The 230,686-nt window shown below is 67.4% G+C and carries 205 protein-coding genes, 2 tRNA genes, 3 rRNA genes, 8 pseudogenes, 2 riboswitches and 3 other annotated features (2 of these 223 only partly in view); of the genes and pseudogenes, 127 read left to right on the top strand and 91 right to left on the bottom strand.

The window, feature by feature from the left end:
• Positions 1–496 carry the start of a CocE/NonD family hydrolase gene (locus P5P27_RS10940; protein WP_045536777.1) on the bottom strand. 1,553 nt of this gene lie to the left of the window's left edge, so only the first 496 of its 2,049 coding nucleotides appear in the window; the start codon lies at positions 494–496; its stop codon lies off the left edge, out of view.
• A gap of 203 nt (positions 497–699) precedes the next feature.
• Between P5P27_RS10940 and P5P27_RS10935 the strand changes: the two genes are divergently transcribed.
• The 7 genes from P5P27_RS10935 to P5P27_RS10905 all read left to right on the top strand — a co-directional run bounded on the left by P5P27_RS10935 (position 700) and on the right by P5P27_RS10905 (position 8,221).
• A tRNA-Leu gene (locus P5P27_RS10935) sits at positions 700–781 on the top strand.
• Between the two features lie 59 nt (positions 782–840).
• Complete coding sequence (locus P5P27_RS10930) at positions 841–1,452, top strand: ANTAR domain-containing response regulator (RefSeq protein ID WP_006895403.1); 612 nt, start codon at positions 841–843, stop codon at positions 1,450–1,452.
• A 121-nt stretch (positions 1,453–1,573) separates the two neighbouring features.
• On the top strand, positions 1,574–4,267 hold the full coding sequence (polA, locus tag P5P27_RS10925) for a DNA polymerase I (protein WP_260868703.1): 2,694 nt from the start codon (positions 1,574–1,576) through the stop codon (positions 4,265–4,267).
• Between the two features lie 154 nt (positions 4,268–4,421).
• Complete coding sequence (locus tag P5P27_RS10920; RefSeq protein WP_062367738.1) at positions 4,422–5,486, top strand: isocitrate/isopropylmalate dehydrogenase family protein; 1,065 nt, start codon at positions 4,422–4,424, stop codon at positions 5,484–5,486.
• Between the two features lie 95 nt (positions 5,487–5,581).
• Positions 5,582–6,484, top strand: coding sequence for an ABC transporter substrate-binding protein (locus tag P5P27_RS10915; RefSeq protein WP_045536784.1), 903 nt, complete (start codon positions 5,582–5,584; stop codon positions 6,482–6,484).
• Positions 6,485–6,488: 4 nt separating this feature from the next.
• Positions 6,489–7,433 (top strand): amino acid ABC transporter permease, encoded by a 945-nt coding sequence (locus P5P27_RS10910; RefSeq protein ID WP_006895408.1) that lies wholly within the window; start codon positions 6,489–6,491, stop codon positions 7,431–7,433.
• A gap of 35 nt (positions 7,434–7,468) precedes the next feature.
• A complete protein-coding gene (locus tag P5P27_RS10905) occupies positions 7,469–8,221 on the top strand; it encodes an amino acid ABC transporter ATP-binding protein (protein ID WP_006895409.1) in 753 nt (250 codons plus the stop codon).
• Between the two features lie 9 nt (positions 8,222–8,230).
• Here P5P27_RS10905 and P5P27_RS10900 read toward each other — a convergent pair whose 3' ends face one another.
• Positions 8,231–9,139 (bottom strand): VOC family protein, encoded by a 909-nt coding sequence (locus P5P27_RS10900; protein ID WP_006895410.1) that lies wholly within the window; start codon positions 9,137–9,139, stop codon positions 8,231–8,233.
• 128 nt (positions 9,140–9,267) lie between these two features.
• Here P5P27_RS10900 and P5P27_RS10895 point away from each other — a divergent pair, with 128 nt between their 5' ends.
• Positions 9,268–9,720 (top strand): MarR family winged helix-turn-helix transcriptional regulator, encoded by a 453-nt coding sequence (locus P5P27_RS10895; protein ID WP_278123943.1) that lies wholly within the window; start codon positions 9,268–9,270, stop codon positions 9,718–9,720.
• On the opposite strand, the gene P5P27_RS10890 is transcribed toward P5P27_RS10895, so the two are convergent.
• The 4 genes from P5P27_RS10890 to P5P27_RS10875 all read right to left on the bottom strand — a co-directional run bounded on the left by P5P27_RS10890 (position 9,708) and on the right by P5P27_RS10875 (position 12,067).
• Positions 9,708–10,001: a DUF2277 domain-containing protein gene (locus P5P27_RS10890; RefSeq protein WP_006895412.1), complete on the bottom strand. Its 294-nt coding sequence runs from the start codon at positions 9,999–10,001 to the stop codon at positions 9,708–9,710. The genes P5P27_RS10895 and P5P27_RS10890 overlap by 13 nt on opposite strands.
• 9 nt (positions 10,002–10,010) lie before the next feature.
• Entirely contained in the window at positions 10,011–10,472 is a 462-nt protein-coding gene (locus P5P27_RS10885) for a DnaJ family domain-containing protein (protein ID WP_062367741.1), read from the bottom strand.
• A 165-nt stretch (positions 10,473–10,637) separates the two neighbouring features.
• Complete coding sequence (locus tag P5P27_RS10880; RefSeq protein ID WP_006895414.1) at positions 10,638–11,453, bottom strand: class I SAM-dependent methyltransferase; 816 nt, start codon at positions 11,451–11,453, stop codon at positions 10,638–10,640.
• A gap of 83 nt (positions 11,454–11,536) precedes the next feature.
• Positions 11,537–12,067, bottom strand: a complete 531-nt coding sequence (locus P5P27_RS10875) for a 2'-5' RNA ligase family protein (RefSeq protein ID WP_006895415.1) — start codon at positions 12,065–12,067, stop codon at positions 11,537–11,539.
• Between the two features lie 216 nt (positions 12,068–12,283).
• Between P5P27_RS10875 and rpsA the strand changes: the two genes are divergently transcribed.
• The 3 genes from rpsA to P5P27_RS10860 all read left to right on the top strand — a co-directional run bounded on the left by rpsA (position 12,284) and on the right by P5P27_RS10860 (position 15,126).
• Positions 12,284–13,753, top strand: coding sequence for a 30S ribosomal protein S1 (rpsA, locus tag P5P27_RS10870; RefSeq protein ID WP_006895416.1), 1,470 nt, complete (start codon positions 12,284–12,286; stop codon positions 13,751–13,753).
• Positions 13,754–13,877: 124 nt separating this feature from the next.
• A complete protein-coding gene (locus tag P5P27_RS10865; protein WP_062367742.1) occupies positions 13,878–14,552 on the top strand; it encodes a DUF1361 domain-containing protein in 675 nt (224 codons plus the stop codon).
• A 202-nt stretch (positions 14,553–14,754) separates the two neighbouring features.
• Positions 14,755–15,126 (top strand): hypothetical protein, encoded by a 372-nt coding sequence (locus P5P27_RS10860; protein ID WP_062367743.1) that lies wholly within the window; start codon positions 14,755–14,757, stop codon positions 15,124–15,126.
• A 35-nt stretch (positions 15,127–15,161) separates the two neighbouring features.
• On the opposite strand, the gene P5P27_RS10855 is transcribed toward P5P27_RS10860, so the two are convergent.
• Genes P5P27_RS10855 through P5P27_RS10845 form a run of 3 tightly spaced genes read right to left on the bottom strand, consistent with a single transcriptional unit; the run spans position 15,162 to position 20,382 of the window.
• Positions 15,162–16,109: a LysR substrate-binding domain-containing protein gene (locus tag P5P27_RS10855; RefSeq protein ID WP_260868697.1), complete on the bottom strand. Its 948-nt coding sequence runs from the start codon at positions 16,107–16,109 to the stop codon at positions 15,162–15,164.
• Positions 16,106–19,501 (bottom strand): pyruvate carboxylase, encoded by a 3,396-nt coding sequence (locus P5P27_RS10850; protein ID WP_222111394.1) that lies wholly within the window; start codon positions 19,499–19,501, stop codon positions 16,106–16,108. Before P5P27_RS10850 ends, P5P27_RS10855 begins: the two co-directional genes overlap by 4 nt.
• An 11-nt stretch (positions 19,502–19,512) precedes the next feature.
• The gene (locus tag P5P27_RS10845; protein WP_222111400.1) at positions 19,513–20,382 is read right to left on the bottom strand and encodes an alpha/beta hydrolase; all 870 of its coding nucleotides are present in this window, start codon (positions 20,380–20,382) and stop codon (positions 19,513–19,515) included.
• 213 nt (positions 20,383–20,595) lie between these two features.
• Between P5P27_RS10845 and P5P27_RS10840 the strand changes: the two genes are divergently transcribed.
• The 6 genes and pseudogenes from P5P27_RS10840 to P5P27_RS10815 all read left to right on the top strand — a co-directional run bounded on the left by P5P27_RS10840 (position 20,596) and on the right by P5P27_RS10815 (position 26,426).
• Positions 20,596–22,071, top strand: a complete 1,476-nt coding sequence (locus P5P27_RS10840; protein WP_222111395.1) for a 2-hydroxymuconic semialdehyde dehydrogenase — start codon at positions 20,596–20,598, stop codon at positions 22,069–22,071.
• Between the two features lie 35 nt (positions 22,072–22,106).
• Positions 22,107–22,919, top strand: coding sequence for a 2-keto-4-pentenoate hydratase (locus P5P27_RS10835; RefSeq protein ID WP_222111396.1), 813 nt, complete (start codon positions 22,107–22,109; stop codon positions 22,917–22,919).
• Positions 22,916–23,344: a RidA family protein gene (locus tag P5P27_RS10830; protein ID WP_222111397.1), complete on the top strand. Its 429-nt coding sequence runs from the start codon at positions 22,916–22,918 to the stop codon at positions 23,342–23,344. Before P5P27_RS10835 ends, P5P27_RS10830 begins: the two co-directional genes overlap by 4 nt.
• A gap of 33 nt (positions 23,345–23,377) precedes the next feature.
• Positions 23,378–23,899 (top strand): annotated as a pseudogene (locus P5P27_RS10825) (3-hydroxyanthranilate 3,4-dioxygenase).
• Between the two features lies 1 nt (position 23,900).
• Positions 23,901–24,893, top strand: a complete 993-nt coding sequence (locus P5P27_RS10820; protein WP_006895427.1) for an amidohydrolase family protein — start codon at positions 23,901–23,903, stop codon at positions 24,891–24,893.
• 201 nt (positions 24,894–25,094) lie between these two features.
• The gene (locus P5P27_RS10815) at positions 25,095–26,426 is read left to right on the top strand and encodes an MFS transporter (RefSeq protein ID WP_222111851.1); all 1,332 of its coding nucleotides are present in this window, start codon (positions 25,095–25,097) and stop codon (positions 26,424–26,426) included.
• Positions 26,427–26,486: 60 nt separating this feature from the next.
• Here the strand turns inward: P5P27_RS10815 and P5P27_RS10810 are convergent, their stop codons facing one another.
• The gene (locus P5P27_RS10810; RefSeq protein WP_045536798.1) at positions 26,487–27,293 is read right to left on the bottom strand and encodes an IclR family transcriptional regulator; all 807 of its coding nucleotides are present in this window, start codon (positions 27,291–27,293) and stop codon (positions 26,487–26,489) included.
• 72 nt (positions 27,294–27,365) lie between these two features.
• On the opposite strand from P5P27_RS10810, the gene P5P27_RS10805 reads away from it, so the two are divergent.
• Genes P5P27_RS10805 through dmpG form a run of 3 tightly spaced genes read left to right on the top strand, consistent with a single transcriptional unit; the run spans position 27,366 to position 30,185 of the window.
• Positions 27,366–28,205, top strand: a complete 840-nt coding sequence (locus P5P27_RS10805) for a 2-keto-4-pentenoate hydratase (protein ID WP_222111416.1) — start codon at positions 27,366–27,368, stop codon at positions 28,203–28,205.
• Positions 28,198–29,163, top strand: coding sequence for an acetaldehyde dehydrogenase (acetylating) (locus P5P27_RS10800; protein WP_006895433.1), 966 nt, complete (start codon positions 28,198–28,200; stop codon positions 29,161–29,163). The genes P5P27_RS10805 and P5P27_RS10800 overlap by 8 nt, the downstream gene beginning before the upstream one ends.
• Entirely contained in the window at positions 29,160–30,185 is a 1,026-nt protein-coding gene (gene dmpG, locus P5P27_RS10795) for a 4-hydroxy-2-oxovalerate aldolase (protein ID WP_222111415.1), read from the top strand. Before P5P27_RS10800 ends, dmpG begins: the two co-directional genes overlap by 4 nt.
• Positions 30,186–30,324: 139 nt before the next feature.
• Here dmpG and coaE read toward each other — a convergent pair whose 3' ends face one another.
• Positions 30,325–31,272: a dephospho-CoA kinase gene (coaE, locus tag P5P27_RS10790; RefSeq protein WP_197078043.1), complete on the bottom strand. Its 948-nt coding sequence runs from the start codon at positions 31,270–31,272 to the stop codon at positions 30,325–30,327.
• Between the two features lie 62 nt (positions 31,273–31,334).
• Between coaE and P5P27_RS10785 the strand changes: the two genes are divergently transcribed.
• Positions 31,335–32,849: a hypothetical protein gene (locus P5P27_RS10785; protein ID WP_278123924.1), complete on the top strand. Its 1,515-nt coding sequence runs from the start codon at positions 31,335–31,337 to the stop codon at positions 32,847–32,849.
• 53 nt (positions 32,850–32,902) lie between these two features.
• Here P5P27_RS10785 and P5P27_RS10780 read toward each other — a convergent pair whose 3' ends face one another.
• Positions 32,903–33,448: an SWIM zinc finger family protein gene (locus P5P27_RS10780; protein WP_006895437.1), complete on the bottom strand. Its 546-nt coding sequence runs from the start codon at positions 33,446–33,448 to the stop codon at positions 32,903–32,905.
• On the bottom strand, positions 33,445–35,136 hold the full coding sequence (locus P5P27_RS10775) for a DEAD/DEAH box helicase (protein ID WP_278123921.1): 1,692 nt from the start codon (positions 35,134–35,136) through the stop codon (positions 33,445–33,447). Before P5P27_RS10775 ends, P5P27_RS10780 begins: the two co-directional genes overlap by 4 nt.
• Positions 35,137–35,293: 157 nt before the next feature.
• Here P5P27_RS10775 and P5P27_RS10770 point away from each other — a divergent pair, with 157 nt between their 5' ends.
• Entirely contained in the window at positions 35,294–36,052 is a 759-nt protein-coding gene (locus tag P5P27_RS10770; RefSeq protein WP_278123919.1) for a TetR/AcrR family transcriptional regulator C-terminal domain-containing protein, read from the top strand.
• Between the two features lie 44 nt (positions 36,053–36,096).
• Here P5P27_RS10770 and P5P27_RS10765 read toward each other — a convergent pair whose 3' ends face one another.
• The 8 genes from P5P27_RS10765 to P5P27_RS10730 all read right to left on the bottom strand — a co-directional run bounded on the left by P5P27_RS10765 (position 36,097) and on the right by P5P27_RS10730 (position 44,239).
• Positions 36,097–36,855, bottom strand: a complete 759-nt coding sequence (locus P5P27_RS10765; protein ID WP_278123917.1) for an LppU/SCO3897 family protein — start codon at positions 36,853–36,855, stop codon at positions 36,097–36,099.
• A gap of 72 nt (positions 36,856–36,927) precedes the next feature.
• Positions 36,928–37,449, bottom strand: a complete 522-nt coding sequence (locus P5P27_RS10760; protein WP_006895441.1) for a ribonuclease FAU-1 family protein — start codon at positions 37,447–37,449, stop codon at positions 36,928–36,930.
• 47 nt (positions 37,450–37,496) lie between these two features.
• Positions 37,497–38,741, bottom strand: a complete 1,245-nt coding sequence (locus P5P27_RS10755; protein WP_045536806.1) for a PucR family transcriptional regulator — start codon at positions 38,739–38,741, stop codon at positions 37,497–37,499.
• Positions 38,738–40,174, bottom strand: coding sequence for a phytoene desaturase family protein (locus tag P5P27_RS10750; protein WP_006895443.1), 1,437 nt, complete (start codon positions 40,172–40,174; stop codon positions 38,738–38,740). The genes P5P27_RS10755 and P5P27_RS10750 overlap by 4 nt, the downstream gene beginning before the upstream one ends.
• Positions 40,174–41,595 carry a DUF3556 domain-containing protein gene (locus P5P27_RS10745; RefSeq protein WP_222111410.1) on the bottom strand — a complete coding sequence of 474 codons (1,422 nt, stop codon included), beginning with the start codon at positions 41,593–41,595 and terminating at the stop codon, positions 40,174–40,176. The genes P5P27_RS10750 and P5P27_RS10745 overlap by 1 nt, the downstream gene beginning before the upstream one ends.
• A 109-nt stretch (positions 41,596–41,704) precedes the next feature.
• Complete coding sequence (locus P5P27_RS10740) at positions 41,705–43,159, bottom strand: class I adenylate-forming enzyme family protein (protein WP_278123912.1); 1,455 nt, start codon at positions 43,157–43,159, stop codon at positions 41,705–41,707.
• Between the two features lie 121 nt (positions 43,160–43,280).
• Positions 43,281–43,727 carry a QcrA and Rieske domain-containing protein gene (locus tag P5P27_RS10735; RefSeq protein WP_006895449.1) on the bottom strand — a complete coding sequence of 149 codons (447 nt, stop codon included), beginning with the start codon at positions 43,725–43,727 and terminating at the stop codon, positions 43,281–43,283.
• 68 nt (positions 43,728–43,795) lie between these two features.
• On the bottom strand, positions 43,796–44,239 hold the full coding sequence (locus tag P5P27_RS10730) for a VOC family protein (protein ID WP_278123910.1): 444 nt from the start codon (positions 44,237–44,239) through the stop codon (positions 43,796–43,798).
• A 124-nt stretch (positions 44,240–44,363) separates the two neighbouring features.
• Between P5P27_RS10730 and uvrB the strand changes: the two genes are divergently transcribed.
• Both uvrB and P5P27_RS10720 read left to right on the top strand, forming a co-directional pair.
• Entirely contained in the window at positions 44,364–46,517 is a 2,154-nt protein-coding gene (gene uvrB / locus P5P27_RS10725; protein WP_039867008.1) for an excinuclease ABC subunit UvrB, read from the top strand.
• A gap of 112 nt (positions 46,518–46,629) precedes the next feature.
• Positions 46,630–47,073 carry a universal stress protein gene (locus tag P5P27_RS10720; RefSeq protein WP_006895453.1) on the top strand — a complete coding sequence of 148 codons (444 nt, stop codon included), beginning with the start codon at positions 46,630–46,632 and terminating at the stop codon, positions 47,071–47,073.
• 93 nt (positions 47,074–47,166) lie between these two features.
• Here P5P27_RS10720 and P5P27_RS10715 read toward each other — a convergent pair whose 3' ends face one another.
• The 3 genes from P5P27_RS10715 to P5P27_RS10705 form a co-directional block, all read right to left on the bottom strand.
• On the bottom strand, positions 47,167–49,491 hold the full coding sequence (locus P5P27_RS10715; protein WP_045536807.1) for a HelD family protein: 2,325 nt from the start codon (positions 49,489–49,491) through the stop codon (positions 47,167–47,169).
• Positions 49,492–49,558: 67 nt separating this feature from the next.
• Positions 49,559–50,305, bottom strand: coding sequence for a DoxX family protein (locus P5P27_RS10710; protein ID WP_278123905.1), 747 nt, complete (start codon positions 50,303–50,305; stop codon positions 49,559–49,561).
• Positions 50,306–50,419: 114 nt separating this feature from the next.
• The gene (locus P5P27_RS10705) at positions 50,420–51,118 is read right to left on the bottom strand and encodes an MBL fold metallo-hydrolase (RefSeq protein WP_006895456.1); all 699 of its coding nucleotides are present in this window, start codon (positions 51,116–51,118) and stop codon (positions 50,420–50,422) included.
• A gap of 106 nt (positions 51,119–51,224) precedes the next feature.
• On the opposite strand from P5P27_RS10705, the gene uvrA reads away from it, so the two are divergent.
• Entirely contained in the window at positions 51,225–54,083 is a 2,859-nt protein-coding gene (uvrA, locus tag P5P27_RS10700) for an excinuclease ABC subunit UvrA (RefSeq protein ID WP_278123902.1), read from the top strand.
• Positions 54,080–54,868 (top strand): class I SAM-dependent methyltransferase, encoded by a 789-nt coding sequence (locus tag P5P27_RS10695; RefSeq protein WP_278123901.1) that lies wholly within the window; start codon positions 54,080–54,082, stop codon positions 54,866–54,868. The genes uvrA and P5P27_RS10695 overlap by 4 nt, the downstream gene beginning before the upstream one ends.
• Here the strand turns inward: P5P27_RS10695 and P5P27_RS10690 are convergent.
• Together P5P27_RS10690 and P5P27_RS10685 are read right to left on the bottom strand one after the other, a co-directional pair.
• Positions 54,865–55,155: a hypothetical protein gene (locus P5P27_RS10690; protein ID WP_006895459.1), complete on the bottom strand. Its 291-nt coding sequence runs from the start codon at positions 55,153–55,155 to the stop codon at positions 54,865–54,867. The two genes, P5P27_RS10695 and P5P27_RS10690, sit on opposite strands and share 4 nt — an antisense overlap.
• Positions 55,156–55,227: 72 nt before the next feature.
• On the bottom strand, positions 55,228–55,644 hold the full coding sequence (locus P5P27_RS10685) for a DUF1844 domain-containing protein (protein ID WP_278123898.1): 417 nt from the start codon (positions 55,642–55,644) through the stop codon (positions 55,228–55,230).
• A 218-nt stretch (positions 55,645–55,862) separates the two neighbouring features.
• On the opposite strand from P5P27_RS10685, the gene infC reads away from it, so the two are divergent.
• From infC to P5P27_RS10655, 6 genes are all read left to right on the top strand, one after another.
• Complete coding sequence (infC, locus tag P5P27_RS10680) at positions 55,863–56,435, top strand: translation initiation factor IF-3 (protein WP_006895461.1); 573 nt, start codon at positions 55,863–55,865, stop codon at positions 56,433–56,435.
• A gap of 84 nt (positions 56,436–56,519) precedes the next feature.
• On the top strand, positions 56,520–56,714 hold the full coding sequence (rpmI, locus tag P5P27_RS10675; RefSeq protein ID WP_006895462.1) for a 50S ribosomal protein L35: 195 nt from the start codon (positions 56,520–56,522) through the stop codon (positions 56,712–56,714).
• A 34-nt stretch (positions 56,715–56,748) separates the two neighbouring features.
• Positions 56,749–57,129: a 50S ribosomal protein L20 gene (gene rplT, locus P5P27_RS10670; RefSeq protein ID WP_006895463.1), complete on the top strand. Its 381-nt coding sequence runs from the start codon at positions 56,749–56,751 to the stop codon at positions 57,127–57,129.
• A gap of 11 nt (positions 57,130–57,140) precedes the next feature.
• On the top strand, positions 57,141–57,968 hold the full coding sequence (locus tag P5P27_RS10665) for a TrmH family RNA methyltransferase (RefSeq protein ID WP_411815887.1): 828 nt from the start codon (positions 57,141–57,143) through the stop codon (positions 57,966–57,968).
• 71 nt (positions 57,969–58,039) lie between these two features.
• Complete coding sequence (locus P5P27_RS10660; RefSeq protein WP_278123892.1) at positions 58,040–58,393, top strand: gamma-glutamylcyclotransferase family protein; 354 nt, start codon at positions 58,040–58,042, stop codon at positions 58,391–58,393.
• A gap of 73 nt (positions 58,394–58,466) precedes the next feature.
• On the top strand, positions 58,467–59,321 hold the full coding sequence (locus P5P27_RS10655; RefSeq protein ID WP_006895466.1) for an ABC transporter ATP-binding protein: 855 nt from the start codon (positions 58,467–58,469) through the stop codon (positions 59,319–59,321).
• On the opposite strand, the gene P5P27_RS10650 is transcribed toward P5P27_RS10655, so the two are convergent.
• On the bottom strand, positions 59,322–61,685 hold the full coding sequence (locus P5P27_RS10650) for a protein kinase domain-containing protein (protein ID WP_278123890.1): 2,364 nt from the start codon (positions 61,683–61,685) through the stop codon (positions 59,322–59,324).
• 241 nt (positions 61,686–61,926) lie between these two features.
• Here P5P27_RS10650 and pheS point away from each other — a divergent pair, with 241 nt between their 5' ends.
• The 25 genes from pheS (at position 61,927) to xerD (ending at position 95,896) form a co-directional block, all read left to right on the top strand.
• The gene (pheS, locus tag P5P27_RS10645; protein ID WP_006895468.1) at positions 61,927–62,979 is read left to right on the top strand and encodes a phenylalanine--tRNA ligase subunit alpha; all 1,053 of its coding nucleotides are present in this window, start codon (positions 61,927–61,929) and stop codon (positions 62,977–62,979) included.
• Positions 62,980–63,021: 42 nt separating this feature from the next.
• Entirely contained in the window at positions 63,022–65,499 is a 2,478-nt protein-coding gene (gene pheT / locus P5P27_RS10640; RefSeq protein ID WP_278123887.1) for a phenylalanine--tRNA ligase subunit beta, read from the top strand.
• A 51-nt stretch (positions 65,500–65,550) separates the two neighbouring features.
• Positions 65,551–66,588: an N-acetyl-gamma-glutamyl-phosphate reductase gene (gene argC / locus P5P27_RS10635; protein ID WP_006895470.1), complete on the top strand. Its 1,038-nt coding sequence runs from the start codon at positions 65,551–65,553 to the stop codon at positions 66,586–66,588.
• A gap of 98 nt (positions 66,589–66,686) precedes the next feature.
• On the top strand, positions 66,687–67,874 hold the full coding sequence (gene argJ, locus P5P27_RS10630; RefSeq protein ID WP_231875753.1) for a bifunctional glutamate N-acetyltransferase/amino-acid acetyltransferase ArgJ: 1,188 nt from the start codon (positions 66,687–66,689) through the stop codon (positions 67,872–67,874).
• Positions 67,871–68,791, top strand: a complete 921-nt coding sequence (argB, locus tag P5P27_RS10625) for an acetylglutamate kinase (protein WP_278123884.1) — start codon at positions 67,871–67,873, stop codon at positions 68,789–68,791. Before argJ ends, argB begins: the two co-directional genes overlap by 4 nt.
• On the top strand, positions 68,788–69,978 hold the full coding sequence (locus P5P27_RS10620; protein WP_278123882.1) for an acetylornithine transaminase: 1,191 nt from the start codon (positions 68,788–68,790) through the stop codon (positions 69,976–69,978). The genes argB and P5P27_RS10620 overlap by 4 nt, the downstream gene beginning before the upstream one ends.
• A gap of 1 nt (position 69,979) precedes the next feature.
• A complete protein-coding gene (gene argF / locus P5P27_RS10615; protein WP_045539029.1) occupies positions 69,980–70,909 on the top strand; it encodes an ornithine carbamoyltransferase in 930 nt (309 codons plus the stop codon).
• On the top strand, positions 70,909–71,445 hold the full coding sequence (locus tag P5P27_RS10610) for an arginine repressor (RefSeq protein ID WP_278123880.1): 537 nt from the start codon (positions 70,909–70,911) through the stop codon (positions 71,443–71,445). Before argF ends, P5P27_RS10610 begins: the two co-directional genes overlap by 1 nt.
• A 63-nt stretch (positions 71,446–71,508) precedes the next feature.
• Positions 71,509–72,957, top strand: coding sequence for an argininosuccinate lyase (gene argH / locus P5P27_RS10605; RefSeq protein WP_278123878.1), 1,449 nt, complete (start codon positions 71,509–71,511; stop codon positions 72,955–72,957).
• Positions 72,958–73,131: 174 nt separating this feature from the next.
• Entirely contained in the window at positions 73,132–76,122 is a 2,991-nt protein-coding gene (locus P5P27_RS10600) for an AMP-binding protein (RefSeq protein ID WP_278123876.1), read from the top strand.
• A 69-nt stretch (positions 76,123–76,191) separates the two neighbouring features.
• Positions 76,192–76,410, top strand: a complete 219-nt coding sequence (locus P5P27_RS10595; protein WP_039867034.1) for a Trm112 family protein — start codon at positions 76,192–76,194, stop codon at positions 76,408–76,410.
• 7 nt (positions 76,411–76,417) lie between these two features.
• A complete protein-coding gene (tyrS, locus tag P5P27_RS10590) occupies positions 76,418–77,689 on the top strand; it encodes a tyrosine--tRNA ligase (protein WP_006895479.1) in 1,272 nt (423 codons plus the stop codon).
• 534 nt (positions 77,690–78,223) lie between these two features.
• Positions 78,224–79,744, top strand: a 16S ribosomal RNA gene (locus P5P27_RS10585).
• Between the two features lie 446 nt (positions 79,745–80,190).
• A 23S ribosomal RNA gene (locus tag P5P27_RS10580) occupies positions 80,191–83,334 on the top strand.
• Between the two features lie 182 nt (positions 83,335–83,516).
• Positions 83,517–83,633: ribosomal RNA gene (rrf, locus tag P5P27_RS10575) — 5S ribosomal RNA — on the top strand.
• Together the 16S, 23S and 5S rRNA genes form the textbook arrangement of a ribosomal RNA operon.
• An 805-nt stretch (positions 83,634–84,438) precedes the next feature.
• Positions 84,439–86,235: an HAD-IIA family hydrolase gene (locus P5P27_RS10570; protein ID WP_278123872.1), complete on the top strand. Its 1,797-nt coding sequence runs from the start codon at positions 84,439–84,441 to the stop codon at positions 86,233–86,235.
• 12 nt (positions 86,236–86,247) lie between these two features.
• Positions 86,248–86,508 (top strand): hypothetical protein, encoded by a 261-nt coding sequence (locus tag P5P27_RS10565; protein ID WP_278123870.1) that lies wholly within the window; start codon positions 86,248–86,250, stop codon positions 86,506–86,508.
• Positions 86,509–86,565: 57 nt separating this feature from the next.
• Positions 86,566–87,483, top strand: a complete 918-nt coding sequence (locus P5P27_RS10560) for a TlyA family RNA methyltransferase (protein WP_278123868.1) — start codon at positions 86,566–86,568, stop codon at positions 87,481–87,483.
• A 14-nt stretch (positions 87,484–87,497) separates the two neighbouring features.
• A complete protein-coding gene (locus tag P5P27_RS10555) occupies positions 87,498–88,466 on the top strand; it encodes an NAD kinase (RefSeq protein WP_278123866.1) in 969 nt (322 codons plus the stop codon).
• Positions 88,467–88,472: 6 nt separating this feature from the next.
• Positions 88,473–90,215 (top strand): DNA repair protein RecN, encoded by a 1,743-nt coding sequence (gene recN, locus P5P27_RS10550; protein WP_006898317.1) that lies wholly within the window; start codon positions 88,473–88,475, stop codon positions 90,213–90,215.
• Positions 90,216–90,330: 115 nt separating this feature from the next.
• Positions 90,331–91,524 carry a putative cytokinetic ring protein SteA gene (gene steA / locus P5P27_RS10545; protein WP_039868216.1) on the top strand — a complete coding sequence of 398 codons (1,194 nt, stop codon included), beginning with the start codon at positions 90,331–90,333 and terminating at the stop codon, positions 91,522–91,524.
• Entirely contained in the window at positions 91,521–92,450 is a 930-nt protein-coding gene (locus tag P5P27_RS10540) for a copper transporter (protein WP_006898315.1), read from the top strand. Before steA ends, P5P27_RS10540 begins: the two co-directional genes overlap by 4 nt.
• Positions 92,451–92,582: 132 nt before the next feature.
• Positions 92,583–94,319 (top strand): CTP synthase, encoded by a 1,737-nt coding sequence (locus P5P27_RS10535; RefSeq protein ID WP_006898314.1) that lies wholly within the window; start codon positions 92,583–92,585, stop codon positions 94,317–94,319.
• 12 nt (positions 94,320–94,331) lie between these two features.
• Entirely contained in the window at positions 94,332–94,958 is a 627-nt protein-coding gene (locus tag P5P27_RS10530; RefSeq protein WP_278123860.1) for an NUDIX domain-containing protein, read from the top strand.
• Positions 94,959–94,969: 11 nt separating this feature from the next.
• The gene (gene xerD, locus P5P27_RS10525) at positions 94,970–95,896 is read left to right on the top strand and encodes a site-specific tyrosine recombinase XerD (protein ID WP_045537988.1); all 927 of its coding nucleotides are present in this window, start codon (positions 94,970–94,972) and stop codon (positions 95,894–95,896) included.
• A gap of 19 nt (positions 95,897–95,915) precedes the next feature.
• On the opposite strand, the gene P5P27_RS10520 is transcribed toward xerD, so the two are convergent.
• Positions 95,916–96,815, bottom strand: coding sequence for an LLM class flavin-dependent oxidoreductase (locus P5P27_RS10520; RefSeq protein WP_278123858.1), 900 nt, complete (start codon positions 96,813–96,815; stop codon positions 95,916–95,918).
• A gap of 139 nt (positions 96,816–96,954) precedes the next feature.
• Between P5P27_RS10520 and P5P27_RS10515 the strand changes: the two genes are divergently transcribed.
• The 9 genes from P5P27_RS10515 to P5P27_RS10475 all read left to right on the top strand — a co-directional run bounded on the left by P5P27_RS10515 (position 96,955) and on the right by P5P27_RS10475 (position 104,838).
• The gene (locus P5P27_RS10515) at positions 96,955–98,385 is read left to right on the top strand and encodes an HNH endonuclease signature motif containing protein (protein ID WP_278123856.1); all 1,431 of its coding nucleotides are present in this window, start codon (positions 96,955–96,957) and stop codon (positions 98,383–98,385) included.
• 247 nt (positions 98,386–98,632) lie between these two features.
• On the top strand, positions 98,633–99,535 hold the full coding sequence (locus tag P5P27_RS10510; RefSeq protein WP_006898309.1) for a ParA family protein: 903 nt from the start codon (positions 98,633–98,635) through the stop codon (positions 99,533–99,535).
• On the top strand, positions 99,532–100,407 hold the full coding sequence (locus tag P5P27_RS10505; RefSeq protein WP_278123854.1) for a segregation and condensation protein A: 876 nt from the start codon (positions 99,532–99,534) through the stop codon (positions 100,405–100,407). The genes P5P27_RS10510 and P5P27_RS10505 overlap by 4 nt, the downstream gene beginning before the upstream one ends.
• A 50-nt stretch (positions 100,408–100,457) precedes the next feature.
• On the top strand, positions 100,458–101,132 hold the full coding sequence (scpB, locus tag P5P27_RS10500) for an SMC-Scp complex subunit ScpB (protein WP_231650132.1): 675 nt from the start codon (positions 100,458–100,460) through the stop codon (positions 101,130–101,132).
• A gap of 53 nt (positions 101,133–101,185) precedes the next feature.
• Complete coding sequence (locus P5P27_RS10495) at positions 101,186–102,220, top strand: pseudouridine synthase (RefSeq protein ID WP_045537995.1); 1,035 nt, start codon at positions 101,186–101,188, stop codon at positions 102,218–102,220.
• A 32-nt stretch (positions 102,221–102,252) separates the two neighbouring features.
• On the top strand, positions 102,253–102,933 hold the full coding sequence (cmk, locus tag P5P27_RS10490) for a (d)CMP kinase (protein WP_278127438.1): 681 nt from the start codon (positions 102,253–102,255) through the stop codon (positions 102,931–102,933).
• The gene (gene der, locus P5P27_RS10485) at positions 102,930–104,369 is read left to right on the top strand and encodes a ribosome biogenesis GTPase Der (RefSeq protein ID WP_006898304.1); all 1,440 of its coding nucleotides are present in this window, start codon (positions 102,930–102,932) and stop codon (positions 104,367–104,369) included. The genes cmk and der overlap by 4 nt, the downstream gene beginning before the upstream one ends.
• 60 nt (positions 104,370–104,429) lie before the next feature.
• Complete coding sequence (locus P5P27_RS10480) at positions 104,430–104,693, top strand: hypothetical protein (protein ID WP_045537997.1); 264 nt, start codon at positions 104,430–104,432, stop codon at positions 104,691–104,693.
• Between the two features lie 71 nt (positions 104,694–104,764).
• A tRNA-Pro gene (locus tag P5P27_RS10475) sits at positions 104,765–104,838 on the top strand.
• Positions 104,839–104,939: 101 nt separating this feature from the next.
• Here the strand turns inward: P5P27_RS10475 and P5P27_RS10470 are convergent.
• Both P5P27_RS10470 and P5P27_RS10465 read right to left on the bottom strand, forming a co-directional pair.
• Positions 104,940–105,713: pseudogene (locus P5P27_RS10470) on the bottom strand (IS256 family transposase); the annotation flags it as partial.
• A gap of 39 nt (positions 105,714–105,752) precedes the next feature.
• A protein-coding gene (locus tag P5P27_RS10465; protein WP_278123849.1) for an IS3 family transposase occupies positions 105,753–106,975 on the bottom strand; the annotation gives its coding sequence in 2 pieces (ribosomal slippage) (positions 105,753–106,696 and positions 106,696–106,975; 1,224 coding nt in all).
• Positions 106,573–106,706, bottom strand: a sequence feature (AL1L pseudoknot). (Overlaps the previous gene by 134 nt.)
• 202 nt (positions 106,976–107,177) lie before the next feature.
• Here P5P27_RS10465 and P5P27_RS10460 point away from each other — a divergent pair.
• Complete coding sequence (locus P5P27_RS10460; protein WP_278123847.1) at positions 107,178–108,350, top strand: ApeA N-terminal domain 1-containing protein; 1,173 nt, start codon at positions 107,178–107,180, stop codon at positions 108,348–108,350.
• 43 nt (positions 108,351–108,393) lie between these two features.
• Here P5P27_RS10460 and P5P27_RS10455 read toward each other — a convergent pair whose 3' ends face one another.
• Positions 108,394–108,930 carry a hypothetical protein gene (locus tag P5P27_RS10455; RefSeq protein ID WP_006895126.1) on the bottom strand — a complete coding sequence of 179 codons (537 nt, stop codon included), beginning with the start codon at positions 108,928–108,930 and terminating at the stop codon, positions 108,394–108,396.
• A gap of 91 nt (positions 108,931–109,021) precedes the next feature.
• The gene (locus tag P5P27_RS10450) at positions 109,022–109,573 is read right to left on the bottom strand and encodes a phage major capsid protein (protein WP_081598069.1); all 552 of its coding nucleotides are present in this window, start codon (positions 109,571–109,573) and stop codon (positions 109,022–109,024) included.
• A 1-nt stretch (position 109,574) separates the two neighbouring features.
• Between P5P27_RS10450 and P5P27_RS10445 the strand changes: the two genes are divergently transcribed.
• From P5P27_RS10445 to P5P27_RS10435, 3 genes are all read left to right on the top strand, one after another.
• Positions 109,575–110,459 carry an AMP-binding protein gene (locus P5P27_RS10445; protein WP_006895124.1) on the top strand — a complete coding sequence of 295 codons (885 nt, stop codon included), beginning with the start codon at positions 109,575–109,577 and terminating at the stop codon, positions 110,457–110,459.
• Positions 110,460–110,551: 92 nt separating this feature from the next.
• A complete protein-coding gene (locus tag P5P27_RS10440; RefSeq protein WP_039866914.1) occupies positions 110,552–111,394 on the top strand; it encodes a 3-hydroxyacyl-CoA dehydrogenase family protein in 843 nt (280 codons plus the stop codon).
• 74 nt (positions 111,395–111,468) lie between these two features.
• Positions 111,469–111,915 carry a nitroreductase/quinone reductase family protein gene (locus P5P27_RS10435; protein WP_039866911.1) on the top strand — a complete coding sequence of 149 codons (447 nt, stop codon included), beginning with the start codon at positions 111,469–111,471 and terminating at the stop codon, positions 111,913–111,915.
• Between the two features lie 16 nt (positions 111,916–111,931).
• Here the strand turns inward: P5P27_RS10435 and P5P27_RS10430 are convergent, their stop codons facing one another.
• The 3 genes from P5P27_RS10430 to P5P27_RS10420 form a co-directional block, all read right to left on the bottom strand.
• Positions 111,932–112,231: a hypothetical protein gene (locus P5P27_RS10430; RefSeq protein ID WP_278123841.1), complete on the bottom strand. Its 300-nt coding sequence runs from the start codon at positions 112,229–112,231 to the stop codon at positions 111,932–111,934.
• Positions 112,228–112,830, bottom strand: a complete 603-nt coding sequence (locus P5P27_RS10425; RefSeq protein WP_006895120.1) for a recombinase family protein — start codon at positions 112,828–112,830, stop codon at positions 112,228–112,230. Before P5P27_RS10425 ends, P5P27_RS10430 begins: the two co-directional genes overlap by 4 nt.
• A gap of 392 nt (positions 112,831–113,222) precedes the next feature.
• On the bottom strand, positions 113,223–114,257 hold the full coding sequence (locus P5P27_RS10420; protein WP_006895119.1) for an NAD-dependent epimerase/dehydratase family protein: 1,035 nt from the start codon (positions 114,255–114,257) through the stop codon (positions 113,223–113,225).
• Positions 114,258–114,466: 209 nt separating this feature from the next.
• Between P5P27_RS10420 and P5P27_RS10415 the strand changes: the two genes are divergently transcribed.
• Positions 114,467–116,377 (top strand): potassium transporter Kup, encoded by a 1,911-nt coding sequence (locus tag P5P27_RS10415; RefSeq protein ID WP_039866859.1) that lies wholly within the window; start codon positions 114,467–114,469, stop codon positions 116,375–116,377.
• A gap of 19 nt (positions 116,378–116,396) precedes the next feature.
• On the opposite strand, the gene P5P27_RS10410 is transcribed toward P5P27_RS10415, so the two are convergent.
• Positions 116,397–116,990 carry a hypothetical protein gene (locus P5P27_RS10410; RefSeq protein WP_039866858.1) on the bottom strand — a complete coding sequence of 198 codons (594 nt, stop codon included), beginning with the start codon at positions 116,988–116,990 and terminating at the stop codon, positions 116,397–116,399.
• A gap of 180 nt (positions 116,991–117,170) precedes the next feature.
• Between P5P27_RS10410 and P5P27_RS10405 the strand changes: the two genes are divergently transcribed.
• On the top strand, positions 117,171–117,608 hold the full coding sequence (locus tag P5P27_RS10405; RefSeq protein WP_101841566.1) for a hypothetical protein: 438 nt from the start codon (positions 117,171–117,173) through the stop codon (positions 117,606–117,608).
• 5 nt (positions 117,609–117,613) lie between these two features.
• On the opposite strand, the gene P5P27_RS10400 is transcribed toward P5P27_RS10405, so the two are convergent.
• The gene (locus P5P27_RS10400; protein ID WP_278123837.1) at positions 117,614–118,471 is read right to left on the bottom strand and encodes an EamA family transporter; all 858 of its coding nucleotides are present in this window, start codon (positions 118,469–118,471) and stop codon (positions 117,614–117,616) included.
• 43 nt (positions 118,472–118,514) lie between these two features.
• Between P5P27_RS10400 and fdhD the strand changes: the two genes are divergently transcribed.
• Positions 118,515–119,351 (top strand): formate dehydrogenase accessory sulfurtransferase FdhD, encoded by an 837-nt coding sequence (fdhD, locus tag P5P27_RS10395; protein WP_278123836.1) that lies wholly within the window; start codon positions 118,515–118,517, stop codon positions 119,349–119,351.
• Positions 119,352–119,363: 12 nt separating this feature from the next.
• On the opposite strand, the gene P5P27_RS10390 is transcribed toward fdhD, so the two are convergent.
• Genes P5P27_RS10390 through P5P27_RS10380 form a run of 3 tightly spaced genes read right to left on the bottom strand, consistent with a single transcriptional unit; the run spans position 119,364 to position 122,027 of the window.
• On the bottom strand, positions 119,364–120,116 hold the full coding sequence (locus tag P5P27_RS10390) for an amino acid ABC transporter ATP-binding protein (RefSeq protein ID WP_006895113.1): 753 nt from the start codon (positions 120,114–120,116) through the stop codon (positions 119,364–119,366).
• A complete protein-coding gene (locus tag P5P27_RS10385) occupies positions 120,113–121,576 on the bottom strand; it encodes an ABC transporter permease subunit (RefSeq protein ID WP_222111445.1) in 1,464 nt (487 codons plus the stop codon). Before P5P27_RS10385 ends, P5P27_RS10390 begins: the two co-directional genes overlap by 4 nt.
• Before the next feature lie 25 nt (positions 121,577–121,601).
• A complete protein-coding gene (locus P5P27_RS10380) occupies positions 121,602–122,027 on the bottom strand; it encodes an NUDIX hydrolase (RefSeq protein ID WP_045538894.1) in 426 nt (141 codons plus the stop codon).
• A 135-nt stretch (positions 122,028–122,162) separates the two neighbouring features.
• Between P5P27_RS10380 and P5P27_RS10375 the strand changes: the two genes are divergently transcribed.
• Positions 122,163–123,737: an ATP-dependent DNA ligase gene (locus P5P27_RS10375; RefSeq protein WP_278123832.1), complete on the top strand. Its 1,575-nt coding sequence runs from the start codon at positions 122,163–122,165 to the stop codon at positions 123,735–123,737.
• A 3-nt stretch (positions 123,738–123,740) separates the two neighbouring features.
• On the opposite strand, the gene P5P27_RS10370 is transcribed toward P5P27_RS10375, so the two are convergent.
• Together P5P27_RS10370 and P5P27_RS10365 are read right to left on the bottom strand one after the other, a co-directional pair.
• On the bottom strand, positions 123,741–124,052 hold the full coding sequence (locus P5P27_RS10370) for a hypothetical protein (RefSeq protein WP_039866854.1): 312 nt from the start codon (positions 124,050–124,052) through the stop codon (positions 123,741–123,743).
• Positions 124,049–124,822, bottom strand: a complete 774-nt coding sequence (locus P5P27_RS10365; RefSeq protein ID WP_260868744.1) for a uracil-DNA glycosylase — start codon at positions 124,820–124,822, stop codon at positions 124,049–124,051. The genes P5P27_RS10370 and P5P27_RS10365 overlap by 4 nt, the downstream gene beginning before the upstream one ends.
• A 44-nt stretch (positions 124,823–124,866) precedes the next feature.
• Between P5P27_RS10365 and P5P27_RS10360 the strand changes: the two genes are divergently transcribed.
• Entirely contained in the window at positions 124,867–125,997 is a 1,131-nt protein-coding gene (locus P5P27_RS10360) for an alkaline phosphatase family protein (RefSeq protein ID WP_222111444.1), read from the top strand.
• Positions 125,998–125,999: 2 nt separating this feature from the next.
• Here P5P27_RS10360 and P5P27_RS10355 read toward each other — a convergent pair whose 3' ends face one another.
• On the bottom strand, positions 126,000–126,533 hold the full coding sequence (locus tag P5P27_RS10355) for a hypothetical protein (RefSeq protein WP_222111443.1): 534 nt from the start codon (positions 126,531–126,533) through the stop codon (positions 126,000–126,002).
• Between the two features lie 127 nt (positions 126,534–126,660).
• On the opposite strand from P5P27_RS10355, the gene P5P27_RS10350 reads away from it, so the two are divergent.
• The 3 genes from P5P27_RS10350 to P5P27_RS10340 all read left to right on the top strand — a co-directional run bounded on the left by P5P27_RS10350 (position 126,661) and on the right by P5P27_RS10340 (position 129,004).
• Entirely contained in the window at positions 126,661–127,167 is a 507-nt protein-coding gene (locus P5P27_RS10350; protein ID WP_006895105.1) for a M15 family metallopeptidase, read from the top strand.
• 80 nt (positions 127,168–127,247) lie between these two features.
• Entirely contained in the window at positions 127,248–127,982 is a 735-nt protein-coding gene (locus P5P27_RS10345) for a hypothetical protein (protein ID WP_006895104.1), read from the top strand.
• A 26-nt stretch (positions 127,983–128,008) separates the two neighbouring features.
• Positions 128,009–129,004, top strand: coding sequence for a glutathione S-transferase family protein (locus P5P27_RS10340; protein ID WP_278123826.1), 996 nt, complete (start codon positions 128,009–128,011; stop codon positions 129,002–129,004).
• A gap of 40 nt (positions 129,005–129,044) precedes the next feature.
• Here P5P27_RS10340 and P5P27_RS10335 read toward each other — a convergent pair whose 3' ends face one another.
• Entirely contained in the window at positions 129,045–130,547 is a 1,503-nt protein-coding gene (locus P5P27_RS10335; protein WP_278123824.1) for an MFS transporter, read from the bottom strand.
• A 55-nt stretch (positions 130,548–130,602) separates the two neighbouring features.
• On the opposite strand from P5P27_RS10335, the gene P5P27_RS10330 reads away from it, so the two are divergent.
• The gene (locus tag P5P27_RS10330; RefSeq protein WP_082084014.1) at positions 130,603–131,118 is read left to right on the top strand and encodes a MarR family winged helix-turn-helix transcriptional regulator; all 516 of its coding nucleotides are present in this window, start codon (positions 130,603–130,605) and stop codon (positions 131,116–131,118) included.
• An 11-nt stretch (positions 131,119–131,129) separates the two neighbouring features.
• Here P5P27_RS10330 and P5P27_RS10325 read toward each other — a convergent pair whose 3' ends face one another.
• Positions 131,130–132,791 carry a 2-isopropylmalate synthase gene (locus P5P27_RS10325; RefSeq protein ID WP_278123821.1) on the bottom strand — a complete coding sequence of 554 codons (1,662 nt, stop codon included), beginning with the start codon at positions 132,789–132,791 and terminating at the stop codon, positions 131,130–131,132.
• A gap of 168 nt (positions 132,792–132,959) precedes the next feature.
• On the opposite strand from P5P27_RS10325, the gene P5P27_RS10320 reads away from it, so the two are divergent.
• Complete coding sequence (locus P5P27_RS10320) at positions 132,960–133,631, top strand: FadR/GntR family transcriptional regulator (RefSeq protein WP_006895097.1); 672 nt, start codon at positions 132,960–132,962, stop codon at positions 133,629–133,631.
• Positions 133,628–134,425 (top strand): ABC transporter ATP-binding protein, encoded by a 798-nt coding sequence (locus P5P27_RS10315; protein WP_278123819.1) that lies wholly within the window; start codon positions 133,628–133,630, stop codon positions 134,423–134,425. Before P5P27_RS10320 ends, P5P27_RS10315 begins: the two co-directional genes overlap by 4 nt.
• A 9-nt stretch (positions 134,426–134,434) precedes the next feature.
• Here P5P27_RS10315 and P5P27_RS10310 read toward each other — a convergent pair whose 3' ends face one another.
• Positions 134,435–135,454, bottom strand: a complete 1,020-nt coding sequence (locus P5P27_RS10310; protein ID WP_062367726.1) for a zinc-dependent alcohol dehydrogenase family protein — start codon at positions 135,452–135,454, stop codon at positions 134,435–134,437.
• Between the two features lie 92 nt (positions 135,455–135,546).
• On the opposite strand from P5P27_RS10310, the gene P5P27_RS10305 reads away from it, so the two are divergent.
• The gene (locus P5P27_RS10305) at positions 135,547–136,860 is read left to right on the top strand and encodes an MFS transporter (protein ID WP_278123815.1); all 1,314 of its coding nucleotides are present in this window, start codon (positions 135,547–135,549) and stop codon (positions 136,858–136,860) included.
• A gap of 7 nt (positions 136,861–136,867) precedes the next feature.
• Here the strand turns inward: P5P27_RS10305 and P5P27_RS10300 are convergent, their stop codons facing one another.
• Positions 136,868–137,203 carry a hypothetical protein gene (locus tag P5P27_RS10300; RefSeq protein ID WP_006895089.1) on the bottom strand — a complete coding sequence of 112 codons (336 nt, stop codon included), beginning with the start codon at positions 137,201–137,203 and terminating at the stop codon, positions 136,868–136,870.
• A gap of 55 nt (positions 137,204–137,258) precedes the next feature.
• Here P5P27_RS10300 and P5P27_RS10295 point away from each other — a divergent pair, with 55 nt between their 5' ends.
• Together P5P27_RS10295 and P5P27_RS10290 are read left to right on the top strand one after the other, a co-directional pair.
• Entirely contained in the window at positions 137,259–139,676 is a 2,418-nt protein-coding gene (locus P5P27_RS10295; RefSeq protein WP_411815886.1) for a Tex family protein, read from the top strand.
• Positions 139,677–139,705: 29 nt separating this feature from the next.
• Positions 139,706–140,056, top strand: coding sequence for a VOC family protein (locus tag P5P27_RS10290; RefSeq protein ID WP_006895087.1), 351 nt, complete (start codon positions 139,706–139,708; stop codon positions 140,054–140,056).
• A gap of 43 nt (positions 140,057–140,099) precedes the next feature.
• On the opposite strand, the gene P5P27_RS10285 is transcribed toward P5P27_RS10290, so the two are convergent.
• The 4 genes from P5P27_RS10285 to P5P27_RS10270 are packed head-to-tail and all read right to left on the bottom strand — an operon-like array spanning position 140,100 to position 143,303.
• Complete coding sequence (locus P5P27_RS10285) at positions 140,100–140,396, bottom strand: DUF503 domain-containing protein (RefSeq protein WP_006895086.1); 297 nt, start codon at positions 140,394–140,396, stop codon at positions 140,100–140,102.
• 29 nt (positions 140,397–140,425) lie between these two features.
• Entirely contained in the window at positions 140,426–141,613 is a 1,188-nt protein-coding gene (locus tag P5P27_RS10280) for a polysaccharide pyruvyl transferase family protein (RefSeq protein WP_278123809.1), read from the bottom strand.
• 7 nt (positions 141,614–141,620) lie between these two features.
• Complete coding sequence (ppk2, locus tag P5P27_RS10275; protein ID WP_006895084.1) at positions 141,621–142,451, bottom strand: polyphosphate kinase 2; 831 nt, start codon at positions 142,449–142,451, stop codon at positions 141,621–141,623.
• Positions 142,452–142,496: 45 nt separating this feature from the next.
• Positions 142,497–143,303 (bottom strand): META domain-containing protein, encoded by an 807-nt coding sequence (locus P5P27_RS10270; RefSeq protein WP_039866891.1) that lies wholly within the window; start codon positions 143,301–143,303, stop codon positions 142,497–142,499.
• Between the two features lie 106 nt (positions 143,304–143,409).
• Between P5P27_RS10270 and secA2 the strand changes: the two genes are divergently transcribed.
• The 9 genes from secA2 to P5P27_RS10225 all read left to right on the top strand — a co-directional run bounded on the left by secA2 (position 143,410) and on the right by P5P27_RS10225 (position 153,728).
• Positions 143,410–145,704 carry an accessory Sec system translocase SecA2 gene (gene secA2, locus P5P27_RS10265; RefSeq protein WP_278123806.1) on the top strand — a complete coding sequence of 765 codons (2,295 nt, stop codon included), beginning with the start codon at positions 143,410–143,412 and terminating at the stop codon, positions 145,702–145,704.
• Positions 145,701–146,327, top strand: coding sequence for a CDP-alcohol phosphatidyltransferase family protein (locus P5P27_RS10260; protein ID WP_039866852.1), 627 nt, complete (start codon positions 145,701–145,703; stop codon positions 146,325–146,327). Before secA2 ends, P5P27_RS10260 begins: the two co-directional genes overlap by 4 nt.
• 142 nt (positions 146,328–146,469) lie before the next feature.
• Complete coding sequence (gcvH, locus tag P5P27_RS10255) at positions 146,470–146,874, top strand: glycine cleavage system protein GcvH (RefSeq protein ID WP_278123803.1); 405 nt, start codon at positions 146,470–146,472, stop codon at positions 146,872–146,874.
• Positions 146,875–147,201: 327 nt separating this feature from the next.
• A complete protein-coding gene (gene garA, locus P5P27_RS10250) occupies positions 147,202–147,663 on the top strand; it encodes a glycogen accumulation regulator GarA (protein ID WP_006895079.1) in 462 nt (153 codons plus the stop codon).
• Positions 147,660–148,382 carry a transcriptional regulator FtsR gene (gene ftsR, locus P5P27_RS10245; protein ID WP_006895078.1) on the top strand — a complete coding sequence of 241 codons (723 nt, stop codon included), beginning with the start codon at positions 147,660–147,662 and terminating at the stop codon, positions 148,380–148,382. Before garA ends, ftsR begins: the two co-directional genes overlap by 4 nt.
• 46 nt (positions 148,383–148,428) lie before the next feature.
• Positions 148,429–148,944 (top strand): bifunctional nuclease family protein, encoded by a 516-nt coding sequence (locus tag P5P27_RS10240; RefSeq protein WP_006895077.1) that lies wholly within the window; start codon positions 148,429–148,431, stop codon positions 148,942–148,944.
• Between the two features lie 274 nt (positions 148,945–149,218).
• Positions 149,219–149,851, top strand: coding sequence for a MerR family transcriptional regulator (locus P5P27_RS10235; RefSeq protein WP_006895076.1), 633 nt, complete (start codon positions 149,219–149,221; stop codon positions 149,849–149,851).
• Positions 149,852–149,930: 79 nt separating this feature from the next.
• Positions 149,931–150,031: riboswitch (glycine riboswitch) on the top strand.
• Positions 150,032–150,148: riboswitch (glycine riboswitch) on the top strand.
• A 42-nt stretch (positions 150,149–150,190) separates the two neighbouring features.
• Positions 150,191–153,064 carry an aminomethyl-transferring glycine dehydrogenase gene (gcvP, locus tag P5P27_RS10230; protein WP_278123796.1) on the top strand — a complete coding sequence of 958 codons (2,874 nt, stop codon included), beginning with the start codon at positions 150,191–150,193 and terminating at the stop codon, positions 153,062–153,064.
• Between the two features lie 28 nt (positions 153,065–153,092).
• Positions 153,093–153,728: a dihydrofolate reductase family protein gene (locus P5P27_RS10225; protein ID WP_278123794.1), complete on the top strand. Its 636-nt coding sequence runs from the start codon at positions 153,093–153,095 to the stop codon at positions 153,726–153,728.
• A gap of 22 nt (positions 153,729–153,750) precedes the next feature.
• Here P5P27_RS10225 and P5P27_RS10220 read toward each other — a convergent pair whose 3' ends face one another.
• The 8 genes from P5P27_RS10220 to P5P27_RS10185 all read right to left on the bottom strand — a co-directional run bounded on the left by P5P27_RS10220 (position 153,751) and on the right by P5P27_RS10185 (position 163,515).
• Positions 153,751–154,929: a substrate-binding domain-containing protein gene (locus P5P27_RS10220; protein ID WP_278127391.1), complete on the bottom strand. Its 1,179-nt coding sequence runs from the start codon at positions 154,927–154,929 to the stop codon at positions 153,751–153,753.
• A gap of 120 nt (positions 154,930–155,049) precedes the next feature.
• On the bottom strand, positions 155,050–157,215 hold the full coding sequence (locus P5P27_RS10215) for a malate synthase G (RefSeq protein ID WP_222111436.1): 2,166 nt from the start codon (positions 157,213–157,215) through the stop codon (positions 155,050–155,052).
• 112 nt (positions 157,216–157,327) lie between these two features.
• Complete coding sequence (locus P5P27_RS10210) at positions 157,328–158,200, bottom strand: hypothetical protein (RefSeq protein WP_006895071.1); 873 nt, start codon at positions 158,198–158,200, stop codon at positions 157,328–157,330.
• Positions 158,200–159,276, bottom strand: coding sequence for a hemolysin family protein (locus P5P27_RS10205; protein WP_006895070.1), 1,077 nt, complete (start codon positions 159,274–159,276; stop codon positions 158,200–158,202). Before P5P27_RS10205 ends, P5P27_RS10210 begins: the two co-directional genes overlap by 1 nt.
• Positions 159,269–160,657, bottom strand: a complete 1,389-nt coding sequence (locus P5P27_RS10200) for a hemolysin family protein (RefSeq protein ID WP_006895069.1) — start codon at positions 160,655–160,657, stop codon at positions 159,269–159,271. Before P5P27_RS10200 ends, P5P27_RS10205 begins: the two co-directional genes overlap by 8 nt.
• 9 nt (positions 160,658–160,666) lie before the next feature.
• The gene (gene guaB1, locus P5P27_RS10195) at positions 160,667–162,103 is read right to left on the bottom strand and encodes a GMP reductase (protein WP_006895068.1); all 1,437 of its coding nucleotides are present in this window, start codon (positions 162,101–162,103) and stop codon (positions 160,667–160,669) included.
• Between the two features lie 35 nt (positions 162,104–162,138).
• Positions 162,139–163,077: a M56 family metallopeptidase gene (locus tag P5P27_RS10190; protein WP_006895067.1), complete on the bottom strand. Its 939-nt coding sequence runs from the start codon at positions 163,075–163,077 to the stop codon at positions 162,139–162,141.
• Positions 163,078–163,122: 45 nt separating this feature from the next.
• Positions 163,123–163,515, bottom strand: a complete 393-nt coding sequence (locus P5P27_RS10185) for a BlaI/MecI/CopY family transcriptional regulator (protein WP_278127390.1) — start codon at positions 163,513–163,515, stop codon at positions 163,123–163,125.
• A gap of 288 nt (positions 163,516–163,803) precedes the next feature.
• Between P5P27_RS10185 and P5P27_RS10180 the strand changes: the two genes are divergently transcribed.
• On the top strand, positions 163,804–164,226 hold the full coding sequence (locus P5P27_RS10180; RefSeq protein ID WP_045537875.1) for a PaaI family thioesterase: 423 nt from the start codon (positions 163,804–163,806) through the stop codon (positions 164,224–164,226).
• Positions 164,227–164,284: 58 nt separating this feature from the next.
• On the opposite strand, the gene P5P27_RS10175 is transcribed toward P5P27_RS10180, so the two are convergent.
• Both P5P27_RS10175 and P5P27_RS10170 read right to left on the bottom strand, forming a co-directional pair.
• Positions 164,285–165,715, bottom strand: coding sequence for an NAD(P)/FAD-dependent oxidoreductase (locus tag P5P27_RS10175; RefSeq protein ID WP_278127389.1), 1,431 nt, complete (start codon positions 165,713–165,715; stop codon positions 164,285–164,287).
• A 92-nt stretch (positions 165,716–165,807) separates the two neighbouring features.
• Positions 165,808–166,428: a GNAT family N-acetyltransferase gene (locus P5P27_RS10170; protein ID WP_006895062.1), complete on the bottom strand. Its 621-nt coding sequence runs from the start codon at positions 166,426–166,428 to the stop codon at positions 165,808–165,810.
• A 119-nt stretch (positions 166,429–166,547) separates the two neighbouring features.
• Between P5P27_RS10170 and P5P27_RS10165 the strand changes: the two genes are divergently transcribed.
• Genes P5P27_RS10165 through recD form a run of 4 tightly spaced genes read left to right on the top strand, consistent with a single transcriptional unit; the run spans position 166,548 to position 175,683 of the window.
• Positions 166,548–166,979, top strand: coding sequence for an acyl-CoA thioesterase (locus P5P27_RS10165; RefSeq protein ID WP_062367703.1), 432 nt, complete (start codon positions 166,548–166,550; stop codon positions 166,977–166,979).
• 60 nt (positions 166,980–167,039) lie between these two features.
• A complete protein-coding gene (gene recC, locus P5P27_RS10160) occupies positions 167,040–170,426 on the top strand; it encodes an exodeoxyribonuclease V subunit gamma (RefSeq protein ID WP_278127388.1) in 3,387 nt (1,128 codons plus the stop codon).
• On the top strand, positions 170,423–173,791 hold the full coding sequence (locus tag P5P27_RS10155; RefSeq protein ID WP_278127387.1) for a UvrD-helicase domain-containing protein: 3,369 nt from the start codon (positions 170,423–170,425) through the stop codon (positions 173,789–173,791). Before recC ends, P5P27_RS10155 begins: the two co-directional genes overlap by 4 nt.
• On the top strand, positions 173,788–175,683 hold the full coding sequence (recD, locus tag P5P27_RS10150) for an exodeoxyribonuclease V subunit alpha (RefSeq protein WP_278127386.1): 1,896 nt from the start codon (positions 173,788–173,790) through the stop codon (positions 175,681–175,683). The genes P5P27_RS10155 and recD overlap by 4 nt, the downstream gene beginning before the upstream one ends.
• Positions 175,684–175,691: 8 nt before the next feature.
• On the opposite strand, the gene P5P27_RS10145 is transcribed toward recD, so the two are convergent.
• Positions 175,692–176,456: a PIG-L family deacetylase gene (locus P5P27_RS10145; RefSeq protein WP_006895056.1), complete on the bottom strand. Its 765-nt coding sequence runs from the start codon at positions 176,454–176,456 to the stop codon at positions 175,692–175,694.
• A gap of 50 nt (positions 176,457–176,506) precedes the next feature.
• Here P5P27_RS10145 and htpG point away from each other — a divergent pair, with 50 nt between their 5' ends.
• Both htpG and P5P27_RS10135 read left to right on the top strand, forming a co-directional pair.
• Positions 176,507–178,447: a molecular chaperone HtpG gene (htpG, locus tag P5P27_RS10140; protein ID WP_039866851.1), complete on the top strand. Its 1,941-nt coding sequence runs from the start codon at positions 176,507–176,509 to the stop codon at positions 178,445–178,447.
• 4 nt (positions 178,448–178,451) lie between these two features.
• Positions 178,452–178,922, top strand: a complete 471-nt coding sequence (locus P5P27_RS10135) for a nitroreductase family deazaflavin-dependent oxidoreductase (protein ID WP_006895053.1) — start codon at positions 178,452–178,454, stop codon at positions 178,920–178,922.
• Positions 178,923–179,049: 127 nt separating this feature from the next.
• On the opposite strand, the gene P5P27_RS10130 is transcribed toward P5P27_RS10135, so the two are convergent.
• From P5P27_RS10130 to P5P27_RS10095, 9 genes and pseudogenes are all read right to left on the bottom strand, one after another.
• Positions 179,050–179,193, bottom strand: coding sequence for a hypothetical protein (locus P5P27_RS10130; protein ID WP_156150511.1), 144 nt, complete (start codon positions 179,191–179,193; stop codon positions 179,050–179,052).
• A 121-nt stretch (positions 179,194–179,314) separates the two neighbouring features.
• Positions 179,315–179,728, bottom strand: a pseudogene (locus tag P5P27_RS10125) (LLM class flavin-dependent oxidoreductase); the annotation flags it as partial.
• 29 nt (positions 179,729–179,757) lie between these two features.
• Complete coding sequence (locus tag P5P27_RS10120) at positions 179,758–180,819, bottom strand: IS3 family transposase (RefSeq protein ID WP_278127385.1); 1,062 nt, start codon at positions 180,817–180,819, stop codon at positions 179,758–179,760.
• Positions 180,628–180,777 (bottom strand) — a sequence feature (AL1L pseudoknot). It overlaps the preceding gene by 150 nt.
• Complete coding sequence (locus tag P5P27_RS10115) at positions 180,803–181,960, bottom strand: IS30 family transposase (RefSeq protein WP_006896665.1); 1,158 nt, start codon at positions 181,958–181,960, stop codon at positions 180,803–180,805. The genes P5P27_RS10120 and P5P27_RS10115 overlap by 17 nt, the downstream gene beginning before the upstream one ends.
• 68 nt (positions 181,961–182,028) lie before the next feature.
• Positions 182,029–182,235: pseudogene (locus P5P27_RS20870) on the bottom strand (transposase); the annotation flags it as partial.
• A 71-nt stretch (positions 182,236–182,306) separates the two neighbouring features.
• A pseudogene (locus tag P5P27_RS10110) lies at positions 182,307–182,972 on the bottom strand (LLM class flavin-dependent oxidoreductase); the annotation flags it as partial.
• 137 nt (positions 182,973–183,109) lie between these two features.
• The gene (katG, locus tag P5P27_RS10105; RefSeq protein ID WP_423201248.1) at positions 183,110–185,254 is read right to left on the bottom strand and encodes a catalase/peroxidase HPI; all 2,145 of its coding nucleotides are present in this window, start codon (positions 185,252–185,254) and stop codon (positions 183,110–183,112) included.
• A gap of 95 nt (positions 185,255–185,349) precedes the next feature.
• On the bottom strand, positions 185,350–185,811 hold the full coding sequence (locus P5P27_RS10100; RefSeq protein WP_006895049.1) for a Fur family transcriptional regulator: 462 nt from the start codon (positions 185,809–185,811) through the stop codon (positions 185,350–185,352).
• A gap of 9 nt (positions 185,812–185,820) precedes the next feature.
• Positions 185,821–186,864 carry a phosphotriesterase family protein gene (locus P5P27_RS10095; RefSeq protein ID WP_006895048.1) on the bottom strand — a complete coding sequence of 348 codons (1,044 nt, stop codon included), beginning with the start codon at positions 186,862–186,864 and terminating at the stop codon, positions 185,821–185,823.
• A 177-nt stretch (positions 186,865–187,041) separates the two neighbouring features.
• Here P5P27_RS10095 and P5P27_RS10090 point away from each other — a divergent pair, with 177 nt between their 5' ends.
• Positions 187,042–187,695 (top strand): phosphatase PAP2 family protein, encoded by a 654-nt coding sequence (locus P5P27_RS10090; protein WP_278127383.1) that lies wholly within the window; start codon positions 187,042–187,044, stop codon positions 187,693–187,695.
• Positions 187,696–187,709: 14 nt separating this feature from the next.
• A complete protein-coding gene (locus P5P27_RS10085) occupies positions 187,710–189,656 on the top strand; it encodes a serine/threonine-protein kinase (RefSeq protein ID WP_278127382.1) in 1,947 nt (648 codons plus the stop codon).
• A gap of 10 nt (positions 189,657–189,666) precedes the next feature.
• On the opposite strand, the gene P5P27_RS10080 is transcribed toward P5P27_RS10085, so the two are convergent.
• Positions 189,667–190,377 (bottom strand): CPBP family intramembrane glutamic endopeptidase, encoded by a 711-nt coding sequence (locus P5P27_RS10080; RefSeq protein ID WP_006895045.1) that lies wholly within the window; start codon positions 190,375–190,377, stop codon positions 189,667–189,669.
• A gap of 148 nt (positions 190,378–190,525) precedes the next feature.
• Here P5P27_RS10080 and P5P27_RS10075 point away from each other — a divergent pair, with 148 nt between their 5' ends.
• Positions 190,526–192,913 (top strand): ATP-binding cassette domain-containing protein, encoded by a 2,388-nt coding sequence (locus P5P27_RS10075; protein ID WP_062367711.1) that lies wholly within the window; start codon positions 190,526–190,528, stop codon positions 192,911–192,913.
• Between the two features lie 23 nt (positions 192,914–192,936).
• Here the strand turns inward: P5P27_RS10075 and P5P27_RS10070 are convergent, their stop codons facing one another.
• Together P5P27_RS10070 and P5P27_RS10065 are read right to left on the bottom strand one after the other, a co-directional pair.
• Positions 192,937–193,422 (bottom strand): nuclear transport factor 2 family protein, encoded by a 486-nt coding sequence (locus P5P27_RS10070; protein ID WP_062367712.1) that lies wholly within the window; start codon positions 193,420–193,422, stop codon positions 192,937–192,939.
• Positions 193,423–193,478: 56 nt separating this feature from the next.
• On the bottom strand, positions 193,479–194,264 hold the full coding sequence (locus P5P27_RS10065; protein ID WP_045538464.1) for an SDR family oxidoreductase: 786 nt from the start codon (positions 194,262–194,264) through the stop codon (positions 193,479–193,481).
• Positions 194,265–194,376: 112 nt separating this feature from the next.
• Between P5P27_RS10065 and P5P27_RS10060 the strand changes: the two genes are divergently transcribed.
• Entirely contained in the window at positions 194,377–195,231 is an 855-nt protein-coding gene (locus tag P5P27_RS10060; protein ID WP_278127381.1) for a MarR family transcriptional regulator, read from the top strand.
• 12 nt (positions 195,232–195,243) lie between these two features.
• On the opposite strand, the gene P5P27_RS10055 is transcribed toward P5P27_RS10060, so the two are convergent.
• The gene (locus tag P5P27_RS10055; RefSeq protein WP_045538462.1) at positions 195,244–195,684 is read right to left on the bottom strand and encodes a MarR family winged helix-turn-helix transcriptional regulator; all 441 of its coding nucleotides are present in this window, start codon (positions 195,682–195,684) and stop codon (positions 195,244–195,246) included.
• Between the two features lie 247 nt (positions 195,685–195,931).
• Between P5P27_RS10055 and P5P27_RS10050 the strand changes: the two genes are divergently transcribed.
• The 5 genes from P5P27_RS10050 to P5P27_RS10030 are packed head-to-tail and all read left to right on the top strand — an operon-like array spanning position 195,932 to position 200,371.
• Positions 195,932–196,579 carry an ABC transporter permease gene (locus P5P27_RS10050; RefSeq protein ID WP_174302276.1) on the top strand — a complete coding sequence of 216 codons (648 nt, stop codon included), beginning with the start codon at positions 195,932–195,934 and terminating at the stop codon, positions 196,577–196,579.
• Positions 196,576–197,808, top strand: coding sequence for an ABC transporter ATP-binding protein (locus tag P5P27_RS10045; protein WP_278127380.1), 1,233 nt, complete (start codon positions 196,576–196,578; stop codon positions 197,806–197,808). Before P5P27_RS10050 ends, P5P27_RS10045 begins: the two co-directional genes overlap by 4 nt.
• Positions 197,808–198,578, top strand: a complete 771-nt coding sequence (locus P5P27_RS10040; RefSeq protein WP_006895037.1) for an ABC transporter permease — start codon at positions 197,808–197,810, stop codon at positions 198,576–198,578. The genes P5P27_RS10045 and P5P27_RS10040 overlap by 1 nt, the downstream gene beginning before the upstream one ends.
• Positions 198,575–199,579 carry a glycine betaine ABC transporter substrate-binding protein gene (locus tag P5P27_RS10035; RefSeq protein ID WP_278127379.1) on the top strand — a complete coding sequence of 335 codons (1,005 nt, stop codon included), beginning with the start codon at positions 198,575–198,577 and terminating at the stop codon, positions 199,577–199,579. The genes P5P27_RS10040 and P5P27_RS10035 overlap by 4 nt, the downstream gene beginning before the upstream one ends.
• A gap of 54 nt (positions 199,580–199,633) precedes the next feature.
• Positions 199,634–200,371, top strand: a complete 738-nt coding sequence (locus P5P27_RS10030) for a 1-acyl-sn-glycerol-3-phosphate acyltransferase (protein ID WP_278127378.1) — start codon at positions 199,634–199,636, stop codon at positions 200,369–200,371.
• Positions 200,372–200,381: 10 nt separating this feature from the next.
• Here P5P27_RS10030 and P5P27_RS10025 read toward each other — a convergent pair whose 3' ends face one another.
• From P5P27_RS10025 to P5P27_RS10005, 5 genes are all read right to left on the bottom strand, one after another.
• A complete protein-coding gene (locus P5P27_RS10025; RefSeq protein WP_006895034.1) occupies positions 200,382–200,945 on the bottom strand; it encodes a peroxidase-related enzyme in 564 nt (187 codons plus the stop codon).
• Positions 200,946–201,042: 97 nt separating this feature from the next.
• Complete coding sequence (gene bluB, locus P5P27_RS10020; RefSeq protein ID WP_006895033.1) at positions 201,043–201,696, bottom strand: 5,6-dimethylbenzimidazole synthase; 654 nt, start codon at positions 201,694–201,696, stop codon at positions 201,043–201,045.
• An 80-nt stretch (positions 201,697–201,776) separates the two neighbouring features.
• Complete coding sequence (locus tag P5P27_RS10015; RefSeq protein ID WP_006895032.1) at positions 201,777–202,286, bottom strand: GNAT family N-acetyltransferase; 510 nt, start codon at positions 202,284–202,286, stop codon at positions 201,777–201,779.
• A complete protein-coding gene (locus P5P27_RS10010) occupies positions 202,283–203,029 on the bottom strand; it encodes a methyltransferase (RefSeq protein WP_006895031.1) in 747 nt (248 codons plus the stop codon). The genes P5P27_RS10015 and P5P27_RS10010 overlap by 4 nt, the downstream gene beginning before the upstream one ends.
• On the bottom strand, positions 203,026–204,018 hold the full coding sequence (locus P5P27_RS10005; RefSeq protein WP_278127437.1) for an iron-containing redox enzyme family protein: 993 nt from the start codon (positions 204,016–204,018) through the stop codon (positions 203,026–203,028). Before P5P27_RS10005 ends, P5P27_RS10010 begins: the two co-directional genes overlap by 4 nt.
• Positions 204,019–204,108: 90 nt before the next feature.
• Between P5P27_RS10005 and P5P27_RS10000 the strand changes: the two genes are divergently transcribed.
• Positions 204,109–204,333: a CDGSH iron-sulfur domain-containing protein gene (locus tag P5P27_RS10000; RefSeq protein WP_081598062.1), complete on the top strand. Its 225-nt coding sequence runs from the start codon at positions 204,109–204,111 to the stop codon at positions 204,331–204,333.
• Between the two features lie 22 nt (positions 204,334–204,355).
• Here P5P27_RS10000 and P5P27_RS09995 read toward each other — a convergent pair whose 3' ends face one another.
• Entirely contained in the window at positions 204,356–206,152 is a 1,797-nt protein-coding gene (locus tag P5P27_RS09995) for an acyl-CoA dehydrogenase (protein WP_278127377.1), read from the bottom strand.
• A 158-nt stretch (positions 206,153–206,310) separates the two neighbouring features.
• Between P5P27_RS09995 and P5P27_RS09990 the strand changes: the two genes are divergently transcribed.
• Positions 206,311–206,928 carry a TetR/AcrR family transcriptional regulator gene (locus P5P27_RS09990; protein WP_222111429.1) on the top strand — a complete coding sequence of 206 codons (618 nt, stop codon included), beginning with the start codon at positions 206,311–206,313 and terminating at the stop codon, positions 206,926–206,928.
• 13 nt (positions 206,929–206,941) lie between these two features.
• On the opposite strand, the gene P5P27_RS09985 is transcribed toward P5P27_RS09990, so the two are convergent.
• The 3 genes from P5P27_RS09985 to speB all read right to left on the bottom strand — a co-directional run bounded on the left by P5P27_RS09985 (position 206,942) and on the right by speB (position 209,287).
• Entirely contained in the window at positions 206,942–207,394 is a 453-nt protein-coding gene (locus P5P27_RS09985; RefSeq protein ID WP_006895027.1) for a MarR family winged helix-turn-helix transcriptional regulator, read from the bottom strand.
• 51 nt (positions 207,395–207,445) lie between these two features.
• Complete coding sequence (locus P5P27_RS09980) at positions 207,446–208,204, bottom strand: sulfite exporter TauE/SafE family protein (protein ID WP_199502569.1); 759 nt, start codon at positions 208,202–208,204, stop codon at positions 207,446–207,448.
• Between the two features lie 87 nt (positions 208,205–208,291).
• Positions 208,292–209,287 carry an agmatinase gene (speB, locus tag P5P27_RS09975; protein WP_278127376.1) on the bottom strand — a complete coding sequence of 332 codons (996 nt, stop codon included), beginning with the start codon at positions 209,285–209,287 and terminating at the stop codon, positions 208,292–208,294.
• 179 nt (positions 209,288–209,466) lie between these two features.
• On the opposite strand from speB, the gene P5P27_RS09970 reads away from it, so the two are divergent.
• The 5 genes from P5P27_RS09970 (at position 209,467) to P5P27_RS09950 (ending at position 214,295) form a co-directional block, all read left to right on the top strand.
• Complete coding sequence (locus P5P27_RS09970) at positions 209,467–209,967, top strand: hypothetical protein (protein ID WP_278127375.1); 501 nt, start codon at positions 209,467–209,469, stop codon at positions 209,965–209,967.
• Between the two features lie 65 nt (positions 209,968–210,032).
• Complete coding sequence (locus P5P27_RS09965; RefSeq protein ID WP_278127374.1) at positions 210,033–210,917, top strand: nitrilase-related carbon-nitrogen hydrolase; 885 nt, start codon at positions 210,033–210,035, stop codon at positions 210,915–210,917.
• Positions 210,914–212,617 carry a flavin monoamine oxidase family protein gene (locus tag P5P27_RS09960; RefSeq protein WP_411815465.1) on the top strand — a complete coding sequence of 568 codons (1,704 nt, stop codon included), beginning with the start codon at positions 210,914–210,916 and terminating at the stop codon, positions 212,615–212,617. The genes P5P27_RS09965 and P5P27_RS09960 overlap by 4 nt, the downstream gene beginning before the upstream one ends.
• Before the next feature lie 37 nt (positions 212,618–212,654).
• Positions 212,655–213,485 (top strand): class I SAM-dependent methyltransferase, encoded by an 831-nt coding sequence (locus P5P27_RS09955; RefSeq protein ID WP_341338599.1) that lies wholly within the window; start codon positions 212,655–212,657, stop codon positions 213,483–213,485.
• 321 nt (positions 213,486–213,806) lie between these two features.
• The gene (locus P5P27_RS09950) at positions 213,807–214,295 is read left to right on the top strand and encodes a universal stress protein (RefSeq protein WP_278127372.1); all 489 of its coding nucleotides are present in this window, start codon (positions 213,807–213,809) and stop codon (positions 214,293–214,295) included.
• Here P5P27_RS09950 and P5P27_RS09945 read toward each other — a convergent pair.
• Positions 214,237–215,109: a helix-turn-helix transcriptional regulator gene (locus tag P5P27_RS09945; RefSeq protein ID WP_278127371.1), complete on the bottom strand. Its 873-nt coding sequence runs from the start codon at positions 215,107–215,109 to the stop codon at positions 214,237–214,239. The genes P5P27_RS09950 and P5P27_RS09945 overlap by 59 nt on opposite strands.
• A gap of 131 nt (positions 215,110–215,240) precedes the next feature.
• On the opposite strand from P5P27_RS09945, the pseudogene P5P27_RS09940 reads away from it, so the two are divergent.
• Both P5P27_RS09940 and P5P27_RS09935 read left to right on the top strand, forming a co-directional pair.
• Positions 215,241–216,176, top strand: a pseudogene (locus P5P27_RS09940) (SDR family oxidoreductase).
• 81 nt (positions 216,177–216,257) lie between these two features.
• Complete coding sequence (locus tag P5P27_RS09935) at positions 216,258–217,121, top strand: hypothetical protein (protein ID WP_278127370.1); 864 nt, start codon at positions 216,258–216,260, stop codon at positions 217,119–217,121.
• A gap of 577 nt (positions 217,122–217,698) precedes the next feature.
• On the opposite strand, the gene P5P27_RS09930 is transcribed toward P5P27_RS09935, so the two are convergent.
• Positions 217,699–217,995 carry a helix-turn-helix domain-containing protein gene (locus P5P27_RS09930; protein ID WP_006895015.1) on the bottom strand — a complete coding sequence of 99 codons (297 nt, stop codon included), beginning with the start codon at positions 217,993–217,995 and terminating at the stop codon, positions 217,699–217,701.
• Positions 217,992–218,345 carry a type II toxin-antitoxin system RelE/ParE family toxin gene (locus P5P27_RS09925; protein ID WP_278127369.1) on the bottom strand — a complete coding sequence of 118 codons (354 nt, stop codon included), beginning with the start codon at positions 218,343–218,345 and terminating at the stop codon, positions 217,992–217,994. Before P5P27_RS09925 ends, P5P27_RS09930 begins: the two co-directional genes overlap by 4 nt.
• Positions 218,346–219,003: 658 nt before the next feature.
• On the opposite strand from P5P27_RS09925, the gene P5P27_RS09920 reads away from it, so the two are divergent.
• The 4 genes from P5P27_RS09920 to P5P27_RS09905 all read left to right on the top strand — a co-directional run bounded on the left by P5P27_RS09920 (position 219,004) and on the right by P5P27_RS09905 (position 223,250).
• Positions 219,004–220,110: a tyrosine-type recombinase/integrase gene (locus P5P27_RS09920; protein WP_278127435.1), complete on the top strand. Its 1,107-nt coding sequence runs from the start codon at positions 219,004–219,006 to the stop codon at positions 220,108–220,110.
• Positions 220,107–220,439 (top strand): helix-turn-helix domain-containing protein, encoded by a 333-nt coding sequence (locus P5P27_RS09915; protein WP_005203177.1) that lies wholly within the window; start codon positions 220,107–220,109, stop codon positions 220,437–220,439. The genes P5P27_RS09920 and P5P27_RS09915 overlap by 4 nt, the downstream gene beginning before the upstream one ends.
• Positions 220,440–221,357: 918 nt before the next feature.
• Positions 221,358–222,580 (top strand): IS3 family transposase gene (locus tag P5P27_RS09910; protein ID WP_278127368.1). Its coding sequence is split into 2 segments (ribosomal slippage): positions 221,358–221,637 and positions 221,637–222,580, totalling 1,224 coding nucleotides; the frame shifts between segments, so codons are not numbered across the junction.
• Positions 221,627–221,760: a sequence feature (AL1L pseudoknot), on the top strand. It overlaps the preceding gene by 134 nt.
• A 118-nt stretch (positions 222,581–222,698) precedes the next feature.
• A complete protein-coding gene (locus P5P27_RS09905) occupies positions 222,699–223,250 on the top strand; it encodes a hypothetical protein (protein ID WP_278127367.1) in 552 nt (183 codons plus the stop codon).
• 48 nt (positions 223,251–223,298) lie between these two features.
• Here P5P27_RS09905 and lspA read toward each other — a convergent pair whose 3' ends face one another.
• Genes lspA through P5P27_RS09890 form a run of 3 tightly spaced genes read right to left on the bottom strand, consistent with a single transcriptional unit; the run spans position 223,299 to position 226,245 of the window.
• On the bottom strand, positions 223,299–223,829 hold the full coding sequence (gene lspA, locus P5P27_RS09900) for a signal peptidase II (RefSeq protein WP_008376365.1): 531 nt from the start codon (positions 223,827–223,829) through the stop codon (positions 223,299–223,301).
• Positions 223,826–225,826 (bottom strand): heavy metal translocating P-type ATPase, encoded by a 2,001-nt coding sequence (locus P5P27_RS09895; protein WP_008376366.1) that lies wholly within the window; start codon positions 225,824–225,826, stop codon positions 223,826–223,828. Before P5P27_RS09895 ends, lspA begins: the two co-directional genes overlap by 4 nt.
• On the bottom strand, positions 225,823–226,245 hold the full coding sequence (locus tag P5P27_RS09890; RefSeq protein WP_039855988.1) for an ArsR/SmtB family transcription factor: 423 nt from the start codon (positions 226,243–226,245) through the stop codon (positions 225,823–225,825). The genes P5P27_RS09895 and P5P27_RS09890 overlap by 4 nt, the downstream gene beginning before the upstream one ends.
• Before the next feature lie 218 nt (positions 226,246–226,463).
• On the opposite strand from P5P27_RS09890, the gene P5P27_RS20780 reads away from it, so the two are divergent.
• Both P5P27_RS20780 and P5P27_RS20775 read left to right on the top strand, forming a co-directional pair.
• Positions 226,464–226,724: a class I SAM-dependent methyltransferase gene (locus P5P27_RS20780; RefSeq protein WP_423201247.1), complete on the top strand. Its 261-nt coding sequence runs from the start codon at positions 226,464–226,466 to the stop codon at positions 226,722–226,724.
• Between the two features lie 419 nt (positions 226,725–227,143).
• A pseudogene (locus P5P27_RS20775) lies at positions 227,144–227,335 on the top strand (hypothetical protein); the annotation flags it as partial.
• A 35-nt stretch (positions 227,336–227,370) separates the two neighbouring features.
• Here the strand turns inward: P5P27_RS20775 and P5P27_RS09880 are convergent.
• Positions 227,371–227,547: a hypothetical protein gene (locus P5P27_RS09880; protein WP_228461558.1), complete on the bottom strand. Its 177-nt coding sequence runs from the start codon at positions 227,545–227,547 to the stop codon at positions 227,371–227,373.
• A gap of 350 nt (positions 227,548–227,897) precedes the next feature.
• On the opposite strand from P5P27_RS09880, the pseudogene P5P27_RS09875 reads away from it, so the two are divergent.
• The 3 genes and pseudogenes from P5P27_RS09875 to P5P27_RS09865 all read left to right on the top strand — a co-directional run.
• Positions 227,898–229,151: pseudogene (locus P5P27_RS09875) on the top strand (IS256 family transposase).
• A gap of 240 nt (positions 229,152–229,391) precedes the next feature.
• Positions 229,392–229,643 carry a hypothetical protein gene (locus tag P5P27_RS09870; RefSeq protein ID WP_006898160.1) on the top strand — a complete coding sequence of 84 codons (252 nt, stop codon included), beginning with the start codon at positions 229,392–229,394 and terminating at the stop codon, positions 229,641–229,643.
• Positions 229,644–229,900: 257 nt separating this feature from the next.
• Positions 229,901–230,686: the 5' portion of a multicopper oxidase family protein gene (locus P5P27_RS09865; protein WP_278125295.1), read on the top strand. Its footprint extends 702 nt past the window's final position; 786 of the gene's 1,488 nt are visible here — the first part of the coding sequence; it begins with the start codon at positions 229,901–229,903; its stop codon lies off the right edge, out of view.

The following is a 230,686-nucleotide window of genomic DNA, read 5'->3' as shown; positions in this document are numbered from 1 at the left end:
TGTAGCCGCTCTTGATGAGCTTGGGATCGTACGAGAAGGTCTGGATCAGGCCGCCGCGCAGCGCGCCGACCAGTTCGTTGTATCCCGACAGCACCGTGCCCTGGAGATTGATCCCGTTCAGCAGGTCGATCAGCTGCGGGGCCAGGACCGGATAGTTCATCACCTCGCTCGCGAGCGCCGACACCATCTTGGTGTAGGGCGTCATGTTGACGATGGTCGGCAGCTTCTCTCGCACCGGCGCGCCGGACCGGTCCGTGGGACGGATCAGGTTGCCCCGCAGCACCGTCCCGTCCGACATGCGGATCGGCACGTCCGGGGTCACTCGGTACCCCGAGTACTTCTGGGGGCCGTCCTGCGTGCGTGTCCATCGGGCGCCGAGCGTCCCGAAGACCGCGGCGTCCGACGGGCCGGTGCCTATCGGCAGCGCCACCAGCGGCAGGGCGATGAGCAGTGCGAGGGCAGCGGTCACGATCCGGCCGCGTAGTGATGACTTCACCTGGTGTTTCCTCCCCGAGCAAGCAGAGTCGAACCGGACACGCCTTCATCGTTCTGTGACCTGACTCTCAGGTAACAATAAGTCGGAGGTGAAGGAAAGGGAAGAGTCGTGTGGGGCGCGTCGCCCGCCACCGCGCCGCGGCATGGGGCGGATGCGCGATCCGGACCAGAGCATGAGTACACTTGCATCTCGCACCACCACCGGCCCCGGTGGCGAAATTGGCAGACGCGCCGCACTCAAAATGCGGTCTCTAACGAGGTGCCGGTTCGAGTCCGGCCCGGGGCACGTATGGATTCTGCGTTCGGCGCAGATGCGTGACCGCCGTCAGCGATCGGAGCGAAGCGATGAACGACCCCGACAAGCCGGCGAGCAGAGTCGTTGTCGCCGAGGATGATTCGCTGATCCGCATGGATCTGATCGAGATGCTGCGCGACGAGGGATACGACGTCGTCGGGGAGGCCCCGAACGGTCAGGTCGCCGTCGATCTGGCCGAGCAGCTCCGTCCCGACGTCGTCATCATGGATGTGAAGATGCCGGTCCGCGACGGCATCGACGCGGCCAGCGAGATCGCGCGCAAGAGGATCGCACCCGTCGTCATGCTGACGGCGTTCAGCCAGCGTGAGTTCGTCGAACGTGCCCGCGACGCCGGCGCGATGGCGTACCTGGTCAAGCCGTTCAACCAGGCCGACCTCGTCCCCGCGATCGAGGTGGCGCTCAGCCGGTATCGTGAGCTCAAGGTGCTCGAGGCTGAGATCGCCGACATGTCAGGCCGTTTCGAGGCCCGGAAACTCATCGAGCGGGCGAAGGGTCTGCTCATGGACAAGCAGGGAATGACCGAGCCGGAGGCCTTCCGCTGGATTCAGCGGAACGCGATGGACAAGCGCGCCACGATGAAGGCCGTCGCCGAGATCGTGGTCGACACGCTCGGCGACGGGACCGACCAGCCGCGGTCGTAGCGGGCTGCCGCGACTGTCCGACCCACGCCCTAGACTCGTCTGCGTGAGTGCAGCGCAGACAACGAACAAGTCGGGTGCGGGGACCAGAGCCGCGGGCAAGGCGGGCGGCAGGCCGACGCTGATGCTTCTGGACGGTCACTCGCTGGCCTACCGGGCGTTCTTCGCGTTGCCCGCCGAGAACTTCAAGACGAACACCGGCCAGAGCACCAACGCGGTCTACGGCTTCACGTCGATGCTGATCAATCTGCTGCGCGACGAGGAGCCGAGCCACATCGCCGCCGCGTTCGACGTCTCCCGGCAGACCTTCCGGTCGGAGATGTTCCCCGAGTACAAGGCGCAGCGGAGTTCGTCGCCCGACGAATTCCGGGGCCAGGTCGACCTCACCAAGGACGTCCTCGACGCGATGGGCATCCCGGTGATGGCGATCGAGGGGTACGAGGCCGACGACATCATCGCCACGCTCGCGACGGCCGCCGACCGCCAGGGGTACCGGGTCCTCGTCGTCACCGGCGACCGCGACTCACTGCAGCTGGTCAACGAGAACATCACCGTGCTGTATCCGAAGCGCGGGGTGTCGGAGCTCACCCGTTTCACCCCCGAAGAGGTGGAGAAGAAGTACGGCCTCACGCCGTCGCAGTATCCGGACTTCGCCGCGCTCCGAGGCGACCCCAGCGACAACCTCCCGGGCATCCCGGGGGTCGGGGAGAAGACGGCGGCCAAATGGATCCGCGAATACGGCTCGTTCGAGGAACTGGTGAACCGGGCCGATGAGGTGCGGGGCAAGGTGGGTGATTCACTGCGCGCCAATCTGGCCGGCGTCATCATGAACCGCAGGCTGACCGAACTGGTCCGCGACATGGAGTTGCCCGCCGGCCCCGACGACCTGGCCCTGCACGGCTGGGACCGGGACCGGATCCACCGGCTCTTCGACGATCTCGAGTTCAAGGTCTTGCGCGACCGGCTGTTCTCCACCCTGACCTCGGTGGAGCCCGAGGCGGAGTCGGGCTTCGACCTGCGGGGGACGCGACTGGGCTCGGGTGAGGTGGCCGGGTGGCTGGCCGAACACACCGCGTCGGGGCGCAGCGGACTCGCGGTGACCGGTCGGCGCGCGGTGGTCGGCAGCGACGTCGAGTCGCTCGCTATCGCCGGGTCCGACGGAGAGGCCGCGTTCATCGATCCCACCTCGCTGAGTGTGGACGACGATGCGGCGCTGGCGGATTGGCTGGCCGACGAGACCCGGCCCAAGGCCGTGCACGAGGTGAAGTGGGCCCTGCACGCGCTCCGCGGACGCGGGTGGACGCTGGCCGGAGTCACCTCCGACACCGCTCTCGCCGCGTATCTGGTGCGGCCGGGACAGCGGACCTTCAACCTCGACGACCTCGTGCTCCGGTACCTGCGACGCGAGCTCAAGGCGGACGACGCCCAGACCGACGACGGTCAGCTCTCGCTGCTCGACGACGACGCCGACGCGCAGCGCGCGGCAGATCAACTGATGCTGTCGGCCCAGGCTGTCGCCGAACTCGCCGACACGCTGGACACGGAACTGGAGCGGATCGAGGGCTCGGCGCTGCTGCGAGAGATGGAACTTCCGCTCGCGTTCGTTCTCGCCGAACTGGAGTGCGCGGGCATCGCCGTCGACGTCGAACACCTGGACGCGCTCGAGCGCGGGTTCGCGCAGCGGGTGCGCGACGCGGCCGAGGCGGCGTACGAGGTGATCGGCGAGCAGGTGAACCTCGGGTCGCCCAAACAGCTGCAGGCGATCCTCTTCGACAAGCTCGACATGCCGAAGACGAAGAAGACCAAGACCGGCTACACCACCGACGCGGACGCTCTCACGTCGTTGTACGAGAAGACCGAGCATCCGTTCCTGAAGCATCTGCTCGAGCATCGCGACGCCACCCGGCTGCGGGTGACGGTGGAGGGCCTCCAGAAGACCGTCGCGGACGATCAGCGCATCCACACCACGTTCAATCAGACCGTGGCGGCGACGGGTCGGCTGTCCTCGACGGACCCGAACCTGCAGAACATCCCGGTGCGCACCGATGCGGGCCGCCAGATCCGGCATGCCTTCGTGGTGGCGCCGGGCCCGGTGCCGATCGGGGCCGCGCCCGTGGAGTTCGAGAGCCTGATGACGGCCGATTACTCGCAGATCGAGATGCGGATCATGGCGCACCTCTCGGAGGACGAGGGACTGATCGAGGCCTTCAACACCGGTGAGGACCTGCACAACTTCGTCGGTTCGCGTGCCTTCGGGGTTCCGGTGGACCAGGTGGACCCGCAGATGCGTTCACGGGTCAAGGCGATGTCGTACGGCCTGGCCTACGGGTTGTCGGCATACGGTCTGGCCGCTCAGCTCGGGATCAGCCGCGAAGAGGCGAAGCAGCAGATGGAGCAGTACTTCGATCGCTTCGGCGGCGTCCGCGACTATCTTCACCGCGTCGTCGAGGAGGCGCGCCGGAACGAGTACACGGCCACCCTGTTCGGCCGGCGCCGGTATCTGCCCGACCTCAACTCCGACAACTTCCAGCGTCGTCAGGCCGCCGAGCGGATGGCGCTCAACGCCCCCATTCAGGGCACCGCCGCCGACATCATCAAGGTGGCGATGATCAACGTGCAGAACCGGTTGCGGGCCGAGAAGCTGTCGTCGCGGATGCTGCTGCAGGTGCACGACGAACTGGTGATCGAGGTAGCCCGGGGCGAGCGGGAGACGGTGGAGGCGGTGGTCCGCGCCGAGATGGGCGGAGCGATCGAGCTCTCGGTTCCACTGGAGGTCTCGGTCGGCTACGGCCGGAGTTGGGACGACGCCGCGCACTGACCCGAACAGGGTTGTCGAGTAAGCGCAGGAGCGAAGCGACGGAGCGCATCGAGACGAACACCAGCCGCGGTGACTCCGCGACAACGTGGCGACGGTCAGCCGAAGTATGGGACCTTCTCTTACAGAGACAGTCCCGATGAACAGGAACCCGCGAATGACAGACACGCTCCGCCTCGCAGTCCTCGAGGGCGACGGAATCGGACCCGAGGTGGTCCCGGTGGCCGTGGACGTCGCGACCCGGGCCCTCGCGGCACAGGGGCTGACGGTGGAGACCACCGCGCTGCCGTTCGGTGCCGCCGCCGTCGAGTCCGACGGCGCGCCCGTGCCCGCGAGCACGCTCGACGCGCTGGAGAAGTTCGATCTCTGGGTGGTCGGACCGCATGACAGCGCCTCGTACCCGGCCGAAGTGCGGTATCCGCCGCCGGGCGCGGTGTTGCGCAAGCAGTTCGGTCTGTACGCGAACCTGCGGCCCGCCCGGGCTGTCTCCGGTGTGACGGCGACCGCGCCCGACATCGATGTCCTGGTGGTCCGGGAGAACAGCGAGGGACTGTACGCGGACCGGAACATGACGATCGGCAGCGGCGAGTTCATGCCGACGCCGGACGTCGCGCTCGCGGTGGGCGTGGTCACCCGCGCGGCGTCCGAACGCATCGCGGTCGAGGCTTTCGAAGCGGCACGGCGGCGGCGCGGGCACGTCACCGTGGTGCACAAGGCCAACGTGCTGCGACTGACGACGGGACTGTTCCGGGACGAATGCCTCGCGGTCGCCGAGCGTTACCCGGACGTCCGGGTGGACGAGCAGCACGTCGACGCGATGGCGGCGCTGCTGGTGCGTCGCCCGGCTGACTTCGATGTGATCGTCACCGAGAACCTGTTCGGCGACATCCTGTCGGACCTGGCGGCTGAACTATCCGGTTCCCTCGGCCTGGCCCCGTCGATCAACGCCTCGGACACGCGCGCCATGGCGCAGGCGGTGCACGGCGCCGCACCGGACATCGCCGGCCGCGGCATCGCCGATCCGGTCGCCATGATCGGTTCGGGCGCCATGCTGCTGCGCTGGCATGCTGCGCGTTCGGGCGACAGCCGACTGTCGGCAGCGGCCGATGCGATCGACGGCGCGGTGGCCCATGTGCTCGGTGAGGGGATCGCCACGGCCGACCTGGGCGGCGGTGCGTCGACCTCGGAGTTCGGGGCGGCGGTCGCGGCGCAGGTCGGCTGAATCTCGCCCCGGTCGGCCGCGGCGGCCGGCGAACCCGTCATACTCATAGACTCCGGGGGATCACACCGATCCCCGGTCACGACGGAGAGGTGCCGATGCGAGTGCGATCGCTGCGCGTGCGGGTGCTGGCCGGTGTGGCGGCCGCGGCGCTCGCAGTTCCCGTGCTGTCGGGCTGCGTGGTCGACGAGTCGGCGCTCGACACCAAGCCGATAACGGTGAAGGTGGAGAAGCAGCCCGAGATCGCCGCGATGCTGCCCGCGAGCATTCGAGAATCCGGAGTGCTGCGTGTGGGTACCAACCCGCCGTACCAGCCGAACGAGTTCAAGGACCGAGAAGGTCACATCATCGGATTCGACGTCGACCTGATGAACGCCGTGGCCGGCGTCCTCGGGCTGCGGGCCGAGTACAGCGAGTCCGACTTCGACAAGATCATCCCCGCGATGCAGGGCGGCACGTTCGATCTGGGGATGTCGTCGTTCACCGACTCGCTGGAGAGGCAGAAGGAGGTCGACTTCGTCGACTACTTCAGCGCCGGAATCAAATGGGCGCAGAAGGTGGGCAGGGGGATCGACCCGGACAACGCCTGCGGCCTCCGCGTCGGAGTGCAGAGCACCACGGTCGAAGACACCGATGAGGTCCCCGCCAAGAGCGCCGCATGCGAGAAGGCGGGCAAGGACCCGATCATCAAAGTCAAGTTCGAAACCCAGGATCAGGTGGTGAACGCCTTGCTCCTGGGCCAGATCGACGCGTTCTCGGCCGATTCTCCGGTGACCGCGTACGCGATCAAGAAGACCGACGGTCAGCTCGAGGAAGTGGGGCCGCTGTACGACGCGGCGCCGTACGGGTGGCCGATCGTCAAGGGCTCTGCGCTCGGACCCGCTCTGCAGGCAGCCCTGCAGTACCTCATCGACAACGGTCAGTACGAGAAGATCGCCACACATTGGGGAGTGGAAGCAGGAATGATTCAGCGATCCGAGATCAACGGAGCGAAGGGCTGAACCGATGACGGCAAGTGACATCCGGGCCGGCGACACGGCGGAGACCCCCGCACCGATCAAGGCCGTCCCCCTCCGGCATCCCGGACAGTGGATCGCCGCTGTGATCATTCTCGGGCTGGTCGGGCTCTTCGTGTACGGCGCGGCCACCAATCCCGCCTACCACTGGTCCACCTACGGCAAGTACCTGTTCGAAGAACGCATCCTGTCGGGTGTCGGATACACGCTGGCGCTGACCGTCCTCGCGATGATCATCGGGGTGATCCTCGGCGTGATCCTGGCGGTGATGCGGATGTCGCAGAACAAGGTGCTCAGTTCCGCGGCCTGGGTGTACCTGTGGGTATTCCGTGGCACTCCGATCTTCGTTCAGCTGGTCCTGTGGGGGCTCGTCGGTTCGCTCTACAAGACCGTCCGGGTCGGCATACCCTTCGGCCCGACCGCGTTCGAAATCGACATCCAGGCCTTCAGCCTCAAGTACGTCTTCCTGATCGCCGTGATCGGGCTCGCCCTCAATGAGGCCGCGTATATGGCGGAGATCGTCCGCGCCGGCATCTCCTCCGTGGGCGAAGGACAGATGGAGGCGTCGGTGGCGCTGGGCATGTCGTGGTGGCAGACGATGCGGCGAATCGTGCTGCCACAGGCGATGCGGGTGATCATCCCGCCCACCGGCAACGAGGTCATCAGCATGCTCAAGACCACCAGCCTCGTGGCCGCGGTGCCTTTCAGCCTCGAACTGTACGGCCGCCAACGGGATATCTCGGGCGTCAACTTCCAGCCGATCCCGATGCTGCTCGTGGCGTCGACGTGGTATCTGGTCGTCACCTCGGTGCTGATGATCGGGCAGCACTTCGTCGAGAAGCACTACGAGAAGGGTGCCTCGCGCGAGCTGTCGGAGGGCCAGCTGCAGGCGCTCGCCGCCGCCAACAAGACGGTCGTGGAGGAGGGCAAGTGACGGACACCGGTGTTTCGTCCGACGGCGGCCGACCGATGGTGCTGGCCGACCGCGTATGCAAGAACTTCGGTGCCCTTCAGGTGCTGAAGGGTGTGTCCATCGAGGTGCAACCCGGCGAGGTCGCATGTCTGATCGGCCCCTCGGGCTCGGGGAAGTCCACCTTTCTGCGGTGCGTCAATCACCTCGAGAAGGTCAACGCCGGACGTCTGGAGGTGGACGGCGAACTGATCGGTTATCGAGAGCGCGGCGGCCGACTCTACGAGCTCAGCCCGCGCGAGGCGGCCAGGCAGCGCCGCGACATCGGGATGGTGTTTCAGCATTTCAACTTGTTTCCGCACCGGACCGCGCTGGAGAACATCATCGAGGCTCCGGTCCTGGTCGGCGGGAAGTCCAAGAGCGAGGCCACCGAGCGCGCTCTGGACCTGCTGAGCCAGGTGGGCCTGCGGGCCAAGGCCGACGCCTACCCGGCCCAGCTCTCGGGCGGACAGCAGCAGCGCGTCGCCATCGCCCGCGCGCTCGCCATGGATCCGAAGCTGATGCTCTTCGACGAGCCGACTTCGGCTCTCGACCCGGAACTCGTCGGCGACGTGCTGGCGGTCATGCGGACCCTCGCCGCGGAGGGGATGACGATGGTGGTGGTCACCCACGAAATGGGCTTCGCCCGCGAGGTGGCCGACCAGTTGGTCTTCATGGACGGTGGAGTGGTGGTCGAACGCGGGGATCCCCGTGAGCTGCTGTCGAACCCGCAGCAGGCGCGAACCCAGGAGTTCCTCTCCAAGCTGCTGTAGCGGGCCCGCTCACACGGTGGCGATCGGCGTGAGGATCCCGGGCGGATCGGTCCGGGCCGCCTCGGTGAAGCGGTGGCCCCAGAAGCTCGGCTTGCGGTAGGTGCGGGCGATCCAGCTCAGGTCGTCGACCACCAGACCCCCGTAGCCGAGCTCCAGCTGAAACCCCGACGGCGTCCCGACATAGGTCGATGTCATGAGGTCGTTCGAGTGCCGGCCGAGCGTCTGCATCACCGGGACGCGATGCTTCTCGACCAGGTCGATCGCGCGGCCGAGATCGTCCATGTGCTGGTATTCCAGCATCAGGTGGTTCACGCCGATGTGGCCGGGCGCCTCCGCGAGCGCCAGCGAGTGGTGGCGGCCGTTGACGTGGTAGAACCGCACGTCGAAGTGATCCGACACGATTCGGTCGGAGAGCCGGAATCCGAGTACCCCGGAATAGAACTCGTCGGCTTCCGCGAGGTCCGGTACCTGGTAGACGATGTGTCCCAGCCCCTGATCGCCCGTCACGAACCCGCCGCGCATGGTCCGTCCCGCGCGGAACGAGTTGGGGGTGGCGCCCTTGCCCCAGGACAGTTCGTGGCGAAGTCCCCACGGGTCGGTGAACCAGGCCAGTTCGGCGACGCCGCGGTCGCGCAGGACCGGTGCGTCGGCCCACTCCAGGCTCAATCCGCGGCGCGCGAGATGCTCGGCGAACGCGTGCAGATCGGTCTCGTTGGCCAAGCCCCAGCCGGTGTATCGGAGTTCGTCGGTAGCGCCGGGGTGGATGCAGATGCGGAAGTCGACGTCGTCGACAGCGAGCCGGACCGTACCGTCGGGCGTTCGGCTGTGAATCATCGCGCCGACGATCTCGGGTCCGTAGGTCGACCAGTCCGACGAGCGCGGTGAGCCGAAGCCGACGTACGAGAGTTCTTGAATCATTCGAGAGTCCTTCGCTTGGGGAACGTGTTCTCGCGTCTGAAGGTAGACCGCAATAATGAATGGGTCAACCAACAATTATGATCCATAACGAAATCGGTGAGAGTTGCCGCACTCGATAGGCTGACGGGATGACAGGTAAGGCGCCGCCAGAAGACCTTCTCGGCGATTCGCTGAGCGCACGGCTCGGCTTCCAGTTGGTGAAGGCGGCGATCGGGGTGCGCCGGGCGTATGCGGCGGAGCTGAGACGGCACGGGCTCCTGCCGCATCAACACGCGATCCTCGCGGTGCTCGTCGACGGCGAGGGGCTCTATCAGCGGCAGCTCGCCGAGGCGGTGCGCGTCGATCCGCCCGATCTCGTTCCGTACATCGACGGCTTGGTGAAGGAGGGGCTGGCCGCGCGTTCCCCGGACCCGAAGGATCGGCGTCGGCAGATCGTCACGATCACCCCTGCCGGCACCGAGCGGCTCGGTGAGGCCGACAGGGGCCTGGACGTGGTCGAGTCGGCGTTGTTCCGTCGGCTCTCGTCCTCCGGTCGGAGTCGATTGCGCAAGGTATTGGCGGAGATCGATCAGGAGGACTGAATCGGTCGGCGCGCCTCGCGCGCCGCGATTCGTGCTCGTACTTCGGGACGCCGCAGCGGCGGGACGGTTCGCGGAGGCTGCCTGCGGGCCGGAAGTGCGTCGAGGAGTTCAACGGTCGCCGCGGTCACGGCGTCTACCGCCGTCTCGATCGCGTCGTGGTTGGCGTCGGTGACTTTGCGGATTCCGGAGACCTTCCGCACGTACTGCAGCGCGGCTGCCCGGATCTCTTCGTCAGTCGCTGCCGGCTCAAGGCCGCGCAGTTCGGTGATGTTGCGGCACATGAGCCCAGGCTACGCCGCGCCGCCACGTCTCGTGCCCGGAGCGGAGTCGGTCGCGATCTCAGCGTGCGTGCGAGCCTGCTCGGCTCGAGCCGCCCGGCGGGCGGCCCACGCGCCGATGGTCGCCTCGACGTCGCGCGGCATCGTGATCAGTGGCGGCCCTTCCGGGGTCTGATACCGGGCGTTGACCGCCCGGGTGTTGAAATCCTCCACCTCGCGGCGCGCGGCCCGCTCGCTGGACATCGCATCGAGTTCGGCGTCGAGTTCGGCGTCGTCCTTCCGCAATTGGAGGGACGGCGGCAGTGAGACGAGCCGCTCTCGCTTCAAGTAGCGCTTGATCCACCAATCCGGGTCGTCGTGGTCTGACAGATCGAGAGGTTCGCCGGCTCCGGGCAGATCGTCGAAGTCGCCGCGTCGAGCTTGACGCTGGGTGACCGTCAGCGGGTTGCGTGCGCGCAGTGAGTCGAAATCCATTGGTGCACGCGGGAGGGTGGTCTGGGTGGTTTCGACTCGCTCCGCTCGCTCAACCAGCGGGAGGGCCGGGTTCGCTCGTCGGCGGGAGGGTTGGGTTCGCTCGGTCGGCGGGAGACCCGAGACGGCGGACGGTCGCGCCGTCGAGACTCGACGGCTCTGCGCGCCTCATTCGGGCTTGCGGCAGACGAAGATGGCGGTGCCCGGGAAGTAGGAGCCCCGCAGCGGCGACCACTGGCCCCACTCGTCCTCGAGGTCGTCGGGCCACTCCGGCTCGACGATGTCCTCCAGCAGTAAACCCGCGGCGACGATCTCGCGAACGCGATCACCGATCGTCCGGTGGTGTTCGACGTACGTGACTTCGCCGTCGTCGCCGGTCTCCGAGTATGGGGTTCGCGAGAAGTACGACATACGAACCACGAGACCTTCGGGTCCGGGGTCGTCGAGGAACATCCAGCGAATCGGATGGTTGGTGGCGAACACCCATCGGCCGCCGGGGCGCAGCACCCGCGCGACCTCGCGCATCATGCGGGCCGAGTCGGCGACGAACGGGACGGCGCCGAACGACGAGCAGGCTTTGTCGAACGACTCGTCGGCGAAGGGGAGGTGCTCGGCGCCGGCCTGGACGAGGGGAACCGGTGCGTCGTCGCGCTGCATCGACTCCAGGCCGTGCCGCAGCATGCCGATCGACACGTCGAGACCGATCACGTTGGCGCCCTGGGTTTTCAGCCATCTCGCGCACGGCGCCGAGCCGCATCCGACCTCGAGCACGTCGCGGCCGGCGACGTCGCCGAGAAGCCGGGCCTCCGACTCCCGGTAGCGCTCGGGGCCCCAGACGAACTCGCCTCCCGGTGTGTCGCCGCCGATGAAGTGGCCGTGCTCCTCGTGGTACTCGTCGGCTTCGCCGTCCCACCATGTCCGGTTCGCTCGTTCGCTGACGGCCGAGTCGATCTCACCGAGGACGCGAGGCGGTCGGGAAGTCATGGAGATGGTCCTCTCGTGGCATGGCGTTGGCTCCGAGCCTAGTGACCGCATGCCGGTCACTGAACGCGGAGCACACGTCGACCTCAGCAGCCTCGGCCGGGAATCACCACGTCGACCTTCGCGTCGCCGTCCCACCTGCGGATGGCCGACGCCCGTCCTACGACGGTCGGCCACGACAGCAGTTGCAGCGCGGCCGCGAGCTCGTCGGCAGTCAGTCGCAGCCCGAGCGTCACGTGCGGCGTCCACTGTCCGGGCAGGCTGTGCTGCGCGAGCTCGGTGACCCGTTCGCGGGTGAGCCGGACGATCGTCGCATGGACGGTGAGCAGTTCCGACGACGGCACCACCGCGCGGGCCAGTGTGTACTTGCGGCCGGCGGCGAACACGACCGCGCCGCCGACTCGGAACTCGAAGGGCAGTCGCTGGGCCGTGGAGGCCAGGGCGGAATCGGCGGCGGGCGAGATCGCAGTGCCGGCGAGCAGGGTGCAGTGCGGCCGATTGGTCCGGGCCCGCACCCGGCCCGCGCTCGGCAATCCGGCGGCTTCGAGCGCGTCCCACTGCGCACGAACGGCGGCCTCGGTCTCGGGATCGGGCAGGATCTCGATCGAATGTGCCATCCTCGGCTCCTTCTGTGCGCGCGTCCCGGAGACAGTATTTGTGCAGGTAGGCCCGCAGTAGTACGCTTGCACACGTGTATGCGCGAAGCATGCACTCTGCGCCGACCGGAACGTCACGTCGAGGCGGTGCGCACAATCGAAGGAAACCGGGCGCAGCCTGCGAAGACTGTCCCGTTTACCGTACCTACTAGATACCTGTCCGGAGCAACTCAACATATGTCGTCCCCCACGATTTCCTCGCCGCAAGTAGCCGTCAACGACATCGGCTCGGCCGAGGACTTCCTCGCCGCTGTCGACTCGACGATCAAGTACTTCAATGACGGCGACATCGTCGAAGGCACCATTGTCAAGGTCGATCGCGACGAGGTCCTGCTCGACATCGGCTACAAGACCGAGGGCGTCATTCCCTCGCGCGAGCTGTCGATCAAGCACGACGTCGACCCCAACGAAGTCGTCACCGTCGGCGACGAGGTCGAGGCCCTCGTTCTCACCAAGGAGGACAAGGAAGGCCGCCTGATCCTGTCGAAGAAGCGTGCGCAGTACGAGCGCGCTTGGGGCACGATCGAGGAGCTCAAGGAGAAGGACGAGGCCGTCAAGGGCACCGTCATCGAGGTCGTCAAGGGCGGCCTGATCCTCGACATCGGCCTGCGCGGCTTCCTCCCGGCTTCGCTGGTGGAGATGCGTCGCGTCCGCGACCTGCAGCCGTACATCGGCAAGGAGGTCGAGGCCAAGATCATCGAGCTCGACAAGAACCGCAACAACGTCGTTCTGTCGCGCCGCGCTTGGCTGGAGCAGACCCAGTCGGAGGTCCGCAGCGAGTTCCTCAACCAGCTGCAGAAGGGCCAGGTCCGCAAGGGCGTCGTGTCCTCGATCGTCAACTTCGGTGCGTTCGTCGACCTCGGCGGCGTCGACGGTCTGGTTCACGTCTCCGAACTGTCGTGGAAGCACATCGATCACCCGTCCGAGGTCGTCACCGTCGGCGACGAGGTCACCGTCGAGGTCCTCGACGTCGACATGGACCGCGAGCGCGTGTCGCTGTCGCTGAAGGCCACCCAGGAAGACCCGTGGCGCCAGTTCGCCCGTACCCACGCGATCGGTCAGATCGTTCCGGGCAAGGTCACCAAGCTCGTGCCGTTCGGCGCCTTCGTGCGCGTCGAAGAGGGCATCGAGGGTCTGGTCCACATCTCCGAGCTGGCCGAGCGCCACGTCGAGGTTCCGGACCAGGTCGTCTCCGTCGGCGACGACGCGATGGTCAAGGTCATCGACATCGACCTGGATCGCCGCCGCATCTCGCTGTCGCTGAAGCAGGCCAACGAGGACTACACCGAGGAGTTCGACCCCTCGAAGTACGGTATGGCCGACAGCTACGACGACCAGGGGAACTACATCTTCCCCGAGGGCTTCGACGCCGAGACCAACGAGTGGCTCGAGGGCTACGACAAGCAGCGTGAGGAGTGGGAGGCCCGCTACGCGGAGGCCGAGCGCCGTCACAAGCTGCACACCGCTCAGATCGAGAAGTTCGCCGCGGCTGCCGCCGAGGCGGAGAACGCTCCGAGCGACTACTCGTCGTCGAGCTCGGCTTCGCAGTCGACCTCGTCGAGCAGCGGCCCGGCCCAGACCGGCGGATCGCTCGCCAGCGACGAGCAGCTCGCCGCACTGCGCGAGAAGCTGTCGGGCAACGCCTGATTCACGCGCGGTCGGTCGGAGTGACTGACTGAACAACACCCCGGAACCTCGGTTCCGGGGTGTTGTCGTCTGTCCGGACGAGTCGGGGCGAGCTCGGGCTCGGCCGCTCGCGTACCGTGTGGCCATGCGAGAAGAGCCGACTTCGGACACGATGTCTTTCACCTGGCGCCGGCTCGCCCTGATCGGCGCCCTGGCCGCGACGACGGCGTTGACGATCGTCGTCGGTGTGACCGATCCCCATGCGCCGCTGGTGTATCCGACCCGTTTCCTGATCTGGAACCTATTCCTCGCCTGGCTTCCGCTGCTGATCGCGTGCGCCTTCGTCATCGTGCGAAACAAGCTTGCGCTGATTCCGCTCGGACTCGCGTGGCTGGCCTTCCTGCCCAACGCGCCCTACCTGATCACCGACCTCGTGCATCTGGGCGAAGGCTACGAACTCTGGCGGCACATTCTCCAGTACGGATTCGCGGCATGGACCGGCGTGATGCTCGGCGTGGTCTCGATGCGGCTGGTGCACCGACGCATCGAAGCGGACTGGGGACGGGCCGCGGGCTGGGCCGCCGTCGCCGCATCGGTGATCCTCTGCGCCGTAGGAGTGGTCATCGGCCGATTCCAGCGCTGGAACTCCTGGGATCTCGTGACCCGGCCGGACGCCGTCGTCGCCCAGACGATGGGATGGGTGAGATCACCCTTCGCGCACGTGCAGTCGTCCGGCGTCGCCGTCGCGGTCGCTGTCTTCCTGGCCGCCGCATACCTGACGATGTGGGCCTACGAGTCGATCGGCGCCGCCGGCCACTGACGGCGGCGCCCAACCGCGGTCCGCGGACCGGCGCAACGTCGGATACACCGGTTTTGTCGTAGTCGGTTGATAACTTCCGCCCATGACTGGAATGAACCGTCCCCCGCAGCAGCCGCTCCCCACTCCGCATCCTTCGGTCCCGCATTCTCCGGTGCCGTCAGCACCGGTACCGCCCGCCGGGAGGGGGAGGAGACGCGGCATCGTGCCGTGGATCGCGGCCGGGACGGTGGTTCTCGGCGTCATCGTCGCGGTGATCGTCCTCGTCGTCGTCGACAGCGGGCCGTCACGAGTTACGGCGAGTTCCGTCGTCGCCGAATGCGATTCCAGCTCTTCGACGCTCACTCTTGCCGAAGACGGGAAGACGATCGAATTCACCTATCACCCCGACCGGTCCACCTCCCAGGCCGTGTACGACTGCCTCCTAGAGCAGACGAAGGCACCGTCCAGCGTGGACGCGCGTGTGCTCGGCACGCGCGCCATCGACGGAACGCAGCAGGCCGACTGGGAGGGCTGGGAGATGTTCTGGAACTACCACCCTGATTCGGGAGCTTCGATCACCCTGTCCGAACACTGACGGCGGCGCCGCCGACCTGTCCGTTTCCTGCAGTCTCACCCGAGCCGTACTTCGGCGACCGTCCGCAGGTGCGCGACGAGAGCCTGGCCCGACGGGCTGAGCGGACGGTCGGCGGCGACGGTGAGTCCGACGCTGTGCCCGATGGATCCGAGGTCCACGTCGAGCGGGGTGAGGCGGGCGTCGCCGCGTCCGATGAGGCTGGGCAGCACAGCGAGCGTCTCCGTATGGTGCAGCAGCTCCCGTACCGTGAGGAAGCTCGTTGCTTCCACACGGTTCTCCGGCAACGCGGTTCCGCTGCGGGCGAACACCGCTTCGAGTTCCCCGCGCAGGGCGGTCTCGACGCCGGGGAGCACCCACGGGTAACCGCGGGTGTCGGCGAGAGAGAACGGTCCGGCCCCCGCGAGGGGATGGGTGGCGCCGGCGAAGACCTCCACCGACTCCTCGTACAACGGGAGACGCGTGATGGTCGATGTGCTCGGCGATGTCAGACGACCGACGATCATATCGATGCGACCCGCCTCGAGCTCGGCGAGCAGCGCTTCCGGCGAGCCCTCTCGCACCACGACGGTGAGTCGCGGATGCTTCGCTTTCAACTGCACAATCGCCTGCGGCAGAAGCACATTCGATCCCGCGAGATGCGTCCCGACGATCACGGTGCCGCGATCGGCGTCCGCCAACTCCACCACATGGCGACCCGCCTGGTTCAGCTGTGCGAGGATCGCCCGCGCGTGCTCGGTGAACGCCGCCCCGAAGATCGTGGGGGTGATTCCCCGCGGGCCGCGCTCATACAGCTCCACACCCACGATCGCCTCGATGTCGCGCAGGCTTCGCGTGGCGACCGGCTGAGTGACGTGGAGTTCCGCGGCTGCGCCGATCACGCTGCCCTGCCGCGACAGCGCGTCGATCAAGACCAGGTGCCGGATCTTCAGCCGGCCGTCGAGCAGTTTCGGCAGATCGATCGACGGCCGGTCCGCCGCACTCATACCCCGGAGGTGATCGTGATCAGCAGGTCGCCGTTCTCCACCTGCGCCACCCCCGGCACCGCGATCCTGTCGACCACGCCGCCCACCGGCGTGGTGATCGCCGCCTCCATCTTCATCGCCTCGATATGGGCGATCGTGTCGCCCGCGGCCACCTCGTCGCCTTCGGACACCTCCAGGGTGACCACGCCGGCGAACGGGGCGGGCACCTGACCGGGAACCGACGGATCGGCCTTCTCGGCCCGCGGCCGTGCGTCTTCGATCGAGCGGTCGCGCACCTGGACCGGCCGCAGCTGGCCGTTGATCCAGCACATCACCGTGCGCATCCCGCGTTCGTCGGCTTCGGAGATCGACTCGAGGCCGAGAAGGAGCGTGACACCGGGTCCGAGTTCCACGACGTGTTCGGTGCCGGGAACCAGACCGTAGAAGAACTCGCGGGTGCCGATCACCGAGGTGTCGCCGAAGGTCTCGCGGTGCTCGATGAATTCCCTGGACGGACCGGGGAACAGCAGCCGTGACAGTGTGGTCCGGCGCGTCTGCGAGTCGGCTGCGAGCCCGGCACGGTCGTCGTCGGTCAGTTCGGCGAGCGGCGGTGCCACGGCCGGCGTGTCGCCGAGCGCCCGGGTGCGGAGCGGTTCGGGCCAACCCGCGGCCGGAGTGCCCAGCTCGCCGCGGAAGAACCCGGTGACCGACTCGGGGAGGTCGACCACCGTCGGATCGGCGGCGAACTGTTCGGCACTGACGCCCGAACCGACGAGAGCGAGGGCGAGGTCGCCGACGACCTTCGACGACGGCGTCACCTTGATGAGGCGGCCGAAGGCCCGGTCGACACCGGCGTAGGCGCGTTCGATCTCCTCGAACCGGTCCGCGAGCCCCAGAGCGGTGGCCTGCGCACGCAGATTCGACAGCTGACCGCCCGGGATCTCATGGGTGTACACGCGGCCGGTCGGAGCGGGGATGCCGGCCTCGAACGGGTGATAGAGCCCGCGCATCGACTCCCAGTAGGGCTCGAGCTCGCAGACCGCGTCGAGGTCGATGCCGGTGTCGCGGTCGGTGTGGGCGGTCGCCGCGACCACCGCCGACATCGACGGTTGGCTGGTACCGCCCGACATCGGGGCCGCGGCCACATCGACCGCGTCCGCGCCGGCGTTCCACGCCGCGAGGTAGGTCGCCAGCTGGCCGCCCGCGGTGTCGTGCGTGTGGACGTGAACGGGAAGGTCGAAACGCGACCGGAGGGCCGTCACGAGCGTGGTGGCGGCCGGGGCGCGCAGCAGCCCGGCCATGTCTTTGACGGCGATGATGTGCGCGCCGGCGTCGACGACGCGCTCGGCCAGCCGGAGATAGTAGTCGAGGGTGTAGAGATCCTCCGCCGGGTCCGTCAGGTCACCGGTGTAACAGAGGGCCACCTCCGCGACCGCAGTGCCGGTCGCGCGCACGGCGTCGATCGCCGGACGCATCTGGTCGACGTCGTTCAGCGCGTCGAAGATGCGGAAGATGTCGACGCCGGTGGCGGCGGCCTCGGCCACGAAGGCATCGGTCACCTCGGTGGGATAAGGGGTGTAGCCGACGGTGTTGCGTCCGCGCAACAGCATCTGCAGGCAGATGTTCGGCACAGCCTCGCGCAGTCGCGCCAGGCGGTCCCACGGATCCTCGTGCAGGAAACGCAGGGCGACGTCGTAGGTCGCACCGCCCCAGGCCTCGATCGACAGCAGTTCCGGGATACTCGAGGAGACGTGGCCGGCGACAGCGGTCAGGTCCTTGGTGCGGACGCGTGTGGCGAGCAGCGACTGGTGCGCGTCGCGGAAGGTGGTGTCGGTGATCGCCAGCGCCTTCTGCGCACGGAGATCGGCGGCGAAGCGTTCGGGGCCGAGGGCGGCGAGCCGCTGGCGGGAGCCCTCCGGCACGGATCGCTCGGATGCCGGCCGCGGCAGCTTGGAGGCCGGGTCCACGCCCGCCGGAGCCTTGCCGTTGGGGGAGTTGACCGTGATGTCGGCCAGGTAGTTCAGCATGCGTGTGCCGCGGTCGGCCGGAGCGTTGCCGTGCAGCAGCTCCGGATGCGCGGCGATGAAGCTGGTGTCGACGGCGCCGGACTGGAACGTCGGATCGTCGAGCACTGCGCGGAGGAACGGGATGTTCGTCGTCACCCCTCGGATGCGGAACTCCATCAGCGCGCGGCGGGCGCGGGCGAGCGCGATGTCGCGAGTGGACCCCCGGCAGGTGAGCTTGACCAGCATGGAGTCGAAGTAGGCGCCGACCTCCGCGCCGACCGTGGTCCCGCCGTCCAGGCGGACGCCGGCGCCGCCGGGCGACCGGTACGCCGTGATGCGTCCGGTGTCGGGCCGGAATTCGTTCGCGGGGTCCTCGGTGGTGATCCGGTACTGCATGGCGGCACCGTGCAGCGCGATCGTGTCCTGCGACAGTCCGAGACCGGCGAGGGTGGCTCCGGCGGCGAGCTGCAACTGGGTCTGGACGAGATCGACGTCGGTCACCTCTTCGGTGACGGTGTGCTCCACCTGGATGCGGGGATTCATCTCGATGAACACGTAGTCGCCGCTGCGGTCCAGGAGGAACTCGACCGTCCCGGCACAGGTGTAGCCGATGTGGCGTGCGTAGCGCACGGCGTCGGCGCACATGCGCTCGCGCAGGTCCGCGGGCAGGTCCGGAGCGGGTGCCTGCTCGATGACCTTCTGATGGCGACGCTGGACGGAGCAGTCGCGCTCATAGAGATGGACGACATCGCCGGTGGCGTCGCCGAGGATCTGGACCTCGATGTGCCGCGGCCCGCTCACCGCCTGCTCGATGTACACCGCACCGTCGCCGAACGCCGACTCCGCTTCGCGGGAGGCCTCTTCGAGCGCCGCGCGCAGGAGCGCGGGATCGTCGACGAGGCGCATGCCGCGGCCACCGCCGCCCGAGACGGCCTTGACGAAGACCGGGAAGGTCATCGACTCGCCGGCGTCCAGCAGCGTCTGCACATCGGTGGAGGGTTCGGTCGACGCCAGGACCGGGAGCCCGGCGGCGCGGGCTTCGGCGATCGCTCGAGACTTGTTGCCCGTCAGCTGAAGGACTTCGGCTGTCGGACCCACGAAGGTGATCCCGGCCGCGGCGCACGCCCGTGCGAGTTCGGGGTTCTCGGAGAGGAATCCGTATCCGGGGTAGACGGCGTCGGCACCGGATTCCTTCGCGACACGGATGATCTCGTCCACATCGAGGTAGGCCCGAACGGGATGCCCGGGCTCGCCGATCCGGTACGCCTCGTCTGCCTTGAACCGGTGGGGAGAGTTCCGGTCCTCGTGCGGGTACACCGCGACGGTGGTGATGCCCAGCTCGACGGCCGCGCGGAGGGCGCGGATCGCGATCTCGCCTCGGTTGGCGACAAGGATCTTGCGGAACATGACGGGGGTCCTCATTTCGGGGTGTGGGTCGGTGCGGTCAGGGCGAAGAGATGATGCACGGCCGACGACAGTTCGGTGTCGCGATCGGCCAGGTCGACGAAGACGTCGAAGTGGTTCCGTCCGGGAACGGTCAGGAGCGGGCCGGCACTTCCGCGGGCCCAATGCCGGTGGAAGTCTCGACTCTGCCGGCGGAAGCCGTCGGCCTCATGCTCGGCCATGGCGATCACCGCCGGAGCGGGATCGTCGGGCAGCGGTGCGAGGGCCGGGCTGAGGTCGGCAGCGGACTGCTCGGTCAGGAAGAGCCACTCGTTCGCCTCGGCGTGGATCAGCGGCCGCAGATCATAGAGTCCGCTGATCAGCAGGCCGGCGTGCACTGCGCGATCGGGCAGCCCGAGGTCGGCCTGCCAACCGCCGATCATGGTGGTCGCGGCGAGGTGAGCACCCGCCGAACTGCCGCAGACCACGATCCTGTTGCGATCGAGGCCGTGAGCGGGTCCGTCGCGATGCACCCATGCGACGGCCGCCCTGACTTGACGGACCATTTCGGGCAGGGAGGTCGCCGGAGCCAGTCCGTAGTCGACAGCGACGGTGGCGATACCGTGGTCGGCCAGTGTGCGCGCCATGAACGCGGTGTCCAGGCGTGACAGCGAGCGCCAGTATCCGCCGTGGACCACCAGGAACACCGGACGGGGAGCGTCGGCGATCCCCCACACGTCGAGCACCTCGTCGCTGTGCTCGTCGTAGGCGACGCCGCGGGCGCCGGGCAGATCCCGGACTGCGCGCTCGGACCGCGTTCGGTAATCGTCCATCACCCTGGCGAAGGTTTCCGGGGACACGGTTCCGCGGGCGCTGTATGCGGCGGCGATCTCGGGGTCGAACAACGGGGCTCCTTCGAACGGCAACGAATCGTCTCCAGGGTCTGGCACGCAACTCATACCCGTCTAATACCGAACACGTACCCGACTATGCCATTTCTGCTATGACGACCGGCACTCCGGTCGGCGGTTGTGACCATCTCCGTTATGACTATTTCGGTATATGAGTGATTCCGCTAGGTATTTGAACCACATGGCGATGCGGATCACAGTGGATTCATGACCGCACCCCACCCCGAATGGATTCGCAACTACGTCGACGGCGCATTCCTCGACCCCGATCCGGCGTCGGCGTTCGACGCGGTCGACCCCGCCACCGGCACCGCGTACGCCAGGGTTCACGAGGCCGGAGCCGAGATCGTCGACCGTGCCGTCGGCTCGGCGCGACGCGCGCTGGCCGCCGGCTGGGCCGACCGACCGGTCGCAGATCGGGCCCGGATCCTCCGTCGTGCCGCCGACCTGATCGAACAGCGCTTCGACGACTTCATCGCCGCAGAGCTCGCCGACACCGGCAAGCCGGTGACACAGGCGCGTGCCCTCGACGTCGCCCGCGCTCCGATGAACTTCCGCGCGTACGCCGACCTGGTGTCGAGCGCCGGCGAGCAGTCGTACCGGACCGACACCGCCGACGGTCGCCGAGCCCTGAACTACACGGTCCGCAAACCGCTCGGCGTGATCGCGATCATCGTCCCCTGGAACCTCCCGCTCCTGCTCCTCACCTGGAAAGTCGCACCGGCGCTCGCCTGCGGGAACGCGGTGGTGGTGAAGCCGAGCGAGGACACTCCCGCCACCGCCTCACTGCTGGCCGAAGTGCTCGCGGAAGCCGGCCTGCCGCGCGGTGTGTACAACGTGGTCCACGGTTTCGGCGCCGATTCGGCCGGGGCGTTCCTGACCGAGCATCCCGGAATCGACGGTGTCACCTTCACCGGATCGTCGGCCACCGGCAGTCACGTCATGCGGACGGTGGCGCCGCGGGTGCGGCCGGTCTCGCTGGAGCTCGGCGGCAAGAACGCGGCGATCGTCTTCGATGACGCGGACGTCGACGAGGCGGTCAAGGGACTGAGCCGGTCGATCTTCACCAACACCGGCCAGGTGTGTCTGTGCACCGAGCGCGTATACGTTCAGCGGCGGATCTTCGACGAGGTGGTGGCCGGCCTGGCGACCGAGGCCGGCTCGCTGCGGCTGGGAGATCCGTTCGACGAGGCGACGACGACCGGCCCGCTCATCTCAGAGAAGCACCGAAGGAAGGTCCTGAGCTACTTCGACCTCGCCCGCGCGGAAGGCGCCGATGTGGTGTGCGGGGGCCGGGTCCCGGACGTGGGAGAGCACCTCGACGGGGGTTCGTGGATCGCGCCGACGCTGTGGACGGGCGTCGACAACAGCAGTCGCGTGATGCGCGAGGAGATCTTCGGCCCGGTGGCCGGTCTGGTCCCGTTCGACACCGAGGAGGAGGCGATCGCACTCGCCAACGACACCGAGTACGGGCTCGCGTCGGTTGTCTGGACCGACGATCTGCGTCGCGGTCACCGCGTCGCCGCGCGGATGAACGTCGGGCTCTCGTGGGTCAACACCTGGTACCTGCGTGATCTGCGAGCCCCGTTCGGCGGCGTCGGGCTCTCCGGCATCGGCCGCGAGGGCGGAGAATCCTCGCTGCACTTCTACACCGAACCGACCAACGTCTGCCTGCAACTGTGACCACCACACCTCCGTCCGAAGCGAAAGGACCGCATATGCACACCACCGACGACGAGGCGGCCGCGCTGGCCGGCCGTCTCGACCACGCCCAGACCGGATGTCGAGAGACCCCGAGCATCGAACGCGATCCCGCGGTCGGCATCGCCTTCGACGTCGACCTCGCATATCGGGTGCAGGAAGAACTGATCGGGCTGCGAACGGCGCGCGGCGAGAGCGTGCTCGGAGTGAAACTCGGGTTCACCAGCAAGGCCAAGATGGCGCAGATGGGCGTTTCCGACGTCATCGTGGGCCGGCTCACCGACGCGATGACCGTCGCGAACGGCGGCACGGTGGACCTCGGTAAGTTCATCCACCCGAAGGCGGAGCCGGAGGTGGCGTATCTGCTCTCGCGCGATGTGCGCCTCGACGACCCGAACGAGGACATCCTCGACGCGGTCTCGGCGGTCGCTCCGGCGGTGGAGGTCATCGACTCGCGTTATCTGGACTTCGCCTTCACCTACGCCGACGTGGTGGCCGACAACACCTCGGCGGCCGGATATGCGATCGGGGAGTGGTCGCCGCTGTGCGACGCGGCGGACCTCGACGTGACCCTGCGCGTCGGCGCCGACTCGGTGCACGGTTCCACCGCCGCGATCCTCGGCGATCCGGCTCAGGCCCTGCTCGCGCTCCTCGACATGTGCCGGCGGCGGCGCATTCCGCTCGAGGCCGGCCACGTGATACTCGCCGGCGCAGCGACCGCCGCGCTGCCGCTCACCGCCTCCACGCCCGACGGCACGGACGTGCAGTGCACCGTCGAAGGACTCGGAACGGTGTCCTTCACGGCAGTCGGAGAGGCGGCCCGCCGATGAGCGCCGCCGGCGCCAAGGCGCTCGTCGTCAGCGGAAAAGCCACCCCTCGAGGACGATTCCCGCACGTGAAGACGGTCGGCGATCTGATCTTCGTCTCCGGCACCAGCTCGCGCCGTCCGGACAACACGTTCGTCGGCGTCGAGGTCGACGAGATGGGCACCGCCTCCCTCGACATCGAGGCGCAGACGCGAGCGGTGATCGAGAACATCCGCGACATCCTCGCCGAGGTCGGCGCCGGACTCGACGACCTCTGTCAGGTCACGGCCTACCTCGTGTCGATGAACGATTTCGGCGCCTACAACCGCGTCTACGGCGAGTACTTCGACGAGAACGGTCCCACGCGGACCACCGTCGCCGTGCACCAGCTCCCGCATCCGCACCTGCTCATCGAGATCCAGGCGATCGCACATCGCCGGCGGCCGTGACTCGGCCACCCACTCACAACCCCAGGAGTTCCCATGACGACCATTCCGCCCGTCATCGATTTCCAGCGCTGGATCGACGACAACCGCCATCTGCTCAAGCCGCCGGTGAACAACCAGATGATGGCGCTCGGAGACGACTTCATCATTCAGGTGGTCGGCGGCCCCAACGAGCGCTACGACTACCACTACGAGCCGTAGGAGGAGTGGTTCTACCAGCTCCGCGGCGACATCCACGTCAACCTGATGACCGAGGACGGGCCGCGACGGGTCGATGTCCGGGAAGGGGAGACGTGGCTGATGCCTGCGAACATTCCGCATTCGCCGCAGCGGCCCGACCCCGATTCGATCGGTCTGGTGATCGAGCGGGTCCGCAAGGAGGGCACGCTGGAGAAGTTCCAGTGGTATTGCCTGGAATGCCACACCAAGCTGCACGAGGTGGAGTTGCAGGTGCGCGACCTCGTCGAGGACATGCCTCCGGTCTTCGACTCCTTCGGTTCCGATGAGCAGGCCAGGACCTGCCGTGAATGCGGCGCCCTCCATCCGGGGAAGGGCTGAAGTGAGCGACATCATCGACGTCCACACCCACTATGTGCCGAAGGGATGGCCCGACCTGCGCGACGTCGCCGGTCCCGAAGCGCCGTGGCTGCGTGTGGAGTCCGAACGCGAGGCGATGATGATGACCGGCGACGTCGAGTTCCGCCGGATCCAGTCCGACGCGTGGGATCCGGAGGTGCGCCTGCGCGATATGGACGCGGACGGGGTGGCGACCCAGGTGGTCTCGCCGACGCCGGTGTTCTTCAATTACGCGAGGACCGGTGAACAGGCCGCGCGGATCTCCGCGGTGTTCAACGATCTGGCACTCGAGATCGTCGACGCGGCCGGCGAACGGATGATCCCGTTCTGTCAGGTGCCGCTGCAGGATCCCGATCTCGCATGCGAGGAACTCGACCGGTGCCTCGCCAACGGGCACCGCGGCGTCGAGATCGGCAACCACGTCGGCGATCGTGATCTGGACGACGAAGGCGTCGTCACCTTTCTGCAGCACTGCGCCGACCGCGACGTCCCCGTCTTCGTTCACCCCTGGGACATGGCGGGATCGCCGCGACTGGACCGTTGGATGGCGCGATGGCTGGTGGGGATGCCCGCTGAGTCGCATCTGTCGATTCTGGCGATGATCCTCGGCGGCACCTTCGACCGAGTGGACGAGCGGCTCAAGATCGCCTTCGCGCACGGCGGCGGCTCGTTCGCCTTCTGGCTCGGTCGGATGGAGAACGCCTGGCATCGGCGCCACGATGTCATCGGCACCTCCGAATATCCGCCGTCTCACTATCTCGGACGGTTCTACGTCGATTCGGTGGTCTTCGACGAACGCGCGTTGCGGTTGCTGGTCGACACGATCGGGCGCGACCGGGTGCTGGTGGGCAGCGACTACCCCTATCCGCTCGGAGAGCGGCCGGTCGGCGAAGTGGTGCGAAAGAGCGAATTCCTGGATTCGACCACCCGATCGCTGATCACACACGGGAACGCCGAGCGCTTCCTGGGACTCTGAGTCTCCCCGCACCGGAGCCGGGCGGTGTCCGGCCGCCGGGTGGTGCGCCGACGGCCCGCTCCATCCCTATGCCCGCGGGGGCATCGGTACCGCGGCGAAAGGCATTTCTCACGCGCCGCCGTATGCCGTCTTCTGAATGTGACCCCGATTACTGAGCGTTCGTCGGCGTCGTCACCTCACACCTATGAAAGGCCGATATCGATGTTCACCCGATCCTCCGACAAGGCGCTGAGCGATCAGCAGGCGCGACGCCGGGTCGCCTCGGCGATGCTCGTCGGCACCACTCTCGAGTGGTACGACTTCTTCCTCTACGGCACAGCTGCCGCATTGATCTTCAACAAACAGTTCTTCCCGTCCCTGAGTCCCGCCGCCGGCACGCTCGCGGCCTTCAGCACGTTCGCCGTCGGCTTCGTCGCGCGTCCGCTCGGTGGGCTCGTCTTCGGTCACTTCGGCGATCGGGTCGGACGGCGGAACACGCTCATCGTCTCGCTCCTGATGATGGGTGCGGCCTCGACGCTGATCGGCGTGGTGCCCAACTACGGGTCCATCGGAGTGTGGGCGCCGGTCCTGCTGGTGCTGCTTCGCGTGGTCCAGGGGCTCGGTCTCGGCGGCGAGGGTGCCGGCGCCACGCTGATGTCGATGGAGCACGCGCCCGCAGGCAAGCGGAACCTCTACGCGGGTTTCCCGCAGATGGGCACTCCCGCCGGACTGGTCCTGGCGAACGTCGTCTTCCTGACCACCAATGCGGTGATGCCGTCCGGAGCCTTCGACGCGTGGGGCTGGCGGATCCCGTTCCTGCTCAGCGCGGTGCTTGTGGTGATCGGTCTGGTGATCCGCCTGCACGTCGAGGAGTCGCCCTCGTTCAGCCGGGTCGTCAGTCACCGGGCCGTCGAGCGGTTCCCGCTGCGAGAGGCGATGCGCGTGGGTGTCGGGCGGATGGCACTGACGCTCGGCGTGATGATCGCGAACTCGGCGGTGGCCTACGTGTTCATGGTCTTCACCCTCTCGTACGGCACCGAACACCTCGATTACAGCCGTTCCTTCCTCATCGTCTGCGTCTCGGTCGCGGCCGTGATCTGGTTCGCGACCATCCCGTTCTGGACTCGGATCGCCGACCGCAGCGGCCGGCGCTCCATGTTCGTCGGAGGGTCGGTCGCGCTGCTGATCTGGTGTCTGGTCTTCCTGCCGATGCTCGGCACGGGCAGTGCGGTGATCACCGCCGCGGCATTCCTCGGAATGGGCCTCATCGTGCCGATCACGCACAGCGTCCAGGGCGCGATCATCGCCGACACCTTCCCGGCCGCCGTCCGCTACTCGGGAACTTCGCTGATCCTGCAGGTCGGCGCGATTCTGGGCGGGGGACTGGCACCGATCGTCTCTTCGGCGCTGGTCGGGGAGTCCGGTGGCGCCGCCGGCGTCACTGCGTATCTCGCCGTTGTCTGCCTGCTCAGCCTGGTGTGCGCGGTGGTGCTGTTCTCTCGGGTGCCGGAGCCGGAACCCGCTGAGGCGGCCGCCGAAGGTGCGACCGTGTGACGACTCGCGACACTCCGGCGACGAGGCGGGGCGGCCGATTCGATCGGCCGCCCCGCCTCGTCAACGCAGCGTGCGTCGACGGTCGAGGGTGGACGCGATCCCGGTCGCTGCGGCGCGGACCGCGTCGGTGTGCGCCTCGGGTCGGTACCGCGTGAGCGGACCGGTCACGCTGACCGCGGCCACCACGGTGTTGTTCGCGACGTCCAGGATCGGCGCCGCGACGCACGCGATGCCGGGAGCCGACTCCTCGTACTCGAAGGCCGCTCCGGATTCGCGGATGGCATCGAGTTGGCGCGCCAGGATGCCCGGCGCGACGATCGTTCGCGGGGTGCGGCGGGGGAGCGGTCCGGCGAGGACGCTCTGCTGCAGAGCGGGATCCGAGTGCGCCAAGAGTGCCTTGCCGATCCCCGTGCAGTGCAACGGCATCCGGCCGCCTGTGCGCGAGGGCGCGCTGGCCTGACGGTGACCGCCGATCTTCGCCACGTAGACCACCTCGTGGCCGTCGAGGACACCCAGGTGCACGGTCTCCCGGGTTCGCCCGTAGAGGTCCTGGAGGAAGGGCATCGCGATCTCCAGCAGACTGCGTTCCACCGACGCGAGCATCCCGAGTTCGAACAGGCCGCCGGACAGTCGGTACCCGTCGTCGGTCCGGTCGAGGAGCCGGACCCCGACGAGTTCACCGGCCAGCCGATGCACCGTCGCCTTGTGCAGACCGGTGCGGCGCACCAGTTCGGCGAGGCTCAGTTCGTTGTCGTCGACAGTGAAGGCCCGGAGGATGGTCACCACTTTGCCGACGACGGTGGCGCGGTCCACGGCGTGCTCGCCGTCGCCCGGATCCGACGGTTTCGAGGGCGTCGTTCTGGCCATGCGGACGACACTACCGCCTCCGTCTCGCTCAGCGAGACGACGCTCTTCTCTTCGGGCGGCGCAGCGGTGAGCATGGTCACCATGATCGAGACCACCGAACGCGAACCGGCGCAGAATCCGGTCGCCGAAGACCAGGCCGCGCAGCGGCTGCTCACCGCCCTCCAGACCAGACAGGCGTGCACTCCGGTGCGCGACCTGATCGGACCCACGGATCTGGCCGCGGCCTACCGCGTCCAGGAACGGCTGACCGCGGGCCGGGTGTCCGGCGGCGCGACGATCGTCGGCCGCAAGATCGGCCTCACCTCTGCCGCCGTTCAAGACCAGATGGGCGTCGACCAGCCCGACTTCGGCGTCCTCTTCGACGACATGGCGTACGGCGACGGCGAGGTGGTTCCGATCGACCGGCTGCTGCAGCCCAAGGCCGAGGCGGAGGTCGCCTTCGTCTTGAAGAAGGATCTCGCCGACGGTCCGCTCGACATCGAACAGATCCGCGATGCGATCGACTACGGAGTCGCCGCACTGGAGGTCTGCGACAGCCGCATCGACGGCTGGGACATCGCATTCGCCGACACGGTCGCCGACAACGCCTCCTCGGGGGTCTACGTCCTCGGCACCGACCGCAGGACGCTCGACGAGTTCCGTCCCGTCGACGTCGGCATGTCGATGCTCATCAACGGCGAGGAGGTCTCGACCGGTGAGGGCGCGGCCTGCCTCGGAGACCCGCTCAACGCCGTCGCCTGGTTGGCCCGGGCCGCCCGCGACTTCGGCGAACCCCTGCGCGCGGGTCAGGTGATCCTGTCCGGAGCGCTCGGCCCCATGCGCCCGATTCAACCCGGAGACGAGGTGACCGTCGTGATCGACGGCCTCGGATCGGTGAAAGCCCGTTTCAGTGAAGGGAACTCCCATGAGTAAGACGTCAGGCGGCAAGACGAAGGTCGCCATCATCGGCTCCGGCAACATCGGGACCGATCTGATGATCAAGGTGCTGCGGACCGCCAAGCACCTCGAGATGGGTGCGATGGTCGGCATCGATCCCGACTCCGACGGCCTGGCCCGCGCCCAGCGCCTCGGCGTGCCCACCACGCACGAAGGCGTCGAGGGTCTCGTCGCGATGCCGAACTTCGACGAGATCGAGATCGTCTTCGACGCCACCTCGGCCAAAGCCCACGAGCACAATGCGTCGATCCTGCAGCCGCTGGGCAAGCGGTTGATCGACCTGACGCCGGCGGCCATCGGACCGTACGTGGTGCCGGCGGTGAACATCGGCGACCATCTCGATGCGCAGAACGTCAACATGGTGACCTGCGGCGGGCAGGCGACCATCCCGATCGTCGCCGCGGTGTCCCGCGTGGCGCCGGTCGCCTACGCCGAGATCGTCGCGTCCATCGCGTCCAAGTCGGCCGGACCCGGCACCCGCGCCAACATCGACGAGTTCACCGAGACCACGTCGGCGGCCATCGAGCAGGTCGGCGGGGCCCGCAACGGCAAGGCCATCATCATCCTGAACCCGGCCGAGCCGCCGCTGATCATGCGCGACACCGTGTATGCGCTGGTCGATGCGCCGGACCTGGACACTCAGGAGCGGATCCGCAATTCGGTCGAGAAGATGGTCGCGGACGTCTCCGCATACGTCCCGGGGTACCGACTGAAGCAGAAGGTACAGATCAACCCGATCGCCGAGGGGTCGCCGGTTCAGACGCTGATGACCCAGGAGCCGGAGTCGGCTCCCACCCACCAGGTGTCGGTCTTCCTCGAAGTCGAGGGTGCCGCGCACTATCTGCCGGCCTATGCCGGGAACCTCGACATCATGACGTCCGCGGGCCTGCAGTACGCGGAGCGGATCGCAGCGCTGAAGGAGTCCAACGCATGAGCACCCCCATCTTCGTCCAGGACGTCACGCTGCGTGACGGCATGCATGCCATCCGCCATCAGATCAGCACCGACGACGTCAAGCGCATCGTCTCTGCGCTCGACGAGGCCGGCGTCGACGCCATCGAGGTTGCGCACGGCGACGGTCTGGCGGGCGGCTCGGTGAACTACGGGCCCGGTTCCAACACCGACTGGGAGTGGATCGAGGCCGCGGCGAGTGTTCTGAAGAACGCACGGCTCACCACTCTGCTGCTGCCGGGCGTGGGCACTGTCGAGGAACTGAAGCACGCATGGGATCTCGGCGTCCGGTCGGTCCGCATCGCGACGCACTGCACCGAGGCCGACGTCTCCGCACAGCACATCGCCGCGGCGCGGGAGATCGGCATGGACGTCTCGGGCTTCCTGATGCTCTCGCACATGTCGACCCCCGAGAAGCTGGCGGAGCAGGCCAAGCTGATGGAGAGCTACGGCGCGCGCTGCGTGTACATCACCGATTCGGGCGGACGCCTGACGATGAACGACGTGGTCGCGCGAGTGAAGGCCTACCGGGCCGTGCTGAATCCGGAGACCGAGATCGGCATCCACGCTCACGAGAACCTCTCGCTGTCGGTCGCCAACTCGGTGGTCGCGGTCGAGAACGGCGTCTACCGCGTCGACGCCTCGCTGGCCGGCCACGGTGCCGGAGCGGGCAACTGCCCGATCGAGCCCTTCGTCGCCGTCGCGAATCTGTCGGGCTTCGAGCACCGCTGCGACCTGAACAAGCTGGAGGACGCGGCCGACGACATCGTCCGGCCACTGCAGGACCGCCCGGTCCGCGTCGACCGCGAGACGCTCACGCTCGGATACGCCGGCGTGTACTCGTCGTTCCTGCGTCACGCCGAGGCCGCGGCCAAACGGTACGACCTCGACGTGCGCGACATCCTCACCGTGTGCGGTGAACGGCGTCTGGTCGGTGGCCAGGAGGACATGATCGTCGACATCGCCCTCACTCTGGTGGCGGAGCGCGACGGCGAGGTCGCCTAGCATCTCGCTCAATTCGACGAAGCCCGCGCGGTCACCGACTGCGCGGGCTTCGTCGTGCCGAGCGGATACCGGCCCCTGTCTGGCGTCGTCGGCGCTGATTCGACGGGCGACCGGAGTCTGACGTCCGCCACGCGAACCGCTACGCCGACGGCGCTACCGGACGCACGTGCACGCGGACCGGACGCGCCGGATCGGCGCTGGCGTGCAGGCGTTCGTCCTCGGACGACGACAGCCGCGGGAACCCGCCGTCGGCGAGTGCGTCCGCGAGCGAATCCGCGGATCCGAGGTCGGCGACCGTCACCCGGATATCGATCACCGGTGGCGCCGACTGCCCGACGACGGCGGTCGGGCCGACGTGCTCGACCGCCGTCGCTCCGGCCCCGACCAGCGCCCATACGCGGTTCACGACGCGGCGTCCCAATACGGCCCACCAAGGGTCGTACTCCTGTGGCCGTGTCGGCAGCTCGGCACAGACGCGGCCGGCGACGTTGTCGCGCAACGGAATCAATCGCTCGTTCCAGACGCGCAGAGCCTGAGCCGCGAGCTCGTCCGGGGTCCCCGAGTTGTCGAGCCAGATGTCGGCGACGTCTCGACGCTGGTCGTCCGTCGCCTGCGCCGCGATTCGGGACCGCGCGTCTTCGGGATCCATGCCGCGCAGATTCACCAGGCGGTCCAGCCGGACGTCCGCATCCGCGTGCACCACGGCGACCACGTGATAGAACGGCGCCATGTTCCCTTCGACGAGGAGCGGGACGTCGTGAAGGATGATCGCGTCGGCGGGCGCCGCGTCGGTGAGCTCCTGGGTCCGCGCGCCGATCAATGGATGCGTGATCGAGTTCAGGAGCTTGCGACTGTCGTCGTCGACGAATGCACGCGCCGCGAGGGCCGGACGGTCGAGAGCGCCGTCGGCGTCGAGGATCTCCGGTCCGAAGGCGTCGACGAGCTGAGCCAGACCCGGCGTGCCGGGCTCCACCACCTCGCGGGCGATGCGGTCGGCGTCGACGTGATACGCGCCGTGTTCGATGAAGGTCTTGGCAACCGTCGATTTGCCGGCGCCGATGCCGCCGGTGAGTCCCACTCTGATCACGAGTCCCAGTGTGTCAGACCATCGGTCACCGCAACGTACGGCGTGATGGTTGAATCGGCGATATGCCGCCACTGTCGCATCGGAGTGTTCTGCCCGTCGTCGTGGTTCTCCTGATGATCGTCGAGGTGGTCGTGGTCGGCGTCGTGTTGTGGCCGCGCGGAGACGACGATCTCGAGTACGGGCCGGGACCGATTGCGCTGCAGTCCATGCCGTCGGCGCCGGGTGAACGGTGGAAGCTGACTGCGGAAGACGTCCTGGGAGCTGACGAACCGGCCGACGAACGTGCATCGATCTCGATCAAGGCGCAGTCGGATGATGTGGTGGTGGTCGTCGGCGCTGCCGAGCCGTACGCGCGTACGACGACGTTGGCGGCGGTCGACGTGCAGTCGGGGAAGGTGCTGTGGAGTCGACGCGAGGCGGGTCACTGGGCCGACTGCGCCGTCGGAGACGGCCCGACGCTGGCATGTACGAAGAACGTCCGAGTGAGCGGCGACGTCGTGGCTCGTGTCTCCTTCTTCGACCTGAGCTCGGGTGCCGAGCGCGTCGTGCAGACCGTCCGCGTCCACGGGACGCCCAGCATCGTGTCGGTCGATGACGGATTCGTCGTTGCGGTGCCCAGGGATTCAGGCGTCGGACTCCGCGAGGAGGGCCCGGTCCCCGACAGGGGTCCTGCCACCGTGGACCGGAGACCGTTGATCACGCGATTCGGGCCGACGGGGCAGCGTTCGTGGTCGGTCAACGGGTCGACCGGAGAGCGCACCGTGCGGTCGGTGATCGGCTCCAGGGTGATCGTGATGGAGTCCGACGACGGTGCCGTCTCCTTCTACCGGGCCGACACCGGCACCCTGGTCCACCGTGAACCGACGTCGATGGCCCCGAGCTGTGGCGCGCCGGACGAGGTCACCGGAATGATGGTGTGCACGTCGATCGTCGGGCAGCCGTCGAGACCGAACTACTTGCTCTATGAAGGTGGATTCGCGGTCAACCCGGCGGGCGGGAGTCCGGTGACCGTGACGTACGACGAGACCGGGCGGCAGACCGGTCGGCTGGTCGGGTGGTGGCTCGCCGATGATGACGATGTCGTGCGCGACGGCCAGCTCGTCGACCCCGAGTCGATCCCCGTCGTCTCCGGGCGCAAGGTCGGCGTCGTCACCGCTGACACGGGCGCGCTGCGCTGGACCCGAGCGGTCACGGGCGACGGCATCGCAAAGGTCCGCGCCCTCGACGAACGACACGTGGCGGTCGGAACGAGCGAGTTCGGGCCCGGCGATGCGTACTCGGAGACCTGGCGGCTCATCGATGCGGCCACCGGCGAGTCCGGTGGAACCGTCACGTCGAACTTCGGGGCATGGCTGTTCGGGTTCGACGGTCGGCGACTGCTGTTCGCCGGCGACCCGGCTGAGCACCAGCGGCCCAATGCTCCACGACTGACGGCGTTCGACGGCGAGAACGGAAGCAGGCGGTGGACCATCGACCCGGCAGACCGGGATGCCGGTTGGCAGCAAGTCGGGCGCGTTCTCTACTCGGTCGGCTCGACCGGCTACGGACCCGGCTGGATCGCCCGCTACGCCTCCTGACCGGTGTCGCGCAATCGTGAACCGATCCGCCACGCGACCGGCGGGGCCGCGCCTCACCCGTAGAACGTCGCCGGATCCAGTGCGGACAGCGGCGTCCACGGGCCGATGCGGTCGTCCGCAGGCACCTCGCCGTCGAGAGCGTCGCCGAAGCCTCGCAGCGACAACGCCAGCCGGGGATCCTCGTCGACCAGGCGAATCGTCTCGTAGAGCAGCGCGAGGACGTGCACGCAGCGCGGTGACCGCGCGCGACACGAGCAGTCGACCACTGCGAGTTCCGGCGGTCGCGGGCCGAGTGCGGCGTGGACCTCGTCGGTCAACGCGGATGGGCCGGGTGTGGCACCGACCAGGTCAGCGACCGCACGCGCCGCGTCCCGTCCCATCGGAGCGAACTCGAGATACGCGACGGACGCCGCATCGCCTGCGACGACGGTGCCGCGGATCAGACGTCCCTCCACGTGCACGTCGTTCATCGCATTGCGCGCCATGCGCCTCGCTCTCGGCAGGGCGGGCTCCGGCCTGGTGACGTGGGTCGGCTCCGCGATCCGGAGGAAGTCCCGGCCCCAGACGGTGAATCCGAACTCTGTGCTACTGGTACTCATGCGGTCTCCTCTCGGTTCCGGCGCAGGACTTCGATCAGCCGTTCGTCGGAGAGCTCGGTGAGAACCGCGAGCGCGCCGGCGTCGGCGTCGAGGTCCAGCGCGGCCTTCTTCCGGTGCATCGTGGCGATGTGCTCCTCCAGCGTTCCGGCCGTGGTCAGCGTGGTGACGGTGACGATGCGATCCTGGCCGATCCGGTGCACCCGGTCGGTCGCCTGAGCTTCGACCGCGGGGTTCCACCATCGATCGAAGTGAACGACGTCGGCCGCGCGGGTGAGGGTGAGACCGGTGCCGGCGGCCTTGAGGCTCGCGACGAGAACGCCGCAACCCGCGCCCGACTGATACTCGTCGACGATCCGGTCGCGTTCAGTCCGCGTGAGCCCGCCGTGCAGGAAGGGAACCCGCGTTCCGAGGAGGTCGCCGAAATGAGCGGCGAGCAGTTCACCGGTCTGGCGGTACTGCGTGAACACGACGGTGGGCGAACCGTTCTCGACGTTGGTACCGACGATCTCCGCGGCGACGTCGAGCTTTCCCGAACGACCCTCCACACGACCGGTGACCGGTCCGGAAGCGATCAGACCCGGATGATTGCAGACCTGCTTGAGCCGGGTCAGGGCCGCCAGGATCGCGCCGCGTCGCGCCATCCCGGCTCCGAATCCCTCTGCCTCGGCGCGGTCGAGGATCGCGTCGTAGATCCTGCCCTGTTCCTCGGTGAGGTCGCACTGCACGTCCGTCTCGATCTTGGGTCCGAGGTTAGCGGCGACCTCGCTCTTGGTGCGTCGCAGAACGTGTCCCGAGATCGCATCGTGCAGACGGTGCTTGGCCGTGGCCGAGCCGTTCTGGATCGGCAGCGTGTAGCGGCGGCGGAAGAGCGCGCGGTTGCCGAAGGCGCTGGGCGCGACCAGGTTCAGCACCGACCAGAGTTCGTCGAGATTGTTCTCGATCGGCGTCCCGGTGAGCGCGATCCGTGCGTCGGCGGTGATCGCCCGCGCGGCGCGCGAGACCTGGGTCCGGCTGTTCTTGAGCGCCTGCGCTTCGTCGAATACGGCGGTGGCCCATCTCACGGCCGCGAGTGCGCCGGTGTGACGGCGAAGGGTGGGATACCCGGTCACGACAACGGTGCGGTCGCCGGGCGGTGGCAGTTCGCCGCCGCGGAAGTCGGCGGCCTCCAGACCGGGAGTCCAGCGGCGTATCTCGCGAATCCAGTTCGTCACGAGGCCGGTGGGACACACCACCAGCGCCGGCCCGTGGTCGGCGCGGGCCAGGTGGGCGATGGTCTGCAACGTCTTGCCCAGCCCCATCTCGTCGGCGAGGATTCCACCGCCCTCCGCGCATACCTCGGCGAGCCAGGTGACGCCCCGCAGCTGGTAGGCGCGCAGGTCCGCGGTGAGCAGGGGCCGGAGCGACTCGGCCGCGGCGAGGGTGTCGACGAAGACCGCACGAGCGTAGGCGGCCGAGGTCGCGGCGTCACCGGTCGCGTTCAGGACCGCGTGCGCGGCGGGAGGCAACTCGACGTCCGCGTCCGGGTCGGCAGCGATGCGCGACCAGGCCTGCGCCGACGGGGTCTGGCAGGCGGGCAGGTGGTCGGCGTCGACGATCCGGCAGGCGACGTTCGAGGGGACGAGGCCTGCCGTGGGCCCGTGCCCGGAGGGCAGCGGAATGCGAAGGGTATGCGTTCGCCCTGCGGACACCGAAGGCGCCCACAGGGCGAACGCATGCCGGTCGGTCAGATAGGTGGCGTGCAGGGGTACGTTCTGCCTGGTCAGAATGTCTCCTCCGAGAAACTGTGGGGATGACGTACGATGTACGGAACTGATACCGTACGCCTTACGGAGAGGATTGTCGAGGATGGCGGACGAGACCGAGAACGTGCGGCGCACCGTCGAACTGCTGTGGCGGGCACCGAGTGATGTTCAGGTCCGGCCGGGACCGCGGCAGCGCACCACCGTCGAGGCGGTGGTGCGGGCGGCGGTGGCGATCGCCGATGCGAACGGGCTGGCGCAGCTGTCGATGCGGGTGCTCGCCGCGGACGTCGGACTCAAGCCGATGGGGCTCTACACGTATGTGCCGAACCGGGAGATTCTGCTGGCTCTGATGATCGACGCGGTGGCGGTCGAAGACACCGCGATCGACACGAGCGCGACTATCGACGCAGTGCTGCGGGCGGTTGCCGATCAGTACCGTGACGAGATCCTCCGGCATCCGTGGCTGCTCGACGTCCCTGCGTGGCGCCCGGTCCCGGGACCGGGCTCCTCGCATAGATACGAGGTCCAGCTTTCCGCCGTCGCGGCGGCCGGGGCCAGGTCGGGGAAGCACTTCGGCGATGTGGAGCTGGACGCGGTGATTGCTTCGCTGCGAGCCTTCGCCATCGGCAATGCCCGCTCGCGGATCGACCAGATGGTGACGTACGCGAACTCGGGAATGACCGACGAACAGTGGTGGGAGACGGCCGGGCCATTGCTCGCCGATGCGATGCCCGAGGGGCGGTATCCGATCTCGTCCCGGGTCGGCACCGCCGTGGGCGAGGAGTTCGCCGGCCCGGGAAACGCCGACCACGCGTACGAGTTCGGCCTCACCCGACTGATCGCCGGCATCATCCGCGGATGAGTGCGGGTGCGCGATCGGTCGGATGAGGCCGGTGCCGGGACGGGCTACTTCCAGCCGTACCCGTCGCCCTGAATCTCGGCGCAGAAGCCGATCCGGCGCGCCGGATCGGTCTGCACCTCGTAGGTGAACGCCTTCTGCTTCTCGGAATCGGTGCAGTTCGGCACGTTCGCGGACTCGGCGCGCTCGGTGATCTTGTATCGGGCGGTCAGGCTCGACGAGGGCGTCGAACAGGCGACGGTCTTGAGGTCGGCGCCGATCGAGATGGTCGATTCCTCGTAGCACGTGCCCACCCGGTAGTTCGGGATCAGGCACATCACCTTGTCTGCTGCGCCGGTGCCGTATTCGTACACGTAGTAGTTGTAGTGGCCGGCTTCGCATGCCGCCTGGGAGTCCAGTTTGGCGCCGACGATGTACGAGACCGAGCTCGTGTCGGCGCAGTCGATGGCGGCGGTCGTCACATCGGTGGTCGATCCGTCCACCGTGATGCACGAACCGATGGGGCTCGAGTCGACGCTCGTCCCGCTGTCCTTGTCCTTCAGGATCGTCGCAGCTACGGCTCCGGCGATCACCACTGCGAGGAGGATGACGGCGACGATGACGACGCGTCGGATCCCGTTCTTCTTCGGCGGCGGCGGATAGCCCGGCGTGCCGGGGACGGGAGCGAACCCGCCGACGGGCGCTTGCGGCTGCGGGTAAGGCTGTCCGTACTGAGGATACGGTTGAGGCTGGGGTCCGGGCTGCGGATACGGCGCAGGTTGTTGGCCGGCCGGCTCGGGCTGGTGGGGCGGGGTCGGAGGCGTCATCGACGGCGGACTTCCTGTGAGGCAGATGAGAACCGTAGGGGAGTCTGTCACACGTTCGTCCGATACCGGCGATCAGGCTCGATCGAGCCATTCGAGTGGTGTACCCGCCTGCGCGTCGAGCCACGACTGCACATCTCCCGAGGTCGTCGCGCCGATCAGCGCCGTCGTCGCGATCCGCACGGCGTCTTCGGCCTGTGCGGTGGTCAGGAACCCGGCGGCATGCGCGTCGAACAATTCGTCCACGTCGATCAGCGCGAGCGGTTCGCCCGGAACGTCTACGAGATCCAGATACCAGTCGACCGCGTGCCAGCGGCCCGCCTCGTCGGGACCGGAGAACTCGCCGATATCGAGATACAGGCGTTGTCCCGGGCGGTGGCCGGCCACGAAGTGGAAGATGTTGGCGCGCAGTCCGAGAGACGGCAGCAGCCAGCTCTCCAGATGAGTGAAGCGCGGATGGTCGGCGGTGCGCGACATGTACAGCCCGAAGTCGGTGACGCGGTAGTCGAGCACCTCGCGCACGACGCCCTTGTTATCGGTGTTCGTCATCGCGGGGACGTCGAAGACCTCGCGCTTGGGCGGATGCAGATCGGCCATGCGCCCAGCTTGTCACAGCGACGGACGGCCGGCGGTGCGGAACGGCGTCATCGTGCGATGAGCACCATCGGGCCGAGGAACTCGCACGCGGTCAGCGCCAACCCCACGTCTAGCCGGTCGTGGTCCGGCCCGACGGTCGCCAGCGCCTTGTCGATGCGGTACTTGACGCTGTTCCGGTGGAGGCTGAGCCGTTCGGCGGTCCGCACGTGACTGTCGCCCGTCGCGAGAAAGACGGCCGGGGTTTCCCGCAGCGACGCGGCCGACGGGCTGTCTTCCGCGAGGTCGCCGAGGACTTCGCGGACCCACGGCCGGGTGTGCTCGATGTCGCGTTCCAGCATCGCCGCCAGCGCGATCCCGCGATCCCCGAAGCCGGTCACCTGGCCGGTCGGGCTGTCCGGCAGATGCGCGACGGTGAATGCGGCGCGCGACTGCTCGTGACTCCGGCAGAATCCGGCGGTCCCCGGCGCAGCGTCGCCGAACGCCATCCGCACACCCTCCGGCAGTGAGGCGGTCCGCAGGGCGGCGACGGCGTCCGCGCCGCGCGCACGGTCCGCCAGGAACACCCACGCCCAGAGGGTGGAGGCGTCGACCGGAGCGATGAGCGCCGGTCCCGCCGACCCGATTCCGGCGAAGACTCGGCGCGCCACCCGATCGAGGTCCGCCAGTTCCAGGGACGCGCGTTCGGTGAGCCACAGGATGATCGCGCGATGCACCCGATCGAGGCGGTAGCCGGTCTCGCGTTCGAATGTGGCCGCGCCGGCTTCGGGAGCCGCGAGGAGATTGTGCACCGTCGAGGACAGAACGGTGCCCTGCGTCCCGATCCACCTGCGCCGTTCGTCCTCGTACACTTCGAACACCGCGGCGGTGATCCAGTCGATGTAGCGATACAGCACGGTCGAGACGTACTCGGTGAGCTCGACGGTCTCGGCCGCACCCAGGTGCTGGTCGGCGATGAGTCGGTAGCAGCGCTGCTGAACCAGGTTCTGGCCCATGTGGTAGGCCCGGACCAGCGCGTTCGACGGAATGTCGCGCTGAGCCAGACGCAGCGCGTATTCGACGGCCGCGGTCGGCGGCTGCAGATGAGCCAGCGGAATGTCGTTGGTCAGGATGTGAACGATGTTGGTCACGTTGGCGTGGACACTGGCCTCGAGCATCTCGACCAGCACCGGATCGGTGTCGAGCGGTTCGATCCCGCGCGCCAGTGCCTCGGCGACGACGTCCGAGAGTGCCAGGTGTCCGGCGCCGAGCGCTCGGCCGACCTCCGCGGCCCGGGCACGGACGATCTCGGTCACCGTCGTCGCCCGTCGCCCGCCCGTCGCAGATGCCGCAACGCCGACTCGGCCGCGTGATAGCCGCACAGACCGTGGACGCCGGGGCCGGGCGGTGTGGACTGCGAGCACAGGAACACCCCGTCCACTCCGGTCGAGTACGGATCCAACGCTGCCCTGGGACGAAACAGGAGCTGCAGGCCGTCATTGGCCCCGCCCATGATGTCGCCTTCGGCGTAATTCCGGTTGTACGCGGCCATCTGGGGGACCGTCGTGGTCTTCATGTCCACAATGGTGTCGCGGAATCCGGGCGCGAACCGCTCGATCTGCGAGATCACTTGCTGCGTCGCGTCGCCGGAGTAACCGGCCGGAACGTGCGCGTACGACCAGATCGGATTGATCCCCGCCGAACTGCGCGTCGGATCGGCGATGTATTGCTGTCCGACCAGGACGAACGGCCGGTCGGGCAGGACTCCCCGGTCACGGAGCTTCTCGGCGCGCCTGATCTCCTCGAAGGTCCCGCCCAGATGGACCGTGCCCGCACGTCCGCAGTCCTTATCGCGCCACGGGATGTCGCCGCGAATCGCGAAATCGACCTTGAACGCGGCGGCACCGACCCGGTGCCTGCGGTAAGCGCGCCGGATACGCGGCGGCATCCGATCGCCGTAGAGCCGTTCGGCCTGTGCGGGAGAGAGGTCGAGCAGCACGACATCGGCGGCGGGGATCTGATCGCGGGACGTGATGGTGACACCGGTCTCGATCGTGCCGCCGTGATCGGCCAGGGCGGCCGTGACCGCGGCGATGATGGAGCCGGAGCCGCCTTCGGCCACCGGCCAGCCGTATCGGTGCCCGCTCGCAGCGATCATCAAGCCCAGCGAGGCGGTCAGCGGTCGGTCGAAGTCGGTGTACACGTGGGCGGCGATGCCGCCGTAGAGTGCACGCCCGGCGGGGGTGCGAAACAGCCTGGCCATCACTGACACCGGGAGCAGCGCCCGCGGGCCGAAGGCCGCGAGTTCGAACGGGTGGACGGGTGCATGGGCGATCGGCCGCAGCAGATCGTGTCCGAGATCGTCGAAGTTCCTGGCGAGATCCCCGAGGACGGCGCGCCAACGGCGCCCGTCGGCGCCCAGCCCGTCCGCGGTCTCGGTGATCGACCGGAACAGCAGCGCGGTCTCACCGGAGTCGAGGGGATGGGCGCAGTCGATCTCGGGCCGGCGCCATCGTAAGCCGTAGCGGCCGAGATCGATCTCCCTCCAGAACGGCGAACCCACCCCCATCGGATGAAACGCCGAGCACAGGTCGTGGATCACACCCGGCACCAGCGACTCCGCCGAGCGAGCACCCCCGCCGACGGTGTCCGCGGCTTCGAGCACCTGGACCTTCACGCCGTTGCGTGCGAGCTGCAGCCCGGCGGCGAGCCCGTTGGGCCCGCCGCCGACGATGACCGCGGTGGACATCAGACGGTCTCCGCCGCAGGCGTATCCGTCTCCGCCGGCGTGTCCGTCTTCGCGACTGTCTCCGTCTCCGTCGAAGTGCGGGGTCCGGCTTGATGATTCACGGTCTCAGCCTGGTCGACGCTGGTATAGGCGTCAATGCCCGGATGCGGGCTCGCGAACTCGCGACGCCAGGTCACCTCCACCGGGATCGGGCCGTGCGGCAGCCACGGCTGTTCGTTCACCGCGTCGCGGACCCGCCACCGGCCGCGCTCCACGACACCGAGTGCGGCGTCGATGATCAGATAGTCCTGGGTTCCACGGTGGATGGGCTGGGACTCGGCCCACACCACGGTGAACTCGCCCGGTGCGAATCCACAGCGACGTTGCAGGGCGGCGATCATCTTGGTGTCGTGGAGATGGCCGTCACCGAAGTTGAACGCGACCAGCGAGTTGCAGGAGAACTCGGCTTCGCGCAGGTCGTAGGTGTTCATCCGGTCGTCGCCGAGATGCCGCTGCATCAGCGACAGCAGGCCGCGGCCCTGGCTGTGCATCGATCGCCAGGCGAGCATCTGGTGCATCACCACGTCGGCGACCTCGTCCGGGAACGTCGCCGTGAGCTGCGTCTTCGTGTTGAGCGAGGAGCGCACCACGTGGCGGTTGAGCTTCTCCTCGGCGCCGGGCGCGAAGGCCCAGGTGGCCTTCGAGACGCCGGCACCGACCCACACCACCACGATGAGCAGTTTGAGCGCGAGGATCATGTCGACGAAGGGCAGGAAGGCGAAGAAGGCCACCGCAGGCAGATACTGCTCTGATCGCGCCGCGATGAACGGCACCTTGTCCCGCAGCCCCAGGATCACCATCATCGCGAGGTAGGGATAGAGCACGGCCGGATCCACGAGACCGTGATTGCCCGGCACCAGAGCGTCGAGCCGGCTCCCGTGCACGGTGGGCAGGAACAGTGCCACGACGAGGTTCACGACGATCGCCGCGTAGAGCGCGACGTCGAAGAGGGTTCGGGAGTCACCCTTGGTGAAGGGAACTCTGTCCGGCCACGGTGGCAGCCGGATGGTCCGGGGCCGGAGCCAGAACAGCGCGCCGCCGGTCATCGGCTTGAAGTGCCCGGCCAGCGGTCCCCACGAGCCGCCGACGCCCAGCGTCTCGACGAGGAGTGTCCAGAGGACCAGCTTCTGATACACCACCGGCTGGTTCCACCACTCCGAGACGGCCAGCGGCGAGTGGCCCGAGCTCAGCGTGGCGATCGTGACGCCGACACCGATGTAAAGGATGAGGACTTTGGCGAGGTAGATGAGGTGAACCGCCTTCTGCGTACCGAAGCCGTACTCGGCCCAGTGCGTGCTGAGCACGCGCAGGCGGTCCAGCAGCGGTCGCCGGCGGAAGGTCGCCGGATCGACCGGCGGGAAGTCGGGTTGCGTGAGACCCATGGTTGGTCACTCCAATCGTGTAGGGAGAGAGCGGAGAGCAGGTGTTCGCCGGACAGGGGGTATCGCGCCGCGGCGTGCGCGGCGTGCGGGAAGTCGGGGTGCGAGAGCGTCAGCTGGAGACGAGCCCGCGACGGAGGGCGGGCTTGTCGATCTTGCCGACCGGGTTGCGGGGGAGTTCGGTGACGATGTGGACGGCGTCGGGGAGTTTGACCCGCGCCAGCCGCCCGGCGAGGTGCGCGGTGATCTCATGGGAGTCCACGGTGGCGCCGGGATGGCGGACGACGTAGGCGACGGGCACTTCTCCGTACAGGCTGTCCGGTGCGCCGACGACGGCGCACTCGAGGACGTCCGGGTGCGTCGCGAGCGCCGCCTCGATCTCCTTCGGATACAGGTTCTCGCCGCCGCGGATGATCATGTCCTTGATGCGGTCGACCACGGTGAGGTAGCCGTCGGCGTCGAGGCGTCCGACGTCACCGGTGTGCAGCCGCCCGTCGACGAGGACGTCAGCGGTCGCGCCGGGCCGGCCGAGGTAGCCGAGCATCACCGCCGGACCGCTGATCACGATCTCGCCCGTCTCGCCTGCGGGCAGCGCGCGGCCCTCGGCGTCCACGACGGCGATCGTCTGGCCGGGCAGGGCGGGTCCCACCGTGCCGAGCCGGCGTTCGCCGCGCAGCGGATTGCAGGCGCTGGCGCATGTGGCTTCGGTGAGTCCGTAGCCCTCGAGGATCGGGAACGCGAACCGCGACTGGACCAGCGTGAGGAGCTCTCGCGAGATCGGAGCCGCACCGCAGATCGCGACTCGGATCGAGGACATGTCGGCGTCGGCGGAGTCGGAGGAGGACGCGAGGAGCGCGTAGACGGTGGGGACACCGGAGAAGTACGTGGGCCGCAGGCGACGCACGTCGTCGAAGAACCTGCTCACGGAGAACCGTCCGGTGATGCTGACCTGAGCGCCTGCGAGGAACGGTGAGAGGACGGACACGCAGATCGCGTTCACGTGGAAGAGCGGCAGAATGAGGAGGGCGTGATCGGCGGCCGTCAGTTCCAGCAACCGCACCATCGACGTCGCCATGAAGTGCAGGTTGGCGTGGGTCAGCTGCACGCCCTTGGGGCGCCCGGTGGACCCGGATGTGTAGATCAGCAGGGCCACCGCATCACGCGGCGGGGCCGCAGGCGCGATCCACCCGGAACTCGGTTCGAGGGCGAGGTCCTCCACGTCGAGGACGGGCCGGTCGCCGACGGCACGGTCGGCGACCACGACTCTCGCGCCGGCATCGTCGAGCTGATGGGTGGACTCCTCGTCGGTGAACGCCGGATTGACCGGCGTCGCGGTCGCGCCGAGCCGCCACGCGGCGGCCATCACCACGATCAGTTCCGCACGATTCGGCAGCATCGCGGCCACGACGTCGCCCGCGACGACGCCGCGTGCGGCGAGTTGTTCTGCGCAAGCGTCGACCCGAGTCGCGAACGCCGCATACGAGTGTTCGTGGCGGTCGTCTCGAATGCACGGTGCCTCGCCTCGAACGGCATTGTCCCAGGGGAAGTACGACGCGGTCGGAGTCACGTGGGTCACCTTTCATTGATGTTGTGAGAGACAACACTAGAAAGGTGTTCGTGGGCGGGCTACGGCCTGCGAAGCCAGAATTCGCGGCGGTGATTGTGCACTGAGCACAAGGCCCGCGGCGTCACTGCCGGATGATGTTGGAACCGTCGACTCGCACCGAGACCTTGCTGAGCGGCCGGTCGGCGGGGCCGTTCGCGACGGTGCCGTCGAGGTGGAACTTACTGCCGTGGCACGGGCAGTCGATGGTGCCGTCGCTGACTCCGGAGAGGGTGCAGCCCGCATGCGTGCACGTAGCGTTGAACGCTTGGTAATCGCCCGCTCTCGGCTGGGTGATCACCACGTCACCGGCGATCACCCCACCGCCGACGGGGACGTCGGAGACGGTGGCCAGCGTGCCGGCCGGGGCTCCGGACGGCGGGGTCACGCCCGCCGGAGCGGACTCGCGCGAACCGCACGCGCTCAGCGCGACGCCGAGAGTCAGGGCTCCGGCGGTGGCACCCGCGCCCGCGACAAAGGTCCGGCGCGAGACGCCCGCGGGGCTGGTTGAGGTCGGGGTGTCAGAAGACATGGCTGGTCGGTCCCTTCGGTAGCGAGTCGATGCGGATTCATCATCGCGCAGCCCGAGTGCCGGTGCGGTCAGACGCCGCGGATGGTTCCGTCGTCGTCGACGGAGAAGGCCGGGTTCCATACGAAGTCCCACCGGAAGCCGTCCGGGTCGGCGACGCATGCGCTGGTGCCGCCCCACTCCCGAGCCGTCGGCGGGTTGATCGCTGACGCGCCGGCGGCGACGGCCGCGTCGAACATGCGCCGCACGGTGGCGGCGTCGCCGACGTTGTGTCCGAGCGACATCGGCGGGGCGAGCTCGCCGTGACCCACAGCGCCGTACTCGCCGGGCATGGAGGAGACGTTCCACAGTGCGAGCATCAAGCCGGGGCCGATCTGCAGGAACGTGATCTCGCCGGGGATCGAGTTCAGGACGCGGAAGCCGAGTCCATCGGCATAGAACGTCGTCGACCGCTCGACGTCGCGGACGCCGAGAGTGATCGCGCTGACGGGAGGTGGAACGGCGGGAACTGTCATGGCGACCTCCGAGGACCGATTGGCTGTACGGCGATTCTGCACCAGGGGTCGGACATCGACTACCCCTCCAGGGCGCCCTCGTTTCGATCCGGCCCATGTCAGACCACGCGTCTACCCTGGTGTCATGGCATTCCCAGCGGAGAAACCGGTGATCGCGCACTCGGAGTTCCGGCCGATCGGAGAGATCGAGCGTACCGACGCGAAGTTCGAGGTCGTCAGCGAATACGAGCCGGCGGGCGACCAGCCGACCGCGATCGCAGACCTGGAGCGACGGCTCAAGGCCGGTGAACGCGACATCGTCCTGCTCGGTGCCACCGGCACGGGCAAGTCGGCGACCACCGCGTGGCTCATCGAGCGCGTGCAGCGGCCCACCCTGGTAATGGCGCCCAACAAGACGCTTGCCGCTCAGCTCGCGAACGAGTTGCGAGAGATGTTGCCGCACAACGCCGTCGAGTACTTCGTCTCGTACTACGACTACTACCAGCCCGAGGCGTACATCGCGCAGACGGACACCTACATCGAGAAGGACAGCTCGATCAACGACGACGTGGAGCGGCTCCGGCACGCGGCCACGTCGAGTCTGCTGTCGCGCCGAGACGTGGTGGTGGTCGCGTCCGTGTCCTGCATCTACGGCCTGGGGACGCCGCAGTCGTACCTCGACCGCTCGGTGGAACTGTCCGTCGGCGACTCGATCGACCGCGACGCGCTGCTGCGGCTGCTGGTCGACGTCCAGTACACGCGGAACGACGTCGCGTTCACCCGTGGCGGGTTCCGCGTACGGGGCGATACCGTCGAGATCATCCCCTCGTATGAGGAGCTCGCGGTCCGGATCGAGTTCTTCGGCGACGAGGTCGACGCGCTCTATTATCTGCATCCGCTGACCGGTGAGGTGGTGCGCAAGGTCGACTCGCTGAGAATCTTTCCCGCGACCCACTACGTCGCCGGTCCGGAACGGATGGCGGTCGCGATGGCGAGCATCGAGAAGGAACTCGAGGAGCGGCTCGCCGACCTCGAGGCCAAGGGCAAGCTGCTCGAAGCGCAACGACTGCGGATGCGGACCACGTACGACCTCGAGATGATGCGTCAGGTCGGCTTCTGCTCGGGTATCGAGAACTACTCGCGCCATATCGACGGCCGCGGACCGGGGACCGCCCCGGCGACCCTGCTCGACTACTTCCCGGACGACTTCCTCCTGGTGATCGACGAGTCTCATGTGACTGTCCCGCAGATCGGCGCGATGTATGAGGGCGACATGTCCCGCAAGCGCAATCTGGTCGAATACGGGTTCCGTCTGCCGTCCGCCGTCGACAACCGTCCGCTCACGTGGGACGAGTTCGTCGACCGAGTCGGACAGACCGTGTATCTGTCCGCCACGCCGGGACCCTACGAGCTCGGCCAGTCCGGAGGCGAGTTCGTCGAGCAGGTCATCCGACCGACCGGCCTGCTCGATCCGCAGATCGTGGTGAAGCCGACCAAGGGACAGATCGACGATCTGGTGCACGAGATCCGCGAACGCACCGACCGCCAGGAACGGGTGCTGGTCACCACCCTCACCAAGAAGATGGCCGAAGACCTCACCGACTACCTGCTCGAACTCGGCATCCGGGTGCGCTACCTGCATTCGGAGGTCGACACCCTCAGGCGCGTGGAGTTGCTCAGACAGCTGCGCACCGGTGAATACGACGTGCTCGTCGGCATCAACCTGCTCCGTGAGGGCCTCGACCTTCCGGAGGTCTCGTTGGTCGCGATTCTCGACGCGGACAAGGAGGGCTTCCTACGCAGCACCACATCGCTGATCCAGACCATCGGTCGCGCCGCCCGAAACGTCTCGGGCGAGGTCCACATGTACGCCGACAAGATCACCGATTCGATGGCGAATGCGATCGAGGAGACCGACCGGCGTCGTGCCAAGCAGATCGCCTACAACGAGGAGAAGGGGGTCGACCCGCAGCCGCTGCGGAAGAAGATCGCCGACATCCTCGACCAGGTGTACGCGGAGGCCGAGGACGCGGTGGAGATCGGCGGCTCAGGACGCAACGCCAGTCGAGGGCGACGCGCGCAGGGCGAAGTGTCGAAGGTCGCAACCTCGGGGGTCATCGAGAATCGGGACACATCGGCCATGCCCCGCGCGGAACTGGCCGATCTGGTGCAACAACTCACCGAGCAGATGATGAATGCGGCCCGTGATCTGCAGTTCGAGTTGGCGGCACGCCTGCGTGACGAGATCGCAGATCTCAAGAAGGAACTGCGCGGAATGGACGCCGCAGGGATCAAGTGACGCAGATCCGCGGTGAGTCAAGGTATGTTCATGACCGGTAAGGCATTCCGAGGCCGGATGCGGAGATCGTTCACATATCGGCCCCACGTCGCTTCTGGAGGGAAAGACAGGCATGAGCGGTTACACCACAGTCGTGGTCGGCACGGACGGCTCGGAGTCGTCGATGAAGGCAGTCGAGCGTGCTGGAGCGATCGCCGGGGACGCAACCGTCGTCATCGCGTGCGCGTACTTCCCGAACGACGGGAAGGCGGCCGCCGCCGCGTCGGACACGCTGCGTGACGAGGCGTACCAGGTGATGGGATCGTCGCCGACCGAGGAGATCCTCCGCACCGCGAAGGAGCGGGCCGTCAAGGCCGGTGCCACCAAGGTGGTCCAGCGTGCGGTGCAGGGCGCCCCGGTCGACGCGCTTCTGCAGCTCGTCGTCGACGTGCAGGCGGATCTGCTGGTGGTCGGCAACAAGGGCCTGAACTCGATCGCCGGCCGCCTGCTGGGTTCGGTCCCGGCCGACGTCGCGCGCAAGGCCGCCTGCGATGTCCTGATCGTCCACACCACGTAGACCGGCACGACGCGGGGCGATTCGTATCGACCGCCACGGTCAACCGGAGCCCGGCCGAACCGCCTCACGCGGCTCGGCCGGGCTCCGTTCTCGTCATTCGTGCGGGAGGTCGTCCGGGAGGTCGGCGAGGTCGGGCGGCAGGGCGCGCGCGTGTACCACCACCAGACGCTGGGTGGCTCGGGTGAGCGCCACGTACAGGTCGTTGTATCCGCGCGGCGACTCCGCGATCAGGTCGGCGGGCTCGAGCAGGATCACGTTGTCGAACTCCAGACCCTTCGCCGCGGTGATCGCGTGCACCGTGGCCCGATCGCCGGGCGACGCGAGTGCGCGGACGTCCTCGGCGGTGCCGTCCGAGGCGATGATCGTGGTGAGGCCGGGCCAGCGGGAGCCCTCCGCGAGCGCGACTGCCGCGGCGGCGGCATCGTCGGATCGGATCGCGTATGGCTCGATCCCGTTGGAGCGCAACGACTCCGGCGGTGCTTGATCCGGATTGATCCAGTTCAGAACACGGTTGGCGTACCGGGTGATCTCCGACGGAGTGCGATAGTTGACGGTCAGTTCGTGAAGTCGCCAGCGGTCGGCGACGTAGGGTTCGAAGACCTCGCGCCAGGAATCGGCGCCCGCGGCATCGCCCGTCTGGGCGGTGTCGCCGATGACGGTCATCCAGCGATTGGGAATCCGCCGCATCACCATTCGCCACGCCATCGAGGAGAGTTCCTGCGCCTCGTCGACGATGACGTGCCCGAAGGTCCAGGTCCGGTCGTCGTGGGCCCGCTCGGCGGTGGTCCGGCTCGTGGTGTGCACCTGCCGTTCGGCCAGTTGCTCGGCGTCGATCAGGTCGTACGCCATCAGGATCTCGGGGTCGAGGTCGTCCTCCAGATCCTGCGGTGCCGAACCGGTCAGGATGTCGAGGGCGTCCTGGGCTTCGGCGAGCCGTTGCCGCCACTGCGCGCGTTGGACCTGTTCGGCCTCGTCGGTACGGTATCCGATCAGTTCCGCGAGTTCGTCGAGCAGCGGGACGTCGGCGGGAGAGAAGTCGGCGCCGTCGCGCAGGGGATGCGCATCGCGACGGAGTGCGTCGCGTTCCTCGTCGGTCCAACCGCGCGTCGACTTCCGCAGGAGTGCGGGGTCGTCGTAGAGCTCGCGGAGAACCCCTTGCGGTGTCAAGGCAGGCCAGAATTCGCCGAGCGCCTGGACGACGTGGGGATCGGACTCCAGTTCCCGGCGGATGTCCTCCAGATCGGCGCTGGTGAGCAGTTGGCTGCCGTCTAGCGGGTCTGCTCCCACCTGGCGGGCGTGCACCTCTGCGAGTTCGTCGAGCGCCGCCCGCAGGAAGGCGCGCTGCGCGAGATTGTGGGCCCGTCGCGTGGACCGCGCGTGCGCCCGCGCAGCCTTGACCACCTCGGCGTCGATCGGCAGCTCATAGCCGTCGAACGGGACGGTGACACCGCGGCCGGGGAGCGCCTGTTTGGCGCGGACCGCGGCGCGGAGCACGTTCAGCATCCGCTGGTCGCCTTTCAGCGCGGTTGCGGTGCGGGAGTCTCTGGCCCGCGCGCGCACATCGGGGAACAGGTCTCCGACGGTGGAGAGCAGGACTCCCGTCTCGCCGAGCGAGGGAAGAACCTGGCCGATGTACTGAAGGAAATCGGCGTTCGGCCCGATGATGAGCACACCGCTGCGCGAGAGCATGTCGCGGTAGGTGTACAGCAGGTATGCGGCGCGGTGCAGCGCTACCGCGGTCTTACCGGTGCCCGGCCCGCCCTGGACCACCGTGACGCCGCGATGCGTGGAGCGGATGATCTCGTCCTGCTCGCGTTGGATCGTCTCGACGATGTCGGTCATCTCGCCCGTGCGAGCGGCGTTGAGAGCGTCCACCAGGGCGGCCTCGTTGACGACGTTGCCGCCGAGCTCGGCGCCGTCGGAGCTCGTCTCGATGCGGCCGGATGCGAGGTACTCGTCGGACACGGATCGGACCGCACGCGACCGCGTCCGGATGTGCCTGCGGCGTTCCACGTCTTCCGGTGACGCGGGGGTCGCGAGGTAGAAGGGCCGGGCCAGCGGGGCGCGCCAGTCGAGGAGCAGCGTCGTGTCCTGCTCGTCGTCGTCGAGGATTCCGATCCGGCCGATGCGCCGGACGGTGTCGGTGTCGGTGCCGTCGGTCATGTCGAGCCGACCGAAGTACAGGTTGTGTTCGGCGGCGTCGATCTTGACCAGGTCCTCCTGGTACATCCGTTCGTACGACTCGCGTTCGGAGAGCGCTTGCGGTGTGCCGGCCGACTCGCGGAGAGTCTCGCTCAGCCTGCGCTTGGCGTTGGCACGCATGCGGTCGAGCCGGCCGTACACCGCATCCAGATGGACTTGCTCCTGCGCGAGGCGCGGATCGGATGCGGTGTCGGCCGGCGTGGGGTCGGAGGGCACGGAACGGGGGTGTGGCGCTGTCACAGTCGTTCCATGTTACCGGGATCTGCCCAGAAGGGGCCGGGAGTCAGCTCGCGAGCTGGCGGCGCCACCGGCGGGCGCGGACAGCGGTCTCCTCGCCGACCCTCGTGGCGACGTCGCGTGCGTGTTCGGCGAACTCGGGTGCGCGATCGACGATCTCCTGGGTGGTGTCGGCGAGCTGCGCGCGGGCGGTGCCCGCGAGCTGTGAGGCGCGGTCCCGGATCTCGTCCACGGGCACGCGGTCTACCACTTCCTGCGCGCGTTCGGCCGCATCGTGCGCGAGCGCACTCGCGCGGTCGGTGAACCGTTCCGGTTCCACCTCGGCCGCGGCGTGCAGCGGCTTCGCAGCCCGGTCCGCCAGCTGGTGTGCCTGCACCTGCGCCTGCTCGAGCGTCCGCCGGGCGCGCCAGCCCAGGGACGGGCGTCCTTCGGTGTCGGCGGCGGCGATCAGGACTCCGCCGAGCAGTCCCACATCCTTCACGAACAACGACTGCTTCAGCGCACGCCGGGACGGGTCCGTCTCGTTCCAGAAGTCGCTGGCCAGGACCATGGTCGGAACGATGGTTCCGGCGAGGACGGACGACGCCAGCCGCGGTGCGCGGCCGGTGGCGAGGGCGACTCCCGCGGCGATCTGTACGGCTCCGGCGACCTGAACGACGGTCTCGGCGCGAACCGTGGAATCGACCAGCGGCTCGGATGCCTGGGCGCGGCGCGACGGTGAGGTGAGCGCGTCGGCGCCGGAGGCGATGAACGCGGTGCCGAGCAGAGGTCGTGCGATCTTGCGTAACAGCATGGTCGTCCTTTCATCGGGGGACTGTGATCCGGACGCCCGGCCGGCCCGATCCTCGATGCGGTCGGCAGTGGCCGAGCGACGTCCCTCCTCCGAGGCTACCGATCCGGGCCCGGCTCACCAGCCGCGTTCGCGCCACTCGCTCAGATGCGGACGCTCGGCGCCGAGAGTGGTGTCCTTGCCGTGCCCGGGGTAGACGACGGTGTCGTCCCCGAATCGGTCGAAGAGTTTCTCGGTGACGCCGTCGAGCAGGATCTCGAAGTCGCCAGGCTGCCAGGTCTTGCCCACGCCGCCCGGGAACAGGGTGTCGCCGGTGAACAGGTGCACGCGTCCGGAGCGTTCGGTGAGGACCAGCGTGACGGATCCGGCGGTGTGGCCGCTGATGGCGATCACCTCGAGCGACAGGTCTCCGACCTCGATGGTCTCGCCTCCGGTCAGCGTGCGGTCGGGGTCGAGCGGGAGCTCGTCGGCGTCGGCCTCCCCGACGACGATCGGCACCTGAAGCACCCGATGGACCTCCTCGAGGCCCTGCCAGTGGTCGAAGTGTCCGTGCGTGGTGAGGATCTGCGTCACCTCACCGGGGAGCGCGTCGAGCAGCGCGAGGATGGTCTCCGGATCGTTCGCCGCATCGATCAGCAGGCTCTTCCCGGTCGCGGAGTCGGTGACGATGTAGACGTTGTTGTCCATCGGTCCCACCGACATCTTGACGATCGTCGCGTTGTCGAGCGCCCGCCGCTGCGCATGCGCGCCGTGGTGATCGGGATCGGGGGACACGTTGCCCGTGTAGTCGTCGGTCAGTTCTACCTCGATGCTCATATTCCCAGGTTAACGTCCTCGGCCGTGATGCCCAGCCGGAATTGTCGGAGGGTCCGCGTACGCTTGCAGCCGGATAATTCTGCGACGTGAACGTAAGGAACTTTCTGTGGTTGATCGCCTGATCGTCCGGGGTGCACGGGAGCACAATCTGCGCGGGATCGATGTCGACCTGCCGCGCGATTCGCTGATCGTGTTCACCGGCCTGTCCGGTTCCGGGAAGTCGTCGCTCGCGTTCGACACGATCTTCGCCGAGGGGCAGCGACGCTATGTCGAGTCCCTGTCGGCGTATGCGCGGCAGTTCCTCGGGCAGATGGACAAGCCCGACGTCGACTTCATCGAGGGGCTCTCGCCCGCGGTGTCGATCGATCAGAAGTCGACCAACCGGAACCCGCGCTCGACGGTCGGCACCATCACCGAGGTCTACGACTACCTGCGGTTGCTCTACGCGCGCGCCGGTACCGCGCACTGTCCGGTGTGCGGCGAGAAGATCGCCCGCCAGACGCCGCAGCAGATCGTCGATCAGGTGCTGGCGATGGCCGAGGGCGTGCGCTTTCAGGTCCTCGCCCCCGTGGTGCGCAGCCGCAAGGGCGAGTTCGTGGATCTGTTCGCCGAACTGCAGGTCCAGGGTTTCGCGCGCGCGATGGTCGACGGAGCCGTTCACCAGCTGTCGGATCCGCCGAAGCTCAAGAAGCAGGAGAAGCACGACATCGACGTGGTGGTCGACCGCCTGGTCGTGAAGCCGTCGGCCCGCCAGCGTCTGACCGACTCGGTGGAGACGGCGCTGCGGCTGGCGGACGGCATCGTGGTGCTGGACTTCGTGGACGTCGATGAATCCGACCCGAACCGGCAGCGGCGCTTCTCGGAGCGGATGGCCTGCCCGAACTCCCACCCGATCGCGATCGACGATCTCGAGCCGCGCGCGTTCTCGTTCAACTCGCCGTTCGGCGCCTGTCCCGAGTGCGACGGTCTGGGTGTCCGCAAGGAGGTCGACGAATCGCTCGTGGTGCCGGATCCCGACCTCACCCTGCGGGAGGGTGCGATCGCCCCCTGGTCGACCGGTCACAACGCCGACTACTTCCTCCGGCTGATCGAGGGTCTGGGCGACCAGATGGGGTTCGACGTCGACACCCCGTGGGAGTCGTTGCCGCGTACCGCGCGCAAAGCACTGCTGAACGGCTCCGATCATCAGGTCCATGTGAAGTTCCGCAACCGGTATGGACGGACGCGGTCGTACTACACCGAGTTCGAGGGCGTCATGGCGTTCCTGTCGCGGCGTGCGGAGACCACCGAGTCCGAGCAGATGAAGGACCGCTACGAGGGCTATATGCGCGACGTGCCGTGCCCGGCCTGCAACGGCGCCCGGCTGCGGCCGGAGATCCTGGCGGTCACGCTCGACCACCCGGTGTACGGTCCCAAGTCGATCGCCGACGTCACGTCGCTGTCGGTCGCCGAGTGCGCCGACTACCTGAACGGTCTGGAACTCGGCGAGCGCGAGGCCGCCATCGCCGGACGGGTCCTCAAGGAAGTGCAGGCGCGCATCACGTTCCTGCTCGATGTCGGCCTCGAGTACCTCTCGCTCTCGCGGGCGGCGGGTTCGCTCTCCGGCGGCGAGGCTCAGCGCATCCGCCTCGCGACGCAGATCGGAGCCGGGCTCGCGGGAGTGCTGTACGTGCTCGACGAACCGTCAATCGGTCTGCACCAGCGGGACAACCGGCGGCTGATCGACACTCTCGTCCGGCTGCGCGACCTGGGCAACACGCTGATCGTCGTCGAGCACGACGAGGACACCATCCGGGCCGCCGACTGGATCGTCGACATCGGCCCGCGTGCGGGCGAGCACGGTGGGCGAGTGGTGCACAGCGGCAGCTACCCGGACCTGCTGGCGAATCCGGAGTCGATCACCGGCGCGTATCTGTCCGGCCGCGAGGTGCTGCCGGTTCCGTCGATCCGGCGTCCGATCGACAAGAAGCGCATGCTGACCGTCGTGGGTGCCAGCGAGAACAACCTCAAGAACATCGACGTGTCGTTCCCGCTGGGGGTCCTGACCGCGGTCACCGGCGTCTCGGGGTCGGGCAAGTCGACCCTCGTGAACGACATCCTCGCCACGGTGCTCGCGAACAAGCTGAACGGCGCGCGGCAGGTGCCCGGCCATCACAAGCGGATCAAGGGACTCGACCACCTCGACAAGCTGGTCCAGGTGGACCAGTCGCCGATCGGCCGCACACCGCGGTCGAATCCGGCCACGTACACGGGCGTCTTCGACAAGATCCGGACGCTGTTCGCGGCGACCACCGAGGCGAAGGTGCGCGGCTACCAGCCCGGTCGGTTCTCGTTCAACGTGAAGGGCGGCCGGTGCGAGGCGTGCATGGGCGAGGGCACCATCAAGATCGAGATGAACTTCCTGCCCGACGTCTATGTGCCCTGCGAGGTGTGCCACGGCGCGCGGTACAACCGCGAGACGCTCGAGGTGCACTACAAGGGCAAGACGATCGCCGAGGTCCTCGACATGCCGATCGAGGAGGCCGCGGACTTCTTCGAGCCGGTCACCTCGATCCACCGGTATCTCAAGACGCTGGTCGACGTGGGTCTCGGGTACGTGAGGCTCGGTCAGCCCGCACCCACCCTGTCCGGAGGCGAGGCGCAGCGGGTGAAGCTGGCGGCCGAACTCCAGAAGCGGTCGACCGGCCGCACGGTGTACATCCTCGACGAGCCGACCACCGGCCTGCACTTCGAGGACATCCGCAAGCTGCTGCTGGTGATCAACGGGCTCGTCGACAAGGGCAACACGGTCATTGTCATCGAGCACAACCTCGACGTGATCAAGACCGCCGACTGGATCATCGACATGGGACCCGAGGGCGGCAGCGGCGGCGGCACCGTGGTCGCCGAGGGCACACCCGAGCAGGTGGCAGAGGTTGCCCGGAGCCACACCGGCGCCTTCATCAGGGAGTTGCTCGCGCCGTGACCTCGGCCGGCGGAGACGACTGGCTGACCACGCGATTGCGTGCGGCGGGCTGCGTGTTCGCCGAAGAGGAGGCCGCGATTCTCCGCCGCTGGGCGGACGGCGAGGCAGAACTCGAGCAGTGGGCGCGGCGGCGGGCCGCAGGTGAGCCGCTGGAGCACGTCGTCGGACACGTCGAGTTCGCCGGTCTGGAACTGGCCGTCGGGCCGGGAGCCTTCGTGCCACGACAGCGGTCGCGGCTGCTGGCGCGGGTAGCCGTCGACCTGCTCGGAGCCCGGCCCGCGCCGGTGTTCGTCGAGGCGTTCTGCGGAGTCGCGCCGATCGCGTCGTACGTCGCGGCCCGGTGCCGGTCCGCGCAGGTGGCCGCGACCGACGCGGATCCGGTTGCGGTCGGGTTCGCTTCCCGCAATCTCCTCTCGGGCGCGGTGTACCGGGGCGCGGGGCTGTCGGGACTGCCTGCGGAGCTGCGCCGGGAGATCGACGTGATCGCGGCGGTCCCGCCGTACGTGCCGGCCCAGGCGCTGGAGCTGCTTCCGCATGAGGCCACCGATCACGAGCCGCGCTCGGCGCTGATCGGCGGGGGCGACGACGGTCTGGGGCACGCGTCGGATCTGCTGCGCGAGGCGACCGAGTGGTTGGCGCCGGGGGGCGCTGTCGCGATCGAGATGAACGCCCGACAGGCGCCCGCGGCCGATGAGACCGCTCGCGCTGTCGGCCTGCGCCCGCGGGTGGTGTCCGGCGAGGACGGGCAGACGGTGGTCGTGGTGGCGGCCGGGCCGCGGCGTTAGAGCCCCATCGACCGCCGGAGCTCCTCGAGCTTCTTCTTGGCGGCTTCTTCACGTTTCGCCATCGCGTCGTCGAGCGCTTCGGCCTCCGCCGACATCTCCGACAGCTCTTGGCTCCCGATGGCCGTCGCAGTGCGTTGCTCGATCTTGTCGCGGACGTGATCGAAGGTCGGCACACCCGCCGGCGTGTATCCGGTGACGTCTTCGTACGAGGGTGCTTGTACCGGCGGCGCGGAGTCGGGCGGCACGATTTCGGCGTCGAGGGGTTCGTCGTCGCCGGAGTGAGTCATCGCTCCAGCCTACGCCGGACGTCTGCGACCCGGACGCCTCCGACTCGGACGTCTACGACCCGGGCGCCGTGATCAGCCCTTGACCGGTCCGGTGTACTTCTCGCCGGGCCCCTCGCCGGGAGCGTCGGGGTACGACGACGCCTCGCGGAATGCGAGTTGCAGCGCCTTGAGCCCGTCCTGGATCGGCTTGCGATGCAGGCCGAGATCAGGGGCGGCGGCGGTGACGAGGCCGGCCAGTGCGTTGATCAGCGCGCGGGCGTCGGGCAGATCCTTGAACTCCTCGTCTCCGCCCGCATCGGGGCCGATCTTCTCGGCCGCGGCGCTCATCAGCATGATCGCCGCGCGGGTGGTGACCTCGACTGCGGGAATAGTGGCGAGCTCGCGAACGTTGTCCTGGTTCGCGTCGTCTCCGCCGACACCTCCCGGGGCGACGTGGACGTTCGCGTCGTCGGAGGAGGTGTCGCCGGTCGAATAGGAGTTATCGTTCACGCCTGTTAGACTGTCACAGCATGACCGCCTCGGTTCGCGCCGGGGTAGCAAGAGGATTCTTCGAGTCCCACCGTGCGACGCTGTCCCAGACGCGCAGTTTCACGGTTCCGGTCACACCATCGCCAGTCGATGAACCGAGGTCACTCGGCTCTCGGCGGGCATTATGGTGTTCTCGGCCTCGAATCTCCTCACGCTTGCCAGTCGTATTGGCCGGCCACATGGAAAACATTGATCGAGGAGGCCACATCAGCACTGAAACCCGCATCAACGAGCGCATCCGCGTCCCCGAGGTCCGTCTCGTCGGACCCGGCGGTGAGCAGGTGGGCATTGTGCGTGTTGAAGATGCGCTTCGCCTGGCTTACGAAGCCGACTTGGACCTGGTGGAGGTTGCGCCCGACGCGCGCCCGCCGGTGTGCAAGATCATGGACTACGGCAAGTTCAAGTACGAGGCGGCGCAGAAGAAGCGCGAGTCCCGCCGTAACCAGCAGATGACCGTCATCAAGGAGCAGAAGCTCCGCCCGAAGATCGACGACCACGATTACGAGACCAAGAAGGGTCACGTCATCCGGTTCCTCGAAGCGGGTTCGAAGGTGAAGGTGACGATCATGTTCCGCGGTCGCGAGCAGTCCCGCCCCGAGTTGGGCTACCGCTTGCTGCAGCGCTTGGGAGACGACGTCGCGGAGTACGGCTTCGTCGAGACCTCGGCCAAGCAGGACGGACGCAATATGACCATGGTCCTCGCCCCGCATAAGGGCGCGAAGACCAGGGCCAAGGCCCAGCAGGGATCCTGAACCCACCACACTGAAGTAGCAGTGGACCCGAACCGCCCGGATCGCTCCGGGCGGGACTCGGGTCCGCCCGAATGAAGGAAACCAATGCCGAAGAGCAAGACGCACAAGGGCACCGCGAAGCGATTCAAGGTGACCGGCAGCGGCAAGATCGTCCGTCAGAAGGCAGGCAAGCGCCACCTCCTGGAGCACAAGTCCTCGCGCGTCACGCGTCGCCTGGACGGCATCACCGTGGTGAGCGAGAACGATGCCCCGCGCATCAAGCGCCTGCTGAACCGCTGACTTTCCGCTTAAGACTTTAGAAGGACACTGACTAATGGCACGTGTGAAAAGGGCTGTCAACGCCCAGAAGAAGCGCCGCTCCGTTCTCGAGGCGTCGAAGGGCTACCGCGGACAGCGGTCGCGCCTGTACCGCAAGGCCAAGGAGCAGCAGCTCCACTCGCTGACCTACGCGTACCGGGACCGCAAGGCGCGCAAGGGTGATTTCCGCAAGCTCTGGATCACCCGCATCAACGCGGCGGCTCGTGCGAACGACATCACCTACAACCGCTTCATCCAGGGCCTCAAGCTCGCCGGCGTCGAGGTGGACCGCAAGGTGCTCGCCGACATCGCCGTCACCGACCCGGCCGCGTTCACCGGTCTGGTCGAGGTGGCTCGTGCCGCGCTGCCCGCGGACGTCAACGCTCCCGCTGCCTGATCTCCGCTGAGATCGCAGTGACGCGTTCTGGACCCGCGACGGATGTTCTCACCGAACGTTCGTCGCGGGTCGTTTCGTTGGCGAAGCTGCATCGCGCGTCGGTGCGCCGGAGCGAGGGCCGATTCCTCGTCGAGGGATTCAATGCCGTCGATGCGGCGCTGAGCACCGGCCGTGCGTTGCAGGTACTGGTGCGCGACGACGACGCCGATCGGCACGCCGATCTGGTCCACCGTGCGCTCGACGCGGGCGTTCGTGTGCAGCGCCTCTCACACCGCGCGGCGGACAAACTGTCCGAGACGTCGACGGCGCCCGGGATCTTCGCGGTGTGCGAGTTGCTGACGGCGGCGCTCGGCGACGTCCTCGCGCGCTCACCGAAGCTTCTGGTGATCGCGGTCGAGCCGCGCGAGCCGGGAAACCTCGGCACCCTGACTCGGTGTGCGGACGCCATGGGGGCCGACGCGGTGGTCCTGCTGGGGGAGTCCGTCGACCCGCACAACGGCAAGAGCGTCCGGGCGGGTGCGGGGAGTCTCTTCCACATCCCGACCGTCCGCGAACCGGATGTCGCGAGCGCACTGGCAGCCGTCGCCGCGGCGGGCATCACGACGCTGGCGACGGAGATGGACGGCGAGCTGAGCCTCGACGACGCCGACGAGGTCCTCGCCCGGCCGCACGCGTGGCTGTTCGGGAACGAGGCCCACGGACTGCCCGGGCAGGTGCTCGACGGCGCCGACCACCGCGTCCGGATTCCGCTGCGCGGGCGCGCGGAGAGCCTCAACCTCGCCGCCGCGAGCGCGATCTGCCTGTACGCCAGCTCCCGCGTGCAGAACCGCGGACGCTGATCTGTTGGCCTTCCCAGGGGTCCTGGCCGGGTGAGGTTCTCCGGAAATCCTTGCGGCAGTACGATTCCGGAATGCACGTCCTCTTCAGCTACGGCACCTTGACGGATCCCGCGGTGCAGGAGGGCGTCTTCGGCGCCCGGATGCCGACGGAGCCCGACACCCTGCCGGGCTTCGAGATCGGCACGGTGACGATCACCGATCCCGAGGTCGTCGCATTGAGCGGTACCGCGACTCACCTGATTCTGCGGCCGGGGGCACCCGAGGCGGAAGTGCCCGGCGCCCGGCTGGAACTCGACGACGCCGGTCTGCGTGCGGCGGACGAGTACGAGGTCGACGACTATCGTCGCGTCGAGGTGACGCTGAGCTCCGGCATCCGTGCGTGGGTGTATCTGGCACACGAGGACGCGGCAGTCTTGGAGGGATAGGCTTCACTCACCTAAGTTAGGTGAGGCTACTATCGGAGTCGATGGTGCGGAAACCTAATCGAAGGGATGTGAGGTGTCAGTTTCTCCGGAGGTCGCCGACCGAACCGACGCCGTGATCGCAGGCTCCGCCGAACCGCGGCTGTCGGCCGAGCGGCTGTCGGTCGGATACGACGGCACGACGATCATCGACGGCCTCGACGTGACGATCCCGACCGGCCGGGTCACCACCATCGTCGGTCCCAACGGCTGTGGCAAATCGACTCTGCTGCGCACGCTCTCGCGGCTGCTGTCGCCGTCGGCGGGAGTGGTGATCCTCGACGGAAAGGACATCGCGACGCAGAAGCCGAAGCAGGTGGCGCGCACCCTCGGTCTGCTCCCGCAGAACCCGATCGCGCCCGACGGCCTCACCGTCGCCGATCTCGTCTCCCGCGGCAGGCACCCGCATCAGTCCTGGTATCGGCAGTGGTCGCGGGAGGATGAGGTCGCCGTCGCCGAGGCGATGGAACTGACCTCGACCACCGAACTGGCCGACCGCGCCGTCGACTCCCTGTCCGGCGGTCAGCGCCAGCGCGTGTGGATCGCTATGACGCTGGCGCAGCAGACCGATCTGGTGCTGCTGGACGAGCCGACCACCTACCTGGATCTGGCGCACGCCGTCGACGTCCTCGATCTGGTCGACGAACTGCGCACCGAGCACGGCAAGACGGTGGTCATGGTGCTGCACGATCTGAATCTAGCGGCCCGCTACAGCGATTCGCTCGTGGTCATGCGCTCGGGCGAGATCGTCGCCGAGGGATCGCCGAACGACGTGCTGACCCCGGAACTGCTCGCGGCGGCCTTCGGTCTCGAATCACAGATCGTCACCGATCCGATCGGCGGCACACCGATGGTGGTGCCGATCGGCCGGCGCGGCAGGCATGCCGGCTGATCACGCAGCGAGCTTCACCTCGTGCGGCGTGGTGATCTGATCCTCCGTACGCGTCGCGTCGCCCTGCTGTCCGGTCTTGTTGAGACCCCAGCAGTACTGACTCGAACCCGTGACCGCACACGTCACGCTGTACGAGGTGACGACCTGGCGGACGTCGCTCACGCCTGACACGTGCTGGGGGCTGTACTGCTGTGAGGTGGACCCGTCACCGACCTGACCGTAGAGGTTGTTGCCCCAGCAGCTGACGTCGCCGTCCGTCACCGCGCAGAACGTTCCGATGTCGACGGAGATCCCGCTGACGCCCGTGAGACCCTCCACCTTCGCCGGCGAGCTCTTCTTGGCCTCGGAGTCCTTGCCGAGCTGCTGATTCTTGTTGCTGCCCCAGCAGTACGGAGCGCCCTCGGCGATGGCGCAGGTGTTCCAGAACGGGGTGTTGTCGATGGTGCCGCCACCGACGGACACCGCGGACACGTCTTTGAGAGAGGTGACCTTGGTGGGGGTGCTGTGATCGTCGGTGCTTCCGTCGCCCAGCTGGCCGTCCCAGTTGCGCCCCCAGCAGTACAACTCGTCGGATGCGACGGCGCAGACCGACCCGGCCCGTGAGGACACCGCCGTGACGTTCGAGAGTCCGGCCACCTTCGTGGGAGTCTTCAGACTGTCGGTGGTCGACCCACTGCCCAGCTGCCCTCCCGAGTAGAAGCCCCAGCAGTACAGGTCGCCGTCGGAGACCGCGCACGTCGAGGAGTTGGACGTCGAGACCGTGGTCACCTTGCCCAGCCCGGGCACCTTGAAGGGGGTGGTCTTCTTGCTCATCGTTCCGGCGTCGCCGGCCTGCCAGAAGAGGTTGTCTCCCCAGCAGTACAGCGATTCGTCCGCGACCGCGCAGGTGGTGACCGCGGAGTTCGATCCCGTGGAGTCGAAGGCGCCCATCGAGACCGCGGTGACGTTCGAGAGCCCGGCCACCTTGGTCGGCGTCTTGCGTTCGGATGTGGTGCCGTCTCCCAGCTGGCCGCTGGAGTTGTCGCCCCAGCAGTAGAGGCTGCCGGAGCCGATCATGCACTCGCTGCCGTACGCCCCGGCGATCTGCGGGGTCGCGTAGACCTCGGCGGCGGGCTCGTCGGACGACGGCCACCACAGAGGCGAGGTCGCGGCCACTGCGACGACGGCGACCGCGGCGACGGCGGCCACGATCCAGCCGATACGCCGCCGCTTCTTCGGCGGCTGCGGCGGTGGTCCCGCGAATCCGTAGGGGCCGGGTCCCGCCTGCTGTCCGCCGGGGAAGGGGCCGGGTCCCGAGAACTGCTGTCCCGGGTAGGGCTGGCCCGGGTAGTGCGGTGCCGCCTGGTAGGGCGCCTGTCCGGAGTACTGCGGGGCGGGCTGGGGGCCGCTGTCGCCGTACGGCATCGGCGCCTGGCCGTGATGCTGCGGTCCCGGCCACGGGGTCGGCGCGGGCGTGGGAGCCGGTGTCGGTGCGGGTGCCGGGGTGGGTCCGCTCGGACCGGGCGGCGCCACCGGCGCCACCATCGTGTGCTGTCCGGCTGCGGTCTGGCGCAGAGCCGCGTCGAGCGCGGCGGCGAAGCCGCGGCAGTCGGGGAATCGCGCTGCGGGATCCTTCGCCATCGCGCGGATCAGGACGGGGGTGAGCGCGTCGAGGTCGGGACGCACCGCGCCGAGCGGAGGCGGCGGCTGCTGCACGTGGGCCATCATCAGCGCCGTCGGGTTCTCGGCGGCGAAGGGCGGCCGCCCGGCCAGGAGCTCGTACGCGGTGCACGCGAGTGAGTACTGGTCCGACGCAGGTCCGGCGTGGGCGCCGCCGATCACCTCGGGAGCCGTGTAGGCGACAGTGCCGATGATGGAGTTCACCGCCGTCAGCTGCGGCGAATCGGCGAGCTTGGCGATGCCGAAGTCGAGAAGGACCGCCCGGTGCAGGGAGCCGTCCGACGACCGCGTGACCACGATGTTCGCGGGCTTGATGTCCCGGTGCACCACTGACCGCGAATGGGCGTAGTCGAGTCCGTCTGCCACCTGCACGATCGCCTGGACCACCTCGGCGGGAGTCAGCCGCGCCGAGGCGAGATTGGGTCCGTCGATGAAACTCATCGTGAACCACGGCTGGTCGTCGGCGATCCCGTAATTGTGAATCGTGACGATCGACGGATGATCGAGTGCCGCCATCGTCCGCGCCTCATTGCTGAAACGCTGCTGGAAATCGGGGTTCGACGCCCCTCCGACGGAGATCACCTTCATCGCCTCGCGGCGGCTGAGTTGTTCGTTCTCGACGACGTAGACGTCGCCCATGCCACCCGAACCCAGCAGTTCGACCACGCGATAACCGGCGATGGTCGTTCCCGGCGCTTTCGACAACTGGCTGCCTTCCTCTGCTCGGCCCCCAACAGTGCGACCTGCTGAAATCGATGTGTTGATGACGGTAGACCATGGGCGGACCGATACGCGCGACACCGTCTCCCGAGCGAACGACGACGTCGACGCCGGGGCGGGCCCGCGACGGCGGCCGACGGCGGCCTGAGGGGAGGGGCGCGGGTCGTTTCGACTACCCTTGACCCGAGTTCTTTCAGGCCTCTACGCAATAGGAGATGCGAGCCCGGTGGCTGACGATTCTGCTGTCAACGAATTCCCGACCAGCGCCGAGCTGGACGCGGCCGTCGCGGACGCCGTCGCCGCGTTCGACGCCGCCGGCGATCTGGAGGCGTTGGCCAAGGCCAAAGCCGCGTACTTCGGTGACCGGTCGCCCATCGCTCTCGCGCGACGGGCACTGGCCACGCTGCCGAAGGATCAGCGGTCGACGGCGGGCAAGCTCGTCAATGAGGTCCGCGGCAGGGTCCAGGCGGCACTCGACGCCCGCACCGAGACGTTGACCGCCGAACGCGACGCCGCGGTACTGGTCGCCGAGACCATCGACGTCACGCTTCCATCGGGCCGCCGCAGCCGCGGTGCCCGTCATCCGATCACGGTGATCGGCGACCAGATCGCCGACGTCTTCGTCGGCATGGGCTGGGAGATCGCCGAGGGCCCCGAGGTGGAGACCGAGCACCACAACTTCGACGCTCTCAACTTCCTGCCCGACCACCCGGCGCGCTCGATGCAGGACACGTTCTACATCGCGCCCGAGGGATCGCGGCAGGTGCTGCGCACCCACACCTCGCCGGTGCAGGTCCGCTCGATGCTCAGCCGCGAAGTGCCGATCTACGTCGCCTGCCCCGGCCGCACCTTCCGGACCGACGAACTCGATGCGACCCACACCCCGGTCTTCCACCAGATCGAAGGGCTGGCCGTCGACAAGGGCCTGACGATGGCCAATCTGCGCGGCACGCTCGAGGTGCTGGCGAAGGCGCTCTTCGGTCCCGAGACCACCACTCGGATGCGCGCCAGCTACTTCCCCTTCACCGAACCCTCCGCCGAGGTCGACGTGTGGTTCCCGGGAAAGAAGGGCGGCGCCGGATGGGTGGAGTGGGGCGGTTGCGGCATGGTGAACCCGAACGTCCTCCGGTCCAGCGGCATCGACCCGGACGTGTACACCGGTTTCGCCTTCGGAATGGGACTCGAGCGGACCCTCCAGTTCCGAAACGACCTGCCCGACATGCGCGACATGGTCGAAGGCGACGTGCGCTTCACCCTCCCGTTCGGTCCGGCCCTCTAGCAGAATCTTCGCAGCGATCACACGAAAGTAGTTGGTGAACAAGTGCGTCTCCCACAGTCCTGGCTGACCGAGGTCCTCCGCGAAGGCTCCCCGGATTGGACCGCCTCGACCGAGGAGATCGACGCGGGTTTCGTACGCGTCGGTTTCGAGATCGAGGACATCGAGCCCTTCCCGGAGATCACCGGTCCGCTCGTCATCGGCCGTGTCGAGGCCATCGAGGAGCTCACCGAGTTCAAGAAGCCGATCCGCTTCTGCCAGGTGGCGGTCGGGGAGGAGGCGCCTCGCGACATCGTCTGCGGTGCACGCAATTTCACTGTCGGCGACCTGGTGGTCGTGGCGTTGCCCGGCGTAGTGCTGCCGGGCGACTTCGCGATCGCCACGCGCAAGACGTACGGCAAGACCTCCGACGGGATGATCTGCTCGGTCACCGAACTCGGGATCGGGAACGACCACTCCGGCATCCTGGTGCTCGCACCGGGGACCGCGGAGCCCGGTGCCGACGCCCGCGAGGTCCTCGGCCTGGCCGACACGGCGATCGAGGTCAACGTCACGCCCGACCGCGGCTACGCCTTCTCCATGCGCGGACTCGGCCGCGAGTTGGCCAGTGCTTTCGAAGTGCCCTACGTCGATCACGGTCTGGCCGGGGAGCCGCTGGCGGCCGATGTCGATCGGGAGTCATGGCCGGTCGCGATCGACGCCGACAGTGACGCCACCCGCTACACCGCCCGCGTCGTCACCGGTGTCGACGCCACGGCGTCGTCGCCGTGGTGGATCGCCAAACGACTGATGGTGGCGGGTATCCGGCCGATCTCCGCGATCGTCGATGTCACGAACTACGTGATGATCGAACTGGGTCAGCCACTGCACGCCTTCGACGCGGACAAGATCCGCGGCACGGTCAGCGTCCGCTCCGCACGAGCGGGGGAGACCCTCGAGACCCTCGACGGCGTCACGCGCCAGCTGGACCCCGAGGATGTGGTGATCGCCGACGACTCCGGCCCGATCGCCCTCGCGGGGGTGATGGGTGGAGCCGCGACCGAGGTCTCCGACGAGACCACGAACATCCTTCTCGAGTCGGCCAACTTCGACCAGGTGCGGGTGTTCCGTACGGGCAAGCGCCACAAGCTGTCGTCGGAGGCGGCGAAGCGCTACGAACGGCTCGTGGATCCGGAGATCACCGCGGTGGCCTCCGACCGGGCCGCCGCGCTGATCGCCGAACTGGCGGGCGGCCGCGTCGCCGGTCCGCTGTCGGACGTCCGTACCGCGACCGTTCCCTCCGCCGCCATCCAGATCGACCCGGGACTTCCCGATGCGACCGCCGGTGTCGAGTATCCGGCTGGGACCACCGCCGCGCGTCTGCGCGAGGTGGGATGCGTCGTCGACGGTGACTCGCCGTTGCTGGTGACCCCGCCGTCGTGGCGACCCGACCTGCGCCAGCGTGCCGATCTCGTCGAGGAGGTACTGCGACTCGAGGGTCTCGAGGACATCCCGGCCGTGGTGCCGCGAGCCACCGGTGGTCGCGGGCTGAGCCCCGCTCAGCGCCGTCGCCGTGCCATCGGCGTCGGCCTGGCCACCGATGGGTACGTCGAAGTCCTGCCTTACCCGTTCCTTCCCGCAGACGTCTTCGATACATGGGGTCTGCCCGCCGACGACGTCCGCCGCCGGACCGTCTCCGTGCTCAATCCGCTCGAGTCCGACCGGCCGGAGCTGAACACCACTCTGCTGCCCGGACTGATGGAGATGGCGGCGCGCAACATCGCCCGCGGCCGCCGTGATCTCGCGCTGTACACGATCGGTCAGGTCGTCATCGGCGGTCAGCAGGGACCGACCGTGCCCCCGCTGGATGTGACGCGCCGGCCCACCGAGGCCGAGCAGACGGCGCTCGACGCATCCCTGCCCGAACAGCCCTTGCACGTGGCCGCCCTGCTCACCGGACTGCGCGAGCCGGCGGGGCCGCTCGGGCCGGGCCGCACCGCGGACGCCTACGACGCGTTCGAGGCGGCTCGGCAGATCGGCCGGGCCGCGGGGGTGGAGCTCGAACTCGTGGCCGACGACCATCAGCCGTGGCACCCCGGCCGCTGCGCTCGGCTCGAGGTCGACGGCGTCGTCGTCGGTCATGCCGGGGAACTGCATCCGGCGGTGCTGGAACGCACCGGTCTGCCCGCGCGGCTGTGCGCGGTGGAGATCGACGTGGACGCGCTGCCGCTGCGCCAGAACCTGCCGTCGCCGAAGGTGTCGCCGTTCCCCGCCGTGCTGCAGGATGTGAACGTCGTGGTGGCCGAGGACGTGGCCGCCCAGGACGTGCAGGATGCGCTGGTCGCCGGCGCGGGAGAACTGCTCGAATCCATCTCGCTCTTCGACGTCTACGTCGGTGCTCAAGTCGGCGAAGGCAACAAGTCCCTGACCTTCGCGCTCACCTTCCGCGCCGCCGACCGCACGCTCACCGAGGATGAGGGGACGGAGGCCAAGATGGCTGCGGTAGCGCATGCGGGCGAGGTCGTGGGCGCCCGCTTGCGCTGACGCGGAGGACGACTAGGTGAATTATTTTGCGCTGTAGTGCATAATGATTTCATGACTATCAAGGTTGCTGTCGCCGGTGCGAGCGGCTATGCGGGCGGTGAGATCCTCCGACTGCTGTGCGGGCATCCGCGCCTGGGTTCGGGTGAACTGGAGATCGGCGCACTGACGGCGGGCGGAAACGCCGGCACGCGGCTGGGTGAGCATCACCGCCACCTGTTCCCGCTCGCCGACCGCGTGCTCGAGGAGACGACGCCGGAGGTTCTGGCGGGCCACGACGTGGTCTTCCTCGGGCTGCCGCACGGACAGTCGGCTGCGATCGCCGATGCCCTGCCTCCCAGCACCCTGATCGTCGACTGCGGCGCCGACTTCCGGCTCGAGGACCCCTCGGAGTGGACGGCCTATTACGGCGGTGACCACGCGGGCACCTGGCCGTACGGCATGCCGGAACTGCCGGGCAACCGGGACGTGATCGCCGGAGCGAGCCGGATCGCGGTGCCCGGGTGCTATCCGACGGTGTCGATTCTGACTCTGCTGCCCGCGTTGGCCGCGGGCCTGGTGGAACCGGCGGTCACCATCGTCGCGATGTCGGGCACCTCGGGTGCCGGCCGGGCGCCGAAGGTGAATCTGCTGGCGTCCGAGGTGATCGGATCGGTCCGCGCTTACGGTGTCGGCGGTGTGCACCGGCACACTCCGGAGATCACGCAGGCTCTTTCGCGGGCAGCATCGCTCCCGGTGTCGGTCTCCTTCACTCCGGTGCTGGTGCCCACGTCGCGAGGCATCCTCGCGACGTGCACCGCGCGCACCGACGCGTCGATCGATGATTTCCGGTCGGCCTATGAGAAGGCATACGAGAACGAGGCCTTCGTGCATCTCCTGCCGCAGGGAGAGTTCCCCGAGACCGGGTCCGTGGTCGGAACCAACATGGTCTCGATCGGTCTGTCCGTCGACGAGCGGTCCGGCACCTTCGTCGCCGTCGGCGCCGTCGACAACCTGACCAAGGGCACCGGCGGTGCGGCCGTCCAGTCGATGAACCTGGCCCTGGGTTGGGGCGAAGGCGAGGGCCTGGCGACCGTGGGAGTGGCACCGTGACCGAAGCAGAGACAGGCTCGAACAGCGTGAAGGACCCGACCGTGACAGACACCCAGACCGTCCCCGTGCCGGACATCGATCTCCTGGTCGGCTCGCGGATGACCCGCCGCCAGGGCGTCACGGCGCCGCTGGGCTTCCGGGCGGCGGGAATCGCGGCGGGGATCAAGGCCAACGGGAAGCCCGACCTCGCGCTGGTGTTCAACGAGGGCCCCGACCTGGCGGCGTCGGCGGTGTTCACTCGCAATCAGGTCAAGGCCGCACCGGTGCTGTGGTCGCAGAAGGTGATCGAGAACCGGTCTCTGCGCGCCGTGATCCTCAATTCCGGTGGAGCGAACGCATGTACCGGGCCCGAGGGCTTTCAGGACACGCACGCCACCGCGGAAGCGGTCGCGTCGACGCTGTCGAGCTGGGGTACCGAGACCGGGCCCGTCGAGGTGGCCGTCTGCTCGACCGGCCTGATCGGCGAGCGGCTGCCGATGGACAAGGTGCTCGCCGGAGTCACCGAGATCGTGCACGAGATGGGCGGCGGACTCGAAGGCGGGACCGACGCCGCCTACGCGATCATGACCACCGACACCGTCCCGAAGCAGGTGGCCTTGCACCACACCGGCGGCTGGAACGTCGGCGGCATGGCGAAGGGTGCGGGCATGCTCGCCCCGTCGCTCGCGACCATGCTGGTGGTGCTGACCACCGACGCCAAGGTGAGCGCGGAGTCGGTCGACCTCGCGCTGCGCCGCGCCACCGCGCGCACCTTCGACCGTCTCGACGTCGACGGCTCCATCTCCACCAACGACACGGTTCTCCTGCTCTCGTCGGGTGCCAGCCAGATCGAGGTCTCCCAGGCCGAGCTCGACGCCGCGGTCTTCGCCGTGTGCGACGATCTGGCCGGTCAGCTGCAGAACGACGCCGAGGGCGTCACCAAGCGGATCGCGATCACCGTGACCGGCGCGGCGACCGAGGACGACGCGCTGGTGATCGCGCGGTCGGTGGCGCGCGACTCGCTCGTCAAGACCGCGCTCTTCGGCTCCGATCCGAACTGGGGCCGCGTCCTCGCCGCCATCGGCGCCGCGCCCGTGACCATCGATCCCGATCGGATCACGGTGTCGTTCAACGGTTCTCCGATCTGCCGCAACGGCACCGGAGTACCCGGGGCCCGCGATGTCGACCTCTCCGGCGATCGCATCGAGGTCGTCGCCGACCTCGGCCTCGGGGACGCCGAGGCGACCATCCGCACCACCGACCTGTCGCACGCTTACGTGGAAGAGAATTCGGCCTACTCGTCATGACGAACACTGACACCTCACCGCTGAGCACCGCCACACCGCTGCAGAAGGCCTGCGTCATCGCCGAATCGCTGCCCGCGCTGCAGGCGCTCCACGGCAAGCGCGTCGTCGTCAAGTACGGCGGAAACGCGATGGTCGACGCCGACCTGAAGACGGCGTTCGCCGCCGACATGGTCCTCCTGCGCGCGTGCGGCATCCATCCGGTGGTGGTGCACGGCGGAGGTCCGCAGATCTCCGCGATGCTCGCACGCCTCGGTCTCGAAGGCGAGTTCCGCGGCGGCTTCCGCGTCACCACGCCCGAGGTCATGGACGTCGTCCGGATGGTCCTGTTCGGCCAGGTGGGCCGTGAACTCGTCGGCCTGATCAACGCGCACGGACCGTACGCCGTCGGCATCACCGGCGAGGACGCCCACCTGTTCACGGCGACGCGCCGGACGGTGATGGTCGACGGAGAGCCCACCGACATCGGGCTGGTCGGCGACATCGCGGCGGTCAACACCTCCGCGGTCGACGACCTGATCGCGGCCGGCCGGATCCCGGTGATCTCGACCATCGCGCCGGATGCCGACGGCCAGGTGCACAACATCAACGCCGACACCGCCGCGGGCGCCGTCGCTGCAGCGCTCGGTGCCGAGCATCTGGTGATGTTGACCGATGTGGAGGGTCTCTACACCGACTGGCCGGACCGCTCGTCGCTGGTCTCGACGATCACCGCGGGTGAGGTCGCGACACTCCTGCCCTCCCTCGACTCCGGCATGGTGCCGAAGATGGAGGCCTGCATGCGCGCCGTTCGGGAGGGGATCGGCGCCGCACACGTCATCGACGGCCGTGAAGCGCATTCCGTGCTGGCCGCCCTGCTCACCGCGTCGACCTCGGGAACCACCGTCGTCGCCGACGATCCCGATGGAGGACGGCAGTGACCGCACCCCTGCAGCAGCGGTGGTCCGCTGCGCTGATGAACAACTACGGCACCCCGCCGGTCGCGCTGGTGCGCGGCGACGGCGCGGTCGTGTACGACGCCGACGGCCGGGAGTACCTCGACCTGCTCGGCGGCATCGCGGTGAACGCGCTCGGCCATGCGAACCCGGTCATCGTCGAGGCGGTGACCGCTCAACTCTCGACTCTCGGCCACGTGTCGAATCTGTACATCTCGCAGCCGGTCGTGGAACTGGGCGAGCGGCTCTGCGCGGCCGTCGGCCACGGGGCCCGCGCCTTCCTGTGCAATTCCGGCACGGAGGCCAACGAGGCGGCCTTCAAGCTCGCCCGCAGGACCGGCAGACCGCAGATCATCGCGGCCGAGGGGGGATTTCACGGCCGCACCATGGGTGCGCTCGCGATGACCGGGCAGCCGGCCAAGCGCGCCCCCTTCGAACCGATGCCCGCCGGCGTCGACTTCGTTCCCTACGGCGATGCGCAGGCGCTCCGTGCCGCCGTGTCCGAGCGGACCGCAGCGGTGATCCTGGAGCCGATCCAAGGCGAGAACGGCGTGGTGGTCCCGCCCCCGGACTACCTCGCTCAGGCACGGGCGATCACCGCCGAGCACGGTGCGCTGCTGATGCTCGACGAGGTACAGACCGGTATCGGCCGCACGGGCTGGATGTTCGCGCACCAGCGCGCGGGAATCGTGCCCGACGTGATGACCCTCGCCAAGGGCCTGGGCGGCGGCATGCCGATCGGCGCCGTGGTGGCGACGGGGCCGGCGGCGGCGCTGTTCGAGCCCGGCCAGCACGGCACCACCTTCGGAGGCAATCCCGCGTGCGCCGCCGCCGCGCTCGCCGTCCTGCGTTACATCGACGACCACGACCTCCTCTCGCACGTCGAGCGCGTCGGGAAATCGCTCGCCGACGGCATCGAGGAGCTCGGCCATCCGCAGATCGCGGGTGTGCGCGGCGACGGTCTGCTTCTCGGCGTCGTGCTGAACTCCGGCATCTCGGCGAGCGTCGAGAAGTCCGCGCGGGCGGCCGGGTACCTGATCAACGCACCCGCGCCCGACGTGCTGCGGCTGGCGCCTCCGCTCATCCTCACCGACGAGCAGGCGGCCGGATTCGTCGCCGACCTGCCGGACATCCTCGACGCTGCGATCGACGCACAGAATGGGAATGCGTGACATGACAGAGAACACTCGGCACTTCTTGCGCGACGACGATCTGACACCCGCCGAACAGGCGGAGGTGCTCGAGCTGGCGGCGCGGATGAAGCGCGACCGCTTCGGGTTCCGTCCGCTGGAGGGCCCTCGCGCTGTCGGAGTCATCTTCGACAAGAACTCCACGCGGACCCGGTTCTCCTTCGAGGTCGGCATCAGCCAGCTCGGCGGGCACGCCGTCGTGGTCGACGGCGCGAACACGCAGATGGGCCGTGACGAGTCGTTCGCAGACACCGGCCGGGTGCTGTCGCGGTTCGTCGACGCGATCGTGTGGCGTACTTTCGGTCAGGACCGCCTCGAGGCGGTGGCGGAGTACGCGACCGTTCCGGTCGTCAACGCTCTGTCCGACAGCTTCCACCCGTGCCAGGTGCTCGCCGATCTGCAGACCATAATCGAGCGGAAGGGTCGGGCCGCGGGCCTGACACTGACCTACTTCGGAGACGCCGCCAACAACATGGCGCATTCCCTGATGCTCGGCGGCGTCACCGCGGGCATGCATGTCCGGGTCAGCGGACCGACGGCCTTCCAACCGGATCCGGCCGTGGTCGAAGCGGCGCGGCGGCGCGCGGCCGAGACCGGCGGCAGCGTCGAACTGATCGGCGACCCGATCGCTGCGGCCACCGGCGCCGACGTCCTCGTCACCGACACGTGGGTCTCGATGGGGCATGAGGGCGACGGGCTCGATCGGGTCGGTCCCTTCCGTCCATACCAGATCAACTCGGAGCTGCTCGGGTACGCCGCGGACGAGGCGATCGTGCTGCACTGCCTGCCCGCGCACCGGGGCGAGGAGATCACCGACGAGGTGATCGACGGTCCGGCGAGCGTCGTCTTCGACGAGGCGGAGAATCGCCTGCACGCCCAGAAGGCGTTGCTGGCCTGGTTGATGGACCGCTAGTGGACCGCGCGGACCCCGACCGAACCGCTGCCCGCCGGGCCGAGTCGGCGAGGCTCGCCGCCACGCGGGCCGGCCGGCACGCCCGGATCGTCGAGATCCTGGCGGCCGAACAGATCCGGAGCCAGGGCGAACTGCAGCAGAAGCTGGCCGAGTTGGGGATCGAGGCCACCCAGGCGACGCTGTCGCGCGATCTCGACGAACTCGGCGCGGTGAAGCTGCGCGCCGCCGACGGCGGCGCGGGGGTCTACACCGTCCCCGAGGACGGCAGTCCGGTCCGCGGCGTGTCCGGCGGAACCGACCGGGTCTCGCGACTGGTGTCCGAACTGCTGGTGTCGACCGACTCGTCCGGCGACGTCGCGGTGCTCCGCACCCCGCCCGGCGCCGCCGGTTATCTCGCCAGCGCGCTCGACCGCGCGCGACTGCCCGGAGTCGTCGGCACCATCGCCGGCGACGACACCATCTTCGTCCTGGCCCGACGGCCGCTCACGGGCGCCGATCTGGCCGCGCGGATCGAGGGACTGGTCTCCAGATCGTAGGCTGAGCGAACGCGCTCACCGACCACCGAACCGAAACACACCCACGCGAGGAGTACTGCCCTCATGTCGACATCCGACACCACATCGTCCGAGAACAGCCACGAGGGCACCAACGAGGGGGCTCTGTGGGGCGGCCGGTTCGCCGACGGCCCGGCCGCGGCGATGGCCGCGCTGAGCAAGTCGACGCATTTCGACTGGGCGTTGGCCCCGTACGACATCCAGGCGTCGAAGGCGCACGCCCGCGTCCTCGCGACGGCGGGTCTGCTGACGGACTCGGACGCCGAGGCCATGCAGGCCGGGCTCGATCGTCTGGCCGCGGACGTCGCCGCGGGCGTGTTCGTGCCCGCCGAGTCGGACGAAGACGTACACGGCGCGCTCGAACGCGGGCTGATCGAACGGGTGGGCCCCGAACTCGGTGGCAGGCTGCGCGCGGGCCGGTCCCGCAACGACCAAGTCGCGACCCTGTTCCGGATGTGGCTGCGGGCAGCGATGCGGCGGGTGGGCGCGGGCGTGCTCGACCTCGCGCAGGCGCTCGTCGACCAGGCCGCCGCCAACCCGGGTGTGGTGATGCCGGGTAAGACGCACCTGCAGGCGGCCCAGCCGGTGCTCCTCGGCCATACTCTCCTCGCGCACGCCCAGCCCCTGCTGCGCGACGTCGCGCGTCTGGTGGACGCCGATCGGCGTGTCGCCGTCTCGCCCTACGGGTCGGGTGCGCTCGCCGGCTCGTCGCTCGGGCTGAACCCGGAGGCTATCGCCGCCGACCTCGGCTTCGCCAGTGCGGCCGAGAACTCCATCGACGCGACCAGCTCCCGCGACTTCGCCGCCGAGGCGGCCTTCGTCTTCGCGATGGTCGCGGTCGACATGTCCCGCCTGGGGGAGGACGTGATCCTCTGGAGCACCCCGGAGTTCGGCTATGTGACGTTGGCCGACGCGTGGTCGACGGGCAGCTCGATCATGCCGCAGAAGAAGAATCCCGACGTCGCCGAGTTGGCACGCGGCAAGGCCGGTCGAGTGATCGGCAACCTCACCGGTCTGCTCTCCACGCTGAAGGCCCAGCCGTTGGCGTACAACCGCGACTTGCAGGAGGACAAGGAACCGGTCTTCGACTCCGTCGCGCAGTTGGAACTGCTGCTGCCGGCGATGGCGGGACTCGTCGGCACCCTGACCTTCCATCCGGAGCGGATGGCCGAACTCGCGCCGGCCGGTTTCACCCTCGCGACCGATATCGCGGAATGGCTTGTCCGCCAAGGTGTTCCCTTCCGGGTCGCGCATGAGGTGGCGGGCGCCTGCGTCCGTGAGGCCGAGAGCCGCGGGGTCGGACTCGACGAACTCGACGATGAGACGATGGCCCGCATCAATCCGGCGCTGACGCCGCAGGTGCGCGAGGTGCTGACGGTCTCGGGCTCGATCGAGTCACGCAATGCCTTCGGCGGTACCGCCTCGTCGCAGGTCGAGCGCCAGATCTCGGTGGCCAACACCACGATCGCCGACCTCCGGACGGCGCTCGCCTGACTCCGGCGCGGCGTGTCCAGGCGGGTAACCGGCATCACCGCACGCGCCGACTCGCGGGTACTTCACAGTCGGTGACGGCCGTGACGGATTCGGCGACTAGTACACTGCACGTGCTCGCACACGCCGAATCAGTCGGCGGCCGCGGCATCGGAAGTGGTGAGGGGAGTTACCGCGGTGAAGGGTCTGCCAAATGTCGCCGGCACGGTCGGACGGATCGTCGCGACCGCACAGAACGGTCTCGAAGTCATTCGGATGGGGGGCCTGGATACCGGCACCGAGCCGACACCCTACAAGGTGGTCGAGACCGACAAGATGTACCGCCTCCGCCGGTACTTTCCAGACGACGCCGGCGACGGCTTCGCCCACATCATCCTGATCCCGCCGATGATGGTGTCGGCCAACGTCTACGACGTGACGCAGGAGAACGGCGCAGTCTCGGTTCTGTACCGGCACAAGGTGATTCCCTGGGTGGTCGACTTCGGTTCGCCCGACCACGAAGAGGGCGGGATGGAGCGCACGCTCACCGACCACGTGGTGGCGATCAGCCGGGTGATCGATCTGGTCCGGCGGGTCGTCGGCCAGGACGTTCACCTCGGCGGATACTCGCAGGGCGGCATGTTCGCCTATCAGACGGCGGCCTACCGGCGCTCAGAGGGACTTGCCAGCGTGGTCACCTTCGGCAGTCCGGTCGACGTACTGGCGGCCCTTCCGCTGGGCCTGCCCGCACAGCTCGTGGTTCCCGGTGCGGAGTTCGTCGCCGACAATGTCTTCAACCGACTGTGGATCCCGAGTTGGTTGGCACGCACCGGGTTCCAGCTGGCCGATCCGGTCAAGACGGCCCGCAGCCGGATCGACTTCCTGCGCAAACTCCACGATCGCGACGCCCTGCTGCCGCGCGAGGACCAGCGACGATTCATCGAGCAGGAGGGCTGGGTCGCGTGGTCGGGTCCGGCCGTGGCCGAACTGCTCCGCCAGTTCGTGGTTCACAACCGCATGATGTCGGGTGGCTTCGTCATCGACGGCGAAGTGGTGTCGATGACCGAGATCACCTGCCCGGTCCTCGCCTTCGTCGGTGAGACCGACGACATCGGTCAGCCACTGGCCGTGCGCGGCATCGTCCGCGCCGCGCCCGACGCCGAGGTGTACGAGACCGCCGCGCCGGTCGGGCACTTCGGTCTCGTCGTCGGATCGAACGCCGGACGTCTCACCTGGCCGACGGTCGGCGAGTGGATCCAATGGCGCGAGGGCAACGGAGAGCAGCCGGCGGCGGTGACGCCGATGAGCAGGACTCGCAGCGAGTCCGGAAGCGGGATCAGTTGGAGCAACCGGCTGACCTACGGTGTCGGACAGGTCGCCGGTGCGGGCACCGCGGTCTCCAAGGAGCTTCTCGAGGCGGTCAATTCGCTCCAGCGCACCACCCGGGCCGTGGCGACCGAGTCGGTGCGCACCGTTCCGCGGCTGTTCCGGCTCGGCCAGATCCAGCCGTCGACCCGCGTCTCGCTCGGCAAGCTGATGAGCGAGAACGCGAAGCGCACGCCCCACGACGAGGTCTTTCTGTTCGAGGACCGGGTGCTGACGCACACTCAGGTCAACGCGCGGATCGACAACGTGGTCGCCGGCCTCATCGAGTGCGGCATCCGGCCGGGGGTGCACGTCGGCCTCATGATGGACCCGCGCCCGTCCGCCCTGGTGACGATCGCCGCGCTGTCGCGACTGGGCGCCGTGGCGGTGCTGCTCTCGTCGAGCGACGCGCTGCCGGAGATGCTCACCCTGGCGGAGACGCGGATCATCGTCTCCGATCCGGTTCACCTCGACCGTGCGGCCGCCGTGTGCGACCGGGTGCTGGTGCTGGGTGGAGGCAGCAGCGACGCCCGTGCCATCGAGCGCGCTGACGGTGAGCACATCGTCGACATGGAGAAGATCGACCCGGAACGCGTCCGTATGCCGGTCTGGTACCGCCCGGACCCCGGACTGGCGGGCGACCTCGCGTTCATCCTGTTCACCGAGACGCAGGGCCGGCTCAATCGGTGGTCGGTCACCAACCATCGCTTCGCCATGTCCGCATTCGGTGCTGCCGCCGCGGCCGGACTGTCGAACCGGGACACGGTCTACTGCCTGCCGCCACTTCACCATGCCTCGGGTCTGCTGACCACGCTGGGAGCCACCGCCGCCGGGCGGTCGCGCATCGCGCTGTCCACGGGGATCGATCCCGAGCGATTCACCCGTGAAGTGCGCCGTTACGGCGTCACCGTGGTCTCGTACACCTGGAACATGCTGGCCGACATCGTCGACGCGCCGGAGTTCGATCCCGGTCAGCTCGGCAGCGTCCGCCTGTTCATGGGTTCCGGACTGTCGGCGTGGGTCTGGACTCGGTTGCGCGAGACGTTGCCGAATGCGCGGGTGCTCGAGTTCTTCGCCACCGCGGACGGATCCGCGATCCTGGCGAATGTCGACGACAGCAAGATCGGAGCGATGGGCCGTGCCCTGCCCGAGACCAACCCGGTGCGCGTCGCCGCCTACGACCCGGTGGCCGAGCGAATGGAGATCGACCGCGACACCGGCTTCGTCCGGGAAGCGGGGCCGGGCGAGGTCGGCATGCTGGTCGCGCACGCCGGCCAGCGCTTCGAGGCGGCAGGTCTGGTCCTGCGCGACGTGTTCCGCCCGCACGATCGCTGGGAGGTCGGGGGGAGTCTGTTCCAATCCGACGCCGACGGCGACCTCTGGTACATGGGATCGGCGCAGGCGGTGATCCGGAGCCGGTCGGGCCCGATCTATCCGGTGCCCATCCAACATGCGCTCTCGTTGATCCCGGACATCAAACTCGCTGCGGTGTACGCGGTCGGCGAGCCGGGCGAGCAGCTCGCCGTCGCCGCCGTCACGCTGCGCGGCGGCGCCACGTCGCTCACTCCGACCCAGATCCGCGTCGGCCTGGGCGAGCTTCCCGCGGCCGAGCGCCCGCACCTGGTGTGGGTCGCCGACTCCATCCCGCTGTCGGAGTCGTTCCGGGCCATGACCAGCCGGATCGCGGCGCGCGGTCTGCCGAAGCCCGGACCGCGGGTCTGGTATCGGGACCAGGACGGTCGCTATCGCCGCTACACGGCGTCCGCGGCCGCGACCATCGACTGGACGGCGCTCCCCGCCGGAGACGATGGTGGCGCCGAGTAGCCTGAAGGCGGTAGGCGCCGCTCGCGACAGGCGATGAGCGGCGCGATCGACGAGACGAAGTGGGAGCTGATGGCAACACGTGCCGAGGGCATCGATCCGGTGGTTCGCGACCGACTGGTGTGCCCCCAGGATCTGGGTGAATTGATCGATGCGGGCGACGAACTCTACAACCCGCGTCTGCGCGTCGCCTATGCCATCGACGCCCACGGGATCCCCGACATGCTGATCGACGACGCGCGTGCGGTCTCAGATGAGGAGCACGCCCGCTTCACCGGAAAGGAAGCGTGAACCGCCGGTGGCCGAGAACATCCTCGACGACCTGATCTGGCGCGGACTCATCGGGCAGAGTACCGACGAGGGAGCGTTGCGCGAGACCTTGGAGAAGCCGATCTCGCTGTACGCCGGCTTCGATCCGACCGCGTCCAGCCTGCACGCCGGACACCTGGTCCCGCTGCTGACTCTGCGCCGGTTCCAGCTCGCCGGTCACCGTCCCGTGGTGCTGGCGGGCGGCGCCACCGGTCTCATCGGTGATCCGCGCGACGTCGGCGAGCGGACGATGAACTCCGTGGACACGGTCGCGGGGTGGGCGGACAAGATCGTCGGCCAGCTCCAGCGGTTCGTGACCATCGACGACTCCGACACAGGTGCCGTTCTGGTCAACAACAACGACTGGACCGCCCCGATGTCGACCATCGAGTTCCTGCGCGACATCGGCAAGCACTTCTCCGTCAACGTCATGCTCGCGCGTGACACGGTGAAGCGGCGCCTCGAATCCGACGGAATCAGCTACACCGAATTCAGCTACCTGCTCCTGCAGTCCAACGACTACCTTCAGCTGTACCGCAAGTACGGCTGCGTGCTCCAGATCGGCGGATCCGACCAGTGGGGCAACATCATCGGCGGCGTCGACCTGATCCGGAAGGTCGACGGTGGTACGGCCCATGCGCTGACGGTGCCGCTGGTGACCTCGGCCGACGGGAAGAAGTTCGGCAAGTCGACCGGGGGCGGCAGCGTGTGGCTCGATCCCGAGCTCACCAGTCCGTACGCCTGGTACCAGTACTTCGTGAACACGGCTGACGCCGATGTCGTGAAGTTCCTCAAGTGGTTCACCTTCCTGAGCCGGGAGGAGATCGAGGAGCTCGAGAAGCTCACGGCCGAGAAGCCGTTCCTCCGCGAGGCGCAGAAGCGCCTCGCTCGAGAGCTGACGACCCTCATCCACGGTGCAGACCAGACGGCCGCCGCGGAGCTGGCGAGTCGCGCACTGTTCGGGCGCGCCGAACTCAACGAGCTCGATGAGCCCACCCTCGCCGCCGCGCTGGGGGAGACGGGCCTCGCCGAGTTCGACGCCGGTGCCACGCCCTCTATCGTCGAGCTCCTCGTCGCGTCCGGACTCGCCGACAGCAACAAGGCCGCTCGCCGGGCCGTCGACGAGGGCGGTGCCTACGTGAACAACGTCAAGGTCACCGACGCGGACTGGACGCCGGGTTCGAATGACCTGTTGTTCGGCAAGTGGCTCGTCCTGCGCCGCGGTAAGAAGACCTTCGCCGGCGCCAAGATCGGCGCTTGACCGCACAGTCGGACCGCTGACCTGGCGATTTGGGACTCAGCATCAACGGTGTGTAACTTATTGCAGGTCAGCGCGTCGGTGCTGGCGAGCGAAATGCCCTTCCTGTCGGTGAGTTGATCTTGCCGGGGTGGTGGGGGTAGAGTAGCGGTCCTGCGCCTGGCGGACTTCCCGTTCTTCTTCGGAGTTCGAGAATGTCGCGGTTGCAGGGAGGATTCCGGTCTGGTAGGCTGGGAAGGTCGCCTCGGAGACGGGGTGGCGGATAATTGCAGATGTCTGCTGGTGTTCGGCCCTTGTTTGTGGGGGTTGGTTCTGGTGGGTGTGTGTTCTTTGAGAACTCGATAGTGTGTTTTGGATTTCTTGTGCCACTAATTTTTTTGTTTTGTGGCGTGGGAGATTTTTGGACAGATTGTGCTTGCCGGCCCTTTTGGTGGGTTGGTGAGTGTTTTGGATGAATTTTTTACCATGTCAGTTTTTTGGATTTGGTCAGGTTCTGTTTTCTGGCTTTGTGTTGAAATCTTGTGGTTTCTGCATTTTTTGTTGGAGAGTTTGATCCTGGCTCAGGACGAACGCTGGCGGCGTGCTTAACACATGCAAGTCGAACGGAAAGGCCCAGCTTGCTGGGTACTCGAGTGGCGAACGGGTGAGTAACACGTGGGTGATCTGCCCTGGACTCTGGGATAAGCCTGGGAAACTGGGTCTAATACCGGATAGGACCACTGATTGCATGGTTGGTGGTGGAAAGCTTTTGCGGTTCAGGATGGGCCCGCGGCCTATCAGCTTGTTGGTGGGGTAATGGCCTACCAAGGCGACGACGGGTAGCCGACCTGAGAGGGTGATCGGCCACACTGGGACTGAGACACGGCCCAGACTCCTACGGGAGGCAGCAGTGGGGAATATTGCACAATGGGCGCAAGCCTGATGCAGCGACGCCGCGTGAGGGATGACGGCCTTCGGGTTGTAAACCTCTTTCGCTAGGGACGAAGCGTAAGTGACGGTACCTGGAGAAGAAGCACCGGCCAACTACGTGCCAGCAGCCGCGGTAATACGTAGGGTGCGAGCGTTGTCCGGAATTACTGGGCGTAAAGAGCTCGTAGGCGGTTTGTCGCGTCGTCTGTGAAATTCTGCAACTCAATTGCAGGCGTGCAGGCGATACGGGCAGACTTGAGTACTACAGGGGAGACTGGAATTCCTGGTGTAGCGGTGAAATGCGCAGATATCAGGAGGAACACCGGTGGCGAAGGCGGGTCTCTGGGTAGTAACTGACGCTGAGGAGCGAAAGCGTGGGGAGCGAACAGGATTAGATACCCTGGTAGTCCACGCCGTAAACGGTGGGTACTAGGTGTGGGGCTCATTTCACGAGTTCCGTGCCGTAGCTAACGCATTAAGTACCCCGCCTGGGGAGTACGGCCGCAAGGCTAAAACTCAAAGGAATTGACGGGGGCCCGCACAAGCGGCGGAGCATGTGGATTAATTCGATGCAACGCGAAGAACCTTACCTGGGTTTGACATACACCAGAAAGCCGTAGAGATACGGCCCCCCTTGTGGTTGGTGTACAGGTGGTGCATGGCTGTCGTCAGCTCGTGTCGTGAGATGTTGGGTTAAGTCCCGCAACGAGCGCAACCCTTGTCCTGTATTGCCAGCGGGTTATGCCGGGGACTTGCAGGAGACTGCCGGGGTCAACTCGGAGGAAGGTGGGGATGACGTCAAGTCATCATGCCCCTTATGTCCAGGGCTTCACACATGCTACAATGGCGCGTACAGAGGGCTGCGAGACCGTGAGGTGGAGCGAATCCCTTAAAGCGCGTCTCAGTTCGGATTGGGGTCTGCAACTCGACCCCATGAAGTCGGAGTCGCTAGTAATCGCAGATCAGCAACGCTGCGGTGAATACGTTCCCGGGCCTTGTACACACCGCCCGTCACGTCATGAAAGTCGGTAACACCCGAAGCCGGTGGCCTAACCCTTGTGGAGGGAGCTGTCGAAGGTGGGATCGGCGATTGGGACGAAGTCGTAACAAGGTAGCCGTACCGGAAGGTGCGGCTGGATCACCTCCTTTCTAAGGAGCAAACAACACGTCGATGCTGGTGCCGAATGTGTATCGGGTCGGTGTTTGTTCATGGGTGAAACACAAGAAACCATCATTTGTTTGTCGGTGGCCTGCGAGATGCGGGCGGGCCGGCGGGTGGTCGACCGTGAGTGATTGCGGTTGTGGACGAAGCACACTATCGGGGTTCTGAGGGAACACGCGTTCTGCGCGGGTTGTCTTGGTGCTCACTGTTTTCCGCCCGGAGTGTGGGGTGTTGGGGGTGGTGGGTGTGTGTTGTTTGAGAAGTGCATAGTGGATGCGAGCATCTAGCCCGGCAGCATTTGTTGTTGGGTTTGTGTGTTCTGCAATTTCGATTCTGGTTTGTGCGATCGCGTGTTGTGATCGTTGTTTTTGTTTGTTGTCCGCATTCGCGTCTCGGGCACTGTTTGGTGTGTGGGGTGTGTTTGTGGGTGTTGTTGTAAGTGTTTGAGGGCGTTCGGTGGATGCCTTGGTACCAGGAGCCGATGAAGGACGTGGTAGGCCGCGATAGTCCTCGGGGAGTTGTCAAACGAGCTGTGATCCGAGGGTGTCCGAATGGGGAAACCCAGCACCAGTGATGTGGTGTTACCCACTCGTGAATGTATAGCGGGTGTGGAGGGAACGTGGGGAAGTGAAACATCTCAGTACCCACAGGAAGAGAAAACAAGTGTGATTCCGTGAGTAGTGGCGAGCGAAAGCGGAGGAGGCTAAACCATGCGTATGTGATACTCGGCAGGGGTTGTGCGTGTGGGGTTGTGGGGTGATCGTTCATCGTGCTGCCGTGCGGTGGGTCAGTGATAAATCGACATGTTAGGTGAAGTGGCCTGGAATGGTCTGCCGTAGTGGGTGAGAGTCCCGTAGCTGAAAGCGTGTTGACTGGCTTCGATTGTTCCCAAGTAGCAGCGGGCTCGTGGAATCTGCTGTGAATCTGCCGGGACCACCCGGTAAGCCTAAATACTTTCTGGTGACCGATAGCGGACTAGTACCGTGAGGGAAAGGTGAAAAGTACCCCGGGAGGGGAGTGAAATAGTACCTGAAACCGGACGCTTACAATCCGTCAGAGCCTGCGCACCTTTCGGGGTGGTGGGTGATGGCGTGCCTTTTGAAGAATGAGCCTGCGAGTTAGTGCTCAGTGGCGAGGTTAACCCGTGTGGGGTAGCCGTAGCGAAAGCGAGTCTGAATAGGGCGTGTTGAGTCGCTGGGTCTAGACCCGAAGCGGAGTGATCTACCCATGGCCAGGGTGAAGCAGCTGTAAGAGGTTGTGGAGGCCCGAACCCACTTCAGTTGAAAATGGAGGGGATGAGTTGTGGGTAGGGGTGAAAGGCCAATCAAACTCCGTGATAGCTGGTTCTCCCCGAAATGCATTTAGGTGCAGCGTTGCGTGTTTCTTACTGGAGGTAGAGCTACTGGATGGCCGATGGGCCCTATCAGGTTACTGACGTCAGCCAAACTCCGAATGCCGGTAAGTGAGAGCGTGGCAGTGAGACTGCGGGGGATAAGCTTCGTAGTCGAGAGGGAAACAGCCCAGATCGCCGGCTAAGGCCCCTAAGCGTGTACTAAGTGGAAAAGGATGTGGGGTCGCTGAGACAACCAGGAGGTTGGCTTAGAAGCAGCCACCCTTGAAAGAGTGCGTAATAGCTCACTGGTCAAGTGATTCTGCGCCGACAATTTAGCGGGGCTCAAGTACACCGCCGAAGCCGCGGCACTCACACATTTCATCCATGCCTGCCTGCGGGTGGGTGTGTAGTGGTGTGGGTGGGTAGGGGAGCGTCCTGCATCCGTGGAAGCAGCGGAGTGATCCAGTTGTGGAGGGTGTGGGAGTGAGAATGCAGGCATGAGTAGCGAAAGACAAGTGAGAAACTTGTCCGCCGGATGACCAAGGGTTCCTGGGCCAGGTTAATCCGCCCAGGGTGAGTCGGGACCTAAGGCGAGGCCGACAGGCGTAGTCGATGGACAACGGGTTGATATTCCCGTACCCGTGTATCCGCGCCCAGTGATGAATCATCTGTACTAACCATCCAAAAGCTGTCGTTGATTTCTTCGGATTTCTCTGATGGTGGCTGCGTGGGACCTTGGGTGTAGTAGTCAAGCGATGGGGTGACGCAGGAAGGTAGCCGGGCCAACTGGTGGAATAGTTGGTGTAAGCCTGTAGGGTGAGACATAGGCAAATCCGTGTCTTTTTGAGCCTGAGAGGTGATGCGTAGCCGTTGTGGTGAATTCGGTGATCCTATGCTGTCGAGAAAAGCCTCTAGTGAGTTGGTACACGGCCCGTACCCCAAACCGACACAGGTGGTCAGGTAGAGAATACTAAGGCGATCGAGTGAACTGTGGTTAAGGAACTCGGCAAATTGCCCCCGTAACTTCGGGAGAAGGGGGACCACGACCGGTGATCACTTTTTCGGTGTGAGCTGGTGGTGGTCGCAGAGACCAGAGAGAAGCGACTGTTTACTAAAAACACAGGTCCGTGCGAAGTCGTAAGACGATGTATACGGACTGACGCCTGCCCGGTGCTGGAAGGTTAAGAGGACCGGTTAATCATCTTTCGGGGTGGTGAAGCTGAGAATTTAAGCCCCAGTAAACGGCGGTGGTAACTATAACCATCCTAAGGTAGCGAAATTCCTTGTCGGGTAAGTTCCGACCTGCACGAATGGCGTAACGACTTCTCTGCTGTCTCAACCACAGGCTCGGCGAAATTGCAGTACGAGTAAAGATGCTCGTTACGCGCGGCAGGACGAAAAGACCCCGGGACCTTCACTATAGCTTGGTATTGGTGTTCGGTGCGGTTTGTGTAGGATAGGTGGGAGACTGTGAAGCTGGCACGCTAGTGTGGGTGGAGTCGTTGTTGAAATACCACTCTGATCGTATTGGGCTTCTAACCTCGGACCCTGATCGGGTTCAGGGACAGTGCCTGGTGGGTAGTTTAACTGGGGCGGTTGCCTCCTAAAGTGTAACGGAGGCGCCCAAAGGTTCCCTCAGCCTGGATGGCAATCAGGTGTTGAGTGTAAGTGCACAAGGGAGCTTGACTGTGAGACGTACATGTCGAGCAGGGACGAAAGTCGGGACTAGTGATCCGGCACCGGCATGTGGAAGCGGTGTCGCTCAACGGATAAAAGGTACCCCGGGGATAACAGGCTGATCTTCCCCAAGAGTCCATATCGACGGGATGGTTTGGCACCTCGATGTCGGCTCGTCGCATCCTGGGGCTGGAGTAGGTCCCAAGGGTTGGGCTGTTCGCCCATTAAAGCGGCACGCGAGCTGGGTTTAGAACGTCGTGAGACAGTTCGGTCTCTATCCGCCGCGCGCGTGTAGAAACTTGAGGAAACCTGTCCCTAGTACGAGAGGACCGGGACGGACGAACCTCTGGTGTGCCAGTTGTTCCGCCAGGAGCACTGCTGGTTAGCTACGTTCGGAAGGGATAACCGCTGAAAGCATCTAAGCGGGAAGCCTGTTCCAAGATGAGGTTTCTCACCCACCTTCGGGTGGGGTAAGGCCCCCTACAGATGATGGGGTTGATAGGCCGGAACTGTACGCCCAGTAATGTGTTCAGGTGACCGGTACTAATCGGCCGAGGACTTACCAACAACACTCACCAACAATTTCTTTTTTCGGATTCAACGAATCACGACGGATGGGTTGTGTGAGTCGGTTTCGGTGATTGCGTACACGCACAGTTTGTTTTGCTCGTTCATCCACTATGTACTTCTGAAACAACACACAAACCACGATCTGGTTATAGATTGTGGTGTGGATGGTTTCATATTGTTACGGCGGCTATAGCGGTGGGGAAACGCCCGGTCCCATTCCGAACCCGGAAGCTAAGCCCACCTGCGCCGATGGTACTGCACTGTAATGGGTGTGGGAGAGTAGGACACCGCCGAACACAACTTGTTGAGCCCCGATCAGACACCGTCTGATCGGGGCTCAACCCATTTCCCGGGGCGTGTCCCCGGCCGGCGAGTGGTGTCTGGGGTACGACGCGCCTGACGGACCGCGAACGCACCCGCTTCAGACTGGCTTCAGGCTGGTTGAGCGAGCGAAGCGAGTCGAAACCACCACACGACGGGCAGAGTGGTCTCGATACGCCGTGCTCGCTACGCTCACCCGCCTACTCGACAAACCTCGAGGGAGCCGGCGATTCCAGGCCGGTCGAGCGAGCACCCCCTTCAGGCTGGTTGAGCGAGCGAAGCGAGTCGAAACCACCACACGACGGGAGAGTCGTCTCGATACGGCGTGCTCGCTACGCTCACCCGCCTACTCGACAAACCTCGGGGGTCGGAGAGCGGTTCCCGCAGGCTGGTTGAGCGCGCACCCCTCTTAGGCTGGTTGAGCGAGCGGAGCGAGGCGCAACTTTGCACAGAGGCAGAGTGGTCTCGATACGGCGTGCTCGCTGCGCTCGCTCGCCTACTCGACAAACCTCCGGGGGTCGGAGAGCGGTTCCCGCAGGCTGGTTGAGCGCGCACCCTCTTAGGCTTGTTGAGCGAGCGAAGCGAGTCGAAACCAAGCGAGAATGCAGCGGATCGTGCCCCGTCCTCGGGGCCGCACCACCGTCATGGCCATTCATCACGCTTGCTGAGCCAACGAAACTCAGCACAAACAGTGGCGCGGTGTCTCGGTACGGACAAGCGGCTGCCATCCACTCGTTCTCAGTTAGCTTCTTCGCAGGTCGGCGAATAGATTAGACGGTTATGAGTACTACTGGTGGCGGACGGAATCCGGGCGGCCGGCGAAACGGGCGGCAGCGACGGACGGACGACCATGCGTCATCCGGACCCGGGATTCCCGACGACGTCTCGGCATCGGATCTCGATCCGGAAGTCAGGCGGGATCTGTCGGCTTTGGACAAGCCGACGGCCGACCGGGTCGCACGTCATCTGGTGATGGCGTCGTCGTTGCTGGAGGACGATCCGCAGGAGGCGTTGGCGCACGCCCGTGCCGCTCGGGCTCGGGCCGCACGGATCGCCGTCGTCCGCGAGACCGCGGGCATTGTGGCGTACTCGGCCGGGGAATGGCAGGAAGCGATCTCCGAATTGCGTGCCGCGCGAAGGATGAGCGGGAGCGATGCGCTGCTGCCGCTGATCGCCGACAGCGAACGCGGGCTGGGACAGCCCCGACGTGCGGTCGAGATAGCCGACAGCGATGAGGCACGCGATCTCAGCGATGAGGCTGCGCTCGAGATGGCCATGGTCAAGGCCGGTGCTCTCATCGACCTGAAAGATCCCGAGTCGGCGGTGCGTGCGCTGAGTGATCAGGACCTGCGTCCAGGTCGGACCGGAACGCAGGCCGCGCGGTTGTTCTTCGCCTACGCTTCGGCCCTCGAGGCTGCGGGCCGTCGAGCCGACGCGGTGACCTGGTTCCAGAATGCGGCAGCCGCGGACATCGATGACCAGACCGACGCCGAGTTCCGGCTGATGGACCTGCTCGAGAGCACACCGGGCGTAGATACGTCGACCTCCGGCCATAGTGAACCGTCGTCGGCCTCCGTGGCTCTGGGCGATGCCTACGACGTGCTTCTGCTCGATCTCGATGGAACTCTGTACACCGGTTCCACGGCACTGCCCGGCGCGATCGAGGCGGTGGCGCAAACACACGGCACCGCGCTGTTCGTCACGAACAATGCCAGCCGTAGTCCCGAGCAGGTGCGCGATCATCTCCTCTCACTGGGGTTCGACGCGAAGTCCGAGCAGGTGGTCACCAGCGCTCAGGCCGGAGCGGACCTGGTTGCGGAGACGGTCGAGACGGGTTCGAAGGTCCTCGTCGTCGGTGCTGATGCTCTCCGCGATGAGATCAGGGCGCGCGGGCTGACTGTGGTCGACTCCGCCGACGATGAGCCGGCGGCTGTCGTCCAGGGCCACTCCCCGGAGACCGGATGGGCGCAGCTGTCTGAGGGTGCCCTGGCGGTGCGACGTGGCGCTGCCTGGGTGGCGACCAACGTCGACTCGACCCTGCCGACCGAGCGCGGACTGATGGTCGGAAACGGATCGATGGTAGCGGCGATCGCCTCGGCGACCGGCCAGGAGCCCACCGTGGCAGGGAAGCCCGCTGCACCGATCATGCGAGGCGCACTTTCGCGCACCGACGGCAAGCGGCCCCTGATGGTCGGGGACCGGCTCGATACAGACATCGAAGGCGCGCACACCGTGGGGATCGACAGTCTGCTCGTCCTGGGCGGCGTCACGAGCGGACCCGAACTGCTCGCCGCCGAACCGCGGCAGCGGCCGACGTACATCGCGTCCGGGCTGGACGCGCTCAAGGCGCCGGCGGCGGAGTCCGCGATCGGTCCCCGTCCCGAGTGGAGCATCGAGATCAACGGCCAGCACGTCGCGGTCGCCGCGCGTTCGACGGGAACCGAGGCGAGTCTCGCCGCGGCGCTCGCGCATGCGGTGTGGACTGCCGACGTCGGTTCGTTCGATCTGCGGATCGCCGCCCAGGACGACGTGGCGGCGGAGACTCTCACCGCCCTCGGACTGACACCGCTGCGTTAGCCTGGTCTCGTCATGAGTGATCCGAATACCCCCCGCCCCGGTCCGTCACCGGCGTCGGTCGCCGCGGATCTGGCCGCACGCAATGCGCCGCCCGCAGACCCGGCAGAGCATCCGGCGCTGGCCGCTGCCGCGCAGTTGCTGGAGGAAGCGGAGATGGTTCGATCGGCCGCCGGTGACGAACTCGACCTCGGTGCGCTCGCCCGGCAGGCGGAACTGCTCACCAGCGCACACGACAGACTCGCCGCGGCGCTGGAAGACGCCGGCCGTGGCTGAACGCAACCGCATCCGCTGCCGTAGAAGGATCCGTTGCCCTAGACAGAAAGGCCGATGATGGCTGCTCGTGCACGGCTCGACGCCGAACTCGTGCGGCGCGGACTCGCCAGGTCCCGCGAGCAGGCCCGCGAGCTGATCGACGCCGGGAATGTCAAAGTCAACGGAACGCCGGCCAGCAAGCCTGCGACCAATGTCGCCAGGGACACGCCGATCGTGGTGACTGAAGGGCAGACCGACGACTGGGCCTCCCGCGGGGCGCACAAGCTGCTCGGCGCCCTCGCCGCATTCGAACCGCTCGGGGTGTCCGTCGACGGTAAACGGTGTCTGGACGCAGGCGCGTCCACAGGCGGTTTCACCGACGTGCTGCTGCGACGCGGTGCTCGTGAAGTGGAAGCGGTCGACGTCGGCTACGGGCAGCTGGTGTGGAAGCTGCAGACCGACGAGCGGGTGCACGTCCACGATCGGACCAACGTCCGTCATCTCACGCCGGAAGTGATCGGCGGCCCGGTCGATCTCATCGTCGGAGACCTCTCCTTCATCTCGCTCAAGCTGGTGCTGCCTGCGCTCGCCGGCTGTCTCCGCCCCGGGGGCGACGCGTTGCCGATGGTGAAGCCGCAGTTCGAGGTCGGAAAGAACCGTGTCGGAGCGGGTGGGGTGGTCCGTGACCCGCGACTGCGGGCAGAGGCGGTCGAGTACGTCGCGGCGATGGCGGCATCTCTCGGGCTCACCACTCGAGCGGTCGTGGCGAGCCCGCTTCCCGGACCGTCCGGCAATGTGGAATTCTTCCTCTGGTTGCACAAGGACGACGGCGTCGTTTCGGAGCCGAAGGTCCTGAGTGAGCAGATGTCACACCCCGGCGATACCGTTGACTCGATGATCGGCTCGGACGGTACCGATCACGATTGGGTGGATCAGGATGAGGCCACGCGCGTCCGCGCTCTGATCGATCAGGCCGTCGCCGACGGTCCGCAATAGGGAGGGGGAGGGTGATGACATCATCGAGCGGGTCGCCGGACGGTACCCGGACCTTCCTGGTCGTGGCGCACACCGGCCGTGACGAGGTCACCGATACGCTCCTGACCATCGCGAAGCGCTGCGGTGACGCCGGTATCGCGGTCCGTGTCGTCGACCACGACACCCGCCGGCCGCCGCCTCCGAACGTCGAGACCCACCCGGTCGATCCGGAGATGCTGCGCGACGCCGGAGCGGATGTGGAGGTCGCTCACGCCGACTCGGTGTCGGCGCAGGGGTGTGAATTGGTGCTTGTGCTCGGCGGAGACGGCACTTTCCTGCGTGCCGCCGAACTGGCGTACCCCGCGGGCGTCCCATTGATGGGGATCAATCTCGGCCACATCGGATTCCTCGCGGAGGCGGAGGCGCACCGGATCGACGAAGTGCTCGACCTGCTGATCGCCGGCGACTACGGGGTCGTCGACCGGATGGTGCTGGACGTATCGGTGATCGACCCGGGGAGCGATGAGCCCCGTGCGCGCGACTGGGTGCTCAACGAGGTCGTCATTCAGAACACGTCGCACAACGGTGTTCTCGAACTCGTCACCGAGGTCGACGGGCGGCCGGTTGCGGCCTACGGCGCCGACGGACTGCTCGTCGCCACGCCCACCGGTTCCACTGCGTACGCGTTCTCCGCCGGCGGTCCGGTGATGTGGCCGGATCTGGAGGCGATCCTCGTGGTTCCGAGCAACGCCCACGCGCTGTTCGCCCGCCCGATGGTCACCAGCCCCCGATCGCGCGTGGCGGTGGAAGTCCACCGCGAGGGGCGCGACGGCGTCGCCTTGTGCGATGGCCGCCGGATCTTCGACGTACCCGCGGGGTCCAGGGTGGAGGTGGTGCGGGCGCAGCGTTCGCTTCGCTGGGTCCGCATCGACTCGGAGCCCTTCGCCGACCGACTCGTCACCAAGTTCTCGCTGCCGGTCACCGGCTGGCGGGGAAGGAGCTGAGACCCGTTGCTGGAAGAACTGTCGATCCGCAGTCTCGGTGTGCTCGAATCCGCGAGCGCGCAGTTCCATCCCGGATTCACCGTTCTGACCGGTGAGACGGGTGCGGGCAAGACGATGATCGTCACCAGCCTGCGGCTGCTGTCCGGAGCACGAGCGGACGCGGGACGTGTCCGGACCGGAGACGCGAAGGCGATCGTCGAAGGCCGCTTCCGCCTTCCCGAGGATCGGTCATCGGTGGCCGCAGTCCTCGACGAGACCGGTGCCGACGTCGATGACGACGACACCCTGATCGCGGCGCGGACGGTCAATGCCGATGGTCGCTCGCGCGCACATCTGGGCGGCCGCGCCGTTCCCGTGGGCACGCTCGCGCAGCTGACGGGCGAACTGCTCGCGATCCACGGGCAGAATGATCAGTTGCGGTTGATCCGGCCGGAGCAGCAGCGCTCCGCGTTAGACCGGTACGCCGGTCCGTCGGCGGCCTCGATGCTCAAGAAGTACCGCGCGGCGCGCGCGGACTGGGTGGAACTGCTCGACGAACTCGACCGGCGTCGTGACAACGCCCGAGAGTTGGCCCAGGAGGCCGACCGGTTGCGGTTCGGGATCGACGAGATCGACGCCGTCGGACCCGAGCCCGGTGAGGACACCGATCTCATCGCGACGATCCGGAGAATGACCGATCTCGAGGAGATCAGGTCCACTGCGTATCAAGCGCAGGAGATCGTGGCGGGTGCCGAAGGCGCGTCGGTGGTCGACGGTCTCGGCACCGTCCGCTCGCTGTTGGAGTCGGCGTCCGACGACGCATTGCGCGATCTGCAGCCGCGCGTCGCCGAAGCACTGACGGTCGTCACCGACCTCGGCGCAGAGCTGACTTCGTTTCTCGGAGGCCTGCCGGACGACGCGGGTGACCTCGACGGCCTGCTGAACCGTCAAGCGGAACTCAAGTCGTTGACGCGCAAGTACGCCGCGGACATCGACGGCGTCCTGGCCTGGCGTGACGACGCACGTGAACGCCTGAGCGAGATCGAGGACCCCGAGGGTGCGATCGAACAACTCGAGGCTCGGGCCGCGGCCGCGCGGGACAAGGTGGCAGAACTGGCCGGCAAGCTGCACACCGTGCGGACGAAGTCGGCCAAGAGCCTCGCGAGCAAGGTCTCGGCCGAACTGGCGGGCTTGGCGATGGGCGGCAGCGCACTGGCCGTCTCGGTCTCGCTGCTGCCCGCAGACGACGACCGGCTCGCGATCGACGTCGGCGGACGGCGTGCGCACGCGGGCGGAGACGGTGCCGACCGCGTCGAATTCGGACTCGTGGCGCATAAGGGCGCGGCGCCTCTGCCGATCGCCAAATCGGCGTCGGGAGGCGAACTGTCGCGGGTGATGCTCGCGTTGGAAGTGGTTCTGGCCGAGCCGGATTCTGGCGGGGTGATGGTGTTCGACGAAGTCGACGCCGGCGTCGGCGGCGCGGCCGCCGTGCAGATCGGTGCGCGCCTCGCACGGTTGGCTCGACGCCATCAGGTGATCGTGGTGACACACCTTCCGCAGGTGGCCGCCTTTGCCGACAACCACCTCGTGATCGGCAAGTCCGGTGGTGGAAGCAAGGGCAGGCAGACCTCGACGCTGACCATGCTCGACCGCGACGAACGCATCGCGGAGCTCGCCCGAATGCTCGCCGGTCTCGGGGACTCGGAGACCGGCAGGGCTCATGCGGAGGAACTCCTCGACACCGCGGAGCGGGCGCGCGCGGATTCCTGACGGGGAGCCGCCATTGTTTCGCCGACGGAGGCGAGTGTTTCCAGTATGACGAAAGTTGATATTGATACGGCGCGCCTCCGTGTGACTGATGTGCCTGAAGGTCACTATGGGACCCATGAGGATGCCAGCCCTGCTCTCGCGGAACACCGAAGCACTCCCCGGACTCACCGGCATCGCCCGGATCGACAAGGACGTCAAACGCCTCGTCAACCGAGTCGACCACGGTGCGGTCGTGATCCTGGACCAGGTCGACCTGGACCGGGTCACCGCTGACGCGCTGGTGGAGGCCGAGGTCGCGGCGGTGGTGAACGTCTCGCAGTCGATCACCGGCCGATACCCGAACCTCGGTCCCGAAGTGCTCGCGGCTTCCGGCATCCCGCTGATCGACAACGTCGGCAGCGAAGTGTTCTCGCGAGTCAAGGACGGCACCAAGGTACGCCTCAACGAGGGCAAGCTGTACATCGGTGAACGCGTCATCGCTCGAGGTCAGGAACTCGGCGAACGCGAGATCGCCGACCTGATGCTCGACGCGAAGACCGGCCTCGTCGATCATCTCGAAGCCTTCTCCGGCAACACGATCGAGTTCATCCGCAGCGAGTCGCCGCTGCTGATCGACGGCGTCGGCGTGCCGAAGGTGAACGTCAAATTCGACCGCAGGCATGTCGTGATCGTGGCCGACGGCTCCGACCGCGCCGCAGACCTCAAATCGCTCAAACCCTTCATCAAGGAATACCAACCGGTGCTCGTCGGCGTCGGCGCCGGTGCGGACACCTTGATCAAGGCCGGTTACCGCCCGGCCCTCATCGTCGGGGACCCGGACGACATCCGCACTGAGACGCTCAAGTCCGGCGCCGAGGTGGTTCTGCCGGCCGACCCCGATGGCCACGCACCGGGCCTGGAGAGGATCCAGGATCTCGGCATCGGCGCCACCACCTTCCCGGCCGCCGGGTCGGCGCCGGACCTCGCGCTCCTGCTGGCCGACTACCACGGTGCCGACCTGATCGTGACCGCCGGACTCAGCGGCTCGATGAACGACTTCTTCGACCGCACGATGCGTGACCAGATCCCTTCGCGCTTCCTCACGCGACTGAAGGTCGGAGCGAAGTTGGTGGATGCGAAGGCTGTCGCCACGCTGTACCGCAGTCGGATCAGCGGAACGTTGATCGCCATGCTGATGGTCGCGGCACTGATCGCGATCATCGTGGCGGTTGTGATCACCCAGGGCGGCGGGGCAGCCGCCAGCGACTGGATGGTCGACCAGTGGCACTCGCTGACCGATTGGGTCAGCAGTGTGTGGAATACCAAATGATCTCTTTGCGCCAGCACGCCGTTTCGCTGATCGCAGTCTTCTTGGCTCTGACTCTGGGCCTGTTCCTCGGTTCCGGGTTCATCGGTGACCGAGTGAATGCCCTGACCGGCACCGATCGCGACAGAATCGGGAAGCTGCAAGACGAGCGCGATGCCCTCGACAAAGAGGTCGGGAACGACACCGCCTTCATCAAGGCGATCGGTCCCGAACTGACGAAGGGTGTTCTGAACAAGCGCGGCGTGCTCATCGTCACCGCGCCCGACGCCGCCGACGGCGATGTGGAAGCGCTGAAGGGGCTGGTCAACGGTGCGGGAGGCACGGTGACCGGCCAGATCGCGTTGACCACCGCGCTGGTCCGCGACGAGCAGGCGTCCAAGCTGCGCACCGTCGTCGACCAATCGATCCCTGCCGGCGCTCAGCTGCGCGTGGAGTACACCGATTCGGGCTCGCGGCTCGGTGATCTGCTGGGCACCGCACTTCTGACCCGGCCCGGACAGGCGCCCGCGTCGGACAGTGATCGGTCCACCGCACTTCAGACGCTTCGGCAGGCCGGGTTCCTCGAGTATCCGGACGGTGCGGTGCGGCCGGCCGACTTGGTGCTGGTCGTGACGGGCGGGGAGATGTCGTCGGACTCCGGTGCGCAGGGGCAGTTCGTCGGCAGGTTCTCCGCAGCGATGGCGGCACGCGGTTCCGGTGGCGTACTCGCCGGGCGGTCCGGTTCCGCCGAGGGCGGTTCACCGATCGGTGTGGTCCGGTCCGACCCGTCGCTGAACAATGCCGTCAGCACCGTCGACAACGTCGACCAACAGACCGGTCAGCTGACCACGGTGCTCGCTCTCGGCGATGAGACCGACGGCCGCACCGGCGCGTACGGCACCGGACCGGGTGCGACGGCGATCACGGTGGGAGCTGCTCCCTCGAAGTGACCGGAGCCGCGACACTCCCGGCGACGGTGGAGTCGGCTGCTCGTAGCGGCATTCCGCGCCGATGCTGTTAGGCTGAAGTCCCGTAGGTATTCAAGATTTCGCAGAGGCTTGAACCGCCCGACGGGAGAAAAATTGCGATCATTGCGTGACCAGCGCGCCGGAGCAAAGCACATCTTCGTGACCGGCGGTGTCGCCTCGTCACTCGGCAAAGGTCTGACGGCCTCGAGCCTCGGCCAGCTCCTGACCGCCCGCGGTATGCGGGTGACGATGCAGAAGGTCGATCCGTACCTGAACGTCGATCCGGGCACGATGAATCCGTTCCAGCACGGCGAGGTCTTCGTCACCGAGGACGGCGCCGAGACCGACCTGGACATCGGTCATTACGAGCGCTTCCTCGACCGCAATCTGTCCGGATCGGCGAATGTGACCACCGGCCAGGTGTACTCGACCGTCATCGCGAAGGAACGCCGCGGTGAGTACCTCGGCGACACCGTGCAGGTGATTCCGCATATCACGGACGAGCTGAAATCGCGGATGATGGCGATGCACGACCCCGACGCCGACGGCGAGGAGCCGGACGTCGTCATCACGGAGATCGGCGGAACCGTCGGCGACATCGAGTCGCAGCCGTTCATCGAAGCGGCTCGGCAGATCCGCCACGACCTCGGGCGCGACAACGTCTTCTTCCTGCACGTCTCCCTGGTTCCGTACCTGGCGCCCTCCGGCGAGCTGAAGACCAAGCCGACCCAGCATTCCGTGGCGGCGCTGCGGAGCATCGGCATCCAGCCCGACGCACTGATCCTGCGGTGCGATCGGCCCGTGCCGGAGGCGCTCAAGAAGAAGATCGCCCTGATGTGCGACGTCGACATCGACGGATGCATCTCGACGCCGGACGCACCGTCGATCTACGACATCCCCAAGGTGCTGCACTCGGAGCAACTCGACGCCTACGTGGTCCGTCAGCTGGGACTGCCCTTTCGCGACGTCGACTGGACCGTGTGGGGCGATCTCCTCGACCGGGTCCATTCGCCGCGCGAGACGGTGCGGATCGCGTTGGTCGGCAAGTACATCGACCTGCCGGACGCGTATCTGTCGGTCACCGAGGCGATCCGTGCCGGCGGCTTCGCCCACCACACGCGCACCGAGATCTCCTGGGTTCCGTCGGACGACTGCGAGACCTACGAGGGTGCGCACGCGGCCCTGCGGGACGTCGACGCGGTTCTGGTGCCCGGCGGGTTCGGGATCCGCGGGATCGAGGGCAAGCTGGGTGCCATCAAGTACGCGCGGGAGAACGGGATCCCGCTGCTGGGACTGTGCCTCGGTCTGCAGTGCGTCGTGATCGAGGCCGCGCGGCAGGCGGGACTGGCCGATGCCAGTTCCACCGAGTTCGATCCCGACACCCCTTCGCCGGTCATTGCGACGATGGCGGATCAGGAAGCGGCCGTGGCGGGCGATGCGGACCTCGGCGGGACGATGCGGCTGGGCGCGTACCCGGCCACGCTGATCCCGGGATCTCAGGTGGCGCGGGCGTACGGCGCCACCGAGGTGAGCGAGCGGCACCGCCACCGCTTCGAGGTCAACAATGCCTATCGGGACAAGATCGCCGAGTCCGGTCTGGTGTTCTCGGGCACGTCGCCGGACGGCAAGCTCGTCGAGTTCGTTGAGTATCCGAAGGACGTCCATCCGTTCCTGGTCGCCACGCAGGCGCATCCGGAGCTCAAGAGCCGTCCCACTCGCCCGCACCCGTTGTTCAAGGCGTTCATCGAGGCCGCGTTGAAGTACAAGACCGCAGTGCGGCTGCCGGTGGAGCTGGAAGGTTACGACGCGAGCGGAGTCGAGATCCTCGAGACCGTCGCAGACGGGGAATGAGGTGCTGAGCCGATGAGCGAGCCGGGATCGCACGAGTTCGTCACGCGGTCGTCGCGGACCGAGTACACCGGAGCGATCCTGGCTCTGCGCATCGACGAGGTGGAGATGCCCGGGGGCCGGACGGCCCGCCGCGAGGTGGTCGAGCACCACGGTGCCGTCGCCGTGGTGGCACGCGACGACGAAGGTCGGATCGCGATGGTGCGGCAGTATCGTCACCCGATCGGACGCCGGTTGCTGGAACTGCCCGCGGGTCTGCTCGACGGCGGACCGCAGGAATCGCCGTTGTCGGCCGCACAGCGGGAGCTCGCCGAGGAGGCGGATCTGGCTGCGGACCGGTGGCGAGTGCTCGTCGACCTGGTCGTGTCTCCGGGGTTCACCGACGAGGCGTTGCGCGTCTATCTGGCGGAGAGTCTCCATCAGTTGCACCCCGCTGATCGTGAGGACGAGGAGGCGGATCTCGTCCTGGAATGGGTGCCGTTGGCCGACGCGGTGCGGATGTGCCTGTCGGGCGAGATCGTCAACGCGACGGCCGTGTCCGGAGTGCTCGCCGCGGCGGCGGCCGACGCGAGCGGTACGGAACTCCGCGCCACGGACGCACCGTGGCGAGATGAGCCGACGGCCTTCGCGGCACGCCGATAGGGCGGCGACAGATGTCCACCGCGACTGTCGACGACGCGATCGCCCGCTACCTCGACCATCTCACGGTGGAACGCGGGTCGGCGGTCAACACAGTCGCCTCCTACCGTCGCGACCTCGAACGGTATCGGTCGTTTCTCGACGGGCGCGGAATCTCCGAGATCGCCGCCATCACCGAGGAGGATGTGCGCGACTTCCTCGTCGCACTGCGGCGCGGGGACCCTGGCAGCGGTGTTCCGGGACTGGCCGACTCGTCGGTCGCGCGGACGCTGGTGGCGGCGCGTGGCTTTCACAAATTCTGTACGGCCGAAGGGTTGGCCGGATCCGACGTCGCGCATGCGGTACGTCCGCCTAAGCCGCCGCGGCGCCTCCCGAAATCGTTGCCGGTAGACGATGTTCTCGCGATCCTCGACGCCGCGGGCTCCGGCGACGGGCCGCGCAGCCTGCGCGATCGAGCGCTCGTCGAACTGCTCTACAGCTGTGGTGCCCGGATTTCGGAGGTCACCTCACTCGACCTCGACGACCTCGATCTGGAGCACCGCGCGGTCGTCTTGCGCGGCAAGGGCGGGAAGGAGCGGATCGTGCCGGTCGGCGGACCGGCGATCGACGCCGTGGACGCGTACCTCGTGCGCGGCCGGCCGGCGTTGGTGAAACGGGCGACGCCGGCGCTGTTCCTGAACGTCCGGGGCGGAAGACTGTCCCGGCAGAGTGCCTGGCAGGTGCTCGTCGACGCCGCGGAACGTGCCGGTGTCGACAAGGAGGTCTCGCCGCACACTCTGCGGCACAGTTTCGCCACGCATCTGCTCGACGGCGGCGCTGACGTTCGCGTGGTGCAGGAATTGCTCGGTCACTCGTCGGTGACGACGACTCAGGTGTACACGCTGGTCACGGTCAACACGATGCGCGAGGTGTATGCGACCGCGCACCCGCGGGCGCGCTGAGTACCGCCCCTCGCCACCCTCACGCCGACCGGTGCTCGGCGACCAGTTCCCGCACAGCGGGTGCCACCTGGGTGCCGATGGTCTCGATCTCGGCCGCGTCGTCCGTCGCGAAGATGAACCCGGTGATGCCGTAGTCGCGGGTGAGACCGGCGAGCTCGTCCACCCAGGATGCCGGCGGACCGCTGAGCAGATCTCCGCGAGCGTCGTTGAAGTGACCGCCGACGTTCAGGTATCGCCGGATAGCCGAGGGGTCACGGCCGGCGTCGATCGCGGCTGCGTCGATCACGGCATTCATCGAGGTCAGATCGCTGACCCCGTTCGGCAGATAGCTGAGCGACGGCAGGCAGCCGTCGCATTTGCGGCCGACGAGTCGGAGCATGCGCGGTTTGTACGCGCCGACGGTGATGCCGATCGGGTGGGCGGGCGCCGGGCCGCGTTTGGCGCCGTCCACCTGGTAGAAGTCACCGCTGAGATGAACGCCGCCGCGGGCCGAGGTGTCCCAGATCGCGCGCATCACGTCGATCGCCTCGTCCAGTGCACGACGGCTTTCTCCGGGGGTGCGACGCGGACCTCCCATCGCCGCGATCGCGTCGACGAAGCCGCCTGCACCCAGTGCGATCTCGCATCGACCGGCGGAGAGCAGATCGAGGCTCGCAGCGGCGCGGGCGAGAACAGCGGGAGGCCGCAGCGGGAGGTTGAGGACGTTTCCGGACAGAATCACGCGCTCGGTCCGCGCGGCGATGAAGCTCAGCAGGGTCCAGGTGTCGAGGAACGCCGGTTGGTACGGGTGGTCCTGGATCGTCACCATGTCGATGCCGGCGTCTTCGGCGGTCAGAGCCAGGTCGACGGCCTGCTGAGGTGCCTTTGACGTACCTGTGACGAAGACGCCGAAACGAAGGTCGAGACCGTAGTCGCTCATGGTTCGCAGACTACGACGACGAGTGCGCGAGCGCAGGCGAGCGCCGACTGTTTTGTCGGAGGTCGGCGGTAGGGTTCGAACATAGAAGCACAGCAGAAGTGTTCTCGGACACTGTGCAGGTCGAAAGGGGGTGGGTTCGATGGACACGTCAGAGGTGCTGCTCCCGGACGACCCGGCCGCCCTCGCCCGCCTATTGGAGGCTGCGGCAACCAAGTTCGCGTCCCTGCCACTGTCCGCGGTCCCCGAAGACACCCTGCTGGAAACCGTCGAGACATTGGAACGTACTCATCGTCGTCTCGACGGTGTCGACGCCGCGGTGTTGGTGGAGGTCTCCGACCGGGCCGTGTATCGCAAAGCCGGGTACCTGTCGGTGCACCAGTATTTGGCGCAGGGGTTGCGGCTCGGTGACGGTGCCGCCCGCCGCCGACGCGTCAGCGCCGCCGGGATCGGACGATTCACCGACCTACAAGGCCAAACCCGCCCACCGGTACTGCCGGCGACCGCGGTCGCGGTGGGCGAGGGTGCGATCGGCGCCGACCACATCCGCGAAATCGACGCCGTCATGGACAAGATCCCCACCGCCATCGACGCCGACACCCGAGCACGCGCCGAGGCACAGCTGGCCTGGGTCGCCCGCGAGCTGAGTCCGGCCGGTGTCCGCACCGCCGGCATCCGACTGCTCGCGCACCTGGACCCGGACGGAACCGTCACCGACGAACGCGACCGCAAACGCCTGCGCGGCTTCACGATCCTGCCCCAAGATCTGCGGCTGATGAGCAAAGTCCGCGGGTATCTGACTCCGGCGTTGCGGGCGGAGATGGAGGCGGCACTGCCGTCGTGGGCGGCACCGGGAATGAACAATCCCGACGACCCGGATTCCCCGTCGGGGACCGTGGAGTCGGCGGACCCGGCCGCTCTGGCGGCCGCGGTGGAGCGTGATACTCGCACTCCGGGGCAGCGCACCCATGATGGTCTGCAGGCGCTGCTGCGCGCCTCCCGCAGTGGTGTTGGGGGTGGTCGGCGGTCGGGTGATCTGGTCGTCACTGTCACCGACCGGGAGTTGGCCGAGCGCGCCGGGGTGGCGTTGACCGCGACCGGGACTCGGGTGCCGGTCGCGGAGTTGATCGAGGTCGCCGCCGCCGCGACTCCGCATCTGGCCGTCTTCTCCGCCCGCACCGGGCAGGCGTTGTATCTCGGACGGGGTCGCCGGCTGGCGTCGCGGGCGCAGCGGTTGATGCTCTTCGCCCGCGACCGCGGCTGCACCGCCCCCGGCTGCGACGCCCCGTTCACCCGGACGCAGGCCCATCACTTCCCCGACTGGGCCGACGGCGGCCCCACCGACATCGACCACCTCGGCGCCGCATGCGGGCGTCACAACCGCTCCGTCGGCCCCCGCCGCGGCCAGTGGCAGACGATGATCCTGATCGACGGACCCCACGCCGGCAGAGCCGCCTGGCGACCGAGCGACAACCGCACCGCCCGACGATGGCGGATCAACCAGATCCACCACGCTGAACTGCTCCCGGGCCACGAACCCCAGCCGCCGCCGTTGCCGCAACCGAGGCTGTGAATCGCACTGTCGGGACGGCTATCCCGTTCGGCCGCCGACGGGCGGTCGGCTTCAGTCTCAAGGCGAGGTTGAGGACTCGGCCGACACTCCGACGCCGCCGATTGCGGTTGCGACGTCGGGCGATCATGAACGGACCGGCCAGGTGCAGCAGGTCTGCGGAGCGCCTGCCGTGGACGTCCGTCTCGACACATTAGGATCGAGACGACCAGTTTCGCAGCGTGCACAACCGGGGAGGAGCATCGAACAGGTGAGTGCATCCAACCCCCGCGGCAAAGCACAGCAGGGTCAACTCGACGTGCCGGCGGACAAGCTCGGGCCGACGGGACGCCCCTACCGCGACATTCCGGACCCCGCGCCCCGCGAGAAGCACGGCCCGGCGGTCATCGTCGCGATGTGCAACCAGAAGGGCGGCGTCGGCAAAACCACCTCGACGATCAATCTCGGTGCCGCACTTGCCGAATGCGGTCGACGCGTACTGCTCGTCGACCTCGACCCGCAGGGGGCGCTGTCCGCCGGTCTCGGGGTGGCGCACCATGAACTCGAAGAGACGGTCCACAACCTCCTGGTCCCGCCGTACGCGGCGACCGACGACGTCCTCATGCGCACCCGCGTCGACGGACTCGATCTGCTCCCGTCGAACATCGATCTGTCGGCGGCCGAGATCCAGCTCGTCACCGAGGTCGGGCGCGAACAGGCGCTCGCCCGTGCGCTGCACCCGGTGGCCGACCGGTACGACTACATCCTCATCGACTGTCAGCCGTCGCTCGGCCTGCTCACCGTGAATGCGCTGGCGTGCGCCGACAACGTCGTGATTCCCATGGAGTGCGAGTACTTCAGCCTTCGCGGGCTCGCACTTCTCACCGACACCATCGAGAAGGTTCACGATCGACTCAATCCCAAGCTCGAACTCGGGGGCATCCTGGTCACCATGTTCGACCAGCGCACTCTGCACTCGCGGGAAGTGATGGCCCGCGTGGTCGAGGTGTTCGGCGACGCCGTGTACGACACCGTCATCAACCGAACCGTACGGTTCCCGGAGACGTCGGTCGCCGGTGAGCCGATCACGTCATGGGCGCCGAAGTCGTCGGGGGCGAAAGCGTATCGCGACCTCGCACGTGAGGTGATCGCCCGCAACGAGACTCAGGCGTGACCGGGACCGATGAGACTCTGACCCCCGTCGGCGACGGGCCCGCGACCTCCGGCCCGGAGACGGCAGACGCCGAGGCGGGCGGGCGGAGCGACGGCTTCCAGGTCCGCCTCGCCAACTTCTCCGGGCCGTTCGACCTACTGCTCAACCTGATCAGCCAGCACCGCCTCGACGTCACAGAGGTGGCGCTCCACGTGGTGACCGACGATTTCATCGCATACACCAAGGCGCTGGGCGCCGAGGCCGACCTCGAACAGACCACTGAGTTCCTGGTGATCGCCGCAACCCTGCTCGATCTCAAAGCCGCGCGGTTGCTGCCCTCCGGCGAGGTGGAGGACCCCGAAGACCTGGCGCTGCTCGAAGCCCGCGACCTCCTGTTCGCGAGGCTTCTGCAGTACCGTGCCTACAAGCAGGTCGCCGTCCTGTTCGGCGAACTGGAGGCGGCAGCGCTGCAACGGTATCCGCGCGCTGTTTCGCTGGAGGCGAGGTTCGAAGATCTCCTGCCCGAGGTGGATCTGGGAGTGAATCCGCAGCGATTCGCGGAGATCGCTGCGGCGGCCGTCGTACCGAAGCCGAAGCCGACCGTCGGGCTCGACCACCTGCACGGATCCACGGTGTCGGTGCCCGAACAGGCCAAACGGCTCACCGAACTGCTCACCGCGGCCGATGGTCAGTGGTTGACGTTCGGGGCATTGGTGGCAGAGTGCGCGAACGGACTCGAGGTGGTCGCCCGGTTCCTGGGATTGCTCGAGCTGTATCGGGAGCGCGCGGTGCAGTTCGAGCAGCCGGAGCCGCTCGGTGAGCTCAAAGTCTGTTGGACCGGCGACCGCGAAGCACAGGAGATCGACATCGAGAAGTCGGAGGACTACGGATGACGACAGAACCGGGGATGACGAGCGATCATGGGCGGACGGACGAACCCGACATGGACGCCGGCATCGACGAGGGCGATCACCTGGAAGACGACGAGTTGCGGGCCGCTCTGGAAGCGGTGCTCCTCGTCGTCGACACGCCGGCAACGGTGGACGAACTCGCGTCCGCTGTCGGTCAGGACCGCACACGCGTCCGGCAGCTGCTTCGGCGGATGAGCGCCGACCTCACCGCGGCAGGCAGCGGGATCGACCTTCGCTTCGCCGGCGACGGATGGCGCTTCTACACCCGCTCCGACTACGCGCCCTACGTCGAGAAGCTGCTGCTCGACGGCACGCGGAGCAAGCTGACGCGGGCGGCGCTCGAAACGCTCGCCGTGGTCGCCTACCGGCAACCCGTCACCCGTGCTCGCGTGAGCGCGATCCGCGGAGTCAACGTCGACGGAGTGGTGCGGACACTGCTCGCACGCGGGCTCATCAGCGAGGCCGGGACCGACGAGACGACGAACGGCACGCTGTACGTCACCACCGAGCTCTTTCTCGAGCGGCTCGGTCTCGCGTCCTTGAGTGATCTGCCCGACATCGCACCCCTGCTTCCGGGCGTCGACGTGATCGACGACCTCGGCGAGGAACTCCTCGACGATCCGCGATTCGCCAAACTGGGCGGTGGCCAGGCACAATCGAATGTTGATGTCTCGGCGCAGGCATTGGCGGAGGCCGATGAGGGCTGAGCCGCCTCGGGCCGTGACACCACCTGAAAATCAATACAGTTGAAGGACACTTCATGGCATCCGCTAGCCGAGACGGCACACCGGGAAAGCGACGAGGGAGCGGGACCAACCGCTCGTCGTCGGACAAACAGAATGCACGCGGCAAGAACGTGGCAGGCAAGAAGGGCGCTCCCTCGGGCAAGCGCGGCGCGCCGGCCAAACGCGGTGGTCCGGGACAGCAGCTGTCGAGCCGCAAGCCGCATCGCAAAGGCAGCTCCCGCGTCGACGTCGAGTCGGGCAAGATCCGCCTCAACAACTCCAAACCCGCCCGGCACCAGGTGGCTGAGGTGGAGGGCGACGGCGTCACCTACGTCTCCGACGGGATGCGACTGCAGAAGGTCCTCGCGGCGGCGGGCGTCGCCTCCCGTCGAGGCGCCGAGGAACTGATCGCCGCCGGACGTGTCGAGGTCGACGGCGAAGTGGTCGTCGAGCAGGGACTGCGGATCGACCCGAACACCGCGATCATCAAGGTCGACGGCGCCCGCGTCGTCATCGACGAGTCCAAGCAGTACCTGGCGCTGAACAAGCCCAAGGGCTGGCACTCCACGATGAGCGACGAGCACGGCCGACCCTGCATCGGTGACATCGTCGCCGAGCGTGTGATGGCCGGTCAGCGCCTCTTCCACGTCGGGCGGCTCGACGCCGACACCGAAGGACTGCTCCTGCTCACCAACGACGGCGAGCTCGCGCATCGCCTGATGCACCCGTCGTACGAGGTGCCGAAGACGTACCTGGCGACGGTGCGCGGCGAGGTCAACCGCGGTCTCGGTCGAGAGCTGCGTCGGGGAGTGGAGCTCGAGGACGGCCCGGTGAGCGTCGACTCGTTCGCGCTCCTGGAGGTGAATCAGGGCAAGTCGTTGATCCGGCTGACCCTGCACGAAGGGCGCAAGCGAGTCGTGCGTCGCCTGCTCGCCGAGGTTGGTTTCCCCGTGACACGACTGGTCCGTACCGACATCGGTCCGGTCGCGCTCGGCAAGCAGCGTCCCGGCAGCCTGCGCGTCCTCGACAACAAGGAGATCGGCGCGCTGTACAAGGCGGTGGGAATGTGACCGGCGTCAGCGAACCGAGTGCTGCTGAGCCGATGAGGGTCGTCACGATCGACGGCCCTGCGGGAACCGGCAAGTCGACGGTCTCGGGCAAGCTGGCGTCCCGTATCGGGGCCCACATGCTCGACACCGGAGCGATGTACCGTGCCGCGACGCTCGCCGTCCTGCGGGCGGGAGTTCGGCCCGACGGTGACGAGGTCGGCGACATCGTCGACGCCGCCGATATCCGGCTGACGGCCGGCGGCGACGACGCGGGGGACACCCAGGTGTTCCTCGACGGTGAAGATGTCTCCCGAGAGATCCGCACCGACGAGGTCACCGCGGCGGTGTCCGCGGTGTCGGCGAACCCGCGGGTGCGCGAGAAGCTCGTCGAACTGCAGCGCGCGCACGCCGACGACGCGTACCTGGTCGTCGAAGGACGTGACATCGGCACCGTGGTATTCCCGGACGCCGCACTCAAAGTGTTCCTGACCGCGACGCCCGAGGCCCGGGCCGAGCGGCGTCACCGGCAGAATCTCGCTGCCGGCCGCGAGAGCATTCTCTCCGAGGTCCTCGACAGCGTGAACCGTCGCGACCATCTGGATTCGACCCGAGCGGTGTCGCCGCTGCGCGCGGCCGACGACGCGGTGCTGGTCGACACCAGCGACATGACCCTTGAGCAAGTGATCGACCGGCTCGCCGAGCTGGTCGCCGAGCGGATCGGAGTCCGCCCATGAGTGACGATTTCTCCACCGAGTTCGCCGACCCCAACCTGGCCGGCGACGGCACATGGTCGGACGAGGGCGATTGGGACCTGTCCGATTTCGTGACCGACGACGCCGCGGGAGAGAGCGCCGCACTGCCGGTGGTCGCGATCGTGGGACGGCCGAACGTCGGCAAGTCGACCTTGGTGAACCGCATTCTCGGTCGTCGTGAGGCGGTCGTCGAAGACGTCCCGGGTGTCACGCGTGACCGTGTGTCGTACAAGGCCGACTGGATCGGCCGCCAGTTCATGGTCACCGACACCGGTGGGTGGGAGCCGGATGCCAAGGGGATGGGCCTGGCGATCGCCGCCCAGGCCGAGTACGCGATGCGCACGGCTGATGCGATCGTCCTCGTCGTGGACGCCACCGTCGGCGCCACTGCCACCGATGAGGCCGTCGCCCGTGTGCTGAGGCGGTCGAAGACCCCGGTGCTGCTGGCGGCGAACAAGGTCGACTCTGAGCGGATGGAAGCCGAGGCTGCATCGCTGTGGTCGCTCGGGCTGGGGGAGCCGCACACCATTTCGGCTGCTCACGGCCGCGGTACCGGAGATCTCCTGGACAAGATCCTCGAGGTTCTGCCGGAGTCGCCGCGCGAACGATTCGCCGTCGGCGGTCCGCGGCGTGTCGCGCTCGTCGGAAAGCCGAACGTCGGTAAGAGCTCGCTGCTGAACAAGTTGGCCGGTGAGGAACGCGCTGTGGTCGACAACGTCGCGGGCACCACCGTCGACCCCGTCGACGAGTTGATCGAACTGGGCGGCAAGCCCTGGCAGTTCGTCGACACCGCCGGATTGCGCCGCAAGGTGCGGAACGCCACCGGGCACGAGTACTACGCGTCGCTGCGGACCCGTGCGGCACTGGACTCGGCCGAGGTGGCTCTGCTGCTGATCGATGCCAGTCAGACGATCACCGAGCAGGACCTGCGCGTGCTGTCGATGATCGTCGACAGCGGTCGTGCGCTCGTCGTCGTGTTCAACAAGTGGGACCTCGTCGACGAGGACCGCCGCTACGAGCTCGACAACGAGATCGACCGTGAGTTGGCGCGTGTGCCGTGGGCACGGCGGGTCAACATCTCGGCGATGACCGGGCGGAGCGTCCAGAAGCTGGTTCCCGCGCTCGAGGGCGCGCTGGAGTCGTGGGACAAGCGCATCTCCACCGGTCAGCTCAACTCGTGGCTCAAGGAGATCATCGCCGCCACGCCGCCGCCGGTGCGCGGAGGGCGGCAACCGCGTGTCATGTTCGCCACTCAGGCCGCGACCAGACCTCCGACCTTCGTGCTGTTCACCACCGGCTTCCTGGAGGCGGGCTACCGGCGCTTCCTGGAGCGGAAACTGCGCGAGCGGTTCGGCTTCGACGGTTCGCCCGTGCGGATCAACGTCCGTGTGCGCGACAAGCGCGACCGAAAGAAGTAACTACGTGCCCACAGCGCCTGAGCACGTCGAAGTGTCCAGGCGCTGTGGCACAATTCCGGCATGTTGATCATCGGAATCGTCCTCTGGGGCATGCTCATCGGTGCTGCCGCCCAACTGATCCTCGGAACCGGCCGCAAGGGGCTCAACTGGGGCATGGCTCTGGCCTCGGGCCTCATCGGCTCATTCGTGGGCGGACTCTTGATCAGCCTGATCGCCGGTGACGGTATCGAGTTCCGTCCCAGCGGCATCATCGGCTCCATCATCGGGGCTCTGATCGTCTCCGCGATCTGGATCGCGGTCGACCGTCAGCGCGCCGAAAAGTAGCCGTACGCAGGCGATTAGCAGTCTGGCCGTCGGGTGAGCTAAGGTGAATTCGCTTCGCCAGGCGGAGCAGACGGGCTGTGGCGCAGTTTGGTAGCGCACTTGACTGGGGGTCAAGTGGTCGCAGGTTCAAATCCTGTCAGCCCGACGTCGTGACCAGCACTTATGTGCTGGTCACAGTCGTGTGTGCCCTCTACGTGGGGTTAAAGGCCAGAATGTGTGTACGGTTCGGGCGTGGCGTCGGGTGGTTTACCGGTTTCGGCCTCCCCATCCGTGTTGGATGCCGTTGCCGTCTTCCCAGTTGAAGCCTGTGTCGTAGGCGGCGGGCCCGATCTGCTCGTCCTCGACGGGCGTTTCCTTCGGTCGCTGCGGTGGTGGGTTGTGGTGCTCTTCGCGGACCAGGCTCCACGGATCGTGTGGGTGGGCGGTGAGGCTGTTGAGCTTCCATTCGGCGGCTCGGCGGGCGTGCTCGGTCAGAAGTCCTCGGTGAGCGCGGAACAGGTCTTTGAGACCTTTGTTGGGGCCGCCTTCGAGCGGTGAGGTGGTCCGCGGCAGGGGGTGCTCTTCATCGGTCAGGCGGGGGTCGATCCAGGTGAACAGGTGCTCTTCTGAGATCAGCCGCCGGAACAGTCCTCGGGTCTTGCGTAGGTCGCGGTGGGTGTACCACCAGGTGCTGGTCTCGGCGACGCCCTTCGGGCGCACAGCGTGCGGGCGGGCGTAGGTCCGGTGCCGGAGGAATCGGTCGTGCTTGATTTCCCAGTCGTTGTAGGCCTGAAGCCAGAGCACGGCCTGCTCGGAATTGCGGATGTTCATCAAAGCGGTTGTCAGAGTGACAATTTCACGGGCAGCATCGAGTCGGGGTTTGAAGGTGTGGTGGCGGCGCACGGTCTGGAAGATGTGGAAGTAGCAGCGCTGGACTCGAGTGGTGGGCCAATCGTCAGCGATCGCGGCGAGCAGGCCGCGGCCACCGTCGATGACCGCGACGTGCGGGGCGGGTTGGCGTTGCAGGATTTGCTGCCATGAAGCGCCCTGGGTTGAAGCGCCCTGGGTTTCGTTCCGTGGTTACACGGTCGCGGGCGCGGTCGTCGTGGTGTGAGTGTAGGTCGCTTCGACGTTCGCCGGGGTGCGGTAGCCGAGAGCTTCGTGGAGCCGGGAGGTGTTCCACCAGTGGACCCAGCCCATCGTGGCGAGCTCAACCTCGCTGACTGACTCCCAGATCCGCTTGGAGTAGATCAACTCCGCCTTGTATAGGCCGTTCACTGTCTCGGCCAGCGCGTTATCGTAGCTATCGCCGACGGTACCTACTGAAGCCGTAACTCCCGCGGCGAGCAGAGCGTCCGAATAGGCGAGCGAAACGTATTGACTACCCCTGTCGGAATGGTGGATCAATCCGCTTTCGTTCCTGCTCACCCCGGTGGACTGCAGTGCATGCTCCAGTGCGAGCAATGGCAGAGACTCCGTGTGGAGCGTGGGCGCGACCGCCCAGCCGACAATTCTGCGACTGAAGACATCGGTAACGAATGCGACGTAGCAGAACCCGGAGAGCATCCGGACGTAGGTGATGTCGGCGACCCAAAGCTGCTGCGGTCGATCCGCGACGAACCGCCGTTCAACGAGCTCCGGGCGCTGGTCATCTCCGTCTGCGGAGCAGGTGGTGACGGGCTTTCGACCTCGGCGAACGCCCTGCAGGCCGGCGATCTTCATCAGCCTCGCGACCTGGTCGCGACCGACGTTCCATCCTGCGTGGCGCATTGCGTGCCACATCTTCCGGACCCCATAGACGCTGTAGTTCGCCTGATGAATCCGCTGCACCTCCTCCGCCAGCATCTCGTCCCGAACGCTGCGAGCGGAGGCCGGCCTGTTCTTGGCAGCGCGGTATCCGCGGGAGGTGATGAACCCACATTCTGTCGCACTGAGGATGCGGCAGATGGCCTCGACCCCGAACTTCTCGCGATGCATGTCGACGAACGCGATCATTTCGTCGTGGGGCGGTCGAGTTCCGCTGCGAAAAACGCTGAGGCGGCCTTCAGGATCTCGTTCGCACGTCGCGCCTCGGCGAGCTCCCGCCGGAGACGGCGATTCTCCTCCTCGAGCGGCTCTCCCGGTCCGACCGGCTCGGTGGCGCCGTAGCGATTGCACCAGATCCGCAGCGTCTCTGTGCCGACACCGAGCTGCGGCGCGACGGCACGGATCGATGCTGCGCGAGGGCCGCCCTCGCGGGCTTGGCGGTCGTAGACCATGCGCACGGCACGCTCACGCAGCTCTGGACTGAACTTCTTGGGCATACTCCGATTCTCCTTGCTGAGACTCGGAACGGAACCCAGGGCGCTTCACGGTGGAACTATGGGTCATTTTTGGGTAGACCTGGCGACCTACAACCGAGCCGACACCTCCTGGCAAGGGCATGCCGAGCAACAGGACGACTACCTCGCCATTCGGACTATCAAACGACCCGACGAGGGACTCCCACAGCCGGGGAGTACTCCCATGCCAGACGCCGTTTATGGCGCTACTGAGGTCGGCGGGACGGTTGCCTACGACATTCGAAGTGTCCCCGAGAACAGCGTAATGGGGGGTAACAAGATCTCTGTACGCTCCTACCTCGCGCGCGGATTCGTTGTCGGTGTTGACCCGAGCGAGCTAGCCAGTGCGAAGGTTGTCTCGATCACCGCGAACTTCTATGGACTTGTCATGTGGAGCGGAGCGAAGGGCGCTCACATCGACTACGACCGGCAGCCAGACGGCCGGGTCAACACAATGACCTACACGGTTCGCCGGGTGACTCCGATCACTGCGGAGATCAGCGACCGGCGGACCCTGGAGATTGGTGTCAGTTGGGAAGCTAGCGAGCGCCAGTTCGATCAGTTCTCGGCGTCGACACCACTGACATTCACCATCACCAGATCTAGGCCCGGTACATGGTATGAACTCATTCGCCCGGTGATTGCCTTCCAGGATCTAATCAACTTGGCCTACGACGCTTTCGTCCCGTGCGTCGGCGGTTCGCTAGTCCCTCACTACCGGAAGGACGTTGAGCCGAGCAAGGGTGCGCTGTGGAGCAACTCGCTCATGGACGTTCCCGAGGGGGTAAAGCGTGCCTCGGAGAAGTCCGAGCGGCCGGCCTTCTCACTCGGGGCAATTGGTGGTGCGCCAGGCGTGCGGCGATGGCTGTTGTTGGCTGAGACGCATCCCCGCGCGGTGGGGCCGTTGACCAGCGCTCGCCGATTCGGCATGACGACGGTCGAGGTCGAGCTAATGAACATCGCCGTCGCTATCGAGTACTGGGTCGGAGCGTGCAAGAAGGAGTCGACTACGAGGCCGAAGTGGACCAAGGTCAAGAACAAGGGGTACGCCGAATTGCTGGCTATGCACGTTGGTTCAGCGTTCCGGAAGTTCGTCGGTGGTGATGAGTGCAAGTGGGCGCGGCTGTTCTGGGACCGATACACAGCTCTGAAACACGACCCATTGGTTTCGTATGACTCGTACGAGATTTCGACCCTGATGAGGAGCGGACGGATACTCCTGATGTGTGCTCTACTCAACCGGGTAGCAGGTTCTAAAGCGCCCACGAGATGGATCTGTCAGTCCACCCAGTTCTATCACTTGGGCGAGCGCACGCGGGACCTCATGGCGAGTAATCCGAAGCTCTTTCGGCGGTAGCGCGTTACCTCACAGGCGTGGTGATCCCGGCCGCGCATGACGGTCAGGCCACGCCGGGACAGAACTCGTGTTTCTGGCGCCGCGCGCCGGTGACGGCGTGGAGTCCGACGGGTCCGCCTCCGCTGAGTCCGGCCGATGCCGGAGTGAGGGCGGCCATGTCGGCGCCGATGCCGGTGTGCTGGCCGGCGGAGTGCCGTGGAGCTCGTGGTGGGTTCGGCCGGCGTCGGGTCGGTGCCGACGCCCCGCCCTGGCGCCGGCGGGCGGCCATGTTGGCCTCCGTGGCCTGGGCGCGGTTGGTCGGGAGTGCTCCGCCGGCTCGCTGCGCAGACGTCGCGCGCTCTCCGCTGGTGCCGTGTTGGCGGTGGAGACGGGCTAGTGAGACTTGGGGCCGGGCGGCTCGGTCGTCGGGGATCTGGCCCCCGTTGCGGAAGTTCGGAATCTGGCCGCCATCGCGGAACGGGGAGATGCCAGCGGAACTGAGATCGACGTCCCCAACGAACGGTAGGTTCTTCGCCAGCCAGGTGACTCGTGATCCGCTCCACTCCATGCCGAAGTGCGGGATATGGTCCATGATGCCCACGGCGTGAATCTCCTTGTGTTGAAACGGAACCGAGGCCCAGGCGCCGCGCGGCGGAGTGCGGAACCTGGGCCTCGGAGTCAGAGGGTCATTGTCAGGCGGCGGTGCCGACCTTGACGATGGCCTCGGGGCGGTAGACGCTCACGCCGAACCGGCCCTCGACACGGACGCGGGTCTGGTTGCGCTCGAACAGTTCGCCCGAGGTGTCCCACTCGATATCGACGGCCGCGCCCACGACGTCCACGCTCACTGCCGACGGGTCCAGGACCACGGCTGTCTTTGCCGGGAGCGCGGTGGTCAGGACCGCGCGGAGTCCCCACAGCTCACGTTCCATGAGGTCAATCGGGACGACTCGGAATGCGATGGCGTCGTCCGAGGTGGCCAGGAGTTCCACGGCCTCCCAATCGGCCGGGGAGATGAACAGGACGCTCGGCTCGTAGCCGAGGGTTTCCTGGGCCGTGATGGCCTTACGGATGGACGTCAGGGCGTTGGTGGCGAACGCCTGGATCTGCACGCCGCTGGTGTTGAGGAGTCCGGTCAGGTGGGCGCCGGTGCCGTCTCCGCCGATCACCTCGACCTCCAGGGCCTTGTCCAGGCCGTAGACGAGAACTGTACAAGACCGGCGGCGAGCTCGTGGCGCCGGCATCGTGTTCACCGTCGTTCTCGGCGGGACCGCCGTGCACGTCGACCGATGGGATCCGGACTGGGGCGTGCAGGTGATCCGGGAGGAAGGGGTGACCACCTTCTTCGGCGCACCCACGTTCCTGCAGGACATGATGCGCACCGATCTCGCCGGCGATGCGGACAACCCGCTCTCGTGCCTGGTGATCGCGGGATCGTCGGTACCGCGGAATCTGCCGGTCCAAGCCGCGGAGGCTCTCGGCGCCTACGTGGCTCCCGCCTGGGGGATGACCGAGTGCAGCATCCTCGTCTCGTGTACGCCGAAGGAGTCGGACGCCATTCTGCGCACCGACGGGTCGGTCTTCGAGGGCTCGGAGATGCGCGTGGTCGACGTCGACGGCAACGAGTGCCCGGCCGGAGTGGTCGGCGACCTCCTGATGCGGAGCCCCGGTGTGGTCTACGGTTACTTCGACCGACCCGATGCCACATCGCGAGACTATCGCCCGGGACTGTGGTTCTCGACCGGCGACCGAGCCGGCATCGACGAACACGGCTGGATCTCCCTGTCGGGACGGAGCAAGGACATCGTCATCCGGGGCGGCGAGAACATCCCGGTGACCGACATCGAGTCGTTGATCTTCGACCACCCCGACGTGTTGAACACGGCCGTCATCGGCATTCCCGACGAACGGCTCGGTGAACGTGTCTGCGCGGTGCTCGTGATGAAGGACGGCCGGCCCGCGCGCACGCTCGCAGGGCTGTCGGAATACCTTCTCGCGCAAGGGCTCTCGAAGCACTACCTCCCCGAACGTATTGTCACGCGCGGTGAATTGCCGATCACGCCCAGCGGCAAGATTCAGAAGTTCCGACTGCGGGAATCGCTGACTGACGGAGTCGGTGGCGCGGGCTGAATCGACGCGCCATGTCATGTATCGACGACTACATCGAGGTGCTGCGGAACTCCCGCAGGCCGGACCAGACCATGCAAGAGACGGAGACGAAGATGAGCTTGCCCACCAGGGTCGGGGTGTACGGAGGCGGACGGATGGGAGCCGGGATCGCGCACGCCTTCCTGTGTTCCGGCACCGCGGTCACGGTGATCGAAGCGGACGACTCCGCCGCCGACCGCGCTCGCGATCGGATCGCTTCGAGTCTGACCAAAGCGGCGGAGAGGGGCGTGCTCGCCGATTCCGTCGACGACGTACTTCGCCGAGCCGACGTCACCACCGGCGCTGAGAACCTCGCCGAATGCGGACTGGTCATCGAGGCGGTGCCGGAGATGGTCGAGGTCAAAGCGGAGGTCCTGGCGCGCATAGAGAAGACCGCTCCGCTCGCCGTCGTGGCGACCAACACCAGTTCGCTGTCGATCGACGGTCTGGCCGATTCACTCACCTCACCGGAGAAGTTCATCGGTCTGCACTTCTTCAACCCGGTGCCGGCCAGCGACCTCGTCGAGATCGTCGTCGGCACGAAGACGTCCGAGACACTGGTCGCCGATGCTCAGCAGTGGGTGCGCGACATCGGGAAGACCGGTATCACCGTCACGGACTCGCCGGGGTTCGCTTCGTCGCGGCTCGGAGTGGCGATCGCACTCGAGGCGATGCGGATGGTGGAGGAAGGTGTCGCCTCCGCGGCGGACATCGACACGGCGATGACCCTCGGCTACAAGCATCCCACCGGACCCTTGCGCACTACGGACATCGTCGGACTCGACGTCCGTCTCGCCATCGCCGAGCATCTCGCCAAGGAGATCGGACCGAGGTTCGAGCCGCCCGCGATCCTCCGTGACAAGGTGGCAGCCGGGCATCTCGGCCGCAAGACTGGGCAGGGATTCTACGAATGGTGAGCTGTTCGGTCGGTTGAGCGGTCATCCATGACTGCCGAGGGCGCTGAACGCGCCGTTCCGGCACAATGGGCCGCATGAAGCTCTCTGACACGATCGCGTCCGCCGGTGCCTGGGTTCTGGAGAACGGTCATCGTGCGCTCCTGGCGATCACCGGCGGGCGCTTCCCGAAGCGCATGCTGGGGATGCAGACTCTTGAGCTTCACACGATCGGAAGGAAGTCGGGGCAGCGCCGGTCGACGATGCTCACGGCACCGATCTACTCGGCCGATCAGATCGTGGTCGTCGCCTCGAAGGGCGGACACTCCGACCACCCCGACTGGTACAAGAACCTTGCAGCGAACCCCGACGTGGAGGTGACTGTCGACGGTACGACGACCTCATGGACCGCGCGACGGGCGAGCGCCGAGGAGAAGTCGCGGCTGTGGCCGTCGATCGTGAAGATCAACCCCGGCTACGAGGGCTACCAGCGCAAGACCGATCGGGACATCCCCGTGGTCATTCTCACGCCGCGCGGCAGGTAAGACCGACGCGAGGGTGTCAGGTGGTGCCGTGGCGAAGGAATCCGTAGAGGCCGGCGCGGTAACCGCGCTGATAGCTCAGGTCGTCGTCGGGGTCGGTGCCGTTCTCGAGAACTGACGCCGCGTGGTGCCGCGCCCACGTCGGCGGAAGGCTCGACAGGTAGGCGAGCGACTCGTCGAACCCCTGCTGGAAGAGGTCCGGATCGAGGCATGCGTCGAGTTCCGGATCGACGAGCGGATACGACGTCGGCAGACGCGTCACGGTGGCGTGACCGCTGAGCGGCGCGGTCGTCTGAGGGTCGGCGGAGTGAGCGGTCATCGGCGGGTTCGTCTTTCAGCGAGGGTTCGGTACAGGGTGGCTCGGCTGACTCCGAGTTCGGCGGCTATCGCGGGTACGGGATGGCCGGCGGCACGCATGCGCTCGGCGGCGGCGGCTTGGGTCTCGTCCAGCGCGCGGGGCCGGCCGACGCCGGAAGCGGCGTGGGAGCGCCGATGCGGAGACCGACGGTGTTCCGATGTCGGCTCCTCGTCGTCGAGCTCGGCGAGGGACGCCAGGACGCCGACGATCATCGCTCCGGCGGGGTCCGCGGTATCGACTCCCTCGCGCAGCGACTGCAGTCCGATCCGCCGCCGAGTGAGTTCGCGCGCACTCGAGAGCACTTCGCGTGCGGTGCGGCCCAGTCGGTCGACGCCGACGACGACGGCGGTGTCTCCGGGCCTCGCGTAGTCGAGCAGCGCTGCCCAGCCGGGGCGCTCGGAGGAGGGGGTGCCGGCGCCGGACCTGTCGCTGTAGATCCGCGACGGTTCTACGCCGGCATCGGTGAGCGTATCGATCTGTGCCTCGAGTCGCTGAGACCCTCCGGGCGCGCGTGCATAGCCGAGTCGGTACCCGGCGCCGACGGCCTCATCGTCTCTCATGTCTCACAATGTATCGCAAAAGGGGCGGGTCTTGGTTTTGCGACACTCCCGAATTCGAGTGGTCCGCTCAGCCTGGTCGAGCGAGCGCAGTGGGGGCGGGGTCGTTCCTGCGGTGGTGGTGGTTCATTTCGACTCGCTGCGCTCGCTCAATAAGCCTGAATATGAGGCCTGACTGGGTCGCGCTCGCTCAGTGAGCGCGAAGATTGGGCCTCGCGGGGTCGCTCGCAGTAAGCCTGAAGATCAGCCCGGCGGGATCGCTCGCTCACCAGACCTCGTCGCAATAATAATTTTGCGACTGTCGCATAATGGTGAGATGCGAAAACGCTGCTCGCCTCGCCCGGGTGGGGGGCGAGACGAGCAGCGCGGGAGTTCTTGGAGGGGCTGGGGCGGGGTCAGCCGACCGGGGTGGGGAGGACCGACTCGAACGCGCGGCCCGACCGGGGGCGCGCGGAACCCATCTGCTTCGAGTCGCACAGGAAGGAGACGAGGTCGGCGAGAGTGTCCGCGGACGGCCGCGGCTCGTAGCCGAGCTGTGTCCGTGCCTTGCTGATGTCGACGACGGGTTGGGCGACCAGCGCCGCGATGGACGCACGCGAGACGAGGTCGGAGCCGAACAGATGGCTGATCGGTTCGGCGATGGGGACCACCACGTTCAGCAGACGCAGCGGTACGGCGAACAGCGGGCGGAATCGCCCGCAGAGCTCTGCGACGGCGCGCATGGCCTCGAAGAGGCAGACCTGTTCACCGCCGAGCAGGTAGTTCTCGCCGGTGGCGCCGTGCGCGGCGGCGAGGGTGAGGCCCTTGGCCACGTCACGGACGTCGACAAGATCGAAGTTGCCCTCGACGAACAGGGGGACTCTGCCCTGCGCCGCGTCGCGCAACATGCCGTTGATGCGTGAGAGTCCGTGGTCGACGGGACCGTACACACCGGTCGGGTTGCAGATCACGGCGTCGAGCCCGTCCGCGATCACCTTGCGCAGTTCCTGCTCGCCCGCCCATTTCGATCGGTCGTACACCGGGAGCGCGGGATTCTCCGAGCGCGCGGAGTTCTCATCGACGATCCCGTTGTCGGTGTACTGGTCGAAGGAGTGAATCGAGCTGCAGTGGACGAAGCGTCGCACACCGGCGGCGAGCGCGGCTCGAGCGGTGGATGCAACGCCCTGTGTATTCACTCGCCAGGCGAGTTCGTCCTGCTGTTTGAGGGTGATCATCGCGACGAGGTGATACACGGTGTCGACGCCGTCGAACGCGGCGACGAGTGCGTCGTGGTCGAAGATGTCGGCGGCAGTCCAGGTCACCTGCGGGTGATCGAGGCCGTGCGCCGGCGACACCCGGTCGATGGCGACGACGTCGTGCCCGTCGGCGACGAGCTGGTTGACCAGGTTGGTTCCGACGAATCCAGCAGCTCCGGTGACGGCGACCTTCATGTGCATCCTCATTCCCGACGTGACAGACCACAGTGCCCGGTGATCTGGCGTGCCCCGTCCCAGCAGACTAGAACACGTTCTAATTCGCACGAGGCTATCTGGCCCGCTCACCGCCGCGCAAGGGTGTCGCGGATTTGTCGTCCGCGCCGGGGGTTCGCACGTGCCGTTACCGGCCCCGTCTGCGCGCGGTCCGGGGTACTGTCCGAGGAATGTCTGAACAGGCAGTGCGCGCGGTGCGACCGCTGCGAGCGGCGATGGTCGTCGGTGCACTCGGCGTGGTGTTCGGAGACCTGGGGACGAGTCCGATCTACACCGTTCAGACGGTCTTCGACCCGAGGGACCCGCACCCGATCGCGCCGACGTCCGACAACGTCTACGGCGTGGTCTCGCTGATCTTCTGGTCGGTGATGATCATCGTGACCCTCACGTATGTGCTGCTCGCCATGCGCGCGGACAACGACGGCGAAGGCGGGATTCTCGCTTTGATGACCCTCCTGAAACGGTGGGTGGAACAGATCGATCCGCGGACGTTCATCGTGCTCTCCGCACTCGGCATCCTCGGAGCCGCACTCTTCCTCGGGGACAGCATCATCACCCCCGCGATCTCGGTGCTGTCGGCCGTCGAGGGCCTCAAAGTGGTCGATCCGGAGCTGCATTCCTGGGTGGTCCCGCTGACCGCATTGATCGTCTTCGTGCTGTTCCTCGCCCAGCGGTTCGGCAGCGGCGGCGTGGGTCGCTACTTCGGGCCGGTGATGGCGGCGTGGTTCGTCGTCATCTCGGTGCTCGGAATACACGGAATCACAGCCGAACCCGGCATCCTGCGCGCACTGTCGCCGACCTACGCGGTCGGTTTCGTCGCCGGTCATTTCCACGTCGCGTTCTTCGCGCTGGCCGCGATCGTGCTCGCCGTGACCGGGGCCGAGGCGCTCTACGCCGACATGGGCCATTTCGGGCGCAGACCCATCTCCACCGCATGGATCCTGATCGTCGCGCCGGCCCTGACACTCTGCTACCTCGGTCAGGGCGCCCTGGTGCTTCACGACGTCCGCAATCTGAGCGCGCCGTTCTTCCTGCTGAGCCCGCAGTGGGGGCAGATCCCGCTCGTGATGCTGACGACGATGGCGACGGTGATCGCGGCGCAAGCGGTGATCTCCGGTGCGTTCTCCGTCGCCTCGCAGGCGGCTCGTCTCGGCTACATGCCTCGTCTACGCCTGGTGCACACCTCCGACCGCGAGTACGGGCAGGTGTACGTTCCGTGGCTCAATTGGTTCCTGATGGTCTCGGTGATCACCCTGGTGTTCGCATTCCGCAGTTCCGACGCCCTCGCCTACGCGTACGGCATGGCGGTCACCGGGACCATCGCGATCACCACGATCCTGTTCTTCGTCGTCGCACGGCACCGTTGGCGGATCCCGTGGTGGCTGCTGGCGCCCGCCGCGGCCGCACTGTTGACCGTCGACTTGCTGTTCTTCGCGGCGAACATCACCAAGTTCGTCCACGGGGCGTGGCTGCCGTTGGTCATCGCTCTCGCGGCTTTCGCGATCATGACGACGTGGCGGCGCGGTCGCCTGCTGGTAGCGGCTCGTCGATCGCTGCTCGAGGGCCCCGTCGACGAGTTCCTCCAATCGCTGCGGTCGGGGGAGCGCGAGGTCGACGTGGTGGACGGCACGGCGGTCTTCCTCAATCGCGACCCGGCCAGCGCACCGCTCGCGTTCCGGGCGAACGTCGATCACAACCGTGTCCGGCACCGGCAGGTCCTCTTCGTGTCGGTGGAGGTCGCTACCGCGCCCCGCGTCGATCCTGCGGCGCGGGTCCGCAGAATCGACCTCGGTGCCGACGACGAGGGGATCAGCGCCGTCGTCGTCCGCTTCGGGTATGCCGAGCCGCCGGACATCCCGGCGACTCTCGGTGCGATACGTGACCTTCCGGTGGGTGTGGACCCCGCGGCAGTGACGTACTTCCTGTCGACTGTGGAGTTGCGTCTGAGTGACGAACCGGGCCTGGCGGGCTGGCGCAAGCGAGTGTTTCTGGCGAGTTCGCACGTGTCGTCGGACGCGAGTGACTACTTCCGGCTTCCGCGCGAGCAACTCGTCGTGATGGGGGCACGGATCCCGGTGTGACGCAGGCGGCCTCGGCCGGTCAGCTCAGCGCGATGACCCCGCCCGTCGGCGTCGAGGTGGGGCCGCTGCCGCCGCCGATGTCGCGGGCGATCCACACACCCGGCGTGAGCTGACGGTACTCATGGAGGCTGACCGGCTCACCGAGGAAATCAGCCGAGAAGTCCGCGGCGTAGACCGGCCGACCGTCGACGCGCGAGACGGCGGGAACCACCTCGGCTCCGGCGTCGGTGCCCCAGACGTAGTTCTTGTACACCCAGGGGCGCCCGCCCCGTTCGGTGAAGGTCAATGCGTCCCCGAGGACGCTCTGGGTGCGAGTGAGGGTCTTCCCCGCCTCATGGGGCAGTGTCCGGCCCCGAAGCTGGAACACCGGGAGCAGGGAGAGCTTCTTCTTCCCGAGGGGACGAACGCCCAGCGGCGCATCGGCGAACAACCCGAGGATCTCCTCGGCGGTGCAGTGTTCCATCAGGGAGGTGACCGTTCGCGTGGCGTTCCCCGGATCGACGACGCACGTGCGCGCCGGCGCGGCCGACGCGGTGGCGGGCGAACCGAGGAGTGATCCGACGGCTGCGATGATCGCGACGATTCTGATTCTTGTCGTACGTTCAAATGACACGAGGACATTGAACAGTGCGCAAAGCGGTCGAGCAATCCGAATGTCCCGACATTTCCTCGCCGGCTGATTACTTTGGTCCCTAGATTTCTGCCGCTCTCATGCACTTACCTTGTCCTTGGGGTGAAGTCTCCAGTGCGGTCGAGGGATCGGCATCACTGCAGGGAGTGAAGGTGGGTTCTTGTGGCGGTGCGGACGCGGACAGCGAAGTCGGCGCAGGTGGATCGGCGCATCGCGAGGCGCGACGACGTGCTCGTCCTGGCATTCGCCGCCGTCGCGCTGGCGGGGGTGCTCATTCACGACCGCGTCGACATGCCGGCCACGCCTCTGCTCAGCGTCACCAACATGTTTCCGACCGCGGTCTACCTCGGTCTCGGACTGCTGGGCTTCGTTCCACGAGCTCGTGCCGCGTCGAGCTGGCTGCTCTTGATCTGGGCGTGGATCCTGGTGGTCGCATCACTGATCGGCCTCATACCGCAGAGCAACGCAGTCTCAGCGCCGCAGAATCCCAACGTGCACTACGTCTTCCACATCATCTACGCAGCGTGTCAGCTGCCGCTGATCGTCGCGCTGGTGCTGCGGCTCAATCGTGACGCTTCGGCCGTCACCACATCCCGCTGAGACACTCACCGCGCGGCTGTGAGGACAACGCCCGCGCTCGCCGTGACGACGAGTGCGATGGCGACGAGCTGACGTGAGTCCAGCGACTGGTCCAGAACCACGAAGCCGGCGAGAGCGGCCACCGCGGGGCCCAGACTCGACAGCACGCCGAACACACGCGTCGACATCCGTTTGAGTGCGGTGAACTCCAGGGCGTAGGGGATCACTGAGGTCAGCACGGCCACGCCGCCGAACGCCGCGAGCAGGCCCGGGTCGTCGGCGACCGCGGGCGCCGCTTGGAACAGTCCGATCGGGACGATCACCCCAGCCGCGACCAGCATGGCCGCCGACAGGCCGTCGACGCCGTGCACCCGGGTTCCCAGTCGGGCCGAGGCCACGACGTAGACGGCCCAGCAGAGGGCGGCCATCGCCGCGAATCCTGCTCCCCGAACATCGAAGGCAGCGCCGCCGTGCACGCCGAGCATCGCTATCCCGAGCGCGGCGAGTGCGACCCACAGGGCGTCGATCAGGCGCCGGCTGCCCGCGGCGGCGACGGCCAACGGTCCCATCAGCTCGACGGTAACCGCGACGCCGAGCGGAACGCGATCGATCGCCAGATAGATGAACAGGTTCATTCCGCCCAGGCCCAGACCCAGCAGCAGCACGCCGAGCCACGTGCGCCGCGGCCAGCTCAGCACCCGTGGCCGGACGAGAAGGGCCAGGATCAGCGCGCCGCACCCGAGTCGCAGGGCGGCGGCGCCGAACGGTCCCACCCGGTCGAACAGCGAACCGACGATCGCGTTGCCGAACTGGACGCTGAACACCGCAGCGACCACCAGCGCGCTCGGCGGCACACGAGGCAGGGGATCGGGACGGGTCTGCACGGTGGGGACTCTATCGGCCGGCCCAGCGGATACCCTGGCGGAGGTGGGAAGGATTACCGCCCGATGGCCGGTGACGAAGGTGCGGATCGGACACGAGCCGCGGCGTCGTCCCGACCGACTCGCGGTGGAGGAACCACTCGAGATCCGGATCGGCGGACTGCCGCTGGCGGTGACGATGCGGACACCGGGCACCGACGTCGAACTCGCGGCGGGATTCCTCGTCTCCGAAGGGGTCATCACCCGTGCCGAGCAGTTCCGGGCCGCGATCCACTGCGGCGGGCCGGGCACCGGCGGCACGGAGAACACGTACAACGTGCTCGACATCGCACTCTCCGCGGACACCCCGCCGCCCGGACCGGCCACCGCGCGCGACTTCCTGACCACCAGCGCATGCGGAATCTGCGGCAAGACGAGCATCGACGCGGTGGAGACCTCGTCGGCGTTCGACCTGCGCGGAGACGAGACGACGGTGCGACCGTCGCTGCTCGTCGAACTGCCGGAACGTCTGCGCGCCGGACAGCGAGCCTTCGACAGCACCGGCGGACTGCACGCGGCGGCGCTGTTCGACGCCGAGTCGGGTGAGTTGCTGACCCTGCGAGAGGACGTCGGCAGGCACAACGCCGTCGACAAGGTGATCGGGTGGGCGCTGACACGCGACCGGCTGCCGCTGCGCGGAACCATTCTGCAGGTGTCGGGCCGGGCGAGCTTCGAACTGGTGCAGAAGGCGGTGATGGCCGGCATCCCGATGCTCACGGCGGTGTCGGCGCCGTCCTCGCTGGCCGCCGAACTCGCCGAGCGGTCGGGACTCACGCTCATCGGCTTTCTCCGCGGCGATTCGATGAACGTGTACACCGGCGCCGCTCGGGTGGCGCCGGCCTGACCGCTGCCGGATCTAGATCGGGTCGGTGAGACGACGCAGAAAGGCAGCTGTCCGCTCGTGCTCGGGAGCGCCGATGACCTGCTCCGGTGCGCCGCGCTCCACGATCACGCCGCCGTCGACGAACAACACTTGGTCGGACACCTGGCGGGCGAACGAGATCTCATGCGTGACCACGACCATGGTCCAGTTCTGTGCCGCGAGGTCGCGGATCACCCGCAGGACCTCGCCGACCAGTTCCGGGTCGAGTGCCGACGTCGGCTCGTCGAGCAGCAGCACCTTCGGATTCATCGCGACGGCGCGCACGATCCCCACCCGCTGCTGCTGACCGCCGGACAGTTGAGCCGGGTAGTCGTCGGCGCGGTCGCCCAGGCCGACGCTGTCGAGCAACCGCTGCGCATCCGCGGTCGCGTCAGCCACTGGCCGTCGCTGCACCACCACCGGTCCCTCGATGACGTTCTCCAAGACCGTCTTGTGGGGGAACAGGTTGTGGTTCTGAAAGACGAATCCGCTCTGGCTCCGATAGCGGGCGATGTCGGACTTGGCGTAGTCGCCGGCGAAATCGATCGTCACGTCGGCCACCCGGATCACACCGGTGTCCGGTACGTCGAGCGCATTGAGCGACCGCAGAAGGGTGGTCTTGCCCGATCCGGAGGGGCCGATCACCGCGGTGACCGACCCGGAGTCGACGCTGAACTCGATGCCGCGCAGCACTTCGTTGTCACCGAAGGCCTTCGTCAGACCATCGACCTGGATGAGTGCGGTCATGTCGGGATGAACCTTCCGAGACGGGTCTCGAGGACGCCCTGCAGCATCGACAGCACGAGGCACACGATCCAGTAGTAGACCGCGGCGGTCATGTACAGGGCGAAGAACTCGAAGGTGGGCGCGGCGGCTATCTGCGCGACGCGCAGGAGCTCCGTCACCAGGATCGTGGAGGCGAGTGAGGTGTCCTTCACCAGTGAGATGAGCGTGTTCGACAGACCGGGAACCGCGATCCGCGCCGCTTGCGGGAGCACGATGCGGCGCATCGTGGTCGCGTAGTTCATGCCGATGGTCGCGGCGGCCTCGCGCTGGCCCTTGGGAACCGACATGATCGCGCTGCGGATGATCTCGGCGGCGTACCCGCCGACGTTGAGCGAGAAAGCGATCGCGGCGGCAGGCAGCGGCGGCACTTTGAATCCGAGCTCGGGCAGCGCGTAGAAGATGATGAACAGCTGGACCAACAGCGGGGTGCCCCGGATGATCGAGACGTAGATCCGCGCGAGTCGCGAGAGAATCGGGTTCTCCGCGAGCCGGGCGAGTGCCACGACGAGCGCGATCGCCAGGCCGATCACGAAGCTCACCGCCGCGAGCGGGATGGTGGTGGTGAGCGTGGCTTCCGCCATCGGCCAGAGGTTTCTCCCGATCAACTCCCAGGTGCTCTCCGGCGGCTGTGCCCGCGGGCCGCTGCCGCTGGCATCGGCTTTGAGGTACTTCTCTGAGATCGCCGTGAGCGTGCCGTCGGCCCGCAGACGGTCGAGCGCGTGGTCGATCTTCGGTATCAGCGGACTGCCCTTGGCGGCGGCGAAGGCCTGGTCGCTCGTCTGCCCGGTCTTGGCCGAGATCGTGACCGACGAGTCGCCGGTCTCGGCGAAATACGCGTACACGGCGATGCTGTCGTTGACCGTCGCGTCGACCCGGCCCTGCCGAAGCAGTGTGATCGCCTGGGTGAAACCCTCGACGGTCTGCACCTGTGCACCCGCGTCGCGAGCGACTTGAGTCCAGTTGCTCGTCGCCGTCTGGGCGACGGTGCGGCCCCTCAGATCGTTCAACGACCGGATCGACGAGTCGTCCGCCCGTGTCACGACCACCCCTTCGCCGACGGCGTACGGGCTGGACAACGCGTACTCGGCTCGCCGCTCCGGAGTGATCGTGACCTGATTGGCGACCACGTCGAATCGATCCGCGCCGAGTGCTGCGAACAGCGAGTCCCAGGGAGCCTCCACGAACTCGGCCCGCATGCCCATCTGATGCGCGACGGTCTCGGCCACGTCGACGTCGTAGCCGGAGAGTCGACCGGTCGCGGGGTCGTGGAAGCTGAACGGCGCATAGGTGCCCTCGGTTCCCACTCGGAGCACGCCTTCGCCGCTACGCCCACCGTCGGGACCGCCGCATCCGCCCACCACTGCCACTGCCGCGATCAGCACTGCCAGTAGCAGCGCCGGGGCTCGCGGTCGGAGGCTCATAGGGGGAGTAAACCCCGCCGGCCGATCAGATGGGACCCTTTGGCGCCACCTGGTCCGAGGGTGGGATTCCGGCGGCACGCAGATGCGCGCGGAGCCGGCCGACGAGCGGTGCACGTTCGAGTTCGTCAGCGGTCATCCATCGTGCGTCCTCGGCGTCGTCGCCCGCGCGCAGCTCGCCGCCGATCACCGTCGCGGCGAAGTCGTGGATCTCGAAGGTCTCCGCGTCGCTGTAATCGATGATCGCGCACCAGAGTTCCCTGCCGATCACCGCCTCGAGGCCGGTCTCCTCCCGGACCTCACGTGCGGCAGCCTCGGCGAGGGTCTCGCCGGCCTCGACATGTCCGCCCGGTACCGACCAACGTCCCTTCTCCGGTGCGTGACCGCGTTTGACCATCAGTATTCGTCCGCCGTCGTCGACGATGACCGCGCCCGCGGCCAGCACTGGATCCATCCTCACACCGTAGATCTCCGCGTGGTCGTGCGGATGTCTCCGCGTCACAGCGGGTTGCTCGTCGCAACGCCGGTCCGTTGTTCTGACGGTGCGCGACACCTCCGCGGGCGGGCGCGCCCCACTATCCTCGGTGGAGTGACCGCACGGCGACAGCAACGCACAGGACTCGACGCCGTCGTGCAGACGGCCGTGGACGTGACCGCCACGAGGTCTCGCAACGCCAAGACACAGCGGATCGCCGATCTTTTCCGAGCGCTGTCGGCCGATGAGATTCCAGCGTCCGTCGGACTGTTGCTGGGCCGCCCGCGTCAAGGCCGGCTCGGAGTCGGCCGGCGTGCCGCTCATGCCGCTCGCACCGAACCGGCGGCGACCCCGTCGCTCACCGTGAGCGATGTGGACGCGGCGTTCACGACGCTGGCGAACACACGCGGTCCCGGTGCGGTGCGCACCCGGGCGGAGGCACTGCACGCCCTGATGTCGCGTGCGACCGCCGACGAACAGGACTATCTGATCCGGGTGCTCACCGCCGAGATGCGGACGGGTGCGCTCGAGAGCGTGGTCACCGATGCGGCCGCGATCGCGTCCGGTCTGCCGACCGCAGTGGTGCGCCGGGCGGCGATGCTCTCCGGGGACCTCGGTACCACTGTCCGTCAGGCGTGTGCGGGATCCGACCTCACCGCAGTCGGCCTCACGCCGGGAGTCCCGGTCTCGCCGATGCTCGCCTCCACGGCCGAGTCCGCGTCGGCCGCGGTCGCCGAAACGGGGGAGGCCTCCGTAGAGGCGAAACTCGACGGCGCCCGGATCCAGGTGCATCGCGTCGGCGGCGCGGTCACCGTCTACACGCGCAGTCTGGCCGACGTCACCTCCCGGGTCCCCGAACTCGCCGAACTGGTGTCCGGGTTCCCCGGCGGCGACCTCGTCCTGGACGGCGAGACACTCGCTCTCGATCCCTCGGGTGCGGCGCGGCCGTTTCAGGAGACGATGAGTCGCTTCGGCTCCGGCGGCGGCACCGCATTGTCGGCGTGGTTCTTCGATGTGCTCTACGCCGGCGGCGAGAGCCTGATCGACTCACCGCTGCGGCGTCGGCGGCGGGTGCTGGCCGAGATCGTCGGGGAGCGGATGATCCGCGGGATCGAGGTGACCGGTCCCTCCGCCTGCCACCTCGCCGAAGACTTCTTCGCCGCGGCGGTCGGCACCGGCGACGAGGGGGTCGTGGTCAAGTCGCTCGACTCGACGTACGCGGCCGGGCGCCGTGGCAGTCACTGGATCAAAGTGAAGCCCGTGCACACCTTCGATCTGGTCGTGCTCGCCGTCGAACAGGGATCGGGACGGCGGCGGGGGATGCTGTCGAACCTGCATCTGGGCGCGCGGGATCCGGCGGGGCGATTCGGTCCGCCCGGTGGATTCGTCATGGTGGGTAAGACCTTCAAGGGACTCACGGACGAGCTGCTGCGATGGCAGACCGCGCACTTTCCGACGATCGCCGTCGACACTGCGGGCCATGTCACCGCGCTGCGGCCGGAGACGGTGGTGGAGATCGCGATCGACGGCGTGCAGCGGTCATCGCGCTATCCGGGCGGGGTCGCCTTGCGGTTCGCGCGGGTGAAACGCTATCGCGTCGGGGCCGACGCCAAGCCCGCCGCCGAGGCGGACACGATCGACGCGCTGCGCGATCTGCTCGATTCGAGGGCGTCCGACGCGATGCGGTGACCGTCAGTGCGGCGTCACGACTCGGACCGGGAACAGCACGGTGCGCTCGACGACACGATCGCGCTCGGCGCTCCGGCTCGTCCGGCGCGGATCTGCGAGGTAGGCCTCCAGGGCCGCCTGATCGGGCAGACCGATCAACTGCGTCTCGTCGGGAACGTCGGCGGTGCCGGAACCGAGCGCGCGAGCGAGAAGCACCCCGCCGTGATCGGGTAGCAGGGCGAGGACCTCGTCTTCATAAGCCGACAGATCGGCGGCGAGGCCGGGCCGGGCCCAGAGTTGACAGCACAGTTCGACGGGTTCGGGATCGGTGGTCATGTCCTCGACGTTATCGGTGCCGTCGAGCCCGGCGGCGTGGCTGCGGCCTTCGCGTCCAGCAACACGGTTTCGAGCATCTCCGGCGTCAGCCGCCCGGTGAAGGTGTTCTGCTGGCTGACGTGGAAGCATCCGAGAACGGTGAGACGCCGGCCGTCCGGATGGTCGATCACCACGCGGACGCCGTGCCCGAACCGCGGCCGTGGACGCGGCACGATCCAACCGCCCTCGGAGAGGGACGACAGCAGCGCCTGCCAGCCGAATCCGCCGAGAGCGATCGCCACCCGGACGGTCGGTGCCAGCAGTTCCAGTTCCCGCGACAGGAATGGCGCACACCGGCGACGTTCATCGGGCGTCGGCTTGTTGGCCGGCGGAGCGCAGTGCACGGGCGACGTGATCCGGGTGTCGATGAGCCGCAGGCCGTCGTCGGCGGATACCGCATGCGGCGCCGACGCGAGTCCGACGGCGTGCAGTGCGGCGAACAGGAAATCGCCGCTGCGGTCGCCGGTGAACATCCGGCCGGTGCGATTGGCGCCGTGCGCGGCCGGAGCCAGCCCGACGACGAGGATCCGTGCGTCGTCCGGTCCGAAACCGGGAACGGCGCGACCCCAGTACGTCTGGTCGCGAAAGGCCGCGCGTTTGACGGTGGCGACCTCTTCGCGCCAGGCGACGAGCCGCGGACAGGCCCGGCACTGTGCGATCAGATCGTCCAACGCGGTCAACGTGCGGGCACTGGCCGCCCGATCGGGCGCGGATTCGGGGCGCGGCGCCATGGACTCCACCGTAGTCGGGAACCGCGCCCGGCATAGTGGGAGCCATGCGTCATACCCTCGCCGACATCCTGCCCGCGGTGTCCGCCGCATTCGACGGCGCCGAGACCGAGGGGCTCGAGGTGGCCCCGGCTCGTGACATCGCCGTCCTCCTGATCGACGGACTGGGAGCCGAACTCCTGCGGCGGCACGGCGACGTGGCACCGACTCTGACGGCGCACCTGCGGACCACGTTGGCAGCCGGGTTCCCCGCGACGACGGCCTCGAGCATCTCGAGTCTGGCGATCGGAGCACCCTGTGCCACACACGGGATCATCGGATACAGTTTCGCGCTGCCCTCCGCCGCCGGACCGGAGAACTTCAACGCGCTGCGCTGGCGGACCGGCAGCGCCGAAGGGCCGGATGCGAGAACCACACATGTGCCGGAAGACGTTCAGCCCGTGGAGAGTTCGGTGCAGCGGCTGGCTCGGAGCGGTGTCGAGGTCCACTACGTGGTGCCGGGCTATCAGATGCGTTCGGGGTTGACGCGGGCGGCGTTCCGAACGGCCGGACGACTCCACCCGGCGTCAGATCTCGACTCCGTGCGCGACGGACTCCTCGATTTCGCCCGGCACACCGATCGCGGGCGCCGATTCGCCTACGCCTACTTCCCGGACCTCGACATGCACGGGCACGTCGCCGGGCCGGAGTCGGCGCAGTGGCGCGCCGTGCTCGGCGCGGTCGACGCAATGGTCGCACAGCTGATCGACGACCTGCCCCCGACGTGCACCCTGCTGATCACCGGCGATCACGGCATGATTCGCGCGGGGGCGGCCGTCGACCTCGAGGCGGATCCCGAACTGCGCCGCGATGTCCGCCTGGTCTCCGGCGAAGCCCGAGTGCGGCACGTCTACTCCGACCATCCGGACGCCGTGCGTGACGTGGCCGATCGATGGACCGGGGCGCTCGGCGAGCACGCCCGCATCGTCACCCGCGAGCAGGCGCTTGACGAACACTGGTTCGGTCCCACGCCTCCGGTGCCGACGATCGAGTCCCGGATCGGTGACGTTCTGGCGGTGGCGCGAGGAACGAGCGTCCTCGTCTGTCCCACCGCCGAGCCCATGGAGTCGACGATGGCCGGTCATCACGGTGCCTGGACCGACGATGAACAACTGGTGCCGCTGATCTCGAATCGGTGAGATCAGTCGGAGTAGCGGTGCGACCAGCCGATCGCGCGGAGCTCGCCGACCGGTCCGGTGACGGTGGTGATCGACTGATACTTCGGGGTGGGCGGTCGTCCGCGCGACTTGCGGGTCATCGGGACCACCAAGCCCTGAGGCGTTCCGTTTCGACTCCAGTCCTCGCTCACCAGGAATGATTCGGGAAGCCGGTCGCCGAGGAAGGCGTAGCGGGCGCTGCCGCGCTTGCCTTCGGTGGGACGATGCAACCGCTGCATGATCATCGTCCGGCTGTGCGCCCCCGGCTCGCGGATGAACCTCACGCGCTCGTACACCGGGACACCCATCGAGAACAGCGCGCCGTACGGAGCACTGGCGACGCTGTGCGGTGTGAGGGCCGAGGCGGCGGCGGGCGCCGCCGACGCCTCGGCCGGATGGACGGCTGCCGCCGCGCCGACCGCCAGGACGGCGGTGACCGCGGCGACACGGCGGCGTCCGCTGACGGGGCGGCGAGTGAAGGAACGACGATCACGGGCCTGGCGCGGCGAACCTGTCATCGGTCAACCGTCGCAGCTGCCGGGTTCGAGGGCAAGTACCCCGATACGCACGCTGATCGGCGTGTCGGCCGGTCCGTCGGAGGTCGACGTCTCGCATGCCGACCGGGTCCGTAGTAGGTTCGACCCCGTGATCCGAGTGCGAGTGACCGCTGCTGCGGCGGCCCTGGCGATCGCCGCATCCGCGGCGGTCGCGCCGGCCGCCCATGCCGATCCGGCGACGGCCCGGGCGAACTTCCTCGGCGTGTCGTTGGCCCCCGGCACCGCCGGACTCACGCCGCAGTTGGCGATCGCCTACACGCTCGCGCACCGTGAGGCGCGTGCCTCCGGGGTGGCGCTGTCGGTGACGTCCGGAAAGCGCTCGCGCGCGGAGCAGGCGGCACTGTGGCGGCAGGGCATCGCCGACTACGGCAGTCCCGCCGCCGCGCGCCGCTGGGTACTGCCGCCCGATGAGTCGACCCACGTCACGGGCGAGGCCGTCGATGTGGGACCGCGGTCGGGCGCGCGTTGGCTGCAGGCCAACGGCATCCGCTGGGGCCTGTGCCGGGTGTACGACAACGAGTGGTGGCACTTCGAACTGGCGGCGCTGCCCGGAACGGCGTGCCCGCCCAGGCTCCCCGACGCAGCGAGCCGCTGACCTGGTCTCGTCGGCCGCCGTGCCATGTGCGTGCACACGTGGACGGTTGCGGCTACGAACCTCTGGCCCAATAGGGAAGGATGAATGCCGTGTCGGAGAACCCAGACCACGAGAACGCCGTCCCTGAACCGTCCGAGGCGGGCGAACTGGACGATCGCGTCGTCGATGCCGACGCGGCCGATGTCGTCGAAGCCGTCGAGTCGATGGAGGCCGCGCTCGGCGCCGGCGGGACCGACGATGGGTCCGCGGCGGACGTCGAGCCCGCATACCTGTCGTACGAGGAGTTCGGTCGACGGTTCTTCGAGCTCGCCGTCACCGAGGAACGGATCGGCAGCGCGTTCACCTCGATCGCGGGCGAGGAGTTCGAGGTCGGCCCGATCGGGTCGGGACCGGCAGGAGTGGTGAAAGTGCGGGCGATGGTGCGCGTCGCCGAACCGGAGATCGTCCGTGATCTCGGGCAGCTGATCACCTTCACGGTCAAGCTGCCGCTGCACATCGCGTTGACGGTGGATCTCAAGGTCGACCGCATCCGGTACGACGTCGACGGTCTGGTGACACTGCCGCTGACGGTCCGGTGCGCGGCGCCGCTGCAGGTGCGGATAGAGGTGGACCCACCGCGACCGCGCGACGTGTTCGTCGACGTCAGCTCGCGGAACGTCCGGGGCGAGATCATTCGCAATCTGGCTCAGGTGGACGACGAGATCCGCAGGGTCATCGCGAAGTTCGTGGAGACCGAGATCGACAAGCCGGCCATCCGCAAGGCCCGGTTCATCGATGTCGACGCCGAACTCGGCCGCGCGTTCGAAAGCATGTGACGCCTGTTCGGTGCCATGCTGGATAGATGACTGAGAACCGCCCGGGAGATCACGAGAAGTACGTCAAGGCAGATCAGCCGTACGAACGAGACACCAGGTACATCGAGACCCGGATCACGCGCGACGGCGCCGACGGCTACCCGGTGGAGGCCGGGCGCTACCGGCTCGTCGTCTCATACGCCTGTCCGTGGGCGAACCGGTCGATCATCGTGCGCCGGCTGCTCGGTCTCGAAGACCCGATTTCAATGGGTGTGTGCGGTCCGACGCACGACTGGCGGTCGTGGACCTTCGACCTCGATCCGGGCGGGGTGGATCCGGTGCTGGGCATACCGCGGCTGCAGGACGCGTACTTCCGGCGGATCCCCGGCTATGAGAAGGGCATCACCGTCCCGGCAGTCGTCGATGTCCCGAGCGGAGCGGTGGTCACCAACGACTTCCCGCAGATCACTCTCGACTTCGAGACCGAGTGGGTCGACTTCCACCGGGACGGGGCGCCCCGGCTGTACCCCGAGGATCTTCGCCGCGAGATCGACGAGGTGAACGCGGTGGTCTACCGTGACGTGAACAACGGCGTGTACCGGTGCGGCTTCGCCGGCTCACAGGAAGCCTACGACGACGCCTACGACCAACTCTTCTCCCGGCTCGACTGGCTCACCGAACGGCTGCGCACCCAGCGATACCTGGTCGGAGACACCATCACCGAGGCGGATGTGCGACTGTTCACGACGCTCGCGCGGTTCGACCCGGTGTATCACGGCCACTTCAAGTGCAATCGCGAGAAGCTCTCCGAGATGCCGGTGCTCTGGGCATACGCGCGCGATCTCTATCAGACTCCCGGCTTCGGCGACTGCACGAACTTCGACCACATCAAACGGCACTACTACCAGGTGCATCGCGACATCAACCCCTCCGGGATCGTGCCGAAGGGTCCGGATCTGTCGAACTGGGCCGAACCGCACGGCAGGGAGGCGCTCGGTGGCCGACCCTTCGGAGACGGAACACCGCCCGCCCCGCTCGGTTGAACGGGACGAGCGGCGTCGTCGAGGGGTGAACGCCAATCCCTCAGGCCACCGCCAGCTCCGCTGAGCGCGCCCGGGCGCGCGGAATCGCCAGCGTGATGAGCACACCGACGAAGGCCGCGGCCGCCCCGATGAGGAAGCACCAGCGGAACGCGGAGTGCGTCGGGACCTGGTGACCGCCACCGAGATCGATGGTCGACGCAGCCAGAACCACCGCCATCACCGCCGACGACAGGGTGGTGCCGACCGACCTCATCAGGCCGTTGAGTCCCACCGCCGCCCCGGCCTCGGTGATCGGCACCGCGCCCATGATGAGCGTGGGCATCGCCGCGTAGCCGATGCCCACGCCGGCCGAGCCGATCACCGAAGCCACGGCGAGCTGCCAGGGAGCGTTCATCAGGAAGTACGCGGTGAGGTAGCCGACACAGAGGACCGCGCCGCCGATCGCGAGCGTGAGCTTCGGGCCGAGACGGTTGATGAGCATGCCGGAGATCGGGGCGAAGAGCATCATCATGATGCCGCCCGGAGCCATCCACAGACCGGTCTGCAAGATGGTCTGCCCGAAGCCGCCGACCGAATCCGGCACCTCGAGCATCGTCGGAACCACGATCGCCTGCGCCATCATGCCGAATCCGATGGCGATCGCCGCCAGATTCGTCAGCAGCACCGTCGGCTTGGCGGTCGTGCGCAGATCGACCAACGGATCACTGTGCCGCAACTCGAACATCGCCCACGCCAGGAGCACGACCACGCCGGCGGCGAGGAAGCCGAGGGTGGCGCCGGACGCCCAGCCCCAGTCCTTGCCCTTCGAGATGGCGATGAGGACGCTGCACAGACCGACCGCCATTCCGACTGCGCCGATCACGTCCAGTCGTCCACCGGCACTGTCGGCGACGTTCGGCACGATGACCACGACCAGGACGGTGATCAGCAATGCCAGTCCCGCCGAAGCCCAGAACAGCGCCCGCCAGTCCCAGGTCTGCGCGACCCAGGCCGACACCGGAAGTCCGATGGCGCCGCCGACGCCGAGCGTGGCGCTCATCGCGGCCACCGCCATCGAGGTCAGACGCGGCGGCGTCACCTCCCGCATCAGGCTGATGCCGACCGGGATGAAGCCCATCGACATGCCTTGGACGGCGCGTCCGATCAGCATCGGAACGAGTGTGCCGCCGATGGCGCAGATCAGCGAGCCGACGACGAGTAGCAGCGCGCTGGCGAGAATCACGCGCTGCTTGCCGTACATGTCGCCGAGGCGCCCCGCGATCGGCATAGCCACGGCGCCGCCGAGCAGCGTGGCGGTGATCACCCACGACGCGTTCGAGATGGACGTGTGCAGCAGTTGCGGTAGTTCGGGCTGAACCGGGATGATCAGCGTCTGCATCAGGGATGCGACCAGACCGCCCAGACAGAGGGTGATGACGATACCGAGCGCACCGCGGTCGCCTGCGGTTTCGTCCGACGCTGCGGCGGCAGGGGCGTCGGCCGGCGCGGGCGCGGGGTTCACATCGTCGGCGGTCGGATCCGCCGTACCGGAGGGGGAGGACATTCAGAGGCCTTCGTTTCAGTGCGGAGCATGCGAGAACAACCTATGTAAGGTACATATGCGTCGTGCACACCCCAAACTCGGGGCTGTGTGCGGTCCAGTCGAGAACGAGGTGAGAACGGTAGACGGAGGCGAGCCCACCTGGCCGTCCCAGGTGCATCGGGACGTGGTCGAAGAACTCCTGCGGTTGCGTCGCAGACGTGACGAGGTCGACCCGAAGGCGATTCTGGACGCATCCGCGTTTCATATCCTCTGGCTGCTGTCGGACGGCCGCGCGCGGACTCTGCGTGAACTGAGCCACGATCTCGCGCTGGAGCAGTCGACGGTGAACCGGCAGGTCAACGCGGCGATCAAGCGCGGATACGTCGAGCGCTTCCCCGTCGACGGGCAGGTCAGTCGGATGCACCGGCCCACCGCGGCGGGGATGGAGGCGCTCGAACACGACGGTAGACGACGTGCCGATCGGCTCAATCGCGTCTTCGCCGATCTCGCTCCCGGCGATCCCGCGATTCTGCTCGCTCAGCTGCGGGCGTTCAACGACGCGTTCGAGCGCCAGGGTGTCGACGCGGACTGACGCAGGGCCGCTCAGTGCCTGCGGGCGGCGGCCGACGCCGCCCGATCGGCCTCGTCCTCCGACGCCCCGATGCCTGCCGACCAGCCGCAGTCGTCCCCGCGCCGCCACTCCAGAACGGTCAGGAAGCGTCCGCGTTCCGGCGCCGTGATCGCGCTCCGGTGACGGCTCAGAGGTTCGATGGCGTCCGCGCGCGCTGAGGTGCTGTCCGCGGCGCCGTCTGCGGGCATGTACTCCGCGCAGAACAGCGTCCAGAGCGTCTCCGCGTCGACTTCGCGGCCCTCGGTGTCCGTGTGCCGTTGCACGACGCGTGCGAAGTCGATCTGAAGGCGGCGTGGCAACTCGACGCCGAACTCGGCTGCCAGCAGATACGCGATACCGCCCTTGCCGGATTGCGAGTTGACCCGGATCACCTCATCGTACGTGCGGCCCAGGTCGGCCGGGTCGACCGGCAGATAGGGCACGTCCCACGGCATCTCCGATTCGGCGTGACCGGCATGGGCGGACCGGCGTCGGTGGTCGGCGAATCCCTTGGCGATGGCGTCTTGATGAGTGCCGCTGAATGCCGTGTGCACCAGGTCGCCGACGTACGGGTGGCGTGCATGGATCTCGATCTGGTTGGCCTCCTCGACGACTCGGCGGATCTCGTCGATGTCCGAGAAGTCGATCATCGGGTCGACGCCCTGTGCGTGGAGATTGAGGGCCAAGGTGGCGATGTCGACGTTGCCGGTCCGTTCGCCGTTGCCGAACAGGCATCCCTCGACGCGTTCGGCGCCGGCCAGCACCGCCAGTTCCGCGCACGCGATTCCGGTGCCGCGGTCGTTGTGCGGGTGCACCGACAGGATCACCGATTCCCGACGCTCGAGGTTCAGGTGCATGTACTCGATCTGGTCGGCGTAGACGTTCGGCGTCGCGATCTCCACGGTCGCAGGCAGATTCAGGATCACCGGACGATCAGGAGCGGCGTCCCACAGCCGCGTCATCGCGTTGCAGACGTCGAGCGCGAAATCCGGCTCGGTGAGGTTGAAGACCTCGGGGGAGAACTCGAAACGGACGTTCGGCAGGTCGCCGGCGAATTCCAACACGTCCCGGCCGCCGCCCAGAACGGTCTCGAGCAGCTCCGACCGCGACTGTCTCAACACGATGTCGCGCCAGACGGGTGCCGTGGCGGTGTACATGTGCACCACCACGGGATTGTCGATCCCGCGGATGGACTCCACGGTCCGCTCGATCAGATCCCGTCGCGCCGGAGTGAAGACGACCACCGTCACGTCGTCGGGGGCCAGATCGGTCTCCGCGATCTGCCGGACGAAATCGAAGTCGGTGGCCGACGCCGAGGGATAGCCGACTTCGATCTCCTTGTAGCCCATGGCGACGAGCAATTCGAACAGCTGGCGCTTGCGTGCCGGGTTCATGGGTTCCGGCAGTGCCTGGTTGCCGTCGCGCAGGTCTACCGAAACCCACAGCGGCGCGGACGTGAGGCGAGCCTCGGGCCACCGGCGCGTCGTCAGCGGAACCTCGACGCGACGGTACACGTCGCGGTACCGGTGCGAGGGCATCTGGGATCGCCGCTGGCGGTTCCATGAGGGTGACTGGTCGGGTATCGGCCCGGCAGGGGTGCTGATGGAGCCGAAGGCGTCGGGCCGGGACGCGGGGGATTCGGATTCGGTGAACATGGGATCTCGCTTTCGCAGAAGTCGGGTGCAGACCGGCGTCGGGGCCCACGGGGAGTCGCCGGTCTGCGGATCAGGACTCTCCGTGGCTGATGAGTCGGAGGGAAGCGAGGTTCTGCATGGCGCTAGAATCTAACACAACTCATCAGACAAGTAGAGGAGTGAGTGGTCATGCCCGCACAGGTGCGGCGAACGCCGCTGGCCGATCAGGCCGCCGAGGTACTGCTCGAGCGCATTCGCGCCGGGGAGTGGACACTGGGCCAGAAGCTTCCCGGCGAGAGCACGCTGGCGGTCCAGCTGGGGGTCGGCCGATCCACCGTGCGGGAGGCGGTGCGCCAGCTGGCAGGGCGCGGCGTCCTCTCGTCACGCCAGGGCGCCGGCGTCTTCGTCGCCGCAGTCGACGTGCCGGAGAACTGGGACGACGTCCTTCGCAGGGCGGACGTCGTCGCAGTGCTGGAGGCGCGCACCGCGATCGAGACCGAAGCCGCCGCGCTGGCGGCACGGCGCCGCACTCCGGCGCAGCTGCGCGCCATGCGTGCGGCGCTCGAGAAGCGCGAACAGAGCCGGAGCGGAATCGAGGACCGCGTCGCGGCCGATATCGACTTCCATCGGGCGGTGGTCTCCGCCGCCGGGAACCCGGTGTTGACCGAACTGTTCGACGCGATGACCCCGCGGGTGCGCGTCGCGATGGTCGACTTGCTGCGGATCCGTCGAGAGTTCGACACCGACATCGACCATCGCGCCCACGCCGACATCGTCGACGCCGTGGCGGCGAGGCGACCTGCCGACGCCGCAACCGCGGCACGCACCCATCTGGACGGACTCAAGGAGGCACTCGCGTGACACGCGCACAACAGGTTCTGCGGCTCGACGCCGTCACCTTCCGCCGCAACGGCCGGCAGATCCTGCACGGCATCGACTTCACCGTGCATGCGGGAGAGCACTGGGCGCTGCTCGGCCCGAACGGAGCGGGCAAGACCACCATCGTCGGGTTCTGCGCTGCTCAGACGCACCCGACGACGGGCACCGTCGACGTCTTGGGTAAGCGCCTCGGTCGCGTCGACACCGCCGAACTGCGCCGCCACATCGGCCACGTGAACCCGCGTCATCGGCTGCAGACCGGACTCACCGTGACCGAGGTCGTCCTCACCGGCGTCACCGGAACCATCGATCTGCCGATGCGATGGGTGCCCTCCGCGCAGGACCGGGCCAGGGCCGCCGCCCTCATCGACGACGTTGGAATGAGCGCGCGTGCCGACTCCGATTGGCTCACCCTGTCGCAGGGCGAACGGGGACGGGCGCTGATCGCGCGCGCACTGATCAGCGATCCCGAACTCCTGCTGCTCGACGAGCCGACCACCGGCCTCGACGTCGCCGCCAGGGAACAACTCCTCGAAACCGTCGACGCACTCGCGGTGTCCGCGCCCGAGGTGGCCTCTGTGCTGGTCACCCACCACCTGGAGGAGCTGCCCGAGACCACCAGCCACGCACTCGTGATCCGCGACGGCGCGGTGGTGGCCTCCGGAACGGCGACTCAGACGGTCACGTCGGAGGTCATCAGCCGGGCCTTCGACCATCGGATCGCCGTCGACCACGCCCAGGGTCGGTGGAGCGCCCGGGCCGTGAGGGAACGCTGAACGAGCAGCTCACACGGTGAGCATCACCTTGATCGCTTCGCGCCGGTCCATCGCGCGGTAGCCCTGGGCCGCGTCCTCGAGGGGCAGTGAGAGATCGAAGACGCGGCCGGGGTCGATCTCTCGGGCCGCGATGCGGCGCATCAGATCGGGCAGATACCGGCGGACCGGTGCGGGCCCGCCGTGCAGATGCACCGCCGAGTAGAAGAGCCTGTCGCCGGGCAGTTCCACGCCGTGCGAGACGCCGACGAAGCCGACGTGGCCGCCCGGGCGGGTCGATCGGATCGCCTGCATCATCGACTCCTGGGTTCCGACGGCCTCGATCACCGAGTGCGCGCCGAGTCCACCGGTCAGTTCCTTGACCGCCGCGACGCCGTCCTTGCCGCGCTCGGCGACGATGTCGGTGGCACCGAACTGCCTGGCGAGTTCCTGGCGGTCGGCGTGTCTGCTCATCGCGATGATGCGCTCAGCTCCCATCTGCCGCGCCGATAGAACGCCGAGCAGGCCCACCGCACCGTCGCCGACGACGGCGACGGTCTTGCCCGGCCGGACCTGAGCGGCGTCCGCCGCGAACCAGCCCGTGCCCAGGACGTCGGACGCCGCGAGGTACGAGGGGATCAGGTCGTCGTCGGGCGGCGCCGGCGTCGCGACCAGCGTTCCGTCCGCCCACGGGATGCGGGCGTACTGCGCCTGGGTTCCGATCCCGCCCATCGGGTGGACGTTGACGCATCGGGACTGGTAGCCGGCCTCGCAGATCTCACAGGTGTTGTCCGAGGCCATGAACGAACCCACCACGAAGTCACCGACCTTCACGGTGCGTACCTCGGGTCCGACCTCTTCGACGTAGCCGACGTACTCGTGGCCCATCGGAGCCTCCTCGACGTCGTTGGCACCGCGATAGGGCCACAGATCGGAGCCGCAGATGCACGTGGCGGCGAGGCGGATGATCGCATCGGTGGGCTGTTCGATTCGGGGATCGGGTCGATCGACGACGCTGACGTCTCCGGGCGAATGCATGATGACTGCGCGCATGCCGTCCACGGTAATGCGAACCGATCGCCCGCGCAGACGCGCGGGGACAGGGCGTACGTTGGACTGCGGAAGTCTGGAATCCAGGAGGGTTCGTGCAGCTGAGGCAGTCGTCGACATTCGCCTCCCTCGCCGTACCGAACTTCCGGACCTATGTGACCGGCGCACTGGTCTCCAACGTCCGCACGTGGGTGCAGCGGGTGGCCCAGGACTGGCTGGTGCTGCAGCTCTCCGGCGGATCGGCGATGGCGGTCGGCATCACGACGGCGCTCCAATTCGTTCCGGCGCTCGTCCTCTCACCCTTCGGCGGTGTCCTCGCCGACCGCTTCGATAAGCGCAGACTCCTGATGTTCACGCAGAGCTGGATGGCGCTGAGCGCGCTGGTGCTCGGCGCCCTCGCGGTCTCCGGCGTGGCCCAGACCTGGCACGTGTACGTGTTCGCCGTCGTCTTCGGGATGGGTACGGCCCTGGACGCACCCGCCCGCCAGGCCTTCGTCTCGGAGATGGTCGGAACCGAACGGCTCACCAACGCGATCGGGCTCAACAGTTCGGCCTTCAACGCCGCCCGGCTCATCGGCCCGGGAGTCGCAGGGCTCATCATCGCGGCCTTCGGCAGCGGGTGGGCGATCCTCAGCAACGGCGTCAGCTATCTCGCCTTCCTGATCGCCTTGATGCTGCTGAACAGGGACGAACTGGTTCCGGCCGAACCGCTGCGCCGGGCGAAGGGCCAGGTGCGCGAGGGCGTTCGGTATGTGGCCGCGCGCGCCGATCTGCTGATCGCCCTCGGCGTGGGTTTCGCCGTCGGCACCTTCGGTCTGAACTTCCAGATGACGAACGCGCTGATGGTGCGCAACGAGTTCCACCTGGACGCCGAGATGTACGGTCTGCTCGGCACCGTATCGGGCGCGGGGTCGCTGCTCGGCGCGCTGCTGGCCGCGCGGCGGAAGTCGTCTCCCGGACTGCGGTTCGTCGTCAGCGCCGCGCTGGTCTTCGCGGTCGCCAACGTGCTGTCGGGTGCGGTGCCGACCCCGCTGCTCTACGGCCTGGTGCTGCCTCTCGTGGGACTCTCCGCGCTGTTGTCGCTCACCGCGACCAACATGTACGTGCAGATGCATGTCGACCCGCAGGTCCGCGGGCGGGTGATGGCGCTCTACATGACGGTGCTGATGGGCGGCACACCCATCGGCGCGCCGCTCCTCGGTCTGCTCGCCGAATGGTTCGGACCGCGGGCGCCGCTCATCGGCGGCGGCGTGATCCAGGTGGCGGTGATCGCCGGAGTGCTGGCGCTGGTAGCCGTGCGTGTGCAGCGCGGACGGTCGAACGGGATCTCCGGGCTGGCGCGCGACAGCCGGCTCGGAATGTTCGCCGAGGTCCCGGTCGCCGCCCCGGACCCGGAACGTGAGTGCTGAGCGGCGCTCAGTCGTCCGGAGCCTCGAGCGTGTGCGATTGCGCGCGCAGCCGCTCGAACTCGGCGAGTTTGTCGGCGCCCTCGCGGGTGGTCCGATAGCGCGACAGCACCTGCATCGCCGTCTGCGTATTGGCCATCACCCACATCATGGTGTCGAAGTCGGCTTCCAGGTCCTCGCCCGCGTCGTTGCGCCGCCGCAGATTCTCCAGTTGCGGACGCATGGTCTCCATCCATGCGATGTCGCCGGGTTCGGCTCCGCGCGGCGACGCCTCGGCTGCGTCAACTGCGGTGAAGGCCGCCTCCCACGTGAACGCGAGCTTGTCGAACGGGGTCGGTTCGGTCATGCCAGCCAGGTTATGACACGGGCGGCCAGCGGCCCGGGCACCACCCTTCGGTAGCCTGCATGCGGTGACCAACAGTGCGCCTCTCGAGTCAGTGAACGCCCGCATCGCCAAGGAGCTCTCCGTCGGCGAAGGCCAGGTCAGCGCGGCGGTGAAGCTGCTGGACGAAGGATCGACCGTCCCGTTCATCGCCCGGTACCGCAAGGAGGTCACCGGCAGTCTCGACGATGCTCAGCTGCGTCTGCTGGACGAACGACTGCGCTATCTGCGCGAGCTCGACGAGCGCCGGGCCGCCGTCATCGCGTCCATCGACGAGCAGGGGAAGCTGACCGACGAACTGCGTGCATCGCTGCTGGCCGCCGACACGAAGGCGCGCGTCGAGGACATCTACCTGCCGTATAAGCCCAAGCGTCGAACCAAGGCGCAGATCGCGCGTGAGGCCGGTCTCGAGCCGCTGGCCGAGGCGTTGCTCGCCGATCCGTCGCTGGTTCCCGCCGACGCCGCTGCCGCTTACATCGGCGAGCAGGTCGCCGATGCCGCCGCCGCTCTCGACGGCGCACGCCACATCCTGATCGAGCGCGCTTCGGAGGACGCCGAGCTCGTCGGTGCGGTCCGCGAGAAGTTCTGGGCCGACGGCTCTCTCCGGACTCAGGTCCGGCCCGGTGCCGAGACCGATGCCGCCGCGCAGAAGTTCCGCGATTACTTCGACTTCGCCGAACCGCTCGACGCGATGCCGTCCCACCGCGTGCTCGCCGTATTGCGCGGCGAGAAGGAGGAGGTCCTGAGCCTGACCTTCGACGGTGGCGACGACGAGCTGTACCAGGCGATGGTCGCAGCGACCCTGGGCGTCGACCAGTCGCATCCGGGTGCGGCCACCGACTGGCTCACCGCTACGGTTCGCTGGGCGTGGCGGACCAAGCTCATGATCACCGCGACGATCGACGCGCGGATGAAGCTCCGGAGCCGGGCCGAGGACGACGCGGTCGCCGTCTTCGCGACCAACCTCAAGGATCTGCTCCTGGCGGCTCCCGCCGGGACGCGCACCACTCTCGGCCTCGATCCCGGGTACCGGACCGGCGTGAAGGTGGCGGTGGTCGACGCGACCGGCAAGGTGGTGGACCACTGCGCGATCTTCCCGCACAAGCCGCAGCAGCAATGGGATCAGGCCAAAGCCACGCTGGCCGCGCTGATCGCGCGCCACGGGGTGGAACTGATCGCGATCGGCAACGGAACGGCCTCGCGCGAGACCGATCAGCTCGCGGGCGAGCTGCTCTCGGACATCAAGAAGTCCGGCGCCCGGCCGCCGGTCAAGGCCGTCGTGTCGGAGGCGGGCGCATCGGTGTACTCCGCGTCCGAGTACGCCTCCCAGGAGCTCCCGCAGCTCGACGTCTCGATCCGCGGCGCGGTCTCCATCGCGCGTCGCCTCCAGGATCCGCTGGCCGAGCTGGTCAAGATCGATCCCAAGTCGATCGGCGTCGGTCAGTACCAACACGACGTCTCGGCGACCAACCTCGCGCGCAGCCTCGACGCGGTCGTGGAGGATGCGGTGAACGCCGTCGGCGTCGATCTCAACACCGCGTCGGTTCCGTTGCTCTCGCGCGTCTCGGGGATCACCCCCACACTCGCCGCCGGAATCGTGGCTCACCGAGACCGGACGGGCGCGTTCCGAAGCCGGACCGGTCTGCTCGACGTCCCCCGTCTGGGGCCGAAGGCGTTCGAGCAGTGCGCCGGCTTCCTGCGCATCCGCGGCGGCGACGATCCGCTGGACGCCTCCGGCGTGCATCCGGAGGCGTACCCGGTGGTGCGCAAGATCCTCGACCGCAGCGGTCGCGAACTCACCGAGCTCATCGGCGACAGCACGACGCTGCGAACCCTCAAGCCCGCGGAGTTCGCCGACGACACGTTCGGTGTCCCCACCGTCACCGACATCCTCGCCGAACTGGAGAAGCCCGGCCGCGACCCGCGGCCGGCGTTCACCACCGCGACCTTCGCGAGCGGAGTCGAGAAGGTGTCCGATCTGCGGCCCGGCATGGTGCTCGAAGGCGTCGTCACGAATGTCGCGGCATTCGGTGCCTTCGTGGACGTGGGCGTGCATCAGGACGGACTCGTCCACGTCTCGGCGATGGCCGACCGGTACGTCTCCGACCCGCACGAGGTGGTTCGCTCGGGCCAGATCGTGAAGGTGAAAGTGCTCGAGGTGGACGTCGACCGGCAGCGGATCGGTTTGTCGCTGCGACTGAACGACGAGGCCGACGCCGGTCCGCGCGGCGGTGGTCGCAGACGCGGGGGCGGCGAGAACCGGGGCAGCGACAACCGGGGCAGCGACAACAACCGGGGCGGAAAGGGCCGCGGAGGCGGCCCGCGCGGCGCTGCCGGTCAGGGCCGGGGCGGTTCCCGGCGGGACGACCGGCGGGACGACCGGCCGGCCGGCGGATCGATGGCGCAGGCGCTGCGCGATGCGGGATTCGGCCGCTGACCAGCGGCGTGCCCGTTAAGGTCTCTCGCATGGGCATCAGCATCGGAATGATCACCGTCGATACCGCCGACGCGCTGAAGCTCGCGCGGTGGTGGGCCGAGGCGCTCGGCGGCGAGATCGCGGAGGAGAACGAGGGCTGGTTCGTGACGGTTGCGCTGGGGGCGGGCCGACCGATGATCGCCTTCCAGAAGGTCGCCGACCCCACCCCCGGCAAGAACCGGATCCACCTCGATCTGCGTGCCGACGACCGGACCGCGGAGGTGGAGCGTCTCATCGCCGCCGGTGCGACCCTGGTGGCGGAGCGCAGCATGGGCGACGGGTTCGCCTGGACCACGCTGGCCGATCCGGACGGCAATCAATTCTGCGTCGCATCGGACTGAACGCGACCGGGTCACCGGCCCACAGCGTCACCGGGCCGACGGTTCACAGGTCGTCGGTCGAGACCATCCGGCGACGGACCGACAGGAGTTCCACCTCGGGCCGGGCGGCGCCGAACCGTTCGACGGCGTCGAGCACCTCGGTGACGTGCGCGGCGTCGCCGCTGACCGCCGCGACCCCGATGAGGGTCCGCCGGTGGACGTCTCGATGATCCACCTCGGCCACCGAGACGTCGTACCGCCGGCGGATCTCGGCGATCAACGGCCGGATGACGGAGCGTTTGCCCTTCAACGAGTGAACGTCGCCGAGCAGGAAATCGAATTCGAGAGAACGTATCCACATAGGGTTGCCGACTCTACGGCATCTTCCGGTCAGCGCAAGCCGGTTCCCGGCGGGTACAGCCGGTGCGCCAGCGCGGCCTTGCGAGACCGATTCGTGGCCACGGCGGCGGGGGAGAAGCCGCCGGCGCAGGGCCGCGGGGGAACGTCGCAGTCCGGACCGACGACGGTCCACGCCGAACCGGCCTCCGACAGCGAGGCGTGCTTGGTGCCGTAGTAGTCGGGCTTGGCGATCACCGCGACGCCCGAATCTCCGGCCGAAGCCGCGATCAGGTGCGGGTGGAAACGAGTCGACACCCACGTCCGTCCCCGGCCCGTGGGCAGCCCCGACGCCCAGACCTGCTGGAACGACAGCCGCTCGGCGCCATCGAGCCGGGCGCCCAGGCGGTTCGCGACCACCGCGTCGATGCCGGGATTGCACTCGGCGATCACCACCTCGGGGCCGGCGACAGCCCATTCGTCGAGCGTCGCCTCGATGAATCGCGCTACTGCGGTCACGCCGCGGTCACCGCGCCACGAGAAGTCGTCGGTCAGATCGCCCTGTGCGCACACCACCACGCCCGCCTCTTCCGGCGGGCCGGGTTCGGGGCGGGCCACCGCGGCCGACAGCCACGCGTCGTCGCCGGTGAACGATGCACCGCGGACCGGCCCGAGGTACTCCGCGCTGGGCGCGTCGCGAACGTCGAAGACGTCGAAGCCGTCGACGGCACCGCGGAAATCCTCGGCGTCGGGACCTGCGAAACCTGGTGTCAGACCGGCACCGCTGGCCACCGCCCGTCCGCCGGTGGCCCGCGTCACCGCGGCGACGGCGGAGACCAGCGCGAGGTGATGCGGCCACAGGCCGTTGAGGAAGCCGCCGCCGACGATGTGGACGGTCCCCGCCCGCAGCAGCAGTCGGGCCCCGGGATCGTAGCCGGCGGACCGATGCAGGTCGTCGACCGGATCGGAGCGGTGGCCGTCGCCCGGTGCGAAGACCCGGCGCCACAGCGTGTCGACGAACACGGCGGCGGGATTGGCGTGCTGGAGAAGCAGCGCCGCCTGCCCGGGCCGAGGCGAATCGACCACGACCACCGCGGCCGGTCGCCGCGCCGCCAGATGCCGGAGCCAGGCCTCGGCGATGAGTTCGTCGCCGAGATTGGGAAAGCCGGCGACGCTCACCAGGTACACCACCTCGCGCGCTCCGACCGGCAGCCGGGACGCGAGGAGGTTCAGGACGGACACGGCGGAATCAGGACTCCCGGTCGCCGATGAGAGCGGCCACGTGATCGGGCACGAACTTCGACAACGACCGCGGCGGCCGATGATAGTTGCCCGACTCGATCGGCTTCTTGGGCAGCTTCACCTCCGCCCGCTGGACGGGTTCGTAGTCGATGGTGGAGAGCAGGTGGGAGATCATATTGAGCCGAGCGTTGCGCTTCTGGTCGGACTCGACCACGTACCACGGACTGCTCGAGGTGTCGGTGTGCACCATCATCTCGTCCTTGGCCCGGGAGTACTCCTCCCAGCGGTACACCGACTCGAGATCCATCGGACTCAGCTTCCACTGGCGCACCGGATCGTCGCGGCGGGCGCGGAATCGGCGGAGCTGTTCCTCATTCGACACCGAGAACCAGTACTTGCGGAGGATGATCCCGTCGTCGATGAGCATCTGCTCGAAGATCGGTGTCTGCCGGAGGAACCGGGTGTGCTCTTCGGGCGTGCAGAAGCCCATCACCTTCTCGACACCGGCGCGGTTGTACCAGGAGCGGTCGAAGAGGACGATCTCACCGGGCGCGGGCAGATGTGCGACGTATCGCTGGTAGTACCACTGTCCCCGTTCCCGATCGGTGGGTGCGGGCAGCGCCGCCACCCGGCAGATCCGCGGGCTCAGGTACTCGCTGATGCGTTTGATCGCTCCGCCCTTGCCTGCGGCGTCCCGGCCCTCGAAGACCACCACCACGCGGGCTCCGGTGGCCCGCACCCACTCCTGCAGCGTCACGAGTTCGGTCTGCAGGCGGAACAGCTCGGCCTCGTAGATGTCCTTCGGCAGCTTGGGCGGCCGCCCGCTCTTCTTCGGCATAGACGCAGTGTAGGGGCCGCGGCCGCGGACCGCCGACAGGACGCGCTACGCGATGCCCGACGCCGTCAGCCGCAGCCCGACGGCACGGTTCGCCGCGTTGGTCAGCCGCATCTCGTCGCCGTCGACCTCCACGATCACCTCGTCCCGGAGCGCTGCGAGCACCGTGCGCTCGACGTCCGCGGTCTCCGGATCGCACGCCCGGCGGGTGGTCGCGATCGGCGACAGGTGGATCCGGTCTCCGTCGACGCGCGCCCGCCCGGTCATCCTGTTGCAGCCCGTGCTGCCCGCGAACGCGCCGTCGCCCGCGATCTCGAAGTACGGCTTGCTGTTCTCGAGTGCGGCAGAGGTCGAGACCGCGGCGTCGGTGACGAGCGCGCTGACCCGCCATCGGGTGCCGACGACGGGACGCTCGCGCCGTTCGGCGAGCATCACCTTCCGATCGCCGCGTTGCAGAGTGAGCGTCGTACCGTCCAGATGCCACGACAGGGGTGAGCCGAACAGGTCCGTGACCCATCGGTCGGCGCCGTCGCGTGGCGGCGGACACGCCATCATCGTGCCGACCAGATTCCCGGTCGTGAGCACGCCGCCGGTGAACGCGACGGCGCCGCCGTGCCCGTTGCATCCGGCGTTCGCACTGATGGTGCCCTTGCCGAAGGCGAGCAGCAGCGGTCCTCCGCCCGGAATCTGCGGGCCCTGGACCTCCGTGGACAGATACGTCTTCCCGACCAGCTTTGCGGGGTCGGCGTCGGGCGTGGACGAACGGTCCCCGCAGCCCGCCAGACTCGACGTACCGGCGACGATCGCGCCCATAGCTGCCAGCACCCGCCAACGCGTCCGGCGTCCGATGATCATGTGCGCCACGGTAGCGCAGCGCCGCGTACGGTAGATCACGATCGACCCCGGCGTCGCGACGCGCACCGAGGTCTCTGCAGTCCGGAGTTCGAGGAACAGGAAGCACGTGGGAAGACTCACCAACGCGATGTGGCGCATGCTGGGTGCGCAGACCTCTCGCAACCAGTCGCAGTCGCTGACGATGATCGAGGAGTCCGCTGAACACGACGAGTGGGCCGCGGGGCTCGGGGACGGTGAGTTCGCGGGCGCCGCAGCCGAACTCGACATGTCGGTGGTCGGCGACCGCGCGAAGTTCCTGGCGCTGGTGCGCGAAGCCGGCGACCGCAAGCTCGACATGAAGCCCTTCGACGTCCAGTTGCAGGGTGCGCTGCGCATGCTCGAGGGCGACGTCGTCGAGATGGCGACCGGCGAGGGCAAGACCCTCGCGGGCGCCATCGCGGCGATCGGCTACGCGCTCGACGGTCATCAGGTGCACGTGGTCTCCGTCAACGACTATCTCGCCGATCGTGACGCGAAGTGGATGAAGCCGCTGTACGACGTCTTCGGGATCTCGGTCGCCTCGATCAACGAGCACTCCACCCGCGAGGAGCGGCAGGCGGCGTACGACGCCGACGTCACCTACGCCTCGGTCAACGAGATCGGGTTCGACGTCCTGCGCGACCACCTCGCGCTGCACGCGGACGAACTCGTCGCACCCGAACCCGACGTGGTGATCGTCGACGAGGCCGATTCGGTGCTGGTCGACGAGGCACTGGTTCCGCTCATCCTCGCCGGCTCGACCGACGCGGAGATCCCGAACAAGGCGATCCACGAGGTGGTGTCCCACCTCAAGTCGAAGCACTACGAACTCGACCAGGACGGTAAGAACGTCTCGCTGACCGAGGAGGGCGCCCAGTTCGTCGAGTCCACGCTCGGCGGCATCAACCTCTACGACGAGGAACATGTCTCGAGCACGTTGGTGCACGTGAACGTCGCGCTCTACGCCTACTACCTGCTCGAACGCGACGTCGATTACATCGTGCGCGACGGCGGCGTGCATCTGATCAACGCCTCCCGCGGCCGAGTGGCGCGGCTGCAGCGCTGGCCGGACGGTGTCCAGGCCGCGGTGGAGTACAAGGAGGGCCTCAACCCCACCCAGGCGGGCGAGGTGATCGACACGATCACCGTTCAGGCGCTGATCGGCCGGTACCCGCGCGTCGCGGGCATGACCGGCACGGCGATCGCGGCGGGTGAGCAGTTCCGGCAGTTCTACGATCTGCAGGTATCGCAGATTCCGCTGAACGCCCCCAACATCCGCGTCGACGAGCCCGATCGCGTCTACGACACCAAGGCGCACAAGGTGGAGGCGGTCGTCGAGTTCGTCTCCGAGATCCACGCGACCGGACAGCCGATCCTGATCGGCACGCACGACGTGGCGCAGTCGGAGGAGCTCGCGTACTTCCTGGAGCGGGCGGGAGTTCCGTCGGTGGTGCTCAATGCGAAGAACGACGCCGAAGAGGCGGCGATCATCGCCGAGGCGGGCCGTAGATCCGCCGTCACGGTCTCCACGCAGATGGCCGGCCGCGGCACCGACATCCGGCTCGGCGGCTCCAGCGGTGACGAGGCCGCCCGCGAGGAGGTGATCGAGCTCGGCGGACTCTGCGTGGTCGGCACCGGACGCTACGACACCGAGCGACTCGACAACCAGCTGCGCGGCCGCGCGGGGCGGCAGGGCGATCCCGGCCGATCGGTCTTCTTCTCGAGCCTGGAGGATCCGCTCGTCACCAAGAACCTCACGCACCAGCGTGAGCAGCAGCCGATCTCCTCGGACGGGTCGATGGGAGCCAAGGGAGTCGAGAGCGTCGAGAACGCCCAGAAGATCGCCGAAGGCGCGATGCTGCAACTCCACAGCAACACGTGGGAGTACAACAAGCAGGTCAACGAGCAGCGCAACGCGATCGTCCGGCGGCGGATGGCGGTACTGACCACCGATCAAGCCCTGACCGACCTCAAGGAGTCCGAACCCGAGCGGTACGAGAGCCTGTCGGCGGACGTCGACGACGAGGTCCTGGCGGAGGCCGCGCGGCAGATCGTGCTGTACCACCTCGACCGCGCGTGGGCCGATCACCTCGCGTACATCGCTGACGTGCAGGCCAGCATCCACCTGCGGGCATTGGGCGCGCAGAGCCCGCTCGAGGAGTTCCACAAGCTGATCTTCGCCGAGTTCGCCAAGCTCGCCGACGAGGCGATGGAGGCGGCGCGCAAGACCTTCGTGGACGCCCGCATCACCGCCGACGGCGTCGACCTCGGCTTGGAAGGACTGCATCGCTCGACGATGACGTGGACCTACCTGGTTCACGAGAATCACTTCGCATCCGCCGGTGCGCAGGCGATTCAGGGCATCGTCGGCATCTTCCGATGACTCGGCCGCGGCCGCAGGACTCGCGCGAGGCACCGCGAGCCGAACGGAGTGACGCCGTGTGGACGGTTCCCAATGCGCTCAGCGTGCTGCGTCTGCTCCTGATCCCGGTCTTCATCTGGCTGCTGCTCGTGGAGGAGTCGGCCGCCTGGGCTTTCGCGGTGCTCTTCGTCTCGGGCCTCACCGACTGGCTCGACGGGAAGCTCGCGCGCTGGCTCGGACAGTCGTCTAAGCTCGGCGCGCTGCTCGATCCGGCGGCGGATCGCCTGTACGTGATCGTTATCCCGATCTGCTTCGGTATCCGCGACTTCGTTCCCTGGTGGCTCATCGGACTGATCGTCGGCCGCGATCTGCTGCTCTTCGCCACGGCGCCGCTGCTCAAATCGAGGGGCGTGACGGCCCTGCCGACCCTCTACGTCGGCAAGGCCGCCACCTTCGCGCTGATGAGCGCCTTCCCGTGGCTTCTCGCCGGTCAGATCGACGGTGTGGTGGGCACGGTGTGCCATCCGATCGGCTGGGCCTTCCTGATCTGGGGCGTCGGCCTGTATCTGTGGTCGCTGGTCCTGTACTGGATTCAGACCGTCGCCGTGGTGCGGACGATGCCGCCCAGGTCGGTCACAGGCTGATCACGCATCGCTCGCTCGGTCGGGCTGATGCGCGATCCGGCGGCTCGTCACGATAAAGTCATGGAGCGCCTCGCGGCCGCAACGGAGCGGCGGGCGAGGGTGAGTCCAAGTCTTCCGACAGTTCCTGAGAGAGGCCGCAAACGTGAGCGACACCAAGATCCCCGCAGAGCTGCGTTACACCGACGAGCACGAGTGGATCCGCAAGGTCGGTGACAAGACCGTCCGAGTGGGGATCACCGATTTCGCGCAGGACGCGCTCGGCGACGTGGTCTTCGTTCAGCTTCCCGAGGTGGACTCGGACGTCGAGACGGGCGAGTCGTTCGCCGAGGTCGAATCGACCAAGAGCGTCTCGGACATCTTCGGTCCGCTCGACGGTACCGTGGCCGCTGCCAACGAGGCTCTCGACGGTGCTCCCGAGCTGGTCAATTCGTCCCCGTACGAGGACGGCTGGCTGGTCGAGATCGCGGTCGGCGACGACGCCGACCTGGACCAGATCCTCGCCGGTCTGCTCGACGCGGAAGGCTACCGGGCGGTTATCAGCGGCTGACCGCCGGCTGACGACCGGGCTTTCCGGAGGCGACTCGTGCCCGCACCGCGGACCGGGTCGATATGATTTCCAGTACGCCAAACGTCCCCGACCCCGGGCGGCGTTCGGACAAAGACGGTAGGTTCACTTAAGAAGGTTCCTGCCTCGCAGACGCACATCTCAACGACGAGATGGTCCGATGCATGTGTAACAGCGAGTGAGCCCAAAGGTGCGGTACCCCCGGACAATTGGAGTTCGCGCAGGTACCTCGGCTGACCTGCGGCATGCCCCACCAGGGGGCGTCGCGAGTCTTGAGTCACGGCGGGGTGCGTTGACGATGAAGGAGATGTGGTGAGCGGTAACGACAACGGCTTTGAAGCGCCCGTGGAGACGACTTCGGTCTTCCGCGAGGACTTCATCAAGGAAGTAGACGCCCCCGCGGCGTCGAACGAGCCGGCCGATACCGGTGTCGAGCGGCTGTCGCCGGGAACGGCGCTGCTGGTCGTGAAGCGGGGACCGAACGCAGGGTCGCGGTTCCTGCTCGACCAGCCGACCACGTCGGCCGGCCGTCACCCCGACAGCGACATCTTCCTCGATGACGTGACGGTGAGCCGCAGGCACGCCGAGTTCCGGAGCAACGGCGACGACTTCCAGGTGGTCGATGTGGGCAGCCTGAACGGCACCTACGTCAACCGCGAGCCGGTCGACACCGCGACCCTCACGAGCGGGGACGAAGTGCAGATCGGCAAGTTCCGTCTGGTGTTCCTGTCCGGCCCGCGCGCCGGTGAGGCAGGTGCCACGCAGTCGTGACCTCGTCTGCTGCGCGCGCGTCCGCCGCGAGCGACCGCACGATGTCGATCGGTGCTGTGCTCGCGGTGCTGCGAGAAGAGTTCCCCGACGTCACGATCTCGAAGATCCGGTTCCTCGAAACCGAGGGTCTGGTGACTCCCGATCGTGCGCCGTCCGGTTATCGCCGGTTCAGCGATCAGGACTGCGAGCGGCTGCGGTTCGTGCTCACCGCTCAGCGTGATCGGTATCTGCCGTTGAAGGTGATCCGCGAGCAGCTCGACGAGATCGACGCGGCCGCCGGCGGCGCGGGCCCGCGACTGCTGTCGTCGGCGCGCAGTGCGGTGGCCCCGGCGACTGATTTCAGCTCGCGCGGCGGCCGGGTGGATCGGGAGACGCTCATCGAACGGACCGGCGTCGACTCGGCGTTCATCTCCGAGCTCGTGCGCAACGGACTCCTCTCTGCGGGCCCCGGCGGCTTCTTCGACGAAGACGCCGTGCGTCTGGTGGAGGCTGCTGCGGCGCTGGCCAACTTCGGGCTCGAGACGCGCCACCTGCGTGCGTTCAAGGTCAGTGCCGACCGCGAGGCCGGGTTGGTCGCACAGATCGCCGGCCCCATCGCGAAGGGCAAGGGCACCGGTGCGCGCGACCGTGCCGAGGAACTGGTCCGTGAGATGGCGGCACTGTCGGTGACGCTGCATACGCAGTTGGTCAAGGCCGCCGTTCGCGGCGCCCTTGACTGACCGGTAGCCGCGTAACCTGTATTTCAAGAGATCAGGAGGCGAGACCATGGGTGAGATGCGTGTCGTGGGTATCCGAGTGGAGCCTCCACAGAACCAACCGGTCCTGCTGCTGCGCGAAGTGAGCGGCGCGAGGTATCTGCCGATCTGGATCGGCCAGAGCGAGGCCGCCTCCATCGCGCTGCAGCAGCGGGGCGTGGAGCCGCCCCGCCCGCTCACTCACGATCTCGTGGTCAATCTCTGTGAGGCCTTCGGCCGTTCCCTTCAGCAGGTCCGGATCGTCGACATGCAGGAGGGCACCTTCTACGCAGAGATGGTCTTCGACGGCGAGGTGGTCGTCGAGGCCCGTCCGTCGGATGCGATCGCGGTCGCCATGCGTTGCGGTGCGCCGATCATCGCCGCCGACGACGTCCTCGACGACGCCGGGATGCTGATGCCCGACGAGGACGGCGAGCCCTCCGCGGAGGCAGCCGACGGTGCGAGCGAGGACGAGGTGGAGGCGTTTCGCGAGTTCCTCGACCAGGTCTCGCCCGAGGACTTCCTCGGTCCCGAGTCGGGGTCCTGACCCTCCGGGCTCGTCGCCGAACCCGATGCCACGTCGGATTCCGGGGCGGCGCGCCGCCCGACACGGTAACGAATCCGTCTCTTCGTCATCACCGTTTGTCTACACCTGAAGTTTAGGTTGAGGTTTACCGCGAGTCGCGTTGATTGCGTGCCGCGGAGTCCATAGTTTTATCCCAGCGTCGTCACCGTGAGCGTTGACGAACACTTTGTCAGCGGTCGGGAGTACGCTCGATACGAGAGTTCCGCCGGCCCGAGTCTTGTGTAAGGGAGCTACCGTGGGCGATCATCCGTCAGATCTGCAGTCCGGCGACCACCCGTCCGCCGATGCGGAATCGGTGAGTGCGATGCCGGTACAAGGCGGCCTGGATGACATCGCTCCGGGATTGTTCCCCAACGACACGGTGCCCGACGAGTTGGTCGGTTACCGCGTGCCGAGCGCCTGCCAGATCGCGGGGATCACCTACCGACAGCTCGACTACTGGGCTCGCACCTCGCTCGTGGTGCCGTCGATCCGGGGCGCGGCCGGCTCGGGAAGCCAGCGTCTCTACTCCTTCAAAGACATCCTCGTTCTCAAGATCGTGAAGCGGCTGCTCGACACCGGCATCTCGCTGCAGAACATCCGAGTGGCGGTCGACCACCTTCGTAAGCGCGGCGTCGAGGACCTCGCCCGGATCACCCTGTTCTCGGACGGCACCACGGTCTATGAGTGCACCTCCGCCGAAGAGGTCGTCGACCTCCTCCAGGGCGGACAGGGCGTGTTCGGCATCGCCGTGTCGGGCGCCATGCGCGAACTCACCGGAACCATCGCGGACTTTCCGGGGGAGCGTGCCGACGACGGTGTCAGCGAACCGTCGCCCGAAGACGAGTTGGCGGCCCGTCGCAAGAACCGCACCCGGCGCACCGGATAGGCCACGTCGGCAGTCCCGCGTGACGGTCCACACGCCGGACCGTGATTCGCGCCCGACTCTTGGTACCCTGTCGGTGCGTCGCTACGCTGCGGGAGAGCGTCGTCCGGGACATCCGGGCAACCGCCGAAGGAGCAACACCTCTCCGTCAAACTCTCAGGCACCCGGGACCGTGGCTGCTGACGACGTCTCTGGAAAGTGGCGGGTGCGCGCACCCGCCCGCCCACGGTGAAAGGCATCGGTCCGCCGCTGCCGAATCTCTCAGGCGCTGCGTTCGTGCGGCATGACAGAGGGGGAGGGACCAGTCCGGCGCGGCCGGACCGAGAAGATCAAGGTGCCCTCTTGTCGACCCCCGCTTCTGAGTTCTCCCAGCGTCACCTCGGCCCCGACGCCGACGAACTGGCTGTCATCCTCGACGTCCTCGGCGTCGGATCCCTGGACGAGATCGCCGCGAAGGTGGTTCCCGCGTCGATCGCCGACGGCGCGGACACGAACGGATTCGCTCCGGGACTGGACGCCCTGCCCGCTCCGCTGACGGAGGCGCAGGCGACCGCGGCGATGCGCGAACTCGCGGATCGCAATGTGGTCGCCCGATCGATGATCGGTCTCGGTTACTACGACACACACACGCCCGGAGTCATCAAGCGCAACGTCCTGGAGAACCCGGCGTGGTACACCGCGTACACCCCGTACCAGCCGGAGATCAGCCAGGGTCGGCTCGAAGCGCTGCTCAACTTCCAGACCATGGTGTGCGATCTGACCGGCATGGAGGTGGCGAACGCCTCGATGCTGGATGAGGCGACCGCGGCCGCCGAGGCGATGACGCTGCTGCGCCGCGCCGGTAAGTCGAAGTCGAACCGCGTGGTCGTCGACTCCGACCTCTTCCCGCAGACGCGTGCGGTGATCGAGACTCGTGCGACGCCGCTGGGCATCGAGGTGGTCGAAGCCGAGCTCGATGGGTCGGCGCCGGACGCGGGGCTTCCCGAGGGCGAGTTCTTCGGAGTCATCGTGCAGACGCCCGGTGCGAGCGGCCGGATCACCGATCTCGGCCCGGTCATCGAGGCGGCGCATGCGCGAGGTGCGCTGATCGCCGCAGGCGTCGACCTGCTGGCCGCCACTCTCATCACCCCTCCGGGAGAACTCGGCGCGGATGCGTGCTTCGGCACCACACAGCGCTTCGGTGTTCCGATGGGCTTCGGTGGACCGCACGCCGGCTACCTGGCGGTGCACACCAAACGCACTCGTCAGCTTCCGGGGCGCCTCGTCGGCGTCTCCAAGGACGCGGACGGCAACCTCGCGTACCGCCTGGCACTTCAGACCCGCGAGCAGCACATCCGACGCGAGAAGGCGACCAGCAACATCTGCACGGCGCAGGTGCTGCTCGCCATCATCGCCGCGATGTACGCCTCCTACCACGGCCCGTCCGGGCTCAAGGCGATCGCCGAGCGGGTGCACGGGCACGCCGCAGATCTCGCCGATCGCCTCGCGGGCGGTGGATTCGGTGTGGAGCACGCCTCGTTCTTCGACACCCTCACCGTGCGGGCCGACGGCAGGGCCGCGGAGATCGTCGACGCGGCCAAGTCGCGCCACGGCATCAACCTGCGGTTGATCGACGCCGACCGCGTGGGCGTCGCGTGCGATGAGACCACCACCGCCGCCGACATCGACGCAGTCGTGGACGCCTTCGGCGCCGCGGGTGCCGCGGCGACGCAGTTCAGTGTCCCGATCGCGAACCGCAGCAGCGAATATCTGACGCATCCGGCCTTCCACCTGCACCGGACCGAGACCGCGATGCTGCGCTACCTGCGGATGCTCTCCGACAAGGACATCGCTCTCGACCGCAGCATGATCCCCCTGGGCTCGTGCACGATGAAGCTGAACGCGACCACCGAGATGGAGCCGATCACCTGGCCGGAGATCGGCGGCCTGCACCCGTTCGCCCCGCTCTCCGACAGCGAGGGCATCCGCGAGCTGATCGCTCGGCTGGAGAACTGGCTGGTGGCCGTCACCGGTTACGACCGCGTGAGCCTGCAGCCCAATGCCGGCTCGCAGGGCGAGTACGCGGGTCTGCTCGCGATTCGTCGTTACCATCTCTCGCGCGGCGACGACGCACGCGACGTCTGCCTCATCCCGTCCAGTGCTCACGGAACCAATGCGGCGTCGGCCGTCATGGCCGGGCTGCGCGTGGTGGTGGTGGCCAGCCGCGACACCGGGGACGTCGACATCGACGATCTGCGCGCGAAGATCGAGAAGCACCGCGACGAGTTGGCGGGCATCATGATCACCTACCCGTCCACCCACGGCGTGTTCGAGCACGAGGTCACCGACATCTGCGACGCGGTGCACGAGGCCGGCGGCCAGGTGTACGTGGACGGCGCCAATCTCAACGCGCTCGTCGGCCTGGCCCGGCCGGGCCGGTTCGGGGGCGACGTCTCGCATCTGAATCTGCACAAGACGTTCTGCATTCCGCACGGCGGCGGCGGCCCGGGCGTCGGACCGGTCGCGGTGCGCGAGCATCTGGCGCCGTTCCTGCCGAGCAGCCCGCTGGCCTCCGAACTTCCGCAGACCGGCGTCGCGATCTCGGCGGCGCCGTACGGTTCGGCGTCGATCCTGCCGATCACCTACGCGTACATCGCCATGATGGGTGCCCAGGGACTGCGGACCGCCACGCTGACCGCGATCGCCTCCGCCAACTACATCGCGCGTCGCCTGCGCGACCACTATCCGGTGCTCTACACCGGAGAGGGCGGCTGGGTGGCTCACGAGTGCATCCTGGACCTGCGTGAACTGACCAAGGACAGTGGAGTCTCGGTCGACGACGTCGCCAAGCGACTCGCCGACTACGGCTTCCACGCGCCCACGATGAGCTTCCCCGTCGCCGGGACCCTGATGGTGGAGCCCACCGAGAGCGAGAATCTCGCCGAACTCGACGCCTTCATCGACGCGATGATCGCCATCCGCGGCGAGATCGACAAGGTCGCCGACGGCACCTGGTCGGTCGAGGACAATCCGCTCGCCGGCGCGCCGCACACCGCCGAATGCCTGGTGGGCGAGTGGAATCACGGATACGACCGGCTCACCGCCGTGTACCCGAACGGTCTCCCGTCGTCCGGAGCGCGCGCCAAGGTGTGGCCGGCCGTCCGCCGGATCGACGGAGCCTTCGGCGACCGGAACCTCGTCTGCAGCTGCCCTCCGATCGAGGCCTTCAGCGAGTAGGCTCGCGGGCACCGACAGGAGGCTCGCGATGTCCAAAGTCCGTGTCCACAACCTCAACGTCTCGCTCGACGGTTTCAGTGCGGGCGGAACCGTCACGTACGACGCGCCGATCGGCGAGGCGGCCCGGTTGTTCGACCATTTCGACGGCCGGGTGATCTGGGGTGTGGACGCGATCGACGAGCCGGTTCGCGCTGATCACGTGTTCACCAGTGCGTGGAGTCAGGGGATCGGCGTCGAGATAATGGGACGCCGCAAGTTCGGTCCGCAGACCGGACCGTGGGCCGACGACGGCTGGCGCGGGTGGTGGGGCGACGAGCCTCCGTTCCGCACACCCGTGGTGGTGTTGACGCATCACGAGCGCCCGCCGATCGAGTTCGCGAACGGCACCGTCTTCCACTTCGTGGACGCCCCGGCGCCGCAGGCGCTCGAGTACGCGCGCGGACTCGCCGGCGGCGATGTCCGCCTCGGCGGCGGACCCACGTCCGTCCGCGAGTTCCTGCACGCCGACCTGGTCGATTTCATGCATCTGGTCGTCGTCCCGGTGGTGATCGGTTCGGGCGTCTCGATCTGGGACGGCTGTGCCGAACTCCAGGACCGCTTCGACGTCGAGTCGGTGACCACCGGCAGCGGCCTCATACACCAGTTCTGGAATCGGAAGCGGTAGGCCCTTCGCGCCGGTCCCGCTGTTACGGCGCCGCCGCCGGGTAGACCACCTTGCTGATCGCGACCGCGGCCGCGGGCTCGGGGAGCGGCATCGGGTCGGCGATCGGGCCGAAGGTCACGGTCGGCGTCGGTGCAGGCAGCGGCCCGGCACCGCGGAAACCCGCCTTGGTCAGGATCTGCATCTGGGCCGGTTTGCGCGCGAAGGTGAAGAACTGAGAGACGGCGTCGCTGACGTGCGCCGGAACCGACTGGCCCGACAGTTTCACCACCGGATAGTCGGCCGACGGAGTCGGGCCCTTCGGCGCGACCACCGCGACCCGGGCGGTCTTGTCGTCCTTGGTGAGCATGTAGAGGTGCTGCTCGGTCACCGACACGGCGCGGACCGGCGCATCGGAGGGATCGCCGGTCCCGGCGATCGAGTCGACGGCGGCGTCGATGGAGCCGTCCCCGACTTTCGGCGGAGCCGACATGAGCTGATCGAGCGCAGCGACCACCTCGGGTGACTGCGCCTGTCGGAGAGTGAGCGGCTTCTGGGTCGGGACGGTCGCGGCCGCGACTGCTTGGGCTCCCAGTGCGGTCGCGGCCGACTGCGGGCCGGTGGGCATCGCGATGCGCATCGAGCCCCACGACGATCTGCCGTACGCGGAGAGGGAATTGGCGCGGGTCTGCGCGGGCAGGTCGGACCACCCGATGCGGCCGTCGGCGGCCTTCGCGATCTCGGGCTCCATCGCCAGCCGGACCGGCGACGACACGAGCGATTCCGGGTTGCCCTGGAGCACGTCGGGCTTCGCGGTCTGCAGGGCCGCGGACCAGATGGACGACTCGGGCACCCAGGCGGCGGGGAAATCACCGTAGGTCTGCGCGTCCCACTTCTGGGCGGTCAGACCCTCGAGAGTCGCGCGGGCGTCGGCGGGTCGCACGTCCACGGTGATGCAGTGGTCGCGGACCACCGGCTCGGTGTTGTTGTAGTCCTGCGCGATCCTCTGCAGACCCGGTGCGATCGCGGGATCGGCCAGAACGGAGATCTTCGCCGGTCCCTCGAGGCACTCACCGGCCGCCACCGGCTGTTCGTCGTCGATTCGATCGCCGAGTTGACGCCACGCCGTGACGATGCCCGCGATCAGAATGATCGCGAGGACGAATGCCAGCAGCGGTCGGCTGATGTAAGTCCGACTGCGTCCACCCGAATTGTGCTTCGCCACTGATCGTCCTTCCTCCGGCGATTCGTGTCATGCCAGGCCGATGCGCGTCCAGCGGGCCGATGCACCGAGCCCGGACCGAGAATCCGGTCCGGGCTCGGTGGTCTGCACCTTCCGTGTATATCAGGCGTTGGCTGCCTTGTACTCGCGGCGCGCGGCGTGCAGCAGCGGTTCGGTGTACCCGCTCGGCTGCGTCGCGCCCTTGAGGATCAGGTCCTTGGCGGCCTGGAAGGCGATGTTGCCGTCGAAGTTCGGTGCCATCGGACGGTAGGCGGGATCGCCGGCGTTCTGCCGGTCGACCACCGGTGCCATCCGCTCGAGCGCGGCGACGACCTCGTCCTCGGTGACGATGCCGTGACGGAGCCAGTTGGCGAGCAGCTGGCTGGAGATGCGCAGCGTTGCGCGGTCCTCCATCAGCGCGACGTCGTGGATGTCCGGCACCTTCGAGCAGCCGACGCCCTGGTCGATCCACCGGACCACGTAGCCGAGGATCGACTGCGCGTTGTTGTCGAGTTCCTCGCGCTTCTCCTCCTCGCTCCAGTCGGTGCTCTTCGCCAGCGGGATGGTCAGGATGTCGTCCACAGACGCCGGTTCGCGCTTGGCGATGTCGTCCTGACGCTCGAAGACGTCGACCTCGTGGTAGTGGAGCGCGTGCAGGGTGGCGGCGGTCGGCGACGGCACCCACGCGGTGTTGGCACCGGCGTTGGGGTGACCGATCTTCTGCTCCAGCATGTCGGCCATCAGATCCGGCATCGCCCACATGCCCTTGCCGATCTGCGCCTTGTGCTGCAGACCCGCGTGCAGACCGGTGTCGACGTTCGAGTCCTCGTACGCGTTGAACCAGGTCTGGCCCTTGATCTCGGCCTTGCGGACGAACGGGCCGGCCTCCATCGAGGTGTGGATCTCGTCGCCGGTGCGGTCGAGGAAACCGGTGTTGATGAACACCACGCGCTCGGAGGCCGCCTTGATCGACGCCTTGAGGTTCACCGACGTGCGGCGTTCCTCGTCCATGATGCCGACCTTGAGGGTGTTGCGCGGCAGGCCGAGGACGTCCTCGACGCGGCCGAACAGTTCACTGGTGAAGGCGACCTCGTCGGGACCGTGCATCTTCGGCTTCACGATGTAGATCGAGCCGGTGCGGGAGTTCTGCAGACCTTCGGCGCTCATACCGTGGATGCCGATCGCCGAGGTGATCAGCGCATCCATGATGCCCTCGGGGACCTCGTTGCCGTCGGCGTCGAGGATGGCGGGGTTGGTCATCAGATGGCCCACGTTGCGGACGAAGAGCAGCGAACGACCGTGCAGTTCCACCTCGCCGGTGCCGTCGGGCGCGGTGTAGACCCGGTTCGGGTTCAGCGTGCGGGTGAAGGTCTTACCGCCCTTGTTGACTTCTTCGGCCAGGTCGCCCTTGTTGAGGCCGAGCCAGTTGTGGTAGCCGAGCACCTTGTCGTCGGCGTCGACCGCGGCGACCGAGTCCTCGAAGTCCATGATCGTCGTGACGGCGGATTCGACGGCGACGTCCTTGACGCCGGCGGCGTCGGTGGCGCCGATCGGCGACTCCGGATCGATCTGGATCTCGACGTGCAGACCGTGGTGGCGCAGGAGGATGCCCGACGGCGCTGCGGCGTCGCCGGTGTAGCCGGCGAACGCGTTCGGGTCGGCGAAGGTGGTGGTGGCGTCTCCGATCGCGGCGACGACCTTGCCGTCGACGACGGTGTACGAGGTCACGTCGGCGTGGCTGCCCTGCTCCAGCGGCACGGCCTTGTCGAGGAAGGCCTTGGCGAACGCGATGACCTTGTCACCGCGGACCTTGTTGTAGGACGAACCCTTCTCGGCACCGCCGGTCTCCGGGATCGCGTCGGTGCCGTAGAGAGCGTCGTACAGCGAGCCCCAGCGCGCGTTGGACGCGTTGAGGGCGAAACGGGCGTTGAGAATCGGCACCACCAGCTGCGGTCCGGGGATGTTCGCGATCTCCTCGTCGACGTTCTCCGTGGTGATCTGGAAGTCCTCGGGCACCGGGACGAGGTAGCCGATCTCGGTCAGGAAGGCCTTGTACTCGTCGAAGTCGAAGTCCTGGTGGTCGCGGTGCCAGGCGTCGATCTTGGCCTGCAGGTCGTCGCGGACGGCGAGCAGCTCGCGGTTGCGGGGAGCGAGGTCGTTGATCACGGCCGCAGCGCCCGCCCAGAACTTCTCGGCGTCTACACCCGTGCCGGGAAGCGCTTCGTTGTTGACGAAGTCGTAGAGGACTTCGGCGACCTGCAATCCGTTGACGGTGACGCGTTCGGTCATGGCAACCTTTCCTTTGCGAGTGCGTACTGCGGGAACGTCGGCTGCGTGCCGGATGACTCCGGAAGCGGCCCGCCCACAATCATTCATGTTACAAGGGGTTACCAGCGAGTATTTATCCGAGGCCGACCGATTCGAGAAGGCTGTCGCAGGTTGTGATGAGGGCCTCACGGAGTTCCTGCCCGCGCCGCGCGATAGCCGCCTGCTCGCGGACGTACCGGGCCCGCCCCTCGGGCGTCTCGATGGCCACCGGTGCGTAGCCGTACGAGGTGAGGTCGTACGGACTGGCTCGCATGTCGAGTTCCCGCGCGTCCAGGGCCAGCTCGAAGCAGTCGGCCAGCAGGTCCGCCGGGAGCAGTGGCGTGAGGCGCAGACAGTAGCGGTACAGGTCCATCGTCGCGTGCAGGCAGCCCGGCTGCTCGTTGTCGACGGCTCCGGCTCGACTCAGGGCGGTGGCGTTGCGCCCGACCGCGTCCGCGGTGAAGAACCGGAAGGCGTCGAAGTGCGTGCACGCGAGTGTGCTCTCCTCGACCACGGCGTCGGTGCCGCGCGCGCCGAGCCGGAGCGGCAGTTCGTGACGGGTCTCGTCGGCGCGATACACCATCGCCCACTCGTGCAGGCCGAGACAACCGAGGCGCGGTGCGCGGTTCGCCGTCGCCCGCGTGATGCGGACGGTGTCGGTGAGCAGCCGGACCCGGGACTCGAGATGTTCGCGCGTCACCTCTGCGGTGCCGTCGACATCGACGCGGTAGCCACGCAGACCGGAGTAGCGGTGGGCCTGGGCCAGCCGCACACCGTAGCCGGGATGCCAGCGCAGCACCTGACCGGGGCGGGCCGAGTAGTAGGTGAACAGGAAGTCGATGACCGGGTGCTTGCGTCCTTCGTTCCGCATCCGCAGATACGGACCGATGAGGGTCTCGACGCGCTCCCGGTGGGCGTCGGCCCGGGACTGCCACTCCGGGCGCGACAGCGTCTCCTGCCGCTGCATCAGATGCGGTGCGTGGAGTCGCGGAGGTCGCCGACGAAGGCCTCCGCGAGGTCGGCGAGTGCGATGACCCCGATGATCGTGCCCGCCGTGTCGACGACCGCCCCGAGGTGGGCGCTGGTGCGGCGGAGCACGACGGTGGCTTCGTCCAGCGGTGTCGCCGAACCGATCTTCGGCAGCGGCCGGATCTGGTCCACACCGATGATCGACTCCGGGCCGACGGCCGGATCGAGGATGTCGTCGAGCACGTCCTTGATGTGCAGGTAGCCGATGAACGAGCCGTCCAACCCGCGGACGGGGAAGCGGGAGTAACCCGTCTCGCGCACCGCACGCTCGACTGAACCGAGTGTGGGACCGAGTCCGCCCGTCGATGCGTCGAGCTGAACGCGCACGCTGCGCACCGTGCTCAGCGGGATCATCAGTTCGGCCACCGTCCGTTCGACGGTCGTCAGTGCGCGGGTGAGCCGCTCGTGCTCGTCGGCGTCGAGCAGACCGAGCTCCCGGGACTCGCCGATCATGTCGGCCAGCTCGGCCTCGTTGACCGTGGTCGCCAACTCGTCCTTGGGCTCGACGCGCATCGCCCTGAGCGAGATGTTCGCCAACGCGTTGTAGAACCAGATCAGCGGCCGTGCGACGCGCATGAAGACCAGGTGCACCGGAACCACCAGCATCGCCACGGTCTCGGGGCCGGCGAGCGCGATGTTCTTCGGCACCATCTCACCCAGCAGGATGTGCAGGATCACCACGATCGCCAGACCGATCGCGAAGGCGATCGGGTGCAGCAGCTGACTCGGCACGCGCATCAGATCCAGCGGTGCGCTGATCAGATGGGCGATGGCCGGTTCGGCGACCCGACCGAGCAGGATCGAACAGATCGTGATTCCGAGCTGCGAGCCCGCGAGCATCAGCGACAGATGCTCGGAGGCCTCGATCACCGTGCGGGCACGCTTCTTTCCCGATTCCTCGAGGGCGACGAGCCGGTCCCGCCGCGCCGCGATGAGCGAGAACTCGCCGGCGACGAAGAAGGCGTTGGCGGCCAGGAGCACCACCGTCAGCAGGATTCCCCACCAGTCACCCACGGGACGCCTCCGTCCCGCCGGGCTCGGCACTGCCGTCGATGATCGTCATCCACACCTTGTCGACGCGGCGCTGATCCATCTGCACCACGGTCGCGCGCCATCGGGGTTCGGGTTCGTCGAGGAAGTTCTCGCCGGCCGACTCGCGCTGCGGAAGGTCGACGATGTCGCCGGTGCGCGGAATGCGGCCGAGGCAGAACATCACCAGTCCGCCGAGCGTCTCGTACGACCCCTCGGGTGCGCGGTAGCCGGTGCCGCTCTGCAGTTCGTCGAGCCGCAGCAGCCCGGAGCAGCGGAAGCCGTTGCCGACCGGAGTCACGTCCGACTCCTCGACGTCGTGCTCGTCGGTGACGTCGCCGAGGATCTCCTCGACGATGTCCTCCGACGTCACCAGGCCCGCGGTGCCGCCGTACTCGTCGATGACCACGCAGACCTCGAGGCCGTTCGACGAGATGCGATCCATCAGCGAGTCGCCGTCGAGGCTGTCCGGGACCCGGGTGATCGGGCGTGCCAGCGACCGCAGCGACGTGGTCGCGAGGCTCTGCGGCGGCAGGGTGAAGGCCTGCTTGATGTGGACGACGCCGACGAGGTTGTCGAGGTCGCCGCCTTCGGCGATCAGGAACCGGGAGTGGCCGGTCCGGGAAGCGGCGGCGATCAGATCGCGCACCGAGTCGTTGGGTTCGAGCGATTCGATCCGCACGCGGGGAGTCATCAGGTCCGCGGCCGTGAGATCGCCGAAACGCAGCGACCGGTCGACGAGAGTCGCGGTGTCGGGGTCGAGGGCCCCGCGCAGCGCGGAGTTGCGCACCAGCGCGGCGAGTTCGGCAGCCGACCGCGCCGACCCGAGTTCTTCGGTGGGCTCGATGCCCAGGCGCCGCACCAGTGCGTTCGCCGAGCCGTTGAGGCCGTTGATCGCCGGCCGGAAGAACGAGGAGAACATCGCGAGGGGAGTGGCGGTGGCGCGCGCGACCGCCAGCGGCTTGGTGATCGCGAGGTTCTTCGGTATCAGCTCACCGAGGACCATCGAGAGCGAGGTGGCGATGATCAGGGCCAGCGCCAGGGAGATGCCGTCGGCGACTCCGTCCGGAATCCTCATCGCCTCCAGCACGGGCGCGAACAGGGTCGCCAGCACCGGTTCGGCGATGTAACCGGTGATCAGCGTTGTGATCGTGATGCCCAGCTGGGCGCCCGACAACTGGAAGGAGAGGGATCGGTGCGCTCGGTCGACGGCTCGCGCACGGCGATCGCCGCGACGCGCGACGTCGCCCGCGATGGTGGACCGTTCGAGCGCGGTCAGCGAGAACTCTCCGGCGACGAACAGCGCCGTGCCCAGCGTCAGCGCGATGAATCCGGCCAGACTCGCGATGATGACGAATACGTTCACCGGCGCGGGTCACCAACCACCCGGGAGCGGGCGTCCCTCGGCGAAACCGGCGGCGGACTGGACGCCCAGTACCACCTTGTCGTGCAATTCCTGCAGAGTCGAGGCACCGGCGTAGGTCGCGGTGCTGCGGACTCCTGAACAGATGTGGTCGATCAAGTCCTCTACTCCGGGGCGGTCGGGGTCGATACGGATGCGCGAGGAGGAGATGCCCTCCTCGAACAGCGCTTTCCGGGCACGATCGTATGCGGCGTCGGCGGACGAACGCGCGGCGACGGCGCGTTTCGACGCCATGCCGAAGCTCACCTTGTATTCGCCTGCGGAGTCGGCGTGCAGGTCGCCCGGCGACTCGTACGTTCCGGCGAACCAGGAACCGACCATCGCATTCGATGCGCCGGCCGCCACCGCCAGCGCCACGTCCCGCGGGTGCCGGATGCCGCCGTCCGCCCACACCGCCGCACCGTGCTCGCGTGCGACGGCGGCGCATTCGGCGACCGCCGAGAACTGTGGCCGGCCGACGCCGGTCATCATCCGCGTGGTGCACATCGCGCCCGGGCCGACACCGACCTTGACGATGTCGGCGCCCGCCTCGATCAGATCGAGCGTGCCCTGTGCGGACACCACATTCCCCGCGGCCAGCCGGACGCCGAGATCGGCGCCCGCGATTGCGGCGAGCGCACTGATCATCTTCTCCTGATGTCCGTGAGCGGTATCGACGACGAGCAGGTCGGCCCCGGCCTCGACCAGTGCGCGGGCCTTGCCGACCACGTCCCCGTTGATGCCGACCGCGGCACCGATCCGGAGCCTGCCCGAGGCGTCCACGTTGGGGCGGTAGATACCGGACCGGAGCGCGCCGAGGCGGGTCAGCACGCCGGCGAGCTCGCCGGCTCCGTCGGTGAGTACGGCCAGGTCGGCGTTCGCCTCGACCAGCGCGTCGAAGACAAGCCGGGGGTCGGTCTCGGCGGGCAGGGTCACCGGCACGGGCTCGGCGACCGAGGCGACATCGGTGAAGAGGTCGATCTCGTGTCCGGGCGCCGCGCGTGGGATCAGTCCGATCGGCCGACGTCCGTCGAGGACCACCGCGTAGCCGTGCGAACGCTTCGGGATCAGTGCCTGCGCATGCGCCATCACGTCGGTCGCGCAGAGGGTGACCGGCGTCTCGGCCACCAGGTGCGCATTCTTGACGTAGGCGATGGTCCGGGCCGCGACATCGAGCGGCACGTCCTGCGGAAGCACCACCAGGCCGCCGCGTCGCGCCACGGTCTCGGCCATCCGCTTTCCGGCGATCGCCGTCATATTGGCGACCACCAGCGGGATGGTGGTGCCGGTGCCGTCGGAGGTCGACATGTCGACGTCGAACCGCGAGGCCACCGACGACCGGTTCGGAACGATGAAGACGTCGTCGTAAGTCAGGTCGTAGTGCGGTGCGTGGCCGTCCAGGAAGCGCACGGGGAACCTTTCATGTCACAGCGTCTCGGCGGTCGTCAGTGGTGGGCGATGAGGCGGCTGAGCTCGGTGAGCCAGGGGATGGCCACCGCGAGGGTCGGAACGACCAGGATGGCCGCGGCGAGCAGGTAGGCCGTCGCCGAGATGCGGCGTGCGGAGTGCATGTATGAGAGCCGCCGGACGCGGACGAGGGTGGTCGGGCCGCCGACCGCCATGGCGCCGCGAGGTGCGGTCGCGTCCGCGCAGGCCACCAGTGCGCGGCCGAGAGTGGTGGGAGTGGTGGCACGCGCGGCCTGATCGTCGGCCAGGGCCTCGGCCAGCAGTTCCACCGACCCGAGCGCGGACTTGGACCGGACGAATCGGGGGAAGGCCTCGTGCAGCGCGATGAATGCCTCAAGCACCAGATCGTGCCGGGCCCGCAGGTGTGCGCGTTCGTGTTCGATGACGGCGGTCAGCTCGCGCTCGTCGAGTCGAGCCAGCACCCCTTCGCTGAGGACTACTCGCCTGCGCAGTCCGGGCAGGCAGTAGGCGAGCGGCGCGGGGACGTCGAGGATCCGGATGTCGCGCCCGGCCGCGAGCCTGCGGTCGGCGTTGTCGACCAGGTCGATGAGCGTGCGGTGCGCATTGCGTCGCGCCCGCGTGCGGATGCCGACGCGGATCACGGTGTACATCAGGCGCGCGCCGATGAGGAAGGTCAGCGCGAAGACCGCGACGTAGACCGTCCAGAGAAACCAGCCGAGCCGGTGGATCTCTTCGATGGGATTGCTGGTCGGCGCACCGTTGGGCCCGGGCGAGAGCAGGTTGGCGGCGATCGCGAGCCCGGTGCTGAATGCCGACAGCACGGCTGCGAGGGCGATCGACTGCCACAGGGCCATCGCCGCACGCGGAGCGTAGAGCGGCCAGGTGGCGCGGGAGAGGGAAGCGGGGATCGGTCCGACCAAGGCGATCGTGAGGATGCCGAACAGCAGCGCCGTCATGGCCCTCCCCAGGTCGTCGGAGTCGGTGATCTCATGTCAGGGTAGTCAACTGTGGCTGCCGCGCGTGGTTTCCAGCTCATCGAGAGCTTCGCGCAGTGCCGCGGCTTCGTCCGCGCCGACTCGTCCGACGAACGAGACGAGGGCCGCGTGACGCGAGTCCGGGGCGTCGGCGGAACTGAGTGCGTCGACCATCAGCTTGGCCACGAGGTCCTCGCGCGGCGAGGTGGCCGTGTACTGGTGTGCGCGGTCGTCACGGATCTGGGTAACCAGACCCTTCTTGGTGAGACGCTGCAGCACGGTCATGACGGTCGTGTACGCGAGAGGGCGGCTCTTGGCCAGTTCGGCATGCACCTGACGCACGGTCTGTGGCGTCGCGGACGCCCACAGGGTGTCCATGACGGCACGCTCGAGATCGCCCAATCCATTCATCTTCTTCATCTTACGTCGACTCCCTGATTTCTCCGCTTCGTGCCGGTCATGGATCGTGTCGGTCGAGGCCGCCATCGCTCACGATTGTGTAACGCGTGAGGCGGGGAAGGAGTTCCCGTCGGCTCTGCGGCGGACCGTGTTGACACGAAACTAAGGTTAGCCTACATTCATCACCAAGGATCGCGTGAGAGTCCTGAGGGCTGCAGAGACCCCCGATCCGCGACGGTGACCCCCGTGTTCGATGAGGAGCGCGGGGGTCACTGGCGTCTGGCCTGCCGGCAGTGGCAGGGTTCACGTATGGAAGAGACGTCAATTGCGATCGACCCGACCGAGGCCCGAGGCCTCGACCGACTCCTCGGCTTCACCGTGACCCACGCAGACGGCGAGGGACTGCGCGGCACGCTGGAACTCTCCGAGATCCACCATCAGCCCTTCGGCATCACTCACGGCGGTGTGTACTGCGCACTGGCCGAGAGCGCCGCGAGCATCAGCGCCTTCTGCTGGCTGCAGGAGAGCGGACTCGGCGGGACCGCCGTCGGTGCGAACAACTCGACCGATTTCCTCCGCTCGGTGTCGAGCGGGACGCTGTCGGTGTCGACCAGCCCGATTCACCGGGGCCGCCGCCAGCAGCTCTGGCAGGTCGACATCACCGATCAGACGGGCAGGCTCGTCGCGCAGTCGCGGGTCCGCCTGCAGAACATCGAGACACCCGCGGGCTGAGAATGCCGATCGGGCCCTCTCGCCGCGGCGAGAGGGCCCGGATCACGGGAACGATCGGTCAGCCGGCAGTGTCGGTCCGTTCGGGGCCGTCGCCGTCGGCGCGGGCGGCCTCGGCCAGCCGGAGCCGTTCGAGATAGGACAGTTCGGTGAGGGCGGTCCGCGCGTACACCTGCTGCTCGGTGACCGCCAGCTGAGTGCGCCCGCGGGTGTTGAAGGCGAAGAACCAGTTGATGATGGTGTTCAACCGGTTGCGGAAGCCCACCAGGTACACCAAGTGGAGTGCGAGCCAGCCGAGCCAGGCGATGTAACCCTCGCTCTCGAACTTCCACTTGGTTCCGGGGATCGGCACCTGCATCACGGCGCTGAAGCGTGAGACGGTGGCCATCGAGCCCTTGTCGAAGTAGCTGAAGGGCTTGCGCTGGTCGGGCGTCTGCCCCTTGCGGATCTCCGCGAGAATCGCGTCGGCGGCGTACCGGCCGCCCTGGATCGCGCCCTGCGCGACTCCGGGGACGCCGTCGACCGCCATCATGTCGCCCACGACGTAGACGTTGGGATGACCGGGGATCGTGAGGTCCGGTCCCACCTTCACCCGGCCCGCGCGGTCGAGTTCGGTGTCGGACTGATCGGCCAGCACCTTGCCGAGCGAACTGGCCTGCACACCGGCCGACCACACCTTGCACTGGCTCTCGATGCGCCGGGTGGTGCCGTCCTTCTCCTTGACGGTGAGACCGTCGTAATCGAGATCGGTCACCATCGCACCGAGTTGCACGTCCACGCCGAGGCGTTCGAGCCTGCGTCGCGCCTTCTCGCCGAGTTTGGGGCCGAAGGGCGGAAGAACGGCGGGCGAGGCGTCGAGAAGGATGACGTTCGCGTCGGTCGGATCGATGTTGCGGAACGCGCCGCGGAGCGTCTTGTCGCTCATCTCGGCGATCTGACCCGCCAGTTCCACACCGGTCGGGCCCGCACCGATCACGACGAAGGTCAGCAGCTTCTTCTGCTCGGCCGGATCGTTGGAGAGCTCGGCCTGCTCGAAGGCGCCGAGGATGCGGCCGCGCAGTTCCAGTGCGTGGTCGATGGTCTTCATGCCGGGTGCGTACTCGGCGAAATGATCGTTGCCGAAGTACGACTGGTCGGCCCCGGCGGCGATGATCAGGTCGTCGTAGGCGGTCTCGGTGACGCGCTCGAGCAACTGCGAGCGGACCACCTGGTTCTCGAGATCGATGTCGAACACCTCGCCCAGGAGGACCCGGGTGTTCTTCTGCTTCCGCAGCACCACCCGGGTGGCCGGGGCGATCTCGCCCTCGGCGATGATGCCGGTCGCGACCTGGTACAGCATCGGCTGGAACAGGTGATGGGTGGTCTTCGCGATCAGGGTCACGTCCACGTCGGCCTTCTTGAGGCGCTGTGCCGCGAACAGACCGCCGAAACCGGAGCCGATGATCACCACCTGTCGGCGGCGCCGCAGGCTGGTGGCTGGGCTGCTGGTCATTGAATGTCTCCTGGGTGGTGGGTTCACATGACGAGGTGAAGCGGATGCTCGGTGATGCCGGGCCCCTGACCGATCACGGTAGTCCGCGACGATCAGGCGGTCATCTCGACGGTGCCGGGGCCGCGCGCACGGTGCCGGGGTCCGGACGGTGCGACGGCTGCGGGCCGGCGGGTCCGGAGCCAATCGGCGCGGCAGATCTCGTACTCCACATCGTGACCGGTGAATCCGTCGTCGAACTGCTCGCGACGCAGGTGTTCGGCCGCCAGACGCATTCCGAGTTTCTGCATCACCCGCTGCGATCGCATGTTGTCCGGGTGAGTGCTGGCGAAGATCCGCTCGGTCCCGGTCTCGGTGAAGGCGACCGAGATCAGTGCGGACGCCGCCTCGGTCGCCAGTCCTCGGTGCCACGATTCGCGCCGCAGCCGGTAGCTGAGCTCCAGCTCCGGCACCGCCGAATGCCGGGGTGCCCGCAGCCAGACCCAACCGGTGAACAGCCGGGTTCGGCGGTCGAACGCGACCCAGAGGCCGGTTCCGCATTCGCGGAACTGCGCCTGGGATCGGGGGATGACCCAATCGGTGATCATCGCCGGCGCAGTGGCTTCGCCTCCGGTGACGAACTCCATCACCACCGGGTCGGCGTCCAGGCCGTGCAGCAGCGGTGCGTCGTGAGGTGCCACGGGGCGCAGCCGAAGTCGTCGAGTCCCGATGTCCACGTGGGGAGTGTATCGGCGACGACCGACATCGCGGCGCGACTTCGGGTCCGTCGGCGAGGCGCACCGACCGACCCGTCCCGGCGGGCCGGACTGTCGGAGGCGGGCGATAGGGTGCACGCATGCCCGACACACCGTTCGTCGTCGAGATTCAATTGCGCTGGGGCGACATGGACCCGCTCAGCCACATCAACAACGTGCAGTTCGCGCGGATCCTCGAGGAGGCTCGGGTCCGGGCCATGCACCTGTGGTTCCAGAAGGACGATCGGCGGTTCGGCTTCCTGATCGCGCGGCAGGAGATCGAGTTCGTCACTCCGCTCCTCTATCACCACGAATCGGCCAAGGTCGAGATCTGGATCTCGCGGATCGGCGAGAAGTCGTTCGACTACGGCTACCGCGTCCGCGCCTGGGACGGCGAACTCGCTGCGCTCGCCGAGACCACCTGTGCCGTGGTGGATCTCGCGACCGGCCGACCCGCGCCGCTCCCGGAGGCGGTGCGTGCGGGGCTCGCCGAACACACCGGCGGGGAAGTGGAGTTCCGGCGGCGCCGCTGACACCGTCCCAGACGGCCGAGCAGTCCGGTAGCGCCAGTTGAGCAGAGGGGAGAGTCGCCAGTGCTGACCGTGCACCGCGCCGAGCAGGCGGGATGCCTCGTGGAGGCGCTCGCCGACACCCTGTCCCGGCCGCTGGCCGATCCCATGCGGACCGAGATCGTCGCGGTCCCCGAGCGCGGAGTGGAACGCTGGCTCCGGCAGCAGCTGTCGCTGCGGCTCGGCACCTCGTGCGGCGGCGACGGCATCGCCGCGAACATCGCCTTCGACTCGCCGTCGTTCCTGCTGCGTCAGGTGCTCGACGGCGTGTCGGACGATCCCGAGGCCGCCGAGAGCTGGTTCGCCGATCGTCTGCGATGGCCGGTGCTGCGGGTGGTGGACGGCCACATCGACGATCCCGTGCTCCGCGTTCTCGCCACACATCTCGGGACCGGAGACGCCCGCGCCGATCGCGGACGTCGGCTCTCGACCGCGTCGACCATCGCCGCACTGTTCACCTCGTACGGATGGCAGCGGCCGACGATGATCGCCGAGTGGGCCTCCGGCTCCGACACGGACGGTGCGGGAGGAGAACTCGCCGAGCATCTGCGGTGGCAGCCGTGGCTGTGGCGGCTGGTCCGCGAGGAGGTGGGGCATCCGCATCTGGCGGAGCAACTGCCGGTCGTGGTGGACCGTCTGCGCGCCGACGCGGACGCCGTCGACCTTCCCGAACGGCTCTCGTTGTTCGGGGCCACGCGGATCCCGCAGACGCTGCGAAACGTGCTCGCGGCGCTGTCGGAGCGGCGCGAGGTGGGCTTGTATCTTCCGCATCCCTCGCCCGAACTGTGGTCGGCGGTCCAGACCGCGGGGCCGCAGCGGAGTGGACGGCTGCGCGCCGAACGCCGACCGGTGCGCGTGCGGCACCCATTGCTGGCGAGCCTGTCCCGGGACGTGCAGGAGCTCCAGGAGGTGCTGGCGCCCGCGGTCGGCGCCACCTGCCACCATTCCGCGGAACACCGTCGTCCCGCGACACTGCTGGGTGCGCTTCAGGACGGCATCAGGCGCGACGATCCCGGGCGCCCGGCCGAGGGCGAGGGACTCGACCCCGGTGCCGACGGCAGCGTCGAGGTGCACGCCTGCCACGGTCCGCAGCGCCAGGTGGAGGTGCTTCGCGACCGGCTTCTGCACCTGTTCGACGCCGACCCGACTCTGGAACCGCGCGATGTGCTCATCATGTGTCCCGACGTGGAGGCGTACGCACCGCTGATCGGCGGGGTCTTCGGGCAGTCGAGCCGCGTCGGCGACCATCCGGCCTTCTCGCTGCGCGTGCGGCTCGCCGATCGGGGCATCCGTGCGCAGAACGCGGTGCTCGACGTGCTCGCCCGCGTCCTCGACCTCGCGGCGGGCCGGGTCCGGGCCGGCGATCTGCTCGATCTGGCCGCGACGGAGCCGGTGCGCCGCCGGTTCGGCTTCACCGACGACGATGTCGACACGATCACCGGCTGGGTCCAGCGCTCAGGTATCCGGTGGGGCGTCGACGAGACCCAGCGGCGCCGATTCGGGCTCGGCGGTTTCCCCCAGGGCACCGTGCGGACCGGGCTCGACCGCATCCTGCTGGGCGTGGTCGCCGAGGAAGCGGAGAACGAGTGGCTCGCCACCGCTCTGCCACTGTCGGGAATCGATTCGACGGACACCGATCTCGCCGGAAGATTCGCCGAGTTCGCCGAGCGCCTGACCACACTGCTCGAGACCGTGTCCGAACCCCATTCCTCCGGTCAATGGCTGCGAACGATGATCCACGCCGCCGATCTGCTGACCCACACCGACTCGGAGACCGAGTGGCAGCGGGCGCAAGCCGTCGGCATGCTCACCGATGCGCTCTCGGTTCCCGAGGGAACCCCGGAGTCCGAACTCAAGCTCGCCGACATGCGCGATCTGATGGCGCAGCTGCTCATCGCGCGTCCGACGCGATCGAACTTCTGCACCGGCGAACTGACCGTGTGCTCGATGGTGCCGATGCGCTCGGTGCCGCATCGGGTGATCGTGGTGCTCGGCATGGACAGCGGTCAATACCCGCGGGCCGGGGCCGTCGACGGCGACGACATCCTCCAGGTGGCGCCGATGGTGGGGGAACGGAATGTGCGCGACGAAGACCGCCAGGTGTTCCTCGACGCGATCTGTGCGGCGACCGAGCACCTGCTGGTGTTCTACACCGGCGCCGATGCGCTGACCGGTGCCCGGACGCCGCCGGCGGTGGTGGTCTCCGAGCTGCTCGACGCCCTGCGCGGGGTGCTCGGGGTCAGCGTCGGCGATCCGGTTCCGGTGCTGTACCGGCACACCCTGCACGCGTTCGACGAACGGAACTTCGTCGACGACGGTTCCGGGCCCTTCAGCTACGACGCGGCCCTGCTTCCGGGCGCCCGTGCTCTGAGCGCACTCACCCGATGCCGCGAGCGGGGACCCGCGCTGCCGGTGATCGCCGATGAGAGACTCCCGCGGGCGCCGGGCGATGCCGACGTCGACCTCGACCTCGACGAGCTCATCAGCTTTCTGGCCGCACCGGTGGAGGGTCATGCACGGCAGCGTCTCGGCGTGGGTCTGCCCGAACAGGCCGACGAACATCGGGACGAACTCGCCGTGGAGTTGGACGGTCTCGAACGGTGGGGCGTGGGCAACCGCTACCTCGACGCGCTGCTCAGCGGTGCGGATCCGCACGCCGCGCAGGGAGCCGAACTGCGGCGCGGCAGTCTGCCGCCCTTCGCGTTCGGAACCAGAGAGTTCGGTCCCATCCGAGACAAGGCGCAGGCGGTGGCGACTGCCGCACACGGCTATCGTGACGATTCCGCCGACGCCGTCGACGTCCGCGTGGTGCTGCCCGACGGCCGCCGGGTGTACGGGACGGTCGGAGACGTCTTCGCCGGCAGGCTGGTGCCTGTCAGCTATTCGCGGCTCGGGCCCAAGCATCGCCTCGCGGCCTGGATCCGGTTGCTGGCGATCCGGGCCGGTTCCGACCGCGACGTCGCCGAAGCCGTCGTCGTCGGCAGTGCCTCCGGTCGGTACCCGTCGGCCAAGGTGAGTCGAATCCGCACCCCTGACGACGCAGGGGACCTGCTGGCGGTGCTCGTCGCCATCCGTGACGCGGGACTGACCGCGCCGATCGGCCTGACCCTCGATGCCGCGGTGGCCGCGGCGTCGGAGTTCGGCAGGTCGGGCGACCCGGCGAAGGCCCGGCGTCGAGCCGAGTGGGCGTACAAGAAGTCGTACGGCGATCAGAACCGGTACGCCGGGCTCGTCTTCCACGGGGATCCCGACGCGGCGGTCGGATTCGAGACGATGGCCGCGGCGGTGCCGCAGCCGGAGGCGCTGTCGTCCGTGGCGGGTCTGCTGCCCGGCGACGACGCGACCGACATGTACATCCGACTCGCCGCGGCCCTGTTCGGGTCGCTCCTGGCGCACGAGGAGGACCGATGACGGCACTCGGAAGCGACACCGCCTTCGATCTCACCGGACCGCTGCCCACCGGGACGCTGGTCCTCGAGGCCAGCGCGGGCACCGGCAAGACATACGCGATCGTCGCGCTGGCCGTGCGCTACATTGCCGGCGGCGTCCCGGTGTCGGAGTTGCTCATGGCGACGTTCTCGAACGCGGCCTCCGCCGAATTGCGGGACCGGACGCATTCTCGTCTCACCGAGTGCGTCGCCGCGCTGCACGATCGGGCCACCGCACGCACGTCCGGCGACGATCTGATCGCCTTCCTGGCCGACGCGGACGCCGACGAGGTCGCACGGCGGCGTCAACGGCTCGCGGACGCCCTGTCGGACTTCGACGCCGCCACGATGGCGACCACCCACACCTTCTGCAATCGAATGCTCTCGGTCCTCGGCTTCCTCGGCGGCCGTCAGCAGCAGTTCCCGATCCTCGAGAACGTCGACGACATGGTCGCCGAGCTCGCGCGAGACGCTTACCTCGCGCGTTTCGCCGGCGACCCGGATTCGGCGCCCGGGTACGCCGAAGCCGAGCAGATCGCCGTCGCCGCGGTCCGCGATCCCGCTGCGGCACTGGCTCCGGACCGGGAGGACGAGCGGACCGAGGAGTCGGACCTACGAGTGTGGATCGCTCAGCAGGCGCGCGCACACACGGCGCTGCGCAAGCGGCTGGCCAGGGTCCGCACTTACGACGATCTGCAGCAGGCGCTGTTCGAGATCGTCACCGACGCCGAGATCGGCGATGAGGCGTGCCGCCGGATCCGCGCACAGTTCTCGGCCGTGCTCATCGACGAGTTCCAGGACACCGATCCTCAGCAGTGGGAGATCGTCAGGCGATGCTTCCACGATCACCTGCCGCTGGTGCTGGTGGGCGATCCGAAGCAGTCGATCTACGCCTTCCGCGGCGCCGAGGTGCTGAGCTACCTGAACGCGGTCGAGGCGGCAGACGAGCGGCAGCGGCTGACCGTGAACTGGCGTTCGGACGCCGCGGTGGTGGACGGGCTCGGCGCGCTCTTCGAGGGCGCGACGCTCGGTCACCGACAGATCGCCTATCAGCCGGTTCGGGCGCACCGTTCCGGATCGCGGATCCACGGCGCGCCCGCGGTCCGTATCCGCGGATTCCTGCGCGGCGACTTCACCACCACGACGCAGGACGGCACCACTCCCTTGGTCGCCGAAGTCCGCGAGCGCGTCACCGACGACGTCGCCGACGACATCGCGGGTGTGCTGGGCGGCGACGTGACCATCGACGACGGCTACGGCGCCCGGTCGGTCGAACCCGGCGACATCGCTGTTCTGCTCCGCGCCAACCGCACGATCGCACCGCTGCAGCGTGCCCTCGCCGAACGGGGCATCGCCTCCGTCGTCACCTCGGGCACCTCCATCTTCGCCACACCCGCGGCCCGATACTGGTGGTACGTCCTGTCCGCCATCGATACGCCGTCGCGACAGCCACGCGTGCGTCTGGCCGCGCTGACGCCGATCCTCGGACTGTCGGCCCAGACGCTGGAACGGCAGGGCGACACGGGTGTCGGAGCGCTGTCGGGACGGCTGGCCGAACTCGGTCGCGTCTTCGCCGACGGCGGGTTCGCGGCGATGGCCGCACGGCTCTTCGGCGAGTTCGGCACCGCGGAGCGATTGCTCGGCGTCGACGGAGGCGAGCGTCTGCTCACCGACGTGCTGCAGATCTCCGAACTGTGCAATCGGCATGTCACCGAGTCGTCGACCGGGATCGCCACGCTGGTCGACTGGCTCGGACGACAGATCGACGAGGGTTCGCAGTGGGGACAACAGCGTGACGCGACGCGACGGCTCGACCGCGACACCGAGGCCGTCCAGATCATGACGGTCCACGCGAGCAAGGGACTCGAGTTCCCGATCGTCTACGTGCCGTTCGGCTGGGACGGCGCCAGCCACCCGAATCCGGCCACCTTCCTGTTCCACGAAGGCGATCGCCGCTATCTCGACGTCGGAGGGAAACAGGCGCGCGGCTATGCGCGCCGCGATCGGCAGTCCCGCTCCGAAGGCGCCGGTGAGGATCTTCGACTGCTCTACGTGGCCGCGACCCGAGCCCGCAGCCAGGTGGTCCTGTGGTGGGCGCCGAGCACGACGACTGCGCGCGGGGCCCTGCACCGGCTGCTCTTCACCGCCGACGAGCGTCGACTGGCCGCACGGTCGGGCGACCTGTCGCCGATTCCGGACACCGTGCCGATCCCGGCCGGGGACACCGAGTGCGTCGGCGCTCTGCGCGGCGTCGCAGCCGGGAACCCCTCGGTCGTCGTGGAACCGGCGGGTCGCCGCGGCCGCACCGAGTGGCGCCCTCCGTCCGACGCGGGCACGCCTCCGGAACTGAGCGTGGCACGGTTCACGAGAAGCATCGATCAACGGTGGCGCCGAACGTCGTATTCGGCCATCGTGGCCGCGGCGCACGCGGCATTCCACGCCGAGACGCCCGGACCAGCCTCGCCGGTTCAGGCGGGGAGCGAACCCGAGGACGTGCTGCGGCCCGACGAGCCCGATGACGCGCGGGCGGAGGCCGGTGCGGTGTCCGGAGAAGTCGTGGGCACACCGTCGCTGATGAACGGGCTGCCCTTCGGCGCCGGATTCGGAACCCTCGTCCACGAAGTACTCGAGCATGTGGACACCGCGGAGCCGGATATGGCGGCGCACGTGCGTCAGATGTGCGTGCAGGGCGCCGCGGCACGGGGAGTCGAGATCGACGTCGATGTTCTCGCCCGCGCGCTGATCGGGGTGCTCACCACACCTCTGGGATTCGGCGATCTGTGGAGCATCGAACCCGGCGCGCGACTGGCCGAGATGGACTTCGAACTGCCGTTGTCCGATACCGCCGGCGGGTTCGGCCTCGAGGAGGTCGGAGATCTGCTCGCGCGGCATCTGCCGGGCGACGATCCGCTGGCACCGTATGCGGAAATGGTCCGGACGGTCTCCGACGAGACCTTCACCGGCTATCTCACCGGCAGCATCGACTCGGTGCTGCGGACCGCCGAGAACCGATTCGTGGTCGTCGACTACAAGACCAACCGCCTGCGTCCGGGGGATCTGGCGGTCGAGGACTTCGGTCGCGAGGCGATGGCCGAGGAGATGATGTCCGCGCACTATCCGCTGCAGGCACTGCTGTATTCGGTGGCACTCCACCGCTATCTGCGCTGGCGGCTCGCCGGCTACGACCCCGCACGGCATCTGGGTCCGGTGCAGTATCACTTCGTGCGCGGGATGGCCGGTCCGCAGACTCCGCCCGGCTGCGGCGTCTTTCAATGGGACCTGCCGCCCGCCCTGATCGTCGAGATGTCGGAGCTCCTCGCCGGCCGAACGGAAGGAGTGGGGCGATGACCGACCCGTCCGCGACCGCCGGAGCACTGTCGGACCGCTGCGCGCCGCAGCGTGTGGCCTCGGGATCGGATCTGCTCACGACGTTCAACGCGGCGGGTGTGCTGAACGCCGCCGATGTGCACGTCGCCAGGCGCGTCGCAGCGCTGTGCGGCGGACCCGTCGACGAGCAGGTGCTCCTTGCCGCAGCGCTGGCGGTCCGTGCCGTCCGGACCGGTTCCACCTGCGTCGAGCTGGACAGGATCGCCGATCTCGCGGCGGCCGGTGACGACCAGACGCCGCTGCCGTGGCCCGCACCCGACGCGCTGCGTGCGGCGCTGGCCGCGTCGCCGCTGGTGATCGGCGGCGGCACCGGCCCACTGCGACCGCTCGCCCTTGCCGAATCGGCCGACGGCCCGCTGCTGTATCTGCGCAAATTCTTCCGGCAGGAACAGAGCATCCGGCAGATCCTCGACGCACGCGCCGCGAGCCGGCCCGCGGTCGACGCAGCCGTGCTGACGGCGGCGCTCGATGCGGCGTTCGGGGCCGGCGACACGAGCGGCTACGACCGCCAGCGTGCCGCCGCGGCGCTGGCGGCCACCTCGTGGACCACCGTCCTCGCAGGCGGTCCCGGTACCGGCAAGACGTACACGGTCGCTCGCATCCTGGCCGTGATGGAGACGCTGTTCGGCGGCGACCTCCGGATCGGGCTGTGCGCGCCCACCGGACGCGCCGCGGCCCAGTTGCAGACGGCGATCGGGGAGTACCGCCGCGAACACCAGACCCTGCGGAGTGACCCCGCCGCGGTGACCGTGCATCGCCTGCTCGGATCTCGGCCGGACGGAACGTTCGTCCGCGGGGCGGGCAACCGTCTGCCTTTCGACGTCGTGGTGGTCGACGAGACCTCGATGCTCCCGGTCACGATGATGTGCCGTCTGCTCGAATCGCTGCGCGCCGACACCCGGCTCATCCTCGTCGGCGATCCGCACCAGCTGGTGTCGGTGGAGGCGGGCGCGGTTCTCGCTGACCTCGTCGACCGGGATGTGACCGCCGGGGCCGGCGCCGTGCTTCCGGACGCGTTCACGGCTGTGTGCGATCTCGCGGCGGCCGACTTCGATTCGGCGGAGACCTCCGCACTGGCGCGCGGCGTCATCACGCTGCGCCGCGGACACCGCTACGGAGACCGCATCGGCGAGGTCGCCGAAGCGGTCAACGCCGGCGACGCGGACCGGGTGATCGAGCTCATCGGCCACGGCGCGCGGTCGGAGCATCCGGTCCGGCTGATCGATCCGGATGACGCCGACGTGGTGCGGACCGAAGCCGTGGGCTGGGCACGGAGCCTGCGCGAGGCGGCGCGGAGCGGCGACGCCCGCGGCGCCGTGGTGGCACTCCGGGGGCACCGCGTGCTGTGCGCGCACCGGGACGGTCCCTACGGGGTCGCGGGCTGGTCCAGACGGGTGATCGGCTGGATCAGCGACGACCTCGGCGGTGCGGCCGGAACGGGCCGCTGGTATCCGGGCGAACCGCTGCTGGTGACCGCGAACGACCGGACGCAGGACGTCTACAACGGCGATTCCGGAGTGGTGATCGACGATGCAGGCGGGCTCGCCGCGGTCTTCGAACGCGGTCATGAGATCAAGCGGCTTCACCCGAGTCAGCTCGCCGACGCGATTCCGGTCTACGCCATGACCATTCACCGGAGTCAGGGCAGCCAGTTCGGCACGGTCACCGTGATCCTCCCGCCCCCGGACGCGGAACTGCTGACGCGGGAGTTGCTCTACACGGCGATCACCCGCGCCGAGCGCGAGGTGAACATCGTCGGCACACCGGAATCCCTGCGCGCCGCCGTCGGCCGCCGGGTGGCGCGGGCGTCAGGGCTGCGCACCGATCTCGTCGAGGTCGTGTCGCCGGCCTGAGCCGGGAGTCAGGCGAGCTCGGCTCCGCCCGGAACGAGATCGCGCCGCAGATACGACTCCCACTGCAGAAACAGTCGCTGCGGATCGCGGGGGAGTGCTCCGAAGGCCTTCATCGACGCGCTGCGCGCGATCTCCGTCTTGTGCGAGACGATCGCGCGGATCTTGCTGCCGAGGCAGTCGTCGACGTCGACGGCGAGGTCGATCCGGTCGCTGGGCGTCCCGGACACGGGAAGATGCGAGTCCTCGGTGAGGTGCGGTTTCAACGTGGTCACGGTGGTCTCGGGAATGGTGATGAAGTAGAGCGAACGGACCTGCCAGGGCTCGCCCGCGTCGGGGCGGTAGGCGCCGATCGCCGCGGCGTCGGCCGCGGCGCACGTGAGCCGGTTGGCGTGGATGTGATCGGGGTGGCCGTACATGCCGTAGGCGTCATAGGTGACGAGGATGTGCGGCTTGATCTCCCGGATGTGTGCCACCAGAGCCGCGACCTGCTCGTCGAAGGGCGCTGAGACGAACGGAGTCGCGCCGGGCGCGGACTCGGGGACGAAACTGTCGGCGTAGCCGAGCATGATGGGCTCGCGAGACAGTCCCAGTTCGCGGGCGGCGTCGAGCAACTCGCCGTGGCGCGCGGTCCCGGGCACCCACGTGCATGTCACCAGCGAGACCTCGCCGCCGCGCCGGGCGTGTCGTGCCATGGTGCCGCCGGTCCACAACGACTCGTCGTCGGGATGAGCGTGGACGAACAGAGCACGTGGAACCCCAGACACGCCCTTCACAGTACGCGCAGCCGCCCCGGTACACTCAGCGGCGCGAAATCAGCTCAACGATGAGGAGTTACGCGGTGACCTCGCAGGTGTACGAGTTCCAAGCCCAGGCACGCCAACTGCTGGATCTGATGGTTCATTCGATCTATTCGAACAAGGACAGCTTTCTTCGCGAACTGATCTCCAACGCGTCGGACGCGGTCGACAAGCTCCGCTTGGAAGGCTTGCGCGACAAGGACCTCGACGTCGACATCTCCGATCTGCACATCCGGCTGACCCCGGACGCCTCCGCTCGGACGCTGACCGTGTCCGACAACGGCATCGGCATGTCGCGCGAGGAGGTCGTCGACCTGATCGGAACCGTGGCGAAGTCGGGCACCGATGAACTGCGCCGGAAGCTCGCCGAGACCGACGCCAAGGACGCCGGGGAACTGATCGGCCAGTTCGGCATCGGCTTCTACTCGGTGTTCATGGTCGCCGATCGCGTCGAACTGGTCACGCGCAAGGCCGGCGAGACCGTCGGAACGCGCTGGGAGTCGACCGGCGACGGGACCTACACCCTCGACGAGGCCCCCGACGCTCCGCAGGGCACGTCGATCACCCTCACCCTCAAGGCCGTCGACGAGGAGAACGCGGTCCACGACTACGCCGACCAGAACGTGCTGCGCGCTCTGGTCAAGAAGTACTCCGACTTCATCTCCTGGCCGATCCGCATGCGGGTGACCAAGCAGGTGCCTGCCGCCGAGGAAGGCGGCGAGCCCACGACCGAAGAGGTCGACGAGACCCTGAACTCGCAGAAGGCGCTGTGGGCGAAGTCGCCCGGCGAGGTGTCCGAGGAGGAGTACGCCGAGTTCTACCGTCACATCTCGCACGCCTGGGACGAGCCCCTCGAGACCATCTCGCTGCACGCCGAGGGCACGTTCGAGTACCAGGCCCTGCTCTTCATCCCGTCGCAGGCGCCGTTCGATCTGTTCATGCGCGAGCGCACCAGCGGCATCCACCTGTATGTCAAGCGCGTGTTCATCATGGACGACGCCGCCGAGTTGATGCCCGAGTATCTGCGGTTCGTCCAGGGCGTGGTCGACGCCGCGGATCTGTCGCTGAACGTCTCGCGCGAGATTCTGCAGCAGGACCGTCAGATCCGCGCCATCCGGCGACGTCTGGTGAAGAAGGTCATCTCGTCGGTCCAGGAACTGCAGGACCGTCGTCCGGAGGACTACCAGACCTTCTGGAGCAATTTCGGCCGCGTCTTCAAGGAAGGTCTGATCAACGACCACGACAACGCGAAGGCGATCCTCAAGGCGTCGGTGTTCGGGTCCACCCACAGTGAGACCGAGCCGACCACACTGGTCGACTACCTCTCGCGGTGCAAGCCCGATCAGGACGTGATCTACTACATGACCGGCGAGTCGCGGACGCAGATCGAGCGGTCGCCGCACCTGGAGGCCTTCCGCGCGAAGGGCATCGAGGTGCTGCTGCTGTCCGATCCGGTGGACGAGGTCTGGGTCTCCTCCGGTCTCGACTTCGAAGGCAAGCAACTGGTGTCGGTGGCCAAGGGCGTCGTCGACCTGGATGACGCCGACGCGGACGCCGACGGCGAGGAGAAGTCGAAGCGCGACGAGGAGTTCGCACCGCTGCTGTCCTGGCTCGCCGAGACGCTCGCGGACGACGTCTCGGAGGCGCGGCTGAGTTCGCGGCTGACCGAGTCGGCGGCGTGCCTGGTCGGGGACACTTTCTCGATGACCCCGCAGTTGGAGAAGCTGTATCGGGCGTCGGGCCAGCCGGTGCCCAAGTCGAAGCGGATCCTGGAGCTGAATCCGGACAACGCCCTCGTCACGGCCCTGCGGAGCAAGTTCGACGCGGACGGCGACGATCACACGGCTCTCGAACCGACCGCCAAGCTGCTGTACGCGACGGCGGTGCTCGCCGAGGGCGGAGATCTCGACGATCCGGCGGAGGTCGCGAGGCTGTTGGCCGACACGCTCACCAGAGACCTCGGCTGACCCGGTGGGGATCCTCACGCGGCTGGCGATCCTGATCGGGTCGATCTCCTGGCTGCCGCGGTACCTCCCGTGGATCGTGAAGGCGGACACCGTGCTTCAGAAGGTCTCGCGCGGCCGAGTGGATCTGCTGCGGATCGCCGGACTGCCCGGGATCACCATCACGGTGCGCGGCCGCAAGAGCGGAGTGCTGCACTCGACGCCGGTGCTCGCGGCGCCCGACGGCGAGGACTGGATCGTCGCCGGCTCGTACTTCGGGGGACCGCGGACGCCTGCGTGGGTCTACAACATCCGGGCCGCCGATTCGTTCGACGTCGAGGTTCACGGGGCGGCGACGCGGATGTCAGCGACCGAGCTCTCCGGCGTCGAGCGCGCCGCCGCGTGGGACCGGCTGCTCGGCGTGTGGCCGAACTTCACGTTGTACGAGAAGCGCACGACCCGGGTGATTCCGCTGTTCCGCCTGCACCGCGTGAGCTGACCGTCGTCGCCGGGCCGTCCGCCGGCCGCTCCTGAACGACGACTTGTTCACAACCCTCCGAAACAGCAGTGGTCCCCGACGGATTCGTTCCGTCGGGGACCACTGCTGTTTCGTGTTGTTCGGGCCGTCAGCCGACGCCGAGCACCGCGACCGGAGAGTTTCCGAGTTGCAGGCTCAGGCGCTCGTTGGCGCTCTGGTTCATCCGCGCGGCGATCCGGCGAATGTACGCGTGAAAGGTGGACGCAAAGGTCGAACCTGTGCTGTTTCGCATGGTGGAGACCTCCTTCGTTCTTTGCAGTCCATACCTTTGTAACCTCCGCGCAAGGTGAAGTCAAGCGTTATTCGGGCCGCGTTAACCTTTCGTTCACCTAATCAAGGTTGCGGTCAACGGCTCAGTCGAGCAATGCGGCGAGGCGTTCCACCTCGGCCACGGTGCCGGGGGAGACGAGCATCGTGGTGACCCCGGCGCGCTCCCAGACAGCCATCTGTTCGCGTACGTGGGCCTCGTCGCCGACGATCGCCGAATCGTCCACGACCGCGTCCGGGATGATCGCCGCGGCCTCCTCCTTGCGGCCGGACCGGAACAGCGCGGTGACCTCGTCGACTACCTCGGCGTAGCCCATTCGGCGGTAGACCTCCGCATGGAAGTTGGTGTCCTCGCTGCCCATACCGCCCATGTACAGCGCGAGGAAGGGCTTGATCGCGGAGTAGGCGGCGGCGACGTCGTCGGTGAGGACGATCTGCGCCACCGCGGCGATCTCGAACGTCTCGCGGGTGTGGCGGGCGCCGGGTCGGGCGAACCCCTTGAATCGCCCCGGGTTTCGTGGAGGCTCGGTTAGTTGGATCCGACCTCGGTGAGGACCGGATTCTGACGGTAGTGCTTCGTGGGTTGTGATGCCCAGTGGTTGGCCTCGAATTCAGCTGGCGGGACGAGCCCGATCTCGCCGTGAAGCCGTCGGTGGTTGAACCAGTCGACGTATTCAGCGACCGCGATCTCGATGTCACCGACGTTCTTCCAGCCGCCCTTGGGCCGCATGACGGGGTTGCGGATGCACTCAGCCTTGAACAGCGAGTTGAGCGCCTCGGCCATGGCGTTGTCGTAGCTGTCGCCCTTCGACCCGACGGATGCGACGGCGTTGGCCTCGGCGAGCCGCTCGGTGTAGCGAATCGCTCGATACTGGACTCCTCTGTCGCTGTGGTGGATAAGGCCAGTGAGGTCCTGGTCGGCGCGCTGCCGGGCCCACAGCCCCATGTCGAGGGCGTCCAAAGCGAGGTCAGTGCGAAGCGAGGTCGACACCTGCCAGCCGACGATCATCCGGCTGAACACATCTAGGACGAACCCGACGTAGGCCCACCCGGCGTGTGTTCTGACGTAGGTCAGATCGGCCACCCACAGCTGGTTCGGTGCAGTGGCGACGAACTTCCTGTCGACGAGGTCTTCCGGACGTTCGGTCTCGGCGTCGGCGCCGATGGTGGTCTTGCGGGTCTTCTCCCGACCGATGCCACGTAGGCCCTCATCCTTCATCAGTCGCTCGACGGTGCACCTGGCGACCTTGAGGCCCTCGCGGTTGAGCTCGGCGTGAATCTTGCGGGCGCCATAGACGCCGAGGTTGGCCTTGTGAGCATGCCGGATATCGATGACCAGCTCAGCGTCTCGTACCGCACGTGCCGAGGGTGGCCGCTTCTTAGCGGCGTAGTAGGTGCTCGGGGCGATCTGCACGCCGGCGTCCTTCACCACAGCGCAGATCGGCTCGACCCCGAACCGGTCGCGGTGCTGATCGATATAGTCGACCAGCACCGCGGTGGGTACCTCTACTTGATCTTGCGGTCGAGCTCCGCTGCCGCGAAAAAAGCCGCAGATGTCTTCAATATCGGCGGATTCAAGCGGTGGGCGCAAGAAGCTCTGCGAGCTTCTCTGATGGTGTCAGATAGCCCAGAGTCTTGCGCGGTCGGCTGTTGAGGCTGTCCTGGATCGCGTCCAACTCCTCGCGGGTGACGGCGCTCAGGTCGGTGCCCTTGGGCAGGTACTGACGCAACAGGCCGTTGGTGTTCTCGTTGCTCCCGCGCTGCCAGGGCGAGTGGGGATCGCAGAAGTAGATCGGGATACCCGTGGCAGTGGTGAACGCCGCGTGCTGCGACATCTCCGCGCCCTGGTCCCAGGTGATCGTTCTGGCCAACGAGGACGGTAGTTTGCTGATCGCGGCGCGCATCGCTGCCTCGACCTGCTCGGCTGTCTTGCCATCTGGGAGGTGCAACAGCAGCGTCATCCGCGTCGATCGCTCGACGAGCGTCCCGACCGCGCTGCGGCTGCCCTCGCCAAGGATGAGGTCGCCTTCCCAGTGTCCGGGCACGGCGCGGTCGTCGGCTTCTGCGGGGCGTTCGCTGAGCATCACCATGCCGGGGATCCGGCCGCGGCCGTCAGTGGTGCCGCGGGGCTTTCGGGCCGCTCTTCCGGACCGTAGACACCGCGCCAACTCGCGGCGCAACTCGCCTCGGCCCTGGACAAACAGGGACTGGTAGATCGTCTCGTGGCTCACGCGCATCTCCGGATCATCGGCGTGATCCAACCGTAGGCGCGCCGCGATCTCCTCGGGGGACCACAACTGCTCCAGCCGGCTGGAGACCTCCTCGAGCAACCGGCCTGACGCGAGCTTGAAAGACTTCGGCCGACGAGCTTGATCGCGAGCGCGTTCGTGCGCATGCCATGCCGAGTAGCCGCAGCGACCACCGCCGCGCTTCACCTCGCGGCTGATGGTCGACACCGCGCGCCCCAGGTGCTCGGCGATCGCGGTGAAGGTGTCGCCACGATTGATCCCCACCAGGATCTGCTCGCGCTCGTCAATCGTCAGGCAGCCCTGGCGTGGCTCCCAGCCGAACGGCTTGGCGTCGGCGTGCCTGCCGGTGCGGGCCATGATCCCGACCATCGGCGCGCTGCAGCCGATCTCCTTGGCGATGTCGACCAGCCGCCAACCCCTCGCATGCAGCCTGAGTGCCAGCCGCTTCTGCTCCCGACTGAGATGACCGTGCTTGCCCTGCATCCGGATCCTCCTGTGATCAGTGACTGCCTCATCTCACAGGACTCGTTGCACTGACCGCTTGAATCCGCCATCTCGTTCGCCCGACGCAGTTCGCGGACCTCGCGCTCGAGCTCGGCCAGCCGCTGCGCGTCGTCGGTCGTGGTACCCGGCCGAACACCGCCGTCGATCTCGGCCTGACGGACCCAATTCCGAAGCGCTTCGGGATGAACCCCGAGCTGATCGGCGACCCGCTTGATCGCCCCACGAGCGGACTCGGGGTCCTTCCTGGCGTCCATCGCCATCCGCGTCGCCCGCTGCTGGAGCTCAACGCTGTACTTCCTCGGTGCTGCCATGACTCTCATCATCCTTCCCAGGATTGAGAGCCTCCATCAGACCCGGGGCGATTCACCTCGTCGAGCCAGGCGTTGTACTGGTCGGCCATCCGGGGTGTGAAGAACAGCGGAAGCCAGCCGTCGGCGATCTCGGCGGCCAGGGCGATGTTCTTGGGGCCCTCCGCGCCGAGGTGGACCGGGATGTCCCGGCGCAGCGGATGCACGATCGACTTCAGGGGTTTTCCGAGGCCGGTCGCCGACTCGTCGGACAGCGGGAGCGGATAATGCGGTCCGGGACTGGTCACCGGTGCCTCCCGCGCCCACACCTGGCGCATGATGTCGACGTACTCCCTGGTGCGTGCCAGCGGCTTCGCGAATCGCTGGCCGTACCAGCCCTCGACCACCTGCGGGCCGGAGACGCCGAGACCGACGATGTGCCTGCCGCCCGAGAGGTGGTCGAGAGTCAGGGCCGCCATCGCACACGCGGTGGGCGTGCGGGCCGACAGCTGAAGCACGGACGTGCCGAGTCTGAGGCGTTCGGTGTCGCTCCCGTACCAGGCGAGGGGAGTGTAGGCGTCCGAACCCCAGGCCTCCGCCGTATAGACGGAGTCGAAGCCCGCCCGTTCGGCGGCCTGAACGAGTTCGCGGTGGTTCGTGGGCGGCTGGGCGCCCCAGTATCCGAGTTGCAGACCGAGTTTCATCCCTCGAGGCTAACGGGGCAGTCGCGGGCGAGGCCCGCCATCGGGGGGCTGAACTGAGATCCGTCGGGGCAGCGGTGCCGGAGGGCGGATCACCCTCGGACGCCGCTGACCCGACGGATCTCGGCCTGGTCAGTCGGTCAGCGGTGCAGGTCGAACCGGTCCGCGTCCATCACCTGCGTCCACGCGGCGACGAAGTCGTCGACGAACTTGGCTTCGGCGTCGTCGGCCCCGTACACCTCGGCCAGCGCCCGGAGCTGGGCGTTGGCTCCGAAGACGAGGTCGGCGCGCGTGGCCGTCCACCGCGTCTCTCCGGTGGCGAGGTCGGCGCCGACGAAAGTGCCGTCGCCGGCGTCGCTCCACTCTGTCTCCATATCGAGGATGTTGACGAAGAAGTCGTTCGTCAACGTCTCGGGACGGTCGGTCAGCACCCCGTGCTGCGATCGTCCGTGATTGGCGCCGAGCACACGCAGACCGCCGACCAGCACCGCCGTCTGCGGGGCGCTGAGCTGAAGCAACTGCGCGCGGTCGACCAGCAGGTACTCCGCCGGGATCGGCGCGTCGGCGGCGAGGTAGTTGCGGAAACCGTCCCAGCGGGGCTCCATCACCTTGAACGACTCGACGTCGGTGTTCTCCTGCGTGGCGTCGGTGCGGCCGAGTGAGACCGGCACCTGGACCGTGTGGCCGGCCGCACCCGCGGCCTTCTCGATCGCCGCGGCCCCGCCGAGGACGATCACGTCCGCCACCGAGACCTGCTTGACGCCGGACCCGGCGTTGAACTCCTGGGCGATCCCCTCCAGGACGGGGAGCACTTCGTCGAGCTCGGCGGGCTCATTGACGGTCCAGTGGCGCTGCGGCTCGAGACGGAGACGACCGCCGTTGGCGCCGCCGCGCTTGTCGCTGCCGCGGAACGACGCCGCAGCCGCCCACGCCGTCTTGACCAGCTGCGACACGGTCAGGCCCGAATCGAGGATCCGCTCCTTGAGCGCCTGGGCGTCGGCGTCGTCGATCTGCTCGTAGTCCGCTACGGGGACTGGGTCCTGCCAGACCAGGGTCTCCGACGGGACCTCGTCGCCGAGGTAACGGGGAAGCGGGCCCATGTCCCGGTGCGTCAACTTGAACCATGCGCGTGCGAAGGCGTCGGCGAACTCGTTCGGGTTCTCCAGGAAACGGCGCGAGATCTTGCCGTACACCGGGTCCTCGCGCAGAGCGATGTCGGTGGTCAGCATCATGGGCTGATGCCGCTTGTCGGGATCCTGCGGGTCGGGGACGCTGGTGGAACCGGCGTTGTCCTTGGGCCGCCACTGGATGGCTCCGCCCGGACCGGTGTACGTCTCCCACTCGTAGCCGAAGAGGGTCCAGAAGAAGTTGTTGTCCCAGGTGATCGGCGTGCTGTTCCACGCTCCCTCGAGCCCTGAGCTGATGGCGTCGGCACCCGAGCCGGTGCCGTAGGTGCTCTTCCAGCCCAGCCCCATGTTCTCCATCGGAGCGTCCTCGGGCAGCGGTCCGACATGGTCGGCCGGACCCGCGCCGTGCGTCTTCCCGAAAGTGTGACCGCCGGCGATCAGGGCGACCGTCTCCTCGTCGTTCATCGCCATCCGGCCGAAGGTCTCGCGGATGTCGACGGCGGCCTTGAGCGGATCCGGATTCCCGTTGGGGCCTTCGGGATTGACGTAGATGAGGCCCATCTGGACGGCGGCGAGCGGATTCTCGAGGTCGCGGTCGCCGGTGTAGCGTTCGTCGTCGAGCCAGGTGGTCTCCGGTCCCCAGTAGATCTCCTCCGGTTCCCACTTCTCGGTGCGGCCGCCGGCGAACCCGAAGGTCTTGAAGCCCATCGATTCGAGGGCCACGTTGCCGGCGAAGATGATGAGGTCGCCCCACGACAGCGCGGAGCCGTACTTCTTCTTGATCGGCCACAGCAGTCGGCGTGCTTTGTCGAGGCCCGCGTTGTCGGGCCAACTGTTGAGGGGCGCGAACCGCTGCATGCCGTGGCCGGCGCCGCCGCGACCGTCGGCGACGCGGTATGTGCCGGCCGAATGCCAGGCCATCCGGATGAACAGCGGGCCGTAGTGGCCGTAGTCGGCGGGCCACCATGCCTTCGAATCGCGCATGAGCGCCTCGATGTCGCGGCGGACCGCGGTGAGGTCGAGGGATTCGAAGGCCGCGGCGTAGTCGAAGTCGGCGCCCATCGGGTCGCCTTCGGCCGGGTTCTCGGCGAGGAGCTTGAGATTCAACTGCTTCGGCCACCAGTCACGGTTGCCGCCGCCTTCGGCAGGGGCTGCCATCGCGGCCGCGTGGACCGGACATCCTGATGCGTTCTGAACGGGCTGTTGGTCGGACACTGCGGTTCCTTTCGGTGGGTGAAACTCCGGGGTGGCGATCAGTGAGCTGAACTGTCAGGACGACCGGAGTCGCCCGGAACGTCCTCGGCGGCGAGACAGTCGGGGCAGACGCCCCAGTAGATGACCTCGGCCTCGTCGATCTGGAAGCCGTGGTCGGTGGCCGCCTGCAGACACGGGGCCTCACCGACCGCGCAGTCGACGTCGCGGACGTCTCCGCATACCCGGCAGACCAGGTGGTGATGGTTGTCCGCGATCCGCGTCTCGTAGAGCCAGACGTGTCCCGACGGCTGGATCCGCCGGATCAGGCCGGCGTCGGTCAACGCGTGGAGGACGTCGTACACCGCTTGCCGCGAGACGCCGGGCAGTTCTTCGCGAACCGTCGTCAGAACGGTCTCGGTCTCGGCATGCGGATGCGCGTCCACGGCCGCCAACACGGCCAGTCTGGGCCGGGTGACTCTCAGCCCGGATCGCCGGATGACGGTGGAGTAGTCGGTGGCCATGCCCCCACTCTACGGCTTTTCTGGACTAAATCCAGTTTTCTCGAAATCTGCCACGGTGATGACGGCGTCACTCGACACGGACGAGCCCGCCGACCTGGTCAGAAAGGCCCGAGGGACGGCGCGCATCATCGTGTCGATGACCTCGCGGCTCACGCCGGCGGCGAGAAGATCAGGAATCACGCGGCCGGTCACCTGGAAGTAGTCCCAGTCCGGCGCGGCCTCGGCCAGGCTCGCAGGTTCGAACCAGTCGCTGAAGCAGAAGGCGTCCTGCGACAGCATGATCCGGTCGGAGTACCCGCGCTCGATCAGAGCGAGAAGCGTGCGCATACGGTCGGCGTACGGCAGGAGGACGTCGACGCCGAATCGATCGAGTCCGAGCAGCGAGCCGGCATCGGCCAGCCTCATGAGGTAGTCCAGATCCGTGGTGTCGCCGCAATGCGACATCCGGACCCGGCTCAGATCGACGCCCTCTTCGGCCAGGACCCGCTGGGCCACCAGTCCGGATGCGGTGTGCGGGTTCGTGTGGACCACCACCGGCGCGCCTGTCTCGACAGCCGCCCGTCCCACGGCCCGCATCACGCGCTCGACGCCCGTGCTCAATCCCTCGGATTCGATCGCGCAGTAAAGGAACCCGGCCCTGATCGCGCTGCGGCCGATGCCGACTGTCAGGTCACGGACGAACCGGCGCTCGAGCGGGTCCGGCGCGTCGAAACCGAGTCCGGGTCCGGTGTAATGAAACTGAAAAGGCAGATCGTGATAGGTGTACAGGCCGGTGGCCAGCACGATGTTGAGGTCCACGCGGTCGGCTACGGCGGCGATCCGTTCCACGTTGCGGCCGAGCCCGGGCACCGAGACATCCATCAGTGTGTCGATGCCCGAGGCCTTGAGTCGGGTCAGCGTGGCGACCGCCGCATCGATCTGGGCCTGCTCGTCCCAATCCGGCAGGAAGTTGACGCGATAGTCGTCGTTCACGACGAAGATGTGTTCGTGGGAGAGCACGTTGCCCAGGCGGTCCGCGTCGATCGGACCGGCCGCGGTTTCGATGCTCTCCATGGCGCCTCTCACAGAAATGGGCACCGTAGCGGCGCCCGCGATCATTGCCAACCTAGCCGCAGGAGACGCGCCTTGGCGCCGATACCGCAGAAGCCGTCCCACCGCACTGCTCATGGTTCGCAGATCGGGCCCCGACCTGCGGACTTCTCAGCGTCTGCTCAGTGAGCGGAGCCGAAGATGGACGGTATGCCGAAGCCCTCGATGACCGTCGGAGTCCTACTGCTGCTCACGACCGCCGCTCTCGGTGCGGTCGTCTACGACGTCCACGGCCCGCTCGCCGCCGACCGGAGCGTGTGGGAGTGGACGCTCGGACAGCGTTCCGGAACCGCGACCGGCGTCGCCGTGTTTCTCTCCACCGCTCTCAGCCCTGTCGGAACCATCGTCCTCGGCGCGGTGGCCGCGATGGTCCTGTGGCGCCGAGACGGCGGCGTCGAGCGAGCCGCGGCCCTGCTCTCGACGGTCGTCGCCGCGGCCGCCGTCGCGGAGGTGTTCAAGATCGCGGTGCATCGGACCCGGCCTCCGGTCGCCTGGCAACTCGAGGCCCATGAGACCGCTGGGTCGTTCCCGTCCGGACACACCACCGGCACCGCGGCGCTCGCGTTCGGGCTGGTCGCGGTCACCGCGGCGTCGGCGTCCGCCGCAACCAGAGTCGTCGCGGCGTGCGGAGCGCTGGCCGTGGTGCTCGCGGCCGCCGCATCCCGGCTCTACCTCGGAATGCATTGGATCACCGATGTGACCGCAGGCATTCTGGTCGGGGCAGCCGCCGCGCTGATCGTTCCGCCGCTGGTGCACGCGGTGCTGCGGCATGCGCCGCTGCATGCGAGGTCATGACCTAGGCTGTTCCCATGTTGAGCCCGGGCCAGTACTTCGCCAACTACTTGATCGAGCGAAGACTCGGGGTCGGCGGCATGGGGGAGGTGTACCTGGTCGCACATCCGCGGCTCCCCCGGGAAGATGCGCTCAAGGTGCTGCCCGCCGAGCTGACCGGTGACCCCACCTATCGGGCCCGATTCATCCGTGAGGCCGATCTGGCGTCCCAACTCGATCACCCGGGCATCGTGAGCGTGTACGACCGCGGTGAGTTCGAGGGGCAGCTCTGGATCGCGATGAAGTACGTCCCCGGGGCGGACGGCGACGCCCTGCTCCAGCAGTCGGGACCGCTCGACCGGGCGACGGTCTGCGAGATGATCGGCGCCGTCGCGGACGCTCTCGACTACGCGCACTCGCGGGGAATGCTGCACCGCGACGTCAAGCCCGCGAACATTCTGGTGGACGACTCGACCGCGGCGCACCGCAAGGTGTATCTCACCGACTTCGGAATCGCTCGCACCACCACCAGCGACACCGCGCTGACAGCGGCGAACCTGACGGTGGGGTCGATCCAGTACTGCTCACCGGAGCAGTTGCGCGGGGCCGCACTCGACGGACGCACCGACCAATACGCGCTTGCCTGTACCGCGTTCCGGCTCCTGACCGGCCGAGCGCCGTTCCCGCTCGCGAAACCGACCGACATCATCAACGCTCATCTCCACGCTCCGGCCCCGAGCGCCACCGCGGTTCTGCCCACTCTGGCACCCGCCGTCGACCTGGTCCTCGCACGGGCGATGGACAAGGACCCCGCCCGCAGGTACCGGACGTGCCGAGAGTTCGCGGACGAATTGGACGGGGCGCTGCGCAGACCGGGCTTCACACCGCAGGCGGCGACGCCGCAGGCTCCGGCGGCGTACGCGCCGACGATGATCAATCCGGCTCCGACCCCACCGCACAGCGGGGCACAGCCCACCGCGCCCCTCGCGCCGCAGTCGCCGCCGGCGCAGCAGGGCCCGTCGCCGGCGCAGCCCTACCCGCAGCGTCCCCGAATCGGCGCCTTCGGCCCGCCCCCGGTACCGCAATCTCCGGTACCGCAGCCCCCGATACAGCAGCCCCCGGCACAGCAGCCACCTCATTTCGGGCCGCCGCCCGGAGACTTCGGCCGGCAGCAGCCCTACGGTGCGCCCGGGTATCCGCCCGAGCCGACGGACACCGGCAGGCGGAAAGCCGTGATCGTGGCGGCGATAGTGCTGGTCGTCCTCGCGGCGATCGCGGTCGCCGGATTCTTCGTCTTCCGCGGCGACGACGGTCCCGACACCGCGGCCGGGACGTCCACCGTGCCGTCCACTCCCGAGTCGACGTCGTCGCCGGTGAGTACGTCGGCTCCCTCGACCACTGCCGGCGGGCCCGCGGTGGTCGCCGGCGTTCCGACGCTGTGTGCGGGCGGGGTCACGACGCAGTCGTCGTCCGCGTCCAGAGTCGGGACCGGACCGATCTCCATTCCGTCGAACGACCTTCCGGTCAGCGGCTGGGATCCCGACAACATCTCGCAGATCCCGTTCGCGGTGACGGCCAACGGCATCAAAGCCTCACGCCCGGCCGGCACGTCGGGGTGGATGGCGCAGATCGCCGTCGGCACGCTGCCCGCATCCTTCCGCGATCGCACGGAGCCCATCGCCAGGAAACTGGTGGAGTGTCTGTCGTCGAGTTCGGGGTACTCGGGAGTCGACGCCTCACCGGCCCGGATCGAGGACGTGCGCAACGACCGGCTCGACAACAAGATCACCGAGTACACGCTGATCCGGGCTCGCATCGACGTCCGCAATCAGCGCTCCGGTGTGCTCGGTGACGATGTCACGGTGGTCGTCGTGAACAGTTCTCCGATGACCTTCGCCTTCGGAGTGAGTCCGATCAACGATGCGACCACCAGGGCCGAAGTCGACAAGGCGATCGTGAATCTCCGCGTGCAGACCGGGAATTGATCGGCGCGAGTCAGAGCAGCTGCCAGGCCAGGGCGGCGCCGAGCGCACCCGAGGCGTTGAGAGTCCAGTGCAGGACGATCGGGGCGAGCAGATTGGCCGTTCGGAAGCGCAGCCAGCCGAGGATCCATCCGGCCGCGGAGGTCGCGACCACCGCGCCGACCACGCCGGCGACGGCGGCTCCGACGCCGGCGCCGATCGCATCGGTGACACCGGCGTTCCCCGCCGAGAGTCCGAGCGACGAGGCGATGTGCCACAAACCGAACAGGGCCGCACCGGCGATCAGAGTGAGCCGCCGGCTCATCACTCGCCGCAACGATCCCTGCAGCACACCGCGGAACAACAGTTCCTCGGGAAGCACGGTCTGCACGGGAATCCACACAAGAGCGGCGAGCAGCGCGTCACGCGCGGACGAGTAGCGGTCGTTCAGGAAGAACGTCCGGGTCCAGGGGATGGCGACGCCGGCACCGACCACCACGACGACCGCGACCACGACGATCGCCGACCACCGGAACCCGTACTTCAGCTCCGAGGAGCTGATGCCCATCTCCGACCACGCCAGGCCCCGCATCCGCGCGAGGAGCACCACCGCGACCGCGCCCACCGGAACCGCGAGGAGCCCCGGCCAATGCCCGGCGAAATGCGCCAGGGCGTTGACCGTGATCAATGCCGCGACCACGACGCCGACGATCGCCCAGTCTCGATGGTTGCGCGCCTGGCTCACTCGGCCTCCGGTCTGACGATTCTTCGAGCATCCCCCGCCACCTGAGCTATCTGACATGCGGCAGTGTGGGAACCACCGAACAATACCCGGACCGGGCCCCTCCCGGAGCGTCCACGCGATCCGGTCCGGGTAGGGGACAATGTGCTCCATGTCTGCCGACCGCCCCACTACCGCGCCCGCCGACAGTCACGACGTCATCAGAGTCGGTGGCGCGCGGGTCAACAACCTCAAAGACGTCAGCGTCGAACTGCCGAAGCGCAGGCTCACCGCCTTCACCGGAGTCTCCGGGTCCGGAAAGAGCTCGCTCGTCTTCGGCACCATCGCAGCCGAGTCGCAACGGCTGATCAACGAGACCTACAGCGCGTTCGTCCAGGGATTCATGCCGACGCTGGCCCGCCCGGACGTCGATGTGCTCGACGGCATCACCACTGCCATCATCGTCGACCAGGAGCGGATCGGTGCGAATCCGCGGTCGACGGTCGGCACCGTCACCGACGCCAACGCGATGCTGCGGATCCTGTTCAGCAAGCTCGGCGATCCCCACGTGGGCAGCCCCAACGCGTACTCGTTCAACGTCCCGACCGTGTCGGGCGGCGGTGCGATCAAAGTCCAGCGAGGCAAGCAGACCAAGGCGGTCAGACGGTCCTTCGAGCAACTCGGAGGGATGTGCCCGCGATGCGAGGGGATGGGAACGGTCTCCGACATCGACCTGAGCGAGATCTACGACGCGGACAAGTCGCTGTCCGGCGGAGCGCTCAAGGTGCCCGGCTACAGCATGGACGGCTGGTACGGCCGCATCTTCGCGGGCAGCGGCTACTTCGACATGGACAAGCCCGTCGGCCGGTTCTCCGATCGCGAACGCGATGATCTGCTCTATCGCGAGGCCACCAAGATCAAGGTCGAGGGCATCAACCTCACCTACGAGGGCATCATCCCGAAGATCACCAAATCGATGCTGTCCAAGGACATCGACTCTGTGCAGCCGCATGTGCGGGCCTTCATCGAACGCGCGGTCACGTCCACGACCTGCCCGGAGTGCGACGGCACCCGACTGGCCGAGCACGCCCGGAACTCCCGGATCGGCGGAGTCAGCATCGCCGACGCATGCCGGATGCAGATCTCCGACCTCGCGGACTGGGTGGCGGGGCTCGACGAGCCGACGGTGGCACCGCTGGTCGAGAAGCTCCATGCGGCACTCGAGTCGTTCGTCGAGATCGGCCTGGGCTACCTGTCCCTGGAACGGCCCACCGGAACACTGTCGGGCGGGGAGGCTCAGCGCACCAAGATGGTCCGCCACCTCGGATCATCGCTCACCGACATCACCTACGTCTTCGACGAACCCACCGTGGGACTGCATCCGCACGACATCGCCAGGATGAACGCCCTGCTGCTGCGACTGCGCGACAAGGGGAACACGGTCCTGGTGGTGGAGCACAAACCCGAGGCCATCGTGATCGCCGACCACGTGGTCGACCTCGGGCCGGGCGCCGGATCGCTGGGCGGAGAGATCTGCTTCGAGGGCACCGTCGAGCAATTGGCGGCCTCGGACACCTTGACCGGGCGTCATCTCCACGACCGCGCGCGGCTCAAGGACAGTGTGCGGACCCCGTCGGGATTCTTGGAGATCCGAGACGCCACCACCAACAATCTGCGCCACGTGGACGTCGACATCCCGCTCGGCGTACTCGCCGTCATCACCGGTGTCGCGGGGTCGGGCAAGAGCTCCCTGATCCACGGCTCGCTGCCCGCCGACGCCGACGCGGTGTCGATCGACCAGACGGCGATCCGCGGCTCCCGGCGGAGCAACCCGGCGACCTACACCGGTCTGCTCGACGCCATCCGGAAGACCTTCGCGAAGGTCAACGGAGTCAAACCCGCTCTGTTCAGCCCCAACTCCGACGGCGCGTGCCCGAACTGCAAAGGCGCGGGCGTGATCTACACCGATCTCGCCACGATGGCCGGCGTGGCGACGCCGTGCGAAGTCTGCGAGGGGAAGCGGTTCGACGCCGCGGTGCTCGACTACCGGGTCGACGGCCGGGACATCAGCGAGGTGCTGGCGATGTCGGTGGACACGGCGTTGGAGTTCTTCGACGACGGTGACGCACGCACGCCGGCAGCCCACAAGATCCTCAAGCGTCTCTCCGACGTCGGACTGGGCTATCTGACCCTCGGCCAGCCGCTCACCACGCTCTCGGGAGGCGAGCGCCAGCGCATCAAGCTCGCGATCGCGATGACTGAGAAGGCCGGCGTATACATCCTCGACGAACCGACGACCGGACTGCATCTGGCCGACGTCGAACAACTGCTCGGGTTACTCGACGCCCTGGTGGAGGCGGGGCGCTCGGTGATCGTGATCGAGCATCACCAGGCGGTCATGGCGCACGCCGACTGGATCGTCGACATCGGTCCGGGCGCGGGTGACGACGGCGGCCGCGTGGTCTTCGAGGGAACGCCGCGCGACCTCGTCGCATCGGCTTCCACCCTCACCGGCCGGCACCTGGCCGAGTACGTGGGCGCGGGTACCGGCGCCGACTGAACCCGGTGTCGGAGGCTCCCGCGCTACGTCGCGGGCCGGTGGACGGCCGGTCCCTGCTCCACGTGCATCCGGGCCGCCGACAGACTGCCTCGCGCCTCGAAGGTGCGCTCGTATCCGGTGGAACTGATGCGCCAGCCGTCGGGTGTCCGCCGGTAGGCGTCGCGGTAGAACGCGGCTCCGATGATGATGACGTCGTACTCCGGAACGATGACGCGGTCCTGCAGGTACCAGCTGCCGGTGGCGGTGTCGCCGTCGGTTTCGATGATCGGATGGTCGACGCGATGCTCGGTCACCATGGTCGGAGCCATGATCGTGCTCAGATGTGCGACCAGAGAGGCTCGGTCGTCGAAGGTCAGCGGCCGGCCGTTCACCTGCGATCCGTATTCGGCGTGCACGTCGTCGGTGAGCGTGTCGGCCAGCGCCGACCAGTCCTTCGTGTCGACGGCTCGCAGGTAGCGGTACTTCACGGTCTCGATGGCGCGCAGATCGTCGGCGGTGGTGATCGTCATGGGGGAGTCCTAGGGGCTGTCGGCGGGAGGTCGTCGGCCGGTGATGGGGCGGGCGGTCAGAGATCGGGGAGCGGCATCACCATGTTGGGGGCGATGAGACCGCCGTCCACCTCGATGGTCTTGCCGGTCATGTACGCCGAGCCGTCGCCTGCCAGGAACACCGCGGCGGCGGCGATGTCGTCCGGCACACCCAGTCGGCGCAGCGGGGTGCGGCTGACGATCTCCTCGCGGATCGCGTCGTCCTCGGCGACGTAACCGAGCGCGGGTGTGTTGATGGTGCCGGGTGCGATGGCGTTCATCCGAATGCGCGGCGACAGGTCCTGCGCGGCCATCCGGGTGTAGTGCGCGAGGGCCGCTTTAGCCGTTCCGTAGGCCAGCAGCCCGCGTCCCGGCTGAGTCGTGATCGACGAGGTGATGTTGATGATCGAACCGCCGCGGTCGTTGGACAGCATGCTCGGTACGGCCGCCAGATTGAGCGCGTGCGCCGTCCCGACGTTGAACGCGAAGGCACCGACGAGTGCTTTGACGCTGGTCTGCAGAAAGGGCTTCGGGAGGGCGCCGCCGACGTTGTTGACGACGATGTCGAGCGCACCGAACTCCCGCGTGGCGGCGTCGACCAGATCGGCGGGGTCGTCTTCGGCGACATTCGCGGGCACGGTGATCGCGCGTCGGCCCAGTCTCCGGATCCGGTCGGCGACCTGCTCGAGTTGGTCGGCACTGCGGGCAGCGATCACCAGGTCGGCGCCGGCTTCCGCGAGACCGAGCGCGATGCCGGCTCCGATGCCGCGGCCGGCACCCGTCACGATCGCTGTTCTGCCCTCGAGGGACTGGGTCTGGCTCATGGGACCGCCTTCATGAATCGAATATTCGAATAGGTGTGATTGAATATCCGTCACAAGGTAGCGGGGTATGAGACGCGACACAAGATCGGCCCGCATGCGGGGGAGGACACACATGGCCGGATCGCCACCGACGCGCCGGGTGATCGACACCCTCGAACTTCTCGCCCGCGTCGAGCGCCCGCAGACCATCGCGGAGATCGCCGACGAGCTGGGAGTGGCCCGCGCCACGATGTCGGCGATCCTGGCCGAGCTCGACGACGCGGGGTGGGCTGAGCGCGACGCCTCTCGTGCCTATCGGCTGGGCCCGGCGGCGATGGCACTCGGCGGAGTCTCGCCTCCGGCGCTTCACCTGCCGAATCCGGACGTGGCGCAGGTTCTCGACGAACTCGTCGCGGCCACCGACTGCGGAGTGACGCTCGCGCGGATGGCGCCCGGCGCGATGACCGTCGTCGCCAAACGGCACAGCGAGGTGCGGCCGGTTCCCGGACTGGGGCTCGGCCAGTCGTTGGCGATCGTCTTTCCCGTCGGGGCCGCGGCGATGGCCTGGCGGGAGGCCGACCAGGAGGCCTGGCTGGGCGAGCGAGACCGTCCGAGACGGAGGCTCCTGCTCGAATCGGTACGTCGGCGCGGTTTCGCGGCGTACCGCCCGGAGTCGTCGGACGCGATGCTCGTCGAGGTGCTCGCCGAGTTGCTCGGCGCGGTGGGTCCGCTTCTCATCGACCCCGCGCTCCGCCACACGGCGACCCGTCGGCTCGCGCAATTGTCGTCGCGTGCGTATTCCGACGACGAACTCGACGGCGCTGACGCGCAGCCGATCAGCTATCTCGCAGCACCGGTCTTCGTCGGCGACCAGGCCGAGTTCGAGTTGCAGCTGGGGGTGCTCAAATCGGCGGTGGACGGTCGCGAGCGTCGCAGGCTCGTGACCGCGCTCGTCGAGGCGGCGGACCGGATCTCGGCACTCATTTGATCCGGCGGCGGCTCAGACTTCACTCGCCGCCAAGGCGTCGCTGAGGAGTTCGAAGGCGCGCTCGACGAGTTGCCGGTCGGCCGGTTCGAGCGTCTCGAGAGCCTCGGCGATCCGCCGCACCCGGGCGTTCCGCGTCGTCGAGACCACTTCGCACCCCGATTCGGTGGGATAGAGCAGTCGGGCCCGCGCATCGAGTGGATCGGGTCGCCGCTCCACGTAGCCCATATCCTCCAGGCCGGTGACGATCCGCGAGATGGCGGGGGTGGAGACCGATTCGATCTCGGCCAGCCGGGACAGCCGAAGGGGTGCGTGCTGGGTGATCGACCACAGGGCCGCGGCGGTTCCAGCGCTGAGACCGGAACCGGAACCGGCCACCCGCAGCACTCGATTGATCCGCACGAGCCGGTGGTGCAGCGAACGCACGTCGACGAGCTGCTCCTCGTTGTCCGACACCTGCTGCCTCCTCCGATGAACCGTTCCCACGCATGGTAGTCGGAGGCTCCCGGAGGGCTCGGGTCGCGTATGCGGCCACCGGCGGGGTCTCCACGCCCGCAGCCGCCGCCGAAGTGTGAACGTCGCTCCTTTGCGCTCTGTCGGAATCGGTGCGCGACGCTAGGTTCTGACCTGCGATTACACCGTGACCGCGCGAACCGTCCGCCGATATGCGCTACGGTGAAAACGCTAATAGAGGGGAATTGTTCTGAACGGGATCTGGGATTTCATATCGAGCCGCAAGTCGCAACTTGTGGTCGATTCCTACTTGCACGTCAGCGCAGTGATTCAGTGTCTACTCCTGGCGACGATCATCGGAGTGGGCGTCGGAATCGCGGTATATCGCAGCCCCGGAGGCTCGGCTATCGCAACGGCGCTCTCGAGCACCATTCTGACCATTCCGTCGTTCGCACTTCTCGGTCTGCTCATTCCGATAGTGGGCCTCGGTGTTCCGCCGACCGTCATTGCGCTGACGATGTACTCGCTTCTGCCGATCGTGCGTAACACCATCGTCGGTCTCGGCGCGGTCGACCCCGCGGTCACCGATGCCGCACGCGGCATCGGAATGAGTCGTCTCCGCGTGCTGACGCGGGTCGAGTTGCCGCTGGCATGGCCGTCGATCCTCACCGGCATGCGTGTCGCGACGCAGATGGCGATGGGAATCCTGGCGATCGCGGCCTACGCGAAGGGCCCCGGCCTGGGCAATCTCATCTTCTCCGGTCTGTCGCGCGTCGGTAGCCCCACGGCTATTCCGCAGGCGCTGACGGGCACCGTGTTGATCGTCATCCTGGCTTTGATCCTCGACGGGATCTATGTCCTGATCGGCCGATTGACAACGTCGAAAGGGATCCGTTGACCCACAGCAAAGATGACGCAGAGAATGAGATCTCCGGAGTCGAGATCGTTCTCGAGCATGTCTCGAAGATCTATCCCGGCCAGCGCGAACCTGCTGTCGAAGACGTTTCTCTGACCATTCCGGCAGGCGAGGTCGTGGTCTTCGTCGGGCCGTCCGGCAGCGGTAAGACCACGACGATGCGCATGATCAATCGGTTGATCGAGCCGACGAGCGGCCGAATCACCATCGGCGGCCGGGACGCACTCTCGATCGACGCGAACAAACTGCGACAGAGCATCGGGTACGCCATTCAGCAAGGTGGCCTCTTCCCGCACATGACGGTCGCACAGAACATCGCCGTGGTGCCCAAGCTGCTGAGATGGGATAAGAAGCGGATCGCCGACCGAGTCGACGAACTGCTCGACATGGTCGGCCTCGACGCCGACGAATTCGGCGGTCGGTATCCGCGCCAGCTCTCGGGTGGACAGCAGCAGCGCGTCGGCGTCGCGCGAGCCCTGGCCGCCGATCCTCCGGTCCTGCTCATGGACGAGCCCTTCGGCGCGGTGGACCCGATCACCCGAGGCGTCCTGCAGGACCAGTTGATGCAGTTGCAGGCGGAACTCCGCAAGACCATCGTCTTCGTGACCCACGACTTCAGTGAGGCCGTCAAACTCGGCGACAAGATCGCGGTGCTCGGCGCGCGCTCGAAGGTGCTGCAGTACGACTCGCCGGAGGCGATTCTGGCCAACCCCGCCAACGAGACCGTCGAGGGCTTCGTGGGCTCCGGTGCGTCGCTGCAGCAGCTCAACCTGCTGCGCGTGCGAGACGTGGACATCGAGCAGCGGCCGACGGCCCACGAAGGAGATTCGGCCGCCGACTTCGCTGCACGGATCGGCAGTGACTGGGGAATCATCCTCGACAGCCGTGACCGGCCGATCCGGTGGACTGACGGGCGGCACCTGGTCGGCGCATCGTCGATTCGCGGCGTCGGTATCCCGCTCGGTGAGACGGTCGCCACGAGCTCGACCCTCCAGGACGCGCTCGAAGCGATCCTCGCCGAACGTAACGCGTCCGCCGTGGTCACCGGTGCCCGCGGCCGCTACGTCGGTGTGGTCACCATCGAGACGCTGATCGACTCGATTCGCGCGCTGCGCGAGGAGCACGAGGGCAGTCCCGCGATCGTCGACCCGCACGCCGATGACCCAGCTGCGGACCTGACCGCGGACGCCTCGCCGGAAGGCACCAGCTGATGACCAGCGCGGAGGCGGTGTCCAAGGAGACCGGTGCCGGGAGGGCCAGCAATCTTCAGCTGTGGATTCAGCCGACGATCGCGGTGCTGCTCGCGGCGGGCGTGCTCGGTTGGGCCTTCTCCCGGGACCTGACCGCCACCCAGAAGGCGACCATCAATCCGTCGTACATCGGGCAGCTCGTCGGTGAGCATCTGGCCTTGACCGTCGCGATCGCCGCGATCGTCGTCGTGGTGGCGGTACCGCTCGCCGTGCTGGTCACACGACGTCGATTCCGCTGGCTGGCACCGTTCTTCATCGGCGTGGCCAACATCGGGCAGGCGGCGCCGGCGATCGGTCTGCTGGTGCTCTTCTTCCTCTGGACCGCCACGACGGGCTTCTGGATCGGCGTGCTGCCGATCGCGTTCTATTCGCTGCTCCCGGTGCTGCGCAACAGCATGCTCGGCCTGCAGGAGGTCGATGCGGCGACAATCGACGCCGCCAAGGGACAGGGGATGTCGGAGCCGCGAGTGCTGGCCCAGGTGGAGCTGCCGCTGGCGGTGCCCTTCATCCTCGCCGGCCTGCGGACATCGCTGGTGCTCGCGGTCGGCACGGCGACCCTGTGCTTCCTGGTCGACGCCGGGGGACTGGGCATCCTGATCGACACCGGTTACAAGTTGCGCGACAACGTGACACTGGTCGTCGGAGCCGTGCTGGCCGTCGCGCTGGCGCTCGTCGTCGACTGGTTCGGCGCGCTCGCCGAACGGTACCTCGGACCCAAGGGGCTGCGATGACACCGCACCTGCCCGCGGCCGCACGCCGCCCACTGCGCTCGCTCGTCGCGCTGATCGCGGTGGCCGCCCTCGTCTTCGGTGCCGCGGCCTGCGGTCTGCAGTCGGGCGGTGCGCTTCCGCTGCCGGTGAAGCCGGGTTCGATCACCGTGCAGCCCGATCTCGAGGGACAGACCATCACGGTCGGCTCCAAGGACTTCACCGAGCAGGTGATCCTGGGGTACATCCTCGGCTTCTCCCTCGCCGCCGCAGGCGCCAACGTCCGCGATCTGACCAACATTCAGGGATCCAACAGCGCACGCGACGCGATGGCCGCGGGACAGGTGGACGTGACGATCGAATACACCGGTACCGGCTGGATCAACTATCTCGGCAACGAACAGCCGATCCCGGACTCCACCAAGCAGTTCGAGGCCGTCCGTGACGCGGATCTGGCGAAGAACGGCATCGTCTGGATCGACCCGGCGCCGATGGACAACACCTATGCCCTCGCGGTGAATCAAGAGAACGCCGCGAAGACCGGTGTCAAGACGATCTCCGACTACGCCGCGCTGGTGAAGAAGGATCCCGCGGCGGCGACCACCTGCGTCGAGACCGAGTTCCGCAGCCGGCAGGACGGCTTCCCGGGTATGGCCGCCAAGTACGGGTTCGATCCGGCGCAGGTGCAGATGCAGATCCTGCAGACCGGCATCATCTACCAGGCGGTCGCCAACGGGAATTGCGTGTTCGGAGAGGTCTTCACCACCGACGGCCGGATCAAGGCACTGAACCTCAACGTGCTGGAGGACGACAAGCAGTTCTTCCCGCACTACAACGCGGCGGTCACCATGCGTTCCGATGTCAACGAACAGTTCCCGTCTATCGCGAAGGTGATGGCGCCGGTGATGGCGAAGCTGACGTCGGAGCAGATCAGCGAGCTGAATCGTCAGGTGGACGTGGACGGACGCGAGCCGGCCGACGTCGCGCGCGACTGGCTGGTCGAGAACGGCTTCGTCAAAGTCTGACTCGACGCTGTTCCCCGTGGTTACGGAACCGTAAGTTACGGTACCGTAGCTCGCATGGACGTAACGCTCGAGAACGCCGACGAGGTGTACCGGTATTACAGCGACCACCGTCAGAGCCGGATGAAGGCGCTCGCCATGTACGGCGTACTGGCGGCTCGACACCGTCCGCGTGTTCGCTTCGAAGACGACGCGCACGACCGTCTGCGCGCTGTTGTCCGGCGAAGCGAGGTGCCGCTGGTGATCGCCGCCAATCACGTGCGCCAGACCGATCCGTTCATCCTTGCCGCATCCGGCTTCTTGTCGCCGCTGCGCCCGCGGATCGGGCGGATGCGTGTGTTGGCCAAAGACGAACTCTTCGACGATCCGGACCGTCGCCGCAAGATCGACGACCTCGGCGGCATTCCGGTCTTCCGTCAGAAGGACCACGGTCTCCGCGCCGCGGCCACCGCGGGCAAGCAGATGATGGACGTCTGCATCGAGCGGATGGGTCGGGGAGACTCGATCGCGATCTTCCCCGAGGGCACGTGCAACGAGGAGGATCCCCGGCTGCTTCAGAAGGTCAGCAGCGGAGTCGGCCACATCGCGAGCGGGGCACTGAAGAAGGGGAGTCGGCCGTGGTTGGTGTGCGCGGGCATCGCCTATCCGGACCAGGACCGCCCGGTGGTGGTCTTCAGCGACCCGATCGCACTCGATGCGGTCGCTGCGGCCACTCCGGCGCAGACGACCCGGCTGGTCGCCGCCGAACTGCAGCGCGCCGTCACGGCCGCCCATGCGTCGCTGCAGATCGGGTGATGCCGGGACGTCATCGCGCTTGAGCCGAGTACTCCGGGTTGGGACGCATGTCGATGCCGCTCGCCACCCGGTTCGTCATGTTGAAGAACGCCGCGGTCGACGAGATGTCGAAGATGTCGCGATCGGTGAAGCCCACCGCGCGCAACGCCTCTCGATCGGCGGCGTCGAGTTTCGAGGGCTGCTCGGTCATCTTCTCGGCGAAGAGCAGCATCGCACGGTGACGATCGGACAGATCGGCGGCCCGGAAATTCATGACGAGCAGTTCGCCCAGTTCGGGATCGCCCGACAGTTGGCGCACGGCGGCTCCGTGCGCCGTGAGGCAGTAATAGCACTTGTTGATCGACGAGACGACGACGGCGATCATCTCGCGTTCCAGCTTCGACAGTCCCGAGTCGGCCAGCATCAGGTCGTTGTACATCGCGGTGAAGGCGCGAAGCTTGGTCTCGTCGAAGGTGTACGCCTGCAGGACGTTCGGGACCATCCCGAGCTTCTCGCGGCAGACGTCGAAGTACTTGAGCGTGTCGGCGCTCAGTTCTCCGGCGGGCAGATCGAGCGCGGTGATTCGGTCGGTCATGGGGAATTCCTCTCGCAGCACGTCGTCCGGCCGCCGAAATGCGCGGCCCTGGCGATCGTATGACGACCGAACGAGTGATCGGTACCGATTAGGCGAGTCAGCGGATGAAGTAGCGCGTCTCCGGGTCGGTCCGGGCCTGCCAGCCCGCGCGTTCGAGTTCGGGCACCGAGTTCACCTCTTCCGGATAGCCGATGCAGAGGTAGGCGACGAATCGCCACCCGGGCGGAACGCCGAGGGCCCGATGCACCTCGTCGGGTTCGACGATCGAGATCCAGCCGACGCCGATGCCGCGGGCGCGGGCGGCGAGCCAGAGACTGCTGATCGCCGTGACCACGGAGTAGGCGAGGGTCTCGGGCATGGTTCGACGACCGAGGCCGTGTCCCTGCTGCGGGTGGTCCTCACTGAAGACCGCGAGATGGACAGGTGCCTGATCGAGCCCGGCGAGTTTGAGCGAGGCGTACTGCTGGGCACGCTCGCCGCGGTATCCCTCCAGTGCTTCCGCATTGCACCGGGCGAAGGTGGATTTCACCACTGCCCGCAGCTCCGGCGACCGGACCTCGACCCATCGCCAGGGCTGGCTGTTGCCCACGGACGGCGCCAGTTCGGCGGCGGCCACGATCTCCTGAATCAGTCGCGGCTCGACCGGGTCGGTCCGGAAGCGTCGCACGTCGCGGCGCCAGCGGAGGAGTCGGTCGAACTCTTCGATGAACTGCTCGCCGAAACTGCCCTCGGCTTCGGGCGCGGTGGTCATCGTCTGCCTCTCGTCGGATCTCCGGGCCAATGGTATCGGCTGCACGCCGGCCGGTGATCGTCCGGAGACTCCGATCGTGGTCAGAGGCCGAAGGCCGCCGGATAGGCGATGACTCCGGAGGGGACGCGCGCCGCTGCGGTCAGCGGCAGTGCGAGGAAGCTGTCGTCGGGTACCGTGACCGGCGCCGAGATACCGAATCGGGACGCGGGAACGAAGCCGAACCGCGGGTAGTAGTCGGCATGGCCGAGGACGACGACGGTCTCGTCGCCGATCCGGCGGGCAGCGTCGAGCAGTGCTGAGATCACCGCCGTTCCGACGCCGGTGCCTTGCTGTGCCGGAACCACCGCACACGGTGCGAGGGCCAATACCGGCGTTCCTCCGACGGTCGCCCGGGTGAGCAGGGCGTGCCCGATGATCTCGCCGTCCTGTTCCGCGACATACGACAGCCCGTCGATCCACGCCGCCGGGTCGCGACGCAGTTCGTCGACCAGATCCGCCTCGGCCGGCGTCGGGAACGCGGCTGCGTTGACCGCATGAACCGCCTGCGCGTCGCCGTCGCCCTCCGGGCGCACCGACCACGCCCCGGTCATCGCGACGCTCCCCGCGGCACGGCCGACGTCGACCGCACGGCTCGTATCACCACCACGCGCTCGGTGCGTTCGCCCGGTTCGATGAAGCCCTGCGATTCCAGCCAGAGCGCGCGCTCGTGCATCACCGGACCGAAGTCGACAACGACTTCGTCGGTGACTGCCGCGTCGAAGCCCCGGTCCGCCAGTCCGGAGAGGGTGGGCGTCACACCGCAGACGTCCGACTGGACCAGCAGTGCCGCACCCGCGGGCCGAACGAGCTCGGGCAGCACGCCGATGATCGAGTCGACCACGCTCCTGCCGTTCGGTCCGGCGTTCCAGGCGTGTCCGTCGGGCATGTGCGCGGGCGCCGGGACATACGGCGGGTTGGCGACCACCAGGTCGGCGGGATCGAGCCGAGGGAGTGCGCGGACATCGGAGCGGACGACGTCGACGGTCACATCGTTCGACGCCGCGTTGACCGCGACCGCCTCGACCGATTCCCGGGTGTCGTCGACCGCCGTCACGCGGGCGCCGGCCAGAGCGGCGTAGACCGACGCGATTCCACTCCCAGCGCACAGCTCGATCACCGAGGTCACGCCCTTCGGGTGGGTCTGCATGTGGTTCACCATTCGACGGCACAGCATCGCCGAGTCGACCGACGGCCGGTACACGCCCGTCGGCGCGGTCACGGTGGGCTGGGGCAGGGGCAGGGTCCCGAGGATCCGGCCGGCGGTGGCCTCGCCGACCGCCCATCGGCCGATCACCGGGCGGACCCCACGCGCAGCGACGACCGGCCCGCCTCCCACGCGGCCCAGATGTGCTGTGCGGCCAGCCGTTCCACCGCCAGACAGGTCAGTGCGCCGCGCAGGAGGCCGATGCGGCCGTCGGGTGTGTCGCCGAGCGCTCCGGCGACCTCGCGGACGACGAGCTGTTCGTGCACCGCATCCGCCTCGACGTGTTCGTCGAAGAACAGCCGAACCGGGCGCCCGAATCCGAGGCGGCGCAGGCCACGGCTGTACTGCCGGCTCGGCAGTGACGACGTGGTCTCCACCATGCACAGATGTCCGACGAGTTCGCGGACCCTTCCGCGGTGGAGGCCGAAATAGGAGAGTGTGTTGACGGCCGCCAGGGTGGGAGCCGGAATGCTGTCGATATATGCGGCGTATCCGGAATCCAGATCCATTCCCCGCATCAGATCGGCCCACAGAGTGGCATGCATGTAATCGAGTCGGCCGCCGCCGTATTCATCGCACTGCACTTCGATCAGCGCAGCCTTGGGTGCGCCGCCCAGGCGCGGAATGCCCAGCGTGTGAACATCGGCTTCCCGCAGCTGGTTCAGCGATCGGTGAATCACGAGTTCCCGGAATTGATCGACGGTTCCCGACCGCGCGAGAAATGCCGCCAGCGGCGGACCGTCGTCGTCCGCGCTCGCCTGGAACAACGCTTCCACGACGTCGTCGGGGTCCTCGATCGGGCCGACCAACGCGTTCAGTTCCGATTCCAGACGTTGTTCGAGTTCGCCGCGCACCTCGAGCAGTCGCAGGTCCCACTCCGCCCGATCGTCGACGCCGCGGATGCCGCGCAGGTGCAGTTCATACAGCATCGTCAGGGTGAGCTGGGCGTCTTCGTCGTCCAGCACGGGACTGCGATGTGCGGCGACCGCGGCCGAGAGGGGCTCGGCCGGACCGTCGAGATCGAGCAGCAGTTCGGCCAGTGCCGCGCTCACCGGGCCGCGGGGCGCGGGCATCGGCATGCGCGGCTGCGAACCGTTGGCGCCGTCGTCCGAGGTGAGTAGGCTCGCGCTGAGCGATGAATTCCGCACGTTCCCAGGAATTGAGGACAAATGACCTCCAACGATCAGGGCGGCGACCATCGGGACGATGACGTCACCGTCATTCCATGTCCTTCAGGGCCGCTATTGGTACGCGGGCCGATTTCGGTGATCAAGCCCGATGGTACCGCCTATTCGCCCCGCCGGCGCACGGTCGCATTCTGCCGATGCGGCCGGTCTACCATCGCCCCGATGTGCGACGGCTCGCACAAAGTGCGGACCCGCCCCGGACGGTGACCGAGGCGACGGACGGACCGATTCAGAACCAGTTCGGTTCCATGACCGCGGTGGTGTCGTCGAGAGACGCGAGCAGGGCCGTCCACGGTCCGGTCTGCGGGAGTTCGTGGGCGAAGAAGTAGCGCGTGGCCATCCTCTTGCCGTCGTAGAAGTCGCCGGACCGGTCTTCGCACGCGAGATACTGGTCGAGCCAGAGCCAGGCGACCACCACGTGACCGAAGGCCTCCAGGTACACCGAGGAGTTCGCCAGTGCCGTAGCGGGATCACCGTCCGCCCACAGGGTCCCCGTCACTTCGACCACCCGCCGCCAGGCGTCGTCGAGACCGTCGGCGAACGCCGACGCGGTGCCGCCGCGACCGCGGGCGGCGTCGATGGTCGCGGAGATACGCGCGCCGAGCAGGCTCAGCCCCCTGCCGTCCCGCATGATCACTTTGCGGCCGAGCAGGTCGAGCCCCTGAACGCCGTGCGTGCCTTCGTGGATCGGATTGAGGCGGTTGTCGCGGTAGTGCTGTTCGACGTCGTAGTCGCGGGTGTAGCCGTAACCGCCGTGCACCTGGATCGCCAGATCGTTGGCCTTCAGACACCACTGCGACGGCCAGCTCTTGGCTATCGGTGTCAGGACGTCGAGCAGCAACTCCAGGTCGGCTGCGGTCTCCGCGTCGGCGGCGGTGTCCAAGTCGTCGACGAGTTTCGCGCAGTACAGGCCCAGTGCCAGACCGCCTTCGACGTAGGCCTTCTGTGCCAGCAGCATGCGGCGGACGTCCGGGTGCTCGATGATCGGGACCGGCGGCGCGGCCGGATCTTTGGCGCCGATCGGGCGGCCCTGAGTGCGCCCGGCCGCGTAGTCGACGGCCTTGAGATATCCCACGTACCCGAGTGCGGTCGCCAGGAAGCCGACGCCGATCCGCGCCTCGTTCATCATGTGGAACATGTACGAGAGCCCGCGGTGCTCCTCACCGACGAGATAGCCGACCGCGCCGGCCTCGCCGCCCGGTCGATGGGTGCCGTCACCGAGGGCCAACGCCGTGTTGACGGTGCCGCGATTGCCCATCTTGTGGTTCAGCCCGGTGAGCGTGACATCGTTGCGCTCGCCGCGGCCGCCGTCGTCGCCGGGCAGGTACTTCGGCACGATGAACAGCGAGATGCTGTGCACACCGGGCTTGCCGCCCGGCATCTTGGCCAACACCAGGTGGACGATGTTCTCCGACAGTTCGTGATCGCCTCCAGAGATCCACATCTTCGATCCGACGACCCGGTAGGTGCCGTCCGGCCTGCGTTCGGCGCGGGTGGTGATGTCGGCCAGCGAGGATCCGGCCTGGGGTTCGGACAGGCACATGGTGCCGAACCATCGTCCTTCGAGCATGGGCCGGACGAAGGTGTCGATCTGTTGAGGCGTGCCGTACTCGGCCAGAAGTGCCGCGTTGGCCGCGGTGAGCAGCGCGTACGACGAGGTTCCGGCGTTGGCGGCCTGCAGCCAGGCCATCGAGGCCCGCGCGAGGGTGGTCGGCAACTGCATGCCGCCGACCTCGTGGTCGAACGGTCCGGCGATCAGCCCGGATTCGGCGTACGCCGCCAGTGCGCGCTGGACGTCCGGGATCATCTCGACCGTGCCGTCCGGACGCATCGTCGGCTCGGAGGCGTCGGCGAGCCGGTTGTGGGGGATGAAGTACTTGTCGGCGAGGTCGGCCGTGAGGTCGAGGACGCCGTCGAAAGTCTCTCGGGAATGATCGGCGAACCGTTCGCGGGAGGTCAGGGATTCGACGTCGAGCCACTCGTAGAGTAGGAAGTCGAGGTCGCGGCGAGAGAGAGCGTGCGTCATGGGAGGGTTCCGATCGGTCGGGGGCCGGGCGACGTACGACTCGGGGCCCTGTCACTCCGGCCGGCGTCATGTACTATGCAAACGCATAGAAACTATGCATATGCATATTTCAGGACTGTGTGCGCCGTGTCAATCCCGACCGGAGACAGGAGAGTTCGATGACCGCCACCGCACCCGGTCCGGCCGACGGCGTACCGGGTTCGAAAGCCGCCGCACGGATCCGGCGGGCGGCCTGCGAGGTGTTCGCGGCGAAGGGCTACGGCCTGGCCACCACCCGTGAGATCGCTGCGAGTCTCGGCATGAGTCCCGGCGCGGTGTATCCCCACTACAAGACCAAGGAGTCGCTGCTCTTCGCGATAGCGATGGAAGGCCATCGGGCGGTTCTGGACGCGCTGCTCGCCGCGGACGATCCGGCGCGGTCGCCGACCGAACGGCTCCGGGCCGCCATCGCGTCGTTCGTGAGGTGGCATGCGGAGAACCGGGCGATCGCTCGCGTCATCCAGTACGAACTGCGGGCGCTGACCGACGATCACTTCGAACTGATCGCCGGTCTGCGACGCGCGACCACGAGAGTGTTCACCGAGATCGCCGAAGCCGGCGCCGCCTCGGGCGAGTTCTCCTTCGGTGACGTCTCGACCGTGACACTCGCCCTGACGTCCCTCGGGATCGACGTGAGCCGATGGTTTCCCGTCAGGAATCACGCCGACGCGGACGATCTCGCCGACGACTACGCGGAGGTCGCGCTACGGATCGTGGGTGCCCGGGCGGCACGGTAGTCGCGGGTGAGGCTCAGCTCAATCGGTCGCGAATCTTCTGGAAACTCGTCGCCAGGACGTTCAACTCGGCGGGACTGAGCACGTCGATCATCGTCTCGCGGACTTCGTCGACGTGCGCCGGTGCGGCGTCGACCAGCTTGGCCAGACCCGCGGGGGTCAGATGCGCCCAGGCTCCGCGGCGGTCGTCGACGCACGGGATTCGCTCCACCCACCCCTTGTCGACCAGGCGGTTCATCGCTCGGGTGACGGTGCTTCGCGACGTGGCGACAGCGTCTGCGACACCGCTCATCCGCAGTTGGCGGCCGGGCGCTTCGGAGAGGGCGACGAGCAGTGAGAAGTCGGTCAGCGACAGCTGTGCGTCCCGGACGAGCTGATGGTCGAGCGTATTCATCAACAGCCGGGTCGCGTCGAGGTAGGCGCGCCATGCCGCCTGTTCCTCGTCGGAGAGCCATCGTGGAGAGTTCATACGTCGACCTTACCGAATTAGTTGATTATGCAATTACTGGCCCTGTCGGCATCAGGCGGTCAGTGCCAGGTAGGGCGCGAGGGCGAGGAGGGCCGCCGTCAGGGCCATCTTCAGCACGCGCGTCGGCAGGGCCTGCGCGACGCGCCATCCCACCAGCACTCCCGCGAGTTCGGGAACGCCGATCAGGGCCGCGAGCGGCCAATCGATCGCCCCTTGCGCCGCGTATCCGACCGACCCGACGACCGCGATGACGATCGACTGGACCTGGGCGGCCGCGAGTGACTCCAGCACTCGGACGCCGCAGGCGATCAGCAGCGGCACGGTGAGCATCGGACCGCCGATCCCGACGATGCCGCTGAACACCGCGACGGTGAATCCGAGCAGTGCCACCACGGCGACGTGCGGATGGCGGTCGCTCGCGGCGTCGGCCCCGAGATACTCGCGCACCCAGATCGACACCGCGGCCACAGCCACCAGGACGGCTAGAACGATACCGAATACCCGTTGGGACACAAGGGAATTGACCCACACTCCGATCGGCGTGCCGATCAACGCGGTACCGCCGAGCGCGAGTGCGGTGCGACGCGTCGCGGGTCTGCGGAGCTCGCCCGAACGCCGGTAGGCCGCCGTGCCCGCCACACCCGTCGCCACGTGTGTGACGATGGCGGTCCCCGCGACGGTCGGTGCCGCCAGACCGGTGAGCGCGAAGAGCCCGATGGTCGGGAGTACTCCGCCCGGTCCGAGCGCCGTGATCCCCACTCCGCCGACGAATCCGATGACTGCGAGCGCGATCAGGACGGGGACAGCCATTCCGGACAGAGTCAACACCTCGAGGAAGAGATCGGGCTTCGGACCACCGACAGGGTAGTGCCCGTCGAGTGGACCCGAGCGCCGGGGTCACGCGCCGCGTGCGGCCATCACGGCGAGCAGTTCGTACACGATGTGCGCGGCGGCGATTCCGGTGATCTCGGCGTGGTCGTAGGCCGGCGCGACCTCCACGACGTCGGCACCGAGCACGTCCAGACCGGCGAGCGAACGCAGGGTGGACAGCAGTTCCCGCGAGGTGAGTCCACCCGCTTCGGGCGTTCCGGTGCCCGGCGCGTGCGCGGGATCGAGGACGTCGATGTCCACGGAGACGTACACCGGACCCGCGCCGATGCGGTCGAGCAGGAGACCGGACACTGCGGCGACGCCGCCGGCTTCGTACTCGTCGGCGGCGATCACCCGAAATCCGAGCCGTGCGTCCTCGTCGAGATCTCGTGGCGAGTACAGCGGGCCGCGGGTCCCGATGTGCACGGAGCGGTCCACATCGATCAGGCCCTCCTCGCTCGCGCGGCGGAACGGTGTGCCGTGCGTGTAGGCCTCGCCGAAGTAGGTGTCCCACGTGTCCAGATGAGCGTCGAAGTGCACCACCGCCACGGGGCCGACGTCGCGCGCCACCGCCCGCAGAATCGGGAGCGCGACGGTGTGGTCGCCGCCGAGAGTGATCACCCGCAGGTCTTGCGCGCGCAGTTCCGACACCGCGGCGTCGAGCTCGGTGAGCGCTGAGGCGATGTCGAACGGATTCAGCGTGGCGTCGCCGGCGTCCACCACCTGCAGGGTGTCGAAGGGCGATACGCCCAGTCCCGGGTGGAATGGCCGGAGCAGCTTCGAGGAGGCACGGATGTGCGCCGGCCCGAACCGCGCGCCCGGCCGGTACGACGTCCCCGCGTCGAAGGGCGCTCCGAGAATCGCGATGCCGTCGCGTCTGGCCTCCGGCGGCACCTGATCGAGTCGGGGGAGTCTGGCGAAGGTCGTCGGTCCGGCGAATCTCGGAATCACCGTCGAATCCACCGGACCGATCGGCTCTCCGGCCTCCGAGTGCTTCGGACGCGAACTCGCTGAATCCGACATCGCGTCCACCTCCCGTCGCGACTGTCCAGTCCTGATCGTCCAGCCCTGATTGTCCTCTGTGTGCTCGGCATCGCGACCCGATCACCGGAAGCGCCGCGTCCCGCCTCCCGATTCTGGTGAGATGGAAGGTGGCCTCGTCCACAGAGAGACCGCCGTCGAACAGCAGCGAGGAGCCACCAGTGAACGACACGTCCAGCACCGCACCCACCGTCACCGACCGACTGCGCCGACTGCCGTTGCGGCTCGCGACCGGCGCCTTCATCCTCAACTCGGGAATCGGGAAGCTCTCCCTCGACGACGAAGCAGCCGCCGGTCTCCAAGGCATGGCGGCCAACGCGTTCCCGGCGGTCCGGCAGGTGCGGCCGGGACTGTTCGGCAAAGCGCTCGCCGTCGCCGAGATCGGCGTCGGATCGGCGCTGCTGGCGCCGTGGGTGCCGACCGCGGTGGCGGGCGCGGCGCTCACCGCGTTCAGTTCCGGCTTGCTGACGATGTACGTGCGGACGCCCGCGATGCACGAGGACGGGTCGCTGCGACCGACACAGCAGGGGATACCGGTCGCGAAGGATTCGTGGATGCTGGGGATCGGCACCAGTCTGCTCATCGACGCGGCGCTGTCGGGCGGGATGCGCACTCGCCGTACGTGCTGCCGGACCGCGGAGCCCGCGGACTCCGCCGAGTAGCCCCGCCACGGCGGCGGCCGGTTCACCACCTGTCCTCATTCACGCGGCGGCGGGGGAGGCGCACGATGCGAGCGGCACTGTTTCAGGGTCCGGCGTCGACCGGCTTGCCGGCCGCGTCGTCGGAGGTCGCCGCGGTGGCCGTCGCCGCGCAGGAGGCCGGCGCGAGCATCCTCGTCTGTTCCGAGCTGACGCTCACCGCATACCGGAGTCCCCTGGCGCCCGAGCCGCGGCCCGAGGGAACCGGGCGCGGACCGATCGGCCGGCTGATGACCGAAACCGCTCACGCATGCGACCTGGCGATCGCCTACGGGTACGCCGAGCGCGGACGCGGCGGCGAGGTGTTCGACTCGGCGGCGGTGGTGGGTCGCGACGGCACCCTGCGCGCGCACTACCGAAAGACGCACCTGTACCGGCCCGCTGTCGGGACGCCGGTCGGCTCCGCGCCCGACGACACTCCGTTCACCGCAGGCGATCGGCTGGTGGAGCAGTTCGCCTTCGGCGGGCTGACCTGCGGAATCCTCGTCTGCTACGACGTCGAGTTCCCGGAGGCCGCGCGTGCGCACGCCCTCGCGGGTACCGACTGGCTTCTGGTGCCGACAGCGCTCGCGCAGCCCGACGATCACGTGGCCACCACGCTCGTTCCGGCACGGGCGATCGAGAATCAGATGTTCCTCACCTACGTGAACCGGGTGGGCCCGGTCTCGGACGCCGAGGGTGCCGGTGCGGCCGTCCGGTACTGCGGTCGGTCGTGCGCGATCGCACCGGACGGCGTCGAGCTGGCCCGTGCCGGCGAGGGCGCCGAACTGCTGCTGGTGGATCTGGAGCCGGAGCGTCTGGAGCGTTCGCGCCGCCATAATCGCTACCTGCGCGATCGTCGCGCCGACCTGTACGGGGCGAGCGATCCGCGTCGGCGTCCCGATCCGCACGACGCCGGGAGGCGATCGCGGTGAGCATCCCGGTCGCACCGGAGGGCGGAACCCCGCTGTCGATGATCGGACCCGACTTCCCCTTCCCGTACGACCTCTTCCGTGCGCACCCCGCCGGGATCGGTGCGGTTCCCGCAGAAGCCCTCGGGACGCAGGTCGCCGTGATCGGAGGCGGGCTGTCGGGCGTCATCGTGGCGCGTGAGCTCACTCGGATGGGCCTGCGGCCGGTGCTGTACGAGCCCGACCGGATCGGCGGCCGTATGCGGTCGGCGTCGTTCGACGGTCATCCCGGAGCGATCGCTGAGCTGGGCGCCATGCGGTTTCCACCGTCCTCCACCACGCTGTTCGGCTATTTCGACGAAGCAGGCGTGGGCACTGTGCCGTTCCCGAATCCGTTGGCGCCGTGTACACCGGACACGGTCATCGACCTCAAGGGCGTCACCGTTCACGGGCGGTCGCTGGACGATCTGCCGCCGGTGTTCGGCCGTGTCGCCCGCGGCTGGGAGGCCGCACTCGAGGCGGGCGCCGGGCTCGGTGCGCTGCGGTCGGCGATCCGGGCACGGGACGCCGCGGCCGTGGCGGCGCTGTGGCACCCGCTCGTGGAGCGCTACGACGACACCACCTTCTACCGTTTCCTCGTCGACTCCGCACAACTGCGGTCGTTCGCGGACCGAGAGTTGTTCGGTCAAGTGGGTTTCGGAACCGGCGGGTGGGACACCGACTTCTCCAATTCGATCCTCGAGGTGCTGTGGGTGGTCGCGACGGCGGCCGACGAGGACCATCGGGGCGTGGTCGGCGGGGCGCAGCAGTTGCCCGTCCGGTTGTGGTCGGCGGCGGTTCCCGGTGCCGCGCACTGGCCGGCGGGCACGTCGCCGGCGTCGTTGAACGGCGGTCGCCCGCGTCCGGCCGCGGTCGAGATGCGGCGCACGCATCCCCACCGGATCACGGTCACCGATGCCGGCGGCGGCATCGCCGACTATCCGGCGGTGGTGTACACGGCGCCACTGTGGCTGCTGCTGAGCACCGTCAAATGCGACGAGTCACTGTTCGCCGCCGAGCATTGGAGTGCCATCGAGCGGACTCACTACATGGGTTCCAGCAAAGTGTTCGTTCTGGTGGACCGGCCCTTCTGGCGTGAGCTGGATCCGTCGACCGGCTATCCGCGGATGAGCATGACGCTCACCGATCGCATGCCCCGAGGCGTGTACCTGTTCGACGGTCCGCTCGCCGGGAGCGGGGAGCCGGAGTCCTCCGACGGTCCCGCGGTGATCTGCCTGTCGTACACGTGGGCCGACGACTCGCTGAAGCTGATCCCGCTCGACGCCTCCGAGCGGATGGATCTCATGCTCGACTCGTTGTCGTCGATCTATCCCGATCTCGACATCCGCAGTCATGTGATCGCGCCACCGCTCACGATCTCCTGGGAGGTGGAGCGGAACTTCATGGGTGCGTTCCGCGCGAATCTGCCCGGTCACTACCGTTATCAGGAACGGCTGTTCACGCACTTCGTCCAGGAGGGGTTCGCGCCCGGTCATCGCGGTGTCTTCCTCGCCGGCGACGACGTCGCGTGGACGGCGGGATGGGCGGAGGGCGCGGTGCAGACCGCGCTCAACGCCGTGTGGGGCGTGATGCACCACCTCGGTGGGCGGTGTGATCGTCGCAATCCCGGGCCGGGGGACAGGTTCGCCGAGTTGGCACCGATCCGCCTGCCCGATGTCACGTGACCGCGTGGCCACGCGATCGGCAGACCGGAGGAACATGATGAAGGAACCGAGTAGAACCGCACTCGCGACCGCATACGCCCGCGCCTATCACCAGGTGGCCGACAGCCCGCGGATCCTCGACGATCCCTTCGCCGTGCGTCTGATCGGAAGCTCCGGCGAGGCACTGAGCCGCGCGGCTGAGGACGGGCGACTGCCCGTCGCGGCCACCGATCGGCGGCGACGATTGTTCTTCGCGGCCCGCGCCCGGTTCGCGGAGGACCGGGTCGCGGCCGCGGCAGCCCGGGGTGTCGGTCAAGTCGTCGTGCTGGGGGCGGGACTGGACACCTTCGGTTATCGCAGCACCGATCCCGGCCTGCGCGTCTTCGAGGTCGATCACCCGGCCACACAGGAATGGAAGCGGGAACGGCTCGCTGAAGCGGCGATCGACGTGCCGGCGACGACGACGCTCGTTCCGGTCGACTTCGAAACCGACGATCTCGCGGAGTCGCTGGCGTCGGCCGGGTTCCGGCGAGACGCGGCGGCGGTGTTCGTCTGGCTCGGAGTGGTCTACTACCTGACACCGGAGGCCGCGCGATCGACGCTGGAGTACGTCGCCGGCCAGACATCGTCGGCGGAAGTCATTCTCGACTATCTCGAGCCGGCGACCGACGACGCACAACGCGCACGGATGCAGGCACGGGCGGAGCGGGTGGCCGCCGTGGGCGAGCCGTGGTTCAACTTCTACGACCGTGACGACCTCGGCGCGCTGCTGCGCGATCTGCGTTTCCACGACGTGGAGGATCTGTCCGCCGCCGAGCTGATCGGGACCTACACGGGCCGGACGACCGAGGCGACGAGCCCGAGTCGGATCCTCTGGGCTCGCGGGTGACAGGTACGGCGGCGCACTACGCCGTCAGTGGTTTCGTACGATCGCCGGCGCGTCGACGGGTTCCCTCCATGCGCCGTGTCGCTTCGCTCCCTTGGCTTACTCGAAGTGCCTGGGTTCAGGGCGATCCGTTCCCTTCGTAGAAAATCGAGGTTGTCGCGGTCGTCCGACGAGCGGAGACGTCCAGGACCCGCTGGATCCAGATCAGCGGGGTAGAATGGTGGTAGCGGCAATGGATCCTGCCGAGGCGACGCCCAGAGCGTCCGCCTGAACCGCCGACCCGGCTGATGGACCCTGGGACTCCACCGAGGAGGGGAGCGACAGGTGAACATTGTCATTGGCTACGACGCCCACGCGAACAGCAAGGCGGCGGTCGTGTTCGGGGCGCGGCTGGCACGTGCTCTGCATTCGCAGATCCGCGTCGTCCATGTAGTGGATTTCGGCGACCTGCCGTTCGATCCCGACGAGCCCGACTACGAGGTCGAAACCGATCAGCACCTCGAGGAGCACCGGCGGGTGGTCGCCGAACTCCTGGGTCGTGACGCCGACGACTGGACTTACACAACCGCACGCGGAGAGACCGCCCAGGTTCTCACCAATGAGGCGCAGTCGTGCGGGGCGACGATGATCGTCGTCGGACGACCTCATCATGGACTGGGAGCGATGCTCGACCACAGTCTGAGCGGGGCGGTGTTCAAGGGACTGACGAATCGCGGCAACTGCCCGGTCCTCATCGTTCCCGAGGGATGGAGTCTCAGCCCGTGCCGGGCGAGGGACTGGCGGCTTGAGGGACGCGATCGTGCCGGTCGATGACGGCCAGCAGGGCCAGTTTGTCGTAGCTTTCGCTGCCCGGCGATGCGGTGTAGACGAGAAGTGAGTGTGTCTGCACGGGATCGTGGAGAATCTGGCAATTGAGTTCGAGCAATCCGACTTCCGGATGCAGGAGGCGTTTCACCTCGTGCGGTGCGACGCCGATTTCGTGACGCTCCCAGAGCCTTCGGAACTCCTCGTAGCGGGCCTGGAGTTCGTCGGAGACCTGTGCGGCTCGTGACTCCGGTCCCCGAACCGCCACCACGCCGCGCAGGTTGGAGACGTACATCCGCGAGTAGAAGTCGTGGTCGTCGGGAGGATAGAGCTCCCGGGACACCGGCTCGGTGAACCATCGGTATGCTGCGCTGCGTGAGAGACCGGTACGTCCACTGAGGTCTCCGACGAGTGCCGCGCTCAGCGGAGTCTGCCGCAGCGTCTCACCGAGTTCTCCGACGATCTCCGCCGGCGTGTCGGCCAGGCGATCGAAGATTCGCAGCATCCCGGGACTGATGTGATCGGTGGAAGAGCCCCGCGGCGGCGGTTGATGTCCGGCGAGCCGGAACAGGTGATCGTGCTCCGCCCGGGTGAGATGCAGGCCCAGCGCGATCGACGCGGTCACCTGCTCCGACGGCTGCGGGCCCTGCGCGCGCTCGAGCCGTGAGTAGTAGTCGGCCGACATGTGGCACAGAACGGCAACTTCCTCGCGCCGGAGGCCCGCGGTGCGCCGGCGACGTCCGCGCGGCAGGCCGACGTCCTCGGGCGCGAGGGCTTCCCGGCGCGTGCGCAGGAACTCGCCGAGTGCGTCGCGATCGGTCATGTGTTTCATTGTGGCGCGGACGTGCCGTGGTTATCCACGGATCGTCATGCCGTGGATAACGGGCTTCCCGCCGGCCAGACTCGAATCAGAGGGTGTTGGCCTCACTCGGCGGTTGAATAGGAGTCATCGGCATGGATCGCGAACGTTACGACATCGCTATCGGTGATCTCTCGGGGCGACGAGCCGTCGTCACCGGGGCGAGTGACGGAATGGGCCTCGGAATCGCCACTGAATTGGCGGGCGCGGGCGCCGAAGTGATCATGCCGGTCCGCAACCCGCGAAAAGGTGCGGCCGCCTTAGCGACGATTCGATCCCGTGTACCGGCGGCGGCTGTGTCTCTGCGGGAGCTCGAACTGTCATCGCTCGACTCCGTCGCGGCGCTCGGCGCGGCCTTGATGGAGGAGGGCGAGCCGATTCATGTGCTGATCAACAATGCGGGAGTCATGACGCCGCCGTCTCGGCAAGTGACCGCCGACGGCAACGAACTGCAATTCGGAACTAATCATCTGGGCCACTTCGCACTCGTCGGACGTCTGTTGCCGCTGCTGCGCGCGGGGTCCGCCCGCGTGACGACGCAGTCGAGCGTCGCAGCTCGCAGGGGCACCATCAACTGGGCCGATCTGAACTGGGAGCGTGGGTACGACGGAATGCGTGCCTACCGTCAGTCGAAGATCGCGTGTGCGCTGTTCGGCCTCGAACTCGATAGACGTAGTTCCGCGGCGTCATGGGGTATCACGAGCAACGTGTCCCATCCCGGTGTCGCTCCCACTGCCTTGCTCGCGGCCAGACCGGAACTCGGACGCCGGCGGGATACGCGTGCGGTGCGCATGATTCGCTGGCTCTCGGCACATAGCCTGATCGTCGGCACTGTGGAGAGCGCCAAGCTTCCGGCGCTTATGGCGGCGACCGCACCCGACGCGGTCGGCGGCCGCTTGTACGGTCCTCAGTGGCCCGGCCGACTCGGCGGTCCGCCGGGCTGACAGAATCTGTGGAAGACGTTGCGCACCGACGACGCGGCACGACTCTGGACCGTGTCCGAAGAGATGACGGGCGTCAGGTTCGAATGACGCGGCGTTGGCACCGAGACCGTTCCGGCCGTCGCCGCAGACGAGCCCGACAGAACCGAGGGTCGGAGTTAAGGTGCTGTGATGACACCATCGTGGCCCGAACTCGTCGGACGGAACATCGGGGCTGCGATGGTGCCAGTCGCCGGGCGCATGACGAGTACGACACCGAACGACACCGACGTCCTCGATTTCTGGTCCGGTGGAGCCGGACGTTGGCGTGTGGAGCGAGACGGCGAGGTCCAGTACATCAGCGATGGCCGCCGCACGTTCTACCGTGACAGCAACGGCGCGGCAGTGGAACTCAGCGGCCGCGGTATCCGAATGCCGTGGCTGACGACTCACATAAGCCCGATCGACCTCGTGGGGCAATCCGGAGTCCTCCACCAGATGACGCGAGACGTCGTCGCACTCACCACGCCGGTGCCCGTCCGCTGCGATGGGCGGCCGGCGTGGTCGACCCTGCTAGGCCGACCCGGTGCCACGGAGCGAGAGCGGCTCACGATCACGATCGACGACCGGTCGGGTTTGATTGTCGGACTGTCCTCGGGGCGAGGCTTCGCGCTCACCGTGACGAGCCTGTCGAGCGGTCCGGTGGACGATGGCGCATTCGCCTGGCCGTGGCCGGGCAATCCGCCCGTGGAGGAAGTGATCTCCGATAGACAGCGGACGATCGATCGTTCGGCGATTCTGGAAGCGATCACGTTGGCTCTCGACCGCCGTACGGAGGTACTCGCCGCCATCGCATCGTCAAAAGTGGTCGACGATGCACGGATGGCCGTCGCGGGGCTGCTGGGAACCGACGAGGTCGGAACTGACGCGGTACTGGCGATGCAGTTGCGTAGATTTACCCGGTTCGAGCGAGAAAAGATCAGAGACGAGGCGGAAAACCTCCGCGCTCTCCTCGACAACGCGAATGATGCAACCAATGGCCAGATGCCCGGATAACGTGAAGCCCTACGACGCCCAGATCGGGCTCACGCCCTACAGAGATGAGAACATTGCCGTCTGGATGGACTCGGTGTACGTCTACCTCGACTCGTTCGAGTTCTCGGTCTCAGTGCGCAAGCGAAGGTGGCATCCGCCAACGTCGACTCCCCAGTTCGGGCGATATCCGCGTGTGGTTCGCCTGACCGTTCTATGGGAATACAAGAGCGATCATTCGTTCTCGACGGAAATCTAATTGTAGAAGATTCGAAGCACGCCATCGAGTTGTGGCCTTCCGAAGGTGCGTCTCCCGGCCTCAAGTCGCAAGCTGTGAATTACCCGGTAGAGATCGAACCTGCGAGTTGGTTCGGGACCCGAGTACCAGCGGGGCCAACTATCGCCGCAACCACCATCGGCGACTTCCTGGTCGGCGAGGATGGAGGCTGGGTTCGAGCTGAACTGCACGCGGCGAGCACTTTACGGAGTCGATCGTGGCGACGACACCCGTCCGACTGGCATAGACCGCAAGTGCGAGAGGGATGATCCACCAAGCGGCCCCAGGCGGCGAGCACTTGCTGATGCATGACCGGGGGCGAGGTCAGGCGGCGTCGATGCTGACGGTGAGGCGGGCGCCGCAGGCGCGGGCGAGGCGCTCGAGAAAGTTGACGGTGGGAGTGCGGGAACCGTTCTCGACGGCGGCGACGGAGCTTTGAGTGGTGCCCATCCGTTCTGCGAGCTGGGCTTGGGTGAGTCCGGCGTCGATTCGAGCCTGGTAGGCGATTCCTGCTAGCTCCATCACGACTCCGGCGGTTTCGTATGCCTGGTCGTAGACCTCACGCTCGGCGGCGGTGAGGTCGGCGAGCGCCGCCTGCTTGTACTCGGTGTAGTTGGTCATGATTTCCCTTCCTTCTCCTGATCCCGGCGGCGCAGCACATTGCGGGCTCGCTGGACTTCTTTGCGCTCGTTGTTGCGCTGCTTGCGGAACGTCGTCAACGTGATCACGCGGCGCTCAGGCTGGATGGTGTAGGCGATTCGCTGGTTGACTTGATCACAGCGAAACCGGAGTTCCCAGAGATTCTCGTTGAGCTTGCGGCTGTGCGGCATTCGGAGCATGGCACCTTCGACGGCCAGGAGGTCGAGTGCCCGGAACGCCTGTGCCCGTCCCTTCACTGTGAGCCCGTCGAGCCAACTGCGCACCTCTTCACTCAGCTCAATCTGCCACGTCGATCCCCGCTCGATTCCCACCCTCCGAGTATACCGGGAGAGCTATATAGCATCAACGGAATAATCAGCAACTGGCGTGCAAGCGTTCGGGGCGAGTTCGGTGTGTATCGGGTAGCCTGAGACCTACGAGCGGTCGGGTCACGAGGACGGCGCAGCGGCCCAGGTGCGGCGGCCGCGCGTCTGGTCATCGTCACAGTGACGATAAACTATGGGATCCGCGAACCATGCTTTGACCAACCGCTTTGATCGAACTGGCCAGCCAGGATTGCCGAAAGCTGAGGTTTCCAACAAGCAGACCCAGCTCAATCGGTTAAGTACTTCTCAACAATTGCCAGTTGTGTGCAAAACGCGCTGAACTGTCGTCGACTGGCGAGTTTCATATATGGACATGGAACCCGAGCCGATAAGATACATTATGTCAAGTTGAACCCTGCGTATTGCAACAGATGAATCACTGCGGCTCCCCCATGCCCGGGCGCTTCGTTCATTCTATGGCGTCGGGACCAGCGGATACGTACCGGTTAGGCCAGCCGCCTTCCGGCGAGACCCCATGAGTCGCGTGGGCAGTTGCCCGGTCTTGATCGATTTCGTTGTCATTTTGACCTGCGGGTATTGACCTGCCGTCTCATTGGATGCATCATTGAATCATCAGATGAAACCGTTTCTGGTGGAGGTTCCGATGCGAATCGATGAGGTTGGCCGAGTACATCTGGTTGAATCTGTGCCGCTTCTGCGGCCGGAGGAGCGTGTCGTCGAGCTGATGCTCGACGGGTGGCGGAACCAGCAGCTGTCCAGGAACTTGCAGTTCTCGACAATCGATCGGCGAGTGCGCTGCGTGCAGAGGTTCATCGAGCATTCGAACGAGGAGCCGTGGAACTGGACACCGGCGATGGTTGAGGAGTTTTCCGCCGATCTTCGGTCGGTTCGTCATGTGATGCACTCGACGTTGCGCGGCTACCACGGCACACTGCGGGCATTCTGTTCCTACATCAGCAACCCTGACTACGGGTGGGACCGCGTCTGTGAGCAGCTGTTCGACGCGTACCCGGCCCAGGTTTTTTCCGCCTGGAACACCGCGAGCCACGTCCAGGAGTACGACGGGCGGGCGAGCAAGCGCCCGTACACCAAGGACGAGCTTCAAGCCTTGTTCGAGTACGCCGACGATGAGGTAGCTCGGATCGGTACGACCAGCAGGAAGGGCTGGCAGGCGGCCTACCGGGACGCCGCGATGATGAAGGTCGCCTACGCCTACGGCTTGCGGTTTAACGAGCTCACGCACCTGCAATTGGTGGACTTCGCCCGCAATCCCCACGCTCGCGAGTTCGGGAAGTTCGGCGTGTGCAAGGTCCGGTACGGGAAGGCGTTCCGCGGGTCACCTCCGAAACCCCGTTCGGTGTTGACGGTGTGGCGGTGGACGCCTCCGATCATCGAGGACTGGATCGCCAACGGCCGAGGTGATCCCGACAGTCTTGATCTGTTCTCCAGCGAACGAGGTGGGCTGGTGGTGGGGTCGACTCTTCTTCGTCGTGTACGCCGCTACTGTGTTGATCTGGGTATCCCCGACGGCGTCGATCTGCATTCGTTTCGGCGGTCGTACGCCACGCATTTACTCGAGGATGGCTGGGATCCCAGGTTCGTGCAGGACCAGATGGGGCACGAACACGCCTCGACGACGGGAATCTATCAGTTCACATCTGACGAATTTCGTCGGTCGACATTGAGATCGGTGTTGGACCGGACCGTGAGAGAAGCGTTGGACAGCACGACGAAGGGAACTGCCGAATGAAACGCAAGGTCGATTACACGTGGCGGCTGGCGGAGTTGATGGCTGCGCGCGGAATGAACACGACCACGGACTTGATCCCCTTGCTCGCAGAACGGGACATCTCGTTGTCCCGTCCCCAGGTGTATCGGCTGGTCAACCAGCGACCTGAGCGGGTGTCGCTGCAGTTGATGTCGGCGTTGTGTGACATCTTCGGGTGCGGCCCCGACGCGCTTCTCACAGTCACCGCCGTCAATGCTCGCGAGCACCACCGAGCAGCCAATGCCGGCCCGAACGTCATGCGGCTGGACCGCGCTGTGCGTCCGCGGCGCGCGAACATCCTCGACGAGTAGCACCACGCAATGAGGTGAAGACAGGATGGAACCTGACGGCCTAGTCCCCTATCGGCCAGTACGCGGCCGACCGCGACAGGCGAGTGGAGCGTGGGTCTGCGACCGGTGCGGCAGATCGACCACCCGGACGCAGGCACACTGGCCCGAAGGCCGAATCTGCTTCACCTGCTGGTTCACCGCGATCCACACTCACGGAACATGCCCGGTATGCGGCGTCGAACGACTTCTACCTGGACCACCCCTGCCCGACGGCACCCCGGTGTGCGGGCCGTGCGCAGGTATCGTCGACGACTTTCGATGCAGCCGCTGCGGCGAGGAGTCCGGTCACCACCGCGGGACGATATGCGCTCGCTGCGCCGTCCGGGACGACCTACACGAGATCATGGGCGGGCCGCCGTCCGACCCAATCCTCAGCGGCCTCGTCGACGCGCTATGCGTCGCTAAGCGACCCGAGTCGACGATGATCTGGAAGCGGTCACCGAAAGTCCAGGAACTGCTCAAGGGGCTAGGAACCGGCGCCATCGCCGCCACGCACGAAGGCTTAGACACCCTACCCAGTCGGGCAGCAGAACATCTGCGGACATTGATGGAATACCACGGCCTACTGCCTCCCCGAGACCGGTGGCTGCCACGCTTCGAACAATGGATCGATGACAAGCTGATCGACCTGCCGACCGAGGTCGCCCGGCCCGCTCGCCACTTCGCGACGTGGCACCATCTGCGGCGGATTCGCGCAATCGCCGATGCCGGCGGCGATACCCAGCCATCGGTGCGATCGGCCAAACAAGAGATCACCGAGACCGTCAAGTTCCTGAGCTGGCTGAGGTCCACCTACGGACGCACGATCGAGACCTGCACGCAACACGACGTTGAAGCGCCCTGGGTTCCGTTCCGAGTCTCAGCAAGGAGAATCGGAGTATGCCCAAGAAGTTCAGTCCAGAGCTGCGTGAGCGTGCCGTGCGCATGGTCTACGACCGCCAAGCCCGCGAGGGCGGCCCTCGCGCAGCATCGATCCGTGCCGTCGCGCCGCAGCTCGGTGTCGGCACAGAGACGCTGCGGATCTGGTGCAATCGCTACGGCGCCACCGAGCCGGTCGGACCGGGAGAGCCGCTCGAGGAGGAGAATCGCCGTCTCCGGCGGGAGCTCGCCGAGGCGCGACGTGCGAACGAGATCCTGAAGGCCGCCTCAGCGTTTTTCGCAGCGGAACTCGACCGCCCCACGACGAAATGATCGCGTTCGTCGACATGCATCGCGAGAAGTTCGGGGTCGAGGCCATCTGCCGCATCCTCAGTGCGACAGAATGTGGGTTCATCACCTCCCGCGGATACCGCGCTGCCAAGAACAGGCCGGCCTCCGCTCGCAGCGTTCGGGACGAGATGCTGGCGGAGGAGGTGCAGCGGATTCATCAGGCGAACTACAGCGTCTATGGGGTCCGGAAGATGTGGCACGCAATGCGCCACGCAGGATGGAACGTCGGTCGCGACCAGGTCGCGAGGCTGATGAAGATCGCCGGCCTGCAGGGCGTTCGCCGAGGTCGAAAGCCCGTCACCACCTGCTCCGCAGACGGAGATGACCAGCGCCCGGAGCTCGTTGAACGGCGGTTCGTCGCGGATCGACCGCAGCAGCTTTGGGTCGCCGACATCACCTACGTCCGGATGCTCTCCGGGTTCTGCTACGTCGCATTCGTTACCGATGTCTTCAGTCGCAGAATTGTCGGCTGGGCGGTCGCGCCCACGCTCCACACGGAGTCTCTGCCATTGCTCGCACTGGAGCATGCACTGCAGTCCACCGGGGTGAGCAGGAACGAAAGCGGATTGATCCACCATTCCGACAGGGGTAGTCAATACGTTTCGCTCGCCTATTCGGACGCTCTGCTCGCCGCGGGAGTTACGGCTTCAGTAGGTACCGTCGGCGATAGCTACGATAACGCGCTGGCCGAGACAGTGAACGGCCTATACAAGGCGGAGTTGATCTACTCCAAGCGGATCTGGGAGTCAGTCAGCGAGGTTGAGCTCGCCACGATGGGCTGGGTCCACTGGTGGAACACCTCCCGGCTCCACGAAGCTCTCGGCTACCGCACCCCGGCGAACGTCGGAGCGACCTACACTCACACCACGACGACCGCGCCCGCGACCGTGTAACCACGGAACGAAACCCAGGGCGCTTCACGTCGACCAGTGGATCGCAACAGGTCCGACAACGCGATACACGATCCGAACGTTCCTGGTCATCTGCAAACAAGACAGACTCAATACCGCCGTGCAGCTCGGCCACCGGGCTCCGAAGACGACACCATCCTTGACTCAAGCCCAGCGGATCGCCTGGATCAGCGAACTGCTCACTGGTGACAGTGAGACTCTCCCTTACAGAGTCGCTGGGGTCCTGATTCTGCTGTATGCGCAGCCGCTGAAAAGCATTGTCCGACTGCAGACATCATCGATCATCGACGGCAATCCGATGGCGATCACTTTCGGCAAGCACCCCGTCGACGTGCCCAAACCGTTCGCTCAACTCGTCCGCGACGTGCTCGCCCATCGCACGAATCTACGCACCAGTGGACACGGCAATCCCTGGTTGTTTCCCGGCACGCATGCCGGAGATCATCTCCATCCCGACACGATCATGCATCGCCTGCGCCTGATCGGCATGAGCAACCTCGGTGCCCGCAACAGCGCACTCGACGACCTCGTGCTCGAGTGCCCTCCGTCCGTCGTCGCCGACGCATTGGGCTACAGCCATCAGGTTGCGTTCCTTCACGCTGAACGCTCCGGCGAAACGTGGGCTCGGTATGCCGGTCGACGACTGCGGTGACGTCGGCCGGACCATCACGGTCCGGAGACAGCACAACATCGCACCAGCTCACTGGTCCTCAGCCGGTACCTGCCCCTCGTTCTGCGATGGTGATTCGTGTGGGTCGACAATGATGCACACGACGAGGGTGAGGGCGCCTAGGACGATGAACGTGTCGGCGAGATTGAACGTGGGCCACCAGCCGGTGTGTAGGTAGTCTGTGACTTTTCCGTCCGGTATGCGGTCGATGATGTTAGCGATCGCTCCGCCCAGGACGGCGGCAATCGCGACGCGCCAGAGCAGTCCGTGGGAGTCTGCGGTACGCCAACCGAGGACCGCGACTCCACACGTGACCGCGGCGGGAATGACCAGCAGTACCCACCCCGGAGCGGTGGCGGCAAAGGAGAAGGCCGCGCCCGAATTGAACGCTAACTGCAGGTCCACCGGCCCGGCCTCTATTCGGGTGCCGTCAAGTGCATCGACTGCCCATGCCTTGACGGCCACGTCAACGATGACGAAGGTCAGGGCCAGCAGCAGCATCCCCAGGCGGCGGGCATATCCCGACCTACCGCCTGACACCGCCGGACCAGACGGGGTCATCGGTTCGCCCCGACTGCTACCGATGCTCCAGCGGTATCGGCCATCGTCAGGCGGTTCTTGACCCGCCCAGCACGGACGCCGTTGGCGATGACGACGATCTCACCGAGTTCGTGGACAGCGACCACCGCGGCCAACCCGAGCAACCCGAACAGTGCGAGCGGGATGAGAACGGCGATCAGACCAAGGGACAGCCCCACATTTTGCAGCATGATGGTCCGCGCCCGACGAGCATGATCGAGCGCTTGAGGCAGCACCCGCAGGTCCTCGCCCATCAGTGCCACGTCCGCGGTTTCAATCGCGACATCAGAACCCATCGCGCCCATGGCGATTCCCAAGTCAGCTGTGGCCAGTGCGGGAGCATCGTTGACCCCGTCACCGACCATTGCGATGAATCCGTCGCCGCGCAGCGTGGACACGATTCGTGCCTTGTCTTCTGGACGCAGATCCGCATGGACATCGTCGATCCCGGCGATCTGTGCAAGAGCAGTCGCCGTCGCGGCATTGTCACCGGTGAGCATCACCACGGCATTTCCAGAATCGTGCATGTGCGTGATGACCTCCCGTGCTTCGGGGCGAAGCTCATCACGTACCGCGACGACTCCGAGGAGACGTTGGTCTTCCTCGACGAGAACCGCGGTTGCACCATCAGCTTGAAAGGCCGCGACCCGGTCGGCCAGAGCACCCGCATCGATCCAACCCGGCCGCCCAAGCCGAGCGGGGCGACCCTCGACCAGACCGGTCAGACCCGCTCCTGGCACCGCCTGTACATCAGTCGCAGCCCTACTCACCCCACCGTCAGCTGCAAGGATCGCACGAGCCAGAGGATGTTCACTGTGAGCTTCCAGCGCCGCGGCAACCGCGAGCACTCGCGCCTGCTCAATCGAATGCCCAACGTCGCCGGTCACACCGGGTTCTCCCGCGACCTCGTTCGCCTGACCGCCAACAGCAACACCGACAACAACCGGCTTGTTCGCGGTGAGCGTTCCCGTCTTGTCAACAGCCACGATCCGGACCCGGCCGAGAGACTCCAACGCCGCACCACCTTTGACCAGCACACCAATCTTGCTGGCGGCGCCGATAGCAGCAACCACTGTCACCGGAACCGAGATTGCCAGCGCACAGGGTGAGGCTGCCACCAGCACCACAAGAGCTCGTTCCACCCACGTCGCCGGGTCGCCAAACACTGCGCCGATACCCGCGATCACAGCGGCCATGAGCATGATTGCCGGAACCAGCGGCTTAGCAATCCGGTCAGCTAACCGCTGCGCATCGCCTTTTCGAGACTGCTCCGCCTCGACAATCTGCACAATCTTCGCCAGCGAATTGTTCTCCGCAGTAGCGCTGACATCAACGGCCAACACACCAGTGCCGTTGATCGATCCCGCGAACACGACGTCCCCAGGATTCGCTTCAATCGGCACCGATTCGCCAGTAATCGCCGATACATCCAGCGACGATCGCCCCTCGCTTATGCGCCCATCAGTGGCGATACGCTCACCCGGCTTGATCAGGATCTGATCCCCGACACGAAGAACTGACGGCGACACCGCTGTCGGGACGCCCGCCCTCAACACCATCGCCGAATCTGGGACCAGATCCAACAACGCCCGCAGGCCCCGACGAGTACGACCAACGGCGTACTCCTCAAGGCCCTCGCTAATCGAGAACAACACCGCGAGCATCGCCGCTTCCCCGACCTCACCGAGAATCACCGCACCCACCGCAGCGATCGTCATCAGCGTTCCAACGCCGATCTTCCCCGATGCCAGCCGCCGCAGTGTCGACGGGACAAACGTCGCCGCGCCTACTAGCAGAGCACCCCACTCCAGGGTCGTACTGATCGTCCTCGGACCATCTGCCCAGCCAGTGAGATAGGCGGCCACCAACAACAATCCGGCAACCGCAGCTGCCTGAAGTTCTCGGACGTTCCACCAATGTCCAGGCGCCTGCTCATCCTCCCCGATCTCGTCGTGCCCACATCCACATGCATCACTCATCGTCGATCACCCCCCACACCGCGGATCTCCTCAACGACCGCGCCGGCAGTGGCCTCACCATCGCAGGCACTGTCCAACCCATAGTTGGGACACAGCACTACGGCACTGCCCGTCGCAGCAAGCACCGTCTCAGCCGCCGCCAGCAGGTCGAGAAGCTCCGGCCGCGCCAGACGGTAGAACACCTGCCTGCCCTCTGGCCGACCCACCACCAATCCGCAGTCCCGCAGGCACGCAACATGCGCGGACACTGTCGACTGAGCAAGACCCAACTCAGCCATCAGATCAGCCACTCGAGCCTCACCACTGCGGGCCAATCGAGCCGCGATCGCTAGCCGGGTCCCGTCAGACAAACTCCGAAACAACGCGACCGCAGGATCGAGCTCCGTCCCCACCATCACCGAACATCTATTCATCGTCATACGACGATGATAGCGTCCAGGCACGGTGGAATCGAAGCTCCCACCTCACCCGCACCCCGAAGGAGCAATCCGCGATGCCGTCGATGTCACAAGTCGAAGCACTGTTCTGCCGAAGCGCACCATGGGAGACCGCGACCAGTCGGTGGGTGCTCCCTTGGGCTCTACAAGGAGTCCAGCCCAACGGCGCCCTCCTCGAGATTGGCGGCGGCGGTGGCGCTATGGCGGCCCACATTCTGGCGGCAAGCCCAGAACCGCAGACGACAACCATTACCGTCACCGACTTCGACCCCCGAATGGTCACAGCCGCTCAAGACCGCCTCCGCGCCTTCGGTGACCGCGCGCACACCCGGGTTGCAGACGCAACTGCTTTACCATTCGCCGACGGCCAGTTCGACATGGTCGTCTCGTTCATCATGCTCCACCACGTCGTCGACTGGGAGCAAGCACTAGCCGAAGCAGTCCGAGTGCTTTATCTGTAACTTGGCCACAGCGTATCCGACTGTGAATCACATAACGGTTTAGATCGTGGGTGACACCCCTCCAGTCGGGTGTACCCGTCGATAGGGCTTACGGGGCGTCGAGGACTGGCGTGGAGTCGTTTGAGATTGGCAGTCGGGGCCGGCGGAGGATAGGTACCGTGATTCATCCGGTGAGTCGCTTCCGATGTCACACCCGGGCGAACTCTCCGGGAGTCCCCTGATGCGGTTGCCGGGTCTAGGATGCTGCAATCGAGGTATGGATGTCGGCGAGCAGGTCGTGGCGAGTATTTCTCGGCAACTTGGGCGACCTGCCGGGATTCGCGGTCGAATCGTCGGCCGGGTACTGAATCGACGCAATCGTGAACCTATTGCTGCCGCGGTGGAGGCTGCCGGAATCCGGACGGGTCGAGTAGTCGCCGATGTCGGGTTCGACGGTGGTGTCTGTCGGATTAGGGTTGTTGCTTGATCGTGTAGGGCAATCGGGCATGGTGCACGGATTCGAGATCTCCACAACGATGATCGACGGCGCACAGAGACGCTTTCGTCGCGAGATCCAAACGCGGAGACTGTCACTGACTGCCGCGCCGATGGAGTCCCTACCTGTTCCGGACGCTTCGATTGACGCGTTGATCAGCACGAATACGATTTACTTCATCGATTCGCCGCATTCAGTGAGCTCCATCGGATTCTCGCCGGCAACGGCTGCGCCGTTCTCGGCATCGCAGATCCGGATGCTTTGTGAGCGATGCCGTTCACCCAGTACGGGTTTCAGGTCCGGGAATTCGATGCGATTGTCGACGAACTCCAGCGAGCCGGCCTGCATGTCGAGGAACGGATCCGCGCCGGCGGTGTCGACTTTCCCTATTGGTTGCTCGTCGCACGCAAGTCCGGTGTCCGGTAGCGGCTTTTCGATGGCGCCGTTGCCTGAGTGCGCCTGACCGCGTCTCTGTGCGGTCCGGCTCGCCCGCAGCTTCAGGTAGGCGACGTCGCTGAAGGAAACTCGTCGCGGACAACAGCATCAATGCTGGGGTGAGTCCCCTGGAGTGGTGGGGTTTGGTGGCTCGGTGACGGTGGTGGACACGCCGCACGGGGTCGGTGTCGCCGGTTGGGCGGGCCATCGCGTGATGATCAGTGAGTTACCGGCAAGTGACTCAACTGAAAGGCATTCACGCGATGACCCACGACCATTCTGCCCTGCTCGACCAACTGACCGAAATCGCCTCACTGCGCTCTGATGAACTCGCCCTGGTCGGGGTGCTCCCGGAGATCCTGCGGGCCGGCCTGCAGGCCCTGATCGAGGCCGAGGCGACCACCAAGATCGGCGCCGGCCGCTACGAGCGCTCCGCAGACCGCACCACCGTCCGCAACGGCCACCGACCCAAGACGATCTCGACCCCCGCCGGTGATGTGCAGGTGAAGATCCCCAAACTGCGCGCCGGGTCGTTCTTCCCGGTCCTGTTGGAGCGACGACGCCGGATCGACAAAGCCTTGTACGCGGTGATCATGGAGGCCTACGTTCAGGGCATCTCCACCCGCAGCGTCGACGATCTGGTGCGCGCCATGGGCGTGGACTCCGGCGTCTGGAAAAGCGAGGTGTCCGGCGATCTGTGCAGGTCTAGACGCCGAGATCGCCGAATTCCGCGGCCGTTCGCTGACTCATGCCGAGTTTCCGTATGTGTTCTGTGATGCCACGTTCTGCAAGGTCCGCGTCGGCGCCCACGTGGTCTCCCAAGCGTTGGTGGTGGCGACCGGGGTGTCGGCGACCGGGACTCGCGAGGTGCTCGGTACCGCGGTCGGCGAGAGTGAGTCCTTCGAGTTCTGGAAGGACTTCCTCACGAGTCTGAAAGCCCGTGGTCTGCACGGGGTGCACCTGGTGATCTCTGACGCCCATTCAGGTTTGAAAGCTGCTGTGGCACAACAGTTCGTGGGCGCGGCGTGGCAGCGGTGCCGGGTGCATTTCATGCGGAATCTGCATGGGGTGGTGCCGGCCAAGCAGCAGCCGGTCGTGACTGCCGGGGTACGGACGATCTTCGCGCACACTGACCGCGAAGACGTTGCGGCGCAATGGGATCAGGTCGCTGACAGTTTCCAGGCACCGATGCCGAAGGTGGCGGCGATGATGCGAGAAGCCAAACCGACGTGCTCGCGTTCTTGCCGTTCCCGAAATCCCATTGGCAGAAGATTTGGTCGAACAATCCGATCGAGCGGCTGAACAAGGAGATCAAACGCCGCGCCGACGTCGTGGAGATCTTTCCTAACCCGGACGCGTTCCTCCGGCTGGCGACAGCGGTGGTGATCGACGCCCACGACGAATGGCAAGTCACCCGCCGCTACATGTCCGAGGTGTCCATGGACGAGCTCCGCGCGGTCCTCGCCGAGAAGGCGAAAGCCGCCGCACTACTGGACGAGCAAGCCCAGCTCGCATAGCGTTCACAACGACTCGTTGATCAGAACGCGTGGGCCCCACGCCCGATCCGAAGTCCACCACCCCACGGGGCTCTATCCAATGCTGTTCAGTCCAGGGCGGTGTGACATGGGGAAGGCATCGTTGGGCCGTGATGGCCGAATGCCTGAAGTTGTCGGCCTGTGCCCCGGTCGGTGCAGGCGAGACTCGGTCTGCCACGGTCGGCGGCGTACTGTTGGATCGACGGTGAGTGAGGTGTAGCGATGATGTTCTCTAACGGCGGCCACATGGGCAGTTTCGGACACGGTTGGATGCTGCTCGTACTGATCGCAGTCTGGGCGTTGATCGCCGTCGGAATCACTCTGGCGATCCGTTCGTCGATACGCGCCTCTTCAAAGCTGGACCCCGAGTCTGTCCTCGGCCAGCGTTTGGCGTGCGGGGAGATCTCTGACGTGGACTACACGCGGATGGTTCGGCTGATTCGCGACGACCCCCAGGGGCCTCCAAACTGGTGAGAGCCGACCAGTCGGCGCAGTGGTCAGGCCTGTGGGGCTGGTGATAGTTCCCGTTGAACAGTGAGCCAGGACATGCCGTTGTGCGTGCTCCAATGCTGGCGACGGTGAGGGGCCACATTCGTATCGTCAGCATCGGTTCAAGGTTTCCTCAAGATCGTCCGCGAGGGTCGCTACCCGGCGCGTCGGAGACGACTCTGGGAGTGGACGTCCGCGATACATGCTCGCGGATTCAGCGCGGACCAGAAAGGCTGATCAGGATGGTTGAGGTTTCGAGGCGATCGGTGCTCATCGGAGGGTTGGCGGCGCTGGGGGTCGGCGTACTCGGCGCGTGCAGCCCGGACCGCCCTCAACGCCCTGAGTCGTCGCCGTTGCCGGGACCACCGTTGCAGGCGTCGCCGAAGCCGGGGCAGAAGGTGGTGGAGGCGTCTTTGACGGCCCGACCGGTGGCTGTCGACCTCGGTGCGGGCATTATCGCGAACACCTGGGCCTACGGCGACGAGGTTCCCGGGCGAGTGGTTCGCGCCACTGCGGGCGACTTCCTGCGAGTCAACGTCGACAACCAACTTCCTGCGCCGACGACCGTTCACTGGCACGGCATCCGACTTCGCAACGAAGCCGACGGAGTCCCAGACGTCACGCAGCAGGCGATCGCACCCGGAAACCGGTTCGTGTACGCCTTCACGGCCCCCGATGCTGGGACGCACTTCTTCCACCCCCACGTCGGGGCACAGCTCGATCGAGGTCTGTACGCGCCGATCATCATCGATGATCCGGCCGATGCGGGCGACTACGACGCGGAATGGATCGTCGTCCTCGACGACTGGACGGACGGGGTCGGGAAGAGCCCCGATCAGATTCTGGCCGACTTTCAGGCCGAGTCCGGACCGTTGAAGTCGGGCATGGGCGGGATGGATCACTCGTCGATGCCGGGAATGAACCACGGCAACTCGTCGCTGGGTGACGCCGGAGACGTCGCCTACCCGCACTATCTCATCAACGGCAGGGTTCCGGAGGCGCCGACCGAGTTCCGCTGCCGACCGGGT

The organism is Gordonia sihwensis, from assembly GCF_029632925.1.
Taxonomy (GTDB): Bacteria; Actinomycetota; Actinomycetes; order Mycobacteriales; family Mycobacteriaceae; genus Gordonia; species Gordonia sihwensis.
Note: the sequence above shows the minus strand (reverse complement) of the source record. Positions and strands in the feature narration are given on the sequence as shown.

Bases quoted from the DNA above. Each gene is read 5' to 3' on its own strand.
- P5P27_RS10025 (WP_006895034.1), bottom strand. From the start codon at position 200,945: ATGACCGACCGAATCACCGCGCTCGATCTGCCCGCCGGAGAACTGAGC.
- speB (WP_278127376.1), bottom strand. From the start codon at position 209,287: ATGTCGGATTCAGCGAGTTCGCGTCCGAAGCACTCGGAGGCCGGAGAG.
- P5P27_RS10340 (WP_278123826.1), top strand. From the start codon at position 128,009: ATGACTGAGAACCGCCCGGGAGATCACGAGAAGTACGTCAAGGCAGAT.
- P5P27_RS09985 (WP_006895027.1), bottom strand. From the start codon at position 207,394: ATGAACTCTCCACGATGGCTCTCCGACGAGGAACAGGCGGCATGGCGC.
- P5P27_RS10850 (WP_222111394.1), bottom strand. From the start codon at position 19,501: ATGTTCCGCAAGATCCTTGTCGCCAACCGAGGCGAGATCGCGATCCGC.
- P5P27_RS10335 (WP_278123824.1), bottom strand. From the start codon at position 130,547: ATGTCCTCCCCCTCCGGTACGGCGGATCCGACCGCCGACGATGTGAAC.
- P5P27_RS09870 (WP_006898160.1), top strand. From the start codon at position 229,392: ATGATGTTCTCTAACGGCGGCCACATGGGCAGTTTCGGACACGGTTGG.
- P5P27_RS10040 (WP_006895037.1), top strand. From the start codon at position 197,808: ATGACCAGCGCGGAGGCGGTGTCCAAGGAGACCGGTGCCGGGAGGGCC.
- P5P27_RS10835 (WP_222111396.1), top strand. From the start codon at position 22,107: ATGCACACCACCGACGACGAGGCGGCCGCGCTGGCCGGCCGTCTCGAC.
- P5P27_RS10070 (WP_062367712.1), bottom strand. From the start codon at position 193,422: ATGACGATCACCACCGCCGACGATCTGCGCGCCATCGAGACCGTGAAG.
- P5P27_RS10515 (WP_278123856.1), top strand. From the start codon at position 96,955: ATGGACACGTCAGAGGTGCTGCTCCCGGACGACCCGGCCGCCCTCGCC.
- P5P27_RS10075 (WP_062367711.1), top strand. From the start codon at position 190,526: ATGTCTGCCGACCGCCCCACTACCGCGCCCGCCGACAGTCACGACGTC.
- P5P27_RS10565 (WP_278123870.1), top strand. From the start codon at position 86,248: ATGAGTGATCCGAATACCCCCCGCCCCGGTCCGTCACCGGCGTCGGTC.
- P5P27_RS10900 (WP_006895410.1), bottom strand. From the start codon at position 9,139: ATGATTCAAGAACTCTCGTACGTCGGCTTCGGCTCACCGCGCTCGTCG.
- argJ (WP_231875753.1), top strand. From the start codon at position 66,687: ATGACCCGCCGCCAGGGCGTCACGGCGCCGCTGGGCTTCCGGGCGGCG.
- argC (WP_006895470.1), top strand. From the start codon at position 65,551: ATGACTATCAAGGTTGCTGTCGCCGGTGCGAGCGGCTATGCGGGCGGT.
- P5P27_RS10730 (WP_278123910.1), bottom strand. From the start codon at position 44,239: ATGACAGTTCCCGCCGTTCCACCTCCCGTCAGCGCGATCACTCTCGGC.
- P5P27_RS10185 (WP_278127390.1), bottom strand. From the start codon at position 163,515: ATGAAGAAGATGAATGGATTGGGCGATCTCGAGCGTGCCGTCATGGAC.
- P5P27_RS10190 (WP_006895067.1), bottom strand. From the start codon at position 163,077: ATGACGGCGCTGCTGTTCGGCATCCTCACGATCGCCTTGGTCGGACCG.
- P5P27_RS09935 (WP_278127370.1), top strand. From the start codon at position 216,258: ATGACACCATCGTGGCCCGAACTCGTCGGACGGAACATCGGGGCTGCG.
- P5P27_RS10570 (WP_278123872.1), top strand. From the start codon at position 84,439: ATGAGTACTACTGGTGGCGGACGGAATCCGGGCGGCCGGCGAAACGGG.
- P5P27_RS10270 (WP_039866891.1), bottom strand. From the start codon at position 143,303: ATGATCATCGGACGCCGGACGCGTTGGCGGGTGCTGGCAGCTATGGGC.
- P5P27_RS10530 (WP_278123860.1), top strand. From the start codon at position 94,332: ATGAGCGAGCCGGGATCGCACGAGTTCGTCACGCGGTCGTCGCGGACC.
- P5P27_RS09955 (WP_341338599.1), top strand. From the start codon at position 212,655: ATGAAGGAACCGAGTAGAACCGCACTCGCGACCGCATACGCCCGCGCC.
- P5P27_RS09965 (WP_278127374.1), top strand. From the start codon at position 210,033: ATGCGAGCGGCACTGTTTCAGGGTCCGGCGTCGACCGGCTTGCCGGCC.
- P5P27_RS10595 (WP_039867034.1), top strand. From the start codon at position 76,192: ATGGCAACACGTGCCGAGGGCATCGATCCGGTGGTTCGCGACCGACTG.
- infC (WP_006895461.1), top strand. From the start codon at position 55,863: ATGGAAAACATTGATCGAGGAGGCCACATCAGCACTGAAACCCGCATC.
- P5P27_RS10300 (WP_006895089.1), bottom strand. From the start codon at position 137,203: ATGACCGAACCGACCCCGTTCGACAAGCTCGCGTTCACGTGGGAGGCG.
- P5P27_RS10810 (WP_045536798.1), bottom strand. From the start codon at position 27,293: ATGGCCAGAACGACGCCCTCGAAACCGTCGGATCCGGGCGACGGCGAG.
- P5P27_RS09930 (WP_006895015.1), bottom strand. From the start codon at position 217,995: ATGACCAACTACACCGAGTACAAGCAGGCGGCGCTCGCCGACCTCACC.
- P5P27_RS10085 (WP_278127382.1), top strand. From the start codon at position 187,710: ATGTTGAGCCCGGGCCAGTACTTCGCCAACTACTTGATCGAGCGAAGA.
- P5P27_RS10210 (WP_006895071.1), bottom strand. From the start codon at position 158,200: ATGCAGCGGCAGGAGACGCTGTCGCGCCCGGAGTGGCAGTCCCGGGCC.
- P5P27_RS10480 (WP_045537997.1), top strand. From the start codon at position 104,430: ATGTTGATCATCGGAATCGTCCTCTGGGGCATGCTCATCGGTGCTGCC.
- P5P27_RS10015 (WP_006895032.1), bottom strand. From the start codon at position 202,286: ATGACCGGGGCGTGGTCGGTGCGCCCGGAGGGCGACGGCGACGCGCAG.
- P5P27_RS09915 (WP_005203177.1), top strand. From the start codon at position 220,107: ATGAAACGCAAGGTCGATTACACGTGGCGGCTGGCGGAGTTGATGGCT.
- P5P27_RS10390 (WP_006895113.1), bottom strand. From the start codon at position 120,116: ATGACCGCACTCATCCAGGTCGATGGTCTGACGAAGGCCTTCGGTGAC.
- P5P27_RS10310 (WP_062367726.1), bottom strand. From the start codon at position 135,454: ATGCGCGCAGTCATCATGCATTCGCCCGGAGACGTCAGCGTCGTCGAT.
- P5P27_RS09995 (WP_278127377.1), bottom strand. From the start codon at position 206,152: ATGACGCACGCTCTCTCTCGCCGCGACCTCGACTTCCTACTCTACGAG.
- P5P27_RS10030 (WP_278127378.1), top strand. From the start codon at position 199,634: ATGGACGTAACGCTCGAGAACGCCGACGAGGTGTACCGGTATTACAGC.
- katG (WP_423201248.1), bottom strand. From the start codon at position 185,254: ATGGCAGCCCCTGCCGAAGGCGGCGGCAACCGTGACTGGTGGCCGAAG.
- P5P27_RS10800 (WP_006895433.1), top strand. From the start codon at position 28,198: ATGAGTAAGACGTCAGGCGGCAAGACGAAGGTCGCCATCATCGGCTCC.
- P5P27_RS20780 (WP_423201247.1), top strand. From the start codon at position 226,464: ATGGCGGCCCACATTCTGGCGGCAAGCCCAGAACCGCAGACGACAACC.
- P5P27_RS10175 (WP_278127389.1), bottom strand. From the start codon at position 165,715: ATGACCAGCAGCCCAGCCACCAGCCTGCGGCGCCGCCGACAGGTGGTG.
- P5P27_RS10905 (WP_006895409.1), top strand. From the start codon at position 7,469: ATGGTGCTGGCCGACCGCGTATGCAAGAACTTCGGTGCCCTTCAGGTG.
- lspA (WP_008376365.1), bottom strand. From the start codon at position 223,829: ATGACCCCGTCTGGTCCGGCGGTGTCAGGCGGTAGGTCGGGATATGCC.
- P5P27_RS10710 (WP_278123905.1), bottom strand. From the start codon at position 50,305: ATGCTGTTACGCAAGATCGCACGACCTCTGCTCGGCACCGCGTTCATC.
- P5P27_RS10215 (WP_222111436.1), bottom strand. From the start codon at position 157,215: ATGACCGAACGCGTCACCGTCAACGGATTGCAGGTCGCCGAAGTCCTC.
- dmpG (WP_222111415.1), top strand. From the start codon at position 29,160: ATGAGCACCCCCATCTTCGTCCAGGACGTCACGCTGCGTGACGGCATG.
- P5P27_RS10745 (WP_222111410.1), bottom strand. From the start codon at position 41,595: ATGGGTCTCACGCAACCCGACTTCCCGCCGGTCGATCCGGCGACCTTC.
- P5P27_RS10495 (WP_045537995.1), top strand. From the start codon at position 101,186: ATGGCATCCGCTAGCCGAGACGGCACACCGGGAAAGCGACGAGGGAGC.
- recD (WP_278127386.1), top strand. From the start codon at position 173,788: ATGACCGACCCGTCCGCGACCGCCGGAGCACTGTCGGACCGCTGCGCG.
- P5P27_RS10785 (WP_278123924.1), top strand. From the start codon at position 31,335: ATGCCGCCACTGTCGCATCGGAGTGTTCTGCCCGTCGTCGTGGTTCTC.
- P5P27_RS10000 (WP_081598062.1), top strand. From the start codon at position 204,109: ATGACCTCCAACGATCAGGGCGGCGACCATCGGGACGATGACGTCACC.
- polA (WP_260868703.1), top strand. From the start codon at position 1,574: ATGCTTCTGGACGGTCACTCGCTGGCCTACCGGGCGTTCTTCGCGTTG.
- P5P27_RS10720 (WP_006895453.1), top strand. From the start codon at position 46,630: ATGAGCGGTTACACCACAGTCGTGGTCGGCACGGACGGCTCGGAGTCG.
- P5P27_RS10115 (WP_006896665.1), bottom strand. From the start codon at position 181,960: ATGCAGGGCAAGCACGGTCATCTCAGTCGGGAGCAGAAGCGGCTGGCA.
- P5P27_RS10415 (WP_039866859.1), top strand. From the start codon at position 114,467: ATGTCTGAACAGGCAGTGCGCGCGGTGCGACCGCTGCGAGCGGCGATG.
- P5P27_RS10660 (WP_278123892.1), top strand. From the start codon at position 58,040: ATGCACGTCCTCTTCAGCTACGGCACCTTGACGGATCCCGCGGTGCAG.
- P5P27_RS10840 (WP_222111395.1), top strand. From the start codon at position 20,596: ATGACCGCACCCCACCCCGAATGGATTCGCAACTACGTCGACGGCGCA.
- P5P27_RS10435 (WP_039866911.1), top strand. From the start codon at position 111,469: ATGAAGCTCTCTGACACGATCGCGTCCGCCGGTGCCTGGGTTCTGGAG.
- P5P27_RS10805 (WP_222111416.1), top strand. From the start codon at position 27,366: ATGGTCACCATGATCGAGACCACCGAACGCGAACCGGCGCAGAATCCG.
- P5P27_RS10225 (WP_278123794.1), top strand. From the start codon at position 153,093: ATGTCCAAAGTCCGTGTCCACAACCTCAACGTCTCGCTCGACGGTTTC.
- P5P27_RS10555 (WP_278123866.1), top strand. From the start codon at position 87,498: ATGACATCATCGAGCGGGTCGCCGGACGGTACCCGGACCTTCCTGGTC.
- P5P27_RS10690 (WP_006895459.1), bottom strand. From the start codon at position 55,155: ATGACTCACTCCGGCGACGACGAACCCCTCGACGCCGAAATCGTGCCG.
- P5P27_RS10430 (WP_278123841.1), bottom strand. From the start codon at position 112,231: ATGACCGCTCACTCCGCCGACCCTCAGACGACCGCGCCGCTCAGCGGT.
- P5P27_RS10370 (WP_039866854.1), bottom strand. From the start codon at position 124,052: ATGACCACCGATCCCGAACCCGTCGAACTGTGCTGTCAACTCTGGGCC.
- P5P27_RS09920 (WP_278127435.1), top strand. From the start codon at position 219,004: ATGCGAATCGATGAGGTTGGCCGAGTACATCTGGTTGAATCTGTGCCG.
- P5P27_RS10425 (WP_006895120.1), bottom strand. From the start codon at position 112,830: ATGAGAGACGATGAGGCCGTCGGCGCCGGGTACCGACTCGGCTATGCA.
- P5P27_RS10750 (WP_006895443.1), bottom strand. From the start codon at position 40,174: ATGTCCACCGCGGTCATCGTCGGCGGCGGGCCCAACGGGCTCGCCGCC.
- P5P27_RS10090 (WP_278127383.1), top strand. From the start codon at position 187,042: ATGGACGGTATGCCGAAGCCCTCGATGACCGTCGGAGTCCTACTGCTG.
- P5P27_RS10385 (WP_222111445.1), bottom strand. From the start codon at position 121,576: ATGAGCCTCCGACCGCGAGCCCCGGCGCTGCTACTGGCAGTGCTGATC.
- P5P27_RS10240 (WP_006895077.1), top strand. From the start codon at position 148,429: ATGGGTGAGATGCGTGTCGTGGGTATCCGAGTGGAGCCTCCACAGAAC.
- xerD (WP_045537988.1), top strand. From the start codon at position 94,970: ATGTCCACCGCGACTGTCGACGACGCGATCGCCCGCTACCTCGACCAT.
- P5P27_RS10760 (WP_006895441.1), bottom strand. From the start codon at position 37,449: ATGGCCGATCTGCATCCGCCCAAGCGCGAGGTCTTCGACGTCCCCGCG.
- P5P27_RS10765 (WP_278123917.1), bottom strand. From the start codon at position 36,855: ATGACGCCTCCGACCCCGCCCCACCAGCCCGAGCCGGCCGGCCAACAA.
- P5P27_RS10705 (WP_006895456.1), bottom strand. From the start codon at position 51,118: ATGAGCATCGAGGTAGAACTGACCGACGACTACACGGGCAACGTGTCC.
- P5P27_RS10895 (WP_278123943.1), top strand. From the start codon at position 9,268: ATGACAGGTAAGGCGCCGCCAGAAGACCTTCTCGGCGATTCGCTGAGC.
- P5P27_RS10360 (WP_222111444.1), top strand. From the start codon at position 124,867: ATGCGTCATACCCTCGCCGACATCCTGCCCGCGGTGTCCGCCGCATTC.
- P5P27_RS10440 (WP_039866914.1), top strand. From the start codon at position 110,552: ATGAGCTTGCCCACCAGGGTCGGGGTGTACGGAGGCGGACGGATGGGA.
- P5P27_RS10560 (WP_278123868.1), top strand. From the start codon at position 86,566: ATGGCTGCTCGTGCACGGCTCGACGCCGAACTCGTGCGGCGCGGACTC.
- P5P27_RS09890 (WP_039855988.1), bottom strand. From the start codon at position 226,245: ATGACGATGAATAGATGTTCGGTGATGGTGGGGACGGAGCTCGATCCT.
- P5P27_RS09945 (WP_278127371.1), bottom strand. From the start codon at position 215,109: ATGACCGATCGCGACGCACTCGGCGAGTTCCTGCGCACGCGCCGGGAA.
- rpsA (WP_006895416.1), top strand. From the start codon at position 12,284: ATGTCGTCCCCCACGATTTCCTCGCCGCAAGTAGCCGTCAACGACATC.
- P5P27_RS10770 (WP_278123919.1), top strand. From the start codon at position 35,294: ATGGCGGACGAGACCGAGAACGTGCGGCGCACCGTCGAACTGCTGTGG.
- cmk (WP_278127438.1), top strand. From the start codon at position 102,253: ATGAGGGTCGTCACGATCGACGGCCCTGCGGGAACCGGCAAGTCGACG.
- P5P27_RS10815 (WP_222111851.1), top strand. From the start codon at position 25,095: ATGTTCACCCGATCCTCCGACAAGGCGCTGAGCGATCAGCAGGCGCGA.
- P5P27_RS10540 (WP_006898315.1), top strand. From the start codon at position 91,521: ATGATCTCTTTGCGCCAGCACGCCGTTTCGCTGATCGCAGTCTTCTTG.
- P5P27_RS10885 (WP_062367741.1), bottom strand. From the start codon at position 10,472: ATGGATTTCGACTCACTGCGCGCACGCAACCCGCTGACGGTCACCCAG.
- P5P27_RS10855 (WP_260868697.1), bottom strand. From the start codon at position 16,109: ATGAGTGCGGCGGACCGGCCGTCGATCGATCTGCCGAAACTGCTCGAC.
- P5P27_RS10260 (WP_039866852.1), top strand. From the start codon at position 145,701: ATGACTCGGCCGCGGCCGCAGGACTCGCGCGAGGCACCGCGAGCCGAA.
- P5P27_RS09880 (WP_228461558.1), bottom strand. From the start codon at position 227,547: ATGCAGGCCGGCTCGCTGGAGTTCGTCGACAATCGCATCGAATTCCCG.
- P5P27_RS10420 (WP_006895119.1), bottom strand. From the start codon at position 114,257: ATGAAGGTCGCCGTCACCGGAGCTGCTGGATTCGTCGGAACCAACCTG.
- P5P27_RS10880 (WP_006895414.1), bottom strand. From the start codon at position 11,453: ATGACTTCCCGACCGCCTCGCGTCCTCGGTGAGATCGACTCGGCCGTC.
- argH (WP_278123878.1), top strand. From the start codon at position 71,509: ATGTCGACATCCGACACCACATCGTCCGAGAACAGCCACGAGGGCACC.
- P5P27_RS10330 (WP_082084014.1), top strand. From the start codon at position 130,603: ATGCGTCGTGCACACCCCAAACTCGGGGCTGTGTGCGGTCCAGTCGAG.
- steA (WP_039868216.1), top strand. From the start codon at position 90,331: ATGAGGATGCCAGCCCTGCTCTCGCGGAACACCGAAGCACTCCCCGGA.
- rplT (WP_006895463.1), top strand. From the start codon at position 56,749: ATGGCACGTGTGAAAAGGGCTGTCAACGCCCAGAAGAAGCGCCGCTCC.
- P5P27_RS10380 (WP_045538894.1), bottom strand. From the start codon at position 122,027: ATGGATCCAGTGCTGGCCGCGGGCGCGGTCATCGTCGACGACGGCGGA.
- P5P27_RS10910 (WP_006895408.1), top strand. From the start codon at position 6,489: ATGACGGCAAGTGACATCCGGGCCGGCGACACGGCGGAGACCCCCGCA.
- scpB (WP_231650132.1), top strand. From the start codon at position 100,458: ATGGACGCCGGCATCGACGAGGGCGATCACCTGGAAGACGACGAGTTG.
- P5P27_RS10005 (WP_278127437.1), bottom strand. From the start codon at position 204,018: ATGCCGATGCCCGCGCCCCGCGGCCCGGTGAGCGCGGCACTGGCCGAA.
- P5P27_RS10890 (WP_006895412.1), bottom strand. From the start codon at position 10,001: ATGTGCCGCAACATCACCGAACTGCGCGGCCTTGAGCCGGCAGCGACT.
- P5P27_RS10735 (WP_006895449.1), bottom strand. From the start codon at position 43,727: ATGTCTTCTGACACCCCGACCTCAACCAGCCCCGCGGGCGTCTCGCGC.
- P5P27_RS09980 (WP_199502569.1), bottom strand. From the start codon at position 208,204: ATGGCTGTCCCCGTCCTGATCGCGCTCGCAGTCATCGGATTCGTCGGC.
- P5P27_RS10780 (WP_006895437.1), bottom strand. From the start codon at position 33,448: ATGAGTACCAGTAGCACAGAGTTCGGATTCACCGTCTGGGGCCGGGAC.
- ppk2 (WP_006895084.1), bottom strand. From the start codon at position 142,451: ATGCCGAAGAAGAGCGGGCGGCCGCCCAAGCTGCCGAAGGACATCTAC.
- P5P27_RS09895 (WP_008376366.1), bottom strand. From the start codon at position 225,826: ATGAGTGATGCATGTGGATGTGGGCACGACGAGATCGGGGAGGATGAG.
- uvrB (WP_039867008.1), top strand. From the start codon at position 44,364: ATGGCATTCCCAGCGGAGAAACCGGTGATCGCGCACTCGGAGTTCCGG.
- P5P27_RS10180 (WP_045537875.1), top strand. From the start codon at position 163,804: ATGGAAGAGACGTCAATTGCGATCGACCCGACCGAGGCCCGAGGCCTC.
- P5P27_RS10100 (WP_006895049.1), bottom strand. From the start codon at position 185,811: ATGGCCACCGACTACTCCACCGTCATCCGGCGATCCGGGCTGAGAGTC.
- argB (WP_278123884.1), top strand. From the start codon at position 67,871: ATGACGAACACTGACACCTCACCGCTGAGCACCGCCACACCGCTGCAG.
- P5P27_RS10355 (WP_222111443.1), bottom strand. From the start codon at position 126,533: ATGACAGGTTCGCCGCGCCAGGCCCGTGATCGTCGTTCCTTCACTCGC.
- P5P27_RS10065 (WP_045538464.1), bottom strand. From the start codon at position 194,264: ATGAGCCAGACCCAGTCCCTCGAGGGCAGAACAGCGATCGTGACGGGT.
- der (WP_006898304.1), top strand. From the start codon at position 102,930: ATGAGTGACGATTTCTCCACCGAGTTCGCCGACCCCAACCTGGCCGGC.
- P5P27_RS10060 (WP_278127381.1), top strand. From the start codon at position 194,377: ATGGCCGGATCGCCACCGACGCGCCGGGTGATCGACACCCTCGAACTT.
- P5P27_RS10320 (WP_006895097.1), top strand. From the start codon at position 132,960: ATGCCCGCACAGGTGCGGCGAACGCCGCTGGCCGATCAGGCCGCCGAG.
- P5P27_RS10165 (WP_062367703.1), top strand. From the start codon at position 166,548: ATGCCCGACACACCGTTCGTCGTCGAGATTCAATTGCGCTGGGGCGAC.
- htpG (WP_039866851.1), top strand. From the start codon at position 176,507: ATGAGGAGTTACGCGGTGACCTCGCAGGTGTACGAGTTCCAAGCCCAG.
- P5P27_RS10875 (WP_006895415.1), bottom strand. From the start codon at position 12,067: ATGGCACATTCGATCGAGATCCTGCCCGATCCCGAGACCGAGGCCGCC.
- P5P27_RS10930 (WP_006895403.1), top strand. From the start codon at position 841: ATGAACGACCCCGACAAGCCGGCGAGCAGAGTCGTTGTCGCCGAGGAT.
- P5P27_RS10345 (WP_006895104.1), top strand. From the start codon at position 127,248: ATGAATGCCGTGTCGGAGAACCCAGACCACGAGAACGCCGTCCCTGAA.
- bluB (WP_006895033.1), bottom strand. From the start codon at position 201,696: ATGACCACCGCGCCCGAAGCCGAGGGCAGTTTCGGCGAGCAGTTCATC.
- argF (WP_045539029.1), top strand. From the start codon at position 69,980: ATGACAGAGAACACTCGGCACTTCTTGCGCGACGACGATCTGACACCC.
- P5P27_RS10285 (WP_006895086.1), bottom strand. From the start codon at position 140,396: ATGTGGATACGTTCTCTCGAATTCGATTTCCTGCTCGGCGACGTTCAC.
- P5P27_RS10520 (WP_278123858.1), bottom strand. From the start codon at position 96,815: ATGAGCGACTACGGTCTCGACCTTCGTTTCGGCGTCTTCGTCACAGGT.
- rpmI (WP_006895462.1), top strand. From the start codon at position 56,520: ATGCCGAAGAGCAAGACGCACAAGGGCACCGCGAAGCGATTCAAGGTG.
- P5P27_RS10865 (WP_062367742.1), top strand. From the start codon at position 13,878: ATGCGAGAAGAGCCGACTTCGGACACGATGTCTTTCACCTGGCGCCGG.
- P5P27_RS10095 (WP_006895048.1), bottom strand. From the start codon at position 186,864: ATGGAGAGCATCGAAACCGCGGCCGGTCCGATCGACGCGGACCGCCTG.
- P5P27_RS10460 (WP_278123847.1), top strand. From the start codon at position 107,178: ATGCCAGACGCCGTTTATGGCGCTACTGAGGTCGGCGGGACGGTTGCC.
- P5P27_RS10365 (WP_260868744.1), bottom strand. From the start codon at position 124,822: ATGGCGCCGCGCCCCGAATCCGCGCCCGATCGGGCGGCCAGTGCCCGC.
- P5P27_RS10290 (WP_006895087.1), top strand. From the start codon at position 139,706: ATGGGCATCAGCATCGGAATGATCACCGTCGATACCGCCGACGCGCTG.
- P5P27_RS10830 (WP_222111397.1), top strand. From the start codon at position 22,916: ATGAGCGCCGCCGGCGCCAAGGCGCTCGTCGTCAGCGGAAAAGCCACC.
- P5P27_RS10920 (WP_062367738.1), top strand. From the start codon at position 4,422: ATGACAGACACGCTCCGCCTCGCAGTCCTCGAGGGCGACGGAATCGGA.
- P5P27_RS09990 (WP_222111429.1), top strand. From the start codon at position 206,311: ATGACCGCCACCGCACCCGGTCCGGCCGACGGCGTACCGGGTTCGAAA.
- P5P27_RS10035 (WP_278127379.1), top strand. From the start codon at position 198,575: ATGACACCGCACCTGCCCGCGGCCGCACGCCGCCCACTGCGCTCGCTC.
- P5P27_RS10450 (WP_081598069.1), bottom strand. From the start codon at position 109,573: ATGCCGGCGCCACGAGCTCGCCGCCGGTCTTGTACAGTTCTCGTCTAC.
- P5P27_RS10915 (WP_045536784.1), top strand. From the start codon at position 5,582: ATGCGAGTGCGATCGCTGCGCGTGCGGGTGCTGGCCGGTGTGGCGGCC.
- P5P27_RS10155 (WP_278127387.1), top strand. From the start codon at position 170,423: ATGACGGCACTCGGAAGCGACACCGCCTTCGATCTCACCGGACCGCTG.
- P5P27_RS10130 (WP_156150511.1), bottom strand. From the start codon at position 179,193: ATGCGAAACAGCACAGGTTCGACCTTTGCGTCCACCTTTCACGCGTAC.
- P5P27_RS10325 (WP_278123821.1), bottom strand. From the start codon at position 132,791: ATGTTCACCGAATCCGAATCCCCCGCGTCCCGGCCCGACGCCTTCGGC.